Source organism: Pseudomonas sp. Ps21-P2, from assembly GCF_039672565.1.
Lineage (GTDB): Bacteria > Pseudomonadota > Gammaproteobacteria > Pseudomonadales > Pseudomonadaceae > Aquipseudomonas.
In genome coordinates this window covers 57,672-286,601 of sequence record NZ_JBDFPL010000002.1, presented here as the reverse complement: position 1 = coordinate 286,601, position 228,930 = coordinate 57,672, and the positions used below count along the sequence as shown (strand labels likewise).

Annotated in this window: 206 protein-coding genes, 7 tRNA genes, 1 other RNA gene and 2 pseudogenes (2 of these 216 running past the window's edge); 115 read left to right on the top strand and 101 right to left on the bottom strand. The window is 59.6% G+C overall.

Features of this window, described 5'->3' with window-relative positions:
- Nucleotides 1-212, bottom strand: partial view of a DMT family transporter gene (locus tag ABEH28_RS05200; RefSeq protein ID WP_346629317.1) — the start only. It extends 673 nt beyond the left edge of the window; only the first 212 of its 885 coding nucleotides appear in the window; its start codon is at nt 210-212; its stop codon lies off the left edge, out of view.
- A gap of 151 nt (nt 213-363) precedes the next feature.
- Between ABEH28_RS05200 and ABEH28_RS05195 the strand changes: the two genes are divergently transcribed.
- Both ABEH28_RS05195 and ABEH28_RS05190 read left to right on the top strand, forming a co-directional pair.
- Entirely contained in the window at nt 364-654 is a 291-nt protein-coding gene (locus ABEH28_RS05195) for a PsiF family protein (protein ID WP_346626821.1), read from the top strand.
- Nucleotides 655-842: 188 nt separating this feature from the next.
- Complete coding sequence (locus ABEH28_RS05190) at nt 843-1,853, top strand: hypothetical protein (RefSeq protein WP_133774480.1); 1,011 nt, start codon at nt 843-845, stop codon at nt 1,851-1,853.
- A gap of 312 nt (nt 1,854-2,165) precedes the next feature.
- On the opposite strand, the gene ABEH28_RS05185 is transcribed toward ABEH28_RS05190, so the two are convergent.
- Nucleotides 2,166-3,431 carry an Hsp70 family protein gene (locus ABEH28_RS05185; protein ID WP_346629316.1) on the bottom strand — a complete coding sequence of 422 codons (1,266 nt, stop codon included), beginning with the start codon at nt 3,429-3,431 and terminating at the stop codon, nt 2,166-2,168.
- 295 nt (nt 3,432-3,726) lie between these two features.
- Here ABEH28_RS05185 and cbpA point away from each other — a divergent pair, with 295 nt between their 5' ends.
- Nucleotides 3,727-4,686 (top strand): curved DNA-binding protein, encoded by a 960-nt coding sequence (cbpA, locus tag ABEH28_RS05180; protein WP_172610563.1) that lies wholly within the window; start codon nt 3,727-3,729, stop codon nt 4,684-4,686.
- 2 nt (nt 4,687-4,688) lie between these two features.
- Entirely contained in the window at nt 4,689-4,985 is a 297-nt protein-coding gene (locus ABEH28_RS05175; protein ID WP_282367806.1) for a chaperone modulator CbpM, read from the top strand.
- A gap of 218 nt (nt 4,986-5,203) precedes the next feature.
- Here ABEH28_RS05175 and ABEH28_RS05170 read toward each other — a convergent pair whose 3' ends face one another.
- The 21 genes from ABEH28_RS05170 to cbiE all read right to left on the bottom strand — a co-directional run bounded on the left by ABEH28_RS05170 (nt 5,204) and on the right by cbiE (nt 27,569).
- Nucleotides 5,204-6,337, bottom strand: coding sequence for a HAMP domain-containing sensor histidine kinase (locus ABEH28_RS05170; RefSeq protein WP_192173462.1), 1,134 nt, complete (start codon nt 6,335-6,337; stop codon nt 5,204-5,206).
- A gap of 273 nt (nt 6,338-6,610) precedes the next feature.
- Nucleotides 6,611-8,311 (bottom strand): urease subunit alpha, encoded by a 1,701-nt coding sequence (ureC, locus tag ABEH28_RS05165; RefSeq protein WP_172610566.1) that lies wholly within the window; start codon nt 8,309-8,311, stop codon nt 6,611-6,613.
- A 141-nt stretch (nt 8,312-8,452) separates the two neighbouring features.
- A complete protein-coding gene (locus ABEH28_RS05160; protein WP_065987755.1) occupies nt 8,453-8,758 on the bottom strand; it encodes an urease subunit beta in 306 nt (101 codons plus the stop codon).
- Complete coding sequence (locus ABEH28_RS05155; RefSeq protein ID WP_346629315.1) at nt 8,755-9,291, bottom strand: GNAT family N-acetyltransferase; 537 nt, start codon at nt 9,289-9,291, stop codon at nt 8,755-8,757. Before ABEH28_RS05155 ends, ABEH28_RS05160 begins: the two co-directional genes overlap by 4 nt.
- 26 nt (nt 9,292-9,317) lie before the next feature.
- Nucleotides 9,318-9,869, bottom strand: coding sequence for an N-acetyltransferase family protein (locus ABEH28_RS05150; protein ID WP_346629314.1), 552 nt, complete (start codon nt 9,867-9,869; stop codon nt 9,318-9,320).
- Nucleotides 9,870-9,930: 61 nt separating this feature from the next.
- Nucleotides 9,931-10,233: an urease subunit gamma gene (locus ABEH28_RS05145; protein ID WP_020293711.1), complete on the bottom strand. Its 303-nt coding sequence runs from the start codon at nt 10,231-10,233 to the stop codon at nt 9,931-9,933.
- Nucleotides 10,234-10,431: 198 nt separating this feature from the next.
- Nucleotides 10,432-11,277 carry an urease accessory protein UreD gene (locus tag ABEH28_RS05140; protein WP_346629313.1) on the bottom strand — a complete coding sequence of 282 codons (846 nt, stop codon included), beginning with the start codon at nt 11,275-11,277 and terminating at the stop codon, nt 10,432-10,434.
- A gap of 49 nt (nt 11,278-11,326) precedes the next feature.
- Complete coding sequence (urtE, locus tag ABEH28_RS05135; protein WP_346629312.1) at nt 11,327-12,025, bottom strand: urea ABC transporter ATP-binding subunit UrtE; 699 nt, start codon at nt 12,023-12,025, stop codon at nt 11,327-11,329.
- A 121-nt stretch (nt 12,026-12,146) separates the two neighbouring features.
- Nucleotides 12,147-13,001, bottom strand: a complete 855-nt coding sequence (gene urtD, locus ABEH28_RS05130) for an urea ABC transporter ATP-binding protein UrtD (protein WP_346629311.1) — start codon at nt 12,999-13,001, stop codon at nt 12,147-12,149.
- Complete coding sequence (gene urtC / locus ABEH28_RS05125; protein WP_192173457.1) at nt 12,998-14,077, bottom strand: urea ABC transporter permease subunit UrtC; 1,080 nt, start codon at nt 14,075-14,077, stop codon at nt 12,998-13,000. Before urtC ends, urtD begins: the two co-directional genes overlap by 4 nt.
- Entirely contained in the window at nt 14,077-15,666 is a 1,590-nt protein-coding gene (gene urtB, locus ABEH28_RS05120) for an urea ABC transporter permease subunit UrtB (protein WP_346629310.1), read from the bottom strand. The genes urtC and urtB overlap by 1 nt, the downstream gene beginning before the upstream one ends.
- Before the next feature lie 187 nt (nt 15,667-15,853).
- The gene (gene urtA / locus ABEH28_RS05115) at nt 15,854-17,119 is read right to left on the bottom strand and encodes an urea ABC transporter substrate-binding protein (protein WP_346629309.1); all 1,266 of its coding nucleotides are present in this window, start codon (nt 17,117-17,119) and stop codon (nt 15,854-15,856) included.
- 249 nt (nt 17,120-17,368) lie between these two features.
- Nucleotides 17,369-20,845 (bottom strand): DUF6543 domain-containing protein, encoded by a 3,477-nt coding sequence (locus ABEH28_RS05110; protein WP_346629308.1) that lies wholly within the window; start codon nt 20,843-20,845, stop codon nt 17,369-17,371.
- Nucleotides 20,846-21,109: 264 nt separating this feature from the next.
- On the bottom strand, nt 21,110-22,483 hold the full coding sequence (locus ABEH28_RS05105) for a PepSY domain-containing protein (RefSeq protein WP_346629307.1): 1,374 nt from the start codon (nt 22,481-22,483) through the stop codon (nt 21,110-21,112).
- An 85-nt stretch (nt 22,484-22,568) separates the two neighbouring features.
- The gene (locus ABEH28_RS05100; RefSeq protein ID WP_346629538.1) at nt 22,569-23,024 is read right to left on the bottom strand and encodes a DUF2946 domain-containing protein; all 456 of its coding nucleotides are present in this window, start codon (nt 23,022-23,024) and stop codon (nt 22,569-22,571) included.
- 35 nt (nt 23,025-23,059) lie between these two features.
- The gene (locus ABEH28_RS05095) at nt 23,060-23,536 is read right to left on the bottom strand and encodes a copper chaperone PCu(A)C (protein ID WP_346629306.1); all 477 of its coding nucleotides are present in this window, start codon (nt 23,534-23,536) and stop codon (nt 23,060-23,062) included.
- Between the two features lie 49 nt (nt 23,537-23,585).
- Complete coding sequence (locus ABEH28_RS05090) at nt 23,586-24,011, bottom strand: DUF2946 domain-containing protein (protein ID WP_346629305.1); 426 nt, start codon at nt 24,009-24,011, stop codon at nt 23,586-23,588.
- Between the two features lie 88 nt (nt 24,012-24,099).
- A complete protein-coding gene (locus tag ABEH28_RS05085) occupies nt 24,100-24,390 on the bottom strand; it encodes an addiction module antidote protein (RefSeq protein ID WP_346629304.1) in 291 nt (96 codons plus the stop codon).
- Between the two features lie 145 nt (nt 24,391-24,535).
- Nucleotides 24,536-25,258 (bottom strand): cobalt-precorrin-6A reductase, encoded by a 723-nt coding sequence (locus ABEH28_RS05080; RefSeq protein WP_346629537.1) that lies wholly within the window; start codon nt 25,256-25,258, stop codon nt 24,536-24,538.
- Nucleotides 25,259-25,269: 11 nt separating this feature from the next.
- Nucleotides 25,270-26,367, bottom strand: coding sequence for a cobalt-precorrin-5B (C(1))-methyltransferase (locus ABEH28_RS05075; protein WP_346629303.1), 1,098 nt, complete (start codon nt 26,365-26,367; stop codon nt 25,270-25,272).
- Nucleotides 26,367-27,569 carry a precorrin-6y C5,15-methyltransferase (decarboxylating) subunit CbiE gene (cbiE, locus tag ABEH28_RS05070; protein ID WP_346629302.1) on the bottom strand — a complete coding sequence of 401 codons (1,203 nt, stop codon included), beginning with the start codon at nt 27,567-27,569 and terminating at the stop codon, nt 26,367-26,369. The genes ABEH28_RS05075 and cbiE overlap by 1 nt, the downstream gene beginning before the upstream one ends.
- A gap of 208 nt (nt 27,570-27,777) precedes the next feature.
- On the opposite strand from cbiE, the gene cobG reads away from it, so the two are divergent.
- The 7 genes from cobG to ABEH28_RS05035 all read left to right on the top strand — a co-directional run bounded on the left by cobG (nt 27,778) and on the right by ABEH28_RS05035 (nt 34,707).
- Entirely contained in the window at nt 27,778-29,130 is a 1,353-nt protein-coding gene (gene cobG, locus ABEH28_RS05065; protein ID WP_346629301.1) for a precorrin-3B synthase, read from the top strand.
- On the top strand, nt 29,123-29,749 hold the full coding sequence (locus tag ABEH28_RS05060; RefSeq protein ID WP_108119017.1) for a precorrin-8X methylmutase: 627 nt from the start codon (nt 29,123-29,125) through the stop codon (nt 29,747-29,749). The genes cobG and ABEH28_RS05060 overlap by 8 nt, the downstream gene beginning before the upstream one ends.
- Nucleotides 29,746-30,480 carry a precorrin-2 C(20)-methyltransferase gene (locus ABEH28_RS05055; protein ID WP_244655966.1) on the top strand — a complete coding sequence of 245 codons (735 nt, stop codon included), beginning with the start codon at nt 29,746-29,748 and terminating at the stop codon, nt 30,478-30,480. The genes ABEH28_RS05060 and ABEH28_RS05055 overlap by 4 nt, the downstream gene beginning before the upstream one ends.
- Nucleotides 30,480-32,189, top strand: a complete 1,710-nt coding sequence (gene cobJ / locus ABEH28_RS05050; protein ID WP_346629300.1) for a precorrin-3B C(17)-methyltransferase — start codon at nt 30,480-30,482, stop codon at nt 32,187-32,189. The genes ABEH28_RS05055 and cobJ overlap by 1 nt, the downstream gene beginning before the upstream one ends.
- A gap of 341 nt (nt 32,190-32,530) precedes the next feature.
- Nucleotides 32,531-33,322 (top strand): hypothetical protein, encoded by a 792-nt coding sequence (locus tag ABEH28_RS05045; RefSeq protein WP_346629299.1) that lies wholly within the window; start codon nt 32,531-32,533, stop codon nt 33,320-33,322.
- Between the two features lie 45 nt (nt 33,323-33,367).
- Nucleotides 33,368-34,072, top strand: a complete 705-nt coding sequence (locus tag ABEH28_RS05040) for a hypothetical protein (protein ID WP_346629298.1) — start codon at nt 33,368-33,370, stop codon at nt 34,070-34,072.
- Nucleotides 34,069-34,707 (top strand): hypothetical protein, encoded by a 639-nt coding sequence (locus ABEH28_RS05035; RefSeq protein ID WP_346629297.1) that lies wholly within the window; start codon nt 34,069-34,071, stop codon nt 34,705-34,707. The genes ABEH28_RS05040 and ABEH28_RS05035 overlap by 4 nt, the downstream gene beginning before the upstream one ends.
- A gap of 7 nt (nt 34,708-34,714) precedes the next feature.
- Here the strand turns inward: ABEH28_RS05035 and ABEH28_RS05030 are convergent, their stop codons facing one another.
- From ABEH28_RS05030 to ABEH28_RS04970, 13 genes are all read right to left on the bottom strand, one after another.
- Nucleotides 34,715-35,311 (bottom strand): MarC family protein, encoded by a 597-nt coding sequence (locus ABEH28_RS05030; protein ID WP_192173441.1) that lies wholly within the window; start codon nt 35,309-35,311, stop codon nt 34,715-34,717.
- Between the two features lie 67 nt (nt 35,312-35,378).
- Nucleotides 35,379-38,174, bottom strand: coding sequence for a response regulator (locus ABEH28_RS05025; RefSeq protein WP_346629296.1), 2,796 nt, complete (start codon nt 38,172-38,174; stop codon nt 35,379-35,381).
- A gap of 93 nt (nt 38,175-38,267) precedes the next feature.
- A complete protein-coding gene (purD, locus tag ABEH28_RS05020) occupies nt 38,268-39,563 on the bottom strand; it encodes a phosphoribosylamine--glycine ligase (RefSeq protein ID WP_346629295.1) in 1,296 nt (431 codons plus the stop codon).
- Nucleotides 39,564-39,746: 183 nt separating this feature from the next.
- Entirely contained in the window at nt 39,747-41,354 is a 1,608-nt protein-coding gene (gene purH / locus ABEH28_RS05015) for a bifunctional phosphoribosylaminoimidazolecarboxamide formyltransferase/IMP cyclohydrolase (protein ID WP_346629294.1), read from the bottom strand.
- 78 nt (nt 41,355-41,432) lie between these two features.
- Nucleotides 41,433-41,753 carry a DNA-binding transcriptional regulator Fis gene (gene fis, locus ABEH28_RS05010; protein ID WP_007907419.1) on the bottom strand — a complete coding sequence of 107 codons (321 nt, stop codon included), beginning with the start codon at nt 41,751-41,753 and terminating at the stop codon, nt 41,433-41,435.
- Entirely contained in the window at nt 41,750-42,763 is a 1,014-nt protein-coding gene (gene dusB / locus ABEH28_RS05005; RefSeq protein WP_122533752.1) for a tRNA dihydrouridine synthase DusB, read from the bottom strand. Before dusB ends, fis begins: the two co-directional genes overlap by 4 nt.
- A gap of 277 nt (nt 42,764-43,040) precedes the next feature.
- Nucleotides 43,041-44,417, bottom strand: coding sequence for a DUF3426 domain-containing protein (locus ABEH28_RS05000; RefSeq protein ID WP_346629293.1), 1,377 nt, complete (start codon nt 44,415-44,417; stop codon nt 43,041-43,043).
- A gap of 55 nt (nt 44,418-44,472) precedes the next feature.
- A complete protein-coding gene (gene prmA / locus ABEH28_RS04995; RefSeq protein WP_192173436.1) occupies nt 44,473-45,351 on the bottom strand; it encodes a 50S ribosomal protein L11 methyltransferase in 879 nt (292 codons plus the stop codon).
- Between the two features lie 175 nt (nt 45,352-45,526).
- Nucleotides 45,527-46,876, bottom strand: coding sequence for an acetyl-CoA carboxylase biotin carboxylase subunit (gene accC, locus ABEH28_RS04990; RefSeq protein ID WP_192173435.1), 1,350 nt, complete (start codon nt 46,874-46,876; stop codon nt 45,527-45,529).
- A gap of 17 nt (nt 46,877-46,893) precedes the next feature.
- Nucleotides 46,894-47,346 (bottom strand): acetyl-CoA carboxylase biotin carboxyl carrier protein, encoded by a 453-nt coding sequence (gene accB, locus ABEH28_RS04985; protein ID WP_346626798.1) that lies wholly within the window; start codon nt 47,344-47,346, stop codon nt 46,894-46,896.
- 80 nt (nt 47,347-47,426) lie between these two features.
- The gene (aroQ, locus tag ABEH28_RS04980) at nt 47,427-47,879 is read right to left on the bottom strand and encodes a type II 3-dehydroquinate dehydratase (RefSeq protein WP_192173433.1); all 453 of its coding nucleotides are present in this window, start codon (nt 47,877-47,879) and stop codon (nt 47,427-47,429) included.
- Nucleotides 47,880-48,031: 152 nt separating this feature from the next.
- Entirely contained in the window at nt 48,032-49,828 is a 1,797-nt protein-coding gene (locus tag ABEH28_RS04975) for a protein-disulfide reductase DsbD (protein WP_346629292.1), read from the bottom strand.
- Nucleotides 49,829-49,955: 127 nt separating this feature from the next.
- Nucleotides 49,956-51,620: a PleD family two-component system response regulator gene (locus ABEH28_RS04970; protein WP_346629291.1), complete on the bottom strand. Its 1,665-nt coding sequence runs from the start codon at nt 51,618-51,620 to the stop codon at nt 49,956-49,958.
- 348 nt (nt 51,621-51,968) lie between these two features.
- Between ABEH28_RS04970 and ABEH28_RS04965 the strand changes: the two genes are divergently transcribed.
- From ABEH28_RS04965 to ABEH28_RS04945, 5 genes are all read left to right on the top strand, one after another.
- Nucleotides 51,969-53,069: a DUF2333 family protein gene (locus tag ABEH28_RS04965; protein ID WP_192173430.1), complete on the top strand. Its 1,101-nt coding sequence runs from the start codon at nt 51,969-51,971 to the stop codon at nt 53,067-53,069.
- A 3-nt stretch (nt 53,070-53,072) separates the two neighbouring features.
- Complete coding sequence (locus ABEH28_RS04960) at nt 53,073-53,618, top strand: NUDIX hydrolase (protein ID WP_192173429.1); 546 nt, start codon at nt 53,073-53,075, stop codon at nt 53,616-53,618.
- 163 nt (nt 53,619-53,781) lie between these two features.
- Entirely contained in the window at nt 53,782-54,153 is a 372-nt protein-coding gene (locus tag ABEH28_RS04955) for a translation initiation factor Sui1 (RefSeq protein ID WP_192173428.1), read from the top strand.
- Between the two features lie 181 nt (nt 54,154-54,334).
- Nucleotides 54,335-56,248 (top strand): arginine decarboxylase, encoded by a 1,914-nt coding sequence (gene speA / locus ABEH28_RS04950; protein ID WP_346629290.1) that lies wholly within the window; start codon nt 54,335-54,337, stop codon nt 56,246-56,248.
- A gap of 90 nt (nt 56,249-56,338) precedes the next feature.
- Nucleotides 56,339-57,232: an alpha/beta hydrolase gene (locus ABEH28_RS04945; protein ID WP_192173473.1), complete on the top strand. Its 894-nt coding sequence runs from the start codon at nt 56,339-56,341 to the stop codon at nt 57,230-57,232.
- Here ABEH28_RS04945 and ABEH28_RS04940 read toward each other — a convergent pair.
- Entirely contained in the window at nt 57,222-58,562 is a 1,341-nt protein-coding gene (locus ABEH28_RS04940) for an MATE family efflux transporter (RefSeq protein WP_346629289.1), read from the bottom strand. The genes ABEH28_RS04945 and ABEH28_RS04940 overlap by 11 nt on opposite strands.
- A 520-nt stretch (nt 58,563-59,082) precedes the next feature.
- Here ABEH28_RS04940 and ABEH28_RS04935 point away from each other — a divergent pair.
- Nucleotides 59,083-64,011: an alpha-2-macroglobulin gene (locus ABEH28_RS04935; RefSeq protein ID WP_346629288.1), complete on the top strand. Its 4,929-nt coding sequence runs from the start codon at nt 59,083-59,085 to the stop codon at nt 64,009-64,011.
- 162 nt (nt 64,012-64,173) lie between these two features.
- Here the strand turns inward: ABEH28_RS04935 and ABEH28_RS04930 are convergent, their stop codons facing one another.
- Nucleotides 64,174-64,467: a hypothetical protein gene (locus ABEH28_RS04930; RefSeq protein ID WP_122535324.1), complete on the bottom strand. Its 294-nt coding sequence runs from the start codon at nt 64,465-64,467 to the stop codon at nt 64,174-64,176.
- 197 nt (nt 64,468-64,664) lie between these two features.
- On the opposite strand from ABEH28_RS04930, the gene pbpC reads away from it, so the two are divergent.
- Nucleotides 64,665-66,977 carry a peptidoglycan glycosyltransferase PbpC gene (pbpC, locus tag ABEH28_RS04925; protein ID WP_244655965.1) on the top strand — a complete coding sequence of 771 codons (2,313 nt, stop codon included), beginning with the start codon at nt 64,665-64,667 and terminating at the stop codon, nt 66,975-66,977.
- A gap of 491 nt (nt 66,978-67,468) precedes the next feature.
- Here the strand turns inward: pbpC and ABEH28_RS04920 are convergent, their stop codons facing one another.
- The 6 genes from ABEH28_RS04920 to ABEH28_RS04895 form a co-directional block, all read right to left on the bottom strand.
- Nucleotides 67,469-68,038 carry a DUF4136 domain-containing protein gene (locus ABEH28_RS04920; protein WP_346629287.1) on the bottom strand — a complete coding sequence of 190 codons (570 nt, stop codon included), beginning with the start codon at nt 68,036-68,038 and terminating at the stop codon, nt 67,469-67,471.
- Between the two features lie 42 nt (nt 68,039-68,080).
- Nucleotides 68,081-68,710: a DUF4136 domain-containing protein gene (locus ABEH28_RS04915; protein WP_237251955.1), complete on the bottom strand. Its 630-nt coding sequence runs from the start codon at nt 68,708-68,710 to the stop codon at nt 68,081-68,083.
- Between the two features lie 48 nt (nt 68,711-68,758).
- Nucleotides 68,759-69,508: a methyltransferase domain-containing protein gene (locus ABEH28_RS04910; RefSeq protein ID WP_346629286.1), complete on the bottom strand. Its 750-nt coding sequence runs from the start codon at nt 69,506-69,508 to the stop codon at nt 68,759-68,761.
- Nucleotides 69,505-69,810, bottom strand: coding sequence for a MazG-like family protein (locus ABEH28_RS04905; RefSeq protein ID WP_192173421.1), 306 nt, complete (start codon nt 69,808-69,810; stop codon nt 69,505-69,507). The genes ABEH28_RS04910 and ABEH28_RS04905 overlap by 4 nt, the downstream gene beginning before the upstream one ends.
- 215 nt (nt 69,811-70,025) lie before the next feature.
- Complete coding sequence (locus ABEH28_RS04900) at nt 70,026-70,883, bottom strand: MaoC/PaaZ C-terminal domain-containing protein (protein ID WP_346629285.1); 858 nt, start codon at nt 70,881-70,883, stop codon at nt 70,026-70,028.
- 87 nt (nt 70,884-70,970) lie between these two features.
- Complete coding sequence (locus ABEH28_RS04895; RefSeq protein ID WP_346629284.1) at nt 70,971-72,326, bottom strand: 3-oxoacyl-ACP reductase; 1,356 nt, start codon at nt 72,324-72,326, stop codon at nt 70,971-70,973.
- 199 nt (nt 72,327-72,525) lie between these two features.
- Between ABEH28_RS04895 and ABEH28_RS04890 the strand changes: the two genes are divergently transcribed.
- Both ABEH28_RS04890 and ABEH28_RS04885 read left to right on the top strand, forming a co-directional pair.
- Nucleotides 72,526-73,803: an acetyl-CoA C-acetyltransferase gene (locus ABEH28_RS04890; RefSeq protein WP_346629283.1), complete on the top strand. Its 1,278-nt coding sequence runs from the start codon at nt 72,526-72,528 to the stop codon at nt 73,801-73,803.
- 939 nt (nt 73,804-74,742) lie between these two features.
- A pseudogene (locus ABEH28_RS04885) lies at nt 74,743-74,937 on the top strand (AraC family ligand binding domain-containing protein); the annotation flags it as partial.
- Nucleotides 74,938-75,089: 152 nt separating this feature from the next.
- On the opposite strand, the gene ABEH28_RS04880 reads toward ABEH28_RS04885, so the two are convergent.
- A complete protein-coding gene (locus tag ABEH28_RS04880; protein WP_346629282.1) occupies nt 75,090-76,235 on the bottom strand; it encodes a hypothetical protein in 1,146 nt (381 codons plus the stop codon).
- Nucleotides 76,236-76,564: 329 nt separating this feature from the next.
- Here ABEH28_RS04880 and ABEH28_RS04875 point away from each other — a divergent pair.
- Nucleotides 76,565-76,936 (top strand): annotated as a pseudogene (locus tag ABEH28_RS04875) (AraC family ligand binding domain-containing protein); the annotation flags it as partial.
- Nucleotides 76,937-77,119: 183 nt separating this feature from the next.
- Here the strand turns inward: ABEH28_RS04875 and ABEH28_RS04870 are convergent.
- Complete coding sequence (locus ABEH28_RS04870) at nt 77,120-78,316, bottom strand: hypothetical protein (RefSeq protein WP_346629281.1); 1,197 nt, start codon at nt 78,314-78,316, stop codon at nt 77,120-77,122.
- A gap of 325 nt (nt 78,317-78,641) precedes the next feature.
- Here ABEH28_RS04870 and ABEH28_RS04865 point away from each other — a divergent pair, with 325 nt between their 5' ends.
- On the top strand, nt 78,642-79,448 hold the full coding sequence (locus ABEH28_RS04865; protein ID WP_346629280.1) for a helix-turn-helix transcriptional regulator: 807 nt from the start codon (nt 78,642-78,644) through the stop codon (nt 79,446-79,448).
- 233 nt (nt 79,449-79,681) lie between these two features.
- Nucleotides 79,682-80,575 (top strand): PA4780 family RIO1-like protein kinase, encoded by an 894-nt coding sequence (locus ABEH28_RS04860; RefSeq protein ID WP_192173412.1) that lies wholly within the window; start codon nt 79,682-79,684, stop codon nt 80,573-80,575.
- Nucleotides 80,576-80,616: 41 nt separating this feature from the next.
- On the opposite strand, the gene ABEH28_RS04855 is transcribed toward ABEH28_RS04860, so the two are convergent.
- Nucleotides 80,617-81,471: a hypothetical protein gene (locus ABEH28_RS04855; RefSeq protein ID WP_192173411.1), complete on the bottom strand. Its 855-nt coding sequence runs from the start codon at nt 81,469-81,471 to the stop codon at nt 80,617-80,619.
- A 325-nt stretch (nt 81,472-81,796) separates the two neighbouring features.
- On the opposite strand from ABEH28_RS04855, the gene ABEH28_RS04850 reads away from it, so the two are divergent.
- Together ABEH28_RS04850 and ABEH28_RS04845 are read left to right on the top strand one after the other, a co-directional pair.
- Nucleotides 81,797-82,729: a hypothetical protein gene (locus ABEH28_RS04850; protein WP_346629279.1), complete on the top strand. Its 933-nt coding sequence runs from the start codon at nt 81,797-81,799 to the stop codon at nt 82,727-82,729.
- Between the two features lie 782 nt (nt 82,730-83,511).
- A complete protein-coding gene (locus ABEH28_RS04845) occupies nt 83,512-83,850 on the top strand; it encodes a hypothetical protein (protein WP_346629278.1) in 339 nt (112 codons plus the stop codon).
- Between the two features lie 109 nt (nt 83,851-83,959).
- Here the strand turns inward: ABEH28_RS04845 and ABEH28_RS04840 are convergent, their stop codons facing one another.
- Complete coding sequence (locus ABEH28_RS04840; protein WP_346629277.1) at nt 83,960-84,340, bottom strand: hypothetical protein; 381 nt, start codon at nt 84,338-84,340, stop codon at nt 83,960-83,962.
- Between the two features lie 155 nt (nt 84,341-84,495).
- On the opposite strand from ABEH28_RS04840, the gene ABEH28_RS04835 reads away from it, so the two are divergent.
- The gene (locus ABEH28_RS04835; RefSeq protein ID WP_346629276.1) at nt 84,496-84,693 is read left to right on the top strand and encodes a cation transporter; all 198 of its coding nucleotides are present in this window, start codon (nt 84,496-84,498) and stop codon (nt 84,691-84,693) included.
- Nucleotides 84,694-84,810: 117 nt separating this feature from the next.
- Here ABEH28_RS04835 and ABEH28_RS04830 read toward each other — a convergent pair whose 3' ends face one another.
- Complete coding sequence (locus ABEH28_RS04830) at nt 84,811-86,670, bottom strand: DUF4105 domain-containing protein (RefSeq protein ID WP_346629275.1); 1,860 nt, start codon at nt 86,668-86,670, stop codon at nt 84,811-84,813.
- 72 nt (nt 86,671-86,742) lie between these two features.
- Complete coding sequence (locus ABEH28_RS04825; protein WP_122535346.1) at nt 86,743-87,231, bottom strand: DUF3015 domain-containing protein; 489 nt, start codon at nt 87,229-87,231, stop codon at nt 86,743-86,745.
- Nucleotides 87,232-87,511: 280 nt separating this feature from the next.
- Here ABEH28_RS04825 and ABEH28_RS04820 point away from each other — a divergent pair, with 280 nt between their 5' ends.
- The 5 genes from ABEH28_RS04820 to ABEH28_RS04800 all read left to right on the top strand — a co-directional run bounded on the left by ABEH28_RS04820 (nt 87,512) and on the right by ABEH28_RS04800 (nt 92,159).
- Nucleotides 87,512-89,944: an AAA family ATPase gene (locus ABEH28_RS04820; protein WP_192173405.1), complete on the top strand. Its 2,433-nt coding sequence runs from the start codon at nt 87,512-87,514 to the stop codon at nt 89,942-89,944.
- Between the two features lie 185 nt (nt 89,945-90,129).
- Nucleotides 90,130-90,462, top strand: coding sequence for a hypothetical protein (locus tag ABEH28_RS04815; RefSeq protein ID WP_346629536.1), 333 nt, complete (start codon nt 90,130-90,132; stop codon nt 90,460-90,462).
- A gap of 171 nt (nt 90,463-90,633) precedes the next feature.
- Nucleotides 90,634-91,122 (top strand): TIGR00645 family protein, encoded by a 489-nt coding sequence (locus ABEH28_RS04810; RefSeq protein ID WP_122535348.1) that lies wholly within the window; start codon nt 90,634-90,636, stop codon nt 91,120-91,122.
- Between the two features lie 30 nt (nt 91,123-91,152).
- Nucleotides 91,153-91,458, top strand: a complete 306-nt coding sequence (locus ABEH28_RS04805; protein WP_346629274.1) for a DUF6482 family protein — start codon at nt 91,153-91,155, stop codon at nt 91,456-91,458.
- An 83-nt stretch (nt 91,459-91,541) separates the two neighbouring features.
- Nucleotides 91,542-92,159: an FKBP-type peptidyl-prolyl cis-trans isomerase gene (locus ABEH28_RS04800; protein WP_122535350.1), complete on the top strand. Its 618-nt coding sequence runs from the start codon at nt 91,542-91,544 to the stop codon at nt 92,157-92,159.
- 74 nt (nt 92,160-92,233) lie between these two features.
- On the opposite strand, the gene ABEH28_RS04795 is transcribed toward ABEH28_RS04800, so the two are convergent.
- Nucleotides 92,234-92,476 carry a hypothetical protein gene (locus ABEH28_RS04795; protein ID WP_192173403.1) on the bottom strand — a complete coding sequence of 81 codons (243 nt, stop codon included), beginning with the start codon at nt 92,474-92,476 and terminating at the stop codon, nt 92,234-92,236.
- Between the two features lie 166 nt (nt 92,477-92,642).
- Nucleotides 92,643-93,611 (bottom strand): polyprenyl synthetase family protein, encoded by a 969-nt coding sequence (locus ABEH28_RS04790; RefSeq protein WP_192173402.1) that lies wholly within the window; start codon nt 93,609-93,611, stop codon nt 92,643-92,645.
- 239 nt (nt 93,612-93,850) lie between these two features.
- On the opposite strand from ABEH28_RS04790, the gene rplU reads away from it, so the two are divergent.
- The 5 genes from rplU to ABEH28_RS04765 all read left to right on the top strand — a co-directional run bounded on the left by rplU (nt 93,851) and on the right by ABEH28_RS04765 (nt 97,639).
- Nucleotides 93,851-94,165 (top strand): 50S ribosomal protein L21, encoded by a 315-nt coding sequence (gene rplU, locus ABEH28_RS04785; RefSeq protein ID WP_003176051.1) that lies wholly within the window; start codon nt 93,851-93,853, stop codon nt 94,163-94,165.
- A gap of 33 nt (nt 94,166-94,198) precedes the next feature.
- Nucleotides 94,199-94,471 (top strand): 50S ribosomal protein L27, encoded by a 273-nt coding sequence (gene rpmA / locus ABEH28_RS04780; RefSeq protein ID WP_037015434.1) that lies wholly within the window; start codon nt 94,199-94,201, stop codon nt 94,469-94,471.
- 241 nt (nt 94,472-94,712) lie between these two features.
- Nucleotides 94,713-95,936, top strand: coding sequence for an Obg family GTPase CgtA (gene cgtA, locus ABEH28_RS04775; RefSeq protein ID WP_282367114.1), 1,224 nt, complete (start codon nt 94,713-94,715; stop codon nt 95,934-95,936).
- 85 nt (nt 95,937-96,021) lie between these two features.
- On the top strand, nt 96,022-97,140 hold the full coding sequence (gene proB, locus ABEH28_RS04770; protein WP_346629273.1) for a glutamate 5-kinase: 1,119 nt from the start codon (nt 96,022-96,024) through the stop codon (nt 97,138-97,140).
- A 28-nt stretch (nt 97,141-97,168) separates the two neighbouring features.
- Nucleotides 97,169-97,639, top strand: a complete 471-nt coding sequence (locus ABEH28_RS04765; RefSeq protein WP_282367111.1) for a CreA family protein — start codon at nt 97,169-97,171, stop codon at nt 97,637-97,639.
- A gap of 68 nt (nt 97,640-97,707) precedes the next feature.
- Here ABEH28_RS04765 and rpsT read toward each other — a convergent pair whose 3' ends face one another.
- Entirely contained in the window at nt 97,708-97,986 is a 279-nt protein-coding gene (gene rpsT / locus ABEH28_RS04760; protein WP_037015424.1) for a 30S ribosomal protein S20, read from the bottom strand.
- Nucleotides 97,987-98,236: 250 nt separating this feature from the next.
- Between rpsT and murJ the strand changes: the two genes are divergently transcribed.
- From murJ to ispH, 6 genes are all read left to right on the top strand, one after another.
- Nucleotides 98,237-99,781: a murein biosynthesis integral membrane protein MurJ gene (murJ, locus tag ABEH28_RS04755; RefSeq protein ID WP_346629272.1), complete on the top strand. Its 1,545-nt coding sequence runs from the start codon at nt 98,237-98,239 to the stop codon at nt 99,779-99,781.
- Between the two features lie 118 nt (nt 99,782-99,899).
- Nucleotides 99,900-100,847 (top strand): bifunctional riboflavin kinase/FAD synthetase, encoded by a 948-nt coding sequence (ribF, locus tag ABEH28_RS04750; protein ID WP_192173398.1) that lies wholly within the window; start codon nt 99,900-99,902, stop codon nt 100,845-100,847.
- Between the two features lies 1 nt (nt 100,848).
- Entirely contained in the window at nt 100,849-103,680 is a 2,832-nt protein-coding gene (gene ileS / locus ABEH28_RS04745) for an isoleucine--tRNA ligase (protein ID WP_346629271.1), read from the top strand.
- Complete coding sequence (gene lspA / locus ABEH28_RS04740) at nt 103,673-104,185, top strand: signal peptidase II (RefSeq protein ID WP_065987672.1); 513 nt, start codon at nt 103,673-103,675, stop codon at nt 104,183-104,185. The genes ileS and lspA overlap by 8 nt, the downstream gene beginning before the upstream one ends.
- A gap of 7 nt (nt 104,186-104,192) precedes the next feature.
- Nucleotides 104,193-104,645: an FKBP-type peptidyl-prolyl cis-trans isomerase gene (fkpB, locus tag ABEH28_RS04735; RefSeq protein ID WP_192173471.1), complete on the top strand. Its 453-nt coding sequence runs from the start codon at nt 104,193-104,195 to the stop codon at nt 104,643-104,645.
- A gap of 82 nt (nt 104,646-104,727) precedes the next feature.
- A complete protein-coding gene (gene ispH / locus ABEH28_RS04730) occupies nt 104,728-105,675 on the top strand; it encodes a 4-hydroxy-3-methylbut-2-enyl diphosphate reductase (RefSeq protein WP_192173395.1) in 948 nt (315 codons plus the stop codon).
- A 21-nt stretch (nt 105,676-105,696) separates the two neighbouring features.
- Here the strand turns inward: ispH and ABEH28_RS04725 are convergent, their stop codons facing one another.
- Complete coding sequence (locus tag ABEH28_RS04725) at nt 105,697-106,200, bottom strand: GspH/FimT family pseudopilin (RefSeq protein WP_192173394.1); 504 nt, start codon at nt 106,198-106,200, stop codon at nt 105,697-105,699.
- Between the two features lie 168 nt (nt 106,201-106,368).
- Between ABEH28_RS04725 and pilV (ABEH28_RS04720) the strand changes: the two genes are divergently transcribed.
- From pilV (ABEH28_RS04720) to thiO, 11 genes are all read left to right on the top strand, one after another.
- A complete protein-coding gene (pilV, locus tag ABEH28_RS04720) occupies nt 106,369-106,824 on the top strand; it encodes a type IV pilus modification protein PilV (protein ID WP_346629270.1) in 456 nt (151 codons plus the stop codon).
- Nucleotides 106,821-107,522, top strand: a complete 702-nt coding sequence (locus ABEH28_RS04715; RefSeq protein WP_346629269.1) for a pilus assembly protein PilW — start codon at nt 106,821-106,823, stop codon at nt 107,520-107,522. The genes pilV (ABEH28_RS04720) and ABEH28_RS04715 overlap by 4 nt, the downstream gene beginning before the upstream one ends.
- A 10-nt stretch (nt 107,523-107,532) precedes the next feature.
- Nucleotides 107,533-108,018, top strand: a complete 486-nt coding sequence (locus tag ABEH28_RS04710; protein ID WP_346629268.1) for a PilX N-terminal domain-containing pilus assembly protein — start codon at nt 107,533-107,535, stop codon at nt 108,016-108,018.
- Nucleotides 108,015-108,437, top strand: a complete 423-nt coding sequence (locus tag ABEH28_RS04705; protein WP_346629267.1) for a type IV pilin protein — start codon at nt 108,015-108,017, stop codon at nt 108,435-108,437. Before ABEH28_RS04710 ends, ABEH28_RS04705 begins: the two co-directional genes overlap by 4 nt.
- A gap of 125 nt (nt 108,438-108,562) precedes the next feature.
- Complete coding sequence (locus ABEH28_RS04700; protein ID WP_346629266.1) at nt 108,563-109,045, top strand: GspH/FimT family pseudopilin; 483 nt, start codon at nt 108,563-108,565, stop codon at nt 109,043-109,045.
- On the top strand, nt 109,045-109,515 hold the full coding sequence (gene pilV, locus ABEH28_RS04695) for a type IV pilus modification protein PilV (RefSeq protein WP_346629265.1): 471 nt from the start codon (nt 109,045-109,047) through the stop codon (nt 109,513-109,515). The genes ABEH28_RS04700 and pilV (ABEH28_RS04695) overlap by 1 nt, the downstream gene beginning before the upstream one ends.
- The gene (locus ABEH28_RS04690) at nt 109,512-110,204 is read left to right on the top strand and encodes a pilus assembly protein PilW (RefSeq protein ID WP_346626763.1); all 693 of its coding nucleotides are present in this window, start codon (nt 109,512-109,514) and stop codon (nt 110,202-110,204) included. The genes pilV (ABEH28_RS04695) and ABEH28_RS04690 overlap by 4 nt, the downstream gene beginning before the upstream one ends.
- Nucleotides 110,205-110,269: 65 nt before the next feature.
- Nucleotides 110,270-110,716, top strand: coding sequence for a PilX N-terminal domain-containing pilus assembly protein (locus ABEH28_RS04685; protein WP_346626762.1), 447 nt, complete (start codon nt 110,270-110,272; stop codon nt 110,714-110,716).
- A complete protein-coding gene (locus tag ABEH28_RS04680) occupies nt 110,703-113,807 on the top strand; it encodes a PilC/PilY family type IV pilus protein (protein WP_346626761.1) in 3,105 nt (1,034 codons plus the stop codon). The genes ABEH28_RS04685 and ABEH28_RS04680 overlap by 14 nt, the downstream gene beginning before the upstream one ends.
- A 10-nt stretch (nt 113,808-113,817) precedes the next feature.
- Nucleotides 113,818-114,207, top strand: coding sequence for a type IV pilin protein (locus tag ABEH28_RS04675; RefSeq protein WP_346629264.1), 390 nt, complete (start codon nt 113,818-113,820; stop codon nt 114,205-114,207).
- 30 nt (nt 114,208-114,237) lie between these two features.
- Nucleotides 114,238-115,341: a glycine oxidase ThiO gene (gene thiO, locus ABEH28_RS04670; protein ID WP_346629535.1), complete on the top strand. Its 1,104-nt coding sequence runs from the start codon at nt 114,238-114,240 to the stop codon at nt 115,339-115,341.
- Here the strand turns inward: thiO and ABEH28_RS04665 are convergent.
- The 6 genes from ABEH28_RS04665 to ABEH28_RS04640 all read right to left on the bottom strand — a co-directional run bounded on the left by ABEH28_RS04665 (nt 115,311) and on the right by ABEH28_RS04640 (nt 120,761).
- Nucleotides 115,311-115,757, bottom strand: a complete 447-nt coding sequence (locus ABEH28_RS04665; RefSeq protein WP_192173382.1) for a hypothetical protein — start codon at nt 115,755-115,757, stop codon at nt 115,311-115,313. The two genes, thiO and ABEH28_RS04665, sit on opposite strands and share 31 nt — an antisense overlap.
- Nucleotides 115,758-115,771: 14 nt before the next feature.
- Nucleotides 115,772-116,341 (bottom strand): nucleotidyltransferase domain-containing protein, encoded by a 570-nt coding sequence (locus ABEH28_RS04660; RefSeq protein WP_346629263.1) that lies wholly within the window; start codon nt 116,339-116,341, stop codon nt 115,772-115,774.
- A gap of 80 nt (nt 116,342-116,421) precedes the next feature.
- The gene (locus ABEH28_RS04655; protein ID WP_192173380.1) at nt 116,422-117,762 is read right to left on the bottom strand and encodes a sigma-54 dependent transcriptional regulator; all 1,341 of its coding nucleotides are present in this window, start codon (nt 117,760-117,762) and stop codon (nt 116,422-116,424) included.
- A gap of 2 nt (nt 117,763-117,764) precedes the next feature.
- Nucleotides 117,765-119,357: an ATP-binding protein gene (locus ABEH28_RS04650; protein ID WP_346629262.1), complete on the bottom strand. Its 1,593-nt coding sequence runs from the start codon at nt 119,355-119,357 to the stop codon at nt 117,765-117,767.
- The gene (locus tag ABEH28_RS04645) at nt 119,347-119,586 is read right to left on the bottom strand and encodes a PP0621 family protein (RefSeq protein WP_274598112.1); all 240 of its coding nucleotides are present in this window, start codon (nt 119,584-119,586) and stop codon (nt 119,347-119,349) included. Before ABEH28_RS04645 ends, ABEH28_RS04650 begins: the two co-directional genes overlap by 11 nt.
- Nucleotides 119,587-119,738: 152 nt before the next feature.
- Nucleotides 119,739-120,761: an outer membrane protein assembly factor BamD gene (locus tag ABEH28_RS04640; protein ID WP_192173378.1), complete on the bottom strand. Its 1,023-nt coding sequence runs from the start codon at nt 120,759-120,761 to the stop codon at nt 119,739-119,741.
- 151 nt (nt 120,762-120,912) lie between these two features.
- Here ABEH28_RS04640 and rluD point away from each other — a divergent pair, with 151 nt between their 5' ends.
- From rluD to ABEH28_RS04605, 7 genes are all read left to right on the top strand, one after another.
- Nucleotides 120,913-121,875, top strand: a complete 963-nt coding sequence (rluD, locus tag ABEH28_RS04635; protein WP_065987655.1) for a 23S rRNA pseudouridine(1911/1915/1917) synthase RluD — start codon at nt 120,913-120,915, stop codon at nt 121,873-121,875.
- An 8-nt stretch (nt 121,876-121,883) separates the two neighbouring features.
- Nucleotides 121,884-122,612 (top strand): peptidoglycan editing factor PgeF, encoded by a 729-nt coding sequence (pgeF, locus tag ABEH28_RS04630; RefSeq protein ID WP_346629534.1) that lies wholly within the window; start codon nt 121,884-121,886, stop codon nt 122,610-122,612.
- Nucleotides 122,613-122,791: 179 nt separating this feature from the next.
- Nucleotides 122,792-125,356, top strand: a complete 2,565-nt coding sequence (gene clpB, locus ABEH28_RS04625; protein WP_282367068.1) for an ATP-dependent chaperone ClpB — start codon at nt 122,792-122,794, stop codon at nt 125,354-125,356.
- Nucleotides 125,357-125,707: 351 nt separating this feature from the next.
- Nucleotides 125,708-125,783 (top strand) — tRNA-Asn (locus tag ABEH28_RS04620).
- A 20-nt stretch (nt 125,784-125,803) separates the two neighbouring features.
- Nucleotides 125,804-125,880: transfer RNA gene (locus tag ABEH28_RS04615), tRNA-Pro, on the top strand.
- Between the two features lie 6 nt (nt 125,881-125,886).
- A tRNA-Lys gene (locus ABEH28_RS04610) sits at nt 125,887-125,962 on the top strand.
- Nucleotides 125,963-126,056: 94 nt separating this feature from the next.
- A tRNA-Pro gene (locus ABEH28_RS04605) sits at nt 126,057-126,133 on the top strand.
- A 102-nt stretch (nt 126,134-126,235) separates the two neighbouring features.
- Here ABEH28_RS04605 and pstS read toward each other — a convergent pair.
- On the bottom strand, nt 126,236-127,270 hold the full coding sequence (pstS, locus tag ABEH28_RS04600; RefSeq protein WP_192173376.1) for a phosphate ABC transporter substrate-binding protein PstS: 1,035 nt from the start codon (nt 127,268-127,270) through the stop codon (nt 126,236-126,238).
- Between the two features lie 212 nt (nt 127,271-127,482).
- On the opposite strand from pstS, the gene ABEH28_RS04595 reads away from it, so the two are divergent.
- A complete protein-coding gene (locus ABEH28_RS04595; protein WP_192173375.1) occupies nt 127,483-128,883 on the top strand; it encodes a diguanylate cyclase in 1,401 nt (466 codons plus the stop codon).
- Nucleotides 128,884-128,981: 98 nt separating this feature from the next.
- On the opposite strand, the gene ABEH28_RS04590 is transcribed toward ABEH28_RS04595, so the two are convergent.
- From ABEH28_RS04590 to ABEH28_RS04575, 4 genes are all read right to left on the bottom strand, one after another.
- The gene (locus tag ABEH28_RS04590; protein WP_192173374.1) at nt 128,982-130,280 is read right to left on the bottom strand and encodes an NAD(P)/FAD-dependent oxidoreductase; all 1,299 of its coding nucleotides are present in this window, start codon (nt 130,278-130,280) and stop codon (nt 128,982-128,984) included.
- Nucleotides 130,281-130,534: 254 nt separating this feature from the next.
- On the bottom strand, nt 130,535-131,074 hold the full coding sequence (locus tag ABEH28_RS04585; RefSeq protein WP_346629261.1) for an MOSC domain-containing protein: 540 nt from the start codon (nt 131,072-131,074) through the stop codon (nt 130,535-130,537).
- Complete coding sequence (locus ABEH28_RS04580) at nt 131,071-131,700, bottom strand: DUF1780 domain-containing protein (protein WP_074888345.1); 630 nt, start codon at nt 131,698-131,700, stop codon at nt 131,071-131,073. The genes ABEH28_RS04585 and ABEH28_RS04580 overlap by 4 nt, the downstream gene beginning before the upstream one ends.
- 116 nt (nt 131,701-131,816) lie before the next feature.
- Nucleotides 131,817-132,719: an AraC family transcriptional regulator gene (locus ABEH28_RS04575; protein WP_346629260.1), complete on the bottom strand. Its 903-nt coding sequence runs from the start codon at nt 132,717-132,719 to the stop codon at nt 131,817-131,819.
- Nucleotides 132,720-133,067: 348 nt separating this feature from the next.
- Between ABEH28_RS04575 and ABEH28_RS04570 the strand changes: the two genes are divergently transcribed.
- The 4 genes from ABEH28_RS04570 (at nt 133,068) to ABEH28_RS04555 (ending at nt 137,080) form a co-directional block, all read left to right on the top strand.
- Nucleotides 133,068-134,384: an MFS transporter gene (locus tag ABEH28_RS04570; RefSeq protein WP_244655970.1), complete on the top strand. Its 1,317-nt coding sequence runs from the start codon at nt 133,068-133,070 to the stop codon at nt 134,382-134,384.
- 193 nt (nt 134,385-134,577) lie between these two features.
- Nucleotides 134,578-135,279 (top strand): fumarylacetoacetate hydrolase family protein, encoded by a 702-nt coding sequence (locus tag ABEH28_RS04565; RefSeq protein WP_346629259.1) that lies wholly within the window; start codon nt 134,578-134,580, stop codon nt 135,277-135,279.
- Between the two features lie 51 nt (nt 135,280-135,330).
- Nucleotides 135,331-136,095, top strand: coding sequence for an SDR family oxidoreductase (locus ABEH28_RS04560; protein WP_346629258.1), 765 nt, complete (start codon nt 135,331-135,333; stop codon nt 136,093-136,095).
- A gap of 31 nt (nt 136,096-136,126) precedes the next feature.
- Entirely contained in the window at nt 136,127-137,080 is a 954-nt protein-coding gene (locus ABEH28_RS04555) for a 2-hydroxyacid dehydrogenase (RefSeq protein WP_346629257.1), read from the top strand.
- Nucleotides 137,081-137,327: 247 nt separating this feature from the next.
- Here the strand turns inward: ABEH28_RS04555 and ABEH28_RS04550 are convergent, their stop codons facing one another.
- Nucleotides 137,328-138,227, bottom strand: a complete 900-nt coding sequence (locus tag ABEH28_RS04550) for a LysR family transcriptional regulator (RefSeq protein WP_346629256.1) — start codon at nt 138,225-138,227, stop codon at nt 137,328-137,330.
- A gap of 155 nt (nt 138,228-138,382) precedes the next feature.
- Here ABEH28_RS04550 and ABEH28_RS04545 point away from each other — a divergent pair, with 155 nt between their 5' ends.
- Nucleotides 138,383-139,027, top strand: a complete 645-nt coding sequence (locus ABEH28_RS04545; RefSeq protein ID WP_122535388.1) for a hydrolase — start codon at nt 138,383-138,385, stop codon at nt 139,025-139,027.
- Between the two features lie 100 nt (nt 139,028-139,127).
- Here the strand turns inward: ABEH28_RS04545 and yacG are convergent, their stop codons facing one another.
- The 5 genes from yacG to pilB are packed head-to-tail and all read right to left on the bottom strand — an operon-like array spanning nt 139,128 to nt 143,737.
- A complete protein-coding gene (gene yacG, locus ABEH28_RS04540; RefSeq protein WP_074888353.1) occupies nt 139,128-139,331 on the bottom strand; it encodes a DNA gyrase inhibitor YacG in 204 nt (67 codons plus the stop codon).
- Nucleotides 139,331-139,951, bottom strand: coding sequence for a dephospho-CoA kinase (gene coaE / locus ABEH28_RS04535; protein WP_346629255.1), 621 nt, complete (start codon nt 139,949-139,951; stop codon nt 139,331-139,333). The genes yacG and coaE overlap by 1 nt, the downstream gene beginning before the upstream one ends.
- Nucleotides 139,948-140,820, bottom strand: coding sequence for an A24 family peptidase (locus ABEH28_RS04530; protein ID WP_346629254.1), 873 nt, complete (start codon nt 140,818-140,820; stop codon nt 139,948-139,950). Before ABEH28_RS04530 ends, coaE begins: the two co-directional genes overlap by 4 nt.
- A gap of 2 nt (nt 140,821-140,822) precedes the next feature.
- Nucleotides 140,823-142,040, bottom strand: coding sequence for a type II secretion system F family protein (locus tag ABEH28_RS04525; RefSeq protein WP_346629253.1), 1,218 nt, complete (start codon nt 142,038-142,040; stop codon nt 140,823-140,825).
- A 2-nt stretch (nt 142,041-142,042) separates the two neighbouring features.
- On the bottom strand, nt 142,043-143,737 hold the full coding sequence (pilB, locus tag ABEH28_RS04520) for a type IV-A pilus assembly ATPase PilB (protein ID WP_346629252.1): 1,695 nt from the start codon (nt 143,735-143,737) through the stop codon (nt 142,043-142,045).
- Nucleotides 143,738-143,960: 223 nt separating this feature from the next.
- Here pilB and ABEH28_RS04515 point away from each other — a divergent pair, with 223 nt between their 5' ends.
- From ABEH28_RS04515 to ABEH28_RS04495, 5 genes are all read left to right on the top strand, one after another.
- On the top strand, nt 143,961-144,395 hold the full coding sequence (locus tag ABEH28_RS04515; protein WP_346629251.1) for a prepilin-type N-terminal cleavage/methylation domain-containing protein: 435 nt from the start codon (nt 143,961-143,963) through the stop codon (nt 144,393-144,395).
- Nucleotides 144,396-144,525: 130 nt separating this feature from the next.
- The gene (locus ABEH28_RS04510; RefSeq protein ID WP_346629250.1) at nt 144,526-145,941 is read left to right on the top strand and encodes an O-antigen ligase family protein; all 1,416 of its coding nucleotides are present in this window, start codon (nt 144,526-144,528) and stop codon (nt 145,939-145,941) included.
- Nucleotides 145,932-146,007: transfer RNA gene (locus ABEH28_RS04505), tRNA-Thr, on the top strand. Before ABEH28_RS04510 ends, ABEH28_RS04505 begins: the two co-directional genes overlap by 10 nt.
- Before the next feature lie 194 nt (nt 146,008-146,201).
- Nucleotides 146,202-147,437: a polysaccharide biosynthesis C-terminal domain-containing protein gene (locus ABEH28_RS04500; protein WP_346629249.1), complete on the top strand. Its 1,236-nt coding sequence runs from the start codon at nt 146,202-146,204 to the stop codon at nt 147,435-147,437.
- Between the two features lie 193 nt (nt 147,438-147,630).
- Nucleotides 147,631-148,275, top strand: a complete 645-nt coding sequence (locus tag ABEH28_RS04495) for a hypothetical protein (RefSeq protein ID WP_346629248.1) — start codon at nt 147,631-147,633, stop codon at nt 148,273-148,275.
- 367 nt (nt 148,276-148,642) lie between these two features.
- Here ABEH28_RS04495 and ABEH28_RS04490 read toward each other — a convergent pair whose 3' ends face one another.
- Both ABEH28_RS04490 and nadC read right to left on the bottom strand, forming a co-directional pair.
- A complete protein-coding gene (locus tag ABEH28_RS04490) occupies nt 148,643-149,137 on the bottom strand; it encodes a type VI secretion system tube protein Hcp (protein ID WP_346629247.1) in 495 nt (164 codons plus the stop codon).
- Between the two features lie 666 nt (nt 149,138-149,803).
- Nucleotides 149,804-150,652 carry a carboxylating nicotinate-nucleotide diphosphorylase gene (gene nadC, locus ABEH28_RS04485; RefSeq protein WP_346629246.1) on the bottom strand — a complete coding sequence of 283 codons (849 nt, stop codon included), beginning with the start codon at nt 150,650-150,652 and terminating at the stop codon, nt 149,804-149,806.
- A 384-nt stretch (nt 150,653-151,036) separates the two neighbouring features.
- On the opposite strand from nadC, the gene ABEH28_RS04480 reads away from it, so the two are divergent.
- The 5 genes from ABEH28_RS04480 to ABEH28_RS04460 all read left to right on the top strand — a co-directional run bounded on the left by ABEH28_RS04480 (nt 151,037) and on the right by ABEH28_RS04460 (nt 158,914).
- A complete protein-coding gene (locus ABEH28_RS04480; RefSeq protein ID WP_346629245.1) occupies nt 151,037-153,277 on the top strand; it encodes a DUF1631 domain-containing protein in 2,241 nt (746 codons plus the stop codon).
- A 124-nt stretch (nt 153,278-153,401) separates the two neighbouring features.
- A complete protein-coding gene (gene ampD, locus ABEH28_RS04475; RefSeq protein ID WP_346629244.1) occupies nt 153,402-153,950 on the top strand; it encodes a 1,6-anhydro-N-acetylmuramyl-L-alanine amidase AmpD in 549 nt (182 codons plus the stop codon).
- A gap of 15 nt (nt 153,951-153,965) precedes the next feature.
- On the top strand, nt 153,966-154,802 hold the full coding sequence (ampE, locus tag ABEH28_RS04470) for a regulatory signaling modulator protein AmpE (RefSeq protein WP_346629243.1): 837 nt from the start codon (nt 153,966-153,968) through the stop codon (nt 154,800-154,802).
- 420 nt (nt 154,803-155,222) lie between these two features.
- Complete coding sequence (potE, locus tag ABEH28_RS04465) at nt 155,223-156,632, top strand: putrescine-ornithine antiporter (RefSeq protein ID WP_346629242.1); 1,410 nt, start codon at nt 155,223-155,225, stop codon at nt 156,630-156,632.
- Nucleotides 156,629-158,914, top strand: a complete 2,286-nt coding sequence (locus tag ABEH28_RS04460; protein WP_346629241.1) for an Orn/Lys/Arg decarboxylase N-terminal domain-containing protein — start codon at nt 156,629-156,631, stop codon at nt 158,912-158,914. Before potE ends, ABEH28_RS04460 begins: the two co-directional genes overlap by 4 nt.
- A 42-nt stretch (nt 158,915-158,956) precedes the next feature.
- Here the strand turns inward: ABEH28_RS04460 and ABEH28_RS04455 are convergent, their stop codons facing one another.
- The 4 genes from ABEH28_RS04455 to ABEH28_RS04440 all read right to left on the bottom strand — a co-directional run bounded on the left by ABEH28_RS04455 (nt 158,957) and on the right by ABEH28_RS04440 (nt 161,306).
- Entirely contained in the window at nt 158,957-159,229 is a 273-nt protein-coding gene (locus ABEH28_RS04455; protein ID WP_346629240.1) for a hypothetical protein, read from the bottom strand.
- Between the two features lie 238 nt (nt 159,230-159,467).
- A complete protein-coding gene (locus tag ABEH28_RS04450; protein ID WP_346629239.1) occupies nt 159,468-159,749 on the bottom strand; it encodes a hypothetical protein in 282 nt (93 codons plus the stop codon).
- A 69-nt stretch (nt 159,750-159,818) separates the two neighbouring features.
- A complete protein-coding gene (locus ABEH28_RS04445) occupies nt 159,819-160,094 on the bottom strand; it encodes a hypothetical protein (RefSeq protein WP_346629238.1) in 276 nt (91 codons plus the stop codon).
- 33 nt (nt 160,095-160,127) lie between these two features.
- Nucleotides 160,128-161,306, bottom strand: coding sequence for a sugar transporter (locus tag ABEH28_RS04440; protein ID WP_192173350.1), 1,179 nt, complete (start codon nt 161,304-161,306; stop codon nt 160,128-160,130).
- A gap of 392 nt (nt 161,307-161,698) precedes the next feature.
- Between ABEH28_RS04440 and ABEH28_RS04435 the strand changes: the two genes are divergently transcribed.
- A complete protein-coding gene (locus ABEH28_RS04435) occupies nt 161,699-161,902 on the top strand; it encodes a DUF6021 family protein (protein WP_192173349.1) in 204 nt (67 codons plus the stop codon).
- Nucleotides 161,903-162,042: 140 nt separating this feature from the next.
- On the opposite strand, the gene ABEH28_RS04430 is transcribed toward ABEH28_RS04435, so the two are convergent.
- The 8 genes from ABEH28_RS04430 to ABEH28_RS04395 form a co-directional block, all read right to left on the bottom strand.
- A complete protein-coding gene (locus tag ABEH28_RS04430; protein WP_346629237.1) occupies nt 162,043-162,363 on the bottom strand; it encodes a YceK/YidQ family lipoprotein in 321 nt (106 codons plus the stop codon).
- Nucleotides 162,364-162,405: 42 nt separating this feature from the next.
- Nucleotides 162,406-162,804, bottom strand: a complete 399-nt coding sequence (locus ABEH28_RS04425; RefSeq protein ID WP_346629236.1) for a DUF1493 family protein — start codon at nt 162,802-162,804, stop codon at nt 162,406-162,408.
- A 63-nt stretch (nt 162,805-162,867) separates the two neighbouring features.
- On the bottom strand, nt 162,868-163,212 hold the full coding sequence (locus ABEH28_RS04420) for a hypothetical protein (protein ID WP_346629235.1): 345 nt from the start codon (nt 163,210-163,212) through the stop codon (nt 162,868-162,870).
- A gap of 244 nt (nt 163,213-163,456) precedes the next feature.
- Nucleotides 163,457-163,848, bottom strand: a transfer-messenger RNA (tmRNA) gene (ssrA, locus tag ABEH28_RS04415).
- 114 nt (nt 163,849-163,962) lie between these two features.
- Nucleotides 163,963-164,253, bottom strand: a complete 291-nt coding sequence (locus ABEH28_RS04410; RefSeq protein ID WP_346629234.1) for a hypothetical protein — start codon at nt 164,251-164,253, stop codon at nt 163,963-163,965.
- A gap of 211 nt (nt 164,254-164,464) precedes the next feature.
- The gene (locus tag ABEH28_RS04405) at nt 164,465-167,275 is read right to left on the bottom strand and encodes an FAD-binding and (Fe-S)-binding domain-containing protein (protein ID WP_346629233.1); all 2,811 of its coding nucleotides are present in this window, start codon (nt 167,273-167,275) and stop codon (nt 164,465-164,467) included.
- Between the two features lie 73 nt (nt 167,276-167,348).
- Nucleotides 167,349-168,494, bottom strand: a complete 1,146-nt coding sequence (gene lldD / locus ABEH28_RS04400; protein ID WP_346629232.1) for an FMN-dependent L-lactate dehydrogenase LldD — start codon at nt 168,492-168,494, stop codon at nt 167,349-167,351.
- Nucleotides 168,495-168,562: 68 nt separating this feature from the next.
- Nucleotides 168,563-170,269, bottom strand: a complete 1,707-nt coding sequence (locus ABEH28_RS04395) for a lactate permease LctP family transporter (RefSeq protein ID WP_346629231.1) — start codon at nt 170,267-170,269, stop codon at nt 168,563-168,565.
- A 428-nt stretch (nt 170,270-170,697) separates the two neighbouring features.
- Between ABEH28_RS04395 and ABEH28_RS04390 the strand changes: the two genes are divergently transcribed.
- On the top strand, nt 170,698-171,465 hold the full coding sequence (locus tag ABEH28_RS04390) for a GntR family transcriptional regulator (RefSeq protein WP_192173318.1): 768 nt from the start codon (nt 170,698-170,700) through the stop codon (nt 171,463-171,465).
- Between the two features lie 79 nt (nt 171,466-171,544).
- Here the strand turns inward: ABEH28_RS04390 and smpB are convergent, their stop codons facing one another.
- A complete protein-coding gene (smpB, locus tag ABEH28_RS04385; protein ID WP_065987620.1) occupies nt 171,545-172,027 on the bottom strand; it encodes an SsrA-binding protein SmpB in 483 nt (160 codons plus the stop codon).
- A gap of 127 nt (nt 172,028-172,154) precedes the next feature.
- Here smpB and ABEH28_RS04380 point away from each other — a divergent pair, with 127 nt between their 5' ends.
- From ABEH28_RS04380 to ABEH28_RS04370, 3 genes are read left to right on the top strand one after another with little or no spacing between them, the layout of a single operon-like run.
- Nucleotides 172,155-173,558, top strand: coding sequence for a sodium-dependent transporter (locus tag ABEH28_RS04380; RefSeq protein ID WP_346629230.1), 1,404 nt, complete (start codon nt 172,155-172,157; stop codon nt 173,556-173,558).
- A 7-nt stretch (nt 173,559-173,565) separates the two neighbouring features.
- Entirely contained in the window at nt 173,566-174,000 is a 435-nt protein-coding gene (locus tag ABEH28_RS04375) for a type II toxin-antitoxin system RatA family toxin (protein WP_133776812.1), read from the top strand.
- Complete coding sequence (locus ABEH28_RS04370; protein ID WP_346629229.1) at nt 173,993-174,313, top strand: RnfH family protein; 321 nt, start codon at nt 173,993-173,995, stop codon at nt 174,311-174,313. Before ABEH28_RS04375 ends, ABEH28_RS04370 begins: the two co-directional genes overlap by 8 nt.
- Before the next feature lie 87 nt (nt 174,314-174,400).
- On the opposite strand, the gene ABEH28_RS04365 is transcribed toward ABEH28_RS04370, so the two are convergent.
- Nucleotides 174,401-174,925, bottom strand: coding sequence for an outer membrane protein assembly factor BamE (locus ABEH28_RS04365; RefSeq protein WP_346629228.1), 525 nt, complete (start codon nt 174,923-174,925; stop codon nt 174,401-174,403).
- A 98-nt stretch (nt 174,926-175,023) separates the two neighbouring features.
- Between ABEH28_RS04365 and fur the strand changes: the two genes are divergently transcribed.
- Nucleotides 175,024-175,431, top strand: coding sequence for a ferric iron uptake transcriptional regulator (fur, locus tag ABEH28_RS04360; protein WP_065987616.1), 408 nt, complete (start codon nt 175,024-175,026; stop codon nt 175,429-175,431).
- A 113-nt stretch (nt 175,432-175,544) separates the two neighbouring features.
- Here fur and recN read toward each other — a convergent pair whose 3' ends face one another.
- The gene (gene recN, locus ABEH28_RS04355) at nt 175,545-177,218 is read right to left on the bottom strand and encodes a DNA repair protein RecN (protein WP_346629227.1); all 1,674 of its coding nucleotides are present in this window, start codon (nt 177,216-177,218) and stop codon (nt 175,545-175,547) included.
- 276 nt (nt 177,219-177,494) lie between these two features.
- Here recN and grpE point away from each other — a divergent pair, with 276 nt between their 5' ends.
- From grpE to greA, 7 genes are all read left to right on the top strand, one after another.
- The gene (gene grpE / locus ABEH28_RS04350) at nt 177,495-178,061 is read left to right on the top strand and encodes a nucleotide exchange factor GrpE (protein WP_065987614.1); all 567 of its coding nucleotides are present in this window, start codon (nt 177,495-177,497) and stop codon (nt 178,059-178,061) included.
- Nucleotides 178,062-178,163: 102 nt separating this feature from the next.
- Nucleotides 178,164-180,083: a molecular chaperone DnaK gene (dnaK, locus tag ABEH28_RS04345; protein ID WP_192173314.1), complete on the top strand. Its 1,920-nt coding sequence runs from the start codon at nt 178,164-178,166 to the stop codon at nt 180,081-180,083.
- A gap of 323 nt (nt 180,084-180,406) precedes the next feature.
- Nucleotides 180,407-181,537, top strand: a complete 1,131-nt coding sequence (dnaJ, locus tag ABEH28_RS04340) for a molecular chaperone DnaJ (protein WP_192173313.1) — start codon at nt 180,407-180,409, stop codon at nt 181,535-181,537.
- 10 nt (nt 181,538-181,547) lie between these two features.
- Nucleotides 181,548-182,354, top strand: a complete 807-nt coding sequence (dapB, locus tag ABEH28_RS04335; protein WP_192173312.1) for a 4-hydroxy-tetrahydrodipicolinate reductase — start codon at nt 181,548-181,550, stop codon at nt 182,352-182,354.
- A gap of 300 nt (nt 182,355-182,654) precedes the next feature.
- Nucleotides 182,655-183,791: a glutamine-hydrolyzing carbamoyl-phosphate synthase small subunit gene (gene carA / locus ABEH28_RS04330; RefSeq protein ID WP_192173311.1), complete on the top strand. Its 1,137-nt coding sequence runs from the start codon at nt 182,655-182,657 to the stop codon at nt 183,789-183,791.
- A gap of 122 nt (nt 183,792-183,913) precedes the next feature.
- Nucleotides 183,914-187,135 carry a carbamoyl-phosphate synthase large subunit gene (carB, locus tag ABEH28_RS04325; protein WP_282366994.1) on the top strand — a complete coding sequence of 1,074 codons (3,222 nt, stop codon included), beginning with the start codon at nt 183,914-183,916 and terminating at the stop codon, nt 187,133-187,135.
- Complete coding sequence (gene greA, locus ABEH28_RS04320; RefSeq protein ID WP_122535420.1) at nt 187,132-187,608, top strand: transcription elongation factor GreA; 477 nt, start codon at nt 187,132-187,134, stop codon at nt 187,606-187,608. Before carB ends, greA begins: the two co-directional genes overlap by 4 nt.
- A gap of 169 nt (nt 187,609-187,777) precedes the next feature.
- On the opposite strand, the gene ABEH28_RS04315 is transcribed toward greA, so the two are convergent.
- The gene (locus ABEH28_RS04315; protein WP_074888472.1) at nt 187,778-188,086 is read right to left on the bottom strand and encodes a YhbY family RNA-binding protein; all 309 of its coding nucleotides are present in this window, start codon (nt 188,084-188,086) and stop codon (nt 187,778-187,780) included.
- Nucleotides 188,087-188,193: 107 nt separating this feature from the next.
- Here ABEH28_RS04315 and rlmE point away from each other — a divergent pair, with 107 nt between their 5' ends.
- From rlmE to ABEH28_RS04225, 18 genes are all read left to right on the top strand, one after another.
- A complete protein-coding gene (rlmE, locus tag ABEH28_RS04310) occupies nt 188,194-188,844 on the top strand; it encodes a 23S rRNA (uridine(2552)-2'-O)-methyltransferase RlmE (RefSeq protein WP_065987607.1) in 651 nt (216 codons plus the stop codon).
- Nucleotides 188,845-189,033: 189 nt separating this feature from the next.
- A complete protein-coding gene (ftsH, locus tag ABEH28_RS04305) occupies nt 189,034-190,944 on the top strand; it encodes an ATP-dependent zinc metalloprotease FtsH (protein ID WP_282366985.1) in 1,911 nt (636 codons plus the stop codon).
- An 8-nt stretch (nt 190,945-190,952) separates the two neighbouring features.
- Nucleotides 190,953-191,804: a dihydropteroate synthase gene (gene folP, locus ABEH28_RS04300; RefSeq protein ID WP_346627894.1), complete on the top strand. Its 852-nt coding sequence runs from the start codon at nt 190,953-190,955 to the stop codon at nt 191,802-191,804.
- Between the two features lie 16 nt (nt 191,805-191,820).
- Complete coding sequence (gene glmM / locus ABEH28_RS04295) at nt 191,821-193,164, top strand: phosphoglucosamine mutase (RefSeq protein ID WP_346629533.1); 1,344 nt, start codon at nt 191,821-191,823, stop codon at nt 193,162-193,164.
- A gap of 66 nt (nt 193,165-193,230) precedes the next feature.
- Nucleotides 193,231-193,986: a triose-phosphate isomerase gene (tpiA, locus tag ABEH28_RS04290; RefSeq protein ID WP_192173307.1), complete on the top strand. Its 756-nt coding sequence runs from the start codon at nt 193,231-193,233 to the stop codon at nt 193,984-193,986.
- Between the two features lie 4 nt (nt 193,987-193,990).
- Complete coding sequence (secG, locus tag ABEH28_RS04285; protein WP_074888489.1) at nt 193,991-194,374, top strand: preprotein translocase subunit SecG; 384 nt, start codon at nt 193,991-193,993, stop codon at nt 194,372-194,374.
- 44 nt (nt 194,375-194,418) lie between these two features.
- Nucleotides 194,419-194,504 (top strand) — tRNA-Leu (locus tag ABEH28_RS04280).
- 97 nt (nt 194,505-194,601) lie between these two features.
- Nucleotides 194,602-194,678 (top strand) — tRNA-Met (locus ABEH28_RS04275).
- A 127-nt stretch (nt 194,679-194,805) separates the two neighbouring features.
- Nucleotides 194,806-195,264 (top strand): ribosome maturation factor RimP, encoded by a 459-nt coding sequence (gene rimP / locus ABEH28_RS04270; protein ID WP_163022007.1) that lies wholly within the window; start codon nt 194,806-194,808, stop codon nt 195,262-195,264.
- A 59-nt stretch (nt 195,265-195,323) separates the two neighbouring features.
- Complete coding sequence (gene nusA / locus ABEH28_RS04265; protein WP_065987602.1) at nt 195,324-196,805, top strand: transcription termination factor NusA; 1,482 nt, start codon at nt 195,324-195,326, stop codon at nt 196,803-196,805.
- A gap of 27 nt (nt 196,806-196,832) precedes the next feature.
- On the top strand, nt 196,833-199,355 hold the full coding sequence (gene infB, locus ABEH28_RS04260; protein ID WP_192173306.1) for a translation initiation factor IF-2: 2,523 nt from the start codon (nt 196,833-196,835) through the stop codon (nt 199,353-199,355).
- Nucleotides 199,356-199,516: 161 nt separating this feature from the next.
- Entirely contained in the window at nt 199,517-199,918 is a 402-nt protein-coding gene (gene rbfA, locus ABEH28_RS04255; RefSeq protein ID WP_037015118.1) for a 30S ribosome-binding factor RbfA, read from the top strand.
- A gap of 3 nt (nt 199,919-199,921) precedes the next feature.
- Nucleotides 199,922-200,839 (top strand): tRNA pseudouridine(55) synthase TruB, encoded by a 918-nt coding sequence (truB, locus tag ABEH28_RS04250; RefSeq protein ID WP_133776826.1) that lies wholly within the window; start codon nt 199,922-199,924, stop codon nt 200,837-200,839.
- 151 nt (nt 200,840-200,990) lie between these two features.
- Nucleotides 200,991-201,260 (top strand): 30S ribosomal protein S15, encoded by a 270-nt coding sequence (rpsO, locus tag ABEH28_RS04245; protein ID WP_037015114.1) that lies wholly within the window; start codon nt 200,991-200,993, stop codon nt 201,258-201,260.
- 172 nt (nt 201,261-201,432) lie between these two features.
- Nucleotides 201,433-203,538, top strand: coding sequence for a polyribonucleotide nucleotidyltransferase (gene pnp, locus ABEH28_RS04240; RefSeq protein WP_346627898.1), 2,106 nt, complete (start codon nt 201,433-201,435; stop codon nt 203,536-203,538).
- Nucleotides 203,539-203,832: 294 nt separating this feature from the next.
- Nucleotides 203,833-204,183 (top strand): BON domain-containing protein, encoded by a 351-nt coding sequence (locus ABEH28_RS04235; RefSeq protein WP_074888508.1) that lies wholly within the window; start codon nt 203,833-203,835, stop codon nt 204,181-204,183.
- Nucleotides 204,184-204,640: 457 nt separating this feature from the next.
- Nucleotides 204,641-205,642, top strand: coding sequence for a response regulator (locus ABEH28_RS04230; protein ID WP_346629226.1), 1,002 nt, complete (start codon nt 204,641-204,643; stop codon nt 205,640-205,642).
- Nucleotides 205,643-205,645: 3 nt separating this feature from the next.
- On the top strand, nt 205,646-206,605 hold the full coding sequence (locus ABEH28_RS04225; protein WP_192173303.1) for a GGDEF domain-containing protein: 960 nt from the start codon (nt 205,646-205,648) through the stop codon (nt 206,603-206,605).
- 39 nt (nt 206,606-206,644) lie between these two features.
- Here ABEH28_RS04225 and ABEH28_RS04220 read toward each other — a convergent pair whose 3' ends face one another.
- From ABEH28_RS04220 to ABEH28_RS04185, 8 genes are all read right to left on the bottom strand, one after another.
- Nucleotides 206,645-207,460 (bottom strand): ABC transporter ATP-binding protein, encoded by an 816-nt coding sequence (locus tag ABEH28_RS04220; RefSeq protein ID WP_192173302.1) that lies wholly within the window; start codon nt 207,458-207,460, stop codon nt 206,645-206,647.
- A 65-nt stretch (nt 207,461-207,525) separates the two neighbouring features.
- On the bottom strand, nt 207,526-208,314 hold the full coding sequence (locus ABEH28_RS04215; protein ID WP_192173301.1) for an ABC transporter permease: 789 nt from the start codon (nt 208,312-208,314) through the stop codon (nt 207,526-207,528).
- A complete protein-coding gene (locus tag ABEH28_RS04210) occupies nt 208,311-209,219 on the bottom strand; it encodes an ABC transporter permease (RefSeq protein WP_192173300.1) in 909 nt (302 codons plus the stop codon). Before ABEH28_RS04210 ends, ABEH28_RS04215 begins: the two co-directional genes overlap by 4 nt.
- A 4-nt stretch (nt 209,220-209,223) precedes the next feature.
- Nucleotides 209,224-210,339: an ABC transporter substrate-binding protein gene (locus ABEH28_RS04205; RefSeq protein WP_192173299.1), complete on the bottom strand. Its 1,116-nt coding sequence runs from the start codon at nt 210,337-210,339 to the stop codon at nt 209,224-209,226.
- A gap of 34 nt (nt 210,340-210,373) precedes the next feature.
- Nucleotides 210,374-211,285: a TauD/TfdA family dioxygenase gene (locus ABEH28_RS04200; protein WP_282366930.1), complete on the bottom strand. Its 912-nt coding sequence runs from the start codon at nt 211,283-211,285 to the stop codon at nt 210,374-210,376.
- 165 nt (nt 211,286-211,450) lie between these two features.
- Nucleotides 211,451-212,212 (bottom strand): hypothetical protein, encoded by a 762-nt coding sequence (locus tag ABEH28_RS04195; protein ID WP_346629225.1) that lies wholly within the window; start codon nt 212,210-212,212, stop codon nt 211,451-211,453.
- Nucleotides 212,213-212,584: 372 nt separating this feature from the next.
- Nucleotides 212,585-213,472 (bottom strand): SMP-30/gluconolactonase/LRE family protein, encoded by an 888-nt coding sequence (locus tag ABEH28_RS04190; protein WP_192173296.1) that lies wholly within the window; start codon nt 213,470-213,472, stop codon nt 212,585-212,587.
- A gap of 66 nt (nt 213,473-213,538) precedes the next feature.
- Nucleotides 213,539-214,363, bottom strand: coding sequence for an NAD(P)-dependent oxidoreductase (locus ABEH28_RS04185; protein ID WP_192173295.1), 825 nt, complete (start codon nt 214,361-214,363; stop codon nt 213,539-213,541).
- Between the two features lie 285 nt (nt 214,364-214,648).
- On the opposite strand from ABEH28_RS04185, the gene ABEH28_RS04180 reads away from it, so the two are divergent.
- From ABEH28_RS04180 to ABEH28_RS04155, 6 genes are all read left to right on the top strand, one after another.
- The gene (locus ABEH28_RS04180; RefSeq protein ID WP_192173294.1) at nt 214,649-215,596 is read left to right on the top strand and encodes a substrate-binding domain-containing protein; all 948 of its coding nucleotides are present in this window, start codon (nt 214,649-214,651) and stop codon (nt 215,594-215,596) included.
- Nucleotides 215,597-215,692: 96 nt separating this feature from the next.
- Complete coding sequence (locus ABEH28_RS04175) at nt 215,693-217,204, top strand: sugar ABC transporter ATP-binding protein (RefSeq protein WP_346629223.1); 1,512 nt, start codon at nt 215,693-215,695, stop codon at nt 217,202-217,204.
- A gap of 4 nt (nt 217,205-217,208) precedes the next feature.
- Complete coding sequence (locus ABEH28_RS04170) at nt 217,209-218,168, top strand: ribose ABC transporter permease (RefSeq protein WP_346629532.1); 960 nt, start codon at nt 217,209-217,211, stop codon at nt 218,166-218,168.
- A 68-nt stretch (nt 218,169-218,236) separates the two neighbouring features.
- The gene (locus ABEH28_RS04165; RefSeq protein WP_346629222.1) at nt 218,237-219,322 is read left to right on the top strand and encodes an alcohol dehydrogenase catalytic domain-containing protein; all 1,086 of its coding nucleotides are present in this window, start codon (nt 218,237-218,239) and stop codon (nt 219,320-219,322) included.
- A 144-nt stretch (nt 219,323-219,466) separates the two neighbouring features.
- The gene (locus tag ABEH28_RS04160) at nt 219,467-220,999 is read left to right on the top strand and encodes an FGGY-family carbohydrate kinase (RefSeq protein WP_346629221.1); all 1,533 of its coding nucleotides are present in this window, start codon (nt 219,467-219,469) and stop codon (nt 220,997-220,999) included.
- 2 nt (nt 221,000-221,001) lie between these two features.
- Nucleotides 221,002-221,739: an SDR family oxidoreductase gene (locus tag ABEH28_RS04155; RefSeq protein WP_346629220.1), complete on the top strand. Its 738-nt coding sequence runs from the start codon at nt 221,002-221,004 to the stop codon at nt 221,737-221,739.
- A 223-nt stretch (nt 221,740-221,962) separates the two neighbouring features.
- Here ABEH28_RS04155 and ABEH28_RS04150 read toward each other — a convergent pair whose 3' ends face one another.
- On the bottom strand, nt 221,963-222,991 hold the full coding sequence (locus ABEH28_RS04150; protein ID WP_346627909.1) for a LacI family DNA-binding transcriptional regulator: 1,029 nt from the start codon (nt 222,989-222,991) through the stop codon (nt 221,963-221,965).
- Nucleotides 222,992-223,180: 189 nt separating this feature from the next.
- A complete protein-coding gene (locus ABEH28_RS04145; RefSeq protein ID WP_346629219.1) occupies nt 223,181-223,834 on the bottom strand; it encodes a hypothetical protein in 654 nt (217 codons plus the stop codon).
- A 424-nt stretch (nt 223,835-224,258) separates the two neighbouring features.
- Here ABEH28_RS04145 and ABEH28_RS04140 point away from each other — a divergent pair, with 424 nt between their 5' ends.
- Complete coding sequence (locus ABEH28_RS04140; RefSeq protein WP_192173287.1) at nt 224,259-225,467, top strand: MFS transporter; 1,209 nt, start codon at nt 224,259-224,261, stop codon at nt 225,465-225,467.
- Between the two features lie 3 nt (nt 225,468-225,470).
- Nucleotides 225,471-225,938 carry a metallophosphoesterase family protein gene (locus ABEH28_RS04135; protein WP_192173286.1) on the top strand — a complete coding sequence of 156 codons (468 nt, stop codon included), beginning with the start codon at nt 225,471-225,473 and terminating at the stop codon, nt 225,936-225,938.
- A 309-nt stretch (nt 225,939-226,247) separates the two neighbouring features.
- On the opposite strand, the gene ABEH28_RS04130 is transcribed toward ABEH28_RS04135, so the two are convergent.
- Nucleotides 226,248-227,039, bottom strand: coding sequence for a substrate-binding domain-containing protein (locus ABEH28_RS04130; protein ID WP_192173285.1), 792 nt, complete (start codon nt 227,037-227,039; stop codon nt 226,248-226,250).
- Nucleotides 227,040-227,212: 173 nt separating this feature from the next.
- Nucleotides 227,213-228,930: the 3' portion of a methyl-accepting chemotaxis protein gene (locus ABEH28_RS04125; RefSeq protein ID WP_192173284.1), read on the bottom strand. 205 nt of this gene lie beyond the right edge of the window; only the last 1,718 of its 1,923 coding nucleotides appear in the window; its start codon lies beyond the right edge, outside the window; the stop codon is at nt 227,213-227,215.

Here is a 228,930-nt window from a genome sequence, read left to right as displayed (position 1 = left end):
ACGCCCAGCACCACCACTTTGCCAATGATGGGTTTGATCTGCGCCCGGTTGCGCAGCACGGGGCCGAGCAGAAACGGCGTGAACAACACCCCCGCCAGCAACCACCGATAGAAGCCGATTTCAGCCGGGAAAATACGCCCTGCGGCGGCCTTGGTGATGACGTTGTTGCCCGCCCAGATCATGACGGTCAGCAGTGGATAAAGGTATTGCATGAGCGAACCGGCTGTTGAATGAGGCGCCATTATCGGCCTGTCAGTCCGCACGTCCAGCGCACGCTGTGCATTTGCAGAAATATGCAGCAACATTCTTTGACTACACTGCTTTGAAAGCCATGCAGGTGCCTGGCGCTTCCGGAGAAAACCGATGACGATGCTGCGTATTCCTCTGCTGGTGTTGGGCCTGCTGCTGAGCGCCCAGGGTTTTGCCGCCACCGCGCAACAAAACAAGATGACCACCTGCAACGCCGATGCCTCGGCCAAATCCCTGAAGGGCGACGAGCGCAAGGCGTTCATGAGCACCTGCCTGAAGGCCGCGCCTGCGCCTGCCGCCACCCAGCAGGAGAAGATGAAAACCTGCAACGCCACGGCCAGCACCCAGGCGCTCAAGGGCGATGCGCGCAAGGCATTCATGAGCGATTGTCTTAAAAAGAAATAATTTTCCGATCCGATTCCAGGCGCTGAAAAGCGGCGCCAGCCCCTGTACTTTCTGCGATTGCGGCCGATGATCTGGCCTGCAATCGCAGCCTCCTCACGCTTGAGCCTTCAAGGGCTTTCGCGTCGCTGGTTCTCCACTCAGAACGCTGGCAGACTGCCCATCCTTCACGCCGCTCGTTTTGAGGCTGTATGCCAACGTTTACGCCCCGTCAAGTCTATCTGGCCAGTTGCATTCTCGTGTTCGGCGGGTTGCTGCTGGTCCTGCCGCTCAACCTTCTGCCCAGTCTGCTGGCGGGTTTGCTGGTGTATGAGCTGGTCGACATGCTCACGCCGCAGCTGCAACGGCTGATTGCCGGCGAGCGCGCGCGGTGGCTGGCGGTGGCGTTGCTGGGCACTCTGGTGGTGACCGTGTTGGCGTTGCTGTTTGCCGGCGCGATCAGCTTTTTGCTGCACGAAGCGGAAAACCCCGGCGCGTCGCTGGATAAATTCATGATTCTGGTGGACCGCGCCCGCGGTCAGCTGCCGCCCTTCATCGACAACTACCTGCCGGCCAGCGCCACCGAGTTTCAGGTGTCGCTCAGTGCCTGGCTGACCAAGCACCTCGGCGAGCTGCAACTGCTCGGCAAGGGCGCGGCGCACATGTTCGTGACGCTGCTGATCGGCATGGTGCTGGGCGCGATCATCGCCTTGCAGCGCATCCCCGATGTCACCAAGCGTAAGCCATTGGCGGCGGCGCTGTTCGAGCGTCTGCACCTGCTGACCCAAGCCTTCCGCAATATCGTCTTCGCGCAAATCAAGATCTCGCTGCTGAACACGGCGTTCACCTCGATCTTCCTGGCGGTGATCCTGCCTCTTTGTGGCGTGCACCTGCCGCTGACCAAAACCCTGATCGTGCTGACCTTTCTGCTGGGCCTGCTTCCGGTGGTGGGCAACCTGATGTCCAACACGCTGATCTTTATCGTCGGCATGTCGTTGTCGATCTGGGTGGCGATGGCGGCGTTGGGGTACCTGATCGTGATCCACAAGGTCGAGTATTTCCTCAACGCACGGATCGTCGGCGGGCAGATCAGCGCCAAGTCGTGGGAATTGCTGCTGGCGATGCTGATCTTCGAAGCCGCCTTCGGCCTGCCGGGCGTGGTCGCAGGGCCGATTTATTACGCGTACCTGAAAAGCGAACTGCGCCGGGCGGAGTTGGTATAGCGACTGGTGCTCAAGATATCTGAACCCTTTTCACCGCTGCATGCGGTCAGTAGGACCGGCTTCAGCCGGGAAGGGGCCGGCTTGTGCACCATAAGATTTGCGGCGTGACACCCGACGTCTTCCCGGCTAAAGCCAGTCCTACATGTGCACGCGGTGTCTTAGTAGGACCGGCTTCAGCCGGGAAGGGGCCAGTGGGTGAGCCATAAGATTTGCGGCGTGACACCCGGCGTCTTCCCGGCTAAAGCCAGTCCTACAAGTGCATGCGGTCCCACTAAGAGCATGCGGTCCCACTGAGGGCAAGACCGCTGCGAATCAGCCGTAGCGTTTTTTCGCTTCGATCGCCAAACCGCTGCCGATGCTGCCGAAGATGTTGCCTTCGACGTGCCGGGCCTTGGGCAGCATGGCGGCGACGCTGTTGCGCAGGGCCGGGATGCCGCTGGAGCCGCCGGTGAAGAACACGGTGTCGACATCGGTCACGCCCACGCCTGCCTGATTCAACAGGTTCGTCACGCTACCGCGCACGCGTTCGAGCAGCGCATCGATGGACGATTCGAACAGCTGCCGCGTCAGGTCGACACTCAAGCCGGGTTCGACGCGGTCCATCGGCACCAGACGGCTGTCCGCTTCGGTCAGCTGGATCTTGGTCTCTTCCACTTCCATCGCCAACCAGTGACCGGCGCGTTGCTCGATCAGCTTGAACAGCCGATCGATGCCCTGGGTGTCTTCGATGTCATAGCGCATGCTGCCCAGCGCCAGTTGCGACTTTTGCGAATACACGGAGTTGATCGTGTGCCAGGTCGCCAGGTTCATGTGCGTGCTGGTCGGCATGTAGGCGCCGCTTTTCATCCGGCTGCCATAACCAAACAACGGCATCACGCCCTGCAGGCTCAGCTGCTTGTCGAAGTCGGTACCGCCGATGTGCACGCCGCCGGTGGCGAGGATGTCGCTGTGGCGGTCATCGATCAACCGACGCTCCGGGGTAAGACGCACCAGCGAGAAGTCCGACGTACCACCGCCGATGTCGACGATCAGCACCAGCTCTTCACGGTCCAGGGTCGACTCGTAGTCGAACGCCGCCGCAATCGGCTCGAACTGAAAGGAAACGTCCTTGAAGCCGATCTTGCGCGCCACGTCGGCCAAGGTGTCTTCGGCCTCTTGATCGGCGGCAGCGTCGTCATCGACGAAATGCACCGGACGGCCCAGCACCACTTGCTCGAAGGAATGACCGGCCGAGGCTTCGGCGCGTTTCTTGAGTTCGCCGATGAATAGCCCGAGCAGGTCCTTGAACGGCATCGCCGTACCGAGCACGCTGGTGTCGTGCTTGATCAGCTTGGAACCCAGCAGGCTCTTGAGCGAGCGCATCAGGCGGCCTTCGTAGCCCTCGAGGTATTCGTGAAGGGCGAGGCGACCGTAGACCGGGCGGCGCTCTTCGATATTGAAAAACACCACCGAAGGCAGCGTGATCTTGCCGTCCTCCAGCGCGATCAGCGTTTCCGCTCCGGGACGCAGCCAGCCGACCGTGGAGTTGGACGTGCCGAAATCGATGCCAAGGGCACGGGCCGGGGATGGAGTGCTCATCTGCTTTGCATACCAGTCAAAAAACGGCCGCGCAGTGTATGCGAGTGCGCGCCGGATGCGTAGCGCGAAACGTCGGTTTATCAGCCGCTGGGCATCTATTTCGCGCGCGTGTCTTGAACTGCGGCCCCGAGCCCCAATCTAGCAGGCAACTCTTTAATGCTTTTGGCCGGTCTGGACAGCGTTTCATTTCGCGCGACTGCGTGCCGATAACCTTGCAACGTTCAACGCTGCCAGCGTTCACATGTGAAACGCGGTGCGGACTGGGCTGGATATTCCAGAATTGGGTGACCGTCAGATGGACTTCAAAGACTATTACAAGATCCTTGGCGTAGAGCCGACGGCGGACGAAAAGACAATCAAGACCGCCTATCGCAAGCTCGCGCGCAAGTATCATCCCGACGTCAGCAAAGAGCCTGGCGCGGAAGACAAATTCAAAGAGGCTTCCGAAGCCTATGAAGCGCTGAGCGATCCGGAAAAGCGCGCCGAATACGACGAGATCCGTAAGTACGGTAGTCAGGGCCGGTTCCAGCCGCCGCCTGGCTGGCAGGGCCGTGGCGGCGCGGGCGCAGGGCCGGGTTTTGGCGGCGGCGGCTTCGAGGACGGAGATTTTTCCGACTTCTTCAGCTCTATCTTCGGCAATCGTGGTGGTCAGCAAGGCGGTCGGGCGCAGAGCCCGGGGCGTCGAGGGCAGGATGTGGAGATGGAACTGGCGGTGTTTCTGGAGGAGACGCTCTCCACCGAGTCCAAGCAGATCAGCTTCAAGGTGCCGCAGCACAGCGCCAACGGCCAGCGCATGGCGGACATCACCAAGACGCTGAACGTGAAGATCCCGGCGGGCGTCACCGATGGCGAGCGCATCCGCTTGAAAGGGCAGGGCGCTCCCGGCGTGGCCGGTGGCGAGAAGGGCGATCTCTATCTGATCATTCGTCTGGCGCCGCACCCGATGTTCGACGTCGAGGGCCACGACCTGATCATCACGGTGCCGATCGCGCCGTGGGAAGCGGCGCTGGGCACCAAGGTCGCCGTTCCGACACTGACCGGCAAGATCAATCTCACCATCCGTCCGGACAGTCAGAACGGCCAGCGGCTGCGGGTCAAAGGCAATGGTCTTTTGAACAAGCAAGGCCAGCGCGGCGATCTGTACGCACAACTGAAAATCGTCATGCCCAAATCCACCGATGAGGCTACCAAAGCGCTGTGGGAAAAGCTGGCCGAGCAGGCCGCGTTCGATCCGAGGGCTCAATGGAGTAACTGATCATGAGCAACACCCTGGTCATCGACATGCAGGAGTTCTGTCAGGTGGTCGACCTGCCGGCCGCCTTCGTCATCGAGATTGTCGAACATGGCATTCTCGAACCCCAGGGAAGGCAGCCGGACGAATGGCTGTTCGACAGCGCGGCGCTGTCGATTGCCAAACGCGCGGTCAAATTGCATTACGAATTGCAGCTGGAGTGGGACGGCGTCGCCCTGGCGCTGAACCTGCTCGACGAGCTTGAACACGTGAGGGCCGAAAACCGCATGCTCAGGCAGCGGTTGGGGCGGTTTCTCGACTGACAGGCTGGCCTGAAAGGCGGTGTGGGAGCGAGCTTGCTCGCGAAGAGGCCTTCTCATTCGTTACATCTTCGGCGGCAGGACTGCCGCCTTCGTGAGCAAGCTCACTCCCACAAGTGCTGCGTTTCTGCCAGATAGCGATCTTCCTGCTGACGACGTCATTGTGGGAGTGAGCGCCCCTGCAACAGCGCGGTGTTTGGCGGATTTCGCGCAGTCGCTTGCTAGCCTTTCTTCGGCAGCTCCACGGTAAACGTCGTACCGTCTCCGACGTTGGACACGACCGTGATGCCGCCGCCATGGGCGTTCACCACTTCTTTGACGATGAACAGTCCCAGGCCCAGGCTGGTGGACGGGTTGTGGATGCCGGCCTTTTCATTGGCCGAGCGCACCAGCGGGTCGAAGATGCTGCCGATGGCTTCTTCCGCAATCGGCTCGCCGTCGTTGTGCACCGAGAGGCTCACGTGGTTTTCGCTGCCGGTGAGCGTGACGGTGACCCGACGCGTCGCCGCGCCATGCTGCAAGGCGTTGCCAATCAGGTTTTGCAGCAATTGCGCGATGCGCGCCTGATCCCACTCGCCCCGGGTCTCACCGGTGCTGGTGAACACTGCGTTGCAATCGGGCTGCCCCGCCGTGGCCGCGTCAATGGCTTCACGGCAGGCGAGGGTCATCTCCATCGGCTTGCGTTCGACCGGCAACGTGACGCCGAGACGGCTTCGAACGAACTCCAGCAAATCGCTGATCATCGTTCCCATCAACAGACTGCTGCTCTTGATGCGCTTGATATACGCAAGATCGGCGTCCGTCAGCGCGGTTTTGCGCATCAGCACTTCGGACGACATGCCGATGGCCTGCAAGGGCGCGCGCAGGTCGTGGCCGAGAATGGCGAGAAAGATGTCACGGGAACGCGTCACGCGATCGGCGTAGGCGGCCGTCGACTCGGCCAGGGCTTCGTCGATGGCTTCGTTGAAGCGGATCATGTCAGTGAGATGACTGGCCTGCGGCTCCTTCTGGCTTTCTGCCCAAAAGCGCACGACCGTGGCCCGAAGGTGACGGAATTCGGAGGTCATCTGCACCAGATCAAACCCGACGATATGCCGCAGCTCGCCATGACTGGAGGCGGCCTGATCGAGTGTCGGGGTTTTGCCGATGTCTTCGCCCTGAGCCTTGGCGATGCGCTCGGCCTTGGTCTGGGCGGTGTTCATGTCACGCGCCGCCGCGAGAAGGATCGCCTCGGCGTGGTCGCGCAGCTCGACTGAACTCATCTGGGCGGCTGCGGGCGTCAGCGTGGCCGCAAACCGTTCCCACTCATCGACGATGCGATCCACATTCTGAACGATGAAGTCCGAAAGACGCATGGGGGACTACCTTGCTGGCGGGGCGCTGAATGAGAGCGCGCATAGTACCGCCATGTTGTTGCAGGAAGCATCACGCATTTGCGTGCGCTTCCTCTTAGTGTTGGCTTGCCGTCCAGTTGAAGCGCTGTCAGGCAGCCAAAACAAGCCATATAGGAGACCGGGGTCGCGCCCCACCGTGCTCACGAAGGCGGCATTTCAGCCACTGAAAGAGTGGGTGGATGCGCCGGCCCCTTCGCGAGCAAGCTCGCTCCCACAACAAAGTGAGTTCTGCGCTTAGAACAGAAAATACCGCTGCGCCATCGGCAAGACCTCGGCCGGCTCGCACCACAACAGCACGCCGTCGGCCTTGACCTGATACGTCTGCGGGTCCACGTCGATGTTCGGCAGGTAGTCGTTGTGGATGAGGTCGGCCTTGGTCACGCTGCGGCAGCCCTTCACCACGCCAATCTGTTTCTTCAGCCCCAGCTGCTCCGGAACGCCGGCATCAAAGGCCGCCTGGCTGATGAAGGTCAGGCTGCTGGCGTGGAGCGAGCTGCCGTAGCTGGCGAACATCGGGCGGTAGTGAACCGGCTGCGGGGTCGGGATCGAGGCGTTGGCGTCGCCCATCAGACTCGCGGCAATGGAGCCGCCCTTGAGGATGAGGGTCGGTTTCACGCCGAAGAAAGCCGGGCGCCAGAGCACCAGGTCCGCCCATTTGCCCACTTCCACCGAGCCCACCTCATGGCTGATGCCGTGGGTGATCGCCGGGTTGATGGTGTATTTGGCGATGTAGCGTTTGGCGCGGAAGTTGTCATTTCCCTCGCCGTCACCGGGTAATGGCCCGCGCTGGCGTTTCATTTTGTCGGCGGTCTGCCAGGTGCGCATGATCACTTCGCCGACGCGGCCCATGGCCTGGCTGTCGGAGCTGAGCATCGAGAATGCGCCCAGATCATGAAGAATGTCCTCGGCGGCAATGGTTTCGCGGCGGATGCGGCTCTCGGCGAACGCGACGTCTTCGGCGATGCTCGGGTCCAGGTGATGGCAGACCATCAGCATGTCCAGGTGCTCGTCGATGGTGTTGCGGGTGAACGGCCGGGTCGGGTTGGTCGAGCTCGGCAACACGTTAGGGAAGCCGCAGGCCTTGATGATGTCCGGTGCGTGACCGCCCCCGGCGCCTTCGGTGTGGTAGGTGTGAATGGTGCGGTTCTTGAACGCCGCCAGGGTGGTTTCGACGAAGCCGGATTCGTTCAGGGTGTCGGTGTGGATCGCCACCTGCACGTCGTACTGATCAGCGACGCTCAGGCAGTTGTCGATGGCTGCTGGCGTGGTGCCCCAGTCTTCGTGCAGCTTGAGGCCGATGGCGCCGGCCTTGACCTGCTCGATCAGCGGCTCGGGCAGGCTGACGTTGCCTTTGCCGGTGAAGCCGATGTTCATGGGGAACGCTTCGGCGGCCTGCAGCATGCGCATCATGTGCCACTTGCCGGGCGTGACCGTGGTCGCGTTGGTGCCCGTCGCCGGGCCGGTGCCGCCGCCGATCATGGTGGTGACGCCGCTCATCAGCGCTTCTTCGATCTGCTGCGGGCAGATGAAATGGATGTGGGTGTCGACGCCGCCGGCGGTGAGGATCATGCCTTCGCCTGCAATCACTTCGGTCGCCGCGCCGATGGCGATGGTCACGCCGGGCTGGATGTCCGGGTTGCCGGCCTTGCCGATGGCAGCGATGCGCCCGTCCTTGAGACCGACGTCGGCTTTGACGATGCCCCAGTGATCGACGATCAGTGCGTTGGTGATCAGCGTGTCGACGACTTCGGCAGCCACGCCCTGGCCCTGGCCCATGCCGTCACGAATGACCTTGCCACCGCCGAACTTCACTTCCTCGCCATAGACCGTGAAGTCCTGCTCGACCTCGATCCACAGCTCGGTGTCGGCCAGACGCACACGGTCGCCGACAGTGGGGCCGAACATGTCGGCGTAGGCTTGTCGGCTGATCTTCATACTTCGTTCCTCGAATCAAAGCGGCAAGCCTCAAGCGGCAAGCTGCGAGTAAAAGCGAATGTTGTGTACGCCGCGGACTGCTGTGCTTGGCGCTTGTAGCTTGGCGCTTGCAGCTTGACCTGGCTGGAAAGTGAACGCGTTTTACAGTTCACCCATAACTCTTCCGGCAAACCCGAAAACCCGCCTCAACCCGGCCAGGTCCACCAACTCCACTTCCCGCGCCTGCCCTGGCTCGAAGCGCACGGCGGTGCCGGCCGGGATGTTCAGGCGCATGCCCCGGCTGGCGGCGCGGTCGAAGGTCAGGGCGTCGTTGGTCTCGAAAAAATGAAAGTGCGAGCCGACCTGAATCGGTCGGTCGCCGCTATTGGCGACGCTGAGGGTGATGGTGCGGCGACCGGCGTTGAGCTCGATGTCGCCGGGCTGGATCTGGTACTCACCAGGAATCATGCGCTCTTCCTCGACAGTAACTTGTAGTAAATGGCCGTGGCCTTGTATTCGCCGTCAGGGTTGCAGGCGTAGTCCGGCAGCAGACCCGACAGCTCGTAACCCAGCGCGCGATAGAAATCTTCAGCATCGGAACCTGCCAGCGTGTCCAGAAACAACAGCCCGCGCTGATGCTGCTGCGCGGCCTGTTCCACGGCGGTCATCAATTGAGTTGCCAGCCCGCGCCGACGCGCCTGACTGAGCACCAGCAATTTCTGCACCTCGGCGCGGTTCAGGCCGTTGGCCTTCTGGCACAGCGCCAATTGCACCGTCGCCAGCACCTGGTCTTCTTCTGCCACCACCCACAGCAGCACGTTGCCCTGCCTGACCTCGGCTTTGACGCCGTCCCACCAGTCGGCAGCCTCCTCGGCGCCTAGATCCGCCATGAACCCGACCGACGCGCCGTCTTGCACGGCGTCGAGCAATAGCGCCACCAGCCCCGGGCGGTAGTGGGCAAAACTTTCTGGCGTGACGCGGCGTAAGTGGGCGGCATTCATGGACGAAATCCTTTCAGAATGAACATTCAGGCGACAGGCTTGATGCCGGGCGCTTGCGAGGGTGGAGCAGAGGCGCCTGGCGACAGGTCCAGCTGCATGAAGGTCAGGTCCAGCCAGCGGCCGAACTTGGTGCCGACCTGGGGCATCTGCCCGGTGGTGATGAAACCCTCGCGCGCGTGCAGGTGAATCGACGCCGCGTTTCCGCTTTCGATGGCCGCGACCATCATGTGCTTGTCGCAGGCGCCGGCGCGTTCGATCAGCGCTTTCATGAGCAGCGGACCCAGGCCGTTGCCCCGTTGATCGGCACGCACGTAAACCGAGTGCTCAACGGTGTGGCGAAAGCCTTCGAATGGCCGCCAGTCGCCGAACGACGAATAGCCCAGCACCTGATCGTCGGCGTCGACCGCCACCAGAATCGGGTACGCCTGGGCCTGGCGCGCGGCGAACCAGGCTTCGCGGTTGGCGAGATCCACCGGTTGCTCGTTCCAGATCGCCGTGGTGTTGAGCACGGCGTCGTTGTAGATGGCCAGCACGGCCGGCATGTCCGTCAGCAGTGCGTCACGAATCGAATAGGTCATGTTCGTTTCCACGGGTTCCTGTGTGGCTGTTTCAGTGGGCATCTCAGCGTCAATGCGCCGCTCAGGCAATCGGTTGATGCACGGTGACCAGCTTGGTGCCGTCCGGAAAGGTGGCCTCGACCTGGATTTCCGGGATCATTTCCGGGATGCCCTCCATCACCTGTTCACGGGTCAACAGAGTGGTCCCGTAGTGCATGAGGTCGGCGACGGTCTGGCCGTCCCGCGCACCTTCCAGCAGGGCGGCGGAGATGAAGGCCATCGCTTCCGGGTAGTTGAGCTTCACACCGCGTGCCAGCCGCCGCTCGGCCACCAGGCCTGCGGTGAAGATCAACATCTTGTCTTTTTCGCGTGGTGTCAGGTCCATGGGTTTTGTCCGTCTTAAATAACTGAATAAGTCAGCGCTGCAATGTATCTGTAGGAGTGAGCTTGCTCGCGATAGCGGTGTGTCGGAGACATGTCCCTATCTGATGAATCGCTATCGTCCGGATGCGGCCCAGACCAAGCTCACTCCTACAGCATGTCTATGCGTGCCCCGAGGGAGCGAGTCGGGCAACGCGTCCCATCAAGTGCTCCAGATCCGCGGCGCCACCGCTTCCCGGCCCAACAGGGAAGGGCGCAGCAGCTTCCATAATGCAATCAGCCAGGCCCGCGCATGCAGGGCTTCGTCTGCCAGGCAACGGGCGATGATCAGCCCGGGCAGCTGGCTCAGGTCGCCGCGCACGGGGGAATGTTCGGCCAGCTCGCGGCAGCGCTCCATCAACTCAGCGTCGATTTCCCCGGTCACGATCAGCGTCGCGAACACCGGTTTGCCACCGAGGCCGATCGGCGAATTCAGCAAGCCGTCATTGCCGACAATGCGCTGGCGCTCGTGCCACAACAGCTGGCCATCGCGCCGAATATCCAGATGTGCCTGAAAGTGGCCGTGATCGAAGCGCTCGCCACTGGCCGGCCGGCCCAGCGCAACCACATCCCAATAAAACAGCCGGGCGTCGCCTTCAAGGTCGATTCGCGTGGTCAGTTCAGCCTTGGCCTCGCTGAACACGATGCTCTCTTGCGGCAGCCATTCCAGCGTGCCCCCTGCAGCGACTTTGATGTCCAGTTGCTGATAGGCCGGACCCGCCGCGCGGTACCACTTCGCTGCGCCGGGACTGGTCAGTTGCGCCCAGGCGTTGGCGCCGACGCTGGCGCTGATGTCCAGCCGGTCGCCGCCGGCAATGCCGCCCGGCGGGTGAACGATGATGTGTTGGCAGACCTGCGGGCCTTCGGCGTACAGATGCTTTTGCACCCGCAACGGACCTTTATGGCGTCGCTGGGTCGGGCGCGTGCTGTCGCCGAAACGCCCATACGCCAGCTCCAGCTCGGCATGCCAGCTGGGGGTGAACAGGGCGGTGTGGGCAGGAAGATTCATAAGTCGATTATCGTGTTATCGAAGGACCGTACCTTAGCTGATCGGCGCATCAAATGGTGACCAGGCCCCGAACGCCTTCGGTCTCCATGTTTTCGCCGCGGCCCTGCTGGACGATCTCGCCGCGGGACATGACGATGTACTGATCCGCCAGCTCGGCGGCGAAATCATAGAACTGCTCGACCAGCAGGATCGCCATGTCGCCGCGCGCCGCGAGCTTTTTGATCACCGCGCCGATTTCCTTGATGACCGAGGGCTGAATGCCTTCGGTGGGTTCGTCAAGAATCAGCAGGCGAGGGCGACTGGCGAGGGCGCGACCGATCGCCAGTTGCTGTTGCTGACCGCCGGACAAGTCGCCGCCGCGCCGGTGCTTCATCTGCAGCAGCACCGGGAACAGCTCGTAGATGAACGCCGGGACTTCCTTGGCTTCCGAGCCGGGAAAGCGCGACAGGCCCATCAGCAGGTTTTCCTCAACGGTCAGTCGCCCGAAAATCTCCCGGCCCTGGGGCACGTAGGCGATCCCGGAATGTACGCGCTGGTGGGGTTTGAAACCGGTGATCGGCTTGCCTTCCCACTGCACCACGCCTTCTTTGGCGGGCAGCAGCCCCATCAGCACTTTCAACAGCGTGGTCTTGCCCACGCCGTTACGACCGAGCAGGCACGTGACCTCGCCGATTTTTACGTCAAACGACAAGCCTCGGAGGATGTGGCTGCCGCCGTAGTACTGGTGGAGCTTTTCGACTTGGAGCATGGCTGAATTCTCAAAATTCTGTGTAGGAGTGAGCTTGCTCGCGATTGCGGTGGATCAGTCACCGTTCATGTGTCAGATACACCGCAATCGCGAGCAAGCTCACTCCTACAAGGGGAGCGCATTACCGCCCCAGATACACCTCAATCACTCGTTCATCCGCCTGCACGTCTTCCAGCGATCCTTCCGCCAGCACGCTGCCCTGGTGCAGCACGGTGACGTGGTCGGCGATGGTGCCGACGAAGCCCATGTCGTGCTCGACCACCATCAGCGAGTGCTTACCGGCCAGGCTCTTGAACAGCTCGGCGGTGAATTCGGTTTCGGCGTCGGTCATGCCAGCGACGGGCTCATCGAGCAGCAGCAATTGCGGGTCCTGGACCAGCAACATGCCGATCTCCAGAAACTGTTTCTGGCCGTGGGACAACAGCCCGGCGGGGCGCGACATCGACGCGGTCAGGCGAATGGTTTCCAGCACCTCGTCGATGCGGTCGCGCTGTTCGCCGTTGAGCTTCGCCCGCAGGCTGGCCCATACCGATTTGTAGGTCTTCTGCGCCAGCTCCAGGTTTTCGAACACGCTCAGCGCTTCGAACACCGTGGGTTTTTGAAACTTGCGCCCGATCCCGGCCTGGGCGATCTGCACTTCGCTCATCTTGGTGAGATCAAGGGTTTCGCCGAACCAGGCCTTGCCGTGACTGGGGCGGGTCTTGCCGGTGATCACGTCCATCAGCGTGGTCTTGCCCGCACCGTTGGGGCCGATGATGCAGCGCAGCTCGCCGACGCGGATGTACAGATTCAGATCATTGAGAGCCTTGAACCCGTCGAAACTGACGCTGATGTCTTCCAGCGTCAGGATCGTGCCGTGCAGGGTGTTCAGCCCCTTGCCGGCAACCTGCCCGAGACCGATGGCGTCGCGGCTGGTACCGGCATCGCTGTTCGGGTCGAGCACCGGATCGAATGCGGGCGTCGGAGTGCTTTTCATTGCTCGCCCCTTTTCTTGATCAGGCCGATCACGCCTTTGGGCAGATACAGCGTCACCACGATGAACAGCGCGCCGAGGAAGAACAGCCAGTATTCAGGGAAGGCCACGGTGAACCAGCTCTTCATGCCGTTGACCACACCGGCGCCAAGCAGCGGGCCGATCAGCGTGCCGCGCCCGCCCAGGGCGACCCAGACTGCCGCCTCGATGGAGTTGGTCGGCGACATTTCGCTCGGGTTGATGATGCCGACTTGCGGCACATACAACGCCCCGGCCAAACCGCACAACACGGCGCTCAACACCCACACGAACAGCTTGAAGCCGCGCGGGTCGTAGCCGCAGAACATCAGGCGGTTCTCCGCATCGCGCACGGCGGTCAACACGCGGCCGAACTTGCTGCGCGCCAGACGCCAGCCGACAAACAGGCTGCCCGCCAGCAACGCCACTGTCAGCAGAAACAACACCGCGCGGGTGCCCTGGGAGGTGATGCTGAACCCCAGAATGCTGCGAAAGTTGGTGAAGCCGTTGTTGCCGCCAAAGCCGGTTTCGTTGCGGAAAAACAGCAGCATGCCGGCGAAGGTCAGGGCCTGGGTCATGATCGAGAAGTACACGCCCTTGATCCGCGAACGGAAGGCGAAGAAGCCGAACACCAGTGCCAGCAACCCCGGCGCCAGCACCACCAGGCACATGGCCCAGAGGAAATGCTGCGTGCCGACCCAGTACCACGGCAGTTCGGTCCACGACAGAAAGGTCATGAACGCCGGCAGGCTGTCACCCGACGCCTCGCGCATCAGGTACATGCCCATCGCGTAACCGCCGAGGGCGAAAAACAGCCCGTGGCCCAGGGACAACAGGCCGGCGTAACCCCAGACCAGATCCAGCGCCAGCGCGACGATCGCGTAGCAGAGGATCTTGCCCACCAGCGTCAGCGTGTAGGCCGACACCTGCAGGCCGTTGCTTTCAGGCAGCAGGGACAACAACGGCAGGGCGATCAGCAGGGCAAGAATCACCGCGCCGACCGCGACCGTGATTTTGGTGCCGGCGCGTTGCGCGGCAGTGACCATCAATGGCTGATTCATCAGTCGATCACCCGTCCTTTGAGTGCGAAGAGGCCTTGCGGACGTTTCTGAATGAACAGAATGATCAGCGCCAGGATCAGGATCTTGCCCAGCACCGCGCCGATCTGCGGTTCGAGGATCTTGTTGGCGATGCCTAGCCCGAAGGCCGCCGTGACGCTGCCGGCCAGCTGACCGACGCCGCCGAGCACGACCACGAGGAAGGAGTCGATGATGTAGCTCTGGCCCAGGTCAGGGCCGACGTTGCCGATCTGGCTCAGCGCCACGCCGCCCAGACCGGCGATGCCGGAGCCGAGCCCGAAGGCCATCATGTCGATGCGCCCGGTGGGTACGCCGCAGCAGGCGGCCATGTTGCGGTTCTGGGTGACGGCGCGCACGTTGAGGCCCAGGCGCGTTTTGTTCAGCAGCAGCCAGGTCAGCACGACGACAAACAGCGCGAACGCAATGATGACGATGCGGTTCCAGGGCAGCACGAGGTTGGGCAGCACTTGAATGCCGCCCGACAGCCATTCCGGGTTGGCCACTTCGACGTTCTGCGCGCCGAACACCACGCGAATCAGCTGAATCAGCATCAGGCTGATGCCCCATGTCGCCAGCAATGTTTCCAGCGGGCGACCGTACAAGTGGCGAATGACCGTACGCTCCAGCGCCATGCCGATGCACGCAGTCACGAAAAACGCGATCGGCAGCGCCACCAGCGGATAGAACTCAAGGGCGCCGGGGGCGTAGCGCTGAAACATCATCTGCACGACGTAGGTGGCGTAGGCGCCGAGCATCAGCATCTCGCCGTGGGCCATGTTGATCACACCGAGCAGGCCGAAAGTGATCGCCAGTCCCAGCGCCGCCAACAGCAGAATCGACCCCAGCGACAGGCCGGCGAAGGCTTGCCCGAGGATCTCGCCGAACATCAATTTGCGTTTGACCTGAGCCAGGCTGGTTTCGGCCGCCAGGCGCACGGTAGCGTCGGTTTCGACGTTGGGTTCGAGCAGGGTTTCGAGACGGGTGCGGGCCAGCGGATCACCGGTTTCACCGAGCAGACGCACGGCGGCGAGCCGCACGGTGGGGCTGATGTCGACCAGTTGCAGATTGGCCAGCGCCAGGGTCAGGGCGGCGTGAACGCTGTCGTCCTGTTCGCTCGCCACTTGCTGCACCAGCAAGGGCAACTGCGCCGGACGGGCGCTTTTTTGCAGGACCTGCGCGGCGGCCAGACGGACTTTCGGGTCGGCGGCTAAAAGCTGATGGCTGGCCAGCGCGGTATTGATCAGGCCGCGAAGGCGGTTGTTCAGGCTGATGGCTTGGGGCGCATCGGGGTTGGGTGCATCGGCCACCGCGGGGGCGTCCGGGTCGACGGCGATAAAGCTGTCGCCGTTCTGGATGAACGCCCGGTTGCTGCTGTCGGCAGCGACGCGGCCATCCTGCAGGGCAACCAGCAACTCGACGCGCGCCGGGTCAGGCCTGGCGGCCCAGCTTTCCAGCAATTGGGCGCGCTCGGAGGAGTCGGCCGCAACAAAGTCGCCGGCCTCGCTGGCGTGGGCGGCGAAGGGCAGCCACAGGCACAGCGCGAGAATAAGGTGATGGAAGTATCTGGGCATATCGAATCCTGAGAGCACCCGCATGACGTAACGTCAGACGAGGAACCTGTAGGAGTGAGCTTGCTCGCGATGGCGGTATACCAGCCGACATCATCGTCACAGGCAGATCGCGATCGCGAGCGAGCTCACTCCTACAGGGATAGGTTCAGCCGGAACATTTCAACCGACCGTTTACCCTGTTTTTTCCTTAGTTGCTCTTCACCGCGTAGTCAGGCTTTTTGTCGTTGCCCGGAATGAACGGGCTCCACGGCTGGGCGCGAATCGGTTCTTTGGTCTGCCAGACCACATTGAACTGACCGTCGGCCTTGATCTCGCCGATCATCACCGGCTTGTGCAGGTGGTGGTTGGTTTTGTCCATGGTCAGGGTGAAGCCCGACGGCGCGGCGAAGGTCTGGCCGGCCATGGCTTCGCGGACTTTATCCACGTCGGTGGACTTGGCTTTCTCCACCGCTTGCGCCCACATGTGGATACCCACGTACGTGGCTTCCATCGGGTCGTTGGTCACAGCCTTGTCGGCGTTCGGCAGGTTGTGCGCCTTGGCGTAGGCCTTCCAGTCGGCGACGAACTTGGTGTTGACCGGGTTCTTCACCGATTCGAAGTAGTTCCACGCGGCGAGGTTGCCCACCAGCGGCTTGGTGTCGACGCCGCGCAATTCTTCTTCGCCGACCGAGAACGCCACCACCGGTACGTCGGTGGCTTTCAGGCCCTGATTGCCCAGCTCTTTATAGAACGGCACGTTGGAGTCGCCGTTGACCGTGGAGATCACAGCGGTTTTGCCGCCTGCCGCGAACTTCTTGATGTTCGACACGATGGTCTGGTAATCGCTGTGACCGAACGGGGTGTAGACCTCTTCGATGTCCTTGTCCGCCACACCTTTGGAGTGCAGGAACGAGCGCAGAATCTTGTTGGTGGTGCGCGGGTAGACGTAGTCGGTGCCCAGCAGGAAGAAGCGCTTGGCCGAGCCGCCGTCTTCACTCATCAGGTATTCAACCGCAGGAATGGCCTGCTGGTTAGGCGCGGCGCCGGTGTAGAACACGTTCGGTGACATCTCTTCGCCTTCGTACTGCACCGGGTAGAACAGCAAGCCGTTCAGCTCTTCAAAGACCGGCAACACCGATTTGCGCGACACCGAAGTCCAGCAACCGAACACCACGGCGACCTTGTCCTGGGTCAACAACTGACGACCTTTCTCCGCAAACAACGGCCAGTTCGACGCCGGGTCGACCACCACAGGCTCAAGCATCTTGCCGTTGACGCCGCCCTTGGCGTTGATTTCATCGATGGTCATCAGCGCCATGTCCTTGAGCGAGGTCTCGGAGATGGCCATGGTGCCGGACAAAGAATGCAGAATGCCGACCTTGATGGTCTCGGCCGCCTGAGCGGTCCAGGTCAAACCCATCGCTGCGATCGATGCAGACAAAGTGAACGCTTTCAGCAAACTACGACGCTTCATTGGCTAGCTCCATTCTTTGATTTTTTTAGATGACGGCTGTTGGCGGTGCAGAGTTGAGTCTGCTTAGGCTTTAGCAAACGCTGGGCCAAGGCCGCGCGCGTCGCAAAATGGAATGAAAACGTCGCCAGCTTTGGGCGCCCCGCACCAATGTGGATCGGTGCGAGTCAGGTGGTGCGTCAGGTGCGCCCAACTGGTGCGATCCCTTTGGAGCCGCAAGGCTGGGTGGTCTGACGCGATTGGCGAGAAGGGCTACCTCACAAAAAGCTCACGCTCGCCGGTGAACAGATCGAATGTTTCGTACACCAGCCTGTCCGGCGCGGTGAAATAGGCGAACGTTTCTCCATTCACCTCTCTGAACGCCCTGAGTTGCAGGCGGGTGCCAGGCGGGATGGCGACGTGATCACCGAGAAAACCCGAGAACATGTTTTTCTTCGGAACCGACGGCGCGAAGATCAGAAACACCGGATGCGTATTGCTCGGCGCCGGGTCAGTCACGAAGCTGTCCAGGCTCCAGCGCACGGCATTGGTTCGGCTGATCGACGCCGATTGCACGCCCGCATCCACGAACACCGCACCGAGCTCGCGTCGCAATTGCTGCAGGCCCTCGTCTGTTACGTGCGCGGCGCGGAACGCATCGCCTTTCCATGAGCGCAGGCGGTGGAACTGGTTGAGGAATGCCTGCGTGCGGGGTGTTCGCGCGCCGCTTCTCAAGAGTCGGTTGATCTCGGCCGAGCCCCCTTCGATATAGTCGAGCAGTTCGGGGTAGAGCTCCGCTTTGGCGTGGTTCGCGAGGGCCAGGAAGCGCGGTTCATCAAGGGACGGTTCAGTGATGGAAATGCCTTCGATTGGAGTAGGCCATCCGTTGAGCAATCGGCTCAAGTCATGCCGGGCCTGTCGGTCGGCCTGTGGACTCAGGCGCACGACCGGTTGCGAGACCTTCTTCCAGCCCCCGGCGCTTGACCGGACGACATATTCATCCTCATGGATCAGTAGCGCTGGATCCCGAGAATAGGGGCGATACAGGCGAGATCGTCCGAACAGGTTGAAGCGTCGACCCACGTAACCCGTTTCAGAGCCGAAGGTGATTTCGGTGAATTTGTTCGGGTCCAGCCGCGTGACCATGCCCGACTCGGCAAAGAAGGGCGCACCAGCGGGTGACAGCATATAGCCGATTTGCACCTGCCCATGGCGTCCGGTGCGGCGGACCAGATGCGGGCGTTTTATCATCGCCAGTTGAGGCCCCTTCAGCGCTGCGGCGCTTGCTCGACCAATCCCGGCAGTCAGCAAATAACCGGCCGCGTCCGTAAACTCTTGGGCTGCACCCTCCCAGTCGTCTTCATCCACTTTTTGAAAGCCGCTCCAGGCGTTGTAAAGGCCCAGCCCCAGTGCGAGCGGAACCATGACCGGCGGGGGCAACAGCAGCAGTGCGATGCTCACGACCATGTCGAATACCTGCTTTCGGGAATTGCCACCACCAGGCTGGACCAACAGGGATTTCGCTTCTTCTTTCAGTTGGCGGATCCTGATCCTGAAATGCTCGTCAAACAGGTCGCCGGTCTGCGTCACGAAGACCACTGGCTTTATCAAATGGGACGGGGCGGGAAATGGACCTGGCAGCGACGTCAACGCGTCTGGAAAGCGCCAGTGCTTGAGCCACTCCTCATAATCGAGCATCACCCGGGCCAGGCGCCTGTCGGCCAATGGCATCAACCTCGCCACGTAGGATTTGTACACGTCTTGTTCCAGAAACGCCTGGGTGAGATGGAACATGCTGTCAAAGGTGCGGAACACCACGTTATCCGGCGCGTTAAGCGTGCAAAGGGTCAGAGGCCCCCTGTCGAATTTGCCGACCGGGGCAATCAGCATGATGTCCGGGATTTTTACCCCGCTGATCTGCAGTAATCGCACCTCGATCCTGACCCCGTCCACCCCCTGACGCCGCTGTGAATCGGGACCGTCCAGTACCGCTTTGATCCAGGCCAGCCGGTTTTCAGGAAAGCCGTTCAGCTCACTCTCGATATACGCCATGCCCAGGCGCGCCAACAGCAACTCGCGGTGCTGATGCTTCAACTGGTCAGCGAAATCAGAGTGGTCAAAGTGTTCGGCAAGGTAGTCATCCAGTCGCTTTGGCATGTCGATTCGCGCCAGCAACTCGCGCGTGAATTCTGCGGAGAGCCCCGGTATTTCTGCACCGTGCCCGTCTGCAGCCCGCAACTCGCTGGCATCCTGAGCGGTCACCCGCAGTGCGTTGTCGTGGGCCAGTGCGTGCAGTGAGAAGGTCTGCGAGTGAGTCTCGGTTTCCATCACGGTGATAGGGTAAAAGCGTACCGGGATGGGCTGGTGGAACATCGCCGTTACCAGAATCTGTCGGGGCGACAGTTGAATGTTTTTCTCTGCCAGTGCGGCGCTGACCGTCGCATCGGCGTAAGCCCTCAGGACGTGCAGGCTGTCAGCTTGTGGTGTGTTGAAGTGATCAAGGCTGATGCGCCGGATTGCGCGGATCGCCTGCGCGTACACCGTCGCGTGTCGCGCCCATTCGACGTGCTGATCTTCATTCATCCGTTGCCACCACTCAGGCATCTGCTCGCGCACCACATCGCAATCCAGCAGGCGCTCGATGCGGTGGTTATCGAACAGCTGTTCCGAGGCCATCAGCTCGAAAATCAGCCGCTGGAATGAGGGTTGATCCAGCCTGAGGGACTGAGCGATTTTCACCGCGTGATCAAAGTCGGCCTTCTGTTTGATGATCTGCAATGTCAGCAGCAGGCTCATGAAATTGTTGCCCAGCCTCTGCAAGCTCCAGCGCAGAGCGGGCTGCGCGTTTTCAACGCCGGGAAGCGCCAGTGCCACCACGTCATCGAGCGTGAGATGGCTCAGCAGCCGACCGCGTTGAGTGTCCTCGGCAAGGCGTCGGGTGAGAGTCTCGGTGAGCTGATGCAGTGAATCGAATCGCTCCAGACTGTCGGCGGGGGTGTACAGAATGACCTCGCCCAGTGACGCGTCGTCGGTTGCCGGAACCTGATCGCTGCGTTGTTCGGTGATCACAAACGTGCCGGTCAGAGGAAACAGCGGACCGTCGCTCCTACCCAGCGACAAGCTGAACACATCGTATTTCTGCAACGGCTCGGGCGAGGTGTCGACGCCGTAATCCAGCGTGTCGTTAAGCATGCCGTGCAGATGCGGCTGAAACTGGCCGCGCTCGACACGCATCTGGCCTTCCAGCCTGAGCAGTTGAACCCGGTCGGCGAGAAAGTCATCGCGCCGGGTTTTGCCGGAAGGCTGAATCTCTGCCCAGTGATCCGAGAGCCGTTGCTTGTACCGCTCGGCCAGCGTTTGTGCGACGGAGGTGTACAAAGCGGCCAGCGCGTCGCGGTCCAGTCCGCCAAGGGAGGGCGTGTCAGACGAAGGAAACTCTGTGGCGTAGAGCCCGGCAGACTCGACGTTCTGCCATTCAAAGAGCCCGGTGAAATGGGCAACCAGGCTGGCAAGCAGCGGGTAACTGCTGATGGTCGCCGTTGCGGCAGGTTGCGGGTTTCGCTCTCGGCAGACGAGCCGCGCACTGGCGCAGTCAACCACAAGACCGGGATGGGTCAGGCGAAGGCATTCGGCAAACGTCTGTTCAAGGGCCTGGGTGAAATCGGGCAGCTCGTAGCGTGTCAGCGCGGGGCTGTCAGCGATGGGTGTGGAGGTAGACGTAGTTGAGGGAGTGACGGTTGTGGGATTCATGGTGCCTGTTCATTGCATGGGGGATGATTCGCAGAACCGTTGGGTTCGGCAACTCATTGCATGGAGTCAGGGCTTGGGGCGTGCGTCTGTAGGCACTCTCTGGCCTGAGCGCGAAGGGAAAGCGACCAGGCAAGTAGGATTTTTCGGGGGAGAAAGGCAGCGCTCAGTGAGCAGATAAAACAGGTGCGGAGCCTGAAACCCGAAATGAGGAGGAATTCATCACTAAACCACCCAAAAGAGGTTCCAGGCCCCGCGAGACGCAATCTAAGCTGTTGTCGCCATTTTGGCAAAGCGCGAACGCACTATTCGATCGAGCAGCCACACCGCCAGCATCGAAACGCCCACCAGTGGGAAGGCCACGCCCAGCACGATCATCACCGCCGTCGCAGTTTTCCAGCGCGGCAAGTCATGGCGCAAAGGCGGAACGCCAAAGCCGTTCTGCGGGCGACGCTTCCACCAGATCACGATTCCGCTCACCGAACTCAGCAGCACCATCAGGCAGATGAACAGAATCAGCAGCTGGTTCACCCAGCCGTACATCTTGCCTTCGTGCAGCATCACGCCCAGTTCAGTGGCCTTCGACACCGTGCTGTAATCGCTGTAACGCACATCCGCCAGCACCTTGCCGCTGTACTGATCGACGTGCAGCGTGGCGTCATTTCGCGGGTCGTCGGCGAATACGGAAACGGTGAATACGCCGTCAGCCGTTTTCGGTTGGGTGATGCTGTAGCCCGGCTCGATATGGTGCGCCTTGGCAATGTCCACCACTTGCTGAAGGGAGATGCCCGGCGCTGCGGGAGCGCTGGACATGTGCATGTGATTCATGTGCTCGGCGTGATCCCCGGACGACACCGGCATCGGCGTGTTTTCCATGGCCCACGGCACGGTTTGCACGCTCGCGCTGTTCAAGGCGCCCGCTTGCTTATCCGACTTGGGTACGTCATTCCACATGGCCGCCGGAAAAGTGTTCCACACGTCGGCGTAGACCTTTCCCCACATGCCGGTCCAGGTCATGCCGCTCAGGAGCATGAACAGCAGCGCCACCGAACCCCAGAATCCGGTCACCGCGTGCAGGTCGCGCCAGAGAATGCGACCACGGGCTGTGAGGCGAGGCCAGAGCACGCCGGCCGGTGATCGCCCTCGCGGCCACCACAGATACACACCTGAAACCACCAGCACGATGCCCCAGCCAGCCGCCAGTTCCACCAGCCGATCACCGACGGTGCCAATCATCAGTTCGCCGTGCAGTTCGCGCGCGATGGCTTGCAGGTTTTGCTTGGCGTCCTGGGTACCGAGCACCGTGCCGCTGTACGGATCGATGAACACGTTCACGTCGCGGCCGTCATTTTTGACCACGAACTGCGCGCTGCCCTCGGCGTTCAGCGGCGGCAGGTACTTGCTCACTTGCGCCTGTGGATAAGCGGTCAGCACGCGGTTTTGCAGGTCATCGGCACTGAGTGAGTGGTGCGCGGGTTGGACTGTCAGCAGGTCGCTGTACATCAGCGCGTCGAGCTGAGGCTTGAACAGGTAAATGATCCCGGTGACCGCCAGCAGGATCATGAACGGCGCGACGAACAGGCCGGCATAGAAATGCCATCGCCACGCCAGGTTGTAGAAAGACACATTCGGTTTGGACATGGTGCAACGCTCCCGTCAGGGAAAACACGGCGCAACCCGCTGGCGGCCGGGAAGCCGTCAGCGGGTACGAATCAATTTGTGGTGTTCAGGCGACTGACGAGAGGGGTGGCGCGCGACTGCGAGCGTTGGGGAAGACGTTGCGTTGAGCGTGACCGTGTTGCGTGGCCTCGTTGTAGAAGTCCCCGGGCTTAGGCGGGATCGGCGCCAATACGGCCACGGTTTTGGTCAGCGCCGGGCAACTGAACAGCAGCGTGCAATAGCCGCACTTGGCCCAGATGACGTGATCGACGCCGGCGCTTTGCTCGGCCTTGGCGTGACTACTGTGTTCGCCTGCGCCCATGTCCATCGACACCGACATGTCCATTCCGCCATGCATCGACATGGACGTCGGCGCAGGCATCGCCATGCCGCTGTGATGCTCCATCGGCATGGATTGCGAGATCAGCGGACCGATGAAGATCATCAGCATGGCGAACAGGCTCAGCCAGGCGCCCTGCGGATGACGAGGGGCGGTGGCGGATCTGGCGCGGGTCGCGGGCAGGCGGTTCAAGTGGAGTGGTGTCGGTATTCAGCGGGTCAGTGGGCGTGGGCCGGAGCGGCAGCAACCGGTGGTTGTTTCAGTACCACGACGTCAACGGTCAGGTCGCCCGCTTTTTGAAAGTGCAGGGTCAGCGGGAAGGTCTGGCCGTCGATGAGTCGAGTGCGGTCTTTCAGATCCAGCAGCATGACGTGATAGGCCATGGGGGCGAATGTCACGGTGCCACCGGCAGGGATATTCACCGTCTCGACGTGCTGCATCTTCATCAGGCCGTCCTGGCTGACGTGCTGATGCAACTGGGCGGCACCGGCGATGGGGCTGTCGACCGCTTCCAGTCTGTCAGCGTCAGGACCGTTGTTGGTGATCACAAAATAGGCCGCGACGGTGGGCGCGTTGGGCGGCAGCGCCATGGACCATGGCTGCGCGACGGTCAGTTGCCCCTTGGTGTAATCCTGGGCTTCAACGAAACCGGCTGGCAGCGCGAGGGCGATCAGCAGGAGGATTTTGTTCAGCATCTACGCAGGTCTCCGGTTCATTCAGGTACGCGACGGCACGATCGGGACATCAGACCTTGGGCGATGCGTGAGGATTACGGTCAGGCCAGTGCTGACGTGGTGCCGCGCGCAGCACCAGCACCGCGACAGGGAAACGCACCGGCTCGACCAGGGCGAACAGTCCGAAACCGATGCGGGTCGGCACTGCAACCAGTGGCGTGGCGTGTGTGCAGCAGGCGCAGTGCTGCATGAAGGCGATGTCGGGGTGATAGGGTGATTGTCTGTCGATGACTTCAACGGGCGTCATGGCCAGTCGTGACGCGGCGCCAGTGCAGGCGCTTCCCCAAACCAGCCGCTCACCCTCGGGGCGCGGCATGGTCGGTGTCATTGGCATTGCCAGCACGCCGAACAGCAACGCGAAACAGGCCACCCAGGCAAAGGCCCGGCGCCGCTTCTGCGTGATGATTTGATCTTGTTGTTTTTTCATGTCGGCCATTTAGCCTGATCGGCCGCCAGATGTAAAAAGCCCGCCCGCGACGTTATGTCGCGCGGCGGGTTTGGTTCAGTCAGGGTTCAGCAGGGGGTCAGGCGGTGGAGGCGTGGAGTTTTAGGCCAAGGGCTTTGATGACTTTCATGATGGTGGCGAATTCGGGGTTGCCGTTTGTGCTCAGCGCTTTGTACAGGCTCTCTCTACCCAGCCCAGTATCACGTGCGATCTGAGACATGCCATAAGCCCGCGCGGTGTTGCCCAGAGCTTTGCGTATGAGCACACCATCGCCATGGTCTTCTTCAAGGCACGCGTCCAGATAGCCTGCCATGTCTTCGGGTGTTTCCAGATATTCCGCTGCGTCGAACGGTTTGAATTCTTCTTTCATCATTGTTCCCTCGCCGTGAAGCGTTCCGCACAAAACACAAGGGAAGGTATCCCGGAGGATACATTTCCGATGTCAGGCGAGTCAGACGGTGGAAGTCAGACCGATCCGCAAACCCGGACGATGTTCACGGCATCTTTGGCATGCGTCAGCCAACGTCCCGCAACGCATCCAGCACCTCGCCCACACTCCAGAACGCCCGATCCACCTCCGGCAACACCGGCCGCTTCAACACCAACACCGGCATCCCGCGTTCCCGCGCCACTTCCAGCTTCGGCTCGGTCGCGGTGCTGCCGCTGTTCTTGCTGATGAGGACGTCGATGTTGCGAGTCTCGAACAGCTCGCGCTCGTCCTCCAGGCGGAAAGGCCCGCGGGCGCCGATCACTTCACAGCGTTCGTTTCCGGCGTAGATGTCCAGGGCGCGCAGCGTCCAGAACTGATGGGCTGGAATCTCGTGCAGATGCTGCAAAGGCTCGCGGCCCAGGGTGAACAGGGGGCGTTGAAAGGGGGCGAGGGCGGCGATCAGTTCTGCCCAGTCCGCGACTTCGCGCCAGTCATCGTCTGGCCCCGGCTGCCACGCGGGTCGACGCAACGCCCAGCAGGGGACACCGGTCAGCTTTGCCGCCATGACAGCGTTCTGGCTCATCTGCGCAGCGTAAGGGTGCGTTGCGTCCAGGATCAGATCGATGCCAGTTTGCTGTACGAAGTTTGCCAAACCTTCAGCGCCGCCGAACCCGCCCACACGCACTTCACAGCGCAAGTCGGTGGGCACGCGACCCACGCCCGCCAGGCTGTAAATATGTTGAGGCCCCAGCGTGCGGGCGATCGCGAGCGCGTCGGTCACGCCGCCGAGCAACAGCACGCGTTTGATGGCTGCCTTTTTCAAACGAAGCCCCCCGCGTGCCCGACGATCCCGCCCTGTCGGTCGATGGCAAAAACCTCGACCTGAACCTGCGCCGGCACCACGCTGCGGGCGAAATTCAGCGCGTGCTGACACACCGCATCACCCAGCGCGATGCCGAAGGCGGAGGCCATGGCCAGCGCTTGCTGACTGGTGTTGGCCTCGCGAATGTTCTGTTGCAGCTCGGCATCGGCGCCCACCTCGGCAGCCCATCGCGCAAGCTGATGCAGATCGATGCTGGAGTGCCGGCTGTGAAGGTCCATGTGGCCTGCCGCCAGTTTGCTGATCTTGCCGAAGCCGCCGCAGACACTGAGCCGCTCCACCGGAGTTTTGCGCAGATGCTTGAGGACGGCGCCAACAAAGTCGCCCATCTCAATGAGCGCGATGTCGGGGATCTGATACACCCGACGCATCGTGTCTTCGCTGGCGTTGCCGGTGCAAGCGGCGATGTGCTGATAACCGTTGGTGCGCGCAACGTCGATGCCTTGGTGGATCGACGCGATGTACGCCGCGCAGGAAAAGGGCCGGACGATGCCGCTGGTGCCCAGAATCGACAGCCCGCCAAGAATCCCCAGTCGCGGGTTCATGGTTTTCAACGCCAGTTCGCTGCCGTTTTCGACGCAGACCGTCACTTCAAACCCGCCGCCATAGCCGACCTCATGGGCCAGTTGCGTGAGGTGTTCGGCCATCATCCTGCGCGGCACCGGATTAATCGCCGGCTCGCCGACTCCCAGCACCAGGCCCGGGCGGGTAACGGTGCCGACCCCTTCGCCCGCGACAAAACGCACGCCCGGCTCAGGGATCAGCCTGACCTGAGCAGACACCAGCGCGCCATGGGTCACGTCCGGATCGTCCCCGGCATCCTTGAGCGTGCCGGCCTCGGCGCCGCCCGCAATCAGGCGGCAGAATTCCAGGCGCATCTGCACGCACTTGCCTTTGGGCAGCGTGATTTCGATCGCATCGTTGGTTTCGCCGGCCAGCAACAGGCGCGCAGCAGCGAGGGACGTCGCCGTGGCGCAACTGCCGGTGGTCAAGCCGCTGCGCAATGGCGCGGGTTGTTCGGCTGTTTCGTCGCGCATCAGGGTTTGATCGCTTCGAGCAGGGTGATCGGCAGCGCCTGACGCCAGGTGTCGAACTCGCCCAGCGGCTTGGCGTGGGCCAGATGAATGCGGGTCAGTTCACCGCCGTATTGCTCGCGCCAGCTCACCAGCATCGCCTCGCTTTGCAGCGTGACGGCATTGGCCACCAGTCGACCGCCCGAGCGCAGGTTTTGCCAGCACGCGTGCAACACACCTTCGCGCGTCACGCCGCCGCCGATAAAGATGGCGTCCGGTTGCTCAAGGCCTTCAAGGGCATCGGGCGCACGTCCACGAATCAGCTGCAGGCCAGGCACGCCCAGCGTATCCCGGTTGAATTCGATCAAGTGTTGCCGTCCCTCGTCAGCCTCGACAGCGATGGCGCGGCAGGTCGGGTGCGCGCGCATCCACTCGATGCCGATGGAACCGCAGCCTGCGCCCACGTCCCACAGCAATTCACCGGGAACGGGGGCGAGGCGGGCCAGGGTAATCGCGCGCACGTCGCGCTTGGTGAGCTGGCCGTCATGCCGAAACGCTTCGTCCGGCAGACCGCCCAGCGGCGAGAGGCGCAGTGCATCAGGCTGTGCGCGGCACTCGATGGCGACCAGATTCAGCGCCGCGATGTCGGTGGCGTTCCACTCACCCGCAGTGCCCTCGATCTGTCGCTCGGCGCTGCCGCCCAAGTGTTCGAGGACGATCATGGGACTCGGACCAAAACCGCGTTCCTTGAGCTGCGCCGCGATGGCCGCGGGGCTCGAACCGTCGTTGCTCAGCACCAGCAGGCGCAGCCCATGCTGCAAGTGGGCGTTCAGCGCGGCGATCGGGCGGGCGACCACCGACAGCGTCACCACGTCCTGCAACGCCCAACCCAGGCGCGCCGCTGCCAGGGAATAAGACGACGGCGCGGGAATTACCCGCATTTCATCGAAGGGGACGAGTTTGGACAGGCTTGCGCCGACGCCGAACAACATGGGATCGCCGCTGGCCAGCACGCAGACCGGGGCGCCGTGTTGTTCCAGCACCGGGCTCAGGGAAAACGGGCTCGGCCACTGGCGCTGCTCCGCCTGTATGCACGGAGGCAACAAGGCAAGCTGCCGCGCGCCGCCGAACACCTGCCTCGCCTGCAACAGCGCGTGCCGAGCGTTTCGGCCCAGGCCTTTATAGCCGTCCTCACCGATTCCCACGACTGTCAGCCACGGCGACATGAATTGCCCTCAACCCGATTGCGTGCAACAGGCCCGCCTGCTCGGCCTGTAAAAGTGGCCGGCATGATACCGCGCCGACGGGCCCGGTTCGTACGGGTTTGTGAATCCGACAGAGCGTCTTTTCATGGCAACGGCCAAAGCAGGCATAATACGGCCCCTGTAACTTTTCGTTTCTCTACGCGTCCGCCCGTTCGCACCAGGTGATCCTTTGACCGAGCCGTTGTCTGCTCGCCCATCCGCTACGCCCATTCGCCCCTCGGCCTGCCCGGGGTTGCTGCGTATCGTCCCGGCGCTGGATGGCGGCATCTGCCGGATCAAGCTGCCGGGCGGGGTGCTTTCAGCGGAACAGGCGATGGTCGTGGCAAGTGCCGCCGAGGGGTTCGCGAGTGGCGTGATCGAGGCGACCAATCGCGGCAATCTGCAGATTCGCGGCATCGGCGCCGACCACGACGGGCTGATTGCCAGCCTGCTCGATGCCGGTCTGGGGCCGAGCAATCCCGCCAGTGACGACGTGCGCAACCTGATGCTCAGCCCGACCGCAGGCATCGACCCGCAGCAGCTGCTCGACGTGCGTCCGCTGGCCGGGCAGATTCTGCATTCCCTTGAGCACCACCCGCGTTTCCATGAGCTGTCGCCCAAGTTCGCGCTGTCGCTGGACGGCGGCGAGGGGTTGGCGATGCTCGAGCATCCCCATGACCTCTGGCTGTCCCCGTTGCAGGTCGATGGCCAGACGCTGCTGGGATTTGGATTCGCGGGTTGCCCGGCCACCGATTCGCCGGTGGCGGCGGTGGCACCGGAAGCCGCGCATGCATTGGTGGTCGCGGTGCTGGAAACCTTTCTGAATCTCGCTCGCCCCGAACATGCCCGCATGCGTGATCTGCTGAAAGAAGTGCCCGTTGCGCGACTCATCGAACACGTCGCCGCGCGTTTGCCGCAGCGACTGGTGATTGATCAAAAAGTAACCGATTGGCGGCGTTCGCCTGCCCGGTCTTTCGCGCACATCGGCACGTATTCCCAGGCAACAGCCGGCATCATGGCCGTGGGCGCAGGCGTGCCGTTGGGGCGTCTGCGGCCGTCCATGTTGCGCGAAGCCGCCCGACTGGCGATCGCGTTCGGCGACGGTCAGTTGTGCATGACGCCATGGCAAAGCCTGATGCTGCGCAATGTCCCGGCAGGCCATTCGGTGACCGTGATGGAAGGCTTGAGCCAAGCGGGTTTGCTCGTCGATGCCGCTCAGTCGCTGTCGAAAATCGTCGCCTGCACCGGCTCCGCTGCCTGCGCGAAAGGGCTGGCGGACACCAAGGCCGATGCCCTGCATCTGGCCGCACTGCTGCAAGAAAACGCCATCAGCCGCGCAGTGCATCTGTCCGGCTGCGCGCGTTCATGCGCCGCTGCGCACGTGATGCCGGTGACCTTGCTGGCAGCGTCGCCCGGTCGGTACGACCTTTATTTTCGTCATGCAGGAGTGTCCGGATTCGGCGATCTGCATGCACGTGACCTCACTATTGAAGCAGTCGGCGCGTTGTTGACCGCCGACTCACGGAGCAACACCGATGATTGATTACATCCGCGACGGCCAGGAGATCTACCGTAACTCCTTCGCGATCATTCGTGCCGAAGCCCGGCTCGATTCCATCCCGGCCGACCTGGAAAAACTCGCCGTTCGGGTGATTCACGCTTGTGGCATGGTCGATGCGGTCGAGGGCCTGCGCTTCTCCCCCGGTGCGGGCACGGCCGGCCGCCGCGCGCTGGCGGCCGGGGCGCCGATTCTGTGTGACGCGCACATGGTCGCCGAGGGGGTCACACGCACGCGCCTGCCCGCCAACAATCAAGTGATCTGCACCCTGAAAAACGAACGCGTGCCCGAGATGGCCCGTGAGTTGGGGAACACCCGCTCGGCGGCGGCGCTGGAGCTGTGGCGGCCGCACCTGGAAGGGGCGGTCGTGGTGATCGGCAACGCGCCGACTGCGCTCTTCTATCTGCTGGAAATGCTTGATGCCGGCGCGCCCAAGCCTGCGCTGATCCTGGGCTTCCCGGTAGGTTTCGTCGGCGCCGCTGAATCCAAGGACATGCTCGCCGCCGACAGTCGCGGCGTGCCCTACGTGATCATGCAGGGTCGTCGTGGTGGCAGCGCCATGGCCGCCGCGGCAGTCAACTCACTCGCCACGGAGATCGAATGATGGCACCACGGGGTCGTCTGATTGGCCTGGGCGTGGGGCCGGGTGATCCGGAACTCATCACCGTCAAGGCGCTGCGCCTGCTGCGCGAATCGCCCGTGGTCGCGTACTTCGTCGCCAAGGGCAAGAAGGGCAATGCGTTCGGCATCATCGAAGGCCATTTGCAGCAGGCCCAGACGCTGATGCCGCTGGTGTACCCGGTGACCACCGAGGCGTTGCCCGTTCACATGTCTTACGAGCAAGTGATCAGCGATTTCTACGACCGCTGCAGCGCTGATCTGGCGGCGCATCTGGACGCTGGACGCGACGTGGCGGTGATCTGCGAAGGCGACCCGATGTTCTACGGGTCCTACATGTACCTGCACGATCGTCTGGCCGATCACTACGACGCCGAAGTCATCCCGGGCGTCTGTTCGATGCTCGGCGGTGCGTCGGTGCTGGGTGCGCCGCTGGTGTACCGCAATCAGAGCCTTTCAGTGCTGTCCGGCGTGTTGTCCGCCGAGGAACTCAAACGCAAGCTTGAGGACGCCGACGCTGCGGTGATCATGAAACTGGGGCGCAATCTGCCGAAAGTGCGCCAGGTGCTGGTTGAAACCGGGCTGGCCGAGCGCGCGCTGTACGTCGAGCGCGCGACCATGGCCAATCAGAAGATCGTGCCGCTGGCCGAGGTCGACCCGATGTCATCGCCGTATTTCTCGCTGATCATTGTCCCCGGTGAACGGTGGCAGGGCTGATGAGCACAACCCCTCTCAACGCCCCGGCCATTGTCATTCTGGGCAAAGGCGCGCTGGCGACGGCGCGACGCATTCAGCAGCTGTACCCCCAAGCGCTGATTTATGGGCTGGCCGGACGTGTCGAAGACGTCGACCGCCGCTATTCGGAATTTGGCGCGACGCTGCGCCAGCTGTATCAGCAAGACACGCCGATCATCGCGCTGTGCGCGGCGGGTATCGTCATCCGCACGCTGGCGCCGGTGTTACTGGAGAAGGGCGTCGAGCCGCCGGTGCTGGCCGTCGCCGAAGATGGCAGCGCAGTGGTGCCGCTGCTTGGCGGACTGGGCGGCGTCAATGTCATGGCCCGGGAAATCGCCGCCTCGCTGAACACCGCAGCCGCCATCACCACCAGCGGCGAACTGCGCTTCGGCACCTGTCTGCTTAATCCTCCCGCCGGCTATGCGTTGGGCGATCTTGAGCTGGGCAAGCGCTTCGTCAGCGATTTGCTGTCGGGGGAAAGCGTGCGCGTCGAGGGCGCGGCGCCGTGGCTGGCTCAGGCACAGTTGCCTGAAGATGACCAGGCGCAGTTGGCTATTCACGTCGGTTACGCCGAGCGCGAGCCCAGCGACCACGAACTGTTGATCTACCCGCGCAACGTGCTGGTGGCGGTGAGCGGTGATCTGGCAGATCCCGCCGATACCGTGAAAGCCGCGCTGCATGATTCGCGCATCGCCGTGCAGGCGCTGGGCTGTTTACTGGCCAGCAAAGCCGAGATGGCCAATCCGGCGCTGCACGCGGCTGCCGACGCACTGGGCGTACCGTTGCGTTTTACCTCCGCCGGTACGCCCGCCGACATGACCCGGCAGGTCCTGCCGCAATTGTTGCCACCGTTGACCCCGGCGGCGGGCATCGCCATTGCCGTGGCGCCGCAGCCGTTAGAAGTTGAACAGATCGGCTGTGCACGAGGACGACTGGCGGTTATCGGGCTTGGCCCGGGCGCCACTGACTTCATGATTCCTGCTGTTAAAGCCGAGCTCGCACGCGCCAATGACGTGCTCGGCTACGAGACTTATGTACGCATGGCCGGGCCGTTCCGCGCCGACCAGGTGCTGCACTGCACCGACAACCGCGAAGAAATGCTGCGCGCTCGGCATGCATTCGAGCTGGCCGCTGAAGGCCGTTCGGTGGTGGTGGTTTCATCGGGTGACCCCGGCGTGTTCGCCATGGCCGCGGCGGTGCTGGAAGCGCTGCACGAATCGGATAATCCCGACTGGCACCGGGTTGATCTGCACATCCTTCCGGGGGTGTCTGCCTCGCTGGCGACGGCGGCGCTGGCGGGTGCGCCGTTAGGTCACGACTTCTGCGTCATGTCCCTGTCGGACAACCTCAAGCCATGGGAGATCATCGAGAAGCGCCTGGATCTGGCCTGTCAGGCCGATCTGGCGCTGGCGTTCTACAACCCGATCTCGCGCTCTCGCCCTTGGCAGCTGGGGCGGGCGCTTGAAATCGTGCGCCAGCATCGCAGCCCTGAGACGCCGGTGACGCTGGGGCGTGATGTGGGTCGGCCGGCGCAGACGTTGCGGGTCATTACGCTTGGCGAGCTGAGGCCGGAGCACGTCGACATGCGCACGATGGTGCTGGTGGGGTCGTCGTTGACCTGCGTGTTCCCGCGCACCAATGGTGAGTCGTGGGTCTACACGCCGCGCTGGTACGGTGCCAAGCCGACGTGAGCGACGGTTCGGTTTGCTCTGTGGGATTGGTCCGATAACTCGCGCAGGCCTGACGGCAACGCCATGACGAAACCGCTGCAGACGCCTGCGGAAATCCCGTTGGGCCGGCTCCGGGTTACGTCGTCTGGTTCCGCGCTGACTGAGCCCCAACCTCGAGAGCATCCGTATTTCTTGAGGTTCAGGGGCTTCATGTTTCCCTGAATTCAACGCTTTGCTGTAGGACATGCTGCGCACACACACAGCGCGACGGGCTCTTTGCCACTGCGTTGCGACCCCAGAAAATTCCGTTAACCTCGGTTGTGTCCACGACGGACATTCCCACCAGTTAAAGGAATAACGAAATGACACATGAAGCAAGCCTGACCGACTCTGAACGCCGCGCCTATATCGCCGGTTGCCAACTGGCCGACTGTTCTCACTCGCTGATTGACCACGTTTCAAAGATGGATGTGCCGGCCTTGGACAGTCCACCTCAGGGCGCTGTTGTCGGCAGCAATCTCCTCGCCTTTGCAGAAGGTGTTTCGCGACAGAACAAGCAAGACGTTATGGATTCCTTCCTGTTCGCGACGATGGTGGCTAACAAAGCGTTCAATCCAGAAACTCAGAGTCAGGAGTGGTACGGACGTTTTAACCGAGTGTTGTCAACCCAGGGCTGGTTTTCAACCAACTGGAATTACGCTCGTTATCGCTCCACCCACCAGCGTTTCAGCATGGAACAAGCGGGGCTTGAAATCCTGGGCTCCGCCATTGCTGCTGCGGCTCTGCCCGGACCCGCCAGTGCCGCAATGCTCAAAGTGGCTGGCGATGCCATCGCGGCACTTAGGGCTCAGGAAAAACCGCTGCGTTTGTTCGAACGTCAGACCAAGACTCATCGGGGTGCAAACTTCCGGGTCGGCGCATGTGCGGAGTCTGCTGAAGGAACCGTCACGATGGCGCTGGGCGCGGTCAACTTCTCCGCCAACTCGACCGTCACCGACGTGCTCTTCTGGACATGGAACAGCGCAGACGTTTCGACTTTCCGCGGCGAGGATATGCTGGTGTTCAACACCCGCGCCTACGCGCGGGTCCGCAACCAGGTTCAGGACCAATTGAGCAAGAGCGCTTCTTTGGCCATCTCGGAATTCGAGATCTGAACAAAAGGGAGGCGCCATGCGCCTCCTTTTCTCTGGAGATGTGCCATGCATCAGGGAATGATTGAAACCCGGATCAGCGCAGGGTGCTTATTGTTCATGCACCGTGACTGCACTGAAACCCAAAAGAGCGATATCGCTGACTGCGTGTTGTACACGCAACTGGCGGCCACAAAAAAACACGAACGGTTTGCCGCAACGCCTGCGTGGAACGAGACCTGGCTCGCGGCCTTCACGCGCTTTGGCGGGGTGCTGAAAGCCCATGAGGCAATCAGCTGCCCAGCTCTGGAGCTTGGTCCCGGCTCTGTGTGGGCATGGATGAAAATCAGACTACCGCTCTTCATGCCCAGCGATATGGTATTCGAGGGTGAATCCGCCGCCTGGCGCGCTCTATCCAGCCATCCCGCTCAGCCAGCCTTCGACCTGCTGGCCGCGCAGGTGCTTGAACCGATGACGACGGCGATTCTGGGGGAGATCCGCATCGAGCAGAAAGTGGCGATGCAAATCGCTTTCCTGGATGAAAACGCAGCGCTCTCGGTTGTCCTTGTCACCTTTACTCACCGCTTGCCGCTGAAAAATGACTTTCTTTTCGAGCCTCTGCTGCCCGGCGATATCATCGGCAATGTTGAGTTACGGTTCTACTCTCTTCGCCTGATGGATTTGGTCTACTCGCCGTTTCGGCAAAAGATCAGCCAGGCGCTGGAGGATCGTCGACCCCATCTGGTGTCTGCGCTGGAAGGAGCAGAAGCATGAGCGCTACAGGTGCGGTGGTCGGTAACGGTCTGGTGTCGCTGTCCACCGGCATCAATAAGCAGGACCGCGAGGATCTGTTTGACTGCTTGCTGCGAGCCGAGCGCGTGGCCGGTCAGGTCAGTCGGGATGAGCATTTCACCTACTGGGCGTACCGGTATGGCAAGGCACTGGAGCAACGAAGTTTCGTCAAGTTGAGTCCGATCATGCATGAACCCATGGTGATCCGGAGCGCGTCGGAGCTAGAGGAAATTAGCTTCCGTGTTATCGAATCACACGGGTCCGCTCGGTTGGCGCGACAGGCGCAGGCGTCGCTTCAGGCCATGCAGATTCACCACTACGCGGAGCACTTTTTTGAAAGCATCAACGGGAACAGCGTCATCGCGGGTTTTCAGGTCATTCCATGCGCAGTGGATACGACAGGCGCTGTGATGGTGCTGCTGTGCGGCATCCAGATGACAGGTCACGTCGAGACGCGGGATTTCGACTTCTGGTCTGACTCACGCAGTGAGCTGATGTTGCGCATCACGGGAGGGGCCTACCGTTTTGATCGTCGAGATTATGCGACGCATCGCGATGCCGTCGCCAGGGAGCTGGACGCCCATGGGTCGAGGGCCATTCAGACATTTGCGCTCTGAGCGCGCCTCAGGTCAGCAGGTAGCCCTTGATGCCCGTGAAGATGATCTGGGCCGCGAGTGCGCACACAAACAAGCCCATGAGGCGGCTGACAATCTGTAGCCCCTGATCCCCCAGAATTCGCTCGATGCTGTTGGACAGATAAAGGATCACGCCCACCGTCAGGCTGGCCAGCGCGATGCTGACGATGGCAGTGAGTTTGTCATCCCAATGGGGCTGGCTGATCCCCATGACCAGCAGTGCGCCAATGGTGCCGGGGCCGACGGTGATGGGGATGGTCAGCGGCACGATCGCAACGTCCTGCTGCACGTTGTCGGTCTGCACGCCGGATTTACCCTGGGCCATGGCCAGGGCTGAGATGAACAGCACGCTGCCGGCGCCGATTCTGAAGGCGTCGGCGGTGATGCCGAAGACCCCGAAAATCACCCGCCCGAATAGGTACAGCAAGACGCTGGACACCAGGGTCGCCAAGGCGATCTTCCAGGCCAGCTGCCGGCGTTCCTTGCGCGAATAACCGCGGCTCAGGGAAATGAAACAGGACAGGACGAAGAACGGGCTATAGAGCACCAGCATCTTCAGGTAAACGCTGAACAGCACGTGAAGCATGGTTTGAGCTCATGGCAGCAGACTGGGACGGCGCCAAGTCTATCAGCCCGTCACGGACACTTGGCGGTCAGTTTTGCTCGTAGCGGTCTTCGCCACGGGTGGCGCGCGTCGCCTCATCCCGGGCACGCTGTTCCACCCAGTATTCGACCAGCTCGCGTAACTGCGACAGCTCCACCGGTTTGGACATGTGGCCGTCCATCCCGGACTGGCGCGCGCGATCCTTGTGCTCCGCAAGGATGTGCGCGGTCAACGCCACCACAGGGGTGCGAATGCGCTGGTTGCCGGTTTCCCAGGCGCGGAACTGCTGTGTGGCCGAGAACCCGTCAAGGATCGGCATTTCGCAATCCATCAGCACCAGGTCATAGCGCTGGGTCTTCATCGCCAGCAGCGCCTCTTCGCCATTGCTGGCGGTGTCCGGCTGCAGGTTGAGCTTGCCGAGCATGCCGCGAATGACCTTGGTGGAAATGCTGTTGTCTTCGGCGACCAGAATGCGGAAATCGCTGGGCACATCGATGTCGCTGATCAGCCCGGGCACCGCAGGGAAGGGCGCGTTACCTTTGTTGCGCTGATTGAGCTCGTCCGCCAGCGTGGTCTTCAGCGTGTACCCGGCGACCGGTTTGGCGAGGATGCGTTTGACCCCGGCATTGCGCGCGATGACCTTGCTCGGCGCGTTGCTGATACCCGTGAGCATGATCAACAGAATGTCGTGGTTCAGGCTCGGGTCTTCCTTGATCTTGGCGGCCAGTTGCATGCCGGTCATGCCGGGCATGTTCTGATCGAGCAAGACGATATCGAAGTAGTCGCGCAGGTGAGCCTTGGTGCGCAGCAGCGCCAGTGCTTCCTTGCCCGATGGCACGGCGCTGACGTTCAGCCCCCACGCGCTGCACTGCTGGACCAGCACCTTGCGGCAGGTGTCGTTGTCGTCGACCACCAGAACCCGCGCGCCTTTGAGCGGGCTGTCCAGATCGGCGGGTGGCTGCTCCAGTCGTTCTGCATCAAGGGGCAGACTCAGCCACAGCGTGCTGCCCTGATTGGTGCCGCTCTGGATGCCGAACTCACCGTTCATCAACAGGATCAGCTGTCGGGCAATGACCAGCCCCAGGTGACCGCCGACCTTGCTGGCAGCCAGGAAGTTCTTGCTATGCAGCTCGGCGTGCAGCAGTGCGTCGCGTTCCTTGGCCGTCAGCGGCGTGCCGCTGTCCTGCACGGCGATGCGCAGCCGTGGCTTGCCGCCGCGGGAGTCGAGGGCGACGACCAACAGGATCTCGCCCTCGTCGGTCTTCTTTAAGGCGTTCTCCAGCAGACTGAGCAGCGTCTGCCGCAGGCGTGTCGGGTCACCGCTGATGACGCGCGGCACCTGGGGCTGAATGAAGCTGATCAGCTCGACACTTTGCTGCTCGGCCTTGGCGCGGAAGATACTCAGGCAATCCTCGATCATCGCGTTGAGGTCGAACTGCACGTCATCCAGCTCGATCTGCCCTGACTCCAGTTTGGTGATGTCGAGGATTTCGTTGATCAGGGTGAGCAGTTCGTTGCCGGCGCTGTGAATGGTCTGCACGTAATCGCGCTGTTTGACCGACAGCGGCGTGCCCAGCAGCAACTCGGTCATCCCCAGCACGCCGTTCATGGGGGTGCGAATCTCGTGACTGATCTTCGCCAGAAACTCGGCCTTGGCGTTGATCTCTGCCGTGCTCGCCGCCAGTTCGCGGCTGATGCTGAAATTGTCTTCGGTGATGCTGCGATGACGTTCGCTGAGAGCGATGCTCATCAGCAGGCCGCACAGGCAGAACACCGCCAATACCCCGATGATCAGCGTCTGCGCGGGAAAGCTTGTCAGCCAGAGCATGGCCGGCAGCACCACGAGATTGCCGAGATTGAACGCGATCATGGCGATCACAAACGGTCGGGCAGGGGAGTAACCCTTCTGCAGGTGGTAGATCGACACCAGGGTGATGCTGACCGTGGTCAATGCCACCAGCAGGAACGTCATGATGTTCAGTGGCAGCGTTTCAACGAACAGCACCAGCAGAGCGCCAAAGCCGACCACCAGCAGCACGCCCATCAGCAGCCGGTTGAGCATCTCGACCCCGCGCTGAATGAAGAAACAGTACGTGTACATCAGGCCTGTCGCGGCGGCGAGCAGCAGAGCCAGGTGAGCGCTCGGCGTCTGCGCCAGATGCCAGCGCGGCAGCCATGGCGCCTGAAGGTTGAGCAGCAGTAAGGCGCTCAGCCCCAGAAACGCCTCGCACGCTGCCAGCCACAAGCTACTGACCGAGCGGGACTGGGCGAAGCGCGTGAGGTTCTGCACGATCAGCATGGCCAGCGAACCGAAGAACAGGCCGAGCAGCAGGGGGCGGCGCTCGTCTGCGGCACTGGTGACGGCGGACTGCAGAGTGATGTTCGGGCGCAGTTCCTGTTCGGATTTGAGGCGCAAATACAGGTCGAGGGGCTTGTCGCTCTGGGGCACCGGCAGCAGGAAGTCCAGTGACGGCAGGGGTTGGGCTCCGCGCGGCACCCGGTTACCGGAGCGCGAATGATCGATCAGGCTGTCGCCGTCGAGCACGTACATGTCGACCGTCGCCAGGTCGGGCGCGAAGATCCGCACCAGTTGCTCATGGGTGGTCGGGGGCAGGCGGTAGTGCAGCCACAATGCGGCGTCGCGGCTGGTCGCGCGCACTTGATCGAGTTCGACCGGGCTGAACTGGGATTCGTAGTGGGGGGAGCGGACGTCGCTGAGGTTCAGGTTCGCCTGGTCGTCGACAAGGGTTGACCAGCCTGCACTGACCTCGGCGGCGGCGGAGGATATACAGAGCAGGGTCAGCAATGTGACGGTCAAACGAGTGGCAATCCTGAGCCAGCGCACGGCGAAATCCCTTCGTGAATGAAGCCTGTTTAACTCTGGGGCACCGGATGAACGATCAGCGACTCAACGAGGAGTCGCTGATCGGGCCGAGGCTCACGCTAGATCTTCGCCGCGTTCCCGGGCAATGGCACGGTAGCCAATGTCCTTGCGGTAGAAACAACCGTTCCAGTCAATCTTTGCCGCCAGTTCGTACGCTTGTTTCTGCGCATCGCCAACGGTGTCGCCCAGGGCCGTTGCGCACAGCACGCGACCGCCGGAGGTCACGATACGGCCATCCTGCAACGCGGTGCCAGCGTGGAACACTTTGCCCGGCAACGCGGCCGCAGCATCCAGCCCGTGAATCTCGTCGCCCTTGGCGTAGTCGGCCGGGTAACCGCCGGCTGCCAGTACGATTCCCAGACTCGGACGCGGATCCCACTGAGCATCCACTGTATCCAGCGTTTGCGCCAGAGCGGCTTCAACCAGCGATACCAGGCTCGACTGCAGACGCAGCATGACCGGCTGGGTTTCCGGATCACCAAAGCGGCAGTTGAACTCGATGACTTTCGGGTTGCCAGCCTTGTCGATCATCAGACCAGCATAGAGGAAACCGGTGTAAATGTTGCCCTCGGCAGCCATGCCCCTGACGGTCGGCCATATGACCTGATCCATCACGCGCTGGTGAACCTCGGCGGTGACCACAGGGGCCGGGGAATATGCGCCCATGCCACCCGTGTTCGGGCCGCTGTCGCCGTCGCCGACGCGTTTGTGGTCCTGGCTGGTGGCCATGGGCAACACGTTCTTGCCGTCGACCATGACGATGAAGCTGGCTTCTTCGCCATCGAGGAATTCCTCAATCACCACCCGCGAACCCGCGTCGCCGAAGGCATTGCCGGCCAGCATGTCGCGCACGGCGTCTTCTGCTTCCGCGAGGGTCATCGCGACGATTACGCCTTTGCCTGCTGCCAGGCCGTCAGCCTTGATGACGATCGGCGCGCCTTTCTCTTGCAGGTACGCCAGTGCCGGTTCGATCTCGGTGAAGTTCTGGTAGTCGGCGGAGGGAATAGCGTGGCGCGCCAGGAAATCCTTGGTGAAGGCTTTGGAGCCTTCCAGCTGCGCGGCGCCCTTGGTCGGGCCGAAGCAGTTCAGGCCACGGGCGCGGAACAGGTCGACAACACCGGCCACCAGCGGCACTTCCGGGCCTACGATGGTCAGCGCGACGTTCTTCTCGGCGAAGTCGGCGAGTTGTTCAAGCGCCAATACGTCGATGGCAACGTTTTCGCACTTGGCTTCAGTGGCAGTACCCGCATTGCCCGGTGCGACGAAGACTTTCTCGACACGAGCGTCCTGCGCGACCTTCCAGGCCAGAGCGTGTTCACGGCCACCGCTGCCAATGATCAAAACATTCATTTCCAAAACCTCAATAACGACAACGCGTAAAAATCCGAAGGCAAACAGTGTGGAACGCCGAACGCAGACTGTGGGACCGGCTTTAGCCGGGAAGAGGACAGTACATCCGACACATCTGTCGGGTCAGTCATGCCGCCTTCCCGGCTAACGCCGGTCCTACAAAAGCCAACAGCGTAAACCGTATCAGTGACGGAAATGGCGCATGCCGGTGAATACCATCGCGATGCCTGCTTCGTCCGCTGCCGCAATCACCTCGGCGTCGCGCATCGAGCCGCCTGGCTGGATCACTGCGGTGATGCCAACCTTGGCCGCATTGTCGATGCCGTCGCGGAACGGGAAGAACGCATCGGAAGCCATGACAGCGCCCTGCACCTGCAAACCGGCGTGTTCGGCCTTGATCGCCGCGATGCGCGCGGAGTTCACGCGGCTCATCTGGCCTGCGCCGACGCCGATGGTCTGGCGGTTCTTGGCGTAGACAATGGCGTTGGACTTCACGTACTTGGCGACTTTCCAGGCGAAGATCAGGTCGTGGACTTCCTGCTCGGTCGGCGCACGTTGGGTGACCACTTTCAGGTCGTCGGCGCCGATCATGCCGATGTCGCGGCTCTGCACCAGCAGTCCACCGTTGACGCGCTTGTAATCCCAGGCCGGCGCGCGCTCGGCGTCCCACTGGCCGCTGGTCAACAGGCGCACGTTGGCTTTGCTGGCGATGATGGCCTGGGCTTCGGCGCTGACGCTCGGGGCGATGATCACTTCGACGAACTGACGCTCGACGATGGCCTTGGCCGTGTCGGCATCCAGTTCACGGTTGAAGGCGATGATGCCGCCGAACGCCGATTCGCTGTCGGTGGCATAGGCCAGTTCGTAGGCCTGACGAATCCCGCCTTCGGCATCCGGGCTGACTGCAACGCCGCACGGGTTGGCGTGCTTGACGATCACGCACGCGGGTTTGACGAAGCTCTTCACGCACTCAAGCGCCGCGTCGGTATCGGCGACGTTGTTGTAGGAAAGCTCTTTGCCTTGCAGCTGGGTCGCGGTGGCGATGCCCACTTCGGCGGGCTTGGCTTCAACGTAGAACGCCGCGCTCTGGTGCGGGTTCTCGCCGTAGCGCATTTCCTGCGCCTTGACGAACTGAGTGTTGAAGGTGCGCGGGAATTCGCTGCGGCCTTCGGTGCTCAGGGTTTCAGCGGACTGGTCAACGCTGCCCAAGTAGTTGGCGATCATGCCGTCGTAGGCCGCGGTGTGCTCGAAAGCCTTGAGCATCAGATCGAAGCGCTGCGCGTAAGTCAGGCCACCGGACTTGAGGCTTTCCAGCACGTTCGTGTAATCGCTGGCGTTGACGACGATGGCGACGTCTTTGTGGTTTTTAGCGGCGGAGCGAACCATGGTCGGGCCGCCGATATCGATGTTCTCGATGGCCGTAGGCAGGTCGCAGCCCGGCTTGGAAACCGTGGCTTCGAACGGATAGAGATTCACGGCGACCAGGTCGATCGGCTTGATGCCGTGTTCGCTCATGATGGCGTCGTCGATGCCGCGACGGCCGAGGATGCCGCCGTGGATTTTCGGGTGCAGCGTCTTGACCCGGCCGTCCATCATTTCAGCGAAGCCGGTGTAATCGGCGACTTCTACTGCGGCAACGCCGTTGTCCTTGAGCAGCTTGAACGTACCGCCAGTGGAGAGGATCTCGACACCGAGGGCTTCGAGTTCACGCGCGAATTCAAGGATGCCGGTCTTGTCGGATACGCTGATCAAGGCGCGGCGGATCGGCAGGCGGGTCGTCTGGTCGGTCATCTCAACTTCCATCAAAAGCAAAAGAATTTTGCAAAAAAAACGACCGCATTGAAGTGAGGTCGCTTGTTTTTCGGATGCTTACAGCAGGTCGTACTGCTTGAGTTTCTTGCGCAGGGTGCCGCGGTTCAGCCCCAGCAGCTCGGAGGCCTTGGTCTGGTTGCCCTTCACGTAGTTCATCACGCACTCGAGCAACGGCGCCTCGACTTCCGAGAGCACCAGGTTGTAGACATCAGTGACGGCCGCACCTTCCAGATGAGCGAAGTAGTTGTGCAACGCCTTCTCGACGCTTCCGCGCAGGGTCTGACCCTCTTCGCTCGGCGTATTGAGGTGTTGTTTCAAATTGACGTTGTCGCTCACGGGTGTTGTTCCACTCACTAAAGTCTCAGTCATCATCGTCATGCGGCCACCTCTTCTTCGTTCCCTGCCGGGCGGGATTTATCGCGCTGGGAAAAGAACTCCCGAACGTTGGCGCACTGTGCTTCTGTATCGTCCAAACGGTTGAAAAGGGCGCGAAACTCCCGGGCGCCCGGCAACGTTGCGAGGTACCAGCCGACGTGTTTGCGGGCGATTCGCACGCCCATCACGTCGCCATAGAACGTGTGAAGCGCAGCCAGATGCTCTAGCAGAATGCGTTCCACTTCACCGACGGGCAGGCCCGGAAGTTTTTCCCCGGTCTGCAGGTAGTGTTCTATCTCGCGAAAAATCCATGGGCGCCCCTGGGCGGCCCGGCCAATCAACAGCCCGTCAGCGCCGGTAGCGTCGAGGACGTAGCGGGCCTTTTCCGGTGAATCGATGTCGCCGTTGGCAAACACCGGGATGGACACCGCCTGCTTGATGGCGGCGATGGTGTCGTACTCGGCTTCACCGGTGTAGAGATCGGCACGGGTTCTCCCGTGTACCGCCAGTGCCTGAATGCCGGCTTGCTCGGCGATTCTGGCGACGGTCAGACCGTTCTTGTTCGCCCGGTCCCAGCCGGTGCGAATCTTCAGCGTGACCGGTACCTCGACTGCCGCGACCACCGCGTGCAGGATTTCGGTCACTAACTGTTCATCTTTCAACAGCGCCGAGCCAGCGGCCTTGTTGCAGACCTTTTTTGCCGGGCAACCCATGTTGATGTCGATGATCTGCGCGCCGAGTTCGACGTTGGCGCGTGCTGCATCCGCAAGCATCTGCGGGTCCCCGCCAGCGATCTGTACCGAGCGTGGCTCGGGATCGCCTTCGTGAATCATGCGCAACCGCGACTTGCGGCTGTTCCAGAGGCTCATGTCGCTGGTGACCATTTCCGAGACCACCAGGCCTGCGCCGAGCTGGCGACAGAGTTGTCGGAAGGGCTGGTCGGTGACACCCGCCATCGGGGCGAGAATCAAGCCGTTTTGCAATGTGTAAGGGCCGATGCGTACCGCCGACATAGGGTGACCTGTTGTGGGGCCGAATCACGAGGTCTGGTCCGAAAAGTGCTTCAGCGCCAATTCAGACGGGACCCAGAGTATGAAAAAGGGTGGGCATGATACCCGCTCTCGATGACTGGATAAAGGCTGAATTGGATAAAATCTGAACAGCTCCGTTCTTATCGCGAACGGTTAGGTTTAGGCCGGTATTGTCATAAAAGTGTCGTCGGATTTCGGGCATCCCGTCCCGCGCAGGGTGCTGCATTTCGGTGCGGACAAACCCGCAACGGGCGGTGTTTTACTCCGGCGAACGGAAGCTCAGGCTGTAGTTCGCCGCCTTGGGGCCCGGATCGAGAATGTCCAGTGCGATATGAATCGGCGTCTGCGGCGGCATCTCGTCCTTGCCCGCCAGCTCGCCGCTCAGGTACTCGCCCGGTTTGAATCGACGACTGGCGATCAACTGACCGGTCGCATCGGCAAAGCGTAGTTCGAGCAGCGGGAACGGCTGGGAAAAGGACGCGCGGTTGTAGATGATCGCGTCAACCACCAGCGCACCCTGGAATTCGGGGTGGCTGCGCACGACAAGGTTGCTGCTCTTGAGCAGTTTGATATCGACCTTGGACGGGACCTTGCAGCCGAGTGTCGGGCACAGATCCTGGAAGAGGGGGCGGTACTGATCCTGCCGCGCGAGTTCTTCGAAGTGGTAGGCAACGTATTGCCCGGCCAGCGCGCCCAACGCAATCAGGATCAACAGCATCCACAGCAGGCGCCGACCCCAGCGCGGTTTGGGTTTTTGCCAGGACAACTGCAGCGGATCATCCGTCAGATCGAGCAACGCCCTGTCCCGCAGACCCGGTTCATTGCGCCCGCCGCGCTTGCCGCCGGCAGCAGCGAGCGGGGCCTCGTCGTCTTCATCATCGTGACGGGCGCTGAGGCGATCCTGATCGTCATGGGTGTCGAGGGCGGAGAAGCGTTCCGACGGCTGATCATCGGGTTCGCCTTGAGGCTGGAGCGAGTGGGGGCGAGCCGATTCGTCGTCCAGGTCGTCCGGGGTCAGCGAGAATGACGGCTCGGTGCGATGACGGTCCTGCGGGTTGATCGGCTCGTCCAGCGGGCCTTCGTCTATCGTGTGGTCGGTATGCTCTTCGCGTTCCTCAAGCACTTCGGCGCGCAGTTCGGGGAGCCGGTCGACATCGTCGTGACTCATGCCGTGGGCCCACGACTCCTGCGCGACGTCAGGCTCGTCACGCCTTGCGCTGAAGGACTCGACTTCGTCTTGATCGAGCGCCTTGCTGACACGACCGAAGGACTCGGGCAGCTGAATCTCGCGCTGTTCGAGACGGGCCAGTTCCACGTCGAGATCGTCCAGGTCCAGGCTGTCCAGATCGACTTCACGCTCTTCACGCTTGACCGGCAGTGGCGCTGGCTGGGTGACAACGAGTGACTGCGACGCGAGAATTTCCGGTTTTTTCTCAACGGATTCAGTATTTGGCACTGAAGTCAGCGGCGCTTCCGGGGGTCTCCCGCCGCGTTGTTCCAGCAGCTGCTTTGCGGCGTTGAACACCTGCAGGCATGAGCCACAGCGCACCATGCCTCGGGCCACGCTCAACTGAGCGTGACTGACGCGGAAACTGGTCTGGCAATGCGGGCACTGAGTGACGAAGCTGTCGGTCATGCGGGTATCCGGGGTTAAAGAGCGCCTGATGGTTGGATCTTAGGGCAACTGGCTGTCAGCGGCGACGACCGGTGATCCGTACCCAGCCTTCGCGGTTGGCAATCGGGTCCAGCTCGAAGGTGTCGGCGTAGGCGGCAGCGACTTCATCGCCTTGCTCGGCAAGGATTCCGGACAGCGCCAGACGGCCGCCGGGCTTGACCAGGCTCGCCAACTGCGGCGCCAGAGAAACCAGCGGGCCGGCGAGGATATTGGCGACCAACACGTCGGCCTGCACCTGGGGCAGGTCTTCAGGCAAGTACAACGGAAATTTCTCGGCCGGGACGTTGTTGCGGCCGGCATTGTCGCGCGAGGCTTCGAGGGCCTGGACGTCGATGTCGGTGCCGACCGCCTGTTCGGCGCCCAACAGCAACGCGGCGATGGCGAGAATGCCGGAACCGCAGCCGAAATCCAGCACATTACAGCCGGCGAGGTCCTGACCGTCGAGCCACTCAAGGCACAGCGCAGTGGTCGGGTGGGTGCCCGTGCCGAACGCCAGGCCCGGGTCGAGCAACAGATTGACTGCGTCGGGTTCCGGCGCGGCGTGCCAGCTCGGCACGATCCACAACCGCTGGCCGAAGCGCATCGGGTTGAAGTTGTCCATCCAGCTGCGTTCCCAATCCTGATCTTCGATCACTTCATGGGTGTGTTCCGGCAGCTCGGCGTCGGTGAGCAATCTCAGGTGAGCGAGCACGTGATCGGCATCGGTGTCGGCTTCGAACAGCGCCAGCAGGTGCGTGTGCGACCACAGCGGCGTGGTGTTCAGCTCTGGCTCGAAGATCGGCTGGTCTTCAGCGTCCATGAACGTCACCGATACGGCGCCGACTTCGAGCAGCGCGTCTTCGTAGGTTTCGGCTTGTTCTGGGCTAATGGCGAGACGGACTTGCAGCCAAGGCATGGCGGGTGACCTTCGAGTTGGAAAATTGAAAGGGGGCCGACGGCCACGAAAGACCGGCAAGTTTACGGGGTTCGCGGGGAAACAACAAAGCGGGTGTCGCAGCGATGCCGGTCCTGCTAAAACCAACAAAGCCGCTCGAGAGCGGCTTTGTTGGTCTGTCGCACTTACTGGCGGATCAATGCTTGTCAGCGGCCAGCTTGTGTTCCAGGTAGTGAATGTTGACGCCGCCTTCGCAGAAGCCTTCATCGCGGGTCAGATCACGGTGCAGCGGGATGTTGGTCTTGATGCCGTCGACCACGATTTCATCCAGGGCGTTACGCATGCGCGCCATGGCTTCATCGCGAGTGGCGCCCCAGGTGATCAGCTTGCCGATCAGCGAGTCGTAGTTGGACGGAACCTTGTAGCCGCTGTACAGGTGCGAATCCACACGCACGCCGTTGCCGCCCGGCGCGTGGAAATGCTTGACCAGGCCCGGACTCGGAACGAAGGTTTTCGGGTCTTCAGCGTTGATCCGGCATTCCAGCGCATGCCCGGTGATGACCACGTCATCCTGGGTGTACGACAGCTTGTTGCCGGCGGCGATGCTGAGCATCTCCTTGACGATGTCGATACCTGTGACCATTTCCGATACCGGGTGCTCCACCTGAACACGGGTGTTCATTTCGATGAAGTAGAAGCGGCCGTTCTCGTACAGGAACTCGAACGTGCCAGCGCCACGGTAGCCGATGTCGATGCACGCTTTGACACAGGCCGCGAACACGTCCTTGCGGGCTTGTTCGTCGATGAAGGGCGCCGGCGCTTCTTCCAGGACCTTCTGGTGACGGCGCTGCAGAGAGCAGTCGCGATCGCCCAGGTGGATCGCGTGGCCCTGACCGTCGGAAATCACCTGAACTTCCACGTGACGTGGGTTGGTCAGGTATTTTTCCAGGTAGACCATCGGATTGCTGAACCAGGCAGCCGCTTCAGCACGGGTCTGCTTGGCCGCTTCGATCAGGTCTTCTTCCTTGTGCACCACGCGCATGCCGCGACCACCGCCGCCGCCAGCGGCTTTGATGATCACCGGATAGCCGACTTCACGGCCGATGCGCAGCGCCGTTTCTTCGTCTTCCGGCAACGGGCCGTCGGAACCGGGAACGGTTGGCACCTTGGCAAGCTTCATGGCGTCTTTGGCGGAAACCTTGTCACCCATCAGGCGAATGGTTTCGGCTTTCGGGCCGATGAACGCGAAGCCGGATTTCTCGACCTGTTCGGCAAAGTCTGCGTTTTCCGCGAGGAAACCGTAGCCCGGGTGAATCGCCGTGGCGCCGGTCAGCTCAGCTGCCGAAATAATGGCCGGAATGTTCAGGTACGACAGGTTGGCTGGCGCCGGGCCGATACAGACGGTTTCGTCTGCCAGGCCAAGGTGCATCAGCTCACGGTCTGCCGTGGAATGGACCGCGACGGTCTTGATGCCCAGTTCTTTACAGGCACGCAAGATGCGCAAGGCGATTTCGCCGCGGTTGGCGATCAGGACTTTTTCCAACATCGCAGGCTCTCCCCGGTTCAAACGATGGTGAACAGCGGCTGGTCATACTCAACCGGCTGACCGTTTTCTACCAGGATGGATTCGATCGTGCCGCTGACTTCAGCTTCGATGTGGTTCATCATTTTCATCGCTTCAACGATGCAGATGGTGTCGCCTTTCTTGACGGTCTTGCCGACTTCAACGAACGCTGGCGAGCCAGGCGCCGGGGTGCGGTAGAAGGTGCCGACCATTGGAGATTTGACGACGGTGCCGTTGAGCTTCGGAGCAGAAGGTGCTTCCGCGGCGGCCACTGGCGCTGCAACCGGGGCAGGTGCCGGAGCGGCAACCGGAGCAGGCGCGTAGTACTGCTGTGCTGGAGTCTTGCTGTGACGGCTGATCCGTACGGATTCTTCGCCTTCACGGATTTCCAATTCGTCGATGCCGGACTCTTCCAGCAATTCGATCAGTTTCTTGACTTTACGGATATCCATTAATCATCAACTCCCAAGGGACGGTCAGGGGGATTTGGTAGCCGGTTCAGGCGGTCTGGCTCAGTGCGGGACTGTGCCGTTCACGCTTTCGAACTCTTGGCCAATTGTTCCAGGGCGGCCTCCAGGGCCAGTCGGTAACCGCTGGCGCCAAGGCCGCAGATCACGCCTACAGCAACATCTGAAAAGTAGGAGTGATGGCGGAAAGGTTCGCGCTTGTGCACGTTCGACAGGTGCACTTCGATGAATGGGATGCTCACTCCCAGCAACGCGTCACGTATCGCAACGCTTGTGTGCGTAAAAGCAGCCGGATTGATCAGGATGAAGTCCACGCCTTCATCGCGCGCAGCGTGGATGCGATCGATCAGCTCGTATTCAGCGTTGCTCTGCAGGTACATCAGGTGGTGACCGGCTTCGCGCGCACGCTGTTCCAGATCCTGGTTGATATCGGCCAACGTGACCGAGCCATAGATTCCCGGTTCACGGGTTCCCAGCAGGTTCAGGTTAGGTCCGTGAAGAACCAGAAAAGTCGCCATCGAGTGTTCCTTGTTGTTCGCGTTTTCGACGCTCACGCACAGAGTGAGCCGCTGATGGGCAGCGACTATGCCGGAAAGTACGATGGACTGTCCAGTTACCCACAATATTCAGCACGATGCCCGATGTTCGCGCGAAGTTTGTGACCATGACGCTAAATTTGGTCATTTGCTCTAGAAAGGCGCTCTGCGAAGGCTTCGACGTCGATTTCGCCGACGACACGCACGTTTTCCAGCTCGTTGCCGTTTTTTCCGAAAAACAGCAGCGCTGGAGGGCCAAACAGTTTGTAGCGATCCAGCAAGGCGCGTTGCTCGGCGTTACTGTCGGTCATGTCGAAACGGACCAGCCTGAAAGCGCCTAGCTCACTGGCAATTTTCGGGTCCGGCAGAACTTCGTGCTCGATGACCTTGCAGCTGATGCACCAGTCCGCGTACCAGTCGACCAGGACCGGCTGACCTGCGCTTTTGGACTCCGCAAGAATTCGGTCCAGTTCACTCGCCTGGGTCACCGTCTGCCAGCGGCTGTCGGACTTTGGCTGGGCCCCGCTCGCAATGACTTGAGCCTGACCCAGCGGGCGCATCGGGTCAGTCTGACCACTCAGCGCGCCGTACCAGCACGCGAGGGCGTACACCAGCAGGAACAGACCCAGCAATTGGGCAATGCGGCCTCGGGTGGTCTTTTCGCCCAGCTCCAGCGCACCCAGAAAGACCGCAACGCCGGCTCCTAGCAGCCCGATCAACAGCAACGTGGCTTGCCCCGGAATCACCCGGCTCAGCAAACCGATGGCCAGGGCCAGCAACAGCACGCCGATGGCGTTCTTGACCGCAACCAGCCATGGCCCGCTTTTCGGCAGCCACGCCGCGCCACCCGTCGCCACCATCACCAGTGGAGCGCCCATGCCCAGGCCCAAAGCGAACAGCTTCAAAGCTCCGCCCAGCGCATCGCCGCTCGCGCTTATATAAAGCAGTGCGCCGGCCAATGGTGCCGAGACACAAGGCGAGACCAGCAGGCTTGAAACCACGCCCAGAACCGCTGCTCCCCACAAGGATCCGCCCTGGGTATTGCCTGCGATGCGGTCCAGCCGGTCATTGAGCGCGCGGGGCAGGCGCAGCTCGAACGCGCCGAACATGGCGATAGCGAAGAGCGCAAAGAACCCGGCGAACGGCACGAGGACCCATGCCGACTGCAGGCGTGCTTGCAGGTTGAGACTGGCGCCAAACATGCCCATCAGTGCGCCGAGGATGGCGAAGCAGACCGCCATCGGCAGCACGTAGGCTAGGGACAAAGAGAAACCGCGTAGCCCGCCGATCTGCCCCCGCAGGACCACGCCGGAGAGGATCGGCAGCATGGGCAATACGCACGGCGTAAAGGTCAGCCCGACGCCGGCGAGGAAAAACAGAGCCAGTTGTTTCCAGCTGAAGGAGGGTACCGGTTGCTTATTGCCTGATGGCGCCGCAGCCGATGCGACGGCAGAAGAGGTCGCGCTGCCGCCGATGCTCAAGCGCTGGGTTTCCGGCGGGTAGCAGAGCCCCTTGTCCGCGCATCCCTGATAGGTGACGACTAGCGTGAAAGGGCGGTCGTCCCCGGCGTTGCGCGGCAAGTTGACGTCGAGAATGCCGTGATAGACCTCGACGTCGCCAAAGTACTCGTCGTGTTTCTTTTCGCCGTCTGGCAGTTGCGCGGCGCCGAGGCCGATGTCGGCGGGCTCGGTGCGAAATTGAAAGCGATGGCGATACAGGTAGTAGCCTTCGGTGGCGACAAACTGCAACTTGATGGAGTCAGCGGTGGTGTCGCCCAGGTTCAGCTGGAACGCCTGGCGAACCGGGAGGAAATCCTTGCTGTTGTCGACTGCTGCGCTGCCCAGTGTGGGGCTCGATCTGTTCTCCAGAAAGCTCGCGCCGACAGCGGGGAGGGCACAGATCAGCAGTAGCAGACAAAGCAGGCGGCGCATGGCGGTCTCGCATCACAGAAGTCCGCGCATGATAGCGGAGTGGCTGCGGGCGTGCAGGGAGGGCTTGAGTTTTTCGGTCTGCTTCGGTCTGAAAATGATGTAGGACGCAGCGGTCAAGACGCAGCGGTCAAACAGTGTCCGGCTGGGTGTTTTTGCTCAAGGGCGACACTGCAACGCGCTCCTTGAGCCCATGCACCTGATTGCGGCCAGCTTTTTTTGCGCGGTACAGCGCTTCGTCTGCTTGCGAGGCCATCATCAGCGCATCGTCGTCCTCGGCGATTTCCACCACCCCGGCGCTGAACGTGCAGAACAGATCAACGGGCTGCGCGGGGTAGTGGATTTCGGCGAAGCGCTGGCGGATTTCGTCGAGCACGCCGTGGGCGGCTGCCAGATCCGTGTCCGGCATGACCACCGCGAACTCTTCACCGCCATAGCGACCGATGTAATCGGTCTTGCGCAGGCGTTGCTTGAGGAACAGCGCCAGGCTCTTGATCACACGGTCGCCCATGGGATGGCCGTGGCTGTCGTTGACCTTCTTGAAGTGGTCGATGTCCAGCATGGCGAAGCTTAGCGGCTTGTTCTCCCGCCGCGAGCGGAAGCTGCAATCTTCGAGCAATTGCAGGATGTGCGTGTGGTTGTACAGGCCGGTCAGGCTGTCGCGGACCATGCGCGCTTTTAGGTTGCGCGCCCGTGCCGCACGATTGCGCACGGTGGTGATCAGGTGGCGAGGCTTGATGGGTTTGGTAAGAAAATCGTCGCCGCCTTCGCTCATCGCATCCAGCTGTTTATCCAGATCGTCCTCAGCCGAGAGGTAGATGATCGGCACGCTGACGTAGCGGTCATTGTGGCGGATCACCTTGGCCAGCTCGGTGCCGGTGCAGCCGGGCATGTACATGTCGAGAATGATCAGGTCAGGCTGAAATTCGGCCAGTTCAGCCATGGTCTTGATCGGGTCGAGCAGGGTCCGGGTGACGATTCCGGCGCCGTTGAGCAAGCGCTCGGTGTGTGTGGCCTGGGCGCGCGAATCATCGATGATCAGGACTTTGTACGGTTCGTACTGCGCGACCCGGGTCAGGATTTCGATCTTCTCCAGCAGGCTGGAGGCCTCAAGCGTGCCGGTCAGAAATTCTTCCCCTCCGGCGCGCACGGCCGCAAGGCGTGTGGGGGTGTCCGTCTCGTGATGGCTGAAAAACAGCAGCGGCAGTTTTTGCTCCAGTCCTTCCTGCATTTGAGTGGCGAGCTTCAGGCCTTGGCCCGGGCCACCGAAGTCGACATCCATGACGACGGCGGCGGGCAAGCGCTCGGCCATGGTCATGTGGAAGGAGTCGACGTTTGCGAGTGACTGCGCGCTCAGGCCGAAGAACTCCAGCTGCTTGGCCAGACGTTCGCCGCGTTCATGATCCTGCAGGACGATATAGATCGGCTTGCGCAGGGGCGGCAGGGCGGTTTGCTCAAGGCGGTCGCCGTGCCTGAGGCCGGTTCGGGACAGGCGTTGCATCAGGCGATTGAGGTCGGTAATCAGGGCGCTGCTCAAACGGCCTCGGTTGGCCTCGACGTCAAGCAACGCCAGGTTGATCGCGGTCGCCAGTTGCACGTGCTCGGCCTGCTCGAAGCGTTCGGCGAAACGCAGCAGGCGCTGGTTGGCCTCGCTGAGTTCAGCCATGTCCGTTGCCGACCATTCACTTTGCTGCAGGCGTTGCCACACCTCAAGAATCTGACGGGCCTGATGGATAACGCGTTGGGCAAAGTGGTGTTTGAGCCGGTCGCGGCTCGGATCTTCTGCTTCGGTCATGTGCTGACTTCTTTACAGGGGAAACCCCGATATAAATGCTGGCGCTATGCTAGCACTACTTCTCCGGATCAGGATTGCCGCAAGTCATTTTCTCGTCATTTTTGACGGTTTTATCCGTCAAATTTCTATCTTTAAACCCATTTGAGTGTTCGAACCAGTTGGTTCAGTTCAAGGCAGGAAGCGTAGCTGCGGATAGCGGGATAGGAGAATGGATAAGGTGCCTTTGGCCGGGGACGCGCTCGACTCAGCTGCTAAACAATTGCACCTGCCACTACATTCCTGCCAAACGCACCTTGCTGTAAGGTTGCGGTCAGAAGCACTGAATTCCGTGATTGAAAGGACAAGGCCATGCTGGATTGGAAGAAGCGCTCGGGCAGCGCGGGAACTGAACGCGTTGACGAAAAGCCGATGGGCAAGGCGCCTCGGGGTTCTCGGGGGTATTGGGGCGGCCTGTTGTTCAGTCGTGCCGTCGGGGCCGTGGTGGGTATTTATCTGGTGGTCACCGTGGTGCTCGGCATCTGGTGGAGCAGCGAACCGCCACTGTTTCCGGTCCAGCAGCAAGCCCAGGCCGCCGCACAAAGTGAAGGCAAGCAGATGGTGTTGGGCTACACCACCGTCGAAACCCTGAAGACCGTCGCGTCCACTTTGCTGGATAAGCCGGGCGGTTACATTTCCAACGATCGTTCGCCGCCCGGCCTGTGGATGGACAACATGCCGAGCTGGGAGTACGGCGTGCTGGTCCAGGTGCGCGACCTGAGCCGCGCACTGCGCAAGGACTTCGCCCGCTCGCAGTCGCAGTCTGCCGAAGACGGCGATCTGGCGCGCGCCGAGCCACTGTTCAACTTCGACAATAAAAGCTGGGTGCTGCCTTCGAGCGAGTCTCAATACCGCGACGGCATCGCTGCGCTGAGCCGCTACCAGGCGCGCCTGTCTGACCCCAATCAAAAGGGCGCGCTGTTTTACACCCGCGCCGACAACCTGAATAACTGGTTGGGCGACGTGGGTACGCGACTGGGCTCTCTGTCCCAGCGACTGTCCGCCAGCGTCGGTCGGGTCAAGCTGAACAGCACCCTGAAAACCGAGGCGCAGTCCACGGTCACGGTCAAACCGGGCGAAGTGCCGCAGGTTGACGAAGAAATCGTTGAAACCCCATGGATGCAGATCGACAACGTCTTCTATGAAGCACGCGGTCAGGCCTGGGCGCTGTCGCACCTACTGCGTGCGATCGAAGTCGATTTCGCCGATGTGCTGGCGAAGAAGAATGCAACCGTCAGCGTGCGTCAGATCATTCGTGAACTGGAAGCCTCGCAAGAGCCGATCTGGAGCCCGATGATCCTCAACGGCAGCCCTTTCGGTATCTTCGCCAACCACTCGCTGGTCATGGCCAACTACCTGTCCCGTGCCAACGCGGCGGTGATTGACCTGCGCCAGTTGCTGTCCCAAGGCTGATCGATGAGCGTTTCCGATCAAGAGGCCGCCCACCGTGCGGCCTCCGACGCCGAGCTGATTGCCTGGGTTGATCGTCACGATCAATCCCTCGGCGCGCTGCCCCGGGCAGAGCTGCGTGAGCGCGGTCTCATCGGACGCGGCACCTATATCCTGCTGTTCAACTCGGCCGGTGAGCTGTGTGTGCATCGACGCACGCTGAGCAAGGCGATCTATCCCGGGTATTGGGATGTGGCGGCGGGCGGCATGGTACAGGCCGATGAAAGCTACGAGCTTTCGGCAGCGCGCGAGCTGGAGGAAGAGTTGGGCGTCTCTGGCGTGCCGCTTACCCCTCACGAACGTTTCTTCTTCGATCAGCCGGATAACCGACTGTGGTGCGCGGTGTTCTCTGCAGTCTGGGACGGACCGCTGAAACTGCAGCCGGAAGAAGTGCTGGAAGCGCGCTTTCTCAGCATCGATCAGGTGCTGCGCGAAACCACCGAAAAGCCTTACTGCCCGGACTCGCTGGCCGCCTTCAGGCGCTATTTGGAAGGCGTCGCAAAAGTCCCGTAAATTGGCGCATATTTGCTCTTAGCATCGGCGCCTTTTGCCGTTACACTGCGCGACTTTTCACGCCGGACCGTTCTTTCGATCCGGTAGCGCTGCCCCTGCCTGAGTGGGGCTTCGCGGTCGGTTCCCGCCGGCCAGACTTCGCTCCTCAACAAGAGGATTGCCGGTGGCCAAAAAAGCCGCATCCTTCGCCGCCCTCGGTGGCCTGGTATTTTCAACCGACGCCGGTCGGCATTGTCCCGACTGCCGTCAGCCCGTCCACGCCTGTACCTGCAAAAGCACGCTCATCCCGGAAGGTGATGGTATTGCCCGCGTGCGCCGCGAAAGCAAAGGCCGGGGCGGCAAGACTGTCACGACCGTCGCCGGCGTTCCGCTGGCCGAAGACGCGCTCAAGGACCTGGCAAAGACCCTCAAGCAACGGTGTGGAACCGGCGGCGCGCTGAAGGATGGCGTGATCGAGATCCAGGGTGACCACGTCGAAACGCTGTTGGCCGAGTTGGTCAAGCAGGGTTTCAAGGCGAAGAAGTCGGGCGGTTGAGCCGACTGTTTCGAGCCCGTTGATTTAGTCGTCGGTCTGGCCGCATTCATCCATGCAAACTCTGCTGCGCAATGCGGGTCTACTGCCCACAGCGAGCAGGCGCCAAACCGTCATTTCCACGCTCTACACTGCGCCCAGCCGGTCAGGCCGGGGCTTTATGACTTTTCTATAGGGGACTTTGATGTCCGTACGACGCACACGCAAAGACGATGGCAGCCAATGGACCGTGGCAGACAGCCGCAGTGTCTACGGGATCCGTCATTGGGGGGCCGGTTATTTCGCAATCAACGAAGCCGGCCGCGTTGAAGTTCGCCCCAATGGGCCGACCAGTTCGCCCATCGATCTTTACGAGCAGGTCGATCAGCTGCGCAAGAGCGGCTTGTCCCTGCCACTGCTGGTGCGTTTCCCTGACATTCTGCAGGACCGCGTGCGTCAGTTGACCGGTGCGTTCGACGAGAACATCGCCCGCCTGGAATACCAGAGCAAGTACACCGCGCTGTACCCGATCAAGGTCAACCAGCAGGAAGCGGTGGTGGAAAACATCATCGCCACGCAAAACGTGTCCATCGGCCTCGAAGCCGGCTCCAAGCCTGAGCTGATGGCCGTGCTGGCCCTGGCGCCGAAAGGCGGCACCATCGTCTGCAACGGCTACAAGGACCGCGAGTTTATTCGTCTGGCCTTGATGGGTCAGAAGCTGGGCCACAACGTCTTTATCGTCATCGAGAAAGAGTCCGAAGTCGAACTGGTCATCGAAGAAGCCGCCGAGCTGAAGGTCTCGCCGCAAGTAGGTCTGCGTGTGCGCCTGTCGTCCCTGGCGTCGAGCAAGTGGGCCGACACCGGTGGCGAAAAGTCCAAGTTCGGGCTGTCCGCCGCGCAGTTGCTGTCGGTCGTCGACCGCTTCACCAAGGCAGGCCTCGATCAGGGCATTCGTCTGCTGCACTTCCACATGGGCTCGCAGATCGCCAACCTGGCGGACTACCAGCACGGTTTCAAGGAAGCGATTCGTTACTACGGCGAGCTGCGCAACCTTGGCCTGCCGGTGGATCACATCGACGTGGGCGGCGGTCTGGGTGTCGACTACGACGGCACGCACTCGCGCAACGCCAGCTCGATCAACTACGACATGGACGATTACGCCGGCGTCGTGGTCGGGATGCTCAAGGAGTTCTGCGACGCCCAGGGCCTGCCGCATCCGCACATTTTCTCGGAAAGCGGCCGCTCGCTGACCGCGCACCACGCCATGCTGGTGATCCAGGTCACCGACGTCGAGCGTCACAACGACGAAGTGCCTGAAATCACCGACAAGGAAAGCCTGCCGGAAACCCTGCAGTGGTTGATCGATCTGCTCGGCCCGACCGACATCGAAATGGTCACCGAGACCTACTGGCGCGCCACGCACTACATGAGTGACATCGCGTCGCAGTACTCCGACGGCAAGATCACCCTGGCGCAGAAGGCTTTGGGCGAGCAGTGCTATTTCGCGGTGTGCCGTCGTTTGCACAACTCGCTGAAAGCCCGCCAGCGTTCCCATCGTCAGGTGCTCGACGAACTCAACGACAAGCTGGCCGACAAGTACATCTGCAACTTCTCGGTGTTCCAGAGCCTCCCGGACACCTGGGCGATCGATCAGGTGCTGCCGATCATTCCGCTGCATCGTCTGGACGAAGAGCCACTGCGTCGCGCCGTGCTGCAAGACCTGACCTGCGACTCTGACGGCAAGATCAATCAGTACGTCGACGAGCAAAGCATCGAGACCAGCCTGCCGGTGCACTCATTGAACGAGGGTGAGGACTACTTGCTGGGCGTGTTCCTGGTCGGCGCGTATCAGGAAATTCTCGGCGACATGCACAACCTGTTTGGTGACACCGATTCGGTGAACATCTACCAGAACCAGGATGGCAGCGCGTATTCGGCCGGGATCGAAACCCACGACACCATCGAAGACATGCTGCGTTACGTGCACTTGTCGCCGGAAGAACTGATGACCCATTACCGGGACAAAGTCGCCAGCGCCAAGATCACCCCGCGCGAGCGCACCCAGTTTCTGGATGCCTTGCGTCTGGGCCTGACGCGGTCGTCCTACCTGTCGTCGTGATGAGGTAGCGACTCCCAAAAACGGGCCCTTGTGGCCCGTTTTCGTTGTCTGCACAGTCAGGCGTCCTTCACTGTTTCGGGAGCATGAATGATGATCAAGCTGGCGCTCAAAGCGGTGTTCGCCGCCTGGTTGATGACCTTGCTGATGGCTTGCACGCCGCTGAAGGTGCTCAACGCGTTTACCCCGAGCAGCACGTTCAGCAGAACGTCTGACTTGGCGTACGGCCCGGACCCGCGCAACAAACTCGACATCTACACGCCCAAAGATGCAGCGCCGGACGCGCCCGTCGTCGTGTTTTTCTATGGCGGCAGCTGGATCAGCGGATCGCGGGGTGACTACGCCTTCGTCGGTGAGGCGCTCGCGTCCCGGGGCATCGTTGCGGTGCTTGCCGATTACCGGTTGTACCCGCAAGTGCATTACCAGGAACTGCTGCAGGACAGCGCCCAAGCGGTGGGCTGGACCCACGCGCACATTCGTCAGTACGGCGGTGATCCGGGGAAGTTGTATGTGATGGGCCACAGTGCCGGGGCCTACAACGCCGCGATGCTTGCTCTGGACCCAAAATGGCTGGCGGCAGCGGGTACGACGCCTTCCATCATCAAGGGCTGGATCGGTCTGGCCGGGCCCTATGATTTTCTGCCCATCGACGACCCGGAAGTGAAGCCGGTGTTTTACTTCCCGAATTCGCCGCCCGACTCGCAGCCTATCAACCATGTCAGCGCAGCGTCACCGCCGGCGTTGCTGATCGCTTCCGCCGATGACACGGAGGTGAACCCGCAACGCAACACGGGGGGCATGGCCAGTCGTTTGCGCGCTCAGGGCGTGTCAGTGCGCGAGGTGTATTTCTCTCGCACCAGTCACCGCACGCTGGTGGGTGCACTTGCCCGCCCATTGCGCAGCCTGGCGCCGGTGCTGGAGGAGGTCGCAGCCTTTATCCACGCACAGGATCAGGCGCCGGTGTCGAGCGTCTCGGTCAGCCGTTGAACCAAGCGCCGCTGCGGTTGAGCTTCAACGCCAGATACCCCAGCGTCAGCGCCCTTAATGCCATGAACAGCAAAAACGCCAGCCACAGACCGTGGTTGCCGAATCCGCTTGCCAGCCAGGCAAACGGTGCGGTGATCAAGGCCGTGACGACCATGGCATTGCGCATCTCGCGGGCGCGGGTGGCGCCGATGAAAAGGCCGTCGAGCAAGTAACTCCAGACCGCGACAAAGGGCAGCACGGCGAGATAGGGCAGATAGACGAAGGCGATGTCGCGCACTGCGGTGATGTCGGTCTGCATCTCGATGAACAGGTGCCCGCCCAGCAGAAACAGCGCCACAAACGCGACGCTGCAAATCAGCGACCAGCCTCCCGAGACATTCAACGAGCGCCGCAACGCCCCGCGGTCCCGCGCGCCGATGGCGTGTCCGCAGAGGGCTTCGACGGCGTGGGCCAGTCCGTCCAGCGCGTGGGCCATCAGCAACAGCCCATTAAGCAGCAGCGCGTTGGCCGCAACGGTGGCGTCGCCCAGTCGAGCGCCTTGCACCGTGATCAGGAAGAACACCGATTGCAGGATCAGGCTGCGAATGAAGATGTCGCGGTTAACCGTGAGCAGTGGTCGCCAGCTCTGCCAGCGCTTGAGTACGGACACTGCCAGCTGTCCCGGGTATGCGCGCAAACCTCTGTGGGTGAGGGCGAGGCCAAGCAGGGCGCCGGTCCATTCGGCGATGACCGACGCACGCGCGCTGCCGACCACGCCCCAGTCCAGGCCCATGACGAACCACAGGTTCAGCGCGATGTTGACCAGGTTGGTGGTCAGCAGAATCGCCAGCGGCGCTCGGGCGTTTTGCAGCCCGAGGAACCAGCCCACCAGCGCGTAACTGGCCAGCGCGGCGGGTAAGCCGAACAGGCGGGTATGGAAGAAGTCGCGGGTCAGCTCGTTGAGATCGTCCGAGGGCTGCATCATTTCCAGCGCCAGGTGCTGGAACGGCAGGCCGATCAGCCCCAGCAGCACAGAAAACCCCATCGCCAGCAGTAAGCCCTGCAACAGCACCTGGCGCAGCGCCGCTCCGTCGTTGCGGCCGGCGGCCTGGGCAGCGAAACCGGTCGTGCCCATGCGCAGAAAACCCATCGCCCACGCGAGAAAGCTGTACAGCGTACCGCTGACCGCGACAGCGCCGAGCTGGTGAGCGTGGGGCAGGTGACCGATCACCGTGCTGTCCACCAGCGAAACAAGGGGCACGGAGATATTCGACAGAATCATCGGCGCCGCCAGCGCCCACACCTGTCGATGCGTCGCGCGCTGACGCCAGTCGTTGAAGAAGTTGGACATGAAGACTCCCGGGCAAGCGCGCGAGTGTAGCGATGACGACGCGTGAATGCAGGACTTCTGCATTCCCGTGCACCAGCCTCGGGGCGCGCCCTGTTTTTGAGTCGACCCCGGTCACTCCCACCCGTCCCCGAGCGTGCCGAGAACTCGAGCCGAAACCCGATAGTGTGGGAGTGAGCTTGCTCACGAAAGCGTCAGTACATTCAGCGCATCTCCATAGGGAGCGAAAATGCCTTCGCGAGCAAGCTCGCTCCCACCAGTCCTGGGGCGTGATTGAGAACTCGAGCCGAAACCCAATAGTGTGGGAGTGGGCTGGATTCCGAGTCGACCAAGCTCACTCCCACCAGTCCCCGAGCATGGCCGAGAAATCAAGTCGACTCCCGCAAGGGTAGGAACCATGGCTGCGTTCCCCCTCGAGAACAAACGCACAAACCCGCGGTCTATCTGCGCGCCGCGCTTTACGATTGCCAAAGCGGTGCTATAACTTCTGCTCCCTCATCGCTGCCGTCCAAATGAGTGCCTCATGCTAAACAAAGGATTGTTCCTGGCCTGCGCGCTGGTACTGCTCAGTGCCTGCGATTCCTCCACCTCCGATAAGCCCGCTTCAGCGGCGGCCACCCCTCCGGTTGCTGCGGCTTCATCAAGCGCCGCCGAGTCCGCGAAGCCCAAGCCTGCAGTAGACATTCCTGCGCTGAGCAAGCGCTACGCCGGACGCGAGTTGACGGTGGTGGACGTCTCCGAAGTTCAGCTTGATGGCGCCAGCACGCTGTCGTTGAGCTTCTCGGTGCCGTTGAACCCCGATCAGAAATTCGCTGAAAAAGTGCACCTGGTCGACAGCAAGGACGGCAAGGTCGATGGCGCCTGGGAGCTGTCGGACAACCTCATGGAGCTGCGCCTTCGTCACCTCGAGCCCAAGCGCAAGCTGGTGCTGACCATCGACCCGGGTCTGGTGGCGGTGAACAACAACACCCTGGCGGCAGAGTATTCCGCACGGCTGGAAACCTCCGATCTCCAGGCGACCGTGGGTTTCGCCAGTCGCGGCAGTCTGCTGCCGACCCGGCTCGCTGAAGGCCTGCCGGTAATCGCCCTCAACGTCGATAAAGTCGACGTCGAATTCTTCCGCATCAAGCCTGAGTCGCTGCCTGCGTTTCTTGGCTCCTGGGAAGGCTCGTCCAGTCTTGAGAGCTACCAGTCCAAAGAACTGCTGCCCCTGGCCGATCTGGTCTACAGCGGCCGTTTCGACCTGAACCCTGCGCGCAACACCCGCGAGACCGTGCTGCTGCCGATCTCGGGCCTCAAACCGCTGCAACAACCGGGCGTTTATCTGGCCGTGATGCGCGCCTCCGGGACCTACAACTACACCCAGCCTGCCACGCTGTTCACCCTCAGCGACATCGGTCTGTCGGCGCATCGTTACGCCAATCGTCTGGACGTGTTCACTCAGGCGCTGGAAGGCGGCAAAGCCCTGAGCGGCGTGGACGTCGAGCTGTATGACGAGAAAGGCCGCGTGATCGGCCAGGGCAAGACTGACAACGCCGGCCACGCCGAGCTGCCATTGCCGGCCAAGGCTGAAGTGTTGCTGGCCCACCAAGGCGAGCAGACCAGCATGCTGCGCCTGAACAGCGCCGCGCTGGATCTGGCGGAATTCGACATCACCGGCCCCAAGGCCCACCCGCTGCAATTCTTTATTTTCGGCCCGCGCGATCTCTATCGCCCGGGCGAAGTGGTGCTGCTCAACGGTTTGCTGCGTGACAGCGACGGCAAGAGCGTCAAGCCTCAGCCGATTACCGTGGAAGTGCGCCGACCGGATGAGCAGGTCAGTCGCAAGTTCGTGTGGGACGCTGACGCCACCGGGCTGTATCAATATCAATTGCAGCTGTCGGAAGAAGCGCCGACGGGTCGCTGGCAACTGGTGTTTGATCTGGGTGACGGCAAGCCGCAGCTGTATGAATTCCAGGTCGAAGACTTCCTGCCAGAACGCATGGCGCTGGAACTCAAGGGCAGCGACGCCCCGCTGGCGCCCGATGCGCCGTTCGATGTGGCGATTACCGGTCGATACCTCTATGGCGCACCCGCGTCGGGCAATCGCCTGAACGGTCAGCTGTATGTGCGTCCGCTGCGGGAAGCCGTGCCCGGCCTGCCGGGTTATCAGTTTGGTTCGGTGACCGAGGAAGACCTCAAGCAGGACCTGGAGATCGAAGACAGCACGCTCGATGCCAACGGCAAGCTGGACCTGAGCATCGACAGCCAATGGGCCAAGGCCCGTTCACCGCTTGAGCTGGTGCTGCAAGCCAGTTTGCAGGAGTCGGGTGGGCGTCCGATCACGCGGCGTCTGACCCAACCGGTTTGGCCCGCCGATGCCATGCCGGGCCTGCGCGGTTTGTTCGACGGCGAAGCCACCGACGGCGACGGTCCGGTTGAGTTCGAAGTGCTGATGGCCGACGCCCAGGGCCACAAGCTGGCTGCCGACAACCTCAAGGTGCGGCTGGTCCGCGAGCGCCGCGATTACTACTGGAACTACTCCGACAGCGATGGCTGGAGTTACCACTTCAACGAGAAGTTTCTCAACCTCTCCGAAGAAACCCTCAGCGTGAAGAAGGACTCGACGGCGAAAATCAGCTTCCCGGTGGAGTGGGGCCCTTATCGCGTCGAAGTCGAGGATCCGGCCACCGGCCTGATCAGCAGCGTGCGTTTCTGGGCTGGTTATCGCTGGCAGGACAATGCCGAAGGCGGCGCCGTGCGTCCCGATCAGGTCAAGCTGGCGCTGGACAAACCGGCCTATGCCGACGGCGACACCGCAAAAGTCACCGTCACGCCGCCGTCGGCGGGCAAGGGCTATCTGTTGGTGGAGTCGAGCGAAGGGCCGCTGTGGTGGCAAGAGATCGACGTGCCGGCCGAAGGCAAAACCTACGACATCCCGATGGACAAGAAATGGGCGCGGCATGACCTCTACGTCAGCGCGCTGGTGATTCGTCCGGGTGAACGCAAAGCCAATGTCACGCCGAAACGCGCCGTGGGCGTCCTGCACCTTCCGCTGGACCGCTCGCAGCGCAAGCTGGCGGTGACCGTCACGGCGCCCGAGAAGATGCGGCCCAAGCAGCCGCTCAAACTGAAGGTCAATGCGAAGAACGCCGACGGCACGATCCCGAAGAGCGTGCATGTGCTGGTCGCTGCGGTGGACGTCGGCATTCTCAACATCACCGAATACGCCACGCCGGATCCGTTCGCGGCGATGTTCGGCCGCAAGGAGTACGGCGCCGATCAGCTGGATATCTATGGCCAGTTGATCGAGGCCGGACGTAATCGCCTCGCCAGCCTGGCCTTCGGCGGTGACGCGGCGCTGGCCAAAGGCGGCAAGCGCCCGGAAACCAGCGTCACCATCGTCGCTCTGCAAAGCGCGCCGGTGACCCTGAACGAGCAGGGCGATGCGGAAGTCAGCGTCGACATCCCGGATTTCAACGGTGAGCTGCGGATCATGGCCCAAGCCTGGACCGACGAGCGCTACGGCATGGCAGAAGCCAAAACCGTGGTGGCGGCGCCGCTGATCGCCGAGCTGTCGGCGCCCCGATTCCTGGCGGGTGGCGACCAGACCAAGGTGGCGCTGGACCTGTCGAACCTGTCCGGCAAGGCGCAGAAGCTCAACGTGCAAGTCGTCGCAGAAGGGCAGTTGAGTCTGGCCGAAGGCGAGAGCGCCAAAGCCATCAGCCTGAATCAGGGGCAACGCACGACGCTGCAGATTCCGGTCAAGGCGCTGGGCGGATTCGGTCAGGGCGTCATTCGGGTCACGGTCAACGGTCTGGACCTGCCGGGCGAGAACCTGCCAGCCTTCAGCCGCGAATGGACCATCGGCGTGCGCCCTGCGTACCCGGCGATGCTCAAGCAATACCGCGCGGTGCTCAAGGATCAGGCATGGAGCCTGCCGGACGGCGCCCTTGAGGCGTTCGAGCCAGCGGGACGCGAGGCGCTGCTGTCGGTGTCGAACCGTCCGCCGCTGAACCTCGGCGAACAGATCCGCGCGCTGAAAGCCTATCCCTACGGTTGCCTGGAGCAGACCACCAGCGGCTTGTACCCGTCGCTTTATGCCGACGCCGCAACGCTCAAGCGTCTGGGCCTGCAAGGCGAGTCCGATGCCGACCGCAAGCGCAAGATCGAGCTGGGCATCGAGCGACTGATCGGCATGCAGCGCTACAACGGCAGCTTCGGCCTGTGGGCGGCGGACGGTGAGGAGGAATACTGGCTGACCGCATACGTCACCGACTTCCTGCTGCGCGCCCGCGACCAAGGCTTTGCCGTGCCGCCGGATGCGCTGAAGAAGGCCAACGAGCGGCTGCTGCGTTACTTGCAGGAGCGCAATCAGATCGAGGTGAATTACAGCGAAAACGCCGACCACACCCGCTTCGCCGTGCAGGCTTACGCAGGTCTCGTGCTGTCGCGCAGTCAGCAGGCACCGCTGGGTGCGTTGCGCAGTCTGTTCGAGCGTCGCAGCGATGCGCGATCGGGCCTGCCGCTGGTGCAGCTGTCCATCGCGCTGGAAAAAATGGGCGACAAACCCCGCGCCGATCAGGCTTTGCTTGCCGGGCTGGCAGCCGGTCGCAAGGCCAACGACTGGCTCGCCGATTACGGCAGCCCGTTGCGTGATCAGGCGTTGATTCTGTCACTGCTGGAAGAAAACAAACTGGCGCCGGACAAAGTCGAGGGGCGGCTGTTTGCGCTGTCCGATCAGGTCGCGGCGAACCGTTATCTGTCGACCCAGGAGCGCAATTCGCTGTTCCTCGCCGGTCGCGATCTGCTGGGCAAGCCGGAAGGCAAATGGGCGGCGACCTTGACCAGCGGCAGCAACAATCGCGAACTGAGCAACGACCAACCGGGCGTCAAACTCGACAGTTCAGTGCTGGCCGCGCCGTTGACGGTGCAGAACACCGGTGGCGACACGCTGTACCAGCAGATGACGATTTCCGGTTATCCGTCGCAGCCGCCGGCGGCCGGGGGCGAGAATTTGTCTATCACTCGCGACTACTTGGGCATGGACGGCGAGGCGCTGAATCTCAATGCCTTGAAGAGCGGTGAACTGGTCTTGGTGCACCTTGAGATCAAGGCCAAAGAGCGCGTGCCGGATGCGTTGGTAGTGGATCTGCTGCCCGCAGGTCTGGAGATCGAAAACCAGAATCTGGCGCAGAGTTCGGCGAGTCTGGAAGACGCCAGCGAGTCGGTGAAGCAGTGGCGCGAATCGATGGAAAACGCTGGCGTGAAGCATCAGGAATTCCGTGGCGATCGTTATGTGGCTGCGGTGGATCTGGAGGGCTTCAACACGGTGCACCTGCTGTATCTGGCGCGTGCTGTGACGCCGGGCGTGTACCGCGTGCCGCCGCCGCAGGTGGAGTCGATGTACCGGCCGAACTGGCAGGCACTGGGCGAAGCGCCAGCGCAGTTGGTGGTGAAGGGCAAGAAGTAGAAGAGGGGTGACGCTGGTTGCTCCCACGCTCTGCGCGGTAGCACCTCGGTCGACGCTCTGCGTCAGGGGACGCGGAGCGTCTTGGGCTGCATTTCCGCGCGGAACGTGGGAACGATCAGCGCCGAGCGGACGATCAGCGCCGCGAGGGAACGATCAAAGCAATCAATGAATAATCCAGCTCAACAGCCACAACCCCAGAAACAGCCAGATGATCCCCATGATGATCGAGGCGCGCATGAAGGCGCGGATCGCTGAATACAGCAGCATCAGTCCGACGACCAGGGCGACGATGCTGACGATTGAAGTGTCCATGCCCAGCGTGCGCGACAGACCGTCAACGAAATTGCCGCCCGCGTGAGTGAACATGTTGAACAACCAGCTTAAGCCGTCGACGACGAAGCGGATCACGGCGCCAATCACTTGGCCGAGCCATTCGAAAACGCTTTCTACCTGCATATCTGCTTCCTGATGAGGGACGTGGACCAAAAACGGCACTGCCCGCTTTGGCTGCTGATTGTCCGGGCGAGTTCCCTGTCGGGTAAAGGCTTTCTGTGAAGATCACGCGATTATTGCCGCGAAGGAACCGCCCGGGATTCACAAGTCCATTGTGGGAGCGAGCGTGCTCGCGAATGGGACGACGGTGTACTCGCGTTTTGGCCTGGCTCATTGGCAGCCTGCTCATCGTGTGTCTGCTGCTCTGGCTCGCCGACCGGATCTGGCCGCTGCCCTTGCCCAAGGATGATCTGGCCCGCGTGGTGCTCGCCGAAGACGGCACGCCGCTGTGGCGATTCGCCGATGCCAATGGCGTCTGGCGCTACCCGGTGACGGTCGATCAGGTGTCGCCCTATTACCTCGAAGCGCTGCTGACCTACGAGGACCGTTGGTTCTATCAGCATCCCGGCGTGAACCCCATGGCGCTGGCGCGCGCCGCCTGGCAAAACCTCAGCGGCGGCCATGTGGTGTCCGGGGGCAGTACGCTGTCGATGCAGGTGGCGCGTTTGCTCGACCCCCATTCGCGCACCCTGGCGGGCAAGCTTCGTCAACTGTGGCGCACCGCGCAGCTGGAATGGCACCTGTCCAAACAGGACATTCTGGTGCTGTACCTGAATCGCGCGCCGTTTGGCGGCACGTTGCAGGGCGTCGCCGCGGCCAGTTGGGCGTATCTCGGCAAGTCCCCGCAACAACTGACCCGTGCCGACGCGGCGCTGTTGGCGGTATTGCCCCAGGCGCCGAGTCGTCTGCGCCCGGATCGTCACGCCCAACGAGCCCAGGCCGCGCGGGACAAGGTGCTGCGGCGTCTGGCTGAGTTCGGCACGTGGCCTCAGGGCGCGGTCGACGAAGCGCTGGAAGAACCGCTGCTGCTTGCGCCCCGTCAGGAACCGAGCCTGGCGCCTTTGCTGGCCCGGCGCCTGAACCGCCCGAACAGCCCGCCCCTGATCCGCACCACGCTGGACGCCGGCCTGCAGCGTCGTCTCGAAGACCTGCTGCTGGGCTGGCGCGCACGCTTGCCCGAGCGAACGTCCGCCGCGATTCTGGTGGTGGAAGCGCAGAACATGGCCGTCCGCGCGTACGTTGGCTCGGTGGACATCGGCGACGCCAAACGTTTTGGTCATGTGGACATGGTCAGCGCGCTGCGTTCCCCCGGTTCGACGCTCAAACCCTTTCTCTACGGCAAGGCCATCGACGCCGGGCTCATCCATTCCGAATCGTTGCTGCAGGACGTGCCCCGGCGCTACGGCGACTATCGTCCCGGCAATTTCTCGTCGGGGTTTAACGGCGCGGTGGCGGCGAGTTCGGCGCTGTCGATGTCGCTCAACCTGCCGGCGGTGCAGTTGCTGGAAGCCTACGGACCCAAGCGTTTCGCTGCCGAATTGCGCAACGGCGGCGTGCCGCTGACCCTGCCGCCTCTGGCCGAACCCAATCTGGCGTTGATTCTCGGCGGCGCGGGCAGCCGACTGGAGGATCTGGTGGGCGGCTACAGCGCGTTTGCGCGGGGCGGGCGCAGCGCGGACATTCGCTTGCAGCCCGATGATCGTCTGCGTGACCGACCGATGATGTCGCCGGGGGCGGCGTGGATCATCCGGCGGATTCTCAGCGGCCAGTCACGACCTGATCTCGACCCCCATGCCGAGCTTGTGCAGCGGCCGCAACTGGCCTGGAAAACCGGCACCAGCTACGGCTTTCGGGATGCGTGGTCGATTGGCGTGGGGCCAAGGTTTCTGATTGGCGTGTGGATTGGCAGGCCCGACGGGACGCCGGTGCCGGGGCAGTTCGGTCTGGCGTCGGCGGCGCCGCTGATGCTGCAGGTTCACGACCTGTTGGTGAACCGCGACGCCCAGCGCAACATCCTGCCGCCCGTGTTGCCGGTGCCGCTCAACGTTGGCGTCGCGGCGATCTGCTGGCCGCTGGGGCAGCCGATGAGCAAGAGTGATCCGAACTGCCGCCGTCAGCGTTTCGCCTGGACCCTCGACGGCACGACGCCGCCGACCTTGCAGGCGACCGATCAGCCGCTGGGATTGGGGCTCACGGAAAAAGTCTGGCTGAATGATAAGGGCCTGCGTGTCGCGGCAAGTTGTCCACAGGCTCAACCAAAAGACATTGCCCTCTGGCCGGCGCCGCTTGAGCCTTGGCTGCCGAAAACCGAGCGGCGCGAGGCGCGCTTGCCGGACATCGACCCGTCATGCCCGCCCCAGGGATTGAGCCTGGCGCCGCCGTTGTCCGTGGTGGGGGTGCGAGAGGGCGATCAGTTGCGCTTGCCGGCCGGCAGTCAGCAACTGTTGCGGCCCACGCTGTCGGCGCTGGGCGGAAGTGGCCGGCGCTGGTGGTTCATCGACGGCACGCCGGTGGGCGACACCGCCAGTCAGGACAGCTACACCCACACCTTCACGCGCTTGGGGCGATACCAACTGAGCGTGCTGGATGAAAGCGGGCAGACCGCCCGGGTGGAGTTCAGTGTGGTGGAGTGAGGCAATGCCCTGGACTCTGTCTGCGGGCGCTCAACTGGGTGCAATCCATTGTAGGAGTGAGCTTGCTCGCGAATGGGCGGTACGACCGCTAAAGATTCAGCGGCTGGAATACCGTCTTCGCGAGCAAGCTCACTCCTACGTGCGATGTATCGGCTGGGAGATAGCGCGGTGTCAGAGGACGCCGCAGATGTATCTGTTGAAGCACGGATTGTAGGAGTGAGCTTGCTCGCGAATGGGCGGTACATGCGCTAAAGATTCAGCGGCTGGAATACCGTCTTCGCGAGCAAGCTCATTCCTACATGCGATGTGTCAGCTCAGAGATAGCGCGGTGTCAGAGGACGCCGCAGATGTATCTGTTGAAGCACGGAGTGTGGGAGCGAGCTTGCTCGCGAATGGTCGGCACATCCGTTAAAGATTCAGCGGCTGAAATACCTTCTTCGCGAGCAAGCTCACTCCTACATGGACCTCACAGGCTGAGCACTGATCAACCTTCAATGCGGTGGATATTGCTGCAGAATTTGCTGCACGGTCTGGCGCAGGGCCTGCTCGCGTGCAGCAGGGTTGGTATTGCTGTCGTTGACCATCTGCTCGGTGCTGCCACGCCACACCAGCTTGCCATCCTTGCCGTCGAGCATGTCGATCTGCAGGGTCGAGACTTTGTAATCGATGTTGCGCGTCTCGGTGCCGATCGGGCCGCCCCAGTAGCCGCCCCACGGATTACCCCAATAACCGCCAGCGCCGCCATAGTTGGTAGTCACCGTCTGTTGGCGGTTCTCGACGATCAGCCATGCCTGCAGTTGAACATCCGCTTTCACGCCGGGCGCTGCCATGCGCAGGCCGCGTTGCTCCAGTTGCTCGCCGACCGCCTGGCGGATGCGCTGCTCGGTCAGATCACTTTTGATGCGCGGATCGTTAGGCTGATATTGCAAGCCGGGCTCTTTCCACGCCCAGGAGCGATAGGCGCCGAAATCCCGCTGGGCGTCGAAGTCGCGGTTGACCCGATCGGTCTGGCAGGCGGCGAGCAGCAGGGCGACACAGAGGACAGCAATGCGGCGATACATGGGTTTCTCCAGCGTGAAAACAAAACGCCAACGGGCGTGAAATCAGGACGGTGGGTAAGCCGTCAGGGCTTGTTGTACGGCCTGGCGCAGGGCTTTGGCGCGGGTTGACTGGTCGCCGCCGCTGGCGGTTTCGGCACTCGCGCTCCAGACCGGCTGGCCGCTGCGGGCATCGAACAGGCTGATGCGCACCACGACCACCTGCTCTTGATAGGTGCGCACGATCGGGACGCTGGCATAACCGCCGTAACCGTTGCGGTACCCATTACCACCGTAATAGCCCACACCTGAACCGCCGTAGTACGGATCGTAATAGTCGTCGCGCACCTGACGAATCCGGGTTTCGGCGTGGGCATCAGCCGCGACGCGCAAGTCCGCCGCCTGCGGGTTCTGCGAAGGCCGCAAACCCCGTTGATCCAGCCCGTTGCTGACGGCTTCAGCCAGCTGAGCCGAGTCAGCCCAGAGGGTGCCCGGCGGTAATTGACCGTTGAGCCAGGCCCAGTTGCGATAGCGGCCATAGTCGCGCGGCGCCGCAGGGTAGGCGCTCATGTCGATGGCATTGGCGGCCTGAGGCGGCGCCGGTGGAATGGCTGCAGACACGGCACGATAAGGATTGGGACTCTGGCAGGCGGCGAGGCCCAGGCAGAGGGAAAGCAAAGCGAGACGGCGTTTCATGAGGGTCTCCGCAGCGTGTGTTAAGCAGCGTGTATCAACCAGCGTGGGTCAGACAGCCCGGCACATCCAGTGCAGATAGCGTCCCAGTCCGGCGAAGGCCGGGTGACGACGATGGGCGAGCTCCATTTCCAGGAGATCCGCAAGATCGGCCTTGGCCTGAAACTCGACCGGCATGTAGTCATGGAAAACCCGAATGCCACTTTGGGTTTCGACTCGCCACAGGGAGCCAAGTTGCGCCGCCAGTTCGCGGGGATCAACAGGCTCCTGCGGGGTCAGGCTCTGTTTTTCGCCGGCCAGGGTGTTCTTGCGCATTTTGCGGAAGTGGCCCTTGAGCAGATTGCGATAAATCAGCGCGTCGCGGTTGTAGAAGGCCAATGACAGCCAGCCTGCGGGCTTGGTTAGCTGATGCAGTACCGGCAGAATCGTGAACGGCTCTTCCAGCCATTCCAGCACGGCATGGCAGATCACCAAGTCGTAACGCTCGGTCAGAATATCTGGCAGTGCTTGCCACGGCGCCTGAATGAAATTCGCCGTCTGCCCCGCGTCGGCAAAGCGCTGGCGGGCGCCTTCGAGCATGGGCGCCGCGGGCTCGGCCAGCGTGACGTGATGACCGCGCTCGGCCAGCCACAGCGACATGTGCCCAAGCCCGGCGCCGATGTCCAGCACGCGCAACGGACGGTCCGGCAGGCTTTCGATCAGGTCAGCTTGTAGCACCGCCAACCGGATCGCACCCTTGGCACCGCCGTAGATTTTTTCAGCGAAACGCGTCGCCAGTTGATCGAAATGACGGTCACTCATTTGCTGAACCGCCGTTCGCCGTCCGCCAGTTTCGCGCGCACCACTTCATCCATGTCCAGCCCGAGTTCGCTGCACAACAGCAGCAGGTAAAGCACGATATCCCCGACTTCCTGCCCGGCGTGGGCCAGCTCATCAGCGGGCAGCTGACGCGACTGATCCTCGGTCTTCCACTGAAAGATCTCCACCAGCTCGGCCATTTCGACGCTGGCGGCCATGGCCAGGTTTTTCGGGCTGTGAAATTGCCGCCAGTCGTTGTTGTCGCGGATGCGATGCAGGCGTTGGGTGAGTTCGTCGAGGTTCATGGGGGTCTCCTGAAGGTGCGTAGCTTCAGGGGGATAGGCGATTGACGCAAGGGGGGCGCGATGCTCCGGGACGCATGTTTTATACCCGCTACGGCGGTGCGCCGATTCCCGGCTGAAGCCGGTCCTACAGTCTGCGTACTTAGTGGGACCGGCTTTAGCCGGGAAGGCGTCAGATGTCACACCGCAAAACCACTGGCGCACGATAGGCGCAGCCATCACTCCGACGCCGGTCGCCAGCTCCCCAGCATATGCACGATCCCTTCCGCCCCTTCCAGCTTGAACTGCCCATGGGACCCCGCCGCGCTGGCCGACAACGTCACCCCGCTGGGCAGCCGTACCGGTTTATGAAACTCCACCGATATCTCCACATTCGACGCCGGCAGGTGATCTTCAAGCGCAGCCAACGCGCGGCTTTTTATCCACAGCCCGTGGGCGATCGCCTTGGGGAAACCAAACAGCTTTGCGCTGCTGTCGCTGAGGTGAATCGGGTTGTAATCACCACTGACCTTCGCGTACCGACGGCCAATGTCCGACGGCGCCGACCACGTCGCCAGTTCCGTCATCGGCAGTGGCGCGGGTTCGTAATCGCCTTCGATCTCGCCGTCCACCTGAACACCTCGGCACAGCATCGTGCTCTCTTCCTCCCACAGCAGGCCCAGCGCGTCCTCGATCTGGGTGATCAGGCTGAACGTCGCACCTTTGGCGTGGGGCTTGAGGTGGCCGACACGCACGCTGACCTGAACCTTGATCACGCTGCCAAGGGGCCGACGAATGCTGATCCGGTTATGCAGGTGGACCAATCCGAGGAGCGGGAAGGGAAAGTCCTTGTCGGTGAGCAGCTTCATCTGCAGCGGGAAAGCCAGCACATGGGGATAGGTTGGCGGCAGCAGACTGCCGGGCACGAATCCGCAGACGTGGGCAAACGCTTTCACCCTGTCCGGGTCCACCGACATCCAGCACCGCAGCCCCTGATCCGGCAATTGCGTGCCGCTGACCTTGCGCCGCAGCGCCGCTTGCATGAACAGGCCGGGAAGGGCCGGGGGCGTGTCCAGATACCGCCAGTGCACACTCATCGAGCTACTCCTGTGGTCATGCTACAGATCAGGCAGGCCTCGGATCGACGGGGCGCCTATTCAGACACTTTTTTTCTTAATGCCAGCTCAGGCGCCGAGCACGCTTTGGCCGCACACCCGCAGCACCTGGCCGCTCATTGCGCCGGAACCCGGTTGACCCAGCCACGCCACCGCTTCCGCCACGTCTTGCGGCTGGCCGCCCTGGCCCAGCGAACTCATGCGTCTGCCCGCTTCGCGCAGGGCAAAAGGCATGTGCGCCGTCATGCTGGTTTCGATAAAGCCCGGGGCCACGGCGTTGATGCTGATGCCGCGGGCTTTGAGTGTCGGCGCCATCGCTCGGGCATAACCGATCAGGCCGGCCTTGCTGGTGGTGTAGTTGGTTTGCCCACGATTGCCCGCCAGCCCGCTGATCGACGCCAGCAGAATCACGCTGCCGTTTTCGTGCAATGCGCCGCTGTCGAGCAGCGCCTGGGTCAGCACCTGAGGCGCGTTGAGATTGACGTCGAGCACCGAGTCCCAGAAGTCCGCCGGCATATTGGCCAGCGTTTTGTCCCGGGTGATGCCGGCGTTGTGCACGACGATATCGAGCCCGCCGGGGAGGTGTTCAATCAACTGAGCGGCAGCGTCCGGTGCGCAGATGTCCAGGACCAGCGCCTGCCCACCCAGACGCGCAGCCAAGGCATCCAGATCCGATTTGGCTTGGGGCACGTCCAACAGAATTACTTCGGCGCCATCACGGGCGAGGGTTTCCGCGATGGCCGCGCCGATGCCTCGGGCGGCGCCGGTCACCAGCGCTTTGCGTCCGGCCAGTGGGCGGGTCCAGTCCTGAACCTGCTGATCGCAAGCACTCAGGCGAATGACTTGACCGGAAATAAACGCGCTCTTCGGCGACAGGAAAAACCGCAGCGCGCCTTCCAGTTGACCTTCGGCGCCGTCCTCTACTTGCAGCAGCTGAACCGTGCCGCCGTTACGCATTTCCTTGGCCAGTGAGCGGCTGAAACCTTCGATGGCTTGCTGCGCGCTGGTGGCCAACGGATCGGATTGAGCATCCGGCGCGCGCGCAAGCATCACGATGTGAGCGCTGTTGTCCAGATGACGCAGGATCGGCTGGAAGAACTCACGCAACTGACTCAGCTGAGAGGTGTGCAGCAGCGTGCTGGCGTCGAACACCACGGCCTTGATCTTCGCGCTCTGCTCGGCATTCCAGGGGTGGGCGCCGGTGACTTCGCCGCCATGACTGAACAGCACATCAGTCAGACGCTGCGCAAAGGCGCTCACCCGCTCGGCCAATGGACCTGTGCTCAGCAACAGCGCGCCCTCGACCGGACGCAGACGCCCCGCCTGCCAGCGCTCCAGACGTGCGGGGGCTGGCAAACCGATGGCGCCGACCAGCTTGCGGCCGAGGTCGGAGTTGACGAAGTCAATGTAGCGATCGGATGCCATGGAACACTCTCCTTGAGTCTGGGTTCAAATCAGTTGACCGCACCGGTGGGTAATAGGTCCTACGCTGTCAGTTGGCGAACTCTGTAGGAGTGAGCGTGCTTGCGATCGCTTTTCGTCAGGCGGCACAAGAACGCCTGGCCTGCTGCGGTCGTGCTTCCGCAACCGATGCCCGCATCCAAAAAAGAGAAAGGAGATTTCGATGACTCAGACACGACGCGTGGCCATTGTCGGCGGCAACCGCATTCCGTTCGCACGCTCGAACGGCGCGTATGCCACCGCCAGCAATCAGGACATGCTGACCGCTGCGCTGGAGGGTCTGATCGAGCGCTTCAACCTGCATGGCCTGCGCATGGGCGAAGTCGCTGCCGGCGCGGTCCTCAAGCATTCCCGTGATTTCAACCTCACCCGCGAATGCGTGCTCGGCTCAAGGCTGTCGCCGCAAACCCCTGCCTACGACATTCAACAGGCTTGCGGCACCGGGCTCGAAGCGGCGCTGCTGGTGGCAAACAAAATCGCCCTCGGCCAGATCGAGTGCGGCATCGCTGGCGGCGTGGACACCACCTCAGACGCGCCCATCGGCGTCAACGAAGACCTGCGGCAGATCCTGTTGCAGGTCAATCGCAGCAAAACTACGGCTGACAAACTCAAGGCGCTGACGCAATTGCGCCTGCATAACCTCAAGCCGGAGCTGCCGCGCAACGGCGAACCCCGCACCGGTTTGTCGATGGGCCAGCACTGCGAACTTATGGCGCAGACCTGGAACATCCCCCGCGACGCGCAGGACCAACTGACGCTGGAAAGTCACCAGAAAATGGCCGCTGCTTACGCGGAGGGCTGGCAGGACGATCTGCTCACGCCGTTCCTCGGCCTGACCCGCGACAACAACCTGCGCACCGACGCGAGCCTGGAAAAACTCGCGTCGCTCAAGCCTGCTTATGAGCGCAGCGCCAAGGGCACACTGACGGCGGGTAACTCGACGCCGCTGACCGATGGCGCCTCGCTGGTGCTGCTCGCCAGCGAAGCGTGGGCGCGTGAGCGTAACTTGCCGATTCTGGCCTATTGGCGCGATGGGGAGGCTGCCGCCGTGGATTTTGTGCGTGGCAACGAAGGTCTGCTGATGGCCCCGGTCTACGCCGTCCCCCGCCTGCTGGCGCGCAACGGTTTGACGCTGCAAGACTTCGATTACTACGAAATCCACGAAGCGTTTGCCGCGCAGGTGTTGTGTACGTTGAAGGCGTGGGAAGACCCCGAATACTGCAAGACCCGTTTGGGCCTGGACGCGCCGTTGGGGTCGATTGATCGCAGCAAGCTGAACGTGAAAGGCAGCTCGTTGGCGGCGGGACATCCGTTTGCTGCGACGGGTGGGCGGATTGTGGCGAACCTGGCGAAACTGCTTAGCAAGAGGGGAGGAGGGCGTGGATTGATATCGATTTGCGCCGCGGGTGGGCAAGGCGTGACGGCCATTATCGAAACATGATGTTTTTAAAGGGTGGTTTAAAGACGCGCGATACGCCGTGTTGACTACTGTCAGAAATGACAGTACGGCCGAGGTCTATTAATCAGTCAGCCGGTAAAGCAACGGCTTGGCGGCGTATATCGCGGATGGAAATGAGCGCTATGAGGAATTGGTCTGAGGCTTAACGTGAGGGGCCTGATGTATTTAAGGATATAAATAAATCTGACCCCTACAAGACCTAGATGAATCAGACCCTTTATAAGAACCTTTTATAGGTTCTTTATTTTCTAGGTAGGTGGGTCGTCCAAGCTTTCAAGTATACCTATTACTCTAACGAAGTTAAGGTTGCTCGGTGAATCCTGGTAGACACTTGTAGATGGGAAATCCCAAACTTCTGGAGTTGGTGAGCCGCACCAGCATTTGCCATATCCCCCTCGGTCAGGTGGAAACGGAGCTCCATACAGGGTTGCAAGAACTGATATATGTCTCCGTTCTACAGGCTTAAGGTTGTGTTCTTGTGACTGTTCGACTGCTCGAGCATGAGTGGCCTGCCAAGTCTCGTATTGCCTCATAACGTAAATATTAGACACGTTAACGGTGTATCTGACGTTTTGATTAAGAGCGTCCGTTACGGTTATTGTGCTGTTGCCCCATCCTCTACCTTTGACTTTTCCTTGAGAATCCACGGAGGCATAACGTGTACTGCTTGATGAATATGTGTAAGGCGGCGTCCCCCCTGAGGCTTTTCTTACCTGAGTATTACCGGCAGTGTCACTGCCGTTTAGCGTCCACTCTGGGCTACCTCTTACATATAAGCCATCTAGAATCATCGTCGTCTGGTCAATCGTCAAAGGCTCAGGTATCGGTTTAGCAATCACAGTATAACTCTGCACTGGAAACGCCTGACGCGTTAGCCCGCCATCAAACGACATTTCGAGTATCAGTCTTAACGTCGAACCATCGGTTAGGTTTTGGACACCGACTCACCGACACGACTGGGTGCAGTTTTCCTACGCCATCAGCGGCGTGCTTGGCGTGCACACACCCCATGGCAGTTTCTTTGCGCCGCCGCAGTGGGGCGTGTGGATTCCGGCCGGGCTCGATCATGAAGTTGTCACGTCGACTCGCGCGGAGATGCGCAGCTTGTATGTACGTACAAAGGCGCAGTAGGAAGGGGACTGATTTATTCACAACGCTCCACCGTAAATTAATCGGCCCCCGTTATTTAAATAAATAAGACCGCCTTTATCGCAAAAAAGCTTAGCGTGGTTATCTCTCATCCGAAGGCTGGCGTTTTTTTAGTATCTTTATTTCATTATGATATTGTCGATTGTCATCATTGTACTGAGGAGGGGCCCCCTAAACTCAATGCGGTCTACGTTTTCTGTAAGAATCTCTACGGTCGTTGTCGACAAAGCTTCGAAAAATTGCGTTCTATTGTCTTGCGGATCGCTGCCGTAGCTTTCAATTACAGAATCTTCAGCTGTATAAAAGTCAAACGTGACGGTAGAGTAGGTTTTCTTTATGAATTCCGCCACGGTCGCCACATTATTAAAGGCAATGAACTGAAGTTTCTTCGCACCCGGCACGCCTACGATTTCAGGCCTCATCTCCGTGGCGCGGAACTCGAACTTAATGAGTGGTGTGTTCAGGAAACCTCCGCTAATCAAGCCCAGCGACTCACCGTCAAAGTTCTCAATGTCCTCACCGCCACCTTTCTGCAGCACCACTAATTCAAGCGCTGGGAACGGAATAATTGCAGCATCACTAAAATTCACTTTCAAAGGCAGATTGATCAACTTGTCATGCGGCGCTTTTTCCAAATCCGTTCTAAGGATAGAGCGAGTAATTCCGGTCCCGACCTCGGCAGTAGTCACCTTCTCCCCAGCGATAATGGGAATAGCACTGACCTGGCCCTCGTATTCAAGGTCTAACCAAACAGTCTGTCCCGCTTCAATCATTGGCCAAGGTGCCACTTTAACTTCTGCATCGCCCGTGAACGTAGCAAGATCAAGTACACCTGGTGTCGGTGGTGAGGCTTCCGTGATTTTCGCCATTTTCAAATCTCCTTCCATGAAAGGCAGCACTGTCAGCTGCAAGATGTCTGACTTCTGTCCAGCGCTCTCACCGCTAAGCGTGTATTGAATGTCGACAGTTGTTCCAAGGGCTTTGATGATGTGCGGCACCGAAACCCAGAAAGAAACAGAAGTATGGTTCTCCACCTCTATCGGAACAAAGGTGTCGTCAGCATTAAACTTCAGTGCGATCACATCCCCTGGCTTTATGGATGGGTAAGTCACCACCACTTCCAAACCCGCAGCGGTCACTTGCTTCGGCGACAGAAATTCGCCAAGCGCCACGGGAACGGTAGGTTTTGGGTAGATCGGGTTAAGCCGCTGCGGACTCGCGGATTTGCCCGTTGGCGAGTTCGCCGCTTTTTTGGGTTTAGACATGAGACGCTTCCTTGAAGGGTATCCCTTGCACGTCTTCACCCCGTCGAAACTTGAAGGCTGGTTGAGGGCTGACCGCAAGGACGTTTTAATCTCTGGCGCAGGACCATCATCAGCGCCGGACAAGCATCTGTCTGCTGTCACAAATGACAGTGCACAAATCACGTAGGCGACTCACGCGCCTGAGAACAGGGGGTATAGGCAGCTAATCGCGGAATGAGCCACGCGTAATGAAAAATCCATCTAAGGCCTGAACACCGCACTTAATCAGCCCTGCGGGTTCCCATTCGCAGCAAGCACGTAAACTGCAGCCTCTTACAGCAGGCCAGCCCATGCCCACCACCGGACACATCTCCCCGCGAAACCCCGAGACCGAGCGACAAGTCCCTTGGCTTGAAGATCTCCCGCGCCCGCTTTACGCCCGCGCCGAAAGCCTTGGCGCAGGTTCCTGGACACCGACTCACCGCCACGACTGGGTGCAGTTTTCCTACGCCATCAGCGGCGTGCTCGGCGTGCACACACCCCATGGCAGTTTCTTCGCACCGCCGCAGTGGGGCGTTTGGATTCCGGCCGGGCTCGATCATGAAGTTGTCACGTCGACCCGGGCTGAGATGCGCAGCCTTTACGTGCGCAAAGAGGATTGCGATTGGGCGCCAGATCGTTGCCGGGTGCTCGAAGTCACGCCACTCGCCAGGGACTCGATAATTTGAATAAATTCGACCCTTTTTTTACATCATTCGAAGGTCCAGGCGTACTTGAAGGTTTGCGAGAGTGCTGACCATCTGGTTCAGTCATAATCCTGTCCTTGTGATTACCGCTATCCGACGGGGCGCCGGGATATCCGGTATTTTGGACAGTCATAAATAACCCGAAGTTTGCAAGCAGCGTCACAGCTGGAGGAATGGAGTTCCCGTCGTGTCGTTAAATCTGAAATTATCTAAAAGAAATTCAGTTTCCATGGGTATGGCGTTAATGGCATAAAATCGCAGTTCTTTTATACCGGGTGCGTCAAATCTCATGGTTTTGAAATCTGACACCCCACGCTCTTGGGGGATTGTGTCGGAGTCATTGTAACAATAAACTACGCATGCTCCATCAGTCACTGCTAGGTCAAATGATACGTAAGAAGGGGTAATTCCACGGTTGAATGTAATAATTACTATGCCGCCAGTCTTAGCGGTATGCATTTTTAAATAGATGGATCCGTTTTCACTAGCGATTTCATTTGGATGACGGGTTGTGCCAAACGAAACTTTCATGTTCAAAGTGTTTAGGTCGTGGTCAAGTACTCGCGGTACGAGGTCGTTGAAATTCTCAGAGTACTCGGTTCCCCCTGCCGTGCCCAAGAGGCGCAGCTTCAGAGTCGAAAATTCCTTCGCACCCACGACTGTATCGGTTCCATCAAACTGCACCTTCAGCGGAAACGTAATTTCGCTATTATTTGCAATCTCCAGGAGTTCAGTCCTGCTGATGCCGTGTGTAATTCCCGCGGAAATGTCTGCATTCGTTACCGAATAGCTTTTAAGAATGTTCGAGGTGCCTTTGTTGCTCACCATGTCGAGCCATACGCGTTGTCCCGCGGCTATCAGAGGCCATGGCTCGATGGAAATGTCTGCATCACCGGCAAATTTAGAAAGATCTAACTCGCCCGGCGCGCCATCTGATGCTTGTTCAACTTTGGCCATTTTCAAATCTCCGTCCATAAATGGCAGCACAGTTAGCTGCAATACTTCCGACTGATTCACATCACCCTCACTGCTGACAGTCTTGTAATAGATTTCCACCGTTTCGCCTAGCGTCGGAACGATGTATGAAGCAGATATCCAGAAAGAAACCACTCTTTCATCGCCAACCTCAATTGGAACGAATGTGTCGATACGGTTAAATATGAGTGCGATTACATCGCCAGTTTTGATCGTCGGGTAAGAAACCTTTATCTCCATCCCGGCGGGGCTTACCTGCGTCGGGTCTAATACTGCATTGGTCGCTAACGTGACTAAGGGCTTAGGGTAAAACGGGTCTTGATGCCGCGGTTCGCCGGATTGTGTCGCTGTGTGGCGTAACGCATTTTTGAATTTGGACATGACAATCTTCCTTGAGGAGAGCCGTGGGTAGGTCGCTGCCCATTAAAAGATGCGCGTCGATTTGGGGCGGTAGTGAGCTTTAAATAATCGACGCAAGGTCATCATCTACCCGGCGTAAGCATCTGTCTGCTGTCACAAATGACAGTGCACAGATCACGGAGGCGTCGCAGGCGCCCGAAAACAGGAAGTTGGTAGTGGCTAACCTCGAGACCAGCCAAGCTTAATGAACAATCGTTCTAACCCTCAGCTTCGCCCCTGATGACCCGCATCTGGTACCCATCCGCGGCAAAAACGTAAACTGCCGCCTCACACCAAAGGCCAGTCCATGCCCGCCACCGCACACATCTCCCCGCGAAACCCCGAAACAGAGCGACAAGTCCCTTCGCTTGAAGGCCTTTCGCGCCCGCTCTACGCCCGCGCCGAAAGCCTTGGCGCAGGTTCCTGGACACCGACTCACCGCCACGACTGGGTGCAGTTTTCCTACGCCATCAGCGGCGTCCTCGGCGTGCATACACCCCACGGCAGTTTCTTCGCGCCGCCGCAGTGGGGCGTGTGGATTCCCGCCGGGCTGGAGCATGAAGTTGTCACGTCGACCCGGGCTGAGATGCGCAGCCTTTACGTGCGCAAAGAGGATTGCGATTGGGCGCCAGATCGTTGCCGGGTGCTCGAAGTCACGCCACTCGCCAGGGAGTTGATAAAGACGTTTTGTCAGTTGCCAGCGGATTACCCGGAGCTGGATAGCGCCGAGTCCCGCCTTGTTCAGGTATTGCTCGACCAGCAGGCGAATTTGCCCGAGGTGGGTTTCTCGCTCCCGCTACCTCGTCATCCACGCTTGCTGGGACTGTGTGGTGAACTGATCGAAACGCCGGATCAAGCGGTCACCCTGAATGACTGGGCGGCGCGTTTGAACATGTCGGAAAAGACGCTCACACGATTGTTTCAGCGCGAAACCGGCTTGAGCTTTCGGGGTTGGCGGCAGAGGGCACGCTTGCTGTCGTCACTCAATGCTTTGGAGGAAGGGGTGAGCGTTACGAGCACGGCGCTCAATTGCGGTTACGATTCGACGTCGGCTTTTATTGCTGCTTTCAAAGGGCTGTTCGGGAGGACACCTGGCGAACTGTTTCGCGGATGATGAGCGAAGCTTGCGTGGTTGCGCTGTAGTCGCTCGTCGACAAGCGCGGTGGTAGAGGCTGTCAAGCGGTGTAGATATGCGTCGGCACGAATGCTGCTTGGCGAAGTGTCAGGGATATCGTGAGACAGCTGGCATACAGTCAATCGACCTGACCCCCTACTCGCTGGCAGAGGATTGCCGTATAACGAGCAACAATCGCGTGTTTGGCAACGAAGGACCCCCAATAAAAGCTGATGAAGACTCCTAAACGCATTGAACCCCTGATCGAAGACGGTCTTGTGGACGAGGTGCTGCGCCCGCTCATGAGCGGTAAAGAGGCAGCTGTTTATGTGGTGCGCTGTGGCAATGAGCTGCGGTGTGCCAAGGTTTACAAGGAGGCCAACAAACGTAGTTTCCGTCAGGCAGCGGAATATCAGGAAGGCCGTAAGGTCCGCAACAGCCGCCAGGCCCGCGCCATGGCCAAGGGTTCGAAGTTCGGCCGCAAGGAAACCGAAGACGCGTGGCAGAACGCCGAAGTCGCGGCTCTGTTCCGTCTGGCAGGCGCCGGCGTGCGAGTGCCCAAGCCGTACGACTTCCTTGAGGGCGTACTGCTCATGGAGCTGATCGCCGATGAATACGGTGATGCCGCGCCGCGTCTGAATGACGTGACGCTTGAGCCGGATCAGGCGCGCGAATACCACGCGTTCCTGATTCAGCAGATCGTGCTGATGTTGTGTACCGGTCTGGTGCATGGTGACCTGTCCGAGTTCAATGTGCTGCTCACGCCCACGGGGCCGGTCATTATCGACTTGCCGCAAGCGGTGGATGCGGCGGGCAACAACCATGCGTTTACCATGCTGGAGCGCGACGTCGGCAACATGGCGTCCTACTTCGGCCGCTTCGCGCCGGAGCTGAAGCAGACGCGCTATGCCCGGGAGATGTGGTCCCACTTCGAAGCGGGCACGTTGTCCCCAGCGACCGTGCTGACGGGCGAGTTCGCTGATCCGGACGAGATTGCCGACGTCGGCAGTGTGTTGCGCGAGATTGAAGCGGCGCGACTGGACGATGCAAGACGCCAAGCCGCGAGAACGGCGGACGATGCGCCGCCGAACAAAACCGAAGAACCGCCTCCGCCCTGGATGCAGTAATCGACCCAGAAAAACACCCGGCTCAGGCCGGGTTTTTGCGTTCACACCGATGCTACTCTGAGCAGTTGCGAGAACAGGTAGTGAGGGTCTCCCGGATTGACCCCTACGCTGCAATTGAAAACTGCCGGCTTTCCCCTGTTTCGAGCTAGCCAAGATGGATCAATCTTGAAGTTTAGATGAGGGTCGCTACCAAACGCAGGCGTTATGTCTGCGGACCATTGATCACCATCAGCGCCGATGGCGCGAACGCCAGCGGTGCTGTCTTTATTGAACTCGGGCTGCTTTTTTACCCGCAGATTATCGTGTCCATCGTTGATGGTCGGGGCATCCACTTGGAATGAATGTCCTTCTACGGTGAGGAGGAGTGTCAACGAGGTAAAAGTCTCTGTGTCGGGGGGGCGTTTTACGGTGTAGTAGAGAGATGCGTTGTGGCCTATGACATCAATGACTTCATATTTCGATATCGGAAACGGTTGCAGCGACGGTGGGCTTCCCACCGTTTGGATGGGTGAACCAATAGTGATGTTCCGACCCACCCAATACGCTTTCACGGTATCGCCAGACTTCATATTGTAGTTAGGAACGATACAGTGAATAACATCGTTTACCTGGTAATAATCCAGCCGCTCCCTGTTATCCGCAACCAAGGTTGCCTCCCTCACATGAGGTGCCACCAGATTCATCGCTGCCTCGGTCACCGTAATACGCCACTCATTGGAGCGACCTGTGATGGTGCGCGCGGTAAAAGTGTGCAAGCCCGGTGGAAGATTCCGGGCGTTGAATGACCAAGTTGCACCGTTACTTGTAGCTGTGCCCAGCAGGGCTTCGCCATCGTAAATATTAATCAGGTCCACGTTTTGTGACGATTGGTCATTAGAAGGTGTGGGCAAATTCATGAACAGCTCCTTGCCGGTTTGCAAACTATAAGGTGAGAAGTGAAGGCTAGTAAGAGGGGTTTAAATCGTCAAGTTTACGCATTGTTTTTATTTTTTCTTGAGTAGTTGGTCGCCTGTCTCTAATAGGTTAATAATTTTGTCTTGCCCATGTGCGGTTGCCAAGTGGCTAGAGCTATTTGCGATAAGCGCTGCATGGATTATTTCGAAGCGGTATCGATCACTGTCATATGTGTCAGTTGGCAAAGCCCGTCCAGTGAATGATGCTTGAACGGCCGAATATCATTTTTTGACATGGATTGCCATTGATTATCATCAGGAGATCAGCATGAATAGATTCGGATCTGTCGCGCTTGCACTTATCTATATCGGACTTGTTGCATGTGTAGGCGAGCAGCCTTCATTAAACGGGCCCCACGGTAATGATCCTCGATTTACGCAGAGTCCTGCTATTCAGCAAGATACCGGCGATGATGTTGCGCGACATCTAGAAGACCGGTACAGCAAGACAGCTGCAGATTGCGGAACGCCTTCACCGCCGTCCTTTCTGTGCAATGGAGTGATGATTAGGGGCACCAGCAGTGAACCGACTTACCACGTATGGGAGAACAGTGCTGCTTCTATTGAAAAGGGTGGCGTCTCTATTTCCTACTTAAGGTCGGATGTTAATTACAATAAACTCGCCTACGGGTACAACAACGGCTATATCTTGACCGCTTATTTTTATGCGGCTGAGAAACTGCACCCCGAGGTGCTGTGCCTCTTTCCGATCGATGCGGGTACCTCGGCCCGTACAAACAAGGGATGTGGTGATTACCCTGGTCATGCAGGTAGCGGCCTCTGCCATCTACAGGGCATTACCACCGCAACGGAGTGGTGGACGCATTACAACTCACACGCCAGCAGTCGCCATAGCTACCAATGCGGATTTGATGTTACCGATGCCAGAAACTCGGCGGCAGGACCTGCCTTCGCTGCGGGATTGGCGGCAATGGGTTTGATGGGGCCTGAGTCGTTTAGAGAGCAGAACGAGCTCATCCTTGCAGTCTGGGGAAATGGATTGGGCAAGACCCTCCCGCTGGAAGCTTTTTTCTACGTGGCTGGCCTGCCTGGATTGACTGTCGCACAACGTAATCAGCTGGATCTCAATAGTACTGATGGGGTATGGATACCTGTGATAAAGCTCACACTTCCGGCGAGTGAAGGGGGCAAGGCGACGTTTACTTACAGTGCAGGAGATCAGGCTATTACGAAGTCGTAGTCATCATCCATTACTCCTGATGTTAGCTCACAGATCTTTGGATGAATATTTGACGAAGTGTTCAGTTTTAAATTGTTTCATAGCAGCTTGTGGTGTAACGAAACCGAGAAGGTGCAATGGTCTTTTTGGATTATTCTAGAAGTTTTCGTGTTTTGGCTTCGGAGGCCATTATGAGAAAGATTAATAAGGTGGTGTTTTTACTTGTGTATGTCGTCCTTGTTGCTTGTGTCAGTGAGCAAAGATCGGGCTTCGATACAACTCAGCGTCCTATTCCGCATGTCGCGCACCGCGCTACGATACAGCAAGACTCTGGGGAGGACGGGGTCAGGCACCTCACCAATCGTTACGCCGACACAGCTGCAAATTGCGGAACGCCGTCGCAACCAGCGTTTTTGTGTAATGGGGTAATGATCCGCGGTACGAGCAATAGTCCCGGTGCGTATCACGTATGGGACAACAGTCCAGCAAGTATTACACGAGGCGGCGTGTCCGCGTCTTACTTAAGGTCTGACGCTAACTTCAGAAAGTTGGCCTGGGGGTATAACAACGGATACATCTTGACGGCTTATTTATTTGCCGAGGGGAAGCTGCATCCTGAGTTGCTTTGCTTATTTCCGGTTGACGCAGGCACGGGGAGCAGGGCTGACAGGGGGTGTGGTGAGCATCCAGGAACAGTAGGCAGTCGTCCCTGCCATTTACAGAACGTTACAACTGCAGCGCAATGGTGGACTCATTACACATCGCAGCCTGGCAATTTACACTATGCGCAGTGCGGATTCGACGTGAGCGACGATCGAAACAACAATGCAGGTCCCGCGTTTGTTGCTGGATTAGAAGCGATGTCCTTAATGGGATCTCAGGCTTTTGTAGAGAACAATGAGCTTGTCCTCGCCGTCTGGGATAGCGGCTTGGGAAAAACATTACCGCTCGAAGCGTTTTTCTACTTGGCAGGCTCAGCCGGATTGCCTGTCGCTCAGCACAACCAAAGCGATCTCATAGATACTGACGGAGTCTGGATACCGGTTATCAAAATTACCCTCCCCACTACCGCAGCCGGCAAGGTGACATTTAGTTATAGCGCCGATGAGCAGACGCCTCTCCGCCCCCCAGTCCAGGGATGAAGGCTACATAACGTAGTCTTCCGACCATGTCCCCGCTGACCATTCGCTTTGCGTGAGCTTACGCGTTGGGTCGGTTCTTATTTGGGCATTGATGTCACCAGGAGGCGATTCAATAATTCAAATCCGCTTTCTTCAGATACATCCCGTTCGGACCCGACGCAATGCGGTATTTCAAAACGTCACCCGCATTGATGTGCAGACGCGTGGTGTTCTGCGCTTCGATGCCTGGCGAGCAGCCCGGCGTCTGACCCGGGAGCACACGCAAGCGCACCGACACATCGCCTGCAGGCAGATTGAATGAGCGCGACTCCTCCTGGTACAGACGGCCGACCAGTTGGTCCTGCATGAAAATTCCGATTTCGCAGGAAGTGGAAACCTCCAGGCGCTCGCGGGAAATGATCAGCACGCCGTAGTCCTGATCGGCATGAGCCCAGGATGCGCACGCCAACAGGCCGGCGAAACCTGCAATACGAAAGGCTGACCAGCGCATGGCTGATTCTCCTGATATGACGGTTGTAGGCGCACTCTGGCGCAGAGTGCAGATGAATGCCAGCCCGGCAGATCCCCCGGAAACTTGACCTTGCCCCGACGGGAAGGTCTTAGATGGCGCCATCACGTGTTTTCGATGAGAAGAGGAGTCAGCACATGCAGGTATTCAACGTTCAAGGCATGACCTGCGCGCATTGCGTGCGTGCCGTGACCAGCGCCATCCAGGGGCAAGACCCCACGGCGCAGGTGCAGGTTGATCTGGCGAAAGGCGAGGTGAAAGTCCAGAGCCAGCTTGGCGCCGAGCAGATTGTGGAATTGATCGAAGAAGAAGGTTACGCCACGACGCGCACATAGCAGCGCTGGCCTCTTCCCGGCTAAAGCCAGTCCTACAGAACCGTCGCGCGCATCGTAGGACCGGCTTCAGCCGGGAAGGCGTCCGGCATCACATTGAATAATTCAGGCGCCTGCCACTCAATAGTGGTACCACTTCAGCTCCAGCATCACTTCATTCACCGGCGAGGTCAGCTGGCTAAAATCCCGCTGCGCGCTCAGCCGTAGGCCAAGGTTGCGCGACAGCTCCCACTGCTGGTTCAGGCTGATGTTGCGCCGCACTTCGCCGTTGGTGAAGTAATCGCCCTTGGTTTCTAGGCTGAAGTTACCCAGCGGATTACGCCACAGCACGCCGGTGTTGAAGCCCGCCGCCGGCGAAACCAGCGCGGAGAAATCGTTGTTGTGCTCGACTCGCACCGTTCCCATGGCGAAGCCCAGCACGTCATCCCCCAGCTTCCAGGTACCACCCGCGCCGCCGTTGACGTGACTGACCAGGTTTTCGTCGCCATGCTTGCCCAACACCCGCTCAAGGCCACCCGCCACTTGCCACGACCAGGGCTGCAACAGCTCGTTGCGCGGTGTCAGCGAGCGGATGGTCGCCAGATCGAGGCGCTGCACCTGCCAGTGACTGTCTTCATATTGGCGCAGCTTGAGCTGCAGAATCTCGATCTGCGCACCCAGCGGGAAGCCGTACGCGTTGTCATTCAAATCGTGATACGCCATGCGCAGGCCGTATTCGGCAAATGCCTTGTCATCCCGCGTGCCCGCACCCAGTTGCCACGTGCGCGACTCATGCCCGTCTTCCGGCAGACCCGGGCGCTCAATCTCCAGCGCAGGCGGTGGATTGGTGCTGATTGCGCGCAGCAAGTCATAGCTGCGTTGCGCGCTGGTAGGGTCTCGCTCCTGGCCGTTGGCGCGATACCGCTCCAGCCTGTAGGCCGCGTCCTGAATCAACGCGCGACGTTCCTTCGGCAGCGCGATGTATTCGGGGCTCTGCATTTGCTTCTGGTCCGCGCTGACTTTCAAAACCCACTGTTGCTCGTCGTGGTTCAACGGCTCGGCGCGGCTCAGCAGTTCGCGCTCCCTGGACGGGCGATAGTCGATCTTCTCGACCAGACCCGCTTCCTTAACCGCGCGCACGGTGTCCGTGGGAATCGCCGTCAGACGAAACTGCGGCGTCAGGTCCAGGCTCGGGCGAGCCACCTGAAGCAGCTCAAGCAGGCGATAGGAGCAGTTCTCGTCGAAGAAGAAATACCCAAAGCGAATCTGTTTGAGTTCCCAAACGTGCTCGACCATGCGCCGGGTTTCTTCCGGCGTCAGATTGAGGCGGTATTCCCACAGATCGCGGTTCTCCAGGCTGCGGTATTCAGAAAGCTTTTCCTGGTACGGAACCAGTGCGAACAGCCCAGGGTAGCCGCCCGCCAGGCCTTTCCATGCGTACAAAATGCTGTTGTCGGAGCCCTCGATGTAGGCGCCGAAATTGATCGCGTAGCTGAGCAAAGCGGTCTTGTTCGCCTGCACGTCGGCCTGATCGATGCGCAGCAGGGTGTGCCCAAACATGGAGGACGGACTGTTCAGGTACGCCGCCGGGAAAATCAGCACAGTGCTGTCCGGGGCCACATCGGAAAACCATTTGTTGAATTCTTTGCAGTCGACCACAGGCAAATCGGTCAGCTTCAATTCGTCACGCAAAAAGCGCGTGCGGGAGGGGTAAACGCATTGCGGGTGGGCGTTTTCCTGGCCTTGAGTGACAGGACGGTAGATCGCCTCAAGCGTCGCGGCCAGCTCGGCTTTAGGATCATGGGCGCCGTTCTGGGCGAGGAAAAACTTAGGGTCATCGACATAACTGCGCCAGCCACCCAGCTTGCCGGCTTCGTAGTGACCAATGGAGATCCAGAACCTGGAATTGGCCAGTTGCTGCAAACGATCATTGTCGACGTGGGGCGCGGCGGACAGCGGGGCGCAGACACAGAGCACCAGCCAGGCAAGGCGTTTGAGCATAGATTGGCAACTAGTCAGAAGTGGGCAGGGCGGAGAACCTGCCTTCCGGGGAGGAAGGCAGGCGGCACGACTTTAAGCTTGGGTCGCGTATTTAGCCAGAGTCGGATCGTTCTTCAGGACGTCGATGGTGTTGGTATGAACATCTTCAGCAGTGGCGTCAGCCTTGGTGAAGATCTGCTGATAGTGCTCGTGGGTGACTGCGGCGAAATGCGCACGGTCTTCCGGTGCAACGCCCAACACGACCGCGTACGTGGTCAGTGCTTCGCCTTGACCCATGGCCATGTCTTTGGAGAGCTCGTCCATCATGCCGTTCATGGCAATCCAGGATTTGCCGCCGTAGGTCAGCGCGCTGTTGGTGGAGCAACCGTTGGTGCCCGAGGTCATGCCGAAGGTGGCGTTGCCCGAAGTACCGTTGGTGGTGGAAGCGAGGAAGTGAGCTGGAGTGCCGCGTTGACCTTCAAACAGCATGTTGCCCCAGCCGCAGTCCGGACCGCCAGGAGCTTGAGCCATGGCGTTGATGGACACAGCGGCGAAGAGAGTACCAAGAAGAATCCGTTTCATAGCTTTAGTCTCTGTTGTTTCAACCAAGGGTCGGATTCCTGGCCGGTAGGGCGCCAGGGCGGACCGGTTATTTAAATTGTTACCGGTCGCGCAAGTTGGAGTTTAGGCACGATATGAACGTTCCGTGAGTAAATGCAGATTGTTGTGTGTAATCCGCCTCCGCCGGGTGTGTAGGCCGGTTCCTCATACGGAAAAGCGATCAGGTGGTTCATGCCTTGCCAGTGCGGTGCGGCGAGCGCCAGAATGCGCCCATCTGCCCCGCCTGATGTAAGGATGTCCGATGCCCGATTCTGTTGCTGCCAGCTTGCGACTTGCGCCCGAAGCGCTGACCCGTCCCTTTTCCGCTGAACAGTTCAGCTTCACGACAACCAACGATCTGGAACCCTTTCGCGGCGTACTCGGCCAGGAGCGCGCGGTCGAAGCCCTGCAATTCGGCGTCGCCATGCCGCGCCCTGGTTACAACGTGTTCGTCATGGGCGAGCCCGGCACCGGCCGCTTCTCCTTCGTCAAGCGCTACCTCAAGGCCGAAGCCAAGCGCATGCAGACGCCGTCGGACTGGGTCTACGTCAATAATTTCGATGACGCCCGTGAGCCGCGCGCCCTTGAACTGCCGCCCGGCAGCGCCAGTGCGTTCATTGCCGACATCAACGGACTGATCGACAACCTGCTGTCGACGTTTCCTGCGGTGTTCGAACATCCGTCCTACCAGCAGAAGAAGAGCTCGATTGACCGCGCCTTCAATCAGCGCTACGACCGCGCCCTCGATGTCATCGAACGTCTTGCGCTGGAAAAGGACATCGCGCTGTACCGCGACAACACCAACATTGCGTTCACCCCGATGCTCGAAGGCAAGGCGCTGGACGAGGCCGAGTTTTCGCAATTGCCGGAAGCCGAGCGCGAGCGTTTTCACACCGATATTTCGACGCTGGAAGAGCGGTTGAATGAAGAACTCGCCAGCCTGCCGCAGTGGAAGCGCGAGTCCAACAACCAGATGCGTGAGCTCAATGAAGAGACCATCATCCTCGCGCTCCAGCCTTTGTTGGCACCGTTGTCCGAGCAGTACGCCGAGAACGCCGCGGTGTGCGCCTACCTTCAGGCGGTGCAGGTCAATCTGCTCAGGACCGTGGTCGAGCAATTGGTCGACGACAGCAAAACCGATGCCCAGGCGCGCAAGCTGCTCGAAGAGCAATACTGCCCGAGCCTGATGGTCGGGCATTCCGCCAGCGGCGGCGCGCCGGTGGTATTCGAGCCGCACCCGACTTACGACAACCTCTTCGGTCGCATCGAATACAGCACCGACCAGGGCGCGCTTTACACCACCTATCGTCAGCTGCGCCCCGGAGCATTTCACCGGGCCAACGGCGGTTTTCTGGTGCTGGAAGCCGAGAAAATGCTCAGCGAGCCATTCGTGTGGGACGCGCTGAAGCGCTCCCTGCAATCGCGCAAACTGAAAATGGAAGCGCCGCTGGGCGAACTGGGTCGTCTGGCCACCGTGACGCTGACCCCGCAGACCATCCCGCTGCAGGTCAAAGTCATCATCATTGGCGCGCGGTCGCTGTATTACACGCTGCAGGACCTCGATCCGGACTTCCAGGAAATGTTCCGGGTGCTGGTGGATTTCGACGAAGACATCCCGATGGTCGACGAGAGTCTGGAGCAGTTCGCCCAGTTGCTCAAAACCCGGACCTCGGAAGAGGGCATGGCGCCGCTGACGGCGGATGCGGTTGCGCGTCTTGCCACGTACAGCGCGCGTCTCGCCGAGCATCAGGGGCGCTTGTCGGCGCGCATCGGCGATCTATTTCAACTGGTCAGCGAAGCGGACTTCATCCGCAGCGTGGCCGGTGATGAACGCACTGACGCCGGGCATATCGAGCGTGCGTTGAAAGCCAAGGCCACCCGCACCGGACGTGTGTCGGCCCGAATTCTCGATGACATGCTCGCCGGCATCATCCTGATCGACACTCAGGGCGCGGCAGTCGGCAAGTGCAACGGCCTGACGGTGCTGGAAGTGGGTGATTCGGCGTTCGGTGTGCCGGCGCGCATCTCGGCGACGGTTTACCCGGGCGGTAGCGGCATCGTCGACATCGAGCGTGAGGTCAACCTGGGCCAGCCGATTCACTCCAAAGGGGTGATGATCCTCACCGGTTATCTGGGCAGCCGTTACGCCCAGGAATTCCCGCTGGCCATTTCCGCGAGCATCGCGCTGGAACAGTCCTACGGCTACGTCGATGGCGACAGCGCTTCACTCGGCGAGGTCTGCACGCTCATTTCAGCGCTGTCGAAAACCCCACTTAAACAGTGCTTCGCCATCACCGGCTCGATCAACCAGTTCGGTGAAGTCCAGGCGGTTGGCGGCGTTAACGAGAAGATCGAAGGCTTCTTCCGACTCTGCGAAGCCCGAGGTCTTACGGGCGATCAAGGCGCGATCATTCCCCACGCCAACGTCGCCACGCTGATGCTGGACGAGCGCGTGCTGCAGGCCGTGCGCGCGGGGCAGTTCCACGTGTACGCCGTGCGTCAGGTGGATGAGGCGCTGAGTCTGTTGGTCGGCATGCCGGTGGGTGAAGCGGACGAAGACGGTCAATTCCCCGATGATTCGGTGAACGGCAGGGTGGTGGACCGTCTGCGCGACATCGCTGAAATGCTCAGCGACGACGACCTCAAAGAGCTCGAAAAGGAGGCGCCACAATTACAGCCCGAGCTGAAAAGCTAGGCCTTTGACGTCAATGAAACAGGGCGCTTGATGGCCAAATGACCATTCGGCGCCCTTTTCGTTTTCGCGCTTTTCCAACGGGGTAGTTGTTCGATATTGTCGGGTTGCAGCAGTTGTCAAAGGGACTGACGCGTTTCCTTCGTTATGCGAAGGATATGAATACTGCAATCAATAAGGAGCTCGCCATGCCGCGCAGCCTCTGCCTTACTCGCCATTGCCTGGGTCTGGTGACCCGAATCGAATGTGTTGTTCGCCCGCTGTCAGGCGATAAAGGAATGTGGACCTTGCTGTTCGCCGCCGGGATGTCTGGCGAACAGCCCTCCGCACTCAAGGCTCAGGGGCCTTTTCATGGACCGGTTGCTGCCGAATCGGTCCTTGATGCCATTGCCGAAAGCCTCCTGCTGCATGGCTATCAAACGGCGGAGGAGATCCCGATCTGGGGGCTTCACCTCCAGGGGGAGCTGCGAAGAATCAACAGCGACGCCGCCGTGGGTCAGCGGACGTCTCCCGCCAACTGACCCCTTCGTTTCGAGGCGTTCCGCGTCTGCCTTCTACGGTCTGCAGACGCGGATTTGCCGAGCTTCCCCCATGCCCGATCGGGCGTTATTGTTTCAACTCTTTTCGCAGTGGGTTGTGCTAATCGGCCCTCGCCCTATACTCGCGAGCTTTTAAATTATCAGTGAGCTTCAATGGAACGTTTTATCGAAAATGCCATGTACGCCTCCCGCTGGCTGCTGGCGCCGATCTACTTTGGTTTGTCTCTGGGGCTTCTGGCGCTGGCGCTGAAGTTTTTCCAGGAAATCTTCCATATCATCCCCAACGTATTCGCGCTGGCCGAATCTGACCTGATCCTTGTGCTGCTGTCGTTGATCGACATGGCGCTGGTCGGTGGTTTGCTGGTCATGGTGATGATCTCCGGCTACGAGAACTTCGTGTCGCAGCTGGACATCGACGAAGGCAAGGAAAAGCTCAACTGGCTGGGCAAGATGGATTCTTCGTCGCTGAAGATGAAAGTCGCCGCGTCCATCGTCGCGATTTCGTCCATTCACCTGTTGCGGGTGTTCATGGACGCCAAGAACATCGAGCCGCAGTACCTGATGTGGTACGTGATCATCCACATGACCTTTGTTGTGTCGGCCTGCGCCATGGGCTTTCTGGACAAAGTCACCAAGCACTGATCGACTTCCTGCGACCCGCGAGGATTTGCCATGAACCTTCAGGAACTCATTTCCCACGCCAGCACCAGAGGTGTTGAAGAGCTCAATCTGATCTCCATCGAAGGCGGCATTTACTTGCTGGAAGCCAGGATGCAGGGCGTCGCGCATCGTTTGGTCGATGCGCAGAACAAGGCATTGCACCTGCGCTCAGTCGAGCACGCACGCGAACTGCTGCAGCCGGTTGCGCCGATGCCGTTCAATCTGGTCCACGCCGTGGTTCACGACGAGATGTGCGGCGTGAACGACGACCTGAATCAAGACGTCAAAATCCCCCTGGCTTTTCGATCCGCCTGGTAGAGGTTACGGGTATTACGCTTTGTGCTAGGCTGCCCGGCCTTTAAATACGGGCGCCTGAGGGCGCTCTTCAGCGGAGCAGTCTCATGTCCGAAGTCAATCTGTCCACCGACGAAACCCGCGTCAGCTACGGTATTGGCCGTCAACTGGGCGACCAACTGCGTGACAACCCGCCACCGGGCGTCGACCTGGACGCTATTCTGGCTGGCCTGACCGACGCTTTCGCCGGCAAGCCGAGCCGTGTTGGCCAAGAAGAAATGGGCGCGAGCTTCAAAGTCATCCGCGAAATCATGCAAGCCGAAGCAGCAGCCAAAGCTGAAGCAGCGGCTGGCGCAGGCAAGGAATACCTGACTGAAAACGCCAAGCGTGATGGCGTGACCACTCTGGCCTCCGGTCTGCAATATGAAGTGATCACTGCGGGCGAGGGCGCTCAGCCGACCCGCGAAAGCAACGTGCGCACCCATTACCACGGCATGCTGATCGACGGCACTGTGTTTGACAGCTCCTACGATCGTGGCGAGCCGGCTGAATTCCCGGTGGGCGGCGTGATTCCAGGCTGGACCGAAGCTCTTCAACTGATGAAGGCCGGCAGCAAATGGCGCCTGTACGTTCCTAGCGAACTGGCCTACGGCGCTCAAGGCGTTGGCAGCATTCCGCCACACAGCGTCCTGGTCTTCGACGTCGAGCTGCTCGACGTTCTGTAAGGTTCACGATTCACGCTCGACAGATGCCGAGTCAGCCCCGCGCTGGCTCGGCATCGTCGTTTTATCTGTTCTCATCAATGCAGTTCAATGGCCGGGCGCAATGCCCGCGCATAGCAGAACAGAAACAGACTTCGCACCATCTCCTTCTGAACACCGGGTTCGCTTGAGCTCAAGCTGCTGACATCCAGATCCCCCTGATCACGCAACTCGTCGAGCGCCTCTTCCTCCAGCACTGCACACACTTTGCCCGTCTCGCGATCCAGAATGCGAAGGTAGGGCTGTGGGCGATCAAGCCAGGCATCAATCAGATACGTCATGTGATTCTCCTTGAGTGTTTCAATGAGAATAATTCTTATCTGAGGAATAGCAAGGATCTATTTGAGATTAATTCGCATTAGAGCGTTAGGTCTATCAAACGGTCCTGAATCGCAGGCAACAAAAAGCCCGTCACGTGGACGGGCGTTCGGTGGAGCAGGGCAGCGGTCAGTGCGTGCGCGCGACCGCAAATTCACTCAGCTCGACGAGGGCGTCGCGGTAGATGCTCGGGGGCAGCACATCCAGGCAGGCAATGGCGCGAGCAATGTAGTCGCGTGCAAGCTGGGCTGTGTATTCGAGGGCGCCTGACTTTTCCACAGCATCGCGGATGCTTTCGAGATCTTCCAGGCCGCCCTTCTGAATGGCCTGACGAACCAGCGCGGCTTGTTCAGGGGTGCCTTCACGCATGGTGTAGATCAGCGGCAGGGTAGGCTTGCCTTCGGCGAGGTCGTCGCCGACGTTCTTGCCGAGGGTTTCGGCGTCGCCGCGATAGTCCAGCAGGTCGTCGACCAACTGGAAAGCGACCCCCAGATGATCACCAAAGGTGCGCAGTGCTTCGCTTTGCTCGGGACCGGCATTGGCCAGTGCGGCGGCGCTGTGGGTCGACGCTTCGAAGAGCATCGCGGTTTTGCCGCGGATGACTTCCATGTAGGTTTCTTCGGTGGTGCTGGCGTCGCGCACTTTGGACAACTGCAACACTTCGCCTTCCGCGATAACCCGGGTAGCCTTCGACAGGATCTGCATCACCTGCATTGAGCCCAGTTCGACCATCATCTCAAACGAGCGCGAATACAGAAAATCCCCTACCAGCACGCTCGGTGCGTTGCCCCACATCGCGTTGGCGGTCGAGCGGCCACGGCGCATGCCGGACATGTCGACGACGTCATCGTGCAGCAGGGTCGCGGTGTGCAGGAATTCGATGGTTGCGGCCAACAGGCGCAGGTCATCACCGCCAGAGCCCAGCGCTTTGCCGCATAACAGAACGAGCAACGGGCGCAGGCGTTTACCGCCAGCAGAAGTGATGTAGTCGCCGATTTTGGAGACCAGCGGCACGCGCGATGTCAGCTGCTTCTTGATAATGTGGTCGACGGCGGTAAAGTCGTCTGCCACAGCGGTGTAGAAGGCTTGGGGTTGCATCAGCGAGACGTGCTCCAGAAGGGTTGCGCGGCATGCTAGGTTGCAGGCCCCACCCTGTCAAGGCGTGACATAACGCAGCTTGCAAGGCGTTGATCGCTTGCGTACAATCGCGCACCCTAACTTCCTGGGCAGCACCTGCCTTACGCAATTGCATGTCGGCCTTCCAGCCTTGTGCAGCCATGCCAGCCAATACCTCTTCCTATAAAGAGCTGGGTGAGCAGGATTATCGGAGATACACCATGTCTTATGCAGTAATCGTTACTGGCGGCAAGCAATACAAGGTCGCCCCAGGTGAATACCTGAAGATTGAGAAACTGGAAATCGCTACCGGCGAATCCGTTACCTTTGATCGCGTTCTGTTGGTTGCCAATGGCGACGACGTGAACATCGGCGCTCCAGTTGTTGCAGGCGCTACCGTTGTGGCTGAAGTGATCTCCCAAGGTCGTCACGATAAAGTCCGCATCATCAAGTTCCGTCGTCGTAAGCACCACATGAAGCGTATGGGCCACCGCCAGTGGTACACCGAGATCAAAATCACCGGTATTCAGGCTTAATTTCAGCCTAATCCTCACTAGGAGAATTGACTCATGGCACACAAAAAAGCTGGTGGTAGTACCCGTAACGGTCGCGACTCAGAAGCCAAACGCCTTGGCGTGAAGATGTATGGCGGCCAGGTTATCGTTCCGGGCAACATCATCGTGCGTCAGCGCGGCACCCAATTCCACGCTGGCTACGGCGTTGGCATGGGCAAGGATCACACCCTGTTCGCTAAAGTCGAAGGCGTGATCAAGTTCCAGGTTAAAGGCGCCTTCGGTCGTCGCTATGTAAGCATCGTGCCAAAGACTGAAGTCGCGGCATAATCTTGCGTTCAGGGGGTGTGAGGGCCTGACCTTCACGCCTCCTGAGCTGAAAAGCCCTGTCGATGACAGGGCTTTTTCGTTTGTAGAAGGTCCTGTTTCTGGTGAGTCTCTTGCAAAGCTGTTTGTGTGGGCCGTTGTGGTGTGAAGTCGCTGGTTTTTGATCGGTATCGCAACGCTCATCTTTGCAAGAGCCTTATGAATCAATGTTGTTTGCTCGTCTTTGTGACGGGAGGCGTGCGCTATGAAATTTGTTGATGAAGTATCCATTCGAGTAAAGGCCGGTGATGGCGGTAACGGTTGCATGAGCTTCCGCCGCGAAAAATTCATCGAGAACGGTGGTCCCAACGGCGGTGATGGTGGTGACGGCGGCTCGATCTACATGATCGCTGACGAAAACCTCAACACCCTGGTCGACTACCGCTACACCCGCCATTTCGACGCCGAGCGCGGTTCGAACGGCGGCAGCACCGACTGCACCGGTCGCAAGGGTGAAGAGTTGGTGTTGCGCGTGCCGGTCGGCACCACCGTGATCGACGCCGGTACCCAAGAGGTCATCGGTGACCTGACCAAAGCCGGTCAGCGTCTGTTGGTAGCCCATGGTGGCTGGCACGGTCTGGGTAACACGCGTTTCAAATCCAGCACCAACCGCGCGCCGCGTCAGACCACTCCGGGCAAGCCGGGTGAGCAGCGTGACCTCAAGCTGGAGCTGAAAGTACTGGCTGACGTCGGTCTGCTCGGTTTGCCGAATGCCGGCAAGAGCACGTTCATTCGTTCGGTATCGGCTGCCAAGCCAAAGGTTGCTGATTACCCGTTCACTACGCTGGTGCCGAACCTGGGCGTTGTCAGTGTCGATCGCTGGAAAAGCTTTGTCATCGCCGATATTCCCGGCTTGATCGAAGGCGCTTCCCACGGTGCCGGTCTGGGGATTCGCTTCCTCAAGCACCTCGCGCGTACGCGTCTGCTCCTGCACCTCGTCGACATGGCGCCGCTGGATGAAAGCAGCGCGCCGGATGCCGCCGAAGTCATCGTCAACGAGCTGGTCAAGTTCAGTCCTGCGCTGGCCGACCGTGATCGCTGGCTGGTGCTGAACAAGTGCGACCAGATCCTCGAAGAAGAGCATGAAGCCCGCAAGCAGGAGATCATTGATCGCCTGGAGTGGACCGGCCCTGTCTACGTGATCTCGGCCATCGCCAAAGAAGGCACCGATCGCCTGACACACGACATCATGCGCTACCTCGAAGATCGCGCTGACCGTCTGGCCAATGACCCGGCCTACGCTGCCGAGCTGGCTGAGCTGGATCAACGCATCGAAGACGAAGCCCGTGCCCAGCTGCAGGCGCTGGATGATCAGCGTGCTCTGCGCCGTAGCGGCGTGAAGAGCGTGCATGACATCGGCGATGACGATTGGGATGAGGAAGACGTGGAAGACGAAGATGGTCCGGAAATCATTTACGTCCGCGACTGATCGACTGCAGTAAACTACGACGCCGCTCTTGAAGCGGCGTTTTAGTATCTAGAATTCGGACTCTCTGGCTTAAGGTTGAAAGATCATGCGGAGCAAGGTGACAGGTGCCCAGCGTTGGGTGGTGAAGATCGGAAGTGCGCTGCTGACGGCGGACGGCAAGGGTCTGGATCGCAACGCGATGGGTGTTTGGGTCGAGCAGATGGTGGCGCTGCATGAGGCAGGTGTCGAACTGGTCCTGGTGTCGTCCGGCGCGGTAGCGGCCGGCATGAGTCGTCTGGGCTGGACTGCGCGACCGAGTGCCATGCATGAGCTTCAGGCCGCTGCAGCAATCGGTCAGATGGGGCTGGTGCAAGCGTGGGAATCCAGCTTTGCCGAGCATCAGCGCCACACCGCGCAGATTCTGCTCACCCACGATGATCTGTCTGATCGCAAGCGCTACCTGAACGCCCGAAGCACGTTGCGCACCCTGGTTGAGCTGGGCGTCGTCCCTGTCATCAATGAAAACGACACGGTCGTCACCGACGAGATTCGTTTTGGCGACAACGACACCCTGGCGGCGCTGGTGGCCAACCTGGTTGAAGCCGACCTATTGGTCATCCTGACCGACCGTGACGGCATGTTCGATGCCGACCCTCGCAACAATCCTGAAGCGCAGCTCATTTATGAAGCCCGCGCCGATGATCCCGCCCTTGATGCAGTGGCCGGCGGCACCGGCGGTGCGCTGGGTCGTGGTGGCATGCAGACCAAATTGCGTGCTGCACGACTCGCCGCTCGTTCCGGCGCGCACACCGTGATTGTGGGTGGCCGCATCGAGCGCGTCCTGGCGCGTCTGAAAACCGGCGAGCGCTTGGGCACGTTGCTGTCCCCTGAGCGCGAAATGCTCGCGGCTCGCAAGCAATGGCTGGCTGGGCATCTGCAAACCCGTGGCACGCTGGTGCTGGACGAGGGCGCGGTGAGGGCGCTGACCGAAAGCCACAAGAGTCTGTTGCCGGTCGGCGTCAAGCTGGTGCAGGGCAGCTTTCGTCGCGGCGAGATGGTCGTGTGCGTGGCGGCTGACGGTCGCGAGATCGCCCGCGGTCTCAGCAATTACAGTGCGCTCGAGGCGCAGAAGATCATCGGCCTGCCCTCTGACGCCATTGTCAAAGAGTTGGGTTACATGGCTGAGCCTGAGCTCGTGCACCGTGACAACTTGATTCTGGTCTGAAGTGCATTATCAAAAGAAGGAAGCATACATGCGAGTCATGAAAGGGCTGGTAGGCGCGTTACTGATGTTGCCAGTGCTGGCGTCGGCTGAAGAGATCGGCCAGGTATCGACCGTGTTCAAGATGGTCGGTCCGAACGATCGGATCGTGGTCGAAGCTTTCGACGACCCCAAAGTCGATGGCGTGACGTGCTATCTGTCCCGCGCGAAAACCGGTGGGGTGAAGGGCGGTCTGGGTCTGGCTGAAGATCGTGCAGAGGCGTCCATCGCTTGTCGGCAGGTCGGTCCCATTCACTTCAAGGAGCAATTGAAGGACGGTGATGAGGTGTTCAAGGAGCGGACTTCGCTGGTGTTCAAGACCATGCAGGTCGTGCGATTCCTCGACAAGAAGCGCAACACGCTGGTGTACCTCGTCTACAGCGACAAGGTGATCGAGGGCAGTCCGCAGAATGCCGTGACCGCGATCCCGATTCTGCCGTGGGCGCCTGCTCCCGCGCCTTGATGCTGAAGCGTCAAATCGAAGGCAATAAAAAACCGACCCTGAGGTCGGTTTTTTAACAAGCGGATCGCTTAGGCTGCAGCAGCAAGGTTCAGAGCCTTGATGTGGCCATTCAAGCGACCTTTATGGCGAGCAGCTTTGTTCTTGTGGATGATGCCTTTATCGGCCATACGGTCGATAACTGGCACGGCCAGAACATAAGCAGCTTGCGCTTTTTCAGCGTCTTTAGCGTCGATGGCTTTAACTACATTCTTGATGTAGGTACGAACCATGGAACGCATGCTGGCGTTGTGGCTGCGACGCTTCTCAGCCTGTTTTGCACGTTTTTTGGCGGAAGGTGTGTTGGCCACCGTCGAGCTCCTCGAAAGACTTGGGAAATAGCTAACAAAATAGGCCGCGAATCATGCCGATGAGATTGACGCTTGTCAAGGGCAGTTGATGCGTTCCGCTGAGTGGTCGCGGTGTGGTGCCGAGGTGATTTCTTTCCGGCGTGCGACCTGTAAACTCGCGGGCTTTGGCTCTGAGCTGTTTTGCGGCGCGGAGTATCGCATATATGGAACGCGCTTTGGCGCTTCCTTTGGTCAGGCGTACAACCTTTCGATGAATCTACTCAAATCGCTTGCCGCCGTTAGCTCTATTACGATGCTTTCGCGGGTGCTGGGCTTTGTCCGCGATACCATCATCGCGCGCGCATTCGGCGCCGGCATGGCCACTGATGCCTTCTTTATCGCCTTCAAACTGCCTAACCTGCTGCGCCGGATCTTTGCCGAGGGCGCCTTTTCCCAGGCATTCGTGCCGATCCTGGCGGAATACAAAAGCCAGCAGGGTGAGGAGGCAACCCGCACATTTGTTGCGTATGTAACCGGCTTGCTGACGTTGGCGCTGGCGATCGTCACTGTGTTGGGCGTCATGTTCGCCCCTTGGGTCATCTGGGCGACTGCGCCGGGATTTGCCGACACGCCGGAGAAATTCCAGCTCACCTCGGACCTGTTGCGGGTGACCTTTCCTTATATACTGCTCATCTCGCTGTCTTCGCTGGCCGGCGCGATCCTCAATACGTGGAATCGCTTCTCCGTTCCGGCGTTCGTGCCGACGCTGCTCAATCTGGCGATGATCTTCTTCGCCCTGTTTCTCACGCCGTATTTCCACCCGCCCGTCATGGCGCTGGGCTGGGCGGTACTAGCGGGCGGGCTGCTGCAGCTTCTTTACCAACTGCCGCATCTAAAGAAGATCGGCATGCTGGTGCTGCCGCGCCTCAATCTGCGCGACACCGGTGTCTGGCGGGTGATGAAGCAAATGCTGCCGGCCATGCTCGGGGTGTCAGTCAGTCAGATATCGCTGATCATCAACACGATCTTCGCCTCGTTCCTTGTTGCCGGCTCGGTGTCCTGGATGTACTACGCCGACCGTCTGATGGAGCTGCCTTCTGGTGTGCTCGGCGTGGCGTTGGGGACGATTCTTCTGCCGATTCTCTCGAAAACCTACGCCAGCCGGGATCGCCACGAATATTCGCGCATCCTCGACTGGGGCCTGCGCCTGTGCTTCCTGCTGGTGCTCCCGTGTACCCTGGCGCTCGGATTGCTCGCCGAGCCGCTGACGGTTTCACTGTTTCAGTACGGCAAGTTCGACGGCGAAGATGCCGCAATGACCCAGCGCGCGCTGGTCGCGTATTCGGTCGGGTTGCTGGGCATTATCGTGATCAAGGTGCTGGCCCCCGGCTTTTATGCCCAACAAAATATCCGCACGCCGGTGAAAATCGCGATCTTCACCCTCATAGTGACTCAGCTGTTCAACCTGCTTTTCGTCTACGTCATCCACTTGGCTCATGCGGGTCTGGCGCTGGCGATCAGCGCGGGCGCATGCCTGAACGCCTTGCTGCTGTTCTGGCAGTTGCGCAAGCAGGACCTGTTTCAGCCGCAGCCAGGGTGGCCGGTGTTTTTGGGCAAGCTGATTGTCGCCGTGGCGGTGATGTCCGCCGTGCTGCTGGCCCTGATGCATGTGATGCCCGCCTGGTCGGACGGTGAGATGCTGCAGCGTTTCCTGCGCCTGGGTGCGCTGGTGCTGGCAGGTGTCCTGGCGTATTTCGGCACCTTGTTGGTGTTGGGTTTCCGGGTCAGGCATTTCGCCCGCAAGGCGATCCTGTAGGATCAGTCGTCGTTTTCTGCCGGTTAACGTCGATTGTTGCGGTTTGCCCGGATGTGTCGCCTGTCGTTGACGGCGGTGTGTGGTTATAATCGGCCACTTTATGAGCAAGAAGCGCGTTATGCAGCTGGTTCGAGGCCTTCACAATCTGCGCCCGCAGCACCGGGGCTGCGTCGCCACCATTGGCAATTTCGACGGTGTTCACCGGGGTCACCAGGCTATCCTGGCGCGCCTGCGTGAGCGTGCCGTCGAGCTGGGTTTGCCCAGTTGTGTGGTGATCTTCGAACCGCAACCGCGCGAGTTCTTCGCTCCCGAGACGGCGCCGGCCCGCCTGGCCCGACTGCGTGACAAGCTTGATCTGCTTGCTGGCGAGGGCGTTGATCTGGTGTTGTGTCTGGCATTCAACCAGCGTTTCAGCAGGCTCAGCGCCTCCGAGTTTGTCGACACCGTGCTGATAGATGGCCTGGGCGTGAAGCATCTGGAGGTCGGCGACGACTTTCGCTTTGGCTGCGACCGGATCGGTGATTTTGATTTCCTGCAAAACGTAGGCGCCGAGAAGGGCTTTACCGTCGAAGCGGCACAGACTGTCGAGATCGACGGCTTCCGCGTCAGCAGCACCAAGGTGCGCACCGCGCTGGCCGCCGCAGACTTCAAACTGGCGGAGCATTTGCTGGGCCGCCCGTTCGAGATTTCCGGCCGCGTGCTGCATGGCCAGAAACTGGCGCGTCAGCTGGGTACGCCCACCGCCAACGTGCAACTCAAGCGTCGTCGCGTGCCATTGACCGGTGTCTATCTGGTCAGCGCACAGATTGACGGCAAGGTGTGGCCGGGCGTCGCCAACATTGGCGTGCGTCCCAGCGTGGCGGGCGATGGACGTCCCCACCTGGAGATTCACCTTCTGGATTTTACCGGCGATATCTATGGCCGGCGTTTGACGGTGGTATTCCACCAGAAGCTGCGTGATGAGCAGCGCTTTGCCTCCCTTGAGGCGCTCAAGACGGCGATCGATGCGGATGTCGCTGCCGCTCGTGCCCACTGGCACGACCAACCGCTAAACTTTAGAGCCTGAAATGACCGACTACAAAGCCACGCTTAATCTTCCGGACACCGCCTTCCCGATGAAGGCCGGCCTGCCCCAGCGCGAGCCGCAAACTCTGCAGCGCTGGGACAGCATTGGCCTGTACCAGAAGCTGCGCGAAATTGGCAAGGATCGGCCCAAGTTCGTGCTGCACGACGGGCCTCCGTACGCCAACGGCAATATCCACATCGGTCATGCGGTCAACAAGATTCTCAAGGACATGATCGTTCGCTCGAAGACCCTTTCGGGCTTCGACGCGCCTTATGTTCCGGGCTGGGATTGCCACGGTCTGCCGATCGAGCACAAGGTCGAGGTCACCCACGGCAAAAACCTGCCTGCGGACAAGACCCGCGAACTGTGCCGTGCCTACGCGGCCGAGCAGATCGAAGGCCAGAAAGCCGAGTTCATTCGTCTGGGCGTACTCGGCGACTGGGACAACCCGTACCGCACCATGGACTTCGCCAACGAAGCCGGGGAAATCCGCGCGTTGGCCGAAATGGTCAAGAACGGCTTCGTCTTCAAGGGTCTGAAGCCGGTCAACTGGTGTTTCGACTGCGCCTCGGCATTGGCTGAAGCAGAAGTCGAATACCAGGACAAGAAATCGTCCACCATCGACGTGGCCTTCCCGGTTGCCGATGCCGACAAGCTCGTTGCCGCCTTCGGTCTGCCAAGCCTGAGCAAACCTGCTGCCATCGTGATCTGGACCACCACCCCGTGGACCATCCCGGCGAACCAGGCGCTCAACGTTCACCCGGAATTCACCTACGCGCTGGTCGATACCGGCGAGCGTCTGCTGGTGCTGGCCGAGGAATTGGTTGAGTCCTGCCTGAAGCGCTGGAACCTCGAAGGTTCGGTGTTGGCGACGGCCGAGGGTTCGGCGCTTGAGCTGATCAATTTCCGTCATCCGTTCTACGGTCGTCTGTCGCCCATCTATCTGGCCGACTACGTCGAGCTGGGTGCCGGTACCGGTGTGGTTCACTGCTCGCCGGCCTATGGCGTCGATGACTTCGTGATCTGCAAAGCCTACGGCCTGACCAATGACGACATCATCAGCCCGGTGCAGAGCAACGGCGTGTACAGCCCGTCGCTGGAGTTCTTTGGCGGCCAGTTCATCTTCAAGGCCAATCAGCCCATCATCGACAAGCTGACCGAAGTCGGCGCGTTGCTGCACACCGAAACCATCACCCACAGCTACATGCACTGCTGGCGCCACAAGACGCCGCTGATCTACCGCGCCACCGCGCAGTGGTTCGTGGGCATGGACAAGCAGCCAGCGTCGGGCGACACCCTGCGCAACCGCGCCGTGAAAGCCATCGAAGAAACCAAGTTCGTCCCGGCATGGGGGCAGGCGCGCCTGCACTCGATGATCGCCAACCGCCCTGACTGGTGCATCTCCCGTCAGCGCAACTGGGGTGTGCCGATCCCGTTTTTCCTGAACAAGGAAAGCGGCGAGCTGCACCCGCGCACCGTTGAGCTGATGGAAGAAGTCGCCCAGCGCGTCGAGCAGGAAGGCATCGAAGCCTGGTTCAAGATGGACGCGGCCGAGCTGTTGGGTGACGAAGCGCCGCAGTACGACAAGATCTCCGACACCCTGGACGTCTGGTTCGATTCCGGCACCACGCACTGGCATGTGCTGCGCGGCTCGCACCCGATGGGCCACGAAACCGGTCCACGCGCCGACCTGTACCTGGAAGGCTCCGACCAGCACCGTGGCTGGTTCCACTCGTCGCTGCTGACCGGTTGCGCCATCGACAATCACGCGCCGTACCGTGAATTGCTCACCCATGGTTTTACCGTGGACGAGAACGGCCGCAAGATGTCCAAGTCGCTGGGCAACGTCATCGCACCGCAGAAAGTCAACGACACGCTGGGCGCCGACATTATGCGTCTGTGGGTTTCGGCGACCGATTACTCCGGCGAAATGGCCGTCTCGGACACCATCTTGCAGCGCAGCGCCGATGCGTACCGTCGCATCCGTAACACCGCGCGTTTCCTGCTCTCGAACCTGACCGGCTTCAACCCGGCGACCGACTTGCTGCCCGCCGAAGACATGCTCGCGCTGGATCGCTGGGCCGTGGATCGCGCGCTGCTGCTGCAACGTGAGCTGGAAGAGCATTACGGCGAGTACCGTTTCTGGAACGTCTACTCGAAGGTGCACAACTTCTGCGTGCAGGAGTTGGGCGGCTTCTATCTCGACATCATCAAGGATCGCCAGTACACCACCGGCGCCAACAGCAAGGCGCGTCGGTCCTGCCAGACCGCGCTGTTCCACATCTCCGAAGCGCTGGTTCGCTGGATCGCACCGATCCTGGCGTTTACCGCCGACGAGCTGTGGCAGTACTTGCCGGGCGAGCGTAACGAGTCGGTCATGCTCAACACCTGGTACCAGAACCTGAGCGAGCTGCCAGAAGGCTTCGAGCTGGACCGCGCCTACTGGGAGCGGATCATGGCGGTGAAGGTCGCGGTCAACAAGGAGATGGAGAACCTGCGCGCGGCCAAGGCCATCGGCGGCAACTTGCAGGCCGAAGTCACGCTGTACGCTGAAGACGCGCTGGTAGCGGATCTGTCCAAACTGAGCAACGAGCTGCGTTTCGTGCTCATCACCTCGACGGCCAGTGTCGCGCCTTTCGTCAGCGCGCCTGCCGATGCTGTGGTTACCGAAGTGGCCGGTCTGAAGCTCAAGGTCGTCAAATCCGGCCACGCCAAGTGCGCGCGCTGCTGGCATCACCGCGAGGACGTCGGGGTCAATCCTGAGCATCCGGAAATCTGCGGTCGTTGCGTCGACAACATCAGCGGTGCAGGCGAGGTTCGTCACTATGCCTAATGCATCGGCTGGCCGTATGGGCCGACTGGGTTGGTTGTGGCTGAGCGTGCTGGTGGTGGTCATTGACCAGGCCAGCAAGTTCTACTTCGAAAACCGTCTGGAGTTGTACGAGCAGATCGTCATCCTTCCTGACTACTTCAGCTGGATGCTGGCCTACAACACTGGCGCTGCGTTCAGCTTCCTGGCCGACAGTTCCGGCTGGCAGCGCTGGTTGTTTGCGCTGATTGCGGTCGTGGTGAGTGGGGTGCTGGTGGTCTGGCTCAAGCGCCTGGGGCGTGACGAAACCTGGCTGGCGATTGCCCTTGCCCTGATATTGGGTGGGGCGCTCGGCAATCTGTATGACCGAATCTTCATCGGCCATGTCATAGACTTTATCTTCGTGCATTGGAAAGAACACGGCTTCCCGGCCTTCAATGTCGCGGACAGCGCCATCACCGTTGGCGCGATCATGCTGGCTCTGGACATGTTCAAGAGCAAGAAAACCGGAGAAACCGTCAATGACTGATCAGTTGATGACCGAACAGGCAGCACAGGAAACACGCATCGGTCAGAACACGGAAGTCACCCTGCATTTCGCGCTGCACCTGGAAAACGGTGACACCGTCGACAGCACCTTCGACAAGGCCCCAGCGACCTTTAAGGTTGGCGATGGCAGCCTTCTTCCGGGCTTTGAAGCGCTGATCTTTGGCTTCAAAGCCGGCGACAAACGTACGCTTCAGGTGCCGCCGGAAAACGCTTTCGGTCAGCCGAACCCGCAGAATGTGCAGATCATGCCGCGCTCGCAGTTCCAGAACATGGAGCTGTCCGAAGGGCTGCTGGTGATCTTCAACGATGCGGCGAATACCGAGCTGCCGGGTGTGGTGAAGGCGATTGATGATGATCAGGTCACCGTCGATTTCAACCACCCGCTGGCGGGCAAGACGTTGACCTTCGAAGTGGAAATTTTCGAGGTGAAGGCACTCTGAGCATCGCCAGAGCGCTTGGCCCCGGCACTGTTCGGGGCCTTTTCGTTTTTATGTTTCATTGCGCGTAGACACGAGGCACATCATGCAAATCAAACTCGCCAACCCACGAGGCTTCTGCGCCGGGGTGGACCGTGCGATCGAAATCGTCAATCGCGCGCTGGAAGTTTTTGGCCCGCCGATTTACGTGCGCCATGAAGTGGTTCATAACAAATTCGTCGTCGAAGACCTGCGCAGCCGTGGCGCGATCTTCGTCGAAGAGCTCGAGCAGGTGCCGGACGACGTCATCGTGATTTTCAGTGCCCACGGCGTGTCACAGGCGGTGCGCACCGAGGCGGCAGGTCGCGGTTTGAAGGTGTTCGACGCTACGTGTCCGCTGGTGACCAAAGTGCATATCGAGGTCGCACGCTACAGCCGCGATGGCCGCGAGTGCATCCTCATCGGTCACGCCGGCCACCCGGAAGTCGAAGGCACGATGGGCCAGTACGACGCCAGCAATGGCGGCGCGATCTATCTGGTCGAAGACGAAGCGGACGTCGCCAAGCTGCAGGTGGGCAACCCCGAGAACCTCGCTTTCGTGACCCAGACGACGTTGTCGATGGACGACACCAGCCGTGTGATCGACGCCTTGCGCTCGCGATTCCCGGCCATTGGCGGTCCGCGTAAAGACGACATCTGCTATGCCACGCAAAACCGTCAGGATGCGGTAAAGGTTCTGGCCGATGAGTGTGACGTGGTGCTCGTGGTCGGCAGCCCGAACAGCTCCAACTCCAATCGCCTGCGCGAACTGGCTGAGCGCATGTCGACCCCGGCCTATTTGATTGATGGTGCCGAAGACATGCAGCGCAGCTGGTTCGACGGCGTTGGACGCATCGGCATTACCGCCGGTGCTTCGGCGCCCGAGGTGCTGGTGCGTGGCGTGATTGAGCAGTTGCACGCCTGGGGCGCGACCGGCGCGGACGAACTGGCCGGGCGCGAGGAAAACATCACCTTCTCGATGCCGAAGGAATTGCGCGTCAAGTCACTGCTGTAATCCGGTCATTCTGTCACCGCATCATGCGCAGGGCTCGCTGCCGAATCCCTCGGATCGCAGCGTGACCCTGCCGGTCACCGCGATCGCCAACTGATAGCGACTGGCGGGTGCGTCTTTGAGGCACACCGCCAGGGTGCCGTTGGCGTTGTTCAGCAGCCGCCCCGTGTTATCAAAACCAATCCGCGCAGCTACTTTGCTGTTGCCGACGACCCTGACATTTCGGTGGCTGGCGAACTCGGCCAGAGAAAGCTCGCCCTCGTCCCTGAACTGGTTGCGGTTGCTGTCAACGAACACATTCCAGCCTCGGCTCCAGTCATTGTCCAGCGCCTGCATCACCACCGGCTGACTGCGCAGAATCGCCTCCGTGCGAGCCATTCGCAGCCCACTGGCCAGTTGCTGAGCCGTGTCCTGACGGCGTTGAGAATCGATCAGTTGCCCGAAGGCGGGGATCGCCAGCGTGGCGACGATGCCGACAATCACCAACCCTGCCAGCAGTTCAATCAGCGTCAATCCTTGCTGTTTCACGAGCGTCTTCCGTTGAGTGCGGCGCTCAAGCAAACACCCGCTTGGCCGCGCTGACAACCGGGTCGATTGTCAGCCGGTATGTCCGCAAGCCGCCGTTACACATCCTCCGGGCAAACCGCCGCGCATCGGCTTCACTGGTGGCTGCACAGCGGATGGCAGGGGTGGACGATGCGAGGGAAGACGATGCAATCAGGGATGACATTGATCGAAGTGCTGGTCGCGTTGCTGATCTTCAGTGTCGGCATATTGGGCGTGGCGATGTTGCAGCTCAACGCCCTGAAATACACCGACAGCTCGATGCGCAGCATGCACGTGAGCTTCATCGCCCATGACCTGTTCGAGCGCATCCGCGCCAATCCGGGGACCAGTTACGCGCTGGCTTCGCTGAGTCAGGCGCCTACTTCCGGCAGTCTCGCCGTGCCCCGCCAGCAAGACCTGTACGACTTCGCGACGCAGTTGAAACGCGCGGTCGGTGACGACGCCGAGGCATCGATTGCGGTGGCGGGATCGAGCGTGACCCTTACATTGAAGTGGGACGATTCCCGTGCCAGCCAGGAGCTTGCGGACAAGCAAACACTTACGCTGATCGCCGATGTCGCTGCCGAGCGGGGCGCACGGCCATGAAGACTCTGGAGAGGGGCTTTGGCCTCGTCGAAGTCATGTTGGCGCTGGTTCTGGGGTTGGTGATGTCGCTGGCCTTGGCGCAGATATTTATCAGTTCAAAGAGCAGTTATGCCAGTCAGACATCGTCCGCCAGCCTGCAGGAAGACGCACGATTCGTGCTCAGCAAAATGGTCCAGGAAGTGCAGCTGGTAGGGATGTTCGGCTGTTTGGGGAAGGTCGAAGACGCCAGCGTCAGTAATGGTTTCTCCAGGGCGTTTGAAGACCCCATCACGTGGGACACCAATTCGCACACTCTGACCCTCGCCACGGCCGGAACCGGGGAGGGCGGCGGCTGGTCGACCTGGGTCATTCACACCGACTGCATTTCATCCGCCACCGCGTACTCCAACGGCCGGGCGCCTCGACTTGCCGTGGGTGAGACCGCTATGCCGATTCACCGGCAGGTCTATCGCTTCAACAAGGCACGCAATGAGCTGTCGCTGAACGGCCAGCCTCTGGTCAGCAACGTGCGTGCGTTCAGCGTGTTGTTTGGCGTCGCCGGATCCATCAACGACCGCTCCATCTCGCGGTACGCCGCCACTGCCGAACCCTCCCTAATCCGCAGCGTAAGGCTGACACTGACCCTGTTCGACCCTGCAGACCGAGCGCAGGAACAAACCGTCGACGTTGTCGCCGCCATCCGTAACCGGCTGGGGTGAGGACATGAACATGAATGCACAACGTGGGGCGGTGTTGATCGTCAGTTTGGTGTTCCTGCTGTTGTTGACCCTGCTGGCCACATCGTCGATGCAAAACGCCACGCTCCAGGAAAAAGTGGCCGGCACGCTAAAGCTGCGCGATGCGTCGTTTCAGTCCGCCGAGACAGCGCTGCGCATTGCGGAAGCGAAAATCCTGGCACCGGGTTTTTCCCTGCCAGCTTGTTCGTCGCCAGCCAAATGTGTGCCACCGCCTGAAGCGTTGACCCTTTCCAGCAGCGGAACGGGCGCGGCGTCGGGCGTGGATTGGGTCGCGACACGGGGTGGTTTCTACGGCATTCAGCATGTCGGCAAAACCGATCAACCAGCCGGTGGCGCCGACGGTCAGTTTTGGAACTTGTATCGCGTGACGGCTGTTGGCATCGAGGGCGACTCACGCACCGTGCTCGAAAGCATCCACACCCAGGAGCGTCGCGTGATGTGGCGGCAGCGGCAATGAACAGAGCAACCGCAGGCTTCACCCTGATTGAACTGCTGATTGCCATCGCCATCGTCGCGATTCTCGCCGCCGTCGCGTACCCGCAGTACAGCGAATACACCCGTAAAACTCGCCGCTCCGAGATCGCTGGGGTGCTGGTTGAAGAGGCGCAGAAGCTGGAGCGGTTTCATTCGCGGGCAGGGCAGTACTCGGACGTCAGTGGGCCGCCGGCGTTTAGTCATGAGGTGTCAGTGGGAAATGCATTTTATCGGATAGGGGCTGAGCGCAAGGAGCGGACATTTACGCTGACCGCGTCGCCGATGGGCGGGGGGATGATGGCGGGCGATGCCTGCGGCAGCTTTGTGCTGAAACACACCGGCAGGCGCGACAATCTTGGAATGTCCGGGGCTGCCAGTGTGGCTGGGTGTTGGGGGCGGTGAGATGACCTAGATCGGCTACGGCGCCGCGCGTCAGGGCGTTCGTCCGCCGAAAACAGCCACACATCCCCCCGGCAAATATTGAAACAACCGGTTGCTATATAGTTTCTCCATTAAGGAGAGATTAAATGGCTAAAGGGTGTCGGGGTTTTACGCTGGTCGAGTTGCTGGTGACCATCACGTTGGTCGGCATTCTTGCTGCGATCGCCATTCCCAGTTTCAGTACTGCCATCCAGAATTCCAAGGCCGACACCGAGGTAAGCGACTTCCAGCGTTTCCTTAATTACGCCCGGCAACAGGCTATAAACAGCGGCACTGTCATCCGTGTAACACCATCGGTGGCGGGCACTGCCTGGAATACTCAGCTGAGTGCCATTGATCCTGCGGCAACGGCGCCGATTCCCATTCTGCGAGTTTTGCCAGCGATGGACTCTGCATCAGTGCTGGCAGTGAGCGGAAATCCTACTGCGATCGACTTCAACAACCTGGGGGGGTTGGCCGCACCGGTGCCGACGGCGGCCGCTGCCGTAAGCATCACCTACACACGCGGCACCATCACCCGAGTGATCAACATATGCCTGAGCGGCCGTATCGTATTGGGCGGTTGCTGATGAGCGCCAGAATTGATTCCAGGCAACAGGGCACGACGCTGATTGAGGTGCTGGTTGCCCTGCTTGTTCTAGCTATTGGACTGTTGGGTGCGGCAGCGCTCCAGTTGAATGCGCTGAAATACACTGACAGTTCAAGAACGAGCAGCCAGGCCAGCTTTATTGCGTACGACATGATGGACCGCATACGCGCCAATCCTGATGCAGACTATAAGTTGGCTTCTCTGGCGGCAGCGCCTTCTGCCGGCGATTTGAATACGCCGCGCACGCAGGATCTCTACGACTTCAAGACCAATATCCGAACTCTCGACCCTGTTACGGGCGATGGGACCATTACGGTGGATCCGACGTATAAGAGGCTGGTCACCATTACTGTGACCTGGAGTGATGCTCGTGCAGTCAACACGGCAAATGCCCCGCAGACCTTCACTGTGACGAGTCGTGTGGCGATAGACACGAAGGTGACGCAATGAAGCACCGCGCCATGGGCTTCGGCCTGATCGAGATCATGATCTCGTTGCTATTGGGTCTACTCATTGTGGCAGGCGTTATTCAGATTTTCATTTCAGCCAAAAATACTTATCTGTCGCAGAACGCCTCGGCCGTGATGCAGGAGGATGCGCGTTTCATCCTCACTAAAATGGCTCAGGAAATCCGCATGGTGGGGATGTTTGGCTGTCTGGAGAATGTCGATGACGCAAGTGCCAAGGGTGACTTCAAGGCCGCTAAACTCACTCCGATCCAGTGGGACAGCGCGACCACAAAGCTGACGCTGGTGACAGCCGATGTGGGAAACAACGGCGGCGTTCCAACCTGGACTGTGCTCTCTGACTGCAAGGCGGCAGCAACTGCGACATCCGGAGCGGCTACCCCCTCATCCACCCAGATCGCGTTTCCCATACGTCAACTTGTTTACCAGTTTTCGAATAATCAAATATTGCTAGGCGGCGCTGCAATTGTCAGCAACGTGAACAAATTCACGGTCATATTCGGCACTGCCAATACGGCATTCGACACAACTGTCACGGGGTACACCGCGACGCCCGCTAGCACGAATCTGATACGCAGCGTGCGCCTTACCCTGGAGATGACAGACTCAACCGGTCGAGTTAAAAACCAGACGTTCAGCGTTCTCACCGCTTTACGCAACCGTCTCTATTAGGTGTGGCCATCGTGAACGTAGCTAAATATAAAACAGCTCAACGTACCGGGCCTCGCGAGCGGGGCATGGCGCTGATTGTCAGTCTGGTATTTCTTTTGCTGCTGACATTGATCGGGATTTCATCGATGCAGAATGCGACGCTTCAGGAAAAGATGTCGGGCAGTGTCAAATTGCGCAACGAGTCGTTTCAGCTCGCAGAGGCGGCCGTGCGCGCGGGTGAATCTGTGGTTCAGGGCAACAATTACAAACTGGCGACCTGTACTAAATGTGCTCCACCTGCGGATGCGACGATCGTGTCCGCAGCGGGTGCCAATGCTGCTACTGGAGTGACCTGGTCCGCGATAACAGGAGGCTTCTGGGCTGTGCAGAAAATCGCTACAACGATTGACCCGGTCAACATCAATTCAGTCGGAACGGATACTAGCTATTCGTGGACGCTGTATCGCATCACCGGCGTTGGCGTGTCTGGCAACTCACGCACTGTAGTGGAAAGCATCTATGCCAAACGTTGAGTGGTGTCGCAGAGCAAGACTTTATCTGGGCAAGCTAATGATGGGTGCACTGCTGGGCCTTTATGGCTCGGCCACTGCCTTCGCTGCTTTCGTACCTTCTGACTCCCCTTTGTTGACCGTAGGGTCGGTGACGCCGAACGTCATGCTGTTGGTAGATGACTCCGGGAGTATGAACAGCGTCATCTGGGCCTCCGGGTTCGATCCCAATGCCAATCAGGTGCAAGTCTACAACTGCAATTCGGATTTCAACTGCAATAACGTCACCGCCCTGGATATGACGGACACCAACTTTTTTGTGGGAAACCTGCGTGCCGGCGGCTGCGATAACGGGTATGACGGTTTCTACAAGTTCACCACACGTACCTTCGTCTGTCTCAAGCTTCCCGACCCCGTGGGTAACGGTAATACTCGTTACACCACTGCTTACATTAGCTACTTGCTTTACGGTACGTCGTTGACCAAAAAAGACTACACCGATGGGTCCGTTCCTAACGATTACCGGATCAACGTCGCCCGTACAGTGTCTGCGGCACTGGTGACCAGCAATCGAAATCTGCGAATAGGCCTGGCTACGTTCAACCCACCTACGAGCCGAGATTCTGGACCGGGCGGAAACATTGCGAGGGCGATCAGCGATTTGTCGCAAACGACCTCCACCACCGCCAGCCAAGCGACTTCCAACTACAACTCGCTCATTTCTTCCATCAACGGGTTGGCAGCAATCGCGAACACGCCACTGGCTGAAACATATTACGAAGTGACCCGCTACTTTAGGGGGATGGCGCCCTATTACAACTCCACACCTGCGACCTACACCAGCCCGATTCAGTACCGCTGCCAACGCAACTATGGCGTCGTGATAACAGATGGCCTGCCGACCTACGACCGCACGTTTCCAACCAACGATCCGCTGGGCGGCGCTAACTTGCCTAACTGGGATCCTACTGATGACGACGGCGACAACCTCAATGGCGATGGTGAGGGTGACACGCTGTATTTGGACGATATCGCGAAATTTGCCTACGACATTGATATGCGCATTGGCGGCACCGATGCCGCCGGCAAGAGTTGGGATGCGACCGACTTTACAAAGCAAAACATGTTCACCTATACCGTCGGCTTCACCGCGGCCAACGCCATGCTCTCCAGAGCAGCCGTCAATGGTAAGGGCATCTACTACCAGGCCACGGACAGCGCCGGTCTGAATACTGCGTTGTCTGCGGCGCTGAACGATATCACCTCCCGCGCGGGAACCGGGGGAGGGGCGGCGTCCGACTCGTCGTCACTGTCGAGCACTTCTGTATTTTATCAGACACAGTACGACCCCACTGACTGGCGCGGTACGATCAAGGCTTTAGCGATTAAAGCAGATGGAAGCGTCAACACTGCATCGCCTCTTTGGTCTACGGACAACCTGATCATTCCCGGCATAACCCCCACCTATGAGTCCTGGAACACGCTGACCAGTAGCGTTATCGCCCTTAAGTATTCCAGCTTCGCACCGCTGCAGCAGGTTGCCCTCAGCGCGAACCTGCCCAGCGGCGTTTCCGGCGGGGACTTGGTGGAATGGAGTAAAGGCGTAAGCAAGACAGGACTTAAAACAAGGACGGTATTGCTTGGCGATGTGATTAACTCACCTTTGGCTTACGTGTCACCCACTGACCATCCAGCGTCAGACCCTGCTGCTGACAATAGCTACTCCCTGTATCTGGACATCAAATCCAACTCAATGAAGCCAAGCCTGGTAGTGAATGCCAACGATGGGCTGGTGAACGTGATCGACCCCGCAACGGGTAAGAGGCTTTATGCGTATATGCCTTCCACCGTTTTGGCGAACCTGCATTACGTCGCTGATCCAAACTACATCAACGGGGTTTCTCACAAGTTCTTGGTAGACGGTCAAATCTCAAAAGTAGATGTCCAGTTCGCATCATCTTGGAAGACGCTCGTTATTGGCGGTGCAGGTGCGGGTGGCAAGGGGTTCTATGCGTTGCAACTGTTCAATGCTGATGCCTCGAACACCGTGAAAGCGTTGTGGGATATCAGCAGTGCCACTGCGGGCTTTGCCAATATGGGCTACGCCTATGCAAAGCCGGAAGTGGCTCAATTACCAGATGGCCGATGGGCAGCGTTCATTTCGAACGGTTACGGCAGCACCAACGGCGTGGCTTCGTTGTTTGTTGTGGATGTCAGCAATGGAGCGCTCATCAAAGAAATTCCTGTTGATACGTCTGGCAACAACGGACTGTCTTCCGTCAAATTACGCGTCAACGCCGCAAGTGTTGTTCAGTACGCCTATGGCGGTGATTTGAAAGGGCAAATGTGGAAGTTCGACTTCACATCCCAGGCCGCACCCACGGGTAAAGTCGGGCTGGGCGGAGGCCCATTATTCACAGCTTCCGGGGCAGCTAATCAGCCGATAACCGCTCAGCCGGTCGTGGGTAATAACCCGAACGGCGGCAAGATGGTTTACTTTGGTACTGGTAAATTGATGGAAGCGTCGGACAAAACGACGACAGCGACTCAGGCGTTTTACGCAGTCTGGGACAACGACGGGACAAGTGCCAACTACCGAGAGAGCGACCTCGTGGCGCAGTCGATCAACGGTGTCTTTACCGGGTCAACGGGCCAGTTTTTCACCACGACCCAGAACGATGTTAATTACGCAGCCAAGAAAGGCTTTTACCTTCCGCTGATCTACAACAATATCGCGACGGGTGAGCGGATTATCTATGCGCCGGTGCTCGCATTCGGCCGGGTTCGATTTACCACTGCGATTGTCGACACGGGTGATCCGTGCTCAAGCTCTGGATCTGGCAGATTTGTGGATCTGGATGCTTTGAGCGGGCGGATGCTCAGTTATCCGGTTCTGGATACAAACGGGGACGGGCTAATTAACAGCGGTGATAGCAATTCCAGCGGCTTCGTGGTCGGTGGTGGAGTACCTTATTTTGCAGCAGCGCTTGATAAAGGCGATGGCAACCAAGCTCTTATGCTTGGTGGGACTGGCGGAGGGACCCCCGGAGGCTCTCTCCCCGCCGGAAAGGGCGGACCGTCTGACCGGCGCATCATGTGGCGACAGATCAGATGAGGAAAAAATGATGGGCAGTAAAACGAAGGGATTCACCCTTATAGAACTGATGATCGTCGTGGCCATTGTGGGTATTCTCGCGGCCATTGCTTACCCCAGTTATACCGAGTACGTGCGGCGCACTCACCGTACCGAGATTGCCGGAATCCTGATGGAGCAGAGCCAGGTTCTAGAGCGTTTCTATACCAAGAACAATACCTATGTTGCCGCGCCGGTCGCTGGCTCCAATGCCTGGTACAAGGTTGCGTTAGTGTCCGACGCTACAACCTTTATCTTGACGGCAACACCCGACCCCGCCTCCATGATGAACGGCGACAAGTGCGGCAGCTTCACCATCACCAATACCGGCGTACGCAACAATAGTACCGGGCTGTCCAACAAAGATTGTTGGGGCCGTTGAATTAGACAGGGTAGATAAGCCGTGGCCGTTTTGCTGAATCAAGACATAGTCATCATCGGCGGCGGCGTCATCGGCCTCCTGACGGCCTTCAACCTCGCCTCCAAAGTTCGAAGCGTAACGCTGCTCGACCGCTCGGAAGTCGGCCAGGAATCCTCCTGGGCCGGCGGCGGCATCGTGTCGCCGCTCTACCCGTGGCGCTACAGCCCGGCCGTAACGGCACTCTCGCACTGGTCGCAGGATTTTTATCCGCAGCTCGCCGAGCGCTTGCTGGCAATGACTGGCATAGACCCGCAAGTGCACAAAACCGGCCTGTATTGGCTGGACCTGGACGACGAAGCCGAAGCGCTCGAGTGGGCGGCGCTTATGAATCGTCCGCTGACGTCGGTGGATATTTCCGCGGTATACGATGCCGTCCCCGTCATGGGTGGCGGCTATGCACGTGCAGTGCACATGGCCGACGTCGCCAACGTGCGCAACCCGCGTCTGGTCAAGTCGCTCAAGGCGGCACTGCTGGCGTTGCCCAACGTGGTGATTCGTGAGCACTGCCAGGTCATCGACTTCGTGCGCGAAGGTGATCGCGTGCTGGGCGTCACGACGGAAGAGGGCGATGTGCTCGGGGACAGCGTGGTGCTGGCGGCGGGCGCATGGAGCGGTGAGCTGCTGGGCAAACTGGGGCTGGCGCTGCCCGTCGAACCGGTTAAAGGGCAGATGATCCTCTACAAGTGCGCCGCCGACTTTCTGCCGAGCATGATCCTCGCCAAAGGCCGTTACGCCATCCCCCGGCGTGACGGACATATCCTCATCGGCAGCACGCTCGAATACGAAGGTTTTGATAAGACACCCACTGAAAATGCTCTGGAAAGCCTGAAAGCTTCGGCGATCGAACTGATTCCAGCGTTGGCGGATGCGCATGTGGTCGGGCACTGGGCAGGGCTGCGGCCGGGATCGCCTGACGGCATTCCTTTCATCGGCCCTGTGCCGAATCATCAAGGCTTGTGGCTCAACTGCGGCCACTACCGCAACGGCTTGGTGCTGGCGCCGGCGTCGTGTCAGTTACTGACGGATTTGCTGGTGGGGGAAAGGCCGATTATTGATGCGGCGCCTTATGCGCCAGAGGGGAGACTGAAACCATGAGCGGCCATCTCCGACGCCAGTAGGCCTCGAAGTGCTTCGGTACTCGTGAGTAGCTCCGCGAGCAGCGCATCATCGATATCCATGTAGCCTTCGTATTCAGCGAGGTTTCTGCGCTCGTGGCAAAGCGCAAAGAGCCTTACCCGCACTTTATCCAGATTCAGCGTGTGTGGAAGGCACTGAAACACGAGATAGCGGCGGTCTGACCGGTATCCTTTCAGGCGCATTGCCGCCAGCGCCAGTGCGTGTGCAGCGTTATAGGCCAGATCAAAACGGCTGGCGTATGAAAGCGCGGAATTATGAGCGTCCAACAGCCTATCAAGCGCCGAGCGGACCAGTCCGATACATTCGTTCTTGTCAGCAGGCTCGGCTTTCAATCCGCCGGTACGTACCAAGTTCGCCAAAGGCTCGTTGCCCATTCCATGGGTTCTCCCTAATCGCTTCCGATGATGTCGATCTTTTCCTGCTCTGCCACTCGGGTCACAAAGCTGTTGCCGGTGGCGAGCTTCGCTTTCCAGTCCGACGGCGTGTAGAGCGTCGGGTTGATGGGTCTGCCCAGCATCTCTTCGAGCGGGATCATACGCTCCATCACTTCGCTGTAGCTGACGCCTTCACCGATCAGCATCAGATCTATGTCGCTGGATGTGTTTGCGGTCCCTTTCGCAACCGAGCCGTAAATAAACGCTCGCTGAATCTGGTCTGCGAAAGGCAACAACTCCACTCGGAGGTGATCGGCGATGCCGAATGTTTTGCGCACAAGGCCAACCAGTTCGGGGTACACCGGACTTTCAGAATTCGCCTGATAATGGATTTGGTTGCCTTGGCGGGTTGCGGTCAGCAAACCTGCTGAGTGCAATTTCTCCAGCTCACGAGTTGTGCTGCCTTTGCCGACCTGGGCCCAGCGACTGATTTCGTTGGTATAGAAACTCCGCTCCGGAGTGCCGAAGAGCAGGCCCAGCACTCGTTGCTGAGTCGTGGTGAAGAGCGCATCGCCGATGTTCATAGGGATTTGTCTGGATAAGTCCCAAAAAGGGAACGATAGGTCCCTTTTTGGGACTTATCAAGCGTACGTCGTCGAATCCATCACTCCAACCCCAACTTCTTCAACCGATAGCGCATCGACCTGAAGGTCAAATTCAAACGCTGCGCTGCCGCCGTGCGATTCCAGCGGGTTTCTTCCAGCGCTTGCAGGATGAGCTTGCGCTCGATGCTTTCCAGATAGTCTTCCAGATTATCGATGTCGGCCAGGCTCGGGCCGTCTTGCTCGGTGGGGCGTGACGGCTCGGCCAGGCGCAGGTCTGCGGTGTTGATCTGATCGTCTTCGCACAGCGTGTACGCCCGCTCAAGCATGTTTTCCAGCTCGCGCACGTTGCCGGGAAAACGATAGCCCTTGAGCGCCGCCAGCGCATGGGGCGGGAGGAGGGTGGCAGGCTCGCCGGCGGATTCAGTCAGGCGACGCAGCACGCTGTTGGCGATCTCTTCGATGTCTTCGCGGCGCTCGCGCAAGGGCGGTACGCGCAGCTCGATGACGTTCAGCCGGTAGTACAAATCCTGACGGAAACGCCCGGCGGCCACTTCCTGATTGAGGTCCTTGTGGGTGGCGCACAGCACGCGAACGTCCACCACTTGCTCCTGCTGGCCGCCGATGGCGCGAACGGATTTTTCCTGGATCGCGCGGAGCAGTTTCACTTGCATCGCCAGCGGCAGGTCAGCCACTTCATCGAGAAACAGCGTCCCACCATTGGCGACCTGAAACAGCCCGGGCTTGTCTTCGTGGGCGCCGGTGAAGCTGCCTTTGCGGTGCCCGAAGAATTCGCTTTCCATGAGCTCTGACGGGATTGCGCCACAGTTGACCGGCACGAAAGGCTGCTCGGCGCGCGGGCCTTGCTCATGAATCAACCGGGCTACCAATTCTTTGCCGCTGCCCGATTCGCCACTGATGTAAATCGGCGCCTGGCTACGGGCCAGTTTGGCGATTTGCTTGCGCAGCGCCTGCATCGGTGGCGAGCTGCCAAGCAGGCGGTTATCGATGCGGTTGTCTTCAGCAGGCGCAATACGCAGGCGCAGAGCGCTCGTCACTAGCTCACGCAATCTCGTCAGGTCGACGGGCTTGGTCAGAAAATCGAACGCGCCGGCTTTCAGGGCATGGATCGCTGTGTCGAGGCTGCCGTGGGCGGTGATCATCGCCACCGGCACCTGGTTGTGGCGCTTTTGAATGTGCTGCACCAGCTCCAAGCCATTGCCATCGGGCAGGCGCATGTCGGTCAGGCACAGGTCGAACGCTTCGCGGGCCAGCCACTCTTGGGCTTCTTTGACGTTTCGCGCGCTGCGGGTGTCTAGCTTCATTCGTCCGAGCGTGATTTCCAGCAACTCACGAATGTCCGGCTCATCGTCGACGATCAGAATTTTTTGCCGTGGGCTCATGTTCAGCTCAGCTTGAACGGATGGGCGAAGGTAATTCGCATGCAGCTTCCGCCACCTTCCCGTGGTGTGTAATTGAGGCTCGCCTGATTGCTTTCGCACAGTTCGCGCGACAGGTACAGGCCCAGGCCGGTTCCTTTGCTTTCGGTGGTGAAGAAGGGCTCGAAGATTTTCGCGAGATGCTCTTCGGCAACGCCCGGCCCGTCGTCAAGAACTTCCAGCGTCGGCAGTTCGCTGAACGGTGCTTGAAACAACCTTAGCCAAACTTGCGCGTGTGCGTGCATCTGGCCGCTGTAGCGCAAACCGTTTTGCACCAGATTGCTCATCACTTGCTGCAACTGTTCCGCGTCCATCTGCGTACTGAGCACGCCTGCGCCGATGTCCAGATGCACGCTTTGCCCCGTCGTCAGCTCATCGCGAAGGTTGCGGACGAACGCCTCGAGCCACTGCTTGAGGTCGAGCAGATGGGGTTCGGTCTGACGTCGACGAGACAACTGCAGAACGTTCTCGATCACCAGATTCATCCGCCGCGATTGATCGTGAATGATTTGACTGAGACGCCGGTCCGGAACGGTCAGTTCCTCGGATTCCAGCAGCAGTTGGGCGGCATGACTGATGGCGCCCAGCGGGTTGCGAATCTCGTGGGCGATACCGGCGGTCAGTCTGCCCAGCGCGGCCAGTTTGAGCTGCTGGGCCTGTTGGGAAATCTGCGACAGGTCATCGAGAAATACCAGCGTGTGGCGATGACTGCCGCGCGCCAGGGCGATGAACCCCGGACGCAGCACCGGGCCGATTGCCGAAGTGGTAATGCTGCGCGGTGCCATGGACGGGTTGGCCATCCACTGACCCAGGCGCTCGACCAACTGCGGCGAGTAAACATCGATGATCTCGCCCAGCAAGCGTTCGTGGCCCAGCAGATGCAGCGCGCTCTGGTTGGCCAGCAGCACCTTGTGTTCTTCGTCGAGCACCAAAATGCCGGTCCGCATGCGCTGCAGGATCAATGCGTTGAGCTCTTCAAGGTTGTCGACGTCAGCGGCGCGGCGTTCGGCGATGTCTTCGCTGAGCTGCAGCCGGCGTGAGAGGGCCTGGACCAGCAGGGCCGCCGCAAAGCACAGGGCACCCAGCGAGCCGGCCTGCACGAAATGATTGGCCGCTGAAGGCTTGTGATAGCTGATGTAGAAGGTCAGGTAAATGATGCCGATGGCTGACAGCGCGGCAATCAGCAGCCCGGTTCGTTTGCGCAGCAGCACATTGCTGATCGCCACAGAGGCAATGATCAGGTTGCCAATGCCGCTCGGCGCCCCGCCCCCGGCATAGAACAGCGCCGCCAGCATCAGCGTGTCAGCCATGGCCAGGGAGAACAGTTGCCCCTGGCGGCTTGGGCGTTCGAGCAGTACTACGACGAGGATGTTGAACACCAGATACAGCCAACAGCCGATCCGGAACAGCTCCATATCGGCCAGCTCCAGCAGTTCGGCATCCAGGCTGCTGGAGATCAGCAGCACCAGCAGTACGCCGATGCTCAGACGATAGAGGTGATACAGCCGCAGGATGCGTTGTGCCTGAGGTGTCGTCAGCGAAAGGCTGTCAGCGGTCACGTGCAGCGGGACCCTGCAAACGGTGCGCTTCGGTGCAATACCATTTCTGGTTCTGGCTCAGCGCGCGATCTTGAGGGACATGCACGCCACATTGCGCGCAACGCACCATGGGCGCAGCGTCGAGTTCCGGCGTTGCGGGTTTCGGGCGTGGGGCAGGGCCTTTGGTCAGGCGTTTGAAGAACCAGATGGCCGCCACGATCAGGGCGATCCACATAATCAAGCGAATCATGTCTGTCAGCTTATGAAGTGAAGAGCGCGCAGTGTAGCCAAGCGGGTGTCGGGCGCACAGTCATCTCCATCGCCGGATGCTGTCGGAAAACGGTCAGGCATGAAAAAAGGCCCCGAAGGGCCTTTTTCAGCTGACGCTTGGCAGGGACTGAATCAGTCGAACAGGCCAAAGGTCATGTAGCTGAAGATCGAGCGGCTTTTGGGCGTGCCGTCGTCGTCATTGTTTTTCTTCTCTTCGTCAGCCGACTGGTTCTCAGGCAACAGGTCGGCAGGGATGGCTTCCTTGGCGTCCTGGTACTGCTTGATCACGTCCTGGTTGGCGCGGGTTTGTCCCGGCGGCAGCGGCGGACGGCTTTCGATCAGGCCCAGAGTGGCCTTGGACAGCCACGAGCGGTTGTCGGCTTCTGCCGTGCGCGCTTCGAACTTGCCGTCGACCAGTTGCGGGTGATCCGGGTAGTTGGTTTTCAGGACTTGCAGGCTGGTGTCAGCCAGGTCGTCCAGGTGCAGACGCTGATAGGCCTCGACCATGACCGCCAGGCCGTCACCGACCGATGGGGTTTCCTGGAAGTTTTCAACCACGTAACGACCGCGGTTGGCGGCTGCCACGTAGGCCTGACGGGTCAGGTAGTAGTCGGCAACGTGGATCTCGTAGGCCGCCAGCAGGTTGCGCAGGTAAATCATGCGCTGCTTGGCGTCTGGGGCGTAGCGGCTGTTCGGGTAACGGCTGGTCAGCTGAGCGAACTCGTTGTACGAATCGCGAGCGGCGCCCGGGTCACGCTTGGTCTGATCCAGCGGCAGGAAGCGGGCGATGATGCCGACGTCCTGGTCGAACGAGGTCAGGCCCTTGAGGTAATAGGCGTAGTCGACGTTCGGGTGTTGCGGGTGCAGACGAATGAAACGCTCGGCCGCCGATTTGGCAGCTTCCGGCTCGCCATTCTTGTAGTTGGCGTAGATCAGCTCCAGTTGCGCCTGGTCAGCGTAGCGACCGAACGGATAACGCGACTCCAGCGCCTTGAGCTTCTCGGTGGCGCTGTTATAGCTGTTGTTGTCCAGATCGGCCTGCGCCTGCTGGTACAGCTCGACTTCACTGAGGTTTTCGTCGATGACTTCTTTCTTCGAAGAACAGGCAACAGTAAGTCCGAGGATGGCTATCAGCAGCAGGTGTTTCACTTGCATGGCGGCTTGCGTCCCTATAACGGCCTGCTGTCTTGCGCAGGACCGTCCTGTTATGATGGGCGCCCCGTGGAACCCCCGGGACAAAAGACGCCGTATTTAACCACAAGCGCACAGCCGAAACCAAAGGCCAGTGCCACCTCCTAGTTTGAGCATGTCTGAGATCATAGAACTCCGCGCAGAGGTGCCGTCCGAATTGGGCGGTCAACGCCTCGACCAAGTCGCCGCCCAACTATTCGCAGAGCACTCGCGCTCGCGCCTTTCCGCCTGGATCAAAGACGGTCGCCTGACTGTGGACGGAGGCGCGTTGCGCCCGCGTGACATCGTGCATGGTGGCGCCGTTCTGCTCCTCAAAGCCGAGCAGGAAGCCCAGGGCGAGTGGATCGCGCAGGACATCGAGCTCGACATCGTCTACGAAGACGACCAGATCCTGGTGATCAACAAGCCGTCCGGTCTGGTTGTGCATCCGGCAGCGGGTCACGCCGACGGCACCCTGCTCAATGCCTTGCTGCACCATGTGCCGGACATCATCAATGTCCCGCGTGCCGGCATCGTGCACCGCCTGGACAAGGACACCACCGGCCTGATGGTGGTCGCCAAGACCATTCAGGCGCAGACGCAGTTGGTCACCCAACTTCAGAATCGCAGCGTTAGCCGCATTTATGAGTGCATCGTCATCGGCGTGGTGACCTCGGGCGGCAAGATCAACGCACCGATCGGTCGTCATGGTCAGCAGCGTCAGCGCATGGCGGTCATGGAAGGCGGCAAGCCTGCCGTCAGCCATTACCGGGTTCTGGAGCGTTTCCGTTCGCACACCCACGTGCGGGTCAAGCTGGAAACCGGGCGTACCCACCAGATCCGTGTGCACATGGCCCACATCAACTTCCCGCTGGTCGGCGACCCTGCCTACGGCGGTCGTTTCCGGATCCCGCCTGCGGCCAGTGTCACCATGGTCGAATCGCTGAAACATTTCCCGCGTCAGGCGCTGCATGCGCGTTTCCTTGAACTGGATCATCCGACGACCGGTAAGCGCATGAGCTGGGAATCGCCGCTGCCAGACGACTTTGTCTGGTTGCTGACGCTGCTCAAGCAAGACCGCGAAGCGTTCATCGGATGACTGAGAGCGTGACGGACTGGCTGATTCCCGACTGGCCTGCGCCGGCGGGTGTCAATGCGTGCGTCACGACGCGATCGGGCGGAGTCAGCGCGACGCCGTTCGACAGCTTCAATCTGGGTGATCACGTTAACGACGATCCAGCGACCGTTGCGCACAACCGTTCCGCACTCACCTCGCGCCTGAATATCCAGCCTGCATGGTTGAAGCAGGTTCATGGCGTCAACGTGGTCGAGGCCGCGCCGGCAGAAGTGCTTGAGGCTGATGCAAGTTGGAGCAAAACCCCGGGGGTGGCCTGCACCATCATGACGGCCGATTGCTTGCCGGCACTGTTCTGCAACAAAGCGGGCACTCAGGTCGCCGCTGCCCATGCGGGCTGGCGCGGTCTGGCGGCGGGCGTGCTTGAGGCGACGGTGGACAGTTTTGCCGATGCGCCCTCCGACATCCTGGTCTGGCTTGGCCCTGCCATCGGGCCGCAGGCATTCGAAGTGGGTCCCGAGGTGCGCGAGGCCTTCATGGCGACGCACCCCGAGACGGCCGATGCGTTCGTGCCGAGCGCCAACGCAGGCAAGTTCATGGCCGATATCTACCAGTTGGCTCGCCTGCGTCTGGCCGCCCACGGCGTGACAGCGGTGTATGGCGGCGGCCTCTCAACCTACAACGATGAGCGATTCTTCTCCTATCGCCGTGGTGCACGCACCGGACGGTTCGCTTCGCTTGTCTGGCTCGAAGCCCGGTAGCCTCCGCCGCGCTCCCGCACTAATTCCTTCTGAATTTCTTCCTTCAAGCTAATGTTGATCCATGTCAACCCGTCAGCGCTTGAATCCTGCCTAATCGGCCGCATGTAAAGAACCATCTGGCAGGTTTTCTTTATTAGGTGTGTTCATTACTCCGGCCTGCCCATTTAGGAAGGTGACCCATGCGTATTGACCGTTTAACCAGCAAATTACAACTCGCTCTTTCAGATTCTCAATCACTGGCGGTGGGCCTGGACCATCCGGCCATCGAGCCTGCGCACTTGATGCAAGCGCTGCTTGAACAGCAGGGCGGTTCGATCAAGCCTTTGTTGCTGCAAGTGGGCTTCGACATCAATAGCCTGCGCACCGCGCTGACCAAAGAGCTCGATCAACTGCCGAAGATCCAGAACCCGACTGGCGACGTGAACATGTCGCAGGATCTGGCGCGCCTGTTGAATCAGGCCGATCGTCTGGCTCAGCAAAAAGGCGATCAGTTCATCTCCAGCGAGCTGGTGTTGCTCGCCGCGATGGACGAGAACAGCAAACTCGGCAAGCTGCTGCTCGGCCAGGGTGTCAGCAAGAAAGCCCTGGAAAACGCCATCAGCAACCTGCGTGGCGGCGATGCTGTCAACGACCCGAACGCGGAAGAATCCCGTCAGGCGCTGGACAAGTACACCGTCGACCTGACCAAGCGCGCCGAGGAAGGCAAGCTTGACCCGGTGATTGGCCGAGACGATGAGATCCGTCGGACCATCCAGGTGCTGCAACGCCGGACCAAGAACAACCCGGTATTGATCGGTGAGCCTGGCGTGGGTAAAACCGCCATCGCCGAAGGCCTTGCCCAGCGCATCATCAACGGCGAAGTGCCGGACGGCTTGCGTGGCAAGCGTCTGCTGTCCCTGGACATGGGCGCGCTGATCGCGGGCGCCAAGTTCCGTGGCGAGTTTGAAGAGCGCCTGAAAGGCCTGCTCAATGAACTGTCGAAGCAGGAAGGGCAGATCATTCTGTTCATCGACGAACTGCACACCATGGTCGGTGCCGGCAAGGCCGAAGGATCGATGGACGCCGGCAACATGCTCAAGCCGGCGCTGGCCCGTGGCGAGCTGCATTGCGTGGGCGCCACGACGCTCAATGAGTACCGCCAATATATAGAGAAGGACGCCGCTCTCGAACGTCGCTTCCAGAAAGTGCTGGTGGATGAACCGAGTGAAGAAGACACCATCGCCATCCTGCGCGGCTTGAAAGAGCGCTATGAGGTTCACCACAAGGTGGCGATCACCGACGGCGCAATCATTGCGGCGGCCAAACTCAGCCATCGCTACATCACCGATCGGCAGCTGCCGGACAAAGCCATCGACCTGATCGACGAAGCGGCCAGCCGCATTCGTATGGAGATCGACTCCAAGCCGGAAGTGCTCGACCGTCTTGAGCGTCGCCTGATTCAGTTGAAGGTAGAGGCGCAGGCGCTGAAGAAGGAAGACGACGAGGCCGCGATCAAGCGCCTGGAAAAACTCCAGGAAGAGATTCAGCGCCTTGAGCGGGAATATGCCGACCTCGAAGAAATCTGGACCTCCGAAAAAGCGGAAGTCACCGGCTCTGCGCAGATTCAGCAGAAGATCGAGCAGTCTCGCCAAGAACTGGAAGCGGCGCGGCGTAAGGGTGACCTCAACCGCATGGCTGAATTGCAGTACGGCGTGATTCCCGATCTGGAGCGCAGCCTGCAGATGGTCGACCAGCACGGCAAGCCGGAGAACCAGCTGCTGCGCAGCAAGGTGACCGAGGAAGAGATTGCCGAAGTCGTGTCCAAGTGGACGGGCATTCCGGTGTCGAAGATGCTCGAAGGCGAGCGTGACAAGCTGCTGAAAATGGAAGAGCTGCTGCACCAGCGCGTGATCGGGCAGAACGAAGCGGTCGTCGCGGTGGCCAACGCTGTGCGCCGGTCGCGTGCCGGGCTGTCGGACCCTAACCGCCCGAGCGGCTCGTTTATGTTCCTCGGCCCAACCGGCGTGGGTAAGACCGAACTGTGCAAGGCGCTGGCGGAGTTCCTGTTCGACACCGAAGAGGCGATGGTGCGGATCGATATGTCCGAGTTCATGGAGAAGCATTCCGTGGCTCGTCTGATCGGCGCGCCCCCTGGCTATGTCGGTTACGAAGAGGGTGGCTATCTGACCGAAGCGGTACGCCGCAAGCCTTACTCGGTCATCCTGCTGGACGAAGTCGAGAAAGCGCACCCGGACGTCTTCAACGTCCTGCTGCAAGTGCTCGAAGACGGGCGTTTGACCGACAGTCACGGGCGTACGGTGGATTTCCGTAATACCGTGATCGTCATGACCTCCAACCTGGGCTCGGCTCGCATTCAGGAGCTGGTGGGCGATCGGGAAGGGCAGCGCGCAGCGGTCATGGATGCGCTCACCACGCACTTCCGTCCGGAGTTCATCAACCGGGTCGACGAAGTGGTGATCTTCGAACCGCTGGCTCGCGACCAGATCGCCGGCATCACCGAGATCCAGTTGGGCCGTCTGCGTCAGCGTCTGGCGGAGCGCGATCTGCGCCTGGAACTGTCCACCGAGGCGATGGACAAGCTGATCGCCGTCGGCTACGACCCTGTGTACGGCGCGCGTCCGCTCAAACGAGCGATCCAGCGCTGGATCGAAAACCCGCTGGCTCAGTTGATCCTGTCGGGTGGCTTCATGCCCGGCACCAGCATCAGAGGCACGGTGCAGGACGACGAGATCGTCTTCGGCTGATCCGCGCCTCTATATAGAGGGCGCAGAAGGGCTCCCCTGGTGGGAGCCCTTTTTTATGCGCCGTGATTTATTCACTGAACCGCAGGATTTTCGGGGGCTTGAGGACGATCCACAAAAAAATCGCAAATCATTGTCTTGAAAGCAATTTAGAGGGTTGACAGGTGTTTCTGGAAATGTAGAATAGCGCGCCTCAGAGACGTGAACGCAGCGATGCAAACAGGTCGAAGAGGCTGAAAATGCGGTAGGTTCAGTGAAGTAAATGCAAGATTCGTTTGGTGAAGATTTACTGAATTTGTTGTGTTGAAGCGCGTCAAACGCTGCATCTGAAATTGATAGATTTGAAAAGATCGTTCCGTGATAGCTCAGTCGGTAGAGCAAATGACTGTTAATCATTGGGTCCCAGGTTCGAGTCCTGGTCACGGAGCCAATTTCAAGAGGTAGTACCGTCGGGGTATAGCGCAGTCCGGTAGCGCGCCTGCTTTGGGAGCAGGATGTCAGGAGTTCGAATCCCCTTACCCCGACCATTATTTGGGTCGTTAGCTCAGTTGGTAGAGCAGTTGGCTTTTAACCAATTGGTCGTAGGTTCGAATCCCACACGACCCACCATTTTTGACCTGGCTTCATCGGGTTGGATCTTAGGGAGTGACGCCATTCGCGTCACCCGCTCTGAAAATACCTTAGGGTGTTTTCAATGTTTCAACGGGGTATAGCGCAGTCCGGTAGCGCGCCTGCTTTGGGAGCAGGATGTCAGGAGTTCGAATCCCCTTACCCCGACCATTTTCGCCCCAGCTGTATCCGGGCAGAAAATACCGCTGAAGCGCCACCCGCGCTGAAGCCACAAAAAAGCGTCCTTCGGGACGCTTTTTTCGTTTCTGGCATTTACTGAGCCTTGGGCGGGTTAGCCCAATAAGCTTCGATCTGATTTTTCAGGTCATCGGGGATCGGTGCGAAGTCGAGCGAGCGTGCGTGTTCCTGCCCGCTCTCCAGCGTCCAGCGAAAAAAATCCTGAACGGTCTTCTGACGATCAACGTCCTTGGGCTGCTTGTACATCACGATGAACGTCGCGGCGGTAATCGGATAAGCGTTTTCCCCCGGCGCGTCGAGCATCGACAGGTCGAAATCCTTCGCGTTTTTCCAGTCTGCTGTGGCCGCTGCCGCCTGAAAGCTTTCGGTGCTCGGCGTCACGAACGTGCCGGCAGCATTCTGCAGCAGCCCATAATTCAACTTCTGCTGTTTGACGTAGGCGTACTCGACGTAGCCGATCGAGTTTGGCACCTGCTTCACGTACGTCGCCACGCCTTCGCTGCCTTTGCTGCCCATGCCCACCGGCCACTTCACCGACGCGCCTGCGCCAAGCTGGTTCTTCCATTGCGGGCTGACCTTCGCCAGGTAACTGACCCAGTTGAACGTGGTGCCGGAATCATCCGAGCGATACACCACGCTGATTTTCGCGTCAGGCAATTTCACGCCCGGGTTCAGGGCGGCGAGGGCAGGGTCATTCCATTTGCTGATTTTGCCCAGGTAGATGTCGGCAAGCACCGGGCCTGTGAATTTCAGGGTCCCCGGTTTGACCGAGGCGACGTTGATGACAGGAACAATGCCGCCGATCACAGAAGGGAACTGCTGCAGGCCGAAAGTTTGGAGGTCTGCCGAGTTCATCGGGCGGTCAGTCGCGCCGAAATCCACGGCGCCTTCCTTTATCAGGGCAATGCCCGCGCCAGAGCCGATGTACTGATAATTGACCTTGATCTGAGTCTTCTGGTTGTAGTCGGTCGCCCATTTGTACAGCACCGGATAAATGAACGTGGAGCCGGCGCCGGTGACCTCGGACGCTGCGCCTGCCGTGGCGGCCATGGATAGATTGAGCGCGATGCCGAGGCCTGCGGCCAGCATCAGTCGTGAGAGCTGCAACATGGATGACTTCCTGTAATCAAGCGACATCGGGGTGAGATGCGTTGATGGGATCACAGCAAACAGCACGTTTTTATGACAAGACGTGACAGATTTTCTTCATCGGCAGGTTGATCAATCGCGGCGGCCAAGCCCGTTATTTACACGTCGCTCCGGGTGCGGATTCATGAGGCCCGGTATAGACTTCAGGCAGTCTTTTCAGGATCGGCCGTTATATGAAGTCGCCAACTCCTCCATTCGAGCAACAGCGACTTGAAGCGCTGCATCTTCTCGAAGTTCTCGACACTCCCCCCGAGGTCGCCCTAGACCGGATCACTCGTCTGGTGGCGCAAGTGCTGAACGTGCCGATCGCTCTGATATCGCTGGTGGATCAGGACCGTCAGTGGTTCAAGTCCCGAGTAGGGCTTGAAGCGACAGAGTTGCCGCGGGAGCTCGCGTTCTGTACGCACGCCATCCTTGAGGCCACCGAGCTTGTGGTGCCCGATGCGGTCGAAGACGCGCGTTTCTGCGACAACCAACTGGTCACAGGCGATCCCCATATCCGTTTTTATGCTGGCGTACCCATACGCACCAGCCAGGGCTTTGCCGTGGGCACGCTTTGCGCCATTGACGCGCAGCCCAGAATCCTCACCCCAGACGAGCTGTCCATCCTCCACGACCTGGCCGAGATCGTCAGCCGGGAAATGCAGCTGCGGGAAAACCTGATGCTGACGCGGATTCAGAAGAATCGCTCCGAGGCCTTGTTTCAGGCCAGTGAGGCGGGCTATCGCTCGATGTTCGAGCTGGCGTCGGTAGGCATTGCGCTGGTCGCGCCGGACGGTGGCTGGATCAGCGTCAACGCCGCGCTGTGCGATGTCCTTGGCTACGCGCCCGATGAGCTCAAGCACCTGACGTTTCAGGACATCACCCACCCCGACGATCTGGGCAGTGATCTTGAGATGCTGCATCAGCTGAGCGTCGGTGAAATCAACAGCTACCAGATGGAGAAGCGTTACCTGCGCAAAGACGGCAGAGCGGTTTGGGTCAATCTGAGCGTCACGAAAAAGCTGTCCGAAGCAGGAGAGCTGGAATATTTCATTTCGATCATCCAGAACATTCAGGCGCGCAAGGAGCTAGAGCAGGAGGCCCGACATGACTCCCTGACCGGTCTGCACAATCGCCGCGCGCTGGACTCGCTGTTGCCGATCGCTCAGGCGCGGGCGGATCGCTCCAGATTGCAAATGGCGCTGATGTTCATTGACCTGGATGGATTCAAAGTCATCAACGACAGTTACGGGCACGATGCCGGTGATGATCTGCTGCGCGCTATCGCCACACGTTTGCAGAGCTGCATCCGCAGGACCGACAGCCTGGTGCGGCTGGCCGGTGACGAATTTATCGTGATTCTCGAAGGCATCACGCCGGGCGTGGAAGAAGCGCGCGAAGTGGGTCAGAAACTCCTCGTCGCGATTGCACAGCCCCTCACGATCAAAGGCGATGTCATTTGCAGCAACGCCAGCATCGGCTTTTCCATGTACGAACCCGGCTCCGGCAAAGCCCCGGACGAACTCATGCGCGAGGCCGACCGCTGGATGTACAAGGCTAAGCATTTGGGCAAAGGGCGGGTGATGCCGTAACGGGCGCGCACTCTCGCGCCCGCCCGGTAAGCCGGGCGTGTGGAATGGGGGGGAATGAGGCCCGCCGCATTGGCGCGGCGGACCTGCAGGACTCAGCCTTAGTGCAGCTTCATCCGTGGCTCGGTGCCGCGACCGATTCGGCTGCCCAGCATGAGCATCAGCGTGCGGAACATGCCGTAAAGCGCCATCTGGTGCATGCGGTACAGCGAAACGTAGAACATGCGTGCCAGCCAGCCTTCAAGCATGACGCTACCGGTCAGGTTGCCCATCAGATTGCCGACTGCCGAGAACTTCGACAGCGAAATCAGCGAGCCATAGTCCTTGTAGCGATACTCGGGCAGCGTGCCGCCCTCGATGCGCAGCTTCAGCGACTTCACCAGCAACGATGCCTGTTGATGCGCCGCTTGCGCACGGGGCGGGACATTGCGGTCAGTGCCTTTTTGCGGGCAGGCCGCGCAGTCACCAAAAGCGAAGATATTGTCGTCGCGGGAGGTCTGCAGCGTCGGACGCACTTGCAGCTGGTTGATGCGATTGGTCTCAAGGCCGGCGATGCCTTCCAGAAATGCCGGAGCGCGGATGCCCGCCGCCCAGACCTTCAGCGTTGCAGGAATCACCTGACCGGTCGCAGTCACCAGGCTGTCAGCCGTCACCTCGCTGACCGCCGAATTGGTCAGCACCGTGACGCCCAGTTTTTCCAGCGTCTTGTGCACCGGTCCGCCAATGCGTTCCGGCAATGCCGGCAAGACGCGCGGGCCGGCCTCGATCACCGTGATACGCAGATTTTCCGGCTTGATCTGGCCCAGCCCGTAGGCCGCCAGTTCGTGGGCCGCGTTGTGCAGTTCCGCAGCCAGCTCGACACCCGTGGCCCCGGCACCGACGATGGCGACGTTGATCTCTTCGGCCGCATCATTCTGGCTGGCGTGGGCACGCAGATAGCGATTGAGCAATTGCTGATGGAAGCGCTCGGCCTGCTTGCGGGTGTCAAGGAACAGGCAGTGTTCTGCCGCGCCTTTGGTGCCGAAATCATTGGTCGTACTGCCCACGGAAATCACCAGTGAGTCGTAATCCAGGCTGCGCGCCGGGACCAGCTCATTGCCGTTTTCGTCGAGGGTTTCGGCCAGGTGGATCTGCTTGTTCTCCCGATCCAGACCGGTCATGCGACCCATCTGGAACTGAAAGTGGTTCCACTTGGCTTGCGCCACGTAGTTCAGCTCGTCCTCATAGGAGTTGAGCGACCCGGCGGCCACCTCGTGCAGCAGCGGTTTCCAGATGTGGGTCAGGTTGGCGTCGACCAGCGTGACGCTGGCGGTGCCTTTCTTGCCCAGGGTTTTACCCAGACGGGTAGCCAGCTCCAGACCGCCAGCGCCTCCGCCGACAATCACAATACGATGGGTCATGGGGATATCTCATAAGGTTTAAGGAATTCTGTGTCAGCGCAATCCGCGCGAGCGCAAGGCAGCTCATAGCGTCAGATTGCTCTGTAAATGGCTCAAAAAGGGCCCGGTCCAAGCACCACCACAAGGAGCCGCCAACGCCAAAAAGGCCGGCGCTCGACTTGGGCGGGGGGCTCGAACGTACGCTTCGACACGCGCGGTGTCGGCAGGTTTCAGGCGGCTGATCATTTGAGGCTCTTTATCACTATTGACCCGGATCAGGAAACGGCGCTGTTGGCTGCGTTAAAGTCCTGGACGCTCGGTTCGATTGGCTCGATACACAAAACATCACCCAGACGCACGATGCCGCTTTGTATCACCCGCGCGGTGATTCCGCCATGGCCGCGAACGGCCTGGAAGATGCCGTGGCCGAGACGTTGCTCAAGGCGCGCGCAGGGTTGGCACCAGCCAGTGGTTTCGAAGATCGCCTGACCGATGCGGAAACGTCGGTTTTTCAGGCTGAACAGGTTGATGCCGCTGATCACGATGTTTCGTCGTAGATCCTGGGGCAACACCGGGTTGTCCTCGGCCCGGCCCATCAGCGAGCTGACCACGGCGAAATGCTCCCACTGGATCAGCGTCACCTGTCGGGCGTTGCGCGGGCCAGGGCGTGCGTGATCACCCGTCAGGCCTGCTTCGCGACGGGCTTCCACGGCGTCCAGCTCAACCATCTCGCCACGGGATTCCGGGCGCACGCCGATCCAGCGCACGCGTCCACGCTGGGGTACATCGGCGATCAATTCCTGCAACGGACTCATAAACTGATTCCCACATCAAAAACCACGCTGCGGCCCAAATTGGTCCGCAGGAAATCCGGGGCATCCGGATGGGCGAACAATACCCGGGCGAAGGTCGGCCCGACCAGCGAGAGTGATCGCCAGCCCTGGCGCAGATATTCGGTAGGCGGCGGAAAGTGGCTGTTCAGGTCGAGCACCTCGCGCTTGAGGCTGGCGAAGGCGATGATGTCGAGTTCGCCCAGATCCAGCCCGCGTTCTTTGTAGTTGTGAGCTTTTTTGCGCAGGGTTGGCGCCAGGCGCCGCAGCAATTCGGCGGCGGGGATGCGTTTGGGTTTGGCTTCCCGGCGCACCAGTTGGCTGAGGGAAAATGCACTGCGTCGACGTTGCAGTTCTTCGCGCCATTCATCGTTCAACCGACGGCCTTCGTCCAGAACGAAGAACACTTCAAAACACGCATCGCGAAACAGCACGTCCGGCGGCTCTTGCCCGGCAGGCAGGAAGTCGTCGGTGCGATGGGGAATGTTCAGGCCCTGCAGCAACCGTTCGCACACCCAACGCTCGCGCTCCCATTTGCGCGCATTGGACAGAAACGCATTGGCTTGCTCGGCCTGGCTCGTCAAAAGACGCAGATAATCGGAGTCATCCATGCCGCCAAGCTTAACGCTCTGGAGGGGAGAAGAAACACTGGGGCCGAGATAAAGTTGGCCGGGGAGGCGCTGATCCATTTAAGAAGCTGCCCGGCGCATGAGCGGGGTCTGGCAGGCTACAAATCCCGCTGTTTCCTGAACTGCCCCGGCGGCATGCCGTGGGCGTGGCGGAAGCGCCGCGAGAAGTAGGCCTCGTCGGCAAACCCACACAACCGCGCCACTTCCCCCACCGGTTTGCTGCCGTTGAGCAGCAGCGTGCGCGCCAGGTGCATGCGCCGCTCCAGCACCAGTTCGCTGAAGGTCTTGCCGACTTCCTTGCGCAGCCAGTGGGTCAGGTAGTTGGGCGACAGAAACGCGGCTGAAGCGGCTTTTTTCAGGCTCAGGTCCGGGTCGTCCAGGTTCTTGCGTACGTACTCCGACATCCGCGCCAATGCATCGCGGCGGCTGCGCTCGGCGGCGTTGTCATCGGCCAGCCGCTTGATCGGCTCGGCGTAAAGCTGGCAGACCGTGCCGATCAGTTGCAGCAGGCACCCTTTGAGCACCTCCCGCGTGCCGAACTGCCGGTTCGCATCCAGCTCGCGCATGCGGCCCAGCAAATGCTCGATCTCGGCGAAGTCGGCCGCGTCCAGCGTGAAATCCAGATGCTCCTGAAAACGGAACGGCGACAGCTCCGGGGCGAGGGCGATGGCCACGTCTTCGAGGTCCAGCGGGTCGCATTGCAACTGGGGCAGCAGGAAGGTCTGGGCAAAGTTGATCAGCAGAAAATTGCCTTCCGGCGGATGCGGGATCAGATGCAATTTGTGCGGGAGGATGAACGCCAGCGTGTTGCGAGGGAAGGGCCGGACCACGCCGCCAATGTGCTGCACGGTGTCGCCGCCGAGGTTGATCTGAATCTGAAAATATTCGTGCCGATGGGGCGCGGTCTCCGGTTTGCCCTCGGTTTTGCCGCGGATGTAAAAGTCCGGCCGCTCACTGCGCTGCTGCATGCCGTAGGTGGGTACGCGATTGACGGAATCCATCGAGTGCTCCTCGTCGTTTATTTCTTATTGTCGGTCGTCGTATGACCAAATCAAAAAATTTCATCAGCGTGGTGGCGAGTCGATTTGTCCAAGAATGGTCTGACTGGTCTCCTTATACAGACCGCTCTAGCGCAGGCATTTTCGCCCCCTTTTAGTTGCTGATTGCTGTTTTAGCACGCGCGCTGTTTTTTGGACAATTCATTACGGACGCTTGTTGAAATCCAAAAACGTTCTAAGCATCGTCTTGTTTAAAACCGGTCGTACGATAACTTGGGGGCGCACGTCATCACTCGATACCAATAAAAACAATGAGGAATTCTCATGTCGAGCAACCCTGATATTCAGGCGATGGATGCTGTCGTGGCCGCACCAGTCACTGCCGCTCCCGCCCGACCTATGACCCACCGTCGCTGGTTCATGCTGTCGCTGTTGCTGATCGCCACGATCATCAACTACGTCGACCGCGTCAACATCTCCATCGCTGCACCTTTCATGGCCAAAGACCTCGGTCTGGACAAGGTCGAGATGGGCCTGATCTTCTCCGCTTTCGCCTGGACCTACGCCTTCGCTCTGGTGCCCGCCGGCTTCATCGCCGACCGATTCGGCTCGCGCTTCACCTACGGTGCCTCACTGATCTCATGGTCGGCGGTCACGGTGTGCCAAGGCATGGTTGGCGGTTTCGCTTCATTGTTCGGCTTGCGCCTGGCGATCGGCGCGATGGAGGCCCCGGCGTTCCCGGCCAACAGCCGCGCGGTCACGGTCTGGTTCCCGGCGCGGGAGCGGGGCATGGCCAGCAGCATCTATGTGTGCGGGCAGTATCTGGGCACGGCGCTGTTCACCGGTTTACTGCTGTGGCTCGCGACGACCTATGACTGGCGTCACGTCTTTTACAGCACTGGCATTATTGGCATCGTTTTCGGGATTGCCTGGCTGTACTTGTACCGCGATCCGATGAACTGCAAGAAGGTCAGCAAGGAAGAGCTGGCTTACATTGAAGACGGCGGCGGCCTGGTCAAAAGCAGTCAGGAGCGAAACAAATTCAAGTGGGCGCAAATCGCCGAGCTGCTGAAATATCGCCAAGTCTGGGCCATCTGCCTGGGCAAGTTCGCCAGCACCTCGGCGCTGTACTTTTTCCTGACGTGGTTCCCGACCTATCTGATTGAAGAGCGGCATTTGACCATGGTCAAGGTCGGCATCTTCGCAGTGCTGCCGTTCATTGGCGCCACGGTCGGCGTACTGCTGGCCGGGTTCATCGCCGACTGGATGATCCGTCGCGGCTATTCGCTGTCCTTCTCTCGCAAGCTGCCACTGGTGGTGGGTTCGGCGCTGGGCATGTCGATCATGCTGGTCAACTTCACCGACTCCAATGAAGTCTGCATCGCACTCCTCACAATCGCCTTTTTCGCACAGGGCATCGCGTCATCCTCTTGGGCGGCCGTGTCGGAGATCGCACCCAAAGAGCTGATCGGTCTGACCGGGGGCATCACCAGCCTGGCGGCCAATATCGGCGGCATCGTCACGCCCATTGTCATCGGGCAAATCCTGCACGTCACCGGCAACTTCGCCTGGGCGTTCTGGTTCATCGGCGGGGTGGCGTGTATCGGCACCCTGTCGTATTCACTGTTGCTCGGCCGCATTTATCGCATTGAGCTCAAGGCTCGGTAACCGCTCAAGAATGTGTGTGTGAACTTATGCCGTACTGGGCAGAGGCGTATGCAAATACGCCTTTTTTAATGCCGTCGATATTGAGTTTTTTAGTCCAGCGCAAACACGGTTTTATCCAACTTTCCCGCCGTTTGATCCCGTAGGCTGAAATGCATCTGGCTGGGTTGAGCGTCTTTCGGTGATAAGGAATTCCATGAACAACTTTGTATTCGAACCGCCCCGAGTCAGCAGTCTGCCGGTGCATGACAGTGACGGGCGATTCCCCATTGGCCGGGTGTTTTGCCTGGGCCGTAATTACCAGTGGGGCGGCCCACAGGATCAAGCAGCCAGTGCCGAGCGCGAGGTCCCGGCGTTCTTTATGAAGCCGGCGACATCGGTTGTGGACGCGGTGGGCGAGATCGCGTTTCCGACCCAGACCGAACAGTTTTGCCACGAGATCGAACTGGTCGTCGCCATCGGCAAGGACGGCTATGAGATCGACGCCGAAGACGCGCTGGATCACGTGTGGGGATACGCCGCAGGCCTTGATTTGACCCGCCGCGATCTACAAATGGCGGCCAAGGCGGTGGGCAATCCGTGGGAGCCGGCAAAGGCGTTCGACGGTTCCGCGCCGATCACGCCCATTCGCCCGGCAGACCGCGACGGTCACGGGCGACAAGGCGCCATCTGGCTGAGGGTCAACGGCGTCGAGCGTCAGCGTTCCGACCTTGAGGGCCAGATCTGGTCGGTGAGCGAAGTCATCAGCCAGCTTTCCCATTCCGTCACGTTACGCGCCGGCGACCTGATCATGACCGGCACGCCGCCCGGCGTTGCTGCGCTCCAACCGGGCGACGTGATCAACGGCGGCATCGACGGCGTCGGCGAATTTGAAGTGAGAGTGGGTGAGCGCCGCTGAGCGATCCATCCAGAACCGCAGCCTTTTTGATGAGCAACAAGGAGAACAATAATGACTGATCAATCCGTTTCGAAAATTGCCCTGGTTACCGGCGCTGGCAGTGGCATCGGCCGCTCCGTCGCGTTAGGCCTGCTTGAAGATGGCTTTAAGGTGGTGGTGACCGGGCGTCGTCTGGAACCTCTCGAAGAATTGGTGGCGCAAGCGCGCGAGCAGGGCGGTGAAGCGTTGGCGGTGTCGTGCGATGTGCGTGATCCGGCCAGTGTCGATCATCTGTTGGCGACGATCGAGGAGGTGTATGGCCGCCTCGATCTGGTGTTCAACAACGCCGGCGTCAACGCCCCCGCCGTGCCGATGGACGAGCTGCCCATCGAGAAGTGGCTGAGCGTGATCGACACCAACGTGACCGGTGTTTTCCTGTGCAGCCGAGGCGCGTTTGGCCTCATGCGCAAACAGTCGCCCCAAGGAGGCCGGATCATTAACAACGGTTCGATCTCCGCCCATGTGCCACGCCCGTTCACCGGGCCGTACACCGCCAGCAAGCACGCGGTACTGGGCCTGACCAAAAGCCTGGCCCTGGACGGTCGCGAATTCAACATCGCTTGCAGCCAGATCGACATCGGCAACGCGCTGACCGAGCTGTCGGTACGCATGACCAAAGGCGTGCGTCAGGCCAATGGTTCGACCGCCATCGAGCCGATGATCGACGTCAAACACATCGCCGATGCCGTGCGTTACATCGCCGCGCTGCCGCTCTCGGCCAACGTGTTGAACATGACCGTCATGGCCACCAACATGCCCTTCGTGGGCCGTGGTTGAACCGTCCGAATTCGAGATGAGCGAGATACCGATGAGACCTGAAATCCTCCAGCTGAGCCCGATCCTGATCCCTGACATCAACGCGCGGCTGAACGAGCTTTACACCGTTCGCCCGTACTTCCAACAGGCCGACAAGGTTGCTTATCTGCGCGAGCACGGCGCCAACATCCGCGGCGTGGTGACTGGCGGTCACACCGGCATCACCCGCGAAGTGATGGAGCAGTTGCCGAACGTGGAAGTCATCGCGGTCAACGGCGTCGGCACCGACGCGATTGATCTGGCCTACGCGCGGGACCGTGGCATTCGTGTCTCGGCCACCATCGGCGCGCTGACCGAGGACGTTGCCGACCTCGCCATCGGCTTGCTGATTTCGGCCTGTCGCGGGCTGTGCACAGGCGACCGTTATGTGCGCGCCGGCGCATGGGCCAAGACCGCGACGCCGCTGGTGCCGCTGCCACTGGCGCGTCAATTCAGCGGCATGCGCATCGGCATCGTCGGCATGGGCCGGGTAGGGCGGGCCGTCGCTACACGCGCTGCTGCGTTCGGCTGCCCGATCAGCTACACCGACCTCAACGCCATGGGCGACGTGCCTTATACCTTCGTCGGCGATCTGGTCGAACTGGCCGCGCAAAGTGACGCGCTGATCGTTGCTGCAGCCGCGGACAAAGCCAAAGGCATTATCAACGCCAAAGTGCTGGAAACGCTGGGCGCGCAGGGGTTTTTGATCAACGTGGCGCGGGGCAGCCTGGTCAATGAGCCGGACCTTGTTGCAGCGCTGGAAGCGGGATCAATTGCTGGCGCGGGACTGGATGTGTTCGCTGACGAGCCCCATGTGCCGGATGCGTTGTTCGCTCTGGAAACCGTCGTCCTGCAACCCCATCGCGCCAGCGCCACTGTCCAGACCCGCACGCGAATGGGCGAGATGGTGCTGGCGAGTCTGGCGGATGGCCTGGCGGGGAAAGTGCCGGTGGGGAGTGTGGTTTGAAGGACGTGATTGACTAAGCTGAAGCGCGTCCCTCGCGAAGCCGGTATTCCAGCTGCCATAGATGCAGCAGATGTTCCTGCCTCTTCGCGAGCAAGCTCGCTCCCACATGATGTGCGTCATACCCAAGAATCCTGGGTTAGATCACGGACTTGTGGGAGTGAGCTTGCTCACGAAGATGGCTTTCCAGCCGCTGAAAAATCAGCGGTTGTACCCGCTTGTTCGCCAGCGAGCTCCCGAAGGGGTAGTGTCAAAACGCCCCCGACTCAACCGACAGCTCAGCCACCAGAAAATCAATAAACGCCCGAGTCTTCATCGGCACCCGCCGGGACGAGGGATACACCGCGTTGACCGTAATCGCCGGTGCTTCCCAATCGCACAGCACGGGCACCAGCCGCCCATCCGCCACCGCGCGCTCGACGATAAAGTTGGGCAGCAGCGCAATGCCCATCCCCGCCACGGCCGCCTGCGCCAGGATGTCACCGTTATTGGCGTGCAATGGCCCGCTCACCGTCACCCGCTGGGTTTCCTTGCCGTTGCATAACTGCAAGCTCACGCCGCTCTGCAGATAGCCGTAGCTCAGGCACTTGTGGTGTGCCAGATCCTTCGGCGTTTGCGGCGTGCCTTCGCGCGCCAGGTATTCGGGCGAGGCCACCATGATCCTCGGCGCCGGGGCCAGTGAGCGCGCGATCATCGACGAATCTGGCAGGCTGGCAATACGAATGGTCACGTCGAAACCGCCCTTGACCGGATCCACCTGCTGATCGCTCAACACCACTTGCAGCTCGACGTTCGGATGCAACTCATTGAAGCGCGGAATCAGTGGCCCCAGACGACTCAGTCCAAACGACATCGGCGCGTTGACCCGCAACACGCCGCGTATCTCACCCATCCCTGTGCGCGCCCGTTGCTCGGCTTCGTCCAAGGATGCGATGACATCACGACACGCGTCGTAGTACTCGGCGCCTGCTTCCGTCAGATGCAGGCTGCGCGTGGTGCGCTGCAACAGCTGAACGCCGATGGCCTCTTCCAGCGCCTGAATCTGCTTGCTGACTTTCGAGCGCGGCACATCCAGCGCACGGGCCGCTGCGGCAAAGCCGTTAGCGCCGACGGTGGCGACGAAAGCGCGCATGCATTCGATGCGACCCATGACCGTCCCTGAATTAGAAACAATGAGTCCCGATTCTATGGGATTGTTCCTTAAGCAGCCAGTCCGTAAATTCACTCCCAAGCCAGCCAACAAGCGCAACGAGCGCAGCGGCTAACTCATAACGAACTCACTGCTGACTACTAAGGAATCTACCCATGTCCATTCGCGAACTGCTGAACCCAACCAACGCTGCTCTGATCCTGATCGACCACCAGCCGCAAATGGCTTTCGGCGTTCAGTCGATCGACCGCCAGACGCTGAAGAACAACACCGTCGGCTTGGCCAAAGCCGCCAAGATCTTCAACGTGCCGACCATCTACACCTCAGTCGAAACCAAAAGCTTCAGCGGCTTCATCTGGCCTGAATTGCTGGCGGTGTTCCCGGATCAGCAGCCGATCGAGCGCACCTCGATGAACTCGTGGGAAGACAAGAAACTGGTGGAAGCGGTCAAGGCGACCGGCCGCAAGAAGCTGATCATCGCAGCGCTGTGGACCGAGGTCTGCCTGAACTTCCCGACGCTGGACGCATTGGCGGAAGGCTACGAGGTGTACATCGTCACTGACGCTTCCGGCGGCACAACCAAAGAAGCCCACGACATGTCGGTGCAGCGAATGATTCAGGCAGGCGCAGTGCCGGTGACCTGGCAGCAGGTGCTGCTCGAATTCCAGCGCGACTGGGCTCACAAGGAAACCTACGAAGCGGTCATGGAACTGGTCCTGGAACACAGCGGGGCCTACGGCATGGGCGTCGACTACGCCTACACCATGGTTCACGGCGCGCCGCAGCGTAAGTTGGGCTAAAACCCTCGGCCACAAAAAAAGCTTCGCGATTAAGGTCGCGAAGCTTTTTTCGTTTTTGCGATTTAATGCGGGTCGCGGGCCATCCGGCCACTGAGTTAAATCAATGCTGACGAGGGTCGAGGTCACCTGAAAACAGTTCGTCTTCAGCGTCCGGCGCCACCGGAATCGCATGTTCTTCCGACGCCCAGGCGCCCAGGTCGATCAGCTTGCAACGGTCCGAACAGAATGGCCGGAATTTACTCTCCGGCGTCCACTCCACGGGCGCTCCGCAGGTTGGGCAATCGACGGTCATTGGTTGGCTCATCATTGGCCTCCACGCAAAGTTAAATAAAAGTGATGCAGACGCTCGACTTCGCTTTTCAGCCAGGCCGGGTCACGGTCATTGACGATCACATCATCGGCCCTGCCCAAGCGCTCATCGCGACTGGCTTGCGCCTTGAGAATCGCCCGCACCTGCTCCTCGTTGGTCTTGTCGCGCAACACCGTGCGCTCGATCTGCACCGATTCCGGCACATCAATGACCAACACCCGCTGCACCATCTGGTGCTGAGAAGTCTCCAGCAACAACGGCGACACCAGAATTGCATAAGCCGATTCAGCGCGCGCCAGGTACTGACGGATCTCCTCGCGGATTAGCGGATGCAGCAGGCTTTCGAGCCAGACCCGCTGCTGCGGATCCTTGAAAATCAGCTCGCGCAACGCTGAGCGATTCAGCGTGCCATCGGCCTGCAACACGCTGGCGCCGAAGTGCTCGGCAATCTGCGTCAGGGCAGGGCGCCCGGGTTCGACGACCCAGCGTGCAGCGTTATCGGCGTCCACCAAATGCACGCCGAGATCGACGAAGCATTGAGCGGCCGCACTCTTGCCGCTGCCGATGCCACCGGTGAGGCCCAGAATCCAGGGTTTTGACGCAGGAGAAGTCATCTGAAACCGGCGATCTGCAAATACGAAGTGGTTATTTGATCACCCCAGAGCAAAGCGATCCACCCCGCGAGCGCCAGATAAGGACCGAAGGGGATCGGCGTGCTGGTTTCGACATTGCGCAAACGCAGCAGAATCAGGCCCAACACCGCCCCGACAATCGACGACAACAGAATCGTCAGCGGCAAAATCTGCCACCCGCTCCACGCGCCAAGCATGGCCAGCAACTTGAAATCGCCGTAGCCCATGCCTTCCTTGCCGGTGATCAGCTTGAACAGCCAGAACACACACCACAACACCAGATACCCCGCGACCGCGCCCCACAGCGCATCGGTCAGCGACGTGAACAGCCCAAACGCATTCACGATCAGGCCCAGCCACAACAGCGGCAACACGATGGCGTCCGGCAGAAGCTGGTGATCGGCGTCGATCAGACTCATCGATAGCAGGCCCCACGTCAGCACCAGCATCGCACCTGCCTGCCAGCCGAAACCGAAATGCCAGGCGATAAAGGCTGAGAGTAAGCCGCACGCCAGTTCAACCAGCGGGTAACGCTTGCTGATGGGGGCTTTGCACTGGGAACACTTGCCGCCCAGGAACAGGTAGCTCACGACCGGAATGTTTTCCCATGCGCGGATTTTGTGTGAGCAGTGCGGGCAGCGGGAGTGGGGGAGGATGAGGTTGAAGGTTTCTGGTTGCGGCTCGGGGGGGAGGTCGAGCATTTCCCGGGATTGGGTTTTCCAGTCGCGGATCATCATTTTTGGGAGACGGTAGACGACTACGTTGAGGAAGCTGCCGACTAGCAGGCCGAGGATGAGCGTGCATAAAACGAAGGCCAGCGGAGAGCTGGCCAGGAGGTCGAGGAGGGGCATGGTTAGACGACTTGTCCGAGCTGGAAAATGGGGAGATACATGGCGATTACCAAGCCGCCAACGATCACGCCAAGCACTGCCATGATCATAGGCTCCATCAGCGAGGTAAGGCTGTCGACCATGTTATCGACCTCATCCTCGTAATACGTCGCGACCTTGTCGAGCATCGAGTCGAGGGCGCCCGACTCCTCTCCAATGGCCGTCATCTGCACTGCCAGCATGGGGAAGACCCCGGTGCTGCGCATTGAGAAGTTGAGCTGCATGCCGGTGGAGACGTCTTGTTTGACTTTGTTCACTGCGTTCTTGAAAACAACGTTGCCAGTGGCGCCTGCGACTGAGTCCAACGCTTCAACCAGCGGGACGCCCGCTGCAAATGTGGTTGAAAGTGTACGGGCGAATCGTGCGACCGCTGACTTGTACAAAAGCGGTCCAATAATGGGCATTTTCAGTAACAACCGATCGATCCAATTCCGGAATCTTTCAGACTTTTTGTGAGCATTTTTGAACGCCAATACCACTGCTACCAGGCCGATCAGGAATATGTACCAATAGCTTTGAAGCGCCTCGGAAAGGCCGATCACCATTAACGTAAATGCCGGAAGTTTTGCACCGAAGCCTGCGAACACTGACTGGAACTGTGGAACTACCTTGATTAACAGGATCGCACTTACTATAAGCGCGACGATAACTACCGCAATCGGATACGTCATCGCTTTTTTGATCTTGGCCTTTAGGTATTCTGTTTTCTCTTTATAGGTAGCGACGCGATCTAAAAGTGACTCAAGCGCACCTGCTTGCTCTCCCGCGTCCACCAGATTGCAAAACAGGTCGTCAAAATATAAAGGCTTCTGCCGCAACGCTGCTGCGAAGCTGTGGCCAGCCGCGACCTCCTGTTTTACGTCGTCTATGAGCTTGCGCATATTTGGGTTGTCAGATCCCTCGCTGATGATGTCAAAGGACTGCAACAGCGGCACGCCTGCCTTCATCATCGTCGCCATCTGACGGCTGAAAAATGCGATGTGCAATGGCTTGATCTTTTTACCCGAACCAAAAATCGAGACAGCTTTTTTCTTCACCCTTGTTGGGTTGATGCCTTGTTTTCGGAGCTGCGCCTTAACCAACGCTGGGTTGTGCCCGTTGATTTCGCCTTTCTGCTTGGTGCCTTTTTTATCGATACCTTCCCAAGTGTAAACGCTGACTTTTACTACTTTGGTTGCCATGCTCAATCCTTGGTCACCCGGTTGACTTCCTCAAGGCTGGTCATACCTTGCATCGCCTTCATCAGGCCTGATGTACGCAAATCGTTAAAGCCATCCTTACGCATTTGCTCGGAGATCTCGATGGAATTTCCCTCCCCCATAATGATTCGCTCAAGGGCCGGAGTGCTTTTAACAACCTCATAGATGCCGACCCGGCCTTTGTAGCCGCCGTTGCACTGTTCGCAGCCTACCGGTGAGTAAAGCTTAAACGAGCCGATTTTCGACTCCGGGAAACCTTCCGAAATCAAAGTTTCGCGCGGGATGTCAATTTCCTTTTTGCATAGAGGACAGAGCTTCCTCGCGAGCCGCTGTGCGATGATCAGATTAATAGCAGTCGCAATGTTGAAAGCTGCGACACCCATATGGTGAAGACGCGTAAGTGTTTCCGCAGCGCTGTTGGTGTGTAATGTCGACAAAACCATGTGGCCAGTTTGCGATGCTTTGATCGCGATTTCAGCGGTTTCTAGGTCACGAATCTCCCCAACCATGATGACGTCGGGATCTTGCCGTAGAAATGCACGTAGCGCTTGAGAAAAATCCATGCCATGACGCGGGTTAACGTTGACCTGGTTGATACCCTCCAAGTTGATTTCGACAGGATCCTCAGCGGTGGATATATTTATGTCGGCCGTGTTGAGAATGTTAAGGCCTGTGTAAAGCGAGACAGTTTTTCCGGAGCCCGTTGGACCCGTGACCAAGATCATCCCCTGCGGTTTGCTCAATGCCTCCAGATAAAGCGCTTTCTGCTCAGGTTCATATCCGAGCGCATCGATCCCCATCTGGGCGCTTGTAGGGTCCAGGATCCGCATCACAATCTTCTCGCCCCACAGTGTGGGCAAGGTATTAACTCGAAAGTCGATAGCGCGGTTCTTGGAAATTCTAAGTTTGATCCGGCCATCCTGAGGTCTGCGACGCTCGGAAATATCCAGGCTCGCCATGACTTTGAGGCGGGCGGCAATTCGGGCAGCCAGGTGGATCGGCGGCTTTGCCACTTCGTGAAGAATGCCATCCGTGCGAAGCCTTACACGGAAGATTTTTTCGTAGGGTTCGAAATGCAGGTCGGATGAGCCAAGACGGATGGCATCCATCAACATTTTGTTCACGAAACGGACGACGGGTGCGTCGTCTGCATCCTGGCCGCCAATAGCCGTTTCTTTGCTTTCATCAACGGCTTCAATTTCGAGGCCCAAGTCCACGTCGGCCAAGTCTCCCATGCCATTGTGGGAGTCAAAAAACCTTTCGATTGCAGCTGTGAGCTTGTCGTCTTCAACCAAGATTGCCTCGGTCGTTAAGCCGGTGCTGAACTGAATGTCGGTTATTGCCTGATGATTGGTCGGGTCCGATATGCCGACAAACAGCTTGTTACCTCTGCGCCAAATCGGCAGAGCGCAGTGTTGACGGATGAGTTTCTCGCTTATTAGGCCCCTGGGTTGGCTTTCCTTGTCGAGATTGCTGAGGTCAAAAAAGGGAACTCCGAACTCTTCTGACGCAAGCTCGGCCAGCGTTAAGCTTTTGACCAGTTTGTTCTGTACCAAATAGCTCACCAGTGACACTTTATCCCGGCGAGCCTGCTGATACGCTTGCTGCGCAGCTTTTTCATTCAGGAGTTCAGCGAGGACAAGCTGTTTAGCCAAACCTGTAAGCACGACATCTGTCATTACAACCACCACACCCAGTCAGTGGATGATTTATAGCGCAGTCAGGCTTGAGTTCCAAATGCCTGGATGCAGAGTGACGTAAATTGTCATCTTCTGCGCCCCGTCGACATCTGCACGGAGGCTGATACCACCCGCTTGCGGATTAAGCCGGTCGCGCGATGTGGCACGGGTTGTGCTGTGTAACCAGTGAGCGGCACCTAATTGACGATCGGAGAAGTACGTTATGAATTCGCAGAAAGGTTTTACCCTTATCGAACTGATGATTGTGGTAGCAATCATTGGCATTCTGGCTGCAATTGCGCTGCCGGCCTATCAAAACTACACCACCAAGGCTAGATACTCTGAGGTCATCTCAATCGCTGAAGGCTACAAAACCGCCGTCTCTGTCTGTGCCCAGTCTCTTGGTACTCTCACGGGCTGCGCATTGAATTCGAACGGCATTCCCGATACCACAGCCACCACCTACGTCGCTAGTGTTGCTGTATCCAACGTCGGTGCGATCACCGTTACTCCCAAGGCTGCTGGTGGTCTTACTGCAGCGGCAACTTACGTTCTTACACCGACGTTGAATGCCGCCACTGGATCGATGACATGGGCGGTTAGCGGTGGCTGTACTACGTCGACACCTGCTTTGTGTACTGCCAGCAGCGGTACGTAGGATCTGTCGTAACGAAGGCGCTCCGGCGCCTTTTTTTTCGCTCACATTGCCGTTTTGGTTATCGATGGGTAATTACTTTTTTTCTGACTGGCTTAAACCTCGATGGTTTCTAACGTGCTTTGGGCTCCTGTTGTTGATCCCCGCCATTATCTTTCCGATTTCGGGTCATGACTGGCAACGGGTTGCCCTTTTTACGACCTCAACAATATGTTTTTTAAAGCTTGCAAGCCGCTCTGGAGCTCAGCTTTTTCTGTTGCCTTTCAGCGCCCGGGCGCGCTGTGTGGGCGGAGGGATTCTGGTTCTAGGGATCTTTTCAGCGTTGCTTTCTCACCATGCAGGCTGGGCGTTTGTGGAAGTCGCTCTCCTAATAACGTGCTGCTGCATCGGCATCGCTATCGCATTTGAAAGACGTGACCTAGGCGTGAAATTCGACGAGATTCTGATTTCACTTGTCGTGTTGTTGTGTGCAGTTAAGAGTATGCAGTTCATCGCTGGAGCAACTGCTGCGTTTACTAATGGCGTAGGCATACTGGATACGACGCTACTTTTCGAAGGCTTCTCAAATCGCCGTACGTACGGCCATCTTCAGACGTTTACCCTCCCGCTCTTGGCATTCCCGTTACTTAGCAAATCCATTAGCAACCGTCAAAGAAGTTGTTTGATCGCGTTGCTGATCTGCTGGTGGGTGATCGCCATAGCTGGCGGTACCCGTGGCACCTGGCTGGGCATGGGCGCAGCTGGGCTTGCTTTGTGTTTCTGCGGCCCATCGGGGCGCAGGTGGGTTGGCTGGCAAGCTGCGACAGCTCTTGTGGGATGCTTGTTCTACTGGTTGATTTTCAGCGAACTGTCGTCTTATCTGGGTATTCAGACCCTAAATCCCGCTGGTGAAAGGCTCACCACGAACCTTTCGGCGCGGGAGATAATCTGGCAGCAGGCGGTGAGTATGATAGAAACAAGGCCGCTGCTTGGCTTTGGGCCAATGCAATTCGCCGACATCGCTAATCCAATTGCAGCTCATCCTCATCAAAGCGTTCTTCAATGGGCCAGTGAATGGGGTATTCCATCGGCGCTTCTTTTGGGATGGCTTGTTCTCAAGGGGCTCAACGCTACAGTCAGTCTCATCCAGAGCACGGTACATTCCACCGAGCCCGTGAATCAGCTACGCATTTGTCTATTTGCAAGTCTTGTAGGCGCTCTTGCTCAATCCATGGTCGACGGCATTATCGTTATGCCGTACTCACAGTTGTGGCTGTGCACAGTCATTGGGTGGTTAGTCGGACTCCACCGGTGGCAACCTCTGGCTTCACCGGTAAACACGACTTACCTTAGATGCTCGCTTGCTGCGATGGGCGGGGCAGTGGTCTTTCTGGGTTTCGTAGTGGCATCCGATGTGCCCCTGCTCAAGACTAATCGTCAGCTTTACCAATCCGAGTTCGGCGGGCATTTTCAGCCTCGTTTTTGGATGCAGGGCGTGATTGCCGATACGTCGGCACAGCAGTTGCTGCACGATGAGAGTCCTGATAAGTTTTCCTCAAAGCCGAAATAGCTCAGTCGGTAGAGCAGCGCACTCGTAACGCGAAGGTCGTAGGTTCGATTCCTATTTTCGGCACCATCTCTCATCAGCGGTCACACGGAAGCCCAAACCTCAACAAGCATAGGCATCAACCTGAGCATCACTACGGTCTCGCGACCTTCCTGCGCAGTTATAAAGAAAGGTCGGTTCGTGTTACCTCCATCACTTTGCTTCATCTCTCTCATTTGCCCGACTCGCCGGTATCACGGTTCCTTCCAGAAGGTGTACGTGCAATGGAGCTAGCGCCGAGAGCCGCATTCATCAAGCAGGTTGCGCCTCTGGCGATGCAGTGGGGCGTTACCGTTTACTCCGCAGCAGTCTCCTTGGGCCTTTCGGTCTTGTTCGCGCGCAGTATGGGATCGAGCTCGTTTGGGCATTACACCTACATCTATGTGCTAGTGACTGTTCTTGTGCTGATGCAGGACGCGGGGTTCAACGTCCTTCTGATGCGAGAGCGTGCGTCGCCATCCGCTGCTCTAAGCACACGTTATTTAGAGCTGCCAAGCACGGCGCTGATGCACCTGCTGGTAACCACTTCAGTTTTCATGTTGCTGGCTGGCGCACTGCATCTCTGGGTAGACGGGCCTGCTCTCATGGCCGGCATCTTTTGCTTCGCCATGATCACTCTCACGCAATGGCAGTCCTCCTGGTTCAAGGGGGCCGGGAATTTTGAACGAGATGCCCAGTTTCTGTTTTATGGCAGAACCGTAAGCGCCTTGCTTGTACTTGGGTCGGTGCTCATCGCTGGCGCTGCTCCGATGTCGATTTTTTTCGCGTGGGGGCTTGGTCTTGGGCTGACGCTCGGATGCCATTTCAAGCACTTTCCTCCATTGCGGCGAATTGAGTGGAAGGTTCCGGTTTGGGCCTATCGCAGCTCGGTCAGTTTCTTCGCGGTTGGTCTTGCTTCCACTCTCTATCACCACATCGACATCGTTATTCTCCGGCACCTGTTGGGAGAGGTGCCTGCGACTGGTCAGTATGCGGTAGCAACACGGATTCAAGACGGCCTGATGGCGCTGGCTACGCCGGTGGCTCTGATGCTGTTTCGGAGGATGAGAATACTGGCAGTGGATGGCGAAGAGGGAAGTCGATTCAGCCGCAACTCAGTGGTTGGAGCGGCGTTCGTCGGTTTGCTTTTGGCGGTGGGCGGATGGGTACTTGGCCCTTGGGTAGTAGGCCTCTTGTTCGGAAGCGATTACTCGGATGGGGCCCACACCATCATTCGTCTGCTGTTCACCGGACTGATTTTTGCGCTGCCGAACTATGTAATGGAACAGCATGCCATCGCCACCCAGCAGGAGCGCTGGTTTGCCAAAAGCTTGATTATCGCCGTCACGGTGAATGTCGCGCTGAACTTCATATTGATTCCAGTCATGGGCGTTGATGGCGCGGCCCTTGCAACTCTCTTAACAGAGATCTGCCTTTGCATAGCTCTTTGCTGTCGGCTGCGACGTACGTTGTTCAACTAGTTATTCCCAGTTGGTGAAGTCCTCCTAAGGTATGCGCGACGCGTGGACCACATCCGACCTTAAATGCGGTGGGACAGAGAGAGGGTGAATCGCATACAGATTCATATGGACGTATCGCCGCTTAGTTTAAAGGAGGCAGCGGGGGCGTAACCGGTGTATAGTGCGCTCTGTTAGCTGAATCAAGGACGAGCCAATGGATGAGTTTTGCGATACGAGGTCCAATAGTAGCCCGACATGGGGGCTTCTTGATGTTTTGAGGTGGAAGGTTGTTCCAGAGGCTTTAGGTGGCGGTCGGGACTATATACAGCGGTTTAAAGATGCCTGGGTAGTCCACAATAAGCTAATCATCAAGGCGGTTGCGCTTAAATACGCACTTCCCGTCGAACTTGTGGCTGGGGTTTGCTGGATTGAAACCGGTGGTGATCCCAACTTTATTGATAGAGTGGCTTTTGAGGTGCGTGCGTTCGATCACATTGGTAATTTTTCAACTGTGATTACGAATCAGCCGTCAAAAACTAGCTTTGGATGGGTAAGCATTCAACTTAAAACCGCTGCGTTGACAATAGGCTTGGATCCAGAGCGGATGGATGTAAGCCAATTACGGAGTTTGTCTTATTGTCTTGAACGCGATGTGTATAACATTGACTTGGCTGCCAAGCATCTCCGAATGCTTGCCGATCACGATGGTTTTACTTCCATTGGGTTAGATGAGGTCAGAGTAATTGGTGCTCGCTACAATAGAGGCATGGCTCTGTCGTTAGATAAAATAAAAGACAACACTAGATACGGAGACTTCATCGTAAAAAACTGGCTTCGTTTTAGTCAGCTTATGATGTGAACATTATGAATATAAATAGAAATGTATTGCGCGTGATTTTATATTTTCTCTTTTTCGTTCTCTTGTTCATGTTCGCGTTATTTCATGGGTCCAAGTATGACTGGATGGACTCGCTAGACCCTGCGCAAAGCCCCGCAGGCGGCTTGGTGGAAGATGATTCTAGCAATCGTTCAGTTTTCCGGGGTGTGATTCTGGCGCTGGTAATAGGAGTGCAGTTAGTTATAGTTTCTAGATGCTCTAAGCTGGAAGCAGCGCTGACAACAGCATTGCTAGTTTTGACAGTCATAGCCTTCTGGTAATGTGAAGGTCCGCCAACGCCATTGGCGGACCTTTGCGCCGATTTTCTCAGAGGCTATCGCTGATATGTTTATGCGAAGGCTTTATTCGCTGTTCGGTCCCAGCCACCGGATACGATGCCTGCACTTCCTCCATCAACCCGTCGTTGTTGTGTATATTCGAATTTGATACGTCCGTAATTTAGGGTTATGGCTTCTACAGGCAGGCCTGCAAGTTCGGCGCCTTGACCACTTACGGTAGATATCAAGACTTCTTCTAAAACAATGTCCAGATACTTGAATTTTTCAGCACCTGCCCGGTGTATGCGAATAGTTACATGTTCGATGTGCGACCCTCTGCAACACAGTTCGAATAATTTGGGTGTGGCCCGGTCAATGTACTTGGTAACGCGAAAGTCTCCTAAGCTGACGCCTCCTGCGGATGCGCCGCCATTCGAGCTGGCAGACTGACTGATTGACTGGATAGCGTCGTAGTGATACGAGAGTAGCTCGACCCAACCCTTGTGATCAGCATCAAGCGACTCTCCTTCAATACCGTTTACCTGCATGAATGCGTCGAATGACATATTAGCTTCCTGCTCTTGACTGTTGGAGGGGGAATGCTAACTTATGATCCGCACCATTGCCAGTCATGTGACCGCACCCAGTTCAAAGCCCTTGTAAGAAAGTGAGCGTGCCCCTCAGTCTGCGAAATCACATTGCAGTCGTCTCGCAGATATCACTGTGAGGCCTACGTCGCGCTATTGGCGGGGGAATGCCGCTCAATTAGAAGTCAGCTAGCCGAATAGTTAATTTCGCGGGGTTGAGGCAACTGATTCGAATTTTCAATCAATCTGGTTATCTGAATTGGCTTCGTGACAGTGAAGTGAGATGTCGCAGTGGGCGAAACTCCGTTCGAGACGATATTGCTCTGTGTTGAGATGCCGGCTTGATTGAACGACGGCACAACCCGGTCTTGAAGACCGGGCGTTTTTGTACCAACATCCATACCATCCCGCCAGTCAACAAATCCCCGGCGGAATCCCGTCCTTATTGAAATCCTTCAACCGCTCCTTCTCCTCCTCAGTCGAGTGAGCCGGAACGTCTTCTTCAGGTTCGACAGGTTGCTTCTCGTCAGCCATCGTCATTTCCTCATCCGTCTAATCGCCAATTCGATTTCAGGGATCTCAAGCCCATAACAAGCAGAGCCCGAGCACCCGTCGCAGTTCAACCTTTAAGACGCTGCCACAACATCAGAGGCTCAGTCGCATCGACAAATCCACCGCCTTCACATCTTTAGTCAGCGCCCCAATGGAAATGTAATCAACCCCAGTCTCGGCTACGGTGCGCAACGTCGCGTCAGTCACACCCCCGCTGGCCTCCAGCTTGGCGCGACCCGCCGTGAGGCGCACCGCTTCGCGCATGTCGTCCAGGCTCAGTTCATCAAGCATGATGATGTCAGCGCCACCGTCGAGGGCTTGTTTGAGTTCGTCGAGGCTCTCCACTTCGATTTCCACGGGCTTGCCCGGCGCGATCTTGTGCGCGGCGGTGATGGCTTCCGCTATACCGCCACACGCGGCGATGTGGTTTTCCTTGATCAGGAAGGCGTCGAACAAGCCGATGCGGTGGTTATGACAGCCGCCGCAGGTGACGGCATATTTCTGCGCCATTCTCAGGCCCGGTAGGGTTTTGCGGGTGTCGAGCAGTTTGACCTGAGTGTCGGCGACCATGTCAGCGTAGTGCTGCGCGCGGGTCGCAACGCCTGACAGCAGCTGCAGAAAGTTGAGCGCGCTGCGTTCGCCCGTCAGCAGGGAGCGGGCAGGGCCTTCCAGGTGGAACAGCGCCTGATTGGGCTGCACGCGATCGCCGTCAACAATCTGCCAATGCACGGCGACGCGCGGATCAAGCTGACGGAAAACAGCATCGACCCACGCCGTGCCTGCAATCACGGCAGCGTCCCGGGAAATGACGGTGGCTTTGGCCAGTCGCTCCGCCGGAATCAGCTGCGCGGTGATGTCGCCACTGCCTACATCCTCCAGCAACGCACGGCGCACGTTGGCTTCGATTTCGGCAGTGAGGGCGTCAAGACGTAGGTTTGGCATATCAGGCTCCACGGACTAAGTGCGCCGAGTATATGGCAGACGCGTGTACCAACCTACGTACGCCAGGTGTCCACTCGAATGCATAACCTGCACTTTGTCGGTTTTTTCCTCGCTTATGCGACAGATTGTGATTTTGATGGTCTATCGCTGCACATGTCCCTTCGCCGCCTTCTATTATTCCAATTAAGGCGAAGAGTCCGCTGGCGAGCGGCCCTGATTTACCTGATACTTTCGCCTTGTATTTGACGTCATAGCGTTGACGTTAGCCTGCAACATCCCAAGGGATAAAATTTTGAGATCCGTCCGAATGGAGTCGAGTCTTCCTTCGCTGCGGGGTGTAGCTGTTGTTAAAGCAGTTGTGTCGACGGTGTGAAGGAGTCCTTGATGCAGAACGACGGTAACAAAGTGGTGCCCTTGAAGGCAGGTGCGGATCATCCCGGTTCTTCGCCTGTCGCTCGGCTGCCCGTCGTTTTGCTTCAAGTTCGTGACCGGGCCGCCCAGCAACTGAAGGAAAGCCTGCAGACGCTGTTCGACAATGCCGACGACACGCTCTTCGAAATGGCCGACCGTGCTCACAACAACGCTGAGCAGAACATTTTTTTTGAAGCCATGCGCGACTTGCGTCTGAAGCGCAAAAGCATCGAGCGCAACTTCCTCGACAAGTTCTTTGAAGCATTCCTGCGCCTGGGCCAATACGAAGTGGCCGAGCCTCCGATGCCCGAGCCCGTTTCCTACGACAAGCTCGCGCTGGTCCATAACGATGATCTCGAACGCACCGTTGCGGTTGACGCGATGGTGGTCAAGGTCATGAGTCGCGACGGTATCGCCCTCGGTCAGCTGACCACACGTTTGAACGTACTCATCCCCCAGCCGTTGACCGACGAGACCAATCCGTTGGGTCCGACGCTGCTGTGCGACTATTTCCTGCAAGCCGGGCGCAGTCTGGGCGTTGAAATCAAGGTGAAGCTGATCATTCTCAAGCTGTTTGAGAAGTACGCCTTGAGCAACGCCGATCAGCTTTATGAGGAAGCCAACCAGTTGTTAATTTCCGCAGGTGTATTGCCGGAATTGAAGGCATTGCCGTCCCGCCGCTCGACTGATCGTATTGCCAGCGTGCCGCTTTCGAGCGAAGCCGTGCGTGCCGACAACGCCGCCATCCTGCAGGCGACCGAAAGCCTCGATAAAAGCGTGCAGGACGTGTTTTCCGCGCTGCAGGAGTTACTGGTGCACGTGCGTGGTCATCTGACGCCGCGCCCTGATTCGGTCACCGATGCGCGCCCAATCTCCAGCCAGGACTTGCTTCGTCTGCTGTCCCACTTGCAGCAGTACGTCCCGAAAGTCGAGGAGAGCGACGATTTCGATCTGCGCGCTCAGCTTGAGCAGTTGATCAGCCGGGTCAGCGCGAGAAGCGGCAAGTTTCGCGTCGTCGGCACAATGGATGAGGACGTTATCAACCTCATCTCGATGCTGTTTGAGTTCATCCTCGACGACCGCAACCTGCCGAGTTCGCTGCGTGCGTTGATCGGTCGTTTGCAGATTCCGATGCTCAAGGTTGCGGTCATCGACAAGAGTTTCTTCAGCCGTGGCAGCCACCCTGCGCGCCGGCTGCTGAACGAAATCGCCTCTGCAGCGCTTGGCTGGGGTGGTCGCGATGACACCCAGCGCGACTCGCTCTACGCCCGCATCGATCAGATCGTCCAGCGCCTGCTCCACGATTTTGTCGATGACCCGGCGATCTTCACAGAGCTACTGGTGGATTTCCTGGCCTTTACCAGTGACGAACGTCGTCGTAGCGAACTCCTTGAACAGCGCACCCGCGACGCCGAACAAGGTCGCGCATTGGCCGAGTTGGCCCGGCAGCGCGTGCAGCAGGCGTTGAACGATCGCCTGCTCGGCAAGACCCTGCCGCAGGTGGTTGTTCGCCTGTTGCAGGAGGCCTGGAGCAAGGTCCTGTTGCTGACGTGCCTGAAGCACGGTGATCAGTCGAGCGAGTGGGCTTCAGGCCTCCAGGCCATGGACGATCTGATCTGGAGCGTCGAGCCCCATGATGAGCCGGAAGCGCGACAGCGTTTGCTCGAGCTGGTGCCGGGGCTACTGAAGTCCCTGCGCGACGGCTTGAGCAGCGCCGCTTTTGATCCGTTTGCCACCAGCGAATTCTTCAGTCAGCTCGAAGTGTTGCACGTGCAGGCGTTCAGCCATGTAGCGCGGACGCCAAAAGGTGATGCGGAAGGTGATCAGCCCCAGTCCGCTACCGGCCCCACGATGATGGCGGTGGTGGAGGAGATCGTGCTGGTTGGGCCGGGCGAGCAAATTCAGAACGAACCGTCGACGCAGCTGCCTGCTGACGACGAAGGTTTGTTGCAGGTCGAAAAGCTTCGTCTGGGCAGTTGGGTAGAGATCCAGGAAGACGAATCCCACAAGCTGCGTTGCAAGCTGGCGGCGATCGTCGAGCCGAGCGGGCGCTACGTGTTCGTCAATCGCACCGGCATGAAGGTCCTTGAGAAAACCCGTATGGGCCTTGCGGTGGAATTCCGTCGCGGCACGATTCGTGTTCTCGACGACGCCCTGCTGTTCGACCGCGCGCTGGAGTCGGTACTGGGTAATCTGCGCAAGCTCAAGGGCTAAGCGCCAGATCGGTCCTACGACTTCTGCCTGCGAATCTGCGTGACCTCCAGGCTGATTCGCCATCCACATCCTTTCCAGTCGCGGGCATACTGCGCGCTGTCGTTTCACGCCCTAAGGACTTCCCATGCATCTGGACCCCGCCACCGGGTGGTGCCAGGGCGCGCAACACTGCCCTTCACCCAATTTCAATGCCCGGCCGGAAAACGAAATCTCGTTGCTGGTCATCCACAACATCAGTCTGCCGCCCGCGCAGTTTAAGACCGGCAAGGTCCAGGCATTCTTTCAGAACCGGCTGGACGTCACAGAACACCCCTACTTTGAAGGCATCGCCGAGCTGCGGGTCTCTGCGCATTTCCTGATTGAGCGCGACGGCGAGGTGACGCAATTCGTGTCGTGTCTGGATCGTGCCTGGCATGCGGGTGTGTCGGTGTTTGAGGGGCGCGAGACGTGCAATGATTTTTCCGTTGGCATCGAGCTTGAAGGCACTGATGATCAACCCTTCACCGACGTGCAATATGAGGCGTTGATCGAGCTGACCCGCCAGTTGCAGACGGCTTGGCCGGCGATTACGACGCAACGCATATGCGGTCACAGCGATATCGCGCCGGGGCGCAAGACCGATCCGGGTCCGTGTTTTGACTGGGCGCGGTTTCGTGCCGCCCTGGACGTTTGAAGTGAGGAACAGCTAATGAGTTTTCTGGTTTTGCTACTGGCGGTCTGGGTCGAGAAGTTCTCGGCCCTGCGCCAGCGTATTCAGCGCGACGGGCCATGGCTCACTCAATTGAGCCGGCTGGAATCCAACCCACGCTCGGCCAAACGGCCGTGGTGGATTTTGATGGTGACGGTTGTGCTGCCTTTGGTGGTCCTCGCCCTGGTATTGGTGATTGTCGGCTCGGTGGCCTATGGCTGGCTCGCGTTGCCGATCCATTTGCTGGTGCTGATTTACAGCCTGGGCCGTGGCGACGTCAAAGCCACACTCGGCTCATTTCGGGACGCCTGCCGTCGGGGCGATCAGGAAGCAGCGGTTCTGGTTGCCGAACGTGATCTGGGTGTCCAGGCCGAGAATGAAGAGCAGCTATTGGGTGGCGCTCAGACGTATTTGCTGTGGCAGATCTACCAAGGCTTCTTCGCAGTGATTTTCTGGTATTTCGTGCTCGGCCCGGTTGCCGCGTTGGCGTACCGCCTGCTGGCCCTTGCTTCGGAACACGGCAAAACCCCGGCGCTGGTCGAACGTGCGACCCAGGCAAGGCACGCATTCGACTGGGTGCCGGTGCGCTTGCTGGCCGCCAGCTTTGCGCTAGTGGGGAATTTCGTCGCGGTCAGCCGCGTTATGTTGAGCGAACTGCTCAACTGGAACATCAGCGCCTCGCGCCTCATCAGCAAAGTCGGCTGCGTCGCCGGCGAGGTCCCCGCGCCAGTGGTGGGCGTCGAGGGCGTCAACAGCCTGGATGTATTGTGGGAATTGCTCATCCGCTCGGCTATCGTCTGGTACGTCGGCTTCGCGCTGATCACGCTGTTTGTTTAAAGCCGTGCCAGATTCTCCGTTTACTCGGCAGCTGCGCAGTCGCGCAGCCAACGCCGCTTAGGTGGGATTGAGCAAGCTGGCTCCCATGGTTCGATTGGCCTCCAAATTAGCGTCTGCAAAGTGAGGCCATTCAATCCCTGGTCATGAAAAATGATCTTCATGGCCTAGATGCTATTCTTCACCCAATTGATATAGATCAATGCCCCTCTTGTTTCTGACGCTATCCTCTTTTGCCTCCGGTCAGACGCCGCCATCCCTCTGAACTAACAGTTCTTTCCAACCTTATTCGACCTTCCCAAAACATAACTAGCCCAAGCAAAGATGGCTTGTCGCCAGCAACTAGCCGCCGGCTGTTTCTTGATTAACAAGAATCCTTTGCTATAGCTAAACCCTCTCACTTCTTCCAAATAGGGCAACGGAATGTCAGTCGCTAAGAAAATGAGCGTGGGTCAGCTCACGATGTTGACTGCGGTCAACATGCTGGGATCCGGCATTGTGTTGTTGCCCACCAAACTCGCCGAGGTCGGCGGCATTTCCATCCTTTCCTGGCTGATCACGGCCACCGGCTCGCTGGCTCTGGCCTACGCTTTCGCGCGGTGCGGCATGCTCAGTCGCAAGACCGGCGGCATGGGCGGTTACGCCGAATATACGTTCGGCAAGTCGGGTAACTACATCACCAACTACACCTACGGTTTGTCGTTGTTGATTGCCAACGTGGCGATCAGTATCACCGCAGTTGGATATATTCAAACGCTTTTCGATATCAAGTTGGGTTCGCTTGAAGTCGGTCTCGCCACCATCGCGCTGTTATGGATCACTACGTTCGCCAACTTCGGCGGTGCGAGTATTACCGGTAAGATCGGCGCAGTAACCGTATGGGGCGTTATTGCGCCCGTCGTGCTGGTTTCGACCATTGGCTGGTTCTGGTTTGACAGCAGCACCTATGCGGCAGGATGGAACCCCCACGACAAGACCTGGTACGAGGCCGCGGGCGCTTCGGTGGCGATTACCTTGTGGGCGTTCCTCGGTCTGGAGTCGGCGTGCGCCAACGGTGATGCAGTGGAAAACCCCGAGAAGAACGTGCCCATCGCAGTGCTCGGTGGGACCCTCGGCGCAGCGGTGATCTACATCGTGTCGACCAACGTCATCGCCGGCATCGTCGACAACGCGGAACTGGTGTCTTCAACCGCGCCGTTCGGGCTGGTGTTCGCCAAGATGTTTAACCCCATGGTCGGCGACATCATCATGGGGCTCATGGTCCTCGCGTGCATCGGCTCGCTCTTGGGCTGGCAGTTCACGGTGGCGCAGGTGTTCAAAAGCTCGGCGGACACCGGATACTTCCTGCCGATCTTTGCCAAAGCCAACAGGCATGGCGTGCCGATCATCAGCATGTTGATCCTGCTGGCGATCCAGACCGCTCTGGCGCTGCTGACCATCAGCCCCGATCTGGCCAAGCAGTTCGACACCCTGGTCAATCTCGCGGTGGTCACCAACCTGGTGCCGTACATCCTGTCGATGGCGACGCTGATGACCCTGCAAAAGGTCTCCAACGTGCCGCCGCAAAAAGCCCTCATCACCAACATCGTGGCCGGCATCGCGACCGCGTACAGCTATCTGGCGCTTTACAGCTCCGGCGCCGAAGCGTTGATGCTCGGCGGGGTGGCGACCATCGTCGGCTACACCCTTTTCGGTTACGTCAACACCCGCCTGATCCGGCTCGAAGCGCTGAACAACAGCGTACCCACCCAGACCGTCGCGGCGCAGCACATCGTCGGCGAGCCGATCCCCGTCAATAACCTGAAGATGGCCAACCTGGAGACTCGACCATGAGCGACAACAGACACTTGCTCGGCATGCTGGCGCTGCTGGTCAGCAGCCAGCCCGACAAACGCAGCGTGTTCGGCCGGGCCCTGATCCAGTTGATCAGCGACGTGGAAGACCGCGCCATCAGCGTGCTGACCTCCGAAAGCCTTAGCGATGCGAAGTCGATCCTCAGCTCCGATCCGGCGATCCAGTGTGTGTTGCTCAGTTGGGAAATGGACAGCAGCGACGACCACAAGGAATGCATCGATCTGCTGACCACCTTGCGTGAGCGCAACACCCGTGTGCCGGTGTTTCTGATCAGTGATCGCAGCACGGCGTCGAGTGTGCCGTTGATCGTCATGCAGCACGCCGATGACTTCATCTGGCTGCCCGAAGACACCAGCCGCTTCCTCAGCGGACGCATCATGGCGGCCATCGAACGCTATCGACAGGCCGTGTTGCCACCGATGTTCGGCGCTCTGCTGAAGTTCGCCCGCAGCTACGAATATTCCTGGCACACCCCGGGCCACGCTGGCGGTACGGCGTTTCTGAAGAGCACCGCAGGCCGAGCGTTCTACGAGTTTTTCGGCGAGAACCTGCTGCGCTCCGACCTGTCGATTTCCGTCGGCGAACTGGGCTCGTTGCTCGACCACAGCGGCCCGATCGGCCAGGGCGAGCGCTATGCGGCGAAGGTGTTCGGCGCCCACCGGACGTACTACGTGACTAATGGCTCGTCGATGTCCAACCGCGTGATCCTGATGGCCAGCGTGACCCGTGACCAGATCGCCCTGTGCGACCGCAACTGTCACAAGTCCGCCGAGCACGCGATGACGCTGTCCGGTGCGATTCCGACCTACCTGGTGCCGACGCGCAACCGCTTCGGCATCATCGGCCCGATCCTGCCGCAGACGTTGAGCGCCGAGAGCGTCAAAGCCGCCATCGCCAGCAACCCGCTGGTCAAAAGCCACATCGACCCGACGCCGGTGCATGCCATCGTCACCAACTCCACGTACGACGGCCTGACCTATAACGTCACCCGCGTCGAAGAGCTGCTGGGGCAAAGCGTTGACCGGCTGCATTTCGACGAAGCCTGGTACGGCTATGCGCGGTTCAACCCGCTGTACAAGGACCGCTTCGCCATGCACGGCCGCCCGGAGGATCACGATCCGTCCAAGCCCACCGTGTTCGCCACGCAGTCGACCCACAAGCTGCTCGCGGCGCTGTCCCAGGCCTCAATGATTCATGTCCGTAACGGCCGCAACCCGATTCCCCACGGGCGGTTCAACGAGTCCTACATGATGCACGCGTCGACTTCGCCCAATTACGCGATCATGGCGTCGTGCGATGTCAGCTCGGCAATGATGGAAGCGCCAAGTGGCCAGATTCTGACCAACGAATCCATCGAAGAAGCCGTCGCGTTCCGTCAGGTCATTTCGCGCATGCAGACCGACATGCTGAGCCAGGACGACTGGTTTTTTTCCTGCTGGCAGCCGCCTACAGTGCAGGTCGAGGCCACGGCGATTGCGTTTCACGAAGTCGATCCGGTGCGGCTCAAGACCGATCCGAATTGCTGGGTCTTGCACCCCAACGAGGTGTGGCACGGCTTCGGCGACATCGAGGACGGCTACTGCATGCTCGACCCGATCAAGGTGTCCATCCTCAGCCCGGGCATGGGCGACGACGGCAACCTGATGGACTTCGGCATTCCGGCCTGTGTGCTCAGCGCTTATCTGGGTCATCAGGGCATCGTCGTCGAGAAGACCACGGACTTCACCATCCTTTTCCTGTTCTCCATCGGCATCACCAAGGGCAAGTGGGGCACGCTGGTGAACGCGTTGCTCGACTTCAAACGCGACTACGACAACAACCTGGAACTGGAGCTTTGCCTGCCCGAATTGCTGGCCGCGAATCAGCAGCGCTATGCCGGCATGGGGCTGAAAGATCTGGCGGAAGACATCTTTGCCGCGATGAAAGAGACCAAGACCACGGCGGCCATGTCGAAGGCGTTCGGCACGTTACCCAAGGCGGAATTCAGCCCGGTGGAAGCGTACGAGAAGTTGGTCAAGAACGAGGTGGAGCAGGTCACTTTGGAGGAGGCCGCCGGGCGTATTGCCGCGACGGGCATCGTGCCTTATCCGCCAGGCATCCCGCTGCTGATGCCTGGGGAAAACGCAGGGCCTGCGGACGGGCCGTTGCTGGCCTATCTTCGGGCGCTGGAAAGCTTCGATCGGTCGTTCCCCGGCTTCACCCATGACACCCACGGGATTGAAAGCGAAGCGGGGGTTTATCGAATGCTGGTGTTGAAATAGCTTCAGCGCTGAAGGAGGTGGGCCGGCTGGCGCACCTCCGGCTCAGTTGCTCTGCGCCTTTTGCAGCGCTTGCTGTGTCAGCGCCACACACTCACGCCCGCCATCGTCGTTGTGCCGCGCCAAGGCCGCTTCGGCGCGGTGCACGGTGGTGTCGATATCGTTTTTCACGGCGTCGCTGAGATTGGGGTTGGCGACTTTCGCGTCACGAACCTTGCTCAGGTTCATCTGGCACTGATTGTTGTCGTCGTTGGCAGTTGCCGCGAAGGGCAGGGCACAGGCAGTCAGGAGCAAGCCGGCGAGCAGGGCGTGTTTCATGTTGGCTTCCGCAGAGGTAAGTGTGTGGCTCGTTATCTGTACGAGCTTTCCGCATCAGACCTCAGATTCCGGATTTCCGCCAGTGGGTGCCAAAGCAAACGCGACTATCGATTGCCGACATAAGCTCCGATTGGCGTCCGCGGCAGGGATCAGGCAGATGCCCAAAAAGAAAAGCCACCCGTGTCGCCAAGGTCGGGGTTACCTGGCTGCAGGGGTGGCAATGTGCAAAAAACTCTATTTACAAGCTGCGCGACTGAGCTGACTGTCGAGCTTGGCGTGCAGGTCGGGCCTGTTCAACTTCCAGCAAGTGCATGGCCAGTACGTCAGTCAAAAACCGGAACTGATCGTTGAAGCCCACCACCTCATTGCTGAAGTGGTTCTCGGCCGAAGGCATCATGAAGCCGCCGAAGCGATTGTCCTCAACGAGACCGTGGCTGTTCTTGAGGGCGATGACATGTTGTGAGTAATGGTTCTTCCCGAACTTGGGAAAACTAACGTGCAAAGTGACGTCTCGGGTCATGTCGATTGCTCCGCATCTAACAGAAAGTTGAAAGCGTGAAAGGTGCTGATAAGTGTCAGCTACTTGGCCTTAGTTGGCCGGTGCCACAACACGATGATCCTCTTCGTCCGCGGTCATCACGACCGATCCCAGATCGAAGAGTTTGAGGGCGACGACGTAGCTGGTGAGAGCTGCGAGCGTCAAGCAAGTAAGGAGATGAACGATCATTTTTCCTGCCCTCGGTTCGTGTTTGGGTGTGAGGGCGATGGTACGCCCATGAGTTTTGAGCGGAAGGCATTCGCGGGAATGTTGGTTATCGATGGGAATGATGGAGGGGAGCGCGGTGGGCGCAGCAAACGCACTCAAGTGTGTCTGCTGCTTTAATCCTGCGGTTTGTCACTACGCCCGAATGGTTTCGCCATACCGATGCGTCGCCAAGCACGCCAGCAGCAAGCCACTGATCGCGACCATCCCGCCCACCAAGCCGATGTTGGCCACGCCGAGCTGGCTGATCACCACGCTGCCCAGCAGTGCGCCGCCGCCGATGCCAATGTTGTAGATGCCCGAATGCAGTGCCATTGCCACGTCCGTGGCATCCGGCGCCATCGCCAGCACCTTGGACTGCATCACCAGACCAAAGCACATGATCGCCATGCCCCAGACCACACTCAACGTACCCATCGACGAGGCATTGCCGGACAGCGGCAGCAGCAGAATCAGACACGCCGCCAGCGCGCCGATCGCGGTGATCAGCAGGCCGCGCGGGTAACGGTTGTTGTAACGGCTGAAGATCACCGACCCCACGATCCCGGCACCGCCGAATAGCAACAGGATCACGGTGGTCATGTCGCCATTCATCTTCGCCACGATCTGTGCGAACGGTTCGATGTAGCTGTAGGCCGTGAACTGCGCCGTGACCACCAGAGCGGTCAACAGATAAAGCGACATCAAGGCCGGGCGCTTGAACAGCATTGGCAGGCTGCGCAACGAACCCGAGTTCTGGCTCGGCAGCAGCGGAAGCGATTTCATCAGCACCAGAACCGTAAGGCCCGAGGCAATGGCAATCGCCAGGAAAGTCGCGCGCCACCCCAGCGCTTCGCCCAGCATGCGCCCCAGTGGAATGCCGAGCACCATCGCCAGCGCAGTGCCGGTTGCCAAGAGCCCGAGGGCTTGAACCTGTTTACCCTCCGGCGCCACTCGCACGGCCAGCGATGCGGTGACCGACCAGAACACGGCGTGGGCCACTGCGATACCGACGCGACTGACCAGCAGCATGCCGAAGCTCGACGACAGGCTCGACATCACATGGGCGGCGATGAACGTCAGAAACACAAACAACAGCAACTTGCGCCGCTCAATGTTGCGGGTCAGCAGCATCATCGGCAGCGAGGTCAGGGACACGATCCACGCATATACCGTCAGCATCAGGCCGACTTGGGCAGTGGTCATGTCGAAGCTGTGGCCGATGGCACTCAACAAACCCACCGGCACGAATTCGGTGGTGTTGAAGATGAAGGCCGCCAGGGCCAGCGCGATTACGCTTAGCCAACTTCCGGTGTGTGCGTTAGTGGTATTCATTAAAACGAATGCCCTCCTGAAGAATTCGGTTGGCCGCGTCCCCAACAAAAACGCCGACAAGCAGGAAGACCGCTCGAGGCGTTTGCCTGGGCGGTGCATGCGGTCAGCTGAATATTATGAGTATGGGGAGATGCGACGAGATGTTACGGATTCTACGCCGTTGTAAACGTTGTCACAACGCAGGCCCGGGTTGAGAGGGGCGTTCATTTGTCGCAGTCGTGGTGCAGCGCTTGCGTTGAGCAGCGGCGACAGAAGTGGGGCGTGATGAGATCCGCTTTCAACCTGAGGCGCCGCGAACGAAACCGCCCGTCTAATCCGGGGCACTTGGCGGGCTCAGGGGATTCTGATGATCATGGTGCGGATAACTCGCACGTAAACGAGGAGATTGAATCATGGCTAACGACACTTCGCTTACAGGGACCTCCACGCACACGGATCCGGACAAAGAGCTTGGCTTCAATGAAGAGTCGCCCGATGTTTCCGATCCGCAGGTAGACCCGACCGAACCCGCGCGGACCGAGAACGATCCGGTGACCGAAGAGCCAACCACTCGCCGCGGTAATGACGAGCCGCTGCCGGGGAAGGGCGGGGTTTGATCGACTCGCGCTGAACTCAAAAGCCCTGCTGACTTAAGCGGGGTTTTTTTATGGCTGACATTCGGCGCGCCATCGCGGTGTCGCGCTTCCGGGATCGCCAAGGCTTCGCGGCAGGCCTGCGAGTGCTAACGGTGTGCTGATCAACGTTGTTTGCGTTTGACCGGGATGACCCCGAGCTCATTCTGCTGATAGATCGTGAAAGGCAGGACGAGGGTATCTGCAATTCCTGAAAGCAGCATGTCAGCCGCAGCGATCGGAGCCGACTCGTGCACGCCATACCTCTCCGGCGCGTCCAGAGTGCAATACCCGTAAGCAAAGCCGCTGTAAACGCGGGGGATCTGCGAACAATACGAATGCCAACCGGCCAGATTGTCCGATGCCTTGGGCGCGTTGTAGAGCGTGATGATCGTGCCGCAGCCGGATAGCGTCGTGATCATTAATGCTGCAATCCATTGCTTCATGGGCAGTCCTTGTTTTGGGTTGCTGTGACATCTCATACTCGTTTAGCGGTATGTCGGCTTTCTCTTGTAAAGAGGGGTATTGCTGTAGTTGACTAGCTCCAGCAGTGCCGGATCCCAAGTCTTTGTCTTGGCGGCCAAGTACAGCATGCCTAGCTTGATCGGTATCTTCCCTCGCCTTTCTTTGCCCCGCCTGAATGAAAGCAGGTCGTAACCCTCAGGCACGAAATATCTGTATGGGTCATAGTCTCTGAGTTCCACTGAAAACCGCTGGAAAAACTCAGGCATCAGCACATTCGCGTCATCCCCTTCAATGCCAAGGTCCCGATTGAGGTCCGTCGAAAAACTTAAATCTTTAAACGCATTGGCGCCGAACTCCGATGCTTCTTCGATGCACTCTATTATTTTGTCCAGCAGTTCATAATCAACGTCATAGTTGTCCATTCCAGGTACCTGATCTTCGGGGAGCACATTAGCAATGGAGGTCGCCGCGATCACCTGCCTCGGTCAGCTCTCGCTTTTATATCCGTTCATCTTGGCGGCTATCAGTGCGCGCTCTTTGGAGAGCGGTGTGATCAATCCTGTAGTGCCATCCGCCGACATGTACAGAAAGTACCGACCTTCCTGATCGAGCAGAATCCGGTAGACACCTCCCGATGCGTCATAGCTTGGGACGACTGTTCGATCCACGAGAAAGGTATGGCTACTGATGCCCATACCGCTAAGCGCCGCCTCGAAGTCTGCACTGACGTCAGACTCCCATTGCTTGGTGCTGCGCAGACTGAACAGGAGTCTGATCAGCAAGGTCAGCGAGATGCTTACTACCGCAAAAATGCCCGATCCATAATCCACGCCTCTACTCCCTGTGCTGCTATAGATCTGATAAATACCGGCAATCAGCCAGTGTTTCAACACACGGTGCGTCAGACAGCAAAGTCTCACAGGGAGGGCGCAGTTCCTCACTAATGAGTCGATGAGCGTGGTCTTGCACGCTCATTACTGCCCGATGTCACACCGGGAGCAGACCAAACCGCCCATTCAGGCACAAAAAAAGCACTTGCGATAAACGCTAAGTGCTTGATTTGTATTGCGTGTTTGGTGGAGCCGGGGGGATTTGAACCCCCGTCCGCCAGTACTCCGCTTTCGGGCCTACATGCTTAGCCGTGTCTATTAAGTTAACCCTCAGCGACCCGACGGGCAGGGTGCTTTGGGCGAGCTGTGTAAGTTTTAGCCGATTCGTCCACAGCGTACTGCACGGCGATCCTGTTCTATATGACAATCACTTTGGGTTTACAGGCATCCCCTGGTGATTGCTGGAGCCGAAGCTACCAGAAGGAAGGCTAGCACCGCTTACGCGGCGAGAGCTTGTTCCCCGTAGGTTTCGTCATTGGCAACTATAGAAAGTTGCAACAGTGGATTTACGACTTCTGTTACCAAGTCGGCATGCCCCTAGAGTTTCATCACCGGCGTCGAATCCTAATCGGCCCCAATTCTGCTGCTCTAGCAGTCAGGCGGCGGAGTCTACCCGAATCAATGAGATACGTCGACCGTCCGCCTGACATTCCGCTCGCGACGGGCCTAGGCCAGTCGCGATTCGGCGAATTACTTCGCGGCGCCGCCGTCGCTGCCGTCACCGCCGGTTTTCAGCTCGGTGATTTTCTTCTGAGTGATCGAGATGCACTCTTTCTCATTGCCAGCTTTTTGCGCAGCGGTAGCATCAGCGACGGTTTTTTCAAGGTCAGTTTTGCTGTCGCCGGCCAGGTTGGTAACGGTCGACGCCTCAGCATTTTTCAGCGCTGCGATGTTCGCGCCGCACAGATCATCAGCAGCGAAAACCGGGGAACCCAACAGTGCAGCGGTAAGAAACAGTCCAGTCAGTGCAGTGCGCTTCATGTGTATCTCCTTGAGCCTGTTGACTCGGTATCGCCGGCCGATTTTGCCGGTGCCCGAGGTAGAGGAAAAAAGCGCCGAATGAGTTGTGGCGCTTAAAGAGATGGACTGCCGCTCATCGCAGGGGTTCTATATTTTTTTCACAATGCTGTGAAAAAGCCACGTTGCGAGATGTTTCGGGATCATGGGGCGATCTCCGCCCCATTTGTGTGCATCAAGCGGTTCTTGGTTGAGTCACCCGATCCACGAGATAGACCAGACCGTGGTAGTCGATACCACCGTGTTGCGTGAGCCCGATCTCGCAGGTCCGGCTGGTAGAAATCCCCTCATCACAGTACTGGACCGCCTCTTTCAGCGAGCGTAGCGCGTGGGCGTTCAGTTCGGGTGTCGTAAAGCCTTTGTCCCCCGCAAAGCCGCAGCAATGAATCCCTTCTGGCACGACCACATTCAGGCTGCACATTCGTGCAAGGTCGATCAGCGCCTCGCTCTCGCCCAAGTGTTGCGTGCTGCAAGTGACGTGAACCGCGATGGGCGCCTGTTGCGGGGTGAACACCAGTTTGTCCAGCAGATGGGTGCGGATGAAACGAACCGGATCATACAGTTCGAGCCGGGTCTCCTTGAGGTCCTGAATCAGGCGCAACGTACAGGGGCTGGTGTCGCAATAGATCGGATCGAGCCCGCCGCGACTGGCCTTGGTCAGCGCAGCAAGCATCTGCTGGCGCTTGCCTTCCGCCTGCTCGGCGTAGCCCTTGGAGGAGAAAGGCTGGCCGCAGCACAGACTGTCCTGGTCTTCCGGAAATATCACCTGATAACCGGCTTTCTCCAGCAGCCCTCGGGTCTTGTCCATCAGCGACATCTGTTCGCGATCGCCCGGCGCAGGCCCCATGACGCGGGACACGCAGGCCGCCAGATAGACCACGCGAGGGCGCTGATCTTCAACCGGCAGGGTGAAACGAATGGCGTTCTCGGGCTGGGGCATGGCTGGCGTCCACTGAGGCACGCGGCCTGAAGACGCTTTGCTCAGCGCGCCGGAAATCTTCGCCAGCCTCGGTGCGCCCAACAGCATGCGGGCGCCATTGGCGGCATGCAGCGTAAATCGCGCGCCCTTCAACGCCGTCGCAAAGTGCTGACTGATCCAGCTAGCGGCCTTGTCGTGATGCGCTTGCTCCCCGCGAAGCTTCTTCACCAGCTCGCCCGTGTTGATGCCGACCGGGCAACGTTGCGCGCACAAACCGGTGGCCGCACAGGTGTCGATGCCGTGGTACTGATAGTCGCGCTCCAGCTGAGTGGTGTCGGTGCCTGCGCGTTTTTTGGCCTGAATGTCACGCCACATGACGATGCGTTGCCGTGGGCTCAGGGTCAGGCCCTTCGATGGACACACCGGTTCGCAGAAACCACACTCGATGCATTTGTCGATGATCCCATCGGCAGCCGGCATGGGTTTCAGGTGCTTGAGGTGCACCCGCGGATCGTCACTGAGCACGACGTCCGGATTGAGAATGCCAGCAGGATCGAGCAGCCGTTTGAGTTGCCACATCAGCGCGTACGCCTCGCTGCCCCACTCAAGCTCCACGAACGGCGCCATGTTGCGGCCGGTACCGTGTTCGGCTTTCAGGGAACCGTTGAACTCCACGGCCACCAGTTGCGTGACGTCATCCATGAACGCGGAATAACGCGCAATCTCCTGCGGATCGTTGAAGCCTTGGGTGAAGACGAAGTGCAGGTTGCCCTCCAGCGCATGGCCGAACAGGATCGCCTCGTCGTAGCGGTGCTTTTCGAACAGTTCGATCAATCGCCGAACCCCGATGGCCAGTTGCTCGACGGGGAAGGTCACGTCCTCGATGATCACCGTCGTACCCGTCTCACGCACCGCGCCGACGGCAGGAAAGGTGTCCTTGCGAATGGCCCAGAGCCGTGCGTTCTCGGCCGCGTCTTCGGTGAAATCAACCTGCTTCTCGACCGGAAAGTGCGCGATGGACGCCATGATCTGCGCCAGTTGCTCGTGCAACAACGGCTGCGTCGCAGCGCGGGCTTCGATCAACAGTGCACAGGCGCCGTCCGACAGTTCACGAACAAAGGCCGGCATGCCCGGCTTGTCCTGCACCGAGCGCATGCTGCGCCGATCAAGCAGTTCGACGGCAGCGACCGGCTGGGTTTTCAGCACCGCCACGGCGTTGCAGCAGGTTTCGATGTCGGGAAAAACAATCAGCGCCGTCGCCTTGCTCGGGTGATCGGGCACCGTGTCGTACGTCACCGCGCTGATGAAACCCAGCGTGCCCTCCGAACCCACCAGCAGGTGACTGAGGATGTCGAGCGGCTCGTCGAAATCCACCAAGGCATTCAGCGACAGGCCGCAGGTGTTCTTCAGGCGGTACTTGTGGCGAATCTTCGCGGCGAGTTCGGTGTTTGCGCGCGTCTCACGGCCCAGTTGCGCGAGGCGGTCGAGCAGCTCGGCGTGGCTGACTTTAAATGCAGCGACACTGGCGGCATTTTCCGTGTCCAGGCGGGCACCGTCGGCGAGCACCAGCCGAATGCCAGCAAGGGTGTGATAGGTGTTCTGGGCCGTGCCGCAGCACATGCCGCTGGAATTGTTGGCGACGATGCCGCCGATTTTTGCGGCGTGCATGGAGGCCGGATCTGGACCGATCTTGCGTCCAAATGGCGCAAGCCAGACGTTGGCCTGTGCGCCGATTACGCCGGGTTGCAAACGGATCTGCGCGCCTTGCTCGCGTATTTCGCGGCCGTTCCAGTTGTCGCCGAGCACGATCAACACTGAGTCGCTGATGGCTTGGCCCGAAAGGCTGGTGCCGGCCGCACGAAAGGTCACCGGGACTTTATCGGCCTGCGCCAGTTTCAACAGCGCCACGACTTCGTCTTCTGATTCGACGCGGATGACCAGCTTGGGGATCAGCCGATAAAAGCTGGCGTCGGTGCCGAAGGCCAAGGTCGAGAGCGGGTCGTCGAAGCGTCTTCCGGCAGGAATGAGGCTGTTCACACCGGCCAGAAAAGCGGCGGGCAAGGTCATGCGATTTCCTCGTGGGGGCATCTCGGTGGCGCTGCGGCCTCTGTCAGGCCGCATGGCTCGGGATCAGTGCGGGTCAGGCGCCCAGTTCGCGGACCAGCGAATCGCGGGTGATCTCGCTGATCGACTTGGCGCCGGTCAAGACCATCGCCACGCGCATCTCCTTCTCGAACAGATCCAGCAGATTCTTCACCCCGGCCTCGCCGTGGGTGGCCAAGGCGTAGATGAACGCACGGCCGATCAGCACGGTGTCTGCGCCGAGGGCAATCATGCGCACCACATCCAGACCGCTGCGAATGCCGGAGTCGGCGAGAATCTTCAGATCGCCTTTTACCGCGTCGGCAATGGCGGGCAGCGCACGGGCACTGGACAACACGCCATCAAGCTGGCGGCCGCCATGGTTGGACACAACGATGCCGTCGGCGCCGAATTTCACCGCATCCCGTGCGTCGTCAGGGTCAAGGATGCCCTTGATGATCATCGGGCCGTCCCAGGAATCGCGAATCCACTCCAGGTCCTTCCACGAAATGGACGGATCGAAATTGTCGCCCAGCCACGCGATGTAATCGGTGAGACCGGTAGGGTTGCCGCGATAGGCCGACACGTTGCCCAAGTCGTGGGGCCGGCCGTTGATGCCCACATCCCACGCCCATTGCGGGTGGGTCATGGCTTGCAAGACCCGGCGCATCGGCCCGCTTTTGCCGCTCATGCCGGAATGGGCGTCACGGTAGCGGGCGCCTGGGACGGGCATGTCGACGGTGAAGACCAGTGTTTTCACACCGGCGGCTTTGGCTCGCTCCAGCGCGTTGCGCATGAAACCGCGATCCTTCAGCACATACAGCTGAAACCACATGGGTCGCTTGATCGCCGGGGCGACTTCTTCAATCGGGCACAACGACACCGTCGACAGCGTGAACGGAATGCCCTTGGCATCTGCGGCGCGGGCGGCCTGCACTTCCCCACGGCGAGCGTACATGCCGCATAGGCCAACCGGAGCCAGTGCCATCGGCATGCTCAGGGTTTCACCGAACAGTGTCGTCTCCAGACTCAGCTCGGACATGTTCTTCAGGATGCGCTGGCGCAGCGCAATGCTGGCCAGGTCGGAAACGTTGTGGCGCAGGGTGTGCTCGGCGTAGGCGCCACCGTCCGCGTAGTGGAACAGGAAGGGCGGGAGCTTGCGCTGGGCGGCGGCGCGGTAGTCGGTGGAGGCAGAAATGATCATGGGATCTCGCAGATGAGTGAGCGGGGCCACAGCCGGGCGCGCAAGCAGCACGCCCGGCGCTCGTCTGATTAATGAACCAGCATGCCGGTGAACCAGTACGCCTGGGCGTAGGTGATGCAGCCAACGATCGTGGCGAAGAAAATGCTGTGCTTGAGGGTGAAGCGGAACAGGTCGGATTCTTTACCAACCAGCCCGGTTGCCGCGCAGGCTACCGCGATCGATTGCGGGGAAATCATCTTGCCGGTTACGCCGCCGCTTGAGTTGGCTGCAACCATCAGCACGTCACTGACGCCCAACTGGTGTGCCGTGGTGGCCTGCAACGAGCCAAACAGGGCGTTCGACGAGGTGTCGGAGCCTGTCAGGAACACCCCGAGCCAGCCGAGGAATGGCGAGAAGAACGGGAAGGCGCTGCCAGTCCCGGCGAGGACCAATGCGAGCGTCGAGGACATGCCGGAGTAGTTCATGACGAAGGCGAAGGCCAGCACCATACCGATGGACACGATGGCCCAGCGCAATTCGATCAGCGTTTCTTTGAACGTGACCACACCTGTTTTAGGTGTAATGCGCAGCACGATCATCGCCAGAATCGCCGAGATCAGAATCGCGCTGCCCGAGGCTGCGAGCAGGTCAAACTTGTACACCGCAGGCATGGCCGTCGGGTTGGCGACAATCGGCGCCATCTTCATGACCAGTTGATCCAGGTGCGGCACCGGGAAGTTCATGGTCAGTGCCTGCAATGGGCCGCCCGCGGCGAACAGCGCCTTGAACGGCTTCAGCGTCCAGATCGTCACGACGACAGTCAGGATCAGGAACGGCGACCATGCCTTGATGATGGTGCCTGCCGAGTACGGCGATTTTTTGGTGGTGCGCGGCTGACCAAAACCGCCCGCATTACCGGCGCCGCCGCCCATGAGCGCAGCACCGCCGGACGCACCGACGATTTTTGCATCGGCCGCGCGGGCTGGCTGCCAGACTTTCAGGAAGAAGGTCAGGGACACGAGGCTGACCAGCGCCGAGGTAATGTCAGGCAGTTCCGGGCCAATGAAATTAGAGGTCAGAAATTGCACGATGGCGAAGCTGCCGCCCGCGACCAGAGCCGCTGGCCAGGTCTCCTTGACGCCTTTCACACCGTCCATCATGAACATCAGCCAGAACGGCACGAACACCGACAACAGTGGCAATTGACGACCGGCCATGGCGCCGATCTTGAACGGGTCGAGACCGGACACCTGACCGGCCACGATGATCGGGATGCCCAATGCGCCAAACGCCACCGGTGCAGTGTTGGCGATCAGGCAGAGGCCGGCGGCATACAGCGGGTTCAATCCCAGACCTACGAGTAACGCTGCGGTGATCGCCACCGGTGCGCCGAAGCCTGCCGCGCCTTCCAGGAACGCGCCGAAGCAGAATCCGATCAGCAAGACCTGCAGGCGCTGGTCATCGGTGATCGACATGACCGAGCTGCGAATGATCTCGAACTGGCCACTTTTGACCGTCAGTTTGTAGAGAAACACGGCCGCAATGATGATCCACGCGATGGGCCACAAGCCGTAGAGGAAGCCGTAGCCGGCGGACGCGACGGCCATGTCGGCAGGCATCTGGAACGCGAAGATAGCGATCAGTACGGCGAGCAGCAGCGTGATGGCTCCCGCGACGTGCCCCTTGAGCCGGAAGATCGCCAGCGCCAGAAAGAAGAAAACGATCGGAATGACAGCCACCAGCGCCGAAAGGCCCAAGCCGCCGAGAGGTGTGTAGAGCTGTTGCCAGGTTTGCATGTATGAGGCCCCTAATTGTTTTTGGTTAGGCCCGGTGTCCATGTCTTACGTGCGCGGCTCCTGCAGGTGACAACTGCGTATCTGTCGGCCTGCCGGCGCTGACGAACGAGTCGCACAGCTCACCAGCTCAAGCGTTCCGCCGTCGGGAAGTGCCTGCAACGTGGGACAGCGATAAGCCGTCCCTCGCCGGCATTGTAAATTGGTAATACCAATTTACAATGTCTTGGCGCTAGGTTAGGAGCCTTGCTGACGGTGTGTCAATTTATGACGCGTAAACTTTCGTAGCAGCTCGCCCGGATTTCATCCGCACTTCGCCTGAGAGGGAGATTTCTCCTACATCTGCCGGGTGAATGTCTGATCGCGATCAGCGAGAATATGCGCCCCGCGGCCAAGCCAGGCGGGGCAGTCGGGTTGTGGAGTGAAGGGTTATGGGCTTTGATCAGGTGCGTCAGCGCCGCTTGTCCGACGATATTGTCGAGCAGTTGGAAAGGATGATTCTGGAGGGCACGTTGCGCTCTGGCGGTCGTCTGCCGGCTGAGCGAGCGCTGGCCGAGCAGTTCGGCGTGTCGCGCCCTTCGCTGCGTGAGGCGATTCAAAAGCTGACGGCCAAAGGGCTGTTGATCAGCCGTCAAGGCGGCGGCAATTACGTGGTCGACAGTCTTGGGTCCACGTTCAGCGATCCACTGCTTCATCTGTTGGAAAGCAGCCCGGACGCCCAGCGCGACCTGCTTGAATTCCGCCATACCCTGGAAGCCTCCTGCGCCTACTACGCAGCCATACGCGCGACGGATGTTGATCGGCTGCGGCTGCGCGAGGCGTTCGATGCTCTGCAGGACTGCTACAGCCGCGCGGAGGAAGTGAGTCGTGCGGAGGAGGGCGCAGCAGACGCCAGTTTCCACCTCGCCATCGCCGAAGCCAGCCATAACGCTGTGTTGCTGCACACCATTCGCGGCCTGTTCGATCTGCTGCGGCGCAGCGTGGTCACCAACATCGGCGGCATGTACAAACAGCGCGCAGAAACCCGCGACATGCTGATTGATCAGCATCGTGAGTTGTACCTGGCGATTATCGAAGGGCGGGCAGACGATGCTCGAGAAGTGTCGAGCCGTCATTTGCTGTACGTGCAGGAGGTGCTGGAGGAAGTGCGCCAGCAAGTGCAGCGCACTGCGCGGGCTGAACGGCGCAACCGGATTTAAAGATGCTGCACGGCGCCCGACCCATCGCGGACCGTGCGCCATCAACAGACGACTTTTGGAAGCTGCCGGAAAGACTGAATCAGTCTTCCTTGCCCTTGTTTCGCACTGCGCGTTGCAGCTCGCGATTGGAATCGCGTTCGCGCTCGGTATCGCGCTTGTCGTATTCCTTCTTGCCTTTGCCCAGAGCAATCTCGCACTTGATCAAGTGCTGCTTCCAGTAAAGGGCAAGGGCCACGCAGGCATAGCCTTTTTGCTGAACAGACGACGTCAGCTTTTCCAGCTCGCGCTTGTTGAGCAACAGTTTACGGGTGCGTGTCGGGTCAGCGATGACGTGGGTACTGGCTGTCGTCAGTGGCGAGATATGGCTACCCATCAGCCAGGCCTCACCGTCTTTGAGCAACACGTAACTGTCAACCAGCTGCACCTTGTTGGCACGCAGGCTTTTTACTTCCCAGCCAGCCAGGACCAGACCGGCCTCGAACTTGTGTTCGATGAAGTAATCGTGACGCGCCTTTTTATTTTGCGCGATGGTCCCTGTGGGATGTTTCTTGAGCTTAGCCATAGGCGACGCATTATAGGGATCAACGGGCGTCTCGGCTATGGGCTCGCGCGCTGAAGCTGTGTGCTTGAGCAGGTGGAGTGAATCCCGGACAATGCGCGATCTTTTTTGCGTGTTGGACGTGTCAACGATGTCGACGGACAAGGTTTCGGTTCACGGGAGTTGGGCCAGTCGCTGGGTGTTTATCCTGGCGGCCACCGGCTCTGCCGTAGGGTTGGGCAGCATCTGGAAATTCCCCTACATGGTCGGCGTCTACGGCGGCGGCGCGTTTGTGCTGGTGTTTCTGGCGTGCATCGCCCTGATCGGGATTCCGGTGATGATCGCCGAGACGCTTATCGGGCGACGCGCACGGCAGAGTCCGGCCAACGCGCTGCGTACGCTGGCCCTGGAAGCGGGGCATTCGTCAAAGTGGTCATGGGGCGCTTTCGCCGGCATGGTCACCGCGCTATTGATCCTTTCTTTTTATAGCGTCGTCGGTGGCTGGTCGCTCGAGTACATCATCGATGTCGGCAAGGGCGACTTCAGAGGCGTAACGCCTGACGGTGTCGGTGCCTATTTTGGCGAGATGATTGCCGATCCCTGGCGTCTGGTCGGCTGGCATACGTTATTCATGTTGCTGTCGGCAATCACCATCGCCAAGGGCGTGAACGCCGGCCTTGAGCGCAGCCTGCGTATCCTGATGCCGTTGCTGTTCGTGCTGATGGTGATTCTGTTGGGCTATAGCCTGACCACCGGGCACTTCATGGAAGGGGTGCATTTCATGTTCGACTTCACCCCCGAGAGGCTCCTTGATGGCCTGCTTCCGGCCATGGGGCATGCGTTTTTCTCGCTGAGTGTGGGCGTCGGTTCGATCATGATTTACGGCGCCTACATGACCAAAGAGGCCTCGATCAGCGCGACGGTGGTGGGCGTGGCATTGCTCGACACCTTCGTGTCGCTGCTGGCGGGCCTCGCATTGTTTCCGATTGTGTTCGCGGCGGGTCTGAACCCAAGCGAAGGGCCGGGCCTGATGTTCGTTACGCTGCCGTATGCATTTGGTAACGTCGCCTTCGGTACGGTCATGGGCGTGGTGTTCTTTATCCTCGTCGCGGTCGCGGCCTGGAGCTCGGCCATTTCCTTGCTCGAACCCATGGTCGCGTATCTGGTCGAGCGCACAAAAGTTCGCCGCGGCTGGGTGACGTTCTGGCTATCGTTCATCTGCTGGTTCGTCGGGCTCGGGACGGTTTTCTCGTTCAACATCTGGAAGCAGGCCAAATTCTTCGTGAACGAAGGCGGCGGCTTCCACCTCTATCAGTGGGGAGCGTCGTCGGGGCTGGATTTCTTCGGCGTCATCGATTTCTTCACCTCACGGATCATGCTTCCGCTGGGTGGATTGTGCTTTGTGGTATTCGCAGGTTGGGTGATGGGACGCGGTGCGGTGCGCGACGAGTTGTCGGTACGCAGCCCGGTTCTGTTCGCTTTAACGTTCTTTTTGATGCGCTATGTGGCGCCGATCGGCATTGTGGTTGTCTTTGCCGCTCAGCTTTGGAAATGACGCTGACATGACTACGCATATTCAACGTTCCGCCCTTTTGCCATATCCCGCCCAGGCGCTGTACGACCTGGTCAACGACGTGAGTCGCTACTCCGAGTTTCTGCCGTGGTGTTCCGCCGGTACCGTGCTTGAGCAGAGTGATACCTCAATGCGTGCGCGTGTCGAGATCGCAAAAGGCGGCCTGAGCCAGCACTTCGTTACTCGCAACACGCTGACGCCGGGGCAAACCATCGAGATGAATCTGGAGGAGGGGCCTTTCAGTCAGCTTCACGGCGTCTGGACCTTCAAGGCCCTGAATGAAAAGGCCTGCAAGATCAGCCTCGACCTGTCGTTCGACTACAGCGGTTCGATTGTCCGCGCGACCCTGGGGCCGCTGTTCAATCAGGCCGCCAACACCTTGGTTGATGCTTTCTGCCAGCGAGCCAAAGAGCTGCATGGCTGAGCTAACGATCCGCGTCGAGGTGGTCTATGCCGCCGTCGACCGCCAGGAGTTGCTGGCGCTGGACGTGCCCGTCGGAACATCGGTACGCGCTGCGGCTATTGCATCGGGCATGGCCGAGCACTTTCCTGAGCTGGACATCGTGCAGTGCCCGTTGGGCATCTTCGGCAAGCTCGTGGGCGATTCGGAGCAACGTGAGGTGGAAGCCGGCGACAGGGTTGAGATCTATCGCCCGTTGCTGGCTGATCCGAAAGAGGTGCGCCGTCTGCGTGCTTTAAAAGCAGCGGAGGCGAGAAAGGCGCAAAAACCGATTTAATTTTCTCATCGGCTTGATTGAGAGACGTAAAAAAGCCCGGAATTTCCGGGCTTTTTTATAAGGCTGATTTCAGAAGGAAGCGGTGAATCAGCGCGGGTTTGTGTCCAGTGGTTCCTGGGAAGGAACGGGCACGGTTTCGACCTTGTCGACGTCGTTCTGAATCTGCTCAAGCAATGAGCCAGGCTTCGGTGGCTCTTCCTTCGGCGGCTGCGTCCCTTGGTTTTCGGGGGCGACAGTCGTGTCGCTGCTCTTCCCGAGAATGGCCTCGTCGCGGCTGACACCCGGCTTGAAGTCACCGGACAGGCTCGCCAGCTGGTCATTGCCATTGAAGATCAGGCTGACGCGTTCCTGCTGGCGTTCGCCACCACCAGGCTGCAGGCTGTACAGATAGTCCCAGCGTTCAGGGTGAAAGGTGTCGGTCAACAAAGGGTTGCCCATGATAAACCTTACTTGCCGACGGGTCATTCCCGGACGCAACTGGTCTATCATGTCCTGCGTGACGACATTGCCCTGTTGGATGTCGATTTTATAAACCCCGGGGAATGAACAACCGGCGAGTGCGAGCAGTCCCACGAAGGTGAAACTGGTTAGCAAGAGCTTGGTGTTTTGCATCGGTGGGCGACTTCCACTATCTTGGCTGGGACAACGTAAACCCCGATCATACCTGCATTAAGAGAAGCTGCGAAGCAGCGTCTGCGAGAAAGCTGACCATGGTTGAAAATAGCGAACTACGCAAAGCCGGACTTAAAGTGACCCTGCCGCGGGTCAAGATCCTTCAAATGCTCGATTCTGCGCAGCAGCGTCACATGAGCGCGGAGGACGTCTACAAGGCGCTGATGGAGGCCAACGAAGACGTCGGTCTGGCAACGGTTTACCGAGTTCTGACTCAGTTCGAAGCAGCCGGGTTGGTGGTTCGCCACAATTTCGACGGCGGCCACGCGGTATTCGAACTGGCTGACGGAGGCCACCACGACCACATGGTCAACGTGGAATCCGGTGAGGTCATCGAGTTCTTCGACGAAGAAATCGAAAAGCTGCAAAAAGCCATTGTGAGCAAGCACGGCTTCGAGCTGGTTGACCACAATCTGGTGCTCTACGTACGCAAGCAAAAGGTGTAAGCCTTTTGTGAAGTACGACAAAGGCGACCCTCGGGTCGCCTTTGTTGTTTCTGCAGTTTGCGATCAGGGGATCCTGCCAGATCCGCGCCGCTCGGGTTAAACCGTAAAGATGATCAAGATCTGGACGCAACCACCATCTTCTTGGCGTGTGCGAGCGACTCTTTGGTCAGATCGATACCGCCCAGCATTCGCGCCACTTCCTCTACTCGCTCGTTCTTGCTCAGCTTGGACACCGCTGTACGCGTCACGTCCGCTTCCCGGACTTTATGTACAAACAGGTGTTGATGCCCTTGAGCGGCGACTTGCGGCAAGTGCGTAACGGTCATGACCTGGCCGCGTTCGCCAAGACGACGCAGCAATTGGCCGACAATTTCAGCGGTAGGGCCGCCGATACCGACGTCCACTTCGTCAAACACCAGCGTCGGAACCCGAGATGTCTGTGCGGTGATCACTTGAATCGCCAGACTGATCCGCGAGAGTTCCCCACCCGACGCCACCTTCGCCAGCGCCTTGAGCGGCTGACCCGGGTTGGCGCTGACCAGCAGCTCAACCTGCTCCAGCCCGTTGGGTGACAGCTCTCTGTCTACGTTCTCGCGCAGCTCGATATTGAAGCGTCCGCCCGGCATACCCAGCCGCTGAATTTCATGCTCGACCTTGTGGGCCAGTTCCGGCGCAGCACGGTGACGCAGGTCGCTCAGCTCGCGCGCCTTCTCTTGATAATGCCGCGCATAGGAGCCTACCTCGTGTTCCAGTCTCTCGATTGCTTCGTCGTTGGCGTTGAGGGTTTCGATCTCGTCGAGCAACTTCTGGTGCAGCGCTGCAACTTCAGTAGGCTGCACGCGGTGTTTGCGTGCCAGCGTATAGATGGTGTCGAGGCGTTCTTCAATTTGCTGCAGGCGGGCCGGGTCCGCTTCGAAGCGATCGAGGAAACGATTGATCTCGCCGACAGCCTCTTCAACCTGAATCTGCGCACTGGAGAGCAGGTTAGTCGCTTCATTCAATGCATCTGGCGTGTTGTTCACGCTGCTGAGTCGATTAAGGCTGGCGGTCAGTGCGTTCAGCGCATTGCCGGAGTCACTTTCACTGCACAGCTCCACAACTTGCCGGCAGATGCCCAGCAGGCTTTCGGCATTGGTCAGCGTGGTGTGTTCCTGTTCCAGCCGTTCGAGCTCGTTTTCGCCGAGGCTCAGGCTTTCCAGCTCTTCAAGCTGATAGCTCAGCAACTGATGCTTGGCACGCTGCTCGTCGCCGGAGTTGGAAAGGCGCTCAAGCTCCTGGCGCGTTTGCCGCCAGCGCTGGGAGGCCAGTTGCACTTGACGTGCAAGGTCGGTGGCGCCCGCGTATTCGTCCAGCAAGCGCCGATGGGTATCGGTCTTCAGCAGCGACTGATGCTCGTGCTGGCTGTGAATATCGATCACCAGCTCGCCAAGGGCTTTCAGGTCCCCCTGGGGGCAAGGCGTCCCGTTTATATAGGCGCGTGATCGGCCTTCGGCAGTAATGACGCGGCGCAGAATGCAGGGACCGTCGGTTTCGAGGTCTCGCTCCTTCAGCCATGCGCTGGCTTCAGGGATATCCGACACGTCGAAGGTCGCCAGAATGTCTGCCTTGTCGGCACCTGGCCTTACCACGCCACTGTCGGCGCGATCGCCCAGCGTGAGGCCGAGCGCGTCGAGCATGATCGACTTGCCGGCCCCGGTTTCCCCGGTGATCACACTCATGCCGCGATCAAGTTCGAGATCGAGATGTTCAACGATGGCGTAGTTATGTATGGACAGGTGGACCAGCATCAGAGCGGCTCCCAAACAATTTGTCTGGTTATTTATACAGTGTTTTGCTTTGGGCTGACAATGCCCGGCCTTAGCTCGATTTGAAAGGTCATCGCCCATTTTTAGCATCAATACTGCTTTTCGCCATCGCGCGTGGCCACCGAACCCATGTCAGAACATTTGTAGGGTTATTCAGCCGATCCTGCACCTAAACCCTTGAACCCGAGAATTACGACCCCATATAGCCGGGCAGAGGCGTGAGTTGAGCTCACGGATGTAATTAGAAGGAGAGAATTTATGGCTGACGAACAGAACCCGGACATGCAGGCTCAGGATCAGGCTGCCGACACGGCGACTTCTCAAGATGATCTGGCAACGCGTGTGCAAGTGCTTGAAGAGCAGCTGAAAGCGGCGCAGGACCAGTCTCTGCGTGTGGCTGCGGATCTGCAGAACGTCCGCCGCCGTGCCGAGCAAGACGTCGAGAAGGCGCACAAATTTGCGCTTGAGAAGTTTGCCAGCGATCTGCTGCCGATCGTTGACAGCCTTGAGCGTGGTCTGGACTTGTCCAACTCGGATGACGAGAGCATACGGCCGATGCGTGAAGGCATCGAACTGACGCTGAAAATGTTCTACGACACGCTCAAGCGCTACAACCTTGAAGCCATTGACCCTCATGGCCAGCCGTTCAACGCCGAGCACCATCAGGCGATGGCGATGCAGGAAAGCGCTGACGTGGAGCCGAATAGCGTACTCAAGGTGTTCCAGAAGGGATATCAGCTCAATGGCCGCTTGCTGCGCCCGGCCATGGTCGTGGTCAGCAAGGCGCCATCGCCTGTTTCGCCGTCTATTGACGAGCAGGCTTGAAATTAGCTGAGCGGCCCCCATTTACAGGCCAAGCGTTTAAGAATTACCGCAATTTGTAAATGCAGTTGCGGCAACCAAATTTAAGTTTCGGGAGAGTCAAAAATGGGCAAGATTATCGGTATCGACCTGGGGACCACCAACTCCTGCGTCTCGGTTCTGGAAAACGGTAAAGCCAAGGTGATCGAGAACGCCGAAGGCGCTCGTACCACCCCGTCGATCATCGCGTATGCCAACGATGGCGAGATCCTTGTAGGTCAATCGGCCAAGCGTCAGGCAGTGACCAACCCGCACAACACCCTGTACGCGGTTAAGCGTCTGATCGGCCGTAAGTTCGACGAAGAAGTCGTGCAGAAAGACATCAAGATGGTGCCTTACAAAATCGCCAAGGCTGACAACGGCGATGCATGGGTTGAAGTCAACGACAAGAAAATGTCCCCTCCTCAGATTTCGGCTGAAATCCTGAAGAAGATGAAGAAAACCGCCGAAGACTATCTCGGCGAGGCTGTTACAGAGGCGGTCATCACCGTTCCGGCTTACTTCAACGACAGCCAGCGTCAAGCCACCAAAGACGCCGGTCGTATTGCCGGTCTGGATGTGAAGCGCATCATCAACGAACCAACCGCAGCTGCGCTGGCTTACGGTATGGACAAAGCGAAGGGCGATCACACCGTCATCGTTTATGACCTGGGTGGCGGTACTTTCGACGTTTCGGTCATCGAAATCGCTGAAGTCGATGGCGAGCACCAGTTCGAAGTGTTGGCCACCAACGGCGACACCTTCCTGGGTGGTGAAGACTTCGACATCCGCCTGATCGATTACCTGGTTGACGAATTCAAGAAAGAATCCGGCATGAACCTGAAAGGTGATCCGCTGGCGATGCAGCGTCTGAAAGAGGCTGCCGAGAAAGCAAAGATCGAGCTGTCTTCGAGCAATTCGACCGACGTGAACCTGCCTTACATCACTGCAGATGCCACCGGTCCTAAGCACTTGAACGTGAAGATCTCGCGCGCCAAGCTGGAATCGCTGGTTGAAGACCTGGTTCAGCGCACCATTGAGCCTTGCCGCATTGCGCTGAAAGACTCCGGTATCGACATCGGCGCGATCAACGACGTGATCCTGGTCGGCGGTCAGACCCGCATGCCGCTGGTTCAGCAGAAGGTCACCGAGTTCTTCGGTAAAGAAGCGCGTAAAGACGTCAATCCTGACGAAGCCGTTGCCATGGGTGCAGCCATCCAGGGTGCAGTACTGGCCGGCGACGTGAAAGACGTTCTGCTGCTGGACGTCAGCCCGCTGACGCTGGGTATCGAAACCATGGGTGGCGTGATGACTGCGCTGATCGAGAAAAACACCACGATTCCTACCAAGAAATCGCAGGTGTTCTCGACTGCCGACGACAACCAGGGCGCAGTGACCATTCACGTGCTGCAGGGCGAGCGTAAGCAAGCGGCTCAGAACAAGTCCCTGGGCAAGTTCGACCTGGCCGAGATTCCACCAGCACCACGCGGCGTGCCTCAGATCGAAGTGACCTTCGACATCGACGCCAACGGCATTCTGCATGTCGGCGCGAAAGACAAGGCGACTGGCAAGACTCAGTCGATCGTGATCAAAGCCAACTCCGGTCTGTCGGACGAAGAAATCCAGCAGATGATTCGCGACGCTGAAGCGAACTCGGACGAAGACCGCAAGTTTGAAGAGCTGGCCTCTGCCCGCAACCAGGGCGATGCGCTGGTTCACTCGACTCGCAAAATGATCTCCGACGCTGGCGACAAAGTCACCGCGGAAGAAAAGACCGCTATCGAAGCTGCACTGGTTGCCCTTGAAGCCGCCGTTAAAGGCGACGACAAGGCTGCCATCGACGCCAAGATCGAAGAGCTGTCGAAGGTCTCCGCGCCGGTTGCTCAGAAGATGTACGCCGAGCAGGCCGAAAAACCTGAAGGCGGTGCTCAGGCCGCTCAGGAAGAAAGCAAGCCTGCAGACGACGTCGTTGACGCCGAGTTCGAAGAAGTAAAAGACCACAAGTAAGCGCAGGCTCACTTGATCGCCGGTTGACCGCTTTCTGGTGGTCGCTGGTAGGATGTCGCCGCGCGGGAGCTTGCTCCCGCGTTGGCGTGTCTGGAACACCCAAAATTTTCAAGCGCGCGATCCCGTATCGCGGGCTTTGTGGCAAAGCCGGATGCTCCTGCACTCCGGCTTGTTCAGCCGCTTTCCTCGGTCGATCAAAGGCCGTTGAACCAAGACCAGGATCGTTGAATTGACGTGAGTTGGGTCCGGGCCTGAAAGGGGCTCAACGAGTTCGGCAGACTCAGGAGGGTCATGCCGGACGTCCTCAAGAGTGCGGAAAATTTATGTCAAAGCGTGATTATTACGAAGTACTGGGCGTGGAGCGTGGCTCCAGCGAAGCGGACCTGAAAAAGGCGTATCGCCGTCTCGCCATGAAATATCACCCTGACCGCAACCCGGGTGACAAGGCTTCGGAAGACGCCTTCAAAGAAGCCAACGAAGCGTACGAAGTGCTTTCCGATGCCAGCAAGCGCGCGGCCTACGACCAATACGGCCATGCCGGTGTCGATCAGGGCATGGGCGGCGGCGGTTTCGGCGGCGGTGGCGCCAACTTCTCCGACATCTTCGGTGATGTTTTCAGCGACTTCTTCGGCGGCGGTCGCGCCGGCGGCGGTGGTCGCGGTGGTGCCCAGCGTGGCAGCGACCTTCGCTATACCCTCGAATTGAATCTTGAAGAAGCAGTGCGTGGCACGACTGTCAGCATCCGTGTACCGACACTGGTCAACTGCAAGCCGTGCGATGGCAGCGGCGCTAAAAAGGGCTCGTCCCCGGTGACCTGCCCGACATGCGGCGGCATCGGACAGGTGCGCATGCAGCAGGGTTTCTTCTCTGTTCAGCAGACCTGCCCGCGTTGCCACGGCAACGGCAAGATCATTTCCGACCCTTGTGACTCCTGCCATGGCGAAGGCCGTGTCGAAGAGTCCAAGACGCTGTCGGTCAAGGTGCCGCCAGGTGTCGATACCGGCGACCGTATTCGTCTGTCAGGCGAAGGCGAGGCAGGGACGCAAGGTGGTCCAACGGGCGACCTGTACGTTGTCATCAATGTACGCGAACACGCGATTTTCCAGCGCGACGGCAAGCATCTGTATTGCGAAGTGCCGATCAGCTTCACCGACGCTGCACTGGGCGGCGAGCTGGAAGTGCCGACGCTGGACGGTCGCGTCAAGCTGAAGATCCCGGAAGGCACGCAAACCGGTAAGCAGTTCCGTCTGCGCGGCAAGGGCGTTGCTCCTGTTCGTGGCGGCGGCGCCGGCGACCTGATGTGCCGTGTGGCCGTCGAGACCCCGGTGAACCTGGGTCGTCGCCAGCGCGAGCTGCTCGAAGAGTTCCGTGCCACCCTTGAAGGCGACAGTTCTCATTCGCCCAAGGCCAGCGGCTGGTTCGAAGGCGTGAAGCGCTTCTTCGGCGATCTCTAAGGGGCAGGGCATGCGACGCATTGCTGTGATGGGCGCCGCCGGGCGAATGGGCAAGAACCTGATTGAGGCGGTGCAGGACCGTGCGCCGCTCACCGGACTGACAGCGGCAATCGTTCGTCCCGGCAGCACGATGATTGGTGCCGACGCCGGCGAACTCGCATCGCTGGGGCGCATCGGTGTGCAGTTGACCGGTAATCTGGAGCAGGTTGCCGACGAGTTCGACGTCTTGATCGACTTCACATTGCCGGACGTCATGCTGAAAAACCTGGCGTTCTGCCGTAAGGCGGGCAAGGCGATGGTCATTGGTACCACCGGCTTGAGCGTCGAACAAAAGCATCTGCTGGTGGAAGCGAGTCGGGAAATTCCCGTGGTTTTCGCGTCCAACTTCAGTGTGGGTGTGAACCTGTCGTTCAAGCTGCTGGATCTGGCGGCGCGAGTGATGGGTGAAGATTCGGACATCGAGATCATCGAAGCTCATCACCGCAACAAGGTCGACGCGCCGTCGGGTACAGCGGTCAGCATGGGTGAGGTGGTTGCCAATGCCCTTGGGCGTGACTTGAGCAAGGTTGCCGTCTACGGTCGTGAGGGGTACACCGGTGTTCGTGAGCGCGAGACGATCGGCTTCGCCACGGTCCGCGGCGGTGACGTCGTAGGTGATCACACTGTGCTGTTCGCCGCCGAGGGTGAGCGTCTGGAGATTACGCACAAGGCGTCCAGTCGCATGACCTTCGCCAAGGGCGCAGTGCGTGCCGCGCTGTGGCTAGATGGCAAGGCGCCGGGTCTTTACGACATGCAGGATGTACTTGATCTGCGCTGAGTCTTTCGGCGTCCGAGATGTGACAAGCGACAATGCGGGCAGGAGAAGGGCTTTACCTGTATCCTGCCCGCAGTTATTAGCCGTTACGCACCCGCTACGCGACGTCCGTCGCACTCCCCAGCCCTCAGGGCAATTTTAGCGGTGGATTAAAAAGACCTCTTTCTGTAAGCTACAGCTTTAGTGTGTCCACTAAAAGCGCGCAGATAATTCTACGAAAAAAGCGGGGTGACGTGTCTATACGTCATTCCGCTTTTTTACAACCTGCGATCGCCCTTTCAGGCTTTATTACGGGAGGTCTTCTTGACTAAGCCAGCCATACTCGCCCTTGCTGATGGCAGCATTTTTCGCGGCGAAGCCATTGGTGCCGACGGTCAAACCGTTGGTGAAGTGGTGTTTAACACCGCAATGACCGGCTATCAGGAAATTCTTACCGATCCTTCCTATGCCCAGCAAATCGTCACCCTGACTTACCCGCACATCGGCAACACCGGCACAACGCCGGAAGATGCCGAGTCTGACCGCGTCTGGTCGGCGGGCCTGGTGATTCGCGACCTGCCGCTGGTTGCCAGCAACTGGCGCAACAAGATGCCACTGGCCGAGTATCTGAAGGCCAATAAAACCGTTGCGATCGCGGGCATCGATACCCGCCGCCTGACGCGCATTCTTCGCGAGAAGGGCGCTCAGAACGGCTGCATCATGGCCGGCGACAACATCTCCGAAGAAGCCGCTATTGCAGCAGCGCGAGCATTCCCTGGCTTGAAGGGCATGGACCTCGCCAAGGAAGTCAGCACCAAAGAGACCTACGAATGGCGCTCCACGGTCTGGAACCTGCAATCCGACAGCAGTCCCGAAGTCGCCGCAGCGGACTTGAAGTACCACGTGGTTGCCTGGGACTACGGCGTCAAACTGAACATCCTGCGCATGCTGGTCGAGCGCGGTTGCCGTGTGACGGTCGTACCTGCGCAAACCCCTGCCAGTGAAGTGCTGGCGCTCAAGCCTGACGGCATCTTCCTGTCCAACGGCCCTGGCGATCCGGAACCGTGCGACTACGCCATTCAAGCGATCAAGGATGTGCTGGAGACCGACATTCCGGTGTTCGGTATCTGCCTGGGCCACCAGCTGCTGGCGCTCGCTTCCGGCGCTCGGACCATCAAGATGGATCTGGGCCACCATGGCGCCAACCACCCGGTCCAGGACCTGGACACCGGCGTGGTCATGATCACCAGCCAGAACCACGGTTTTGCGGTGGACGAAGCGACCTTGCCAAGTAACGTTCGCGCGATTCACAAGTCGCTGTTCGATGGCAGCCTGCAGGGCATCGAGCGCACCGACAAAGACGCGTTCAGCTTCCAGGGTCACCCTGAAGCGAGCCCGGGCCCGACTGACGTCGCGCCGCTGTTCGATCGCTTCATCACAGCCATGGACAAGCGCCGCTAAGGCTGCCTTGCGACTGTAGCGAGCAGGTGACCGCGGCGGGCCGGATCAGATCCGACAGCCCGCCCGGCACCTGAGATGTTCAAGACGGCTTGCCGACTGACACAGGATTCGAGTGACAACCCATGCCAAAACGTACAGACATTAAAAGCATCCTGATTCTTGGTGCTGGCCCGATCGTGATCGGCCAGGCCTGCGAATTCGACTACTCCGGCGCCCAGGCCTGCAAGGCCCTGCGCGAAGAGGGTTACCGCGTCATTCTGGTCAACTCGAACCCGGCTACCATCATGACCGACCCGGCCATGGCGGACGCGACCTACATCGAGCCGATCAAATGGGCGACCGTCGCCAAGATCATCGAAAAAGAACGCCCCGATGCGCTGCTGCCAACCATGGGCGGCCAGACCGCACTGAACTGCGCGCTGGACCTGGAGCGCGAAGGCGTTCTCGAGAAGTTCGGCGTTGAAATGATCGGCGCCAATGCCGACACCATCGACAAGGCTGAAGACCGCTCGCGTTTCGACAAGGCCATGAAGTCCATCGGCCTGGCGTGCCCGCGTTCCGGTATCGCCCACAGCATGGAAGAGGCCAATGCGGTCCTCGAAAAGCTGGGCTTCCCCTGCATCATTCGTCCGTCCTTCACCATGGGCGGCACCGGTGGTGGCATCGCGTACAACCGTGAAGAGTTCGAAGAAATCTGCGCCCGCGGTCTCGACCTGTCGCCGACCAAAGAGTTGCTGATCGACGAGTCGCTGATCGGTTGGAAAGAATACGAAATGGAAGTTGTCCGCGATAAAAAGGACAACTGCATCATCGTCTGCTCCATCGAAAACTTCGACCCGATGGGCGTCCACACCGGCGACTCCATCACGGTCGCGCCGGCGCAGACCCTGACCGACAAGGAATACCAGATTCTGCGTAATGCCTCGCTGGCGGTCCTGCGCGAGATCGGCGTCGAAACAGGCGGCTCGAACGTTCAGTTCGGTATCTGCCCGGACACTGGCCGCATGGTCGTGATCGAGATGAACCCACGTGTCTCTCGTTCTTCTGCGCTGGCCTCCAAGGCTACCGGCTTCCCGATCGCGCGAGTGGCAGCCAAGCTGGCTGTCGGCTACACGCTGGACGAGTTGCAGAACGAAATCACCGGCGGCAAGACCCCGGCGTCGTTCGAGCCATCGATCGACTACGTTGTCACCAAGCTGCCACGGTTTGCGTTCGAGAAGTTTGCCAAGGCCGATGCGCGTCTGACCACACAAATGAAGTCGGTCGGCGAAGTCATGGCCATCGGCCGTACCTTCCAGGAATCCTTGCAGAAAGCACTGCGCGGCCTTGAAGTGGGTGTCAGCGGTCTCGATCCGAAGCTGGACCTGAGCAATCCGGAAAGCATGAGCATTCTCAAGCGCGAACTGACGGTTCCGGGTGCCGAGCGCATCTGGTACGTCGCCGACGCTTTCCGTGCCGGCATGACAGTTGAACAAATTTTCGGCATGAACATGATCGACCCTTGGTTCCTGGTGCAGATCGAAGATCTGATCAAGGACGAAGAGAAGGTCAAGACCCTCGGTCTTTCGGCAATTGATCGCGACCTGATGTATCGCCTCAAGCGCAAGGGCTTCTCCGATGCACGCCTGGCCAAGCTGGTCGGTGTGACCGAGAAAAACCTGCGCACGCACCGTCACAAGCTGGACGTGCTGCCGGTCTACAAGCGCGTCGACACCTGCGCTGCCGAGTTCGCGACCGACACCGCGTACATGTACTCCACGTACGAGGAAGAGTGCGAAGCCAATCCGACGAATCGCGACAAGATCATGATTCTGGGTGGCGGCCCGAACCGCATTGGCCAGGGCATCGAGTTCGACTACTGCTGCGTCCACGCTGCACTGGCGCTGCGTGAAGACGGGTACGAGACCATCATGGTCAACTGCAACCCGGAAACCGTATCGACCGACTACGACACCTCCGACCGTCTGTACTTCGAGCCGGTGACCCTGGAAGACGTGCTGGAAATCGTCCGCGTCGAGAAGCCGAAAGGCGTGATCGTTCAGTACGGCGGCCAGACGCCTCTGAAACTGGCGCGCGCACTGGAAGCGGCAGGCGTGCCGATCATCGGCACCAGCCCGGACGCCATTGACCGTGCAGAAGACCGCGAGCGCTTCCAGCAAATGGTCGAGCGACTGAACCTGCGTCAGCCGCCAAACGCTACCGTGCGCAGCGAAGACGAAGCCATTCGGGCCGCGGCGAAGATCGGCTACCCGCTGGTGGTTCGTCCGTCCTACGTACTGGGCGGCCGTGCGATGGAGATCGTCTACGAAGAAGACGAACTCAAGCGCTACCTGCGTGAAGCGGTTCAAGTGTCCAACGACAGCCCGGTGCTGCTGGACCACTTCCTCAACTGCGCCATCGAGATGGACGTTGATGCGGTTTGCGACGGTACCGACGTGGTAATCGGCGCGATCATGCAGCACATCGAACAGGCCGGCGTTCACTCGGGTGACTCGGCATGCTCGCTGCCACCGTATTCGCTGCCTGCCCACATCCAGGACGAAATGCGTGAGCAGGTCAAGAAAATGGCCCTCGAGCTCGGCGTTGTCGGTTTGATGAACGTGCAGTTGGCATTGCAGGGTGAAGACATCTACGTCATCGAAGTGAACCCGCGCGCCTCGCGTACGGTACCGTTCGTTTCGAAGTGCATCGGTGTCTCGCTGGCGATGATTGCGGCTCGCGTCATGGCCGGCAAAACCCTGAAAGAACTCGGCTTCACCAAAGAGATCATCCCGAACTTCTTCAGCGTGAAAGAAGCGGTGTTCCCATTTGCCAAATTCCCGGGTGTAGACCCGATCCTCGGCCCAGAGATGAAGTCGACGGGCGAAGTCATGGGGGTTGGCGACACCTTCGGCGAAGCTTTCGCGAAAGCCCAGATGGGCGCCAGCGAAGTGCTGCCAACTGGCGGCACGGCGTTCATCAGCGTGCGTGATGACGACAAGCCCCTGGTGGCAGGTGTTGCACGCAGCTTGATCGAGCTGGGCTTCGACATCGTTGCAACCGCCGGCACGGCACGTCTGATCGAAGAGGCTGGTCTGAAAGTTCGCCGCGTCAACAAGGTGACCGAGGGCCGTCCACATGTGGTCGACATGATCAAGAATGACGAAGTCACGCTGATCATCAACACCACTGAAGGTCGTCAGTCGATCGCCGACTCCTACTCTATTCGCCGCAATGCCCTGCAGCACAAGATTTACTGCACCACGACCATTGCCGCGGGCGAGGCCATCTGTGAAGCGCTGAAGTTCGGCCCTGAAAAAACCGTGCGCCGCTTGCAGGATCTACACGCAGGACTCAAAGCATGATCAAGTACCCAATGACCGTTCAGGGCGCTCGCGCCCTGGAAGAAGAACACGCACACCTGACCAAGGTCGTTCGTCCCAAACTCAGCCAGGACATCGGGACTGCGCGTGAGCTGGGCGATCTCAAGGAAAACGCCGAATACCATGCCGCCCGCGAACAGCAGGGCATGGTCGAAGCGCGTATTCGCGACATCGAAGGCCGAATCCAGAATCAGGTGATCATCGACGTCACTACGATCCCTCACACCGGCAAAGTGATCTTCGGCACCACTGTCGAAATCGCGAACGTTGAGACGGACGAGCGCGTCACCTACCACATCGTGGGTGAGGACGAAGCTGACTTCAAATTGGGCAAGATCTCGGTGGGTTCGCCGCTTGCTCGCGCGTTGATTGGCAAGGAAGAAGGCGATGTCGTCGCTGTGAAAACACCGAGCGGTGTGATCGAGTACGAAATCGTGGAAGTGCGTCACGTTTGATGATCGACACCCGCTTTGCGCGGGTGGTGATTCAGCCAGCGGGTTCGAAGGTCATTGACTGACCTTTCGAACCGGCGGTCGCATGTCCGGTCTGACCGAGTCTGCGCTCATCTTTCCAGGTGAGCGCCGAGTCGGAAGGTCAGCGCTTATTCGCCCTGACCCGACAGGATCAGTTGAAGCGGTGGACGTTGGAAAGCTGCTTGTTTACCTTAGGGTTCTTGCGGTAAATCAGCGCCATTTTGCCGATCACCTGCACCAGATCGGCCTTACCGACTTTGCACAGTTCAGCGATGGCTGCCAGGCGGCTCTCGCGGTCGAGGATGTTGAGTTTGATCTTGATCAACTCGTGATCGCCCAACGCGCGCTCCAGTTCGGCCAACACACCTTCAGTCAGACCATTGTCCGCCACCATCAACACCGGTTTCAGATGGTGACCAATGGATTTGTATTGTTTCTTCTGCTCTTGAGTGAGCGGCATAATCTGACCTCTGCGTCTGATCTTGTAAAAAGCGGCGGCCAGTTTACCCGAGCGAGTCCGGGACCGCCCGGTTAATCGCGACTCGTCCTAATTTTTTGAGGTGCTCCGTGGCACGTTCCAAAACCAGCCATAACTGGCTTAAAGAACACTTCGACGACAAGTACGTCAAAATGGCGCAGCGGGACGGTTACCGTTCCCGCGCCAGTTACAAGCTTCTCGAGATTCAGGAGAAGGACAAGATCATCCGTCCTGGCATGACGGTGATCGACCTGGGTGCAGCGCCAGGTGGCTGGTCGCAGGTGACCAGTCGTCTGATTGGTGGTCAGGGCCGTTTGATTGCATCGGACATCCTGGAAATGGACAGCATCCCCGACGTGACCTTCATCCAGGGTGATTTCACCCAGGACGAAGTGCTCGCTCAGATCCTCGAAGCTGTTGGTAATACGCAGGTCGACCTTGTGATTTCCGATATGGCCCCCAATATGAGTGGATTGAGCGCCGTGGACATGCCGCGCGCAATGTTCCTTTGTGAGCTGGCGCTGGATCTGGCCGGCCGCGTGCTGCGTCCTGGTGGCGATTTCCTGATCAAGGTCTTCCAGGGTGAGGGCTTTGATGTGTACCACAAGGACATCCGCAAGTTGTTCGACAAGGTGCAGATGCGCAAACCGTTGTCGTCACGAGACCGTTCCAGGGAGCAGTATTTGTTGGGTCGCGGGTTTCGCGGCATAGAGGGATCGGCGAGCGATGAGCGCCTTTGATCAAGCGATAGCTTTTTTCAAATAGCTTAATCAAGGGAGCGTAACCAACATCGCGTAGTCAAAGTTTCACAAAGGGTTACAGACGCCGCCTGCCACGCCTGTAGGATCTGTAGTACGTTAGGCCGGTAAATATCATGCGAGGCACGCTCCAGCGTGGAGCTTGCTTCAGAGGGTAGCTAATTGAACGATATGGCAAAGAATTTGATCCTGTGGTTGATCATCGCGGCGGTTCTCGTGACCGTGATGAACAACTTCTCCAGTCCTAACGAGCCGCAGACCCTCAACTATTCCGAATTCATCCAGCAGGTGAAGGACGGCAAGGTCGAGAAAGTTGCCGTTGACGGATACGTCATTACCGGCAAACGCAGCGATGGCGACTCTTTCAAGACCATCCGACCGGCTATCCAGGATAACGGCCTTATTGGCGATCTCGTCGATAACAACGTCGTTATCGAAGGCAAGCAACCTGAGCAGCAAAGCATCTGGACTCAGCTTCTGGTTGCCAGCTTCCCCATCCTCGTGATCATTGCCGTCTTCATGTTCTTCATGCGCCAGATGCAAGGTGGCGCAGGTGGCAAGGGCGGCCCGATGAGCTTTGGCAAAAGCAAAGCGCGTCTGCTGTCCGAAGATCAGGTGAAAACAACACTGGCTGACGTTGCCGGTTGCGACGAAGCCAAAGAGGAAGTCGGCGAGCTCGTCGAGTTCCTCCGCGATCCGGGCAAGTTCCAGCGGCTGGGTGGTCGTATTCCTCGCGGCGTGCTGATGGTAGGCCCTCCGGGTACCGGTAAAACCTTGTTGGCGAAGGCCATCGCGGGCGAAGCCAAGGTGCCGTTCTTCACGATTTCCGGTTCCGACTTCGTTGAAATGTTCGTCGGCGTTGGTGCAAGCCGTGTCCGTGACATGTTTGAGCAGGCCAAGAAGCATGCGCCTTGCATCATCTTCATCGACGAGATCGATGCTGTAGGTCGCCACCGTGGCGCTGGCATGGGCGGCGGTCACGATGAGCGTGAGCAGACGCTCAACCAGTTGCTGGTTGAGATGGACGGCTTTGAAATGAACGATGGCATCATCGTCATTGCCGCTACTAACCGTCCAGACGTCCTTGACCCTGCGCTGCTGCGTCCGGGCCGTTTCGACCGTCAGGTAGTCGTGGGCTTGCCCGACATCCGCGGTCGTGAACAGATTCTCAAAGTACACATGCGCAAAGTGCCAATGGGTGACGACGTTCAGCCAGGCGTGATTGCGCGTGGTACTCCGGGTTTCTCTGGTGCTGATCTTGCAAACCTGGTCAACGAGGCGTCGCTGTTCGCGGCTCGCACTGGTAAGCGCATCGTCGAGATGAAAGAATTCGAATTGGCGAAAGACAAAATCATGATGGGCGCCGAGCGCAAATCGATGGTCATGTCCGACAAAGAGAAGCGCAACACCGCTTATCACGAAGCCGGTCATGCAATTGTTGGTCGCGTCGTACCTGAGCATGATCCGGTCTACAAAGTGTCGATCATCCCGCGCGGTCGTGCGTTGGGTGTCACCATGTTCCTTCCCGAGGAAGATCGCTACAGCCTTTCCAAGCGTGCATTGATCAGTCAGATCTGCTCGCTGTACGGCGGTCGAATTGCGGAAGAAATGACGTTGGGCTTCGATGGCGTGACCACCGGCGCTTCTAACGACATCATGCGGGCCAGCCAGATCGCTCGAAACATGGTCACCAAGTGGGGCCTGTCCGAGAAGCTGGGTCCGTTGATGTATTCGGACGAAGACGAAGGCGGGTACCTCGGTCGTGGCGGTGGAGGTCAAAGCTCCAGCCTGTCGGGTGACACGGCACGTCTCATCGACTCAGAAGTGCGCAGCATCATCGATCAGTGCTACGGCACGGCCAGACAGATCCTCACGGATAATCGTGACAAGCTGGAAGCGATGGCCGACGCGCTGATGAAGTACGAAACCATCGACGCCGAGCAAATCGATGACATCATGGCAGGCCGCACACCCCGCGAGCCCCGCGATTGGGAAGGCGGTTCCGGAGATTCCGGCACCCCGATCGCACCTGTAGGTCCGCGTCCGGAATCGCCAATTGGCGGCCCAGCTGCTGAACACTAAGGTCTGACATGACTTCTGCGCTTCACCCGACCCGGTTGCCTTGCGGCAACCGGGTTCTTGATTTATCCCGCACGCACGTGATGGGGATCCTCAATATCACTCCCGATTCGTTCTCGGACGGCGGCCGTTTCGCGCAGCGCGACCTGGCGCTGCGTCATGCCGAAGCGATGATGCTGGCGGGTGCAACCTTGATCGATGTAGGGGGCGAGTCAACGCGTCCTGGTGCGCGATCTGTTTCTCCTGTCGAAGAGCTGGAGCGTGTGGCGCCTGTCGTCGAGGCGATCAGCGCCGAGCTGGACGTAATCATTTCGGTAGATACCTCCACGCCGGCCGTCATCCGTGAGACTGCGCGCCTGGGGGCAGGGCTCATTAACGATGTTCGCTCGCTGCGTCGTGACGGTGCACTGGACGCCGCTGTGTCGACGGGTTTGCCGGTCTGCCTCATGCACATGCGCGGCGAGCCTACGGACATGCAGAATGATCCCCACTACACTGACCTGATCGGTGAGGTCAGTGCCTTCTTGCGCGAGCGCCTTGAGCAATGCGTCGCGGCGGGAATTCCGCCCGAGATGATCATCCTCGATCCAGGATTCGGCTTTGCCAAGACCCTCGAGCACAATCTAAGTCTGTTCAAGCACATGGAAGCACTTCATGCGCTGGGCCGTCCGCTGTTGGTCGGTGTCTCTCGCAAGAGCATGATTGGCAAGGTGCTCGACAAGCCTGTTGATCAGCGTCTGCATGGCGCCCTCGCGCTTGCCGCCATGGCCATGGTCAAAGGCGCAAAAATTCTACGTGTGCACGACGTCTCGGAGACGGTTGACGTAGTGCGTATGATTGCTGCTGTTGAATCAGCAAAATAAGAAATCTGGAGCACCCATGACCTCTAAAAAATACTTCGGTACCGACGGTATCCGCGGACGTGTCGGCCAATTCCCTATCACCCCTGATTTCATGCTGAAGTTGGGATGGGCAGCAGGGATGGCGTTCCGGAAAATGGGCGCGTGCCGAATCCTGGTTGGCAAGGACACTCGCATTTCGGGCTACATGTTCGAGTCGGCGCTTGAAGCCGGGTTATCCGCTGCGGGTGCGGACGTGATGCTGCTCGGCCCGATGCCGACACCTGCGATTGCCTACCTCACGCGTACGTTTCATGCCGAGGCGGGCATCGTGATCAGCGCGTCGCACAATCCGCACTACGATAACGGCATCAAGTTTTTCTCCGGGCAGGGCACCAAGCTGCCTGATGAAATCGAACTGATGATCGAGGAACTGCTCGATTCACCGATGACCGTCGAGGAGTCCGAAAAGCTTGGCAAGGTGTCGCGAATCAATGACGCCGCGGGCCGTTACATCGAATTCTGTAAGAGCAGTGTTCCGACCAGTACTGATTTTGACGGGTTGAAGCTCGTTGTCGATTGCGCCCATGGCGCCACGTACAAAGTGGCGCCAAACGTGTTCCGTGAGCTTGGCGCCGAGGTGACCGTGCTGTCGGCGGCCCCCAACGGGCTCAACATCAATGACAACTGCGGCTCCACCCACATGGGAGCGCTGCAGGCCGCCGTTGTCGAGCATGGCGCTGACCTGGGCATCGGTTTCGATGGCGACGGCGACCGTGTGCTGATGGTCGACCACACTGGCGCGATCGTAGATGGTGATGAACTGCTTTACATCATTGCGCGAGACCTTCAAGAGCGCGGCCAGTTGCAGGGAGGTGTCGTCGGCACCCTGATGAGCAACCTCGGGCTGGAGCTGGCACTTGGGGATCTAGACATCCCGTTCGTGCGCGCCAACGTCGGTGACCGTTATGTCATCGCCGAGCTGCTGGAGCGCGACTGGCAAGTGGGCGGCGAGAACTCGGGCCATGTCGTGTGCTTCCGTCACACCACAACCGGGGATGCGATCATCGCCGCCCTGCAGGTGCTGCTGTCGATGAAGCGTACAGGCATGAGCCTCGCACAATCGCGTTCAGGTTTGAAGAAATGCCCTCAGGTATTGGTCAATGTGCGCTTCGAGGGTGGAGGCGTTGATCCGGTCAAACACCCCGCCGTTATTGAAGCGTGTGATCGCGTGACCGCCGCCATGGGCGGGCGTGGACGTGTGCTTCTGCGCAAGTCCGGTACCGAGCCGCTTGTGCGGGTAATGGTCGAGGGCGAGGACGAAATCCTGGTTCGCGGGTATGCCGACGAACTGGCAAAACTGGTTGCTGAAGTTTGCGCCTGATTTCGGCTTGCCAGTGTTGAAACTGTTGGGTAACATCTGCGCCCACTTTGACCGACGAGGTACAGCATGCGTCGCCCTATGGTAGCTGGTAACTGGAAGATGCACGGTACCCGCGCCAGCGTCGCTGAGCTGATCGAGGGTCTTGCAAATCTCGCCCTTCCGGGTGGCGTTGATGTGGCGGTCTTCCCGCCTAGCCTGCACGTGAGTCTTGTGGTTGATTGCCTTGAAGGGCAGTCGATCTCTGTCGGTGCGCAGAATTGCGCTCATCAGGCAGGCCAGGGCGCGTTGACTGGAGAGGTGTCGTCGACTCAGTTGGCGGATGCAGGTTGCAAGTTTGTGCTTGTCGGGCACTCTGAGCGTCGCCAGATAATGGGCGAGAGCAATGAGGTGCTTAATCGCAAGTTCGAGGCCGTCCAGGCGGCAGGTCTGACGCCGATACTGTGTATCGGTGAGACGCTCGAGGAGCGAGAAGCCGGCAAGACCCTTGAAGTTGTCGGGCAGCAGCTTGGCAGCATCATCGAAGAACTTGGCGTCGGCGCTTTCGTTAATGCGGTAATCGCCTATGAGCCAGTCTGGGCCATTGGTACCGGATTGACTGCCTCGCCGGAACAGGCGCAGGAAGTGCACGCAGCGATTCGTGCGCAGTTGATGAAAGAGAATTCTGAAGTCGCACAAGGTGTGCGTCTTCTATATGGCGGCAGCGTGAAGGCGGCCAATGCGGTCGAACTGTTCGGCATGCCGGATATCGATGGAGGCCTCATTGGTGGCGCCTCCCTGAATGCAGATGAGTTCGGTGCGATCATTCGCGCCGCGGGAAACTGAAAAAATGCTGGAAACAGTCGTAGTCGTTCTTCATCTGCTGGGTGCTCTTGGCGTTGTTGCTCTGGTTTTGCTGCAGCAGGGTAAAGGTGCCGACGCTGGCGCATCATTTGGGGCAGGTGCATCAAATACTGTGTTCGGTGGACAAGGTTCCTCTACCTTTCTCAGTAAACTTACTGCTATACTTGCCGCCTGTTTCTTCATGACTAGCTTAGGGTTAGGTTACTTTGCTAAAGAGAAAGCTCACCAGCTGACTCAAGTAGGTTTGCCAAATCCAGCGGTACTGGAAGTGAAGCAAAAGCCGGCAGCAGATGATGTTCCGGTTCTGGAAGGGCAACAGAAACCAGCTGCAGTACCTGCTGATGTTCCTGCCACTCCAGAGCAGAAGTAACACCGGATTCGCAGCTGTTTTTGGGGCTGCAAAAGAGTTGTAATGCCGAGGTGGTGGAATTGGTAGACACGCAACCTTGAGGTGGTTGTGCCCATAGGGTGTAGGGGTTCGAGTCCCCTTCTCGGTACCAATTAACAAGAAAGCCCGCAGTAGCGGGCTTTCTTGTAGGTGGATGTGTCGGATTGACCCAAATTTGGATCGGTCGTATACTTCCGCCCCAGCTTTGTCGCGGGGTGGAGCAGTCTGGTAGCTCGTCGGGCTCATAACCCGAAGGTCGTTGGTTCAAATCCAGCCCCCGCAACCAGTTTTAGCGGAGCCCCTTTTCAGGGGCTTTTTGTTAGCTGGACACTTTATGACGCCGCTTTTCGCAGGCGTTTTCATGATTGGGCTTCTGCCCATTTTTTATTTGCAGCATGCACGAGGGGGTTCAGGTGTCGAGCAAGCTAGAAGAGTTGCAGGCCTTGTTGGCCCCGGTGGTCGTGGCCCTAGGCTATGAATGCTGGGGTATCGAGTATTCGTCTCAAGGGCGTCACTCGATGTTGCGCGTCTATATCGATAAAGAAGGCGGCGTGTTGGTGGACGATTGCGCGATCGTCAGCCGTCAGATCAGCGGTATTCTGGATGTAGAAGATCCGATCAGCTCCGAATATACGCTCGAAGTTTCCTCTCCAGGCATGGAACGCCCACTGTTTACCATTGAGCAGTTTGCGGAATTTGCCGGGGCACAAGTGAAGATAAAGCTGCGTTCGCCGTTTGAAGGTCGACGCAACTTTCAAGGCCTTCTCCGCGGGGTGGAGGAGCAGGACGTCGTGGTCCAGGTTGAAGATCACGAGTTTCTGTTGCCGATCGATCTGATCGACAAAGCCAACATTATTCCCACGTTTGACTAAGACGTGCCAGATACAGCGGATCCCGCGGATCCAATGGCTTGCGAAAGGCGAGGCGTACGATGAGCAAAGAAGTACTGCTGGTTGTTGAATCGGTATCCAATGAAAAAGGCGTACCGGCCGATGTGATTTTTGAAGCGCTTGAAATAGCTCTGGCTACGGCCACCAAAAAGCGTTTTGAAGACGAAGTAGACCTGCGTGTCGAGATCAATCGTCAAACAGGTGCATATGAGACTTTCCGTCGCTGGACCGTCGTCGAAGAAGACGACCTCGACGACCCGGCCATCGAGACATGGCCTAGCAAAGTTGCTCTGACCCACCCGGGCGCCAACGTTGGCGACGTAGTGGAAGAAAAGATCGATTCCATCGAGTTCGGCCGCATCGCTGCGCAGACTGCCAAGCAAGTCATTGTGCAGAAAGTTCGCGAAGCCGAGCGAGCTCAAGTCGTGGACGCCTACCGTGAGCGTCTGGGCGAAATCATTTCCGGCACTGTTAAAAAAGTTACACGTGACAATGTCATCGTCGACCTTGGCAACAATGCCGAAGCTCTGCTGGCGCGTGAAGACATCATTTCGCGGGAGACTTTCCGCGTAGGTGTCCGCGTTCGTGCATTGCTCAAAGAGATCCGCACCGAAAACCGTGGCCCTCAGCTGATCCTGTCGCGTACCGCGCCGGAAATGCTGATCGAGCTGTTCCGGATTGAAGTTCCGGAAATCGCCGAAGGACTCATCGAGGTGATGGCTGCCTCTCGTGATCCTGGTTCGCGTGCAAAGATCGCAGTTCGCTCCAAGGACAAACGCATTGACCCGCAAGGCGCGTGCATCGGCATGCGTGGTTCGCGCGTGCAGGCTGTTTCCGGCGAGTTGGGCGGCGAGCGTGTGGATATCGTGCTTTGGGACGATAACCCGGCGCAGTTCGTCATCAACGCCATGTCGCCTGCCGAAGTGGCAGCGATCATCGTTGATGAAGATGCCCACGCCATGGACATCGCTGTAGGCGCAGATAACCTCGCCCAGGCGATTGGCCGCGGTGGCCAGAACGTGCGGTTGGCCAGTCAGTTGACTGGCTGGACCCTTAACGTGATGACCGAATCGGACATCCAGGCCAAGCAGCAAGCGGAAACCGGTGACATCCTGCGCAACTTTATCGACGAGCTGGAAGTCGATGAGGATCTCGCTCAGGTTCTGGTAGACGAAGGCTTCACCAGCCTGGAAGAGATTGCCTACGTACCGTTGGAAGAAATGCTCAACATCGACGGCTTTGACGAAGACACCGTCAACGAGCTTCGCGCTCGTGCCAAGGATCGTTTGTTGACTAAAGCCATCGCTACTGAGGAAAAGCTGGCAGACGCCCATCCGGCCGAAGACCTGCTCTCGCTTGAGGGTATGGACAAGGATTTGGCGATGGAACTGGCGGTGCGCGGCGTAATTACCCGCGAAGACCTGGCCGAGCAGTCTATTGACGATCTGCTCGACATCGACGGCATTGACGATGATCGTGCCGGCAAGTTGATCATGGCCGCCCGAGCCCATTGGTTCGAGTAAGTAGATGCGGCCTGAGGAGAGAAGTGCATGACGCAAGTCACGGTGAAAGAACTGGCCAAGACGGTCGACACACCGGTAGAGCGCCTGTTACAGCAGATGCGTGAGGCAGGTTTGCCGCACAACGCCGCCGAACAAGTTGTGACCGATATTGAAAAACAAGCCCTGTTGACCCACCTGAAAAGCGGTCACAAGGCCAAGGTGGAAGAGCCGCGCAAGATTACCTTGCAGCGCAAGACCACCAGTACCCTGCGCGTTGCTGGCAGCAAAAGCATCAGCGTTGAAGTACGCAAAAAGAAAGTCTTTGTTCAGCGCAGCCCGGAAGAAATCGAAGCCGAACGCAAGCGCGAGCTGGACGAACGTCGTGCGGTAGAAAATGCCGCTCGTCAAAAGGCTGAAGAAGAATCCCGTCAGCGTGCCGAAGAAGAAGCGCGCCGTCAGCCTTCGTCTGGTGCCCCCGCTGCCGAGGCTGTTGCAGCGCCGGCACCGGCTCCGCAAGCTGCCGAGCCAGCCCGGGAAACTCCGGCTGCGGCACCTGCGCCTGTCGCCGATCGCAAGAAAGACGAACAGCGTCGCCCCGACAAACCACGCAATGACGACAACAATCGTCGCAGCGGCGGTGGTGACGGCGATCGCAAGAACGCCCCGCATCGTGCATCGGTCAAGGAAAAGGCGCCAACGCCACGCGTTGCTCCTCGTACTACCGACGAAGAAAGCGATGGCTTCCGTCGCGGCGGTCGCGGCAAGGCCAAGCTGAAGAAGCGCAACGCGCACGGTTTCCAGAGCCCTACCGGCCCTGTCGTTCGTGAAGTGAAGATCGGCGAAACCATCAGCGTGGGCGATCTCGCTCAGCAGATGTCGGTCAAAGCGGCCGAGATCATCAAGTTCATGTTCAAGCTGGGTACTCCGGCCACCATCAACCAGGTTCTGGATCAGGAAACTGCCCAGCTGGTCGCTGAAGAATTGGGCCATAAAGTGACCCTGGTCAGCGACACCGCGCTGGAAGATTCCCTGGCCGAGTCCCTGAAGTTCGAAGGTGAGACGTTCTCCCGTGCGCCGGTTGTAACGGTCATGGGTCACGTTGACCACGGTAAGACCTCGCTGCTCGACTACATCCGTCGTGCCAAGGTTGCTGCGGGCGAAGCCGGTGGTATCACCCAGCACATCGGTGCGTACCACGTGGAAACCGAACGTGGCATGGTGACGTTCCTCGATACCCCGGGTCACGCTGCGTTTACCGCAATGCGTGCTCGTGGTGCCAAGGCAACCGACATCGTGATTCTGGTTGTCGCTGCCGACGACGGTGTCATGCCGCAGACCATCGAAGCCGTGCAACACGCCAAGGCTGCCGGTGTTCCGCTGGTCGTTGCCGTGAACAAGATCGACAAGCCGGGCGCTGACCTGGACCGTATCCGCAGTGAACTGTCCGTTCACGGCGTAACGTCCGAAGAGTGGGGCGGCGAGACACCTTTCGTCTCGGTCTCCGCGAAGATGGGTACTGGCGTTGACGAGCTGCTTGAAGCCGTTCTGCTGCAGGCCGAAGTTCTGGAATTGATGGCAACGCCATCGGCTCCGGGTCGCGGTGTTGTTGTCGAATCGCGTCTGGACAAGGGCCGTGGCCCGGTTGCTACTGTTCTGGTTCAGGACGGTACGCTGCGTCAGGGCGACATGGTTCTGGTTGGCTCCAACTACGGTCGCGTTCGGGCAATGCTCGACGAGAACGGCAAGCCAATCAAGGAAGCCGGCCCGTCGATCCCAGTCGAGATTCTCGGCCTGGACGGTACGCCGGACGCTGGCGACGAGATGAGCGTGGTTGCCGACGAGAAGAAAGCCCGTGAAGTGGCTCTGTTCCGTCAAGGCAAGTTCCGCGAAGTCAAGCTGGCCCGTGCTCACGCCGGCAAGCTGGAAAACATCTTCGAGAACATGGGTCAGGAAGAGAAGAAGACGCTCAACATCGTCCTCAAATCCGATGTCCGTGGTTCTCTGGAAGCGTTGCAGGGTGCTTTGAATGGCCTGGGTAACGACGAAGTGCAAGTGCGTGTAGTGGGCGGCGGTGTCGGTGGTATCACCGAAAGCGACGCCAACCTGGCACTGGCCTCCAACGCTGTACTGTTCGGCTTCAACGTACGTGCCGATGCTGGCGCGCGCAAGATCGTCGAGCAGGAAGGTCTGGATATGCGTTACTACAACGTTATCTACGACATCATCGAAGACGTCAAGAAGGCCCTCACCGGCATGCTTGGCAGCGACGTTCGGGAGAACATCCTGGGTATCGCTGAAGTCCGCGACGTGTTCCGCTCGCCGAAATTCGGCGCGATCGCAGGTTGCATGGTCATTGAAGGCGTTGTCTTCCGTAACCGTCCAATCCGTGTACTGCGTGAAGACATCGTTATCTTCGAAGGCGAGCTGGAATCCCTGCGCCGCTTCAAGGATGACGCTTCCGAAGTACGTGCCGGCATGGAATGCGGTATCGGCGTCAAGAGCTACAACGACGTCAAGGTCGGTGACAAGATCGAAGTCTTCGAGAAGGTCCAAGTGGCTCGCAGCCTCTAAATCGCGAGCTTCAGGAGTCATGGCTTGCGCCGCATGAAAATGCCAAGCGTCGGCCATGGACTCTAAACGCAACGCCCGGTCCGGCTCTCGCCAGGCCGGGCGTTTGCCGCTTTCAGACCACATGGCTTTTGCCATGGGTCAGCAGTGACAGGTAACAAGACATGGCAAAAGAATACAGCCGTACCCAACGTATCGGCGATCAGATGCAGCGCGAGCTGGCACAGCTGATCCGTCGTGAAATCAAGGACCCCCGCGTAGGGCTGGTCACCATCACCGCCGTTGACGTCAGCCGTGACGTCGGCCACGCGAAAATCTTCATGACCGTGATGGGGCAGGACAGCGCCGAAGAAATCGCACAGTCCATCAAGGTGCTCAATGCTGCTGCAGGATTCCTGCGTATGCAGCTGGCCCGTGAGATGAAGCTGCGCAGCGTGCCGCAACTGCATTTCCATTACGACGAAAGCGTTGCCCGTGGCGCGCATTTGTCGGCATTGATCGAGCGGGCAGTGGCTGAAGATGGTCAGCACCAAACCGCACCCAAGCAAGACGGTTCGGAGGAATAAGGCGTGGCTCAGGTCAAGCGTATTCGCCGTAACGTCAGCGGGATCATCCTGCTCGACAAGCCGCTGGGGTTCACATCCAACGCCGCGCTGCAAAAAGTGCGCTGGTTGCTCAACGCAGAAAAAGCAGGGCATACGGGCAGTCTGGATCCGCTGGCCACCGGCGTTCTGCCGCTGTGCTTCGGTGAAGCGACCAAGTTTTCCCAATACCTGCTCGACTCTGACAAGGGTTATGAAACCCTGATGCAGCTTGGCAAGACCACTACCACGGCCGATGCCGAGGGTGAGGTCCTGCAGACGCGGCCTGTGACCGTTGGTCGTTCGGATATCGAAGCGGTGCTTCCGGCATTTCGGGGGAATATCAGTCAGATACCGCCGATGTACTCCGCCCTCAAGCGCGACGGTCAGCCGTTATACAAGTTAGCCCGGGCTGGGGAAGTGGTGGAGCGTGAACCGCGTTCTGTTACTATTGCGCGCCTGGAATTATTGGCGTGCGAAGGTGAGACCGCTCGTTTGGCGGTCGACTGCACAAAAGGCACCTATATTCGTACCCTCGTGGAAGATATCGGTGAAAAGCTGGGCTGCGGTGCTTACGTTGCTCAGCTGCGTCGTACCCAGGCCGGTCCTTTTACGCTGGCCCAGACCGTAACGCTGGAAGAGCTGGAAGCGGTGCATGCCGAAGGCGGGAATGAAGCGGTTGATCGCTTCCTGATGCCATCGGACAGCGGGTTGCTGGATTGGCCGCTGCTGCAGTTTTCAGAGCACAGTTCGTTTTACTGGCTGCATGGTCAGCCAGTGAGAGCCCCCGACGCGCCGAAGTTCGGCATGGTGCGGGTGCAGGATCATGAAGGACGCTTCATCGGGATCGGTGAAGTGAGTGAAGACGGGCGCATTGCGCCGCGTCGACTGATTCGGTCAGAGTGACCGGACCCGTCGCGGCAGGGTTTCCTGGCACGGCGGTACGAGGGTGGCTGTTAACAGGCATGGTCACTCCTCACATTTAAATACGAGAGTCAGCTCTCGGCCTGTTGAAACCGTCTCCCCGGAGCGGTTTCTTGATAAAAGGAATGCCCACATGGCACTCAGCGTTGAAGATAAAGCTCAGATCGTAACCGACTACCAGCAAGCTGTTGGTGATACTGGTTCGCCAGAAGTGCAAGTTGCACTGCTGACCGCCAACATCAACAAACTGCAAGGCCACTTCAAGGCCAACGGTAAAGATCACCACTCCCGTCGTGGTCTGATCCGTATGGTAAACCAGCGTCGCAAGCTGCTGGATTACCTGAAAGGTAAGGACGTTAGCCGTTACAGCGCCCTGATCGGTCGTCTGGGTCTGCGTCGCTAATAACGACTCGGATAGAGGTTGGTTGGTCGTCATGTTCCGCTGGTTTTATCAGTGGGGTGGCGGCCTCCCAGCCTCTAGTTGTATCTGGACTGCCGAAGGGTCCGATTCCCCTCGCTGCCCAAGAATTCGCAAGAAACCAGTTCCCCAAGAGCCACAAAGAAGGTAGGAAACCGTGAACCCGGTAATCAAGAAATTTCAATTCGGTCAATCGACCGTAACCCTCGAGACTGGCCGTATTGCCCGTCAAGCCTCTGGTGCTGTGTTGGTCACCGTTGACGACGACGTCACCGTTCTCGTGACTGTGGTCGGCGCCAAGCATGCAGACGCAAGCAAAGGCTTTTTCCCTCTTTCCGTTCACTACCAGGAAAAGACCTACGCCGCTGGCAAGATCCCTGGTGGTTTCTTCAAGCGTGAAGGCCGCCCTTCCGAAAAAGAAACACTGACCTCGCGTTTGATCGACCGTCCGATCCGCCCACTGTTTCCAGAAGGCTTCATGAACGAAGTGCAGGTTGTCTGCACCGTCGTCTCTACCAGCAAGAAAACCGATCCGGACGTCGCTGCGATGATCGGTACGTCGGCTGCTCTGGCCATCTCCGGCATTCCGTTCGACGGCCCGATCGGTGCCGCGCGCGTTGCTTTCCACGAGAGCACCGGCTACCTGCTGAACCCGACTTACGAGCAACTGAAAGCATCGAGCCTGGACATGGTCGTTGCCGGTACCGAAGAAGCGGTGCTGATGGTTGAGTCGGAAGCCAAAGAGCTGACCGAAGACCAGATGCTGGGCGCCGTGCTGTTCGCCCACGACGAATTCCAGTCGGTCATCAAGGCCGTCAAAGAGCTGGCCGCCGAAGCTGCCAAACCAACCTGGAACTGGGCGCCTAAAGCTGAAGCCACTGAACTGCTGGGCGCTATCCGCTCCGAGTTCGGCGCAGCGATCTCCGAGGCGTACACCATCACCGTCAAGGCCGATCGTTATGCTCGCCTGGGTGAGCTGAAGGATCAGGTTGTCGCCAAGCTGGCTGTTGAAGACGGCAGCCCGTCCGCCGGCGAAGTCAAAGCGGCATTCGGCGAGATCGAATACCGCACCGTTCGCGAAAACATCGTCAACGGTAAGCCACGTATCGACGGTCGTGACACGAAGACTGTTCGCCCGTTGAACATCGAAGTCGGCGTTTTGCCGAAGACTCACGGTTCGGCACTGTTCACCCGTGGCGAAACGCAGGCGCTGGTCGTGGCCACCCTGGGTACCGCGCGTGACGCTCAACTGCTCGACACCCTCGAAGGCGAGAAAAAAGACCCGTTCATGCTGCACTACAACTTCCCTCCGTTCTCGGTGGGCGAGTGTGGTCGCATGGGTGGCGCAGGTCGTCGTGAAATCGGTCACGGCCGTCTGGCCCGCCGTTCGGTTCAGGCCATGCTGCCTGCTGCCGACGTGTTCCCGTACACCATCCGTGTCGTATCGGAAATCACCGAGTCCAACGGCTCCAGCTCCATGGCTTCGGTCTGTGGCGCTTCGCTGGCCCTGATGGACGCTGGTGTTCCGATGAAGGCGCCGGTTGCCGGTATCGCCATGGGTCTGGTTAAAGAAGGCGAGAAGTTTGCCATCCTGACCGACATCCTGGGTGACGAAGACCACCTGGGCGACATGGACTTCAAGGTAGCCGGTACCGCCAAAGGCGTCACCGCGCTGCAGATGGACATCAAGATCAAGGGCATCACCGAAGAGATCATGGAGATCGCTTTGGGTCAGGCGCTGGAAGCGCGTCTGAACATCCTGGGCCAGATGAACACCATCATTGGTCAGTCGCGTACCGAGCTGTCGGAAAACGCGCCGACCATGATCGCGATGAAGATTGACACCGACAAGATCCGTGACGTCATCGGCAAAGGCGGCGCGACCATCCGTGCCATCTGTGAAGAGACCAAAGCGTCGATCGACATCGAAGACGACGGCTCGATCAAGATCTTTGGCGAAACCAAGGAAGCTGCTGAAGCTGCACGTCAGCGCGTTCTGGGTATCACCGCTGAAGCCGAGATCGGCAAGATCTACATCGGCAAGGTTGAGCGCATCGTCGACTTCGGTGCGTTCGTTAACATCCTGCCGGGCAAAGACGGTCTGGTGCACATCTCCATGTTGAGCGACGCTCGTGTAGAGAAAGTCACCGACATCCTGAAAGAAGGTCAGGAAGTCGAAGTTCTGGTGCTGGACGTGGACAATCGCGGTCGCATCAAGCTGTCGATCAAAGACGTAGCAGCTGCCAAGGCGTCGGGGGTTTAACCCGCTCTACCGCAGCTGATCAAAAAGAGCCCTTCGGGGCTCTTTTTTTTGAATGCAATTAATGGCTTAAGGATGCAGACCGTCGCTTGGCAGCTGGTCAGAACATGCATCTTGCAAGCGGAACTTTCCCAAAGCGGGCAATCTGCACGACACCCGTGGATCCATGAAAACATAACTCATTGATTTATAACGAATATCCTTCAGGGCAAAGGTTGGCACACCGCTTGCGACATATAGGTAACCCTGCAGCCAATCAGATTGGCGCAGATTCTGAGAAAAACAGGAGTTACCCGTATGAAGAAGTTCGCTATTGCTGCTGCTACCGCCACTGCTCTGACTCTGACTATGGCCAACGTAGCCATGGCTCAGACCTCTGCTCAAGCTCCAATGACTGTAGCTGCCAACGAAGTCGCCAAAACCAAAGAAGCTACTTCTGACACTTGGATCACCACCAAGGTCAAATCTGATCTGCTGACCGAAAAAGGCATTCCAGGCTCCGACATCAAGGTTGAGACCAACAAAGGCGTGGTATCCCTGTCGTCGACTGTCGCTGTTACCGAAGCACAGAAAACCACCGCTGTTGCGATCACCAAGAAAATCAAAGGCGTGAAGGCTGTTTCGGCCGACGGCCTGAAAGCTGAGTAATTCCATTCGGTAGAGCCTTCGGAATGACCGGCTGACAGCGTGAATGTCGTCAGCCGAGTGATCCAGGTTCATACGAAAGGCCGCAGCAATGCGGCCACCAAAAGCCCTGACGCCCACGTCGGGGCTTTTTTATGCCCTCATTTAAGCCCATCCTCCTCGCCGTCTCACCAGCGCCAGAGCGTTTGACATATTCTCGCCACACCCGCTGCGTTACTCTTCGGCGCTTCTTGATATCCAAATGGAAGGATTTTTTCAATCCATCTGAAATGAACCGGATCAGCTGTGCACATTAATTGCATATCACGCAGCCCATTGTGGAATGGGTAGAGAATCTACCCACAGGTTTGACGCTTTGATGACGTGTCATCAGCTACAGTCTGGCATGACTCTTTGCTCACCCTTTGTCACGCTGCCTTAAACCGGGCCAGGCCTGAAACTCTTTTGCTGTGAGAAGTAGATGCCCACGATTCCCTTGCTCATTTGCGACGACTCCAACATGGCGCGGAAGCAGCTCATTAAGGCCCTGCCGCCCGAGTGGGATGTTTCAGTGACCACGGCAACCAACGGCCGTGAAGGGATCGAGGCGATTCGTCAGGGCCTGGGCCGCGTTGTGCTGCTGGATCTGACAATGCCGGACATGGACGGCTATCAGACATTGGCGGCCATCCGCGCGGAAAGCCTGCAGACCAGCGTCATTGTCGTCTCCGGCGACGTTCAGGAGGAGGCGGTGCGCCGTACCCTCGAACTGGGCGCACTGGCGTTCCTGAAAAAACCGGCCGATCCCGATCAGTTGCAGGAGACCCTCCAGCGGCTGGGCCTGTTGGGGGAGGGCGCCGATCAGTCGCTGGCTCCGGCATCCGGCCTCGATCAGGCGGAGATCAGTTTTAACGACGCATTCCGCGAGACCGTGAACGTCGCGATGGGCCGCGCGGCCGCTTTGCTGGCGCGGGTGTTGGGCGTATTCGTGCAACTGCCGGTGCCTAACGTCAACATGCTGGAAGTGGGCGAGTTGCACATGGCGCTGGCCGATGCCCAGGCCAACGACCGGCTCACGGCGGTGTGTCAGGGCTACATTGGTGGTGGCATAGCCGGCGAGGCGCTGTTGTTGTTTCATGATTCGGAAATCGCCGACATGGCGCAGTTGATGAAGATCGATGACGCCGACTATTCCGACATGGAAATGTTGCTGGACCTGTCCTCCATCCTGATCGGCGCCTGTCTGAGCGGTATTGCGGAGCAGCTCGACATCGCCTTTTCCCAGGGCCACCCGCAAGTGCTGGGATTGCACAGCGGCATTGAAGAGCTGATCCGGCTCAACGAGCGGCGCTGGAAGAAGACCCTGGCTGTGGAGATCAGTTACAGCCTGGAGGGTCATAACATCCATTTCGATCTGTTGATGTTGTTCACCGAAGATTCGGTCGAGCTGCTGTCGCGGAAACTCGCCCACCTGATGAGCTGATTCATGAACGATCGTATCGATTTCAAGGAATTGCACTGGCTGCTCACCGTGACGCAGAGCATCGACGTCGGCGTGGTGGTGCTGGATCAGGAATACCGGGTGCAGGTCTGGAACACCTTCATGGAGAACCGTTCCGGGATACTGTCCTACGAAGCAGCGACCCGCTCGTTCTTCTCGTTGTTCCCGGAGATCAACGAGCGCTGGCTGAAAAACAAGATCGACAGCGTCATCACCCTCGGCACCCCAGCGTTCACGATCTGGGAGCAGCGCCCCTTTCTGGTTCGCTTCAAGAGCTATCAGCCCATCACCGGGCAAGAAGACTTCATGTACCAGAACACCACGATGTTTCCCCTGCGGTCGACGACCGGCGTGGTCACCCATGTGTGTCTGGTGATCTACGACGTCACCGATGTGGCGACAAACCGTCTGCAGTTGCAGGCGGCCAACCGCGAGCTGCAGAAGCTATCGAGCACCGACCGGCTGACCAGCCTGTACAACCGCGGCCACTGGGAAGAAGCATTGCGTCTGGAGCATGCGCGGCATGTGCGTTACGGCACCACGGCGTCACTGGTGATGTTCGACATCGACCACTTCAAACGCGTCAACGATACCTATGGGCATCAATGCGGCGACCGGGTGATTCAGCGGGTGGCGGACGTGGTGCGTGAGCACATCCGCGACGCTGACATCGCGGGTCGTTACGGCGGTGAAGAGTTCGCGGTGCTGCTGCCCGATACGGACAAGCAGGGCGGCGCCATGTTTGCCGAGCGTCTGCGCGCCGCCGTCGAGGCGCTGGACGTCATGCAGGAAGGCGAAGCCATTCATTGCACGATCAGCCTGGGCGTCGCTGACATGACCTCGCCCATGGACGACTACAAGATGCTCATCGAACGCGCGGACCAGGCGCTGTACGAGTCCAAGAAGAACGGGCGCAATCGTGTGTCGGTGGATGCGTCGGATTGAAGCCCGGATAACGTCTGCATCCAAGGCCGTCTTCACCCGCTAGGACAACTCCGCGAAATCGCTGAGCACGTCATCCCGCAGCTCGATAAACCGCGCGTCGCTGCGATTGCGCGGGCGTGGCAGGTCTACGTCGACGATACGCCGGATGCGCCCCGGATGCGGTTGCATCACCACCACCCGATCACCGAGATAAACCGCTTCATCCACATCATGGGTGACGTGAACCATGGTGATCTTTTCCTGCTGCCAGATGTGCTGCAACTCACGCTGCAATCGCGTACGGGTCAGCGCATCCAGCGCGCCGAAGGGTTCGTCGAGCAACAGCACGCTGGGCCGATTGACCAGCCCTCGGGCGATCGCCACCCGTTGCGCCATCCCGCCGGAAATCTGGTGTGGGTACGACCCTGTGAAATCCTGCAGGCCCACCAGCTGAATGTGTTCGCGCACGGTCTCATTTTTCTGCGCCGCAGTCAGCGGCGCGTTTTTCAGGCCGACCGCGACGTTCTGCTCAACCGTGAGCCACGGGAACAGCCGGTGATCCTGAAACACGATGCCGCGCTCCAGGCCAGTGCCCCTGATCGGCTTGTCGTCCAGCAGGATGCGGCCGTCAAATTCTTCGTCCAGGCCGAGGATCAGCCTGAGCAGGGTTGATTTGCCACAACCACTGGCGCCGACGATGGTGATGAACTCCCCCGGCGCGATGTCCAGCTGGACGTTATCCAGTACCTGCAGTTGGGTGTCGGCTGCTGTGCTGGCGAAGCGCTTGCTGATGTTTTCCAGACGCAGGCCATTGCCCTGCGATGGGGAGATGGCCCGGGCGACGGGCTGTGCAGTAAGCGGTTGAGTGGCTGGCATGGGCTTTCCTTCAGAAATAAGGTTTTGCGAAGCGAGAGAGTCGATTGAGGCTGAACACGATGGCTTCAGCGCGGGGCGATGCCGTACAGCCGTTGCAGGCGTCGTTCAAGAAGGCGCGCCAGGACGTTAAGTCCCCAACCGACCAGCCCGATGACGATCATGCCGAACAGCACGAGGTCCATCATGAAGTGCTCGCTGCCATCGATCAGTGTGTTGCCGATGCCGCTGCCTGACACCAGCAGGTATTCCGCGCCGATGGTCGCCAGCCACGAATAGACCAGCGCCAGGTAGATGCCGGTGAAGATCGACGGCAGTGCTGCCGGCAGCATGACGCCGATGATGGTCTGCCATCGGGTGAAGCCGTAGACCTTCGCGACTTCCAGCAGCGCGGGGGAGACGCTGCGCAAGCCGTCGCACGTGTTGACCACCACCGGCACCAGTGCGGCGAGTGACAGAAACACCACTTTGGCGACGTCGCCCAGCCCGAACCACACTGAGATCAGCGGGATCCAGGCGAACAACGAGATCTGTTTGAAGGTGTTGAAACTCGGGCCCACCAGGCGCTCGAACAGCCGTGAAAACCCCAGCAGACAACCGAGCACCAGGCCCAATGTGGTGCCGATGAAGAAGCCGCTCACGTCGCGCGCAAGACTGGCGGAAATCGCGCGCCAGAACTGCGCGGAGGTCACTTGCTCCCAGGCGGTGACCGCGACCTTTTGCGGCGAGACCAACAGGCCGGAGCTGCTCCAGCCCTGACTCGACGCCAGCCACCACACGGCGACCGCCACGATCGGCACGGCCCACCCTCGATAGCGGTGGGTCTGGCCGGCTTGCGGGATAGTCAGTGTGTTCATGCGAGTCTCCCGGTCTTGCTCGGGCGGCCTCGGTTGAGGCGCCGCTCGACGAACTCGAACCCGCGATCAATCAGCAGACCCATCGTGCCGACCACCACCACGGCGGCCATGACCAGGTCCAGCTGGAACAACTGCCGACCGTAGGCAATCAGGTAGCCCAGCCCTTCGCTGGACGCCAACAGCTCAACCACCACCAGCGACAGCCAGGCCTTGGTGAAGCCCAGGCGCAGGCCGGTGAAGATCGGCGCAACGGCGGAGGGCAGGACGATATCGGTGACGATCTGGCGTTGGCTGAACCCGTACGCGCGGCCCACCTCCAGCAAGCGCTTGGGCACTTCATGGAAGGCTTGCAGCGTACACAGCGTCACCGGGACCAGCGCGGCATGGGCAATCAGCACGTATTTCAGTGGCTCGCCGATGCCGAACAACAAGAGCGCAAACGGCATCCAGCCCAGTACCGGAATCTGCACCAGCGCGTTGAAGGTCGGCAGCAGGTAATCCTCCACGGTTTTCGACAAACCCATCGCCAGTCCCAGGGTGATGCCCAGCGCCGAGCCAATCAGAAAGCCCACCAGCACGCGCTGCAGACTGGCGGAAGCGTTCAGCCACAAGTCGCCGCTGCTGACCAGATCGCCCAGCGTCTGGTAAACGAACGCGGGCGGCGGCAGCACTTGCTCCGACAACCAGCCGCGTTCAGTGCCGAGGTACCACAGCCCCAGCAGCGCGACGGGCAGCAGCCAGGCCAGCGCGACGTTGGCAGCGCGGGTTCGCCAGGCCGTGGCGGTTTTGACAACCGGGACGCGGCGAGGGGCACGCGACGGTGAACGGGGCAGGCGCTTGACCGGCGCCACGGTTTTCGCCGGGAGGTGCTGCCGATCAAGGGCTTCAGCGGTGGCTCGGGCCATGGCGTCAGCCTCCGTTGTTGACGGGTTTGTCCGAAGACGCCGTCGCTGTGTTCGCGGCTTTGCCGTCTGCGCCGTAGGAGGTCCAGTAGTGCTCGAGGCCTTTGGCTTTCAGCGCGTTGTCCAGATAGCGGGTGTCGAACCAGCCGTCGACGCTCACTGGCCGACGGATCATTTTCTCGTCCTTGGCCTGATCGGCGACGGCTTGATAGCGGTCGCGCAGGAATTCATCCACCAGCGGTGACGCGCTGTCGCGCAAATCCAGTCGATTGAAGTCAGCTTGCAGCGAGGCCAGCGGTTCATTGGTCTTCGCCCACTCGTTGAGCACGGCGTCGCGGTTGCCGGCTTCGGATTCCCATCGCGCGGCATCGACCAGTACGTTGACGACTTTTTGCACGTTGTCGGCGTGCTGTTTTTCGTAATCGCCACGAACCACCAGGGCGCACTGGCGCGTGTAGCGCACGTTGTTGTCAGGGTTGTCGAAGATGATGTCGACCAGCCCCTGATCGCGCAGCTTGAACAGCTCGCGACCGCCGAATGCGGCATCGACGCCTTTGGACGCCAGCGCGGCCTGGCTGCTGCCGCTGTCCAGATTGATCACTTTCAGGTCGCGCTCGGTCATGCCGTGATCGGCAAGCAATTTGATCGAAACCAGATGGCCGTTGGTACCACGGAACACCGCGACCTTCTTGCCCTTGAGGTCTTCGACGGTCTTGATGTCGGAGCCTTTCGGCACGGCCAGATACACATTCGAGCGCACGCCGATGGCCGCAAGCAATTTGGTGTCCAGGCCGTTGGAACGGCCGACTACCGCAGGCAAGTCGCCTTCGTAAGCGAAGTCCAGTTGCTGATTAGACAGCGCCTCGTTGACGGCCGGCCCGGCGCCCTTGAAGAAGAACCACTGCACTTCGGTGTCGGTGCCGGCGAAGGCTTTTTCGAGGAGCTGCTGGTTGCGCACGATGCCTAACGGCGAGCCGCTGAACGTGACCGGATCACCGCCACCGGCGCTGGCCACGCCAATGCGCAGAACGTCGGCCTCGGCCAAGGGCATCATCAGCAGCGCCGCCAGTGCGGTAGCTACGCTTGTTTTGCTGAATAAAGATGTTCGCTTGGCGTTTGCCATGACGGTTCTTCCTTGGAAAGTGGGTGACGCGCAATCAGGCAGCCAGGTGTTTCTTGTCGGCTTCTGTTTTGGGCGAGAGGGTTTCGGGTGTGGGTTTGATGGCCTGACTGGCGCGTCCGTCGACGCCGACCGGAATGTCGCCCGCCACAGTGGTACGACGCACCACGCGCTCGGCCTGGCCGTAGTCGTTGACGGCAATGTGTTGGGTGGCGCGGTTGTCCCAGATCACCACGTCGCCTTCGTTCCAGCGCCAGCGCACGGTGTTGTCCAGATGGGTGATGCGATCGTGGAACAGGCGAATCAGCTGTTTCGAGTCGTTGCTGCTGACGCCCTGAATCTGTTTGACGAAGTGGCCGAGCAGCAGGCTGCGCTCGCCGGTTTCGGGGTGCACGCGCACCAGTGGGTGTTCGGTTTCATAGACTTCGGCGGTGAACTGTTCGCGGTAGCGTTTCACGCCCGCTTCGCCGGTGTCTCGGGGCGCCGCATAGTCATAGACATTGGTGTGCAGTGCGCGCAGGCCGTCGGCCAGGGTTTTCAGGCTGTCGGGAAGGTCAGCGTAGGCGGCTGCCGTGTTGGCCCATACCGTGTCGCCGCCGTAGGGCGGGATGACCACCCCGCGCAGGATCGAGATTTTCGGGTAGTTGGCGACGAAGGTGACGTCGGTGTGCCAGGAGTTGGCGCGAGTTTCCTTCGCGTCCAGGTGCAGGATGGCACTGCTTTTTTCAGCGGAACGTACGGTGGGGTGAGGGACCTGATCGCCGAAACGGCGGGAGAAGCCTTCGTGCTGCTCGTCGTTGAGAAACTGCTCACGGAAGAACAGCACCTTGTGCGTGAGCAGAGCCTGATTGATGAAATCAAAATCCTGCGCGGAGACATCGGCGGAGAGTTTGATGCCGCTCACCTCGGCACCGATTTTCCCCGCAACGGGTTTGATCTGAATCGCCATGTCCGTAACCTCGATCTGAGCTGTTGTGGCTCAGATCATAAGGATATAAATCGGCGGTCCGCTAATCACAATTTGGCATAAATATAGAAGGAGAGTTTATGCGTGAGGTTAATGTCATGGGCTGAAGGTCATAAGCCCAAGAGATTCCTGCGCAATTGGATCACCTCACATCTGCGGTGCATCCTCCTGCAGACCCTGCCCCTTCCAGGTGCCGAGGGATCTTCGCAGCCGGCTGGCCAGCGAGCTGCTGCCGTGGACGTTGTGATAGTGAAACACCGCTGTGGCGCGGAGGGCGTCTTCGGCCACGGGCATGTTGGTGTGCAGCGAGCGATAGCCCCAGAACAGGTACAGGTGGCCGGGTTGCATGGCGATGCGGGTGAACGCCTTTTCATCCCTGGCGACTTTGCTCCTGAGACGGCGCTGCACCCAGCCGTTGTCCACTCGCACCTTGTCCAGCAGGTTGGCGAAGTAGGTGCGGCGGATCGGCCGACGGTTCGGCAGCATCAGCAGGTCGCCGCGTTCGCCGCTGGTGGGCATGCAGACCGGCATGATGGTGGTCAGCACAAACGAGTCGTAGTGGAAGATCAGCGATTCGCGACGACCGCCGCTACCGGTCAGGCAGCGTAACGTCTGGGTCATGCCGTTTTCGCTGGAGCGATGACCGGTGGCTCCGGCCACAATGCGCCGGCATAAATCGATGAAATCCCGAGATGTACCCCATTCATGAAGCGGCGTGCCTTGCACGGCCTGTCGGCCCGAGAGTGCCACGTAATCGTTGCCACAGTCGGCAACCGTGCGGGCGACCAGCGCTTGCAGTGCTTTGAGTTGGGAAGGGCTGGCCCAGCCGGGCAAGACAGCGTATCCGTCGCTGTCGATGGCCTTGATCAAGCTCTGGACCTGAGCTTCCGAAAAAGTGGTGTAGGGCATCTGGCGGCAACCTCATGACGTTGACCGAGGAACGGAGAAGCCCATCGGACCTACTGCTTGAGATATACCGTTTCAGCCGGGCGAGGCCGAAGCCTAGCAGCTAGCACACGTTTATCCATGTGCACGGAGAGAATATTTCAAAATGTTTATTTTCGCGGGAAAAGCTCGCTTTTTCGTCCATTTATGAAACAGATCGACGCAAGAGGCCCCGAGCAGAAGGGGTGCTGAGTGTAACGTTATTGTGTCGCGAGATATGTCAAGGCCACTTTGCGATCTTTAAGCCACGTGGCGGGCCATCTGGATGGCAGTGCGTTTTACCCGCTCGACGATGTCCAGACCGGTTGAGCGGCAGAGCGGGGCCGAGTGTGTGGCTCAGCCCTTGAACAGGGGTTCTTCGAGGCCCTGGACGCCAGGGTGTAACGCGAACACGCCACCGGCCAGCGGCTGGTCGCTGATGTCGCCGCCGGGGCGTATCGAGGTGACGTAAAGGGTGTCCAGACCCGAACCGCCGAAGGCACACATGGCGGGCTTTTTCACGGGCACCTTGAGCGAGCGATCAAGCTTGCCCTCGGGGGTGAAACGATGGATCACGCCTTCATCGTTGCCGCAGATCCAGTAGCAGCCCTCGGCGTCGACTGCTGCGCCATCGGGGCGGCCGGCGTGGTGATTCATGTCGACGAACAGTCGGCGGTTGCGCGGCGTGCCGGTGTCGATGTCGTAATCGAAGGCCCAGATTTTCTGCACGGAAGGGTGGGAATCGGAGAGGTACATGATGCAGCCGTCCGGGCTGAACCCCAGGCCATTGGGCACGATCATGTCGGTAATCTGCGCAGTCAGCGGCTCCGCCTGGCCGGCGCCGTAGCGATACAGCGAACCCACCGGCGACGCTTTTGCCATGTCCATGAACATGGTGCCGGCCCAGAAACGGCCCTGGCGATCGCAGCGACCGTCGTTGAAGCGCATGTTGTCGCTGGCGTGTTTCACGCCGCTGAGCAGTTGCGTGGTGACGGTACCATCGTCCTGAGGATGAAGGCGGAACAGGCCGCTTTCCATGCCGGCCAGCCAGCTGCCGTCTTCGTAGCGAGCGATGCAGGCGAGCATTTCCGGTGCTTCCCAGTGCGTGGTGCGACCGTCTTGCGGGCTCCAGCGATGGAGGCGACGGGCCGGAATGTCGACCCAGTAGAGTGCCTGTTCCTGAGCGTTCCAGACCGGCGATTCACCCGTGGCGTTGCGTGCATCGAGAATCAGCTCTGCGTCCATGACAATCATTCCCGGATTTTTACTATGGAAGGCCGACCCCGCAGTCGGCCTGGTCGTCGTCGGCCCTTACTCGTCGCCAAAAGGCCCGGACTCCACGAACGCACCGCCCTGGTAAACCATGGTGGGGTCGTCGGACGCCGGCATCGGCTGCGCTTCGACCTTGGCGCGAAAGGGCTCGGAACTGTCTTTCGGCTGATAGCCCAGGTGATTGGCCAGGCGGTTATCCCACCAGACCTTGCTGTTGTCCGACGCGCCGTAAACGATCGTGTGGCCGACGTTCTGGGTGAACAGCCCGAGCTCGATCAGCTGGGTCAGGTCGTCGTAGCTCAACCAGCTGGAAAGCATGCGGCGGTTCTGTGCTTCAGGGAATGAGGAGCCGATGCGGATGCTGACGGTCTCGATGCCGTAGCGATCGAAATAGAAGCTGGCCATGTCTTCACCGTAGGATTTCGACAGGCCGTAGTAGCTGTCCGGACGACGCACAGCGCTGGCGTCGATGACTTCATCCTGACGGTAGAAACCGATGACGTGGTTGGAGCTGGCGAAAATCACTCGCTTCACGCCATGCCGGCGTGCCGCTTCGTAGATGTGGAAGATGCCACAGATGTTCGGGCCGAGGATTTCTTCGAAGGATCGCTCGACCGAGACGCCGCCAAAGTGAACGATGGCGTCAACGCCTTCGACCAACTGGTGAACCGCCTTTTTGTCGGCCAGGTCGCAGATCTGGATTTCCTCGTGGGGGCCGGCGGCCGGTGCCATGTCGGCGATATCGGACAGGCGCAGGATCTTGGCAAACGGACGCAGGCTTTCGCGCAGGACTTTACCGAGGCCGCCAGCGGCGCCCGTCAGCAAAATGCGGTTGAGCGGGGCCTGGGCGTTGAATTCAGTCATCGTGGGAAGCCCTGATTCTGATGTTGTTTTTATGGTGTCATCGGTTGTCGTATGACGTTTGCAGGATTATCGACAGGGCCCGCAAATTTTGTCAACGCGACGAAGGTTTCAATCCCATGGGGTCGTCCTCGCTGGGCCAGTGCGGGGCACTACCCGAACGGTACTCGTCACGGGCTTACCAACGGTCGCTGGCGGATATTGCGGACCCCTTGTTTCTCTGCTAATTTCGAAAATGTTAACGATGACATTTCCGCTTAAACAATAAAAACAACGGGATTTTTCGCTATGACAACTCGCCTCAAGAAGGGCTTTTCCGCCGCTCTCTGTTCCCTCGCTGTGGCCGTCGCCTGCGGCACCGCCATCAACGTTCAAGCCGCCGACGCCGCCAAGACCGGTCCGCTGAAAATCGGCGCTTCGTTTCAAGAGATCAACAACCCCTATTTCGTGACCATGAAGGACGCCCTTCAGGACGCCACTGCCAGCATCGGTGCAACGCTGCTGGTCACTGACGCGCGCCATGACGTGTCCAAGCAGATCAGCGACATCGAAGACATGCTGCAGAAGGGCATCGATATTCTGATCATCAACCCGACCGACTCGGTCGGTGTTCAGTCCGCCGTCAAACAGGCCCACGACAAAGGCGTGGTCGTGGTTGCCGTCGACGCTCAAGCCAATGGCCCGCTGGACTCGTTCGTCGGCTCGAAGAACTTCGACGCTGGCGTGCAGGCTTGCGATTACCTGGCCAAGAACATCGGCGAGAAGGGCGACGTCGGAATTCTCGACGGCATCGCGGTGGTGCCGATTCTTGAGCGCGTGCGCGGCTGCAAGGAAGCCCTGGGCAAGTACAAAGACATCAAGATCGTCAGCATTCAGAACGGCAAGCAGGAGCGTGATCAGGCGCTGACCGTGACTGAAAACATGCTGCAGGCGCAGCCCAATCTCAAAGGCCTGTTCAGCGTCAACGACAACGGTTCCCTTGGCGCCCTGGCGGCTATCGAATCCAGTGGCATGGACGTCAAGCTGACCAGCGTCGATGGCGCGCCCGAAGCCATCAAGGAAATTCAGAAGCCCAACAGCAAGTTCATCGCCACTTCCGCTCAGTACCCTCGCGACCAGGTACGTCTGGCCCTCGGGTTGGCGCTCGCCAAGAAGTGGGGCTCACAAGTCCCGGCGACCATTCCGGTCGACATCCTGCTGGTGGATCAGGCCAAGGCCAAGACCTTCACTTGGTAAGGGGCGTGGCGCCGCTCGCCTGAGTCTTGTTTGCCCAGGCGGGCGCCACGGATTGATGTGAGTTGCGCAGCGATGTTCTGCTGCGACGAGGTGCACATGAGCTGCCTTCTGCAATTGGAAAACATCTGTAAAAGCTACCCCGGCGTGCAGGCGCTCAAGTCGATCAACCTGCAGGTCGAGCGCGGCGAAATTCACGCGCTGCTCGGCGAAAACGGTGCGGGCAAATCGACCCTGATGAAGATCCTCGCAGGCGTCGAGCATCAGGACAAAGGCAGCATTCTCATTGACGGCGCGGAGCAGCATTTCGCGACCTACAACGAGGCCATTGCCGCCGGCATCGGCATTGTCTTTCAGGAGTTCAGCCTGATCCCCTATCTCAATGCCGTGGAGAATATTTTCCTCGGTCACGAGATCGTCAACAGTTTCGGCTTGCTGCGAAAAGGCGAGATGCGCGAGAAGGCCATCGCGCTGTTCGACCGCCTCGGTGTGAAGATCAATCTGGATTGTTCGGTGCAGCACTTGAGCGTCGCCGAGCAGCAGTTTGTCGAGATCGCCAAGGCGCTGGCCCTTGAAGCACGCTTGCTGATTCTCGACGAGCCCACCGCCACCCTGACGCCGTCCGAGGCCGAGCTGTTGTTCGACATCATGCGCGAACTGAAAAGCCAGGGCGTGGCGGTGATCTTCATCTCTCACCATCTGGAAGAGATTTTTCAGGTTTGCGACCGCATCAGCGTGCTGCGTGATGGCGCCAATGTCGGCGCCCTGACCGTCGCCAACAGCGACATCGACACGCTGGTGGAGATGATGGTGGGGCGGCGTCTGGAAGCGAGCTTTCCGCCCAAGCAGTCCCGCGCTCAAGGCGAAGTGGTGCTGCAAGTGCGTGATATCCAGCTCACCCGCAACGGCCCGCACAACAGTTTCAATCTGCACAAGGGCGAGATTCTCGGTTTTGCCGGGCTGGTGGGGTCCGGGCGCACGGAACTGGCGCTGGGCGTGATCGGCGCGTTGCCGGTGGTCAGCAAGGATGTGCTGCTGCGGGGCCAGCCGGCGCACCTTAATGATCCGGCGCAAGCGCTGGCCAGTGGCATCGGCCTGTTGCCGGAGAGCCGCAAGAGCGAAGGGCTGATCGTGGATTTCAGCATTCGCGAGAACATTTCCCTGAACAATCTGGGCAAGTACGAAGGCGCGGCGCACCTGCTTGATCGGCACAAGGAAGACACCACCACCGCTCACCTGATGAAGCAGCTGTCGATCAAGGCGCCAAGTTGTGAAAGCCGGGTGATTAATCTCAGCGGCGGCAATCAGCAGAAGGTGGTCATCGCGCGCTGGATCAATCACCACTGCGACATCCTGATCTTCGACGAGCCGACCCGAGGCATCGACATCGGCGCGAAGGCGGAGATCTACACCCTGATGCGCACACTCACCGAACAAGGCTTCGCGATCATCATGATCTCTTCGGAACTGCCGGAAATCATCGGTATGTGCGACCGCGTGGCCGTTTTCAACAAGGGCGCTATCGTCAACGTGCTGGAGGCTTCGGCCATCAATCCGCAGGAAGTGATGCGTCACGCCACCGGGAGTCTGAACAGTGAACACCTCCATTAAACCCATGACCGCGCAGCCCAACCGGATGCAACTCAACTTCGCTCGATTGATCCGTTCGCCAGCGTTTTACCCCTTCGTCGGTCTGGTGGTGGTGACGGTCTTCATGATCTTCGCCAGCGACAAGTTTCTCACCGGCGCGAACCTGGAAAACATCGCCCGCCAGGTGTCGATCAACGCAATCATCGCGGTCGGCATGACTTGCGTGATCCTCACCGGCGGCATCGATTTGTCGGTGGGTCCGGTGATGGCCTTGTCCGGCACGCTGACCACCGGACTGATGGTCGCGGGCGTGCCGGCGCCGATTGCGATCCTCATCGGTTTGCTGATCGGCGTGGGCTTCGGTGTGGGCAACGGCATCTTCGTCGCGTACCTGAAAATGCCGCCGATCATCGTCACGCTGGCGACCATGGGCATCGCTCGCGGGCTGGGCCTGATGTACACCGACGGCTACCCGATTGCGGGCATGCCGGACTGGTTCGCCTGGTTCGGACGCGGCACGCTGTTCGGCATTCAGGTGCCGATTCTGATCATGCTGGCGACGTACTTTTTCGCCTGGGTGCTGCTGCAACACACCCGTGTCGGTCGCTACGTTTATGCCATCGGCGGTAATGAAGAAGCCGTGCGTCTGTCCGGCGTGCGCGCCTCGCGGTTCAAGCTGCTGGTGTATTCGATCAGCGGGCTGACGGCGGCGATTGCCGGGCTGGTGTTGTCGTCGCGGCTGATGAGCGGGCAACCGAACGCTGGCGTCGGTTTCGAGCTGGACGCCATCGCGGCCGTAGTCCTGGGCGGCGCGTCGATTGCCGGCGGGCGCGGCGTGATCATCGGCACGCTGGTGGGCGCGATGCTGTTGGGCGTGCTGAACAACGGCCTGAACATGCTCGGCGTGTCGCCTTATGTGCAAAGCGTGATCAAGGGCGGAATCATTTTGCTGGCGATTTTTATCAGTCGGCAGCGGCATAAATAAACAAAAAAGCAGCGCCTGTAGGAGCACGCTTCTACACGCCATCCAACGATCAAAACAGGTGAACCGACATGGAACAAAGCACTACAAATACCATGCAAGCCGTCGTCTGCCATGCGCCGAAAGACTACCGTCTGGAGCAGATCAGCAAGCCCGTTGCGCGGGCCAATGAACTGGTGATTCGCATCGGTGCCTGCGGGATCTGCGCCAGTGACTGCAAATGCCATTCGGGGGCGGCGATGTTCTGGGGCGGCGAGAGCCCGTGGGTCAAGGCCCCCGTCGTGCCGGGCCACGAGTTCTTCGGCTACGTCGATTCGGTGGGCGAGGGCGCTGAAGAGCACTTCGGTGTAAAGGTGGGTGACAAGGTCATCGCCGAGCAGATCGTCCCTTGCGAGAAGTGCAAGTTCTGCAAGTCCGGCAAGTACTGGATGTGCGAAGTGCACAACATCTTCGGCTTCCAGAAAGACGTCGCCGAGGGCGGCATGGCGCAGTACATGCGCATCCCGAAGACGGCCATCGTGCATCACATTCCCGAGTCGGTGTCGCTGGAAGATTCGGCGTTGATCGAGCCGATGGCCTGCTCGATTCACACCGTCAACCGCGGTGATGTTCAGCTCGACGACGTGCTGGTGATCGCCGGCGCCGGCACGCTGGGCCTGTGCATGGTGCAAGTCGCTGCGCTGAAAACGCCGAAGAAACTGGTGGTCATCGACATGGTCGACGAGCGCCTGGAACTGGCGAAAAAATTCGGCGCCGACGTGGTGATCAACCCGAGCCGCGACAATGCGAAAGAGATCATCAACGGCCTCACTGACGGCTACGGCTGCGACGTTTACATCGAGACAACGGGCGTGCCGATCGGCGTCACTCAGGGCCTTGATCTTATCCGCAAGCTGGGCCGCTTCGTGGAGTTCAGCGTGTTTGGCGCCGAGACCAGCGCTGACTGGTCGATCATCGGCGATCGCAAAGAACTCGACGTACGTGGCGCTCACCTGGGCCCGTACTGCTACCCGATTGCCATCGACCTGTTCGAGCGCGGGTTGGTGACGTCAAAGGGCATCGTCACCCACGACTTCGGTCTGGACGACTACGCCGAAGCGTTTGCCCTGGCGGACTCGACCAAGTCGATCAAGGTGCTGCTCAAACCCGTTAACTGACACAACTCTTTCTGTAGGAGCAATCGCAGGTCGCGATGCGGTTTTATCTGACAAATCGCTTTCGCGACCGTCGTAACCTCCGATTGCTCCTACAGGGAACCGTGGCACCCCTCAGGTAAACCAATAACAAGAGAGCGCACCCAGATGGATTACGTCATCGGTGTTGACATCGGCACCCAAAGCACCAAGGCATTGCTGGTCGATGGTCAAGGCCGGATCGTCGCGCAGCACAGCCACAGCTATAAGGTTGATACCCCCAAACCGCGCTGGGCGGAGCAATGGCCGCAGGTCTGGCTCGACGCCGTGGAAATCTGCGTCGCCGCCTGCATGCGTAAAAGCGCGTTGCCGATGGACAGCGTCAAAGCCCTCTCTGTCAGCAGCCTGTACGGCGGCTCCGGTATTGCGGTCGATGCACAGATCAAACCCTTGTACCCGTGCCTGATCTGGATGGACCGCCGCGCCGAGGCACAGGTCGAGTGGGTCAATCAGCACGTCGATCTCGAGCGGCTGTATGCGATCACCGGCAATTCGGTGGACAGCTATTACGGCTTCACCAAAATGCTTTGGCTCAAGGATAAACAACCGCAGGTTTGGGCCGACACGCGCTACCTGCTGCCGCCCAACAGCTACATCAATTACTGCCTGACCGGCGAGGTCGCTGTGGACCACAGCTCTGCCGGCAACATCGGCGGTGTTTACGACGTAAAGGCCCGGGGCTGGTCGGCAGAGATGCTCGACGCGCTGGGTATTCCGGCGTCGATGATGCCCGAGCGGCTGGTTCACTCCGGTGATGTCGTCGGCGGCCTGTTGCCCGAATGGGCCGACCGCCTTGGGCTTGCTCCTGGCATTCCGCTGCTCGGTGGTGGCGTCGATGCCGCCATGGCGACCTTCGCCGCGGGCGTTACTCAGGCCGGCAATCACGTGGCGATGATCGGCACCAGCATGTGCTGGGGCTACCTCAATCAACAGGTCGATGCCCGCCACGGTCTGGTCAGTTTTCCCCACGTCTTCAACGGCGCCAAGGACCTCTACATCTTCGGCGGCGCGATCACCGCCGGCGCCTCGGTCAGTTGGTTTCGCGAGCAGTTCTGTCAGGCTGAAGAGCAGCAAGGCAGGGAGAGCGGCGAAGACAGCCACGTCATTCTCGAACGTGCGGCGATGAAGATTCCGGCCGGCAGCGACGGCGTACTGTTCCAGCCGTATCTGATGGGCGAGCGCAGCCCCGTGTGGGACGCTAAAGCCAGCGGCAGTTTTGTCGGCCTGAGCCTTTATCACAGCCGAATCCATCTGTACCGCGCGGTGCTCGAAGGCGTCACGTTCGCGCTTCGGCACAACATCGAAGCGGGCACCAAAGGCGCGCAATCCCTAGACCCTCGGCTGATCGTGGTCGGCGGTGCCAGCCATTCGGACCTGTGGATGCAGATCATCGCCGACGTCACCAACTTTCCGGTCTACACCATCGTTCAGGAGGTCGAGGCGGCGCTCGGTGCAGCCTTGCTGGCGGCCCACGCGGTCGGGTTGGTGGATGAGGCGCAGGTCCACAAAGGCTGGGTTCAACTCGAGCGCCGGGCCGAGCCTCAAGCCGAGAACGTCGCGCTGTACTCGCGACTGTTCGCCGATTACGTGGCGCTGTACCCGGCGCTGAAACCGATCATGCATCGCTTGCAGGGAGCGTGACTGTGAACACGGCTCAATTTGATTTCAGCGGCCAGCGCATTCTGGTCACCGGCGCCAGCAGCGGCATCGGCTGGGAGGTCGCGCAGCAGTTGCTGGCCAGCGGCGCCGAGGTCTATGCCCTGGGCCGCGATGCAGCGGCTCTGGAAAAACTGGCAGGACAAGGCTGTCAGGTCTTGCGCGTAGACGTGGCCGATCAGCCGTCATTGGCCGCAGTGCTGGCGGACTTGCCAGTGATGCACGGCCTGGTCAACTGCGCGGGGATTTCCGTACTGGAATCCGCGACCGAGGTCAGCGCTGCGGCATTCGATCAGGTCATGGCGGTCAACGTGCGGGCGGCGGCGATGATCGCGGGAGCAGTGGCGAAGAAAATGATCGCCGAAGGCGTGGCCGGGAGCATCGTCAACGTGTCCAGCCAGGCTTCGTTGGTGGCGCTGGACGACCACTTGAGCTACTGCGCGTCAAAGGGCGCGATGGACGCCATGACCCGTGTGCAGTGTGGCGAATGGGGCCGCTACGGGATTCGCGTCAACAGCGTCAACCCCACCGTGACGCTGACGCCCATGGCGCAGATGGCGTGGGGCGAGCCGAGCAAACGCGACCCGGCGCTGGCGGCGATTCCCCTCGGCCGCTTCGCCGAAACCGCAGAAGTCGCAGCGCCGATTTTGTTCCTGCTGAGCAGCGCGGCGTCGATGATCACTGGCGTGTCGCTGCCGATTGATGGGGGATATACGAGCCGTTGAAGGCTTGGATTCAGCGCCCGTGTGGATATTAAATGCGTGTTAATTGTGGGAGCGAGCTTGCTCGCGAAGGCTGACTTCCAGCCGCTAGAGATGCAATGGCTGGACTGACGCTTTCGCGAGCAAGCTCACTCCCACATGGACCGTGTTTGCTGCGCGACATCGCGGCGCATTTGCGGCGGGACGGCTCCCACATGAGCACCGTTCGCTTCGCGATAGCGCGGTGTCAGGACGACTGCCCCCGGCCAACGCCATTCTCCAGCTCCCCGACAATCACCACCTGCGCCTTCGGCAAATGCCGGTCCTCGATTCGCTCCATCAGCATTTTCACCGCACTGCTTCCGGCCAGCGAGGCATCGTGGGCGATGCAGGCGATGGGGATGCCAAAGATGTCGGCGAAGGGCAGCCGGTCGATACCGCAGATGGCCACGCTGTGGTGGGCGATATCGCGGTCGCGCAGGGCTTTCATGGCGCCCAGCGTTATGAGCTGGTTAAAACCGAAAATGGCGTCTGGTACTGGATGGTCGCGCAGGTAATCCAGCGTGCTTTGGTGCGACGGTTCCAGCGTGTAATCCCCGGCAAACACATCCAGCTTCACCGGCTTGCCGCTCTCGGCAATCGCCGCCTTCACGCCCTTTAGGCGTTCCTCGGAGATCCGCGAATGCGCAGGGCCGGTCAGCACCAGCATGCGACGCATCGCCGGGCTCTGCGCCAGCAGGTAACGCGCGCCTTTCAGACCGCTGTGATAGTTGTCGAGCACCACATGGCTGAACGGGCTGGAAGGCAGCGCGCGGTCCAGCTGCACCACCGGGATGTCACCATTGCTCAGCCGGCTCAGATAGACCGGTTGGTACGCCGGCTCGTCTGACACCGGCGACAGCACTATGCCCGCCACGCGATAACTGAGTAGCGTATCCACCGCTTTGGCTTCGAGTTCTTCGGAGCCGTCAGTGTCCACCAGCATGATGGTGTAGCCACGGGTCTTCGCCTCGCGGGAGATCGCCTTGATCATCTCGCTGTAGAACGGGTTGTCCACCGACGCGGTAATGACCCCGATGATCATGCTCTCGCTGCGCTTGAGGCTGCGGGCAAAGGCGTTGGGGACGTAATCGAGTTCTTGCGCCACTTCCAGGATGCGCGCCAGGGTGGCGGGCTTGACCAGATCGGGTTTGTTCAGCGCCCGGGAAACAGTGACAGGCGTCATGTTCACGCGGCGTGCGATGTCGGAAATGGTGACGGGGGTTTTCTTGCTCATGGGCGATTGGCTGCCTGAAATCCGGGACAACCTGCGGGGCAGTCGCATCCCTCCAAAGAGTGCCAAGGCTAGCACGATGGAGGGCGCGAAAGGGATGCCCATGTCGGCGCGCGTCGGCAAACCGACAGCTAAATCATCGGACGCTGGCTGAGTGTCTAAGAACGCTCGGCTGAGGCCCCGGTGCCAGGGTCAGACGCTGGTTTCCATTGCCTCGGCGACAGCGCGACGTCTGGCTTTGACGGGCACGGAAATCTGCAGTTCGGTGAGCTCGTCAAAGCGCGAAAGATCGCGGCGCAACTCCAGAAAGTAGTCCAGCGCGCCGCCCAGGCAAATGCTGTATGCCAGCAGTTCGACGCCTTCTTCGACGGTGGTTTTCGCCAGCCGCGCGTAGCCGCCCTGAAGGATGCCGTGCCACAACGAGCCCATGCCGAAGAGTCTCGAGAAGATCAGCACCAGCAGGCCGGCCATGATGAAGCCGAACGCCGGACGCAGGGAAAAACGGGCGAGGCCCGAGACGACGTCGCGCCACGCGTTCCTGTAACCCAAGGCCTTGTAGACGCAAGTGCCAGCGGTGAGCAGCGCAGGCCACAGCCAGAAGCTGTGACTGATGGGGTCAAACAACCCGTCCAGCTCACGAATCAGCATGCAGGCGAAGAAGCCGCCAATCAGGATGCCGACGCCACGTTGCCCAGGTTGACGCGCCGAGAGCCAGAACAGACCGGCGATGATTGCCAGCATCACTTCCTGACTGACCTCGGTGAACGAGGTTTCGAGAATGTCCGTTTTAGCGATAAAGATGTCGATGAACACCATGCCGATACTGAAGAGCGTAAGCGCCAGCATGACGCCGAATCGCGTTAATGCTGATTTAACAAGTTGTAGATCGTTATTCACAAGTTTTTCACTGTTGAGCGAGTATTAAGGGCGGGACTCTAAAGAACTTTCCCGGGTTAGCCAAACAGCGGACGAGTTCATTCTTTTAGTTCTTCTTCCACTCAGTAAAAGTCTTTTGTGATAATCGGTATTGCAGTTTTCCAAATCTGCGATTTCGTCTTGGTTATCTCGTCAGTATGGCTCAATCGGGCCTCTGATCCGCGCTGATGGGCGTGAGGCATGCAAAGTCAAAGTGTTTAACATGATGATGAATATGTTCACGCATACTTCAAAATTGCCTCAGCATGAACCTCGGTAACGCTCTCAGGTCTACCTTGCTTGGTCTGTATCAGCGACACTGCCAGTCTTGTTTATACCGGTGCCCGGAGCGCTCATGTCCTTGCCTGCTTCCTCTTCTTCTACGCGCGACTTCATCTTTGCCGCCTGCGCGTTACTCATCGCCATGGTCGGCACCACGCTGCCCACGCCGCTCTATGCCCTCTATCAACAACGGCTCGGCTTTGACGCGAGCTGGCTGACGATCATCTTCTCGATCTACGCGGCGGGCGTTATTGCAGCGCTGCTGGCGGTCGGCAGTTGGTCCGATCAGTTGGGGCGCAAGCCATTGTTGCTGGCAGGGCTGGCGATGGGGGCGATTAGCGCGGTGATCTTTTTGTTCAGCGATTCGATTGGCGGTTTGCTGATCGGACGGCTTTTTTCCGGTTTCAGCGCGGGCATCATGACCGGCACGGCAACTGTCGCCGTCATTGAACTGGCCCCCAAAACCTGGAAGAACGCCACGCTGGTGGCCACGGCCGCCAATATGTTCGGCCTTGGCATCGGGCCTTTGCTGGCCGGCTTTACTTCGCAATTTCTGCCGGATGCGTTGCATCTGGTGTTTTACGTGCACTTGGTAATGCTCGTGCTGGCGACGGTCGGTATCGCGCTGATTCGGGAGACCGTGCAGCGTCCGGCCATTCTGAAACTGGGTATTCAGAAGCCATCGGTTCCAGCCTCAGTGCGCAGCGTGTTTATTTCCGCGTCCATCGCCGGGTTGGCGGGTTTTAGCGTGGCAGGTCTGTTCACCAGCATGGTGCCGTCGGTGATGATTCACGTCATGCACGAGCAAGGCGGGCTGTTGATTGGCGCTGTAATCGGCTTGTTTTTCGTGGCGTCGATCATTGGCCAGGCGTTGCTGCAGGTGCTGCCAAAGGACCGGCACATGACCCTCGGTTGCGTCGGGCTGATTGTCGGCATGATCTGTCTGGGACTGAGCATTGCCACGTCGCAGTTGGGGCTGTTGATCGCGGCGGGTCTGGTGGCAGGCATCGGCCAGGGCATGATCCTGCGCGCCGGCATGGGCGCGGTCACCGCCAGCAGCCCGCCTGATCAGAAGGCAGCGGTGACGTCCGCATTCTTTGTGGTGCTTTACGTGTCGATTTCCGTGCCGGTGGTGGCGGTGGGTTTCAGCGTGCGGGTGTTTGGTCTGGAGCATGTGGGCGAGTTCTTCGCCGGACTGGTGGCCGTGGTTGCGTTGCTGGCGATGATCAGCATGAAGCGCGTGCAATCGAAACAGGCTGCCCTGTCGGCATCCGGGAGCTGAACAATGAGTGTAAAAGTAGGCTTGATCTCGGACACCCACGGCTTGCTTCGGCCTCAGGCACTCGCGGCGTTGCAGGGCTGCGATTACCTGATCCACGGCGGCGACATTGGCAAGCCGGAGATCCTCGACGCATTGATGGCCATCGCGCCACTGACGGTGGTGCGAGGCAACAACGACACCGATGACGCCTGGGCGTGCGACGTGCCCTATGAAGCGTTCTTGCGAGTTGGCGATGTGGCGATTTATACCACCCACATACTGGCCGATGTGCCGAAATCATTGCCGGATGAGGTGCGCGTCGTGGTCACCGGCCACTCCCACCGGCCCTTGCAGCAGATGCGCGATGGCGTGCTGTTCATCAACCCGGGCAGCGCCGGACCGCGACGTTTCAAATTGCCGATCACGGTCGGCCTGCTGCACATCGAGGGTGATGACGTGCGCGGTGAGTTGATCGAGCTGGCGCTCACATAAGCCCATCCAGTGCGCTTACGACGCAGTCCAGTGTGAGAGTGAGGTTGCTTACGAAGACGATCTTCCCTCCACCAAATATCTAGCGGATGTAATGGCCTCTTCGCGAGCAAGCTAGCTACCACAAGTGATCTGGCAACTGATAGGGCTTCGGCGAACACGGTCACTGTGGGAGTGAGCTTGCTCACGAAGACGTTCATCCAATCGCCAAGTTATTTAGCGGATGTACGGGCCTTTTCGCGAGCAAGGTGGAGCGCCACCCCGGTCGCTCCCACAGGTCATCCGCCAACTAAAGGATCTGCGGCATCCTCGTTACTTCGCGATCGGGTCCAGGCCGCTGGCTTTGATGGCCGGGGCGGCTGCCGAAGAACTCAGAAACTCCAGAAACTGTTTGGCCTGTTCAGGGTGTTTGCTCATGGTCACGACGCCGGCGGAGTAGAGGGTCATCTGCTGCGCCTGGTCGGGGATCAGGCCGATGATGTCGATGCCGTCCACCGGCTTGAGCTCGCTCAGCTGTTGAAACCCAATTTCAGCGTCTCCACGCGCAACGACTTCACCGACGGGCTCGGCGGGAATCATGCGGCTTTTGCTCTGAATGCGATCGGCGATGTGCATCTGGCTAAACAACACGCGGGACAGGTAAACGCCGCTGGCGCTGTCCGAATAGGCGATGCTTTTTGTGTCCAGCAGGGTCTGCTTGAAGGCTTCCATGGTGCTGATGTCAGGGTGGGGCGCGCCATGACGTACGGCCATGGCGATGTAGGATTTGCCCAGATCGACACGGGTTTTGGGATCGACCTTGCCGTCCTTGATCAACTTGTCCAGCGCCGCACCCACCATCAGCACCACGTCCGCCGGCTCGTGGCGGGCCAGTCGGTTTGGAATCGCCTGGGGCGTCGCGCCCATCGATGGGGCTACCTCGCCTTGCAGCTTTACGCCGGCGCGCTGTTCGTAATCGGGGGCAACAGCCTTGAACGCACCCATGATCCCACCGGAACTCAGGACGATCAGTTGAACGGGGGCAGGTGCCGTGGCGGCGTGGGAAAAAGCGACTGGAACGAGGGAGAGGGCGGCACTGAGGAGGTAAGGCAACATTCTTTTCATGGAGATAAACCCGGCGTTGGAGATGAATATGACGAAATAAAACAGCGCGGGCAGTATGTGGCAATTGTGAGATCAGTAAATCCCTTTCTTGCCGATACGCCTGCGCGTTTCGTCTTCAACCCCTTGCAGTGCCTGCGCCGGGCGGCTTTTCGCCCGACGCAGATAAAGCCGCTTTACACCTTGAAGTGGCTGACCAACATCTGCAGCTGGTTGCCCAGGCGGGCGAGTTCGACGCTGGACGCGGCGGTTTCTTCGCTGGCGGCGGCGGTCTGTTCTGACACGTCGCGCACGTTGACGATGCTGCGGCTGATCTCTTCGGCCACCGAGCTTTGCTGCTCGGCAGCGGCAGCGATCTGCTGGTTCATGGCCTGGATGTTCGACACCGTCTGGGTAATGCTTTCCAGCGAGGTACCGGCCTTGCGGGTCAGGGCAACGGAGCTGTCAGTCAGGTTGCGGCTGCTGAGCATGATCTCCGAGACTTGGCGCGTTCCGTTTTGCAGCGCGGCGACGAGGCCTTCGATCTCTTCGGTGGATTGCTGGGTGCGTTGCGCCAGGCCACGGACTTCATCGGCGACCACGGCAAAACCGCGACCGGCTTCACCGGCCCGTGCGGCCTCGATGGCAGCGTTGAGGGCCAGCAGGTTGGTCTGCTCGGCGACGGCCTTGATCACGTCCATGACCTTGCCGATCTTGTCGCTTTCCTGTTCCAGCACGGTCATCGCGTCGGTGGAGCGAACCACCTCAGTGGCCAGCTTCTCGATCTGGACGATCGCTTCACCCACCACTTTGTCGCCCTCCCGTGCCTGCTTGTCAGCGGCAGAAGCGGCGACCGATGCTTGCTCGGCGTTGCGCGCCACCTCGTGAACAGTGGCCGACATTTCGTGCATCGCGGTGGCGACCTGGTCGGTTTCCACTTTCTGGCTGTTGACCCCGGCGCTGGTCTGTTCGGTCACGGCCGACAGCTCCTCGGCAGCGCTGGCAATCTGCGTGACGCTGTCACGGATGCCGCCGATCAATTCGCGCAGCGTGGCGCCCATGCGCTGGATGCCCATTTGCAGAACGCCCAGTTCATCTTTGCGGGTGACGACCATGTCGTGGGACAAATCGCCCGACGCAATGCGGTCGACCACGGCCAGTGTCTGTTGAAGCGGACGGGTGATCTGACGGGTAATGATGATCGCCGCCAGCGTACCGAGGATCAGCGCCAGGAGCGTGCCGGCCAATTGCAGCGTGCGAGCTTGCTGGCTGTCGGCCTGGCCGAGGGTGATCTGCAAGTCATTCAGTTGCTGGGCCAATTTGACAATGGCGCTTCCTTCCTCGGTCATCTCGGCCCGCGTCGTGTTGATCGTGTCCGTCGCGACCTTGAATCCCTGCACCGATTGGCGATAGCCGTTCAGCGCCGCTTCCAGCTGTTTCAGACGTTCGCCCTGAGTGCCGCCAAACATGGCGTTGAGCGGCGCGAGGCCGTCCATGGCGCTGGTCAGTTGGCGCATGGCCGTGTCTTCGGTTTTGGCCGAGACGCTGGCGGTGTAGCCGCGCACTTCATAGCGCACCAGCATCACGTCTTCGCGGGCTTTGATGACGGCCTGGTACTGCTCGAAACGGCGTTCGTCCGTCGGGTCGATTTTCATTACGTCGTCGTTGATCGCGGCGATCAGGTCGGCCGCCTTCATGGCGTCAACGCCCATGTCGGCGCGAACCTTGGCGCTCGCCTGATAGGCCTCGCGCATTTTGCTCAATGAGGTCTCATAAGCGGCGATCTGCTCGCCCAACGCCTTGATGGGCGCGACGTTCAGTGGATTGCTGAAGGTTTTCTGCAGAAATTGCTGCTGCGCCTTGAAGCTTTCGAGCGCAGTCTGCACGGTCTGCGCAGCGGCTTCGTCGCCATTGC

Excerpts from the sequence above, each read along its gene's own strand:
- ABEH28_RS04515 (WP_346629251.1), top strand. The coding sequence starts at position 143,961 with ATGAATTCGCAGAAAGGTTTTACCCTTATCGAACTGATGATTGTGGTA.
- greA (WP_122535420.1), top strand. The coding sequence starts at position 187,132 with ATGATCAAGTACCCAATGACCGTTCAGGGCGCTCGCGCCCTGGAAGAA.
- ABEH28_RS04710 (WP_346629268.1), top strand. The coding sequence starts at position 107,533 with ATGAATGCACAACGTGGGGCGGTGTTGATCGTCAGTTTGGTGTTCCTG.
- ABEH28_RS04450 (WP_346629239.1), bottom strand. The coding sequence starts at position 159,749 with ATGACCCGAGACGTCACTTTGCACGTTAGTTTTCCCAAGTTCGGGAAG.
- yacG (WP_074888353.1), bottom strand. The coding sequence starts at position 139,331 with ATGAGCCAACCAATGACCGTCGATTGCCCAACCTGCGGAGCGCCCGTG.
- ABEH28_RS04205 (WP_192173299.1), bottom strand. The coding sequence starts at position 210,339 with ATGGCAAACGCCAAGCGAACATCTTTATTCAGCAAAACAAGCGTAGCT.
- ABEH28_RS05175 (WP_282367806.1), top strand. The coding sequence starts at position 4,689 with ATGAGCAACACCCTGGTCATCGACATGCAGGAGTTCTGTCAGGTGGTC.
- ABEH28_RS04685 (WP_346626762.1), top strand. The coding sequence starts at position 110,270 with ATGGCGCTGATTGTCAGTCTGGTATTTCTTTTGCTGCTGACATTGATC.
- ABEH28_RS04975 (WP_346629292.1), bottom strand. The coding sequence starts at position 49,828 with ATGCGCCGCCTGCTTTGTCTGCTACTGCTGATCTGTGCCCTCCCCGCT.
- ABEH28_RS04575 (WP_346629260.1), bottom strand. The coding sequence starts at position 132,719 with ATGGATTCCGTCAATCGCGTACCCACCTACGGCATGCAGCAGCGCAGT.
- ABEH28_RS04825 (WP_122535346.1), bottom strand. The coding sequence starts at position 87,231 with ATGAAACGGATTCTTCTTGGTACTCTCTTCGCCGCTGTGTCCATCAAC.
- smpB (WP_065987620.1), bottom strand. The coding sequence starts at position 172,027 with ATGGCTAAGCTCAAGAAACATCCCACAGGGACCATCGCGCAAAATAAA.
- ABEH28_RS05140 (WP_346629313.1), bottom strand. The coding sequence starts at position 11,277 with ATGAATCTTCCTGCCCACACCGCCCTGTTCACCCCCAGCTGGCATGCC.
- ABEH28_RS04225 (WP_192173303.1), top strand. The coding sequence starts at position 205,646 with ATGAACGATCGTATCGATTTCAAGGAATTGCACTGGCTGCTCACCGTG.
- ABEH28_RS04425 (WP_346629236.1), bottom strand. The coding sequence starts at position 162,804 with ATGGACAACTATGACGTTGATTATGAACTGCTGGACAAAATAATAGAG.
- ABEH28_RS05105 (WP_346629307.1), bottom strand. The coding sequence starts at position 22,483 with ATGTCCAAACCGAATGTGTCTTTCTACAACCTGGCGTGGCGATGGCAT.
- ABEH28_RS04585 (WP_346629261.1), bottom strand. The coding sequence starts at position 131,074 with ATGAGTCCGTTGCAGGAATTGATCGCCGATGTACCCCAGCGTGGACGC.
- ABEH28_RS04530 (WP_346629254.1), bottom strand. The coding sequence starts at position 140,820 with ATGCCCCTCCTCGACCTCCTGGCCAGCTCTCCGCTGGCCTTCGTTTTA.
- lldD (WP_346629232.1), bottom strand. The coding sequence starts at position 168,494 with ATGATCATTTCTGCCTCCACCGACTACCGCGCCGCCGCCCAGCGCAAG.
- ABEH28_RS04405 (WP_346629233.1), bottom strand. The coding sequence starts at position 167,275 with ATGACCTTGCCCGCCGCTTTTCTGGCCGGTGTGAACAGCCTCATTCCT.
- dnaJ (WP_192173313.1), top strand. The coding sequence starts at position 180,407 with ATGTCAAAGCGTGATTATTACGAAGTACTGGGCGTGGAGCGTGGCTCC.
- ABEH28_RS04200 (WP_282366930.1), bottom strand. The coding sequence starts at position 211,285 with ATGGCGATTCAGATCAAACCCGTTGCGGGGAAAATCGGTGCCGAGGTG.
- tpiA (WP_192173307.1), top strand. The coding sequence starts at position 193,231 with ATGCGTCGCCCTATGGTAGCTGGTAACTGGAAGATGCACGGTACCCGC.
- cobJ (WP_346629300.1), top strand. The coding sequence starts at position 30,480 with ATGAGCACAACCCCTCTCAACGCCCCGGCCATTGTCATTCTGGGCAAA.
- ABEH28_RS04680 (WP_346626761.1), top strand. The coding sequence starts at position 110,703 with ATGCCAAACGTTGAGTGGTGTCGCAGAGCAAGACTTTATCTGGGCAAG.
- secG (WP_074888489.1), top strand. The coding sequence starts at position 193,991 with ATGCTGGAAACAGTCGTAGTCGTTCTTCATCTGCTGGGTGCTCTTGGC.
- ABEH28_RS04850 (WP_346629279.1), top strand. The coding sequence starts at position 81,797 with ATGAATAGATTCGGATCTGTCGCGCTTGCACTTATCTATATCGGACTT.
- cgtA (WP_282367114.1), top strand. The coding sequence starts at position 94,713 with ATGAAATTTGTTGATGAAGTATCCATTCGAGTAAAGGCCGGTGATGGC.
- ureC (WP_172610566.1), bottom strand. The coding sequence starts at position 8,311 with ATGAAGATCAGCCGACAAGCCTACGCCGACATGTTCGGCCCCACTGTC.
- ABEH28_RS04175 (WP_346629223.1), top strand. The coding sequence starts at position 215,693 with ATGAGCTGCCTTCTGCAATTGGAAAACATCTGTAAAAGCTACCCCGGC.
- dnaK (WP_192173314.1), top strand. The coding sequence starts at position 178,164 with ATGGGCAAGATTATCGGTATCGACCTGGGGACCACCAACTCCTGCGTC.
- ABEH28_RS04370 (WP_346629229.1), top strand. The coding sequence starts at position 173,993 with ATGGCTGAGCTAACGATCCGCGTCGAGGTGGTCTATGCCGCCGTCGAC.
- infB (WP_192173306.1), top strand. The coding sequence starts at position 196,833 with ATGACGCAAGTCACGGTGAAAGAACTGGCCAAGACGGTCGACACACCG.
- ABEH28_RS05090 (WP_346629305.1), bottom strand. The coding sequence starts at position 24,011 with ATGGCCGACATGAAAAAACAACAAGATCAAATCATCACGCAGAAGCGG.
- ABEH28_RS04870 (WP_346629281.1), bottom strand. The coding sequence starts at position 78,316 with ATGTCCAAATTCAAAAATGCGTTACGCCACACAGCGACACAATCCGGC.
- pstS (WP_192173376.1), bottom strand. The coding sequence starts at position 127,270 with ATGTTGCAGCTCTCACGACTGATGCTGGCCGCAGGCCTCGGCATCGCG.
- ABEH28_RS04805 (WP_346629274.1), top strand. The coding sequence starts at position 91,153 with ATGAACCTTCAGGAACTCATTTCCCACGCCAGCACCAGAGGTGTTGAA.
- ABEH28_RS04835 (WP_346629276.1), top strand. The coding sequence starts at position 84,496 with ATGCAGGTATTCAACGTTCAAGGCATGACCTGCGCGCATTGCGTGCGT.
- ABEH28_RS04495 (WP_346629248.1), top strand. The coding sequence starts at position 147,631 with ATGGATGAGTTTTGCGATACGAGGTCCAATAGTAGCCCGACATGGGGG.
- ABEH28_RS04705 (WP_346629267.1), top strand. The coding sequence starts at position 108,015 with ATGAACAGAGCAACCGCAGGCTTCACCCTGATTGAACTGCTGATTGCC.
- ABEH28_RS04550 (WP_346629256.1), bottom strand. The coding sequence starts at position 138,227 with ATGGGTCGCATCGAATGCATGCGCGCTTTCGTCGCCACCGTCGGCGCT.
- ABEH28_RS05085 (WP_346629304.1), bottom strand. The coding sequence starts at position 24,390 with ATGAAAGAAGAATTCAAACCGTTCGACGCAGCGGAATATCTGGAAACA.
- ABEH28_RS04595 (WP_192173375.1), top strand. The coding sequence starts at position 127,483 with ATGAAGTCGCCAACTCCTCCATTCGAGCAACAGCGACTTGAAGCGCTG.
- ABEH28_RS04365 (WP_346629228.1), bottom strand. The coding sequence starts at position 174,925 with ATGCAAAACACCAAGCTCTTGCTAACCAGTTTCACCTTCGTGGGACTG.
- ABEH28_RS04700 (WP_346629266.1), top strand. The coding sequence starts at position 108,563 with ATGGCTAAAGGGTGTCGGGGTTTTACGCTGGTCGAGTTGCTGGTGACC.
- rpmA (WP_037015434.1), top strand. The coding sequence starts at position 94,199 with ATGGCACACAAAAAAGCTGGTGGTAGTACCCGTAACGGTCGCGACTCA.
- ABEH28_RS04395 (WP_346629231.1), bottom strand. The coding sequence starts at position 170,269 with ATGCAAACCTGGCAACAGCTCTACACACCTCTCGGCGGCTTGGGCCTT.
- ABEH28_RS04480 (WP_346629245.1), top strand. The coding sequence starts at position 151,037 with ATGCAGAACGACGGTAACAAAGTGGTGCCCTTGAAGGCAGGTGCGGAT.
- ABEH28_RS04840 (WP_346629277.1), bottom strand. The coding sequence starts at position 84,340 with ATGCGCTGGTCAGCCTTTCGTATTGCAGGTTTCGCCGGCCTGTTGGCG.
- ABEH28_RS04690 (WP_346626763.1), top strand. The coding sequence starts at position 109,512 with ATGAAGCACCGCGCCATGGGCTTCGGCCTGATCGAGATCATGATCTCG.
- coaE (WP_346629255.1), bottom strand. The coding sequence starts at position 139,951 with ATGACTTCTCCTGCGTCAAAACCCTGGATTCTGGGCCTCACCGGTGGC.
- ABEH28_RS04525 (WP_346629253.1), bottom strand. The coding sequence starts at position 142,040 with ATGGCAACCAAAGTAGTAAAAGTCAGCGTTTACACTTGGGAAGGTATC.
- ABEH28_RS04815 (WP_346629536.1), top strand. The coding sequence starts at position 90,130 with ATGCCGCGCAGCCTCTGCCTTACTCGCCATTGCCTGGGTCTGGTGACC.
- ABEH28_RS04150 (WP_346627909.1), bottom strand. The coding sequence starts at position 222,991 with ATGAGCAAGAAAACCCCCGTCACCATTTCCGACATCGCACGCCGCGTG.
- ABEH28_RS04930 (WP_122535324.1), bottom strand. The coding sequence starts at position 64,467 with ATGCAGGTAGAAAGCGTTTTCGAATGGCTCGGCCAAGTGATTGGCGCC.
- ampD (WP_346629244.1), top strand. The coding sequence starts at position 153,402 with ATGCATCTGGACCCCGCCACCGGGTGGTGCCAGGGCGCGCAACACTGC.
- ABEH28_RS04315 (WP_074888472.1), bottom strand. The coding sequence starts at position 188,086 with ATGCCGCTCACTCAAGAGCAGAAGAAACAATACAAATCCATTGGTCAC.
- ABEH28_RS04180 (WP_192173294.1), top strand. The coding sequence starts at position 214,649 with ATGACAACTCGCCTCAAGAAGGGCTTTTCCGCCGCTCTCTGTTCCCTC.
- rluD (WP_065987655.1), top strand. The coding sequence starts at position 120,913 with ATGTCTGAGATCATAGAACTCCGCGCAGAGGTGCCGTCCGAATTGGGC.
- prmA (WP_192173436.1), bottom strand. The coding sequence starts at position 45,351 with ATGCCTTGGCTGCAAGTCCGTCTCGCCATTAGCCCAGAACAAGCCGAA.
- rplU (WP_003176051.1), top strand. The coding sequence starts at position 93,851 with ATGTCTTATGCAGTAATCGTTACTGGCGGCAAGCAATACAAGGTCGCC.
- aroQ (WP_192173433.1), bottom strand. The coding sequence starts at position 47,879 with ATGGCGACTTTTCTGGTTCTTCACGGACCTAACCTGAACCTGCTGGGA.
- pilB (WP_346629252.1), bottom strand. The coding sequence starts at position 143,737 with ATGACAGATGTCGTGCTTACAGGTTTGGCTAAACAGCTTGTCCTCGCT.
- ABEH28_RS04935 (WP_346629288.1), top strand. The coding sequence starts at position 59,083 with ATGCTAAACAAAGGATTGTTCCTGGCCTGCGCGCTGGTACTGCTCAGT.
- ABEH28_RS05110 (WP_346629308.1), bottom strand. The coding sequence starts at position 20,845 with ATGAATCCCACAACCGTCACTCCCTCAACTACGTCTACCTCCACACCC.
- ABEH28_RS04965 (WP_192173430.1), top strand. The coding sequence starts at position 51,969 with ATGCTGGATTGGAAGAAGCGCTCGGGCAGCGCGGGAACTGAACGCGTT.
- ABEH28_RS04570 (WP_244655970.1), top strand. The coding sequence starts at position 133,068 with ATGGATGCTGTCGTGGCCGCACCAGTCACTGCCGCTCCCGCCCGACCT.
- ABEH28_RS04490 (WP_346629247.1), bottom strand. The coding sequence starts at position 149,137 with ATGTCATTCGACGCATTCATGCAGGTAAACGGTATTGAAGGAGAGTCG.
- ABEH28_RS04375 (WP_133776812.1), top strand. The coding sequence starts at position 173,566 with ATGACTACGCATATTCAACGTTCCGCCCTTTTGCCATATCCCGCCCAG.
- folP (WP_346627894.1), top strand. The coding sequence starts at position 190,953 with ATGACTTCTGCGCTTCACCCGACCCGGTTGCCTTGCGGCAACCGGGTT.
- pilV (WP_346629265.1), top strand. The coding sequence starts at position 109,045 with ATGAGCGCCAGAATTGATTCCAGGCAACAGGGCACGACGCTGATTGAG.
- ABEH28_RS04555 (WP_346629257.1), top strand. The coding sequence starts at position 136,127 with ATGAGACCTGAAATCCTCCAGCTGAGCCCGATCCTGATCCCTGACATC.
- ABEH28_RS04645 (WP_274598112.1), bottom strand. The coding sequence starts at position 119,586 with ATGATTCGCTTGATTATGTGGATCGCCCTGATCGTGGCGGCCATCTGG.
- ABEH28_RS05185 (WP_346629316.1), bottom strand. The coding sequence starts at position 3,431 with ATGAGCACTCCATCCCCGGCCCGTGCCCTTGGCATCGATTTCGGCACG.
- ABEH28_RS04810 (WP_122535348.1), top strand. The coding sequence starts at position 90,634 with ATGGAACGTTTTATCGAAAATGCCATGTACGCCTCCCGCTGGCTGCTG.
- ABEH28_RS04135 (WP_192173286.1), top strand. The coding sequence starts at position 225,471 with ATGAGTGTAAAAGTAGGCTTGATCTCGGACACCCACGGCTTGCTTCGG.
- ABEH28_RS04940 (WP_346629289.1), bottom strand. The coding sequence starts at position 58,562 with ATGTCCAACTTCTTCAACGACTGGCGTCAGCGCGCGACGCATCGACAG.
- accB (WP_346626798.1), bottom strand. The coding sequence starts at position 47,346 with ATGGATATCCGTAAAGTCAAGAAACTGATCGAATTGCTGGAAGAGTCC.
- ABEH28_RS04435 (WP_192173349.1), top strand. The coding sequence starts at position 161,699 with ATGGCTAACGACACTTCGCTTACAGGGACCTCCACGCACACGGATCCG.
- ABEH28_RS04765 (WP_282367111.1), top strand. The coding sequence starts at position 97,169 with ATGCGAGTCATGAAAGGGCTGGTAGGCGCGTTACTGATGTTGCCAGTG.
- ABEH28_RS04660 (WP_346629263.1), bottom strand. The coding sequence starts at position 116,341 with ATGAACATCGGCGATGCGCTCTTCACCACGACTCAGCAACGAGTGCTG.
- ABEH28_RS04790 (WP_192173402.1), bottom strand. The coding sequence starts at position 93,611 with ATGCAACCCCAAGCCTTCTACACCGCTGTGGCAGACGACTTTACCGCC.
- ABEH28_RS04865 (WP_346629280.1), top strand. The coding sequence starts at position 78,642 with ATGCCCGCCACCGCACACATCTCCCCGCGAAACCCCGAAACAGAGCGA.
- proB (WP_346629273.1), top strand. The coding sequence starts at position 96,022 with ATGCGGAGCAAGGTGACAGGTGCCCAGCGTTGGGTGGTGAAGATCGGA.
- ABEH28_RS04715 (WP_346629269.1), top strand. The coding sequence starts at position 106,821 with ATGAAGACTCTGGAGAGGGGCTTTGGCCTCGTCGAAGTCATGTTGGCG.
- ABEH28_RS05170 (WP_192173462.1), bottom strand. The coding sequence starts at position 6,337 with ATGCGTCTTTCGGACTTCATCGTTCAGAATGTGGATCGCATCGTCGAT.
- clpB (WP_282367068.1), top strand. The coding sequence starts at position 122,792 with ATGCGTATTGACCGTTTAACCAGCAAATTACAACTCGCTCTTTCAGAT.
- ABEH28_RS04900 (WP_346629285.1), bottom strand. The coding sequence starts at position 70,883 with ATGAGTGTGCACTGGCGGTATCTGGACACGCCCCCGGCCCTTCCCGGC.
- grpE (WP_065987614.1), top strand. The coding sequence starts at position 177,495 with ATGGCTGACGAACAGAACCCGGACATGCAGGCTCAGGATCAGGCTGCC.
- ABEH28_RS04800 (WP_122535350.1), top strand. The coding sequence starts at position 91,542 with ATGTCCGAAGTCAATCTGTCCACCGACGAAACCCGCGTCAGCTACGGT.
- ABEH28_RS04380 (WP_346629230.1), top strand. The coding sequence starts at position 172,155 with ATGTCGACGGACAAGGTTTCGGTTCACGGGAGTTGGGCCAGTCGCTGG.
- potE (WP_346629242.1), top strand. The coding sequence starts at position 155,223 with ATGTCAGTCGCTAAGAAAATGAGCGTGGGTCAGCTCACGATGTTGACT.
- ABEH28_RS04170 (WP_346629532.1), top strand. The coding sequence starts at position 217,209 with ATGACCGCGCAGCCCAACCGGATGCAACTCAACTTCGCTCGATTGATC.
- ABEH28_RS05040 (WP_346629298.1), top strand. The coding sequence starts at position 33,368 with ATGCATCAGGGAATGATTGAAACCCGGATCAGCGCAGGGTGCTTATTG.
- ABEH28_RS05145 (WP_020293711.1), bottom strand. The coding sequence starts at position 10,233 with ATGGACCTGACACCACGCGAAAAAGACAAGATGTTGATCTTCACCGCA.
- ABEH28_RS05150 (WP_346629314.1), bottom strand. The coding sequence starts at position 9,869 with ATGACCTATTCGATTCGTGACGCACTGCTGACGGACATGCCGGCCGTG.
- ABEH28_RS04970 (WP_346629291.1), bottom strand. The coding sequence starts at position 51,620 with ATGACCGAAGCAGAAGATCCGAGCCGCGACCGGCTCAAACACCACTTT.
- ABEH28_RS04640 (WP_192173378.1), bottom strand. The coding sequence starts at position 120,761 with ATGCAAGTGAAACACCTGCTGCTGATAGCCATCCTCGGACTTACTGTT.
- ABEH28_RS04210 (WP_192173300.1), bottom strand. The coding sequence starts at position 209,219 with ATGGCCCGAGCCACCGCTGAAGCCCTTGATCGGCAGCACCTCCCGGCG.
- urtA (WP_346629309.1), bottom strand. The coding sequence starts at position 17,119 with ATGAAGCGTCGTAGTTTGCTGAAAGCGTTCACTTTGTCTGCATCGATC.
- ispH (WP_192173395.1), top strand. The coding sequence starts at position 104,728 with ATGCAAATCAAACTCGCCAACCCACGAGGCTTCTGCGCCGGGGTGGAC.
- ABEH28_RS05060 (WP_108119017.1), top strand. The coding sequence starts at position 29,123 with ATGATTGATTACATCCGCGACGGCCAGGAGATCTACCGTAACTCCTTC.
- nusA (WP_065987602.1), top strand. The coding sequence starts at position 195,324 with ATGAGCAAAGAAGTACTGCTGGTTGTTGAATCGGTATCCAATGAAAAA.
- ABEH28_RS05035 (WP_346629297.1), top strand. The coding sequence starts at position 34,069 with ATGAGCGCTACAGGTGCGGTGGTCGGTAACGGTCTGGTGTCGCTGTCC.
- ABEH28_RS04565 (WP_346629259.1), top strand. The coding sequence starts at position 134,578 with ATGAACAACTTTGTATTCGAACCGCCCCGAGTCAGCAGTCTGCCGGTG.
- ABEH28_RS04895 (WP_346629284.1), bottom strand. The coding sequence starts at position 72,326 with ATGGCATCCGATCGCTACATTGACTTCGTCAACTCCGACCTCGGCCGC.
- ABEH28_RS04665 (WP_192173382.1), bottom strand. The coding sequence starts at position 115,757 with ATGGGCAACGAGCCTTTGGCGAACTTGGTACGTACCGGCGGATTGAAA.
- carB (WP_282366994.1), top strand. The coding sequence starts at position 183,914 with ATGCCAAAACGTACAGACATTAAAAGCATCCTGATTCTTGGTGCTGGC.
- ampE (WP_346629243.1), top strand. The coding sequence starts at position 153,966 with ATGAGTTTTCTGGTTTTGCTACTGGCGGTCTGGGTCGAGAAGTTCTCG.
- dapB (WP_192173312.1), top strand. The coding sequence starts at position 181,548 with ATGCGACGCATTGCTGTGATGGGCGCCGCCGGGCGAATGGGCAAGAAC.
- ABEH28_RS05075 (WP_346629303.1), bottom strand. The coding sequence starts at position 26,367 with ATGCGCGACGAAACAGCCGAACAACCCGCGCCATTGCGCAGCGGCTTG.
- ABEH28_RS04190 (WP_192173296.1), bottom strand. The coding sequence starts at position 213,472 with ATGGACGCAGAGCTGATTCTCGATGCACGCAACGCCACGGGTGAATCG.
- accC (WP_192173435.1), bottom strand. The coding sequence starts at position 46,876 with ATGTTGGAAAAAGTCCTGATCGCCAACCGCGGCGAAATCGCCTTGCGC.
- ABEH28_RS04545 (WP_122535388.1), top strand. The coding sequence starts at position 138,383 with ATGTCCATTCGCGAACTGCTGAACCCAACCAACGCTGCTCTGATCCTG.
- ABEH28_RS05055 (WP_244655966.1), top strand. The coding sequence starts at position 29,746 with ATGATGGCACCACGGGGTCGTCTGATTGGCCTGGGCGTGGGGCCGGGT.
- pilV (WP_346629270.1), top strand. The coding sequence starts at position 106,369 with ATGCGAGGGAAGACGATGCAATCAGGGATGACATTGATCGAAGTGCTG.
- ABEH28_RS05045 (WP_346629299.1), top strand. The coding sequence starts at position 32,531 with ATGACACATGAAGCAAGCCTGACCGACTCTGAACGCCGCGCCTATATC.
- ABEH28_RS05160 (WP_065987755.1), bottom strand. The coding sequence starts at position 8,758 with ATGATTCCTGGTGAGTACCAGATCCAGCCCGGCGACATCGAGCTCAAC.
- ABEH28_RS04905 (WP_192173421.1), bottom strand. The coding sequence starts at position 69,810 with ATGAACCTCGACGAACTCACCCAACGCCTGCATCGCATCCGCGACAAC.
- ABEH28_RS04160 (WP_346629221.1), top strand. The coding sequence starts at position 219,467 with ATGGATTACGTCATCGGTGTTGACATCGGCACCCAAAGCACCAAGGCA.
- nadC (WP_346629246.1), bottom strand. The coding sequence starts at position 150,652 with ATGCCAAACCTACGTCTTGACGCCCTCACTGCCGAAATCGAAGCCAAC.
- ABEH28_RS05195 (WP_346626821.1), top strand. The coding sequence starts at position 364 with ATGACGATGCTGCGTATTCCTCTGCTGGTGTTGGGCCTGCTGCTGAGC.
- urtB (WP_346629310.1), bottom strand. The coding sequence starts at position 15,666 with ATGCCCAGATACTTCCATCACCTTATTCTCGCGCTGTGCCTGTGGCTG.
- fis (WP_007907419.1), bottom strand. The coding sequence starts at position 41,753 with ATGACGATGATGACTGAGACTTTAGTGAGTGGAACAACACCCGTGAGC.
- urtE (WP_346629312.1), bottom strand. The coding sequence starts at position 12,025 with ATGCTCCAAGTCGAAAAGCTCCACCAGTACTACGGCGGCAGCCACATC.
- ABEH28_RS04185 (WP_192173295.1), bottom strand. The coding sequence starts at position 214,363 with ATGACTGAATTCAACGCCCAGGCCCCGCTCAACCGCATTTTGCTGACG.
- glmM (WP_346629533.1), top strand. The coding sequence starts at position 191,821 with ATGACCTCTAAAAAATACTTCGGTACCGACGGTATCCGCGGACGTGTC.
- purH (WP_346629294.1), bottom strand. The coding sequence starts at position 41,354 with ATGACCGACCAGACGACCCGCCTGCCGATCCGCCGCGCCTTGATCAGC.
- ABEH28_RS04590 (WP_192173374.1), bottom strand. The coding sequence starts at position 130,280 with ATGACCCATCGTATTGTGATTGTCGGCGGAGGCGCTGGCGGTCTGGAG.
- ABEH28_RS04655 (WP_192173380.1), bottom strand. The coding sequence starts at position 117,762 with ATGAGCCCACGGCAAAAAATTCTGATCGTCGACGATGAGCCGGACATT.
- ABEH28_RS05000 (WP_346629293.1), bottom strand. The coding sequence starts at position 44,417 with ATGACCGACAGCTTCGTCACTCAGTGCCCGCATTGCCAGACCAGTTTC.
- purD (WP_346629295.1), bottom strand. The coding sequence starts at position 39,563 with ATGAATGTTTTGATCATTGGCAGCGGTGGCCGTGAACACGCTCTGGCC.
- ftsH (WP_282366985.1), top strand. The coding sequence starts at position 189,034 with ATGGCAAAGAATTTGATCCTGTGGTTGATCATCGCGGCGGTTCTCGTG.
- ABEH28_RS04220 (WP_192173302.1), bottom strand. The coding sequence starts at position 207,460 with ATGCCAGCCACTCAACCGCTTACTGCACAGCCCGTCGCCCGGGCCATC.
- ABEH28_RS04795 (WP_192173403.1), bottom strand. The coding sequence starts at position 92,476 with ATGACGTATCTGATTGATGCCTGGCTTGATCGCCCACAGCCCTACCTT.
- ABEH28_RS04820 (WP_192173405.1), top strand. The coding sequence starts at position 87,512 with ATGCCCGATTCTGTTGCTGCCAGCTTGCGACTTGCGCCCGAAGCGCTG.
- ABEH28_RS04460 (WP_346629241.1), top strand. The coding sequence starts at position 156,629 with ATGAGCGACAACAGACACTTGCTCGGCATGCTGGCGCTGCTGGTCAGC.
- ABEH28_RS04410 (WP_346629234.1), bottom strand. The coding sequence starts at position 164,253 with ATGAAGCGCACTGCACTGACTGGACTGTTTCTTACCGCTGCACTGTTG.
- fur (WP_065987616.1), top strand. The coding sequence starts at position 175,024 with ATGGTTGAAAATAGCGAACTACGCAAAGCCGGACTTAAAGTGACCCTG.
- lspA (WP_065987672.1), top strand. The coding sequence starts at position 103,673 with ATGCCTAATGCATCGGCTGGCCGTATGGGCCGACTGGGTTGGTTGTGG.
- ABEH28_RS04860 (WP_192173412.1), top strand. The coding sequence starts at position 79,682 with ATGAAGACTCCTAAACGCATTGAACCCCTGATCGAAGACGGTCTTGTG.
- ABEH28_RS04235 (WP_074888508.1), top strand. The coding sequence starts at position 203,833 with ATGAAGAAGTTCGCTATTGCTGCTGCTACCGCCACTGCTCTGACTCTG.
- fkpB (WP_192173471.1), top strand. The coding sequence starts at position 104,193 with ATGACCGAACAGGCAGCACAGGAAACACGCATCGGTCAGAACACGGAA.
- ABEH28_RS04945 (WP_192173473.1), top strand. The coding sequence starts at position 56,339 with ATGATCAAGCTGGCGCTCAAAGCGGTGTTCGCCGCCTGGTTGATGACC.
- ABEH28_RS04215 (WP_192173301.1), bottom strand. The coding sequence starts at position 208,314 with ATGAACACACTGACTATCCCGCAAGCCGGCCAGACCCACCGCTATCGA.
- cbiE (WP_346629302.1), bottom strand. The coding sequence starts at position 27,569 with ATGTCGCCGTGGCTGACAGTCGTGGGAATCGGTGAGGACGGCTATAAA.
- ABEH28_RS04890 (WP_346629283.1), top strand. The coding sequence starts at position 72,526 with ATGACTCAGACACGACGCGTGGCCATTGTCGGCGGCAACCGCATTCCG.
- ABEH28_RS04430 (WP_346629237.1), bottom strand. The coding sequence starts at position 162,363 with ATGAAGCAATGGATTGCAGCATTAATGATCACGACGCTATCCGGCTGC.
- ABEH28_RS04580 (WP_074888345.1), bottom strand. The coding sequence starts at position 131,700 with ATGGATGACTCCGATTATCTGCGTCTTTTGACGAGCCAGGCCGAGCAA.
- speA (WP_346629290.1), top strand. The coding sequence starts at position 54,335 with ATGTCCGTACGACGCACACGCAAAGACGATGGCAGCCAATGGACCGTG.
- ABEH28_RS04920 (WP_346629287.1), bottom strand. The coding sequence starts at position 68,038 with ATGTATCGCCGCATTGCTGTCCTCTGTGTCGCCCTGCTGCTCGCCGCC.
- rbfA (WP_037015118.1), top strand. The coding sequence starts at position 199,517 with ATGGCAAAAGAATACAGCCGTACCCAACGTATCGGCGATCAGATGCAG.
- ABEH28_RS04230 (WP_346629226.1), top strand. The coding sequence starts at position 204,641 with ATGCCCACGATTCCCTTGCTCATTTGCGACGACTCCAACATGGCGCGG.
- ABEH28_RS04675 (WP_346629264.1), top strand. The coding sequence starts at position 113,818 with ATGGGCAGTAAAACGAAGGGATTCACCCTTATAGAACTGATGATCGTC.
- ABEH28_RS04145 (WP_346629219.1), bottom strand. The coding sequence starts at position 223,834 with ATGCTGGCGCTTACGCTCTTCAGTATCGGCATGGTGTTCATCGACATC.
- ABEH28_RS04130 (WP_192173285.1), bottom strand. The coding sequence starts at position 227,039 with ATGAAAAGAATGTTGCCTTACCTCCTCAGTGCCGCCCTCTCCCTCGTT.
- ABEH28_RS04390 (WP_192173318.1), top strand. The coding sequence starts at position 170,698 with ATGGGCTTTGATCAGGTGCGTCAGCGCCGCTTGTCCGACGATATTGTC.
- urtC (WP_192173457.1), bottom strand. The coding sequence starts at position 14,077 with ATGAATCAGCCATTGATGGTCACTGCCGCGCAACGCGCCGGCACCAAA.
- ABEH28_RS05030 (WP_192173441.1), bottom strand. The coding sequence starts at position 35,311 with ATGCTTCACGTGCTGTTCAGCGTTTACCTGAAGATGCTGGTGCTCTAT.
- ABEH28_RS04500 (WP_346629249.1), top strand. The coding sequence starts at position 146,202 with ATGGAGCTAGCGCCGAGAGCCGCATTCATCAAGCAGGTTGCGCCTCTG.
- ABEH28_RS04910 (WP_346629286.1), bottom strand. The coding sequence starts at position 69,508 with ATGAGTGACCGTCATTTCGATCAACTGGCGACGCGTTTCGCTGAAAAA.
- ABEH28_RS05095 (WP_346629306.1), bottom strand. The coding sequence starts at position 23,536 with ATGCTGAACAAAATCCTCCTGCTGATCGCCCTCGCGCTGCCAGCCGGT.
- ABEH28_RS05155 (WP_346629315.1), bottom strand. The coding sequence starts at position 9,291 with ATGAATGCCGCCCACTTACGCCGCGTCACGCCAGAAAGTTTTGCCCAC.
- ileS (WP_346629271.1), top strand. The coding sequence starts at position 100,849 with ATGACCGACTACAAAGCCACGCTTAATCTTCCGGACACCGCCTTCCCG.
- ABEH28_RS04960 (WP_192173429.1), top strand. The coding sequence starts at position 53,073 with ATGAGCGTTTCCGATCAAGAGGCCGCCCACCGTGCGGCCTCCGACGCC.
- cbpA (WP_172610563.1), top strand. The coding sequence starts at position 3,727 with ATGGACTTCAAAGACTATTACAAGATCCTTGGCGTAGAGCCGACGGCG.
- ribF (WP_192173398.1), top strand. The coding sequence starts at position 99,900 with ATGCAGCTGGTTCGAGGCCTTCACAATCTGCGCCCGCAGCACCGGGGC.
- ABEH28_RS04915 (WP_237251955.1), bottom strand. The coding sequence starts at position 68,710 with ATGAAACGCCGTCTCGCTTTGCTTTCCCTCTGCCTGGGCCTCGCCGCC.
- ABEH28_RS04830 (WP_346629275.1), bottom strand. The coding sequence starts at position 86,670 with ATGCTCAAACGCCTTGCCTGGCTGGTGCTCTGTGTCTGCGCCCCGCTG.
- recN (WP_346629227.1), bottom strand. The coding sequence starts at position 177,218 with ATGCTGGTCCACCTGTCCATACATAACTACGCCATCGTTGAACATCTC.
- ABEH28_RS04440 (WP_192173350.1), bottom strand. The coding sequence starts at position 161,306 with ATGAATACCACTAACGCACACACCGGAAGTTGGCTAAGCGTAATCGCG.
- ABEH28_RS04455 (WP_346629240.1), bottom strand. The coding sequence starts at position 159,229 with ATGAAACACGCCCTGCTCGCCGGCTTGCTCCTGACTGCCTGTGCCCTG.
- ABEH28_RS05190 (WP_133774480.1), top strand. The coding sequence starts at position 843 with ATGCCAACGTTTACGCCCCGTCAAGTCTATCTGGCCAGTTGCATTCTC.
- ABEH28_RS04165 (WP_346629222.1), top strand. The coding sequence starts at position 218,237 with ATGGAACAAAGCACTACAAATACCATGCAAGCCGTCGTCTGCCATGCG.
- murJ (WP_346629272.1), top strand. The coding sequence starts at position 98,237 with ATGAATCTACTCAAATCGCTTGCCGCCGTTAGCTCTATTACGATGCTT.
- rpsO (WP_037015114.1), top strand. The coding sequence starts at position 200,991 with ATGGCACTCAGCGTTGAAGATAAAGCTCAGATCGTAACCGACTACCAG.
- urtD (WP_346629311.1), bottom strand. The coding sequence starts at position 13,001 with ATGAAAAGCACTCCGACGCCCGCATTCGATCCGGTGCTCGACCCGAAC.
- ABEH28_RS04140 (WP_192173287.1), top strand. The coding sequence starts at position 224,259 with ATGTCCTTGCCTGCTTCCTCTTCTTCTACGCGCGACTTCATCTTTGCC.
- ABEH28_RS04880 (WP_346629282.1), bottom strand. The coding sequence starts at position 76,235 with ATGTCTAAACCCAAAAAAGCGGCGAACTCGCCAACGGGCAAATCCGCG.
- dusB (WP_122533752.1), bottom strand. The coding sequence starts at position 42,763 with ATGTCGGCGGTACGCATCGGCCCTTACACATTGCAAAACGGCTTGATT.
- ABEH28_RS04195 (WP_346629225.1), bottom strand. The coding sequence starts at position 212,212 with ATGCCCTACACCACTTTTTCGGAAGCTCAGGTCCAGAGCTTGATCAAG.
- ABEH28_RS04855 (WP_192173411.1), bottom strand. The coding sequence starts at position 81,471 with ATGAATTTGCCCACACCTTCTAATGACCAATCGTCACAAAACGTGGAC.
- ABEH28_RS04560 (WP_346629258.1), top strand. The coding sequence starts at position 135,331 with ATGACTGATCAATCCGTTTCGAAAATTGCCCTGGTTACCGGCGCTGGC.